Origin of the sequence: Pseudomonas sp. p21 (assembly GCF_001642705.1) — a bacterium.
Lineage (GTDB): Bacteria > Pseudomonadota > Gammaproteobacteria > Pseudomonadales > Pseudomonadaceae > Aquipseudomonas.
The window spans coordinates 397,255-622,687 of sequence record NZ_LWBV01000002.1 but is presented as its reverse complement, the minus strand read 5'-3'; the positions used below and the strand labels follow the sequence as shown (position 1 = coordinate 622,687).

The 225,433-nt window shown below is 63.7% G+C and carries 203 protein-coding genes, 1 other RNA gene and 2 pseudogenes (2 of these 206 running past the window's edge); 121 read left to right on the top strand and 85 right to left on the bottom strand.

The annotated features are described in order from the left end of the window. The 3 genes in view from dapF to A4C63_RS07765 are tightly spaced (at most 9 nt apart) and all read right to left on the bottom strand, a layout consistent with a single transcriptional unit that may run on beyond the window. A protein-coding gene (gene dapF / locus A4C63_RS07775; protein WP_063912186.1) for a diaminopimelate epimerase crosses the window boundary here: on the bottom strand, nt 1-599 show its 5' portion. Its footprint begins 232 nt before the window's first position; the window shows 599 of its 831 coding nt (coding positions 1-599); it begins with the start codon at nt 597-599; its stop codon lies off the left edge, out of view. Between the two features lie 4 nt (nt 600-603). After that, the gene (gene lysA, locus A4C63_RS07770) at nt 604-1,851 is read right to left on the bottom strand and encodes a diaminopimelate decarboxylase (RefSeq protein WP_063912185.1); all 1,248 of its coding nucleotides are present in this window, start codon (nt 1,849-1,851) and stop codon (nt 604-606) included. 9 nt (nt 1,852-1,860) lie between these two features. Then, nucleotides 1,861-2,073, bottom strand: a complete 213-nt coding sequence (locus A4C63_RS07765; RefSeq protein WP_063912184.1) for a lipoprotein — start codon at nt 2,071-2,073, stop codon at nt 1,861-1,863. A gap of 297 nt (nt 2,074-2,370) precedes the next feature. Between A4C63_RS07765 and cyaY the strand changes: the two genes are divergently transcribed. The 3 genes from cyaY (at nt 2,371) to rnk (ending at nt 3,486) form a co-directional block, all read left to right on the top strand. Beyond that, nucleotides 2,371-2,703: an iron donor protein CyaY gene (cyaY, locus tag A4C63_RS07760; RefSeq protein WP_063912183.1), complete on the top strand. Its 333-nt coding sequence runs from the start codon at nt 2,371-2,373 to the stop codon at nt 2,701-2,703. A 1-nt stretch (nt 2,704) separates the two neighbouring features. Then, the gene (locus A4C63_RS07755; RefSeq protein ID WP_013974742.1) at nt 2,705-2,929 is read left to right on the top strand and encodes a DUF1289 domain-containing protein; all 225 of its coding nucleotides are present in this window, start codon (nt 2,705-2,707) and stop codon (nt 2,927-2,929) included. Nucleotides 2,930-3,075: 146 nt separating this feature from the next. After that, a complete protein-coding gene (gene rnk / locus A4C63_RS07750) occupies nt 3,076-3,486 on the top strand; it encodes a nucleoside diphosphate kinase regulator (protein ID WP_063912182.1) in 411 nt (136 codons plus the stop codon). Nucleotides 3,487-3,581: 95 nt separating this feature from the next. On the opposite strand, the gene A4C63_RS07745 is transcribed toward rnk, so the two are convergent. After that, nucleotides 3,582-6,437, bottom strand: coding sequence for a class I adenylate cyclase (locus A4C63_RS07745; protein WP_063912181.1), 2,856 nt, complete (start codon nt 6,435-6,437; stop codon nt 3,582-3,584). A 171-nt stretch (nt 6,438-6,608) separates the two neighbouring features. On the opposite strand from A4C63_RS07745, the gene A4C63_RS07740 reads away from it, so the two are divergent. After that, nucleotides 6,609-7,061 carry a YaiI/YqxD family protein gene (locus A4C63_RS07740; RefSeq protein ID WP_013974739.1) on the top strand — a complete coding sequence of 151 codons (453 nt, stop codon included), beginning with the start codon at nt 6,609-6,611 and terminating at the stop codon, nt 7,059-7,061. Nucleotides 7,062-7,126: 65 nt separating this feature from the next. Here A4C63_RS07740 and elbB read toward each other — a convergent pair whose 3' ends face one another. Further along, nucleotides 7,127-7,786: an isoprenoid biosynthesis glyoxalase ElbB gene (elbB, locus tag A4C63_RS07735; RefSeq protein ID WP_063912180.1), complete on the bottom strand. Its 660-nt coding sequence runs from the start codon at nt 7,784-7,786 to the stop codon at nt 7,127-7,129. Between the two features lie 112 nt (nt 7,787-7,898). On the opposite strand from elbB, the pseudogene A4C63_RS26705 reads away from it, so the two are divergent. Next, nucleotides 7,899-8,525: pseudogene (locus A4C63_RS26705) on the top strand (sterol desaturase family protein); the annotation flags it as partial. Between the two features lie 501 nt (nt 8,526-9,026). On the opposite strand, the gene A4C63_RS25400 reads toward A4C63_RS26705, so the two are convergent. Next, complete coding sequence (locus tag A4C63_RS25400; protein WP_172827492.1) at nt 9,027-9,671, bottom strand: DedA family protein; 645 nt, start codon at nt 9,669-9,671, stop codon at nt 9,027-9,029. Between the two features lie 213 nt (nt 9,672-9,884). On the opposite strand from A4C63_RS25400, the gene ppk1 reads away from it, so the two are divergent. Continuing rightward, nucleotides 9,885-12,128, top strand: coding sequence for a polyphosphate kinase 1 (ppk1, locus tag A4C63_RS07720; protein ID WP_063912177.1), 2,244 nt, complete (start codon nt 9,885-9,887; stop codon nt 12,126-12,128). Here the strand turns inward: ppk1 and ppx are convergent. Beyond that, nucleotides 12,115-13,617 carry an exopolyphosphatase gene (gene ppx, locus A4C63_RS07715; RefSeq protein ID WP_063912176.1) on the bottom strand — a complete coding sequence of 501 codons (1,503 nt, stop codon included), beginning with the start codon at nt 13,615-13,617 and terminating at the stop codon, nt 12,115-12,117. The two genes, ppk1 and ppx, sit on opposite strands and share 14 nt — an antisense overlap. A 254-nt stretch (nt 13,618-13,871) precedes the next feature. On the opposite strand from ppx, the gene trxA reads away from it, so the two are divergent. The 5 genes from trxA to A4C63_RS07690 all read left to right on the top strand — a co-directional run bounded on the left by trxA (nt 13,872) and on the right by A4C63_RS07690 (nt 19,371). Beyond that, a complete protein-coding gene (gene trxA, locus A4C63_RS07710; RefSeq protein WP_003253660.1) occupies nt 13,872-14,201 on the top strand; it encodes a thioredoxin TrxA in 330 nt (109 codons plus the stop codon). Between the two features lie 373 nt (nt 14,202-14,574). After that, nucleotides 14,575-15,834, top strand: coding sequence for a transcription termination factor Rho (gene rho / locus A4C63_RS07705; protein ID WP_003253661.1), 1,260 nt, complete (start codon nt 14,575-14,577; stop codon nt 15,832-15,834). Between the two features lie 205 nt (nt 15,835-16,039). Beyond that, on the top strand, nt 16,040-17,506 hold the full coding sequence (gene ubiD, locus A4C63_RS07700) for a 4-hydroxy-3-polyprenylbenzoate decarboxylase (protein WP_063912175.1): 1,467 nt from the start codon (nt 16,040-16,042) through the stop codon (nt 17,504-17,506). Continuing rightward, nucleotides 17,506-18,474: a CDP-6-deoxy-delta-3,4-glucoseen reductase gene (locus tag A4C63_RS07695; protein WP_063912174.1), complete on the top strand. Its 969-nt coding sequence runs from the start codon at nt 17,506-17,508 to the stop codon at nt 18,472-18,474. The genes ubiD and A4C63_RS07695 overlap by 1 nt, the downstream gene beginning before the upstream one ends. A gap of 246 nt (nt 18,475-18,720) precedes the next feature. Continuing rightward, entirely contained in the window at nt 18,721-19,371 is a 651-nt protein-coding gene (locus A4C63_RS07690) for a gamma-glutamylcyclotransferase (RefSeq protein WP_025341060.1), read from the top strand. 52 nt (nt 19,372-19,423) lie between these two features. Here A4C63_RS07690 and A4C63_RS07685 read toward each other — a convergent pair whose 3' ends face one another. Then, nucleotides 19,424-20,401 carry an NADPH:quinone oxidoreductase family protein gene (locus A4C63_RS07685; protein WP_063912173.1) on the bottom strand — a complete coding sequence of 326 codons (978 nt, stop codon included), beginning with the start codon at nt 20,399-20,401 and terminating at the stop codon, nt 19,424-19,426. Between the two features lie 170 nt (nt 20,402-20,571). Here A4C63_RS07685 and A4C63_RS07680 point away from each other — a divergent pair, with 170 nt between their 5' ends. Further along, on the top strand, nt 20,572-20,976 hold the full coding sequence (locus A4C63_RS07680) for a flagellar basal body-associated protein FliL (protein WP_025341058.1): 405 nt from the start codon (nt 20,572-20,574) through the stop codon (nt 20,974-20,976). A gap of 181 nt (nt 20,977-21,157) precedes the next feature. Here A4C63_RS07680 and A4C63_RS07675 read toward each other — a convergent pair whose 3' ends face one another. From A4C63_RS07675 to A4C63_RS07660, 4 genes are all read right to left on the bottom strand, one after another. Next, on the bottom strand, nt 21,158-22,270 hold the full coding sequence (locus tag A4C63_RS07675; protein ID WP_063912172.1) for an ABC transporter permease: 1,113 nt from the start codon (nt 22,268-22,270) through the stop codon (nt 21,158-21,160). Nucleotide 22,271: 1 nt separating this feature from the next. After that, complete coding sequence (rbbA, locus tag A4C63_RS07670; RefSeq protein ID WP_063912171.1) at nt 22,272-24,992, bottom strand: ribosome-associated ATPase/putative transporter RbbA; 2,721 nt, start codon at nt 24,990-24,992, stop codon at nt 22,272-22,274. Beyond that, the gene (locus tag A4C63_RS07665) at nt 24,989-25,948 is read right to left on the bottom strand and encodes an HlyD family secretion protein (protein ID WP_063912170.1); all 960 of its coding nucleotides are present in this window, start codon (nt 25,946-25,948) and stop codon (nt 24,989-24,991) included. The genes rbbA and A4C63_RS07665 overlap by 4 nt, the downstream gene beginning before the upstream one ends. A 134-nt stretch (nt 25,949-26,082) precedes the next feature. Continuing rightward, nucleotides 26,083-26,532, bottom strand: a complete 450-nt coding sequence (locus A4C63_RS07660) for an EVE domain-containing protein (protein ID WP_063912169.1) — start codon at nt 26,530-26,532, stop codon at nt 26,083-26,085. A gap of 179 nt (nt 26,533-26,711) precedes the next feature. On the opposite strand from A4C63_RS07660, the gene A4C63_RS26515 reads away from it, so the two are divergent. Continuing rightward, nucleotides 26,712-26,864 (top strand): hypothetical protein, encoded by a 153-nt coding sequence (locus tag A4C63_RS26515; RefSeq protein WP_172827491.1) that lies wholly within the window; start codon nt 26,712-26,714, stop codon nt 26,862-26,864. A 19-nt stretch (nt 26,865-26,883) separates the two neighbouring features. Here A4C63_RS26515 and A4C63_RS07655 read toward each other — a convergent pair whose 3' ends face one another. The 4 genes from A4C63_RS07655 to A4C63_RS07640 all read right to left on the bottom strand — a co-directional run bounded on the left by A4C63_RS07655 (nt 26,884) and on the right by A4C63_RS07640 (nt 28,267). After that, complete coding sequence (locus A4C63_RS07655) at nt 26,884-27,492, bottom strand: 5-formyltetrahydrofolate cyclo-ligase (protein WP_063912168.1); 609 nt, start codon at nt 27,490-27,492, stop codon at nt 26,884-26,886. Between the two features lie 78 nt (nt 27,493-27,570). After that, a non-coding RNA gene (ssrS, locus tag A4C63_RS07650) (6S RNA) lies at nt 27,571-27,750 on the bottom strand. A 17-nt stretch (nt 27,751-27,767) separates the two neighbouring features. Beyond that, on the bottom strand, nt 27,768-28,088 hold the full coding sequence (locus A4C63_RS07645) for a cell division protein ZapA (RefSeq protein WP_003259368.1): 321 nt from the start codon (nt 28,086-28,088) through the stop codon (nt 27,768-27,770). Next, nucleotides 28,085-28,267 (bottom strand): TIGR02449 family protein, encoded by a 183-nt coding sequence (locus A4C63_RS07640; protein ID WP_029886233.1) that lies wholly within the window; start codon nt 28,265-28,267, stop codon nt 28,085-28,087. The genes A4C63_RS07645 and A4C63_RS07640 overlap by 4 nt, the downstream gene beginning before the upstream one ends. A gap of 181 nt (nt 28,268-28,448) precedes the next feature. On the opposite strand from A4C63_RS07640, the gene A4C63_RS07635 reads away from it, so the two are divergent. From A4C63_RS07635 to gcvP, 10 genes are all read left to right on the top strand, one after another. Next, nucleotides 28,449-29,003 (top strand): YecA family protein, encoded by a 555-nt coding sequence (locus tag A4C63_RS07635; RefSeq protein ID WP_063912167.1) that lies wholly within the window; start codon nt 28,449-28,451, stop codon nt 29,001-29,003. Between the two features lie 21 nt (nt 29,004-29,024). After that, the gene (gene pepP, locus A4C63_RS07630; RefSeq protein WP_063912166.1) at nt 29,025-30,359 is read left to right on the top strand and encodes a Xaa-Pro aminopeptidase; all 1,335 of its coding nucleotides are present in this window, start codon (nt 29,025-29,027) and stop codon (nt 30,357-30,359) included. Next, complete coding sequence (ubiH, locus tag A4C63_RS07625; protein WP_063912165.1) at nt 30,356-31,555, top strand: 2-octaprenyl-6-methoxyphenyl hydroxylase; 1,200 nt, start codon at nt 30,356-30,358, stop codon at nt 31,553-31,555. The genes pepP and ubiH overlap by 4 nt, the downstream gene beginning before the upstream one ends. Further along, a complete protein-coding gene (locus A4C63_RS07620; RefSeq protein WP_063912164.1) occupies nt 31,552-32,037 on the top strand; it encodes a DUF4442 domain-containing protein in 486 nt (161 codons plus the stop codon). The genes ubiH and A4C63_RS07620 overlap by 4 nt, the downstream gene beginning before the upstream one ends. Nucleotides 32,038-32,046: 9 nt before the next feature. Further along, nucleotides 32,047-33,264 (top strand): 2-octaprenyl-3-methyl-6-methoxy-1,4-benzoquinol hydroxylase, encoded by a 1,218-nt coding sequence (locus A4C63_RS07615; RefSeq protein WP_172827490.1) that lies wholly within the window; start codon nt 32,047-32,049, stop codon nt 33,262-33,264. Nucleotides 33,265-33,483: 219 nt separating this feature from the next. Then, complete coding sequence (locus A4C63_RS07610) at nt 33,484-34,485, top strand: extracellular solute-binding protein (protein ID WP_063912162.1); 1,002 nt, start codon at nt 33,484-33,486, stop codon at nt 34,483-34,485. A 150-nt stretch (nt 34,486-34,635) separates the two neighbouring features. Next, on the top strand, nt 34,636-36,258 hold the full coding sequence (locus A4C63_RS07605) for an iron ABC transporter permease (protein WP_063912161.1): 1,623 nt from the start codon (nt 34,636-34,638) through the stop codon (nt 36,256-36,258). Between the two features lie 137 nt (nt 36,259-36,395). After that, the gene (gcvT, locus tag A4C63_RS07600; RefSeq protein WP_063912160.1) at nt 36,396-37,478 is read left to right on the top strand and encodes a glycine cleavage system aminomethyltransferase GcvT; all 1,083 of its coding nucleotides are present in this window, start codon (nt 36,396-36,398) and stop codon (nt 37,476-37,478) included. A 51-nt stretch (nt 37,479-37,529) separates the two neighbouring features. Beyond that, nucleotides 37,530-37,913, top strand: coding sequence for a glycine cleavage system protein GcvH (gene gcvH / locus A4C63_RS07595; protein ID WP_063912159.1), 384 nt, complete (start codon nt 37,530-37,532; stop codon nt 37,911-37,913). A 194-nt stretch (nt 37,914-38,107) separates the two neighbouring features. Beyond that, nucleotides 38,108-40,981, top strand: coding sequence for an aminomethyl-transferring glycine dehydrogenase (gene gcvP, locus A4C63_RS07590; protein ID WP_063912158.1), 2,874 nt, complete (start codon nt 38,108-38,110; stop codon nt 40,979-40,981). A 119-nt stretch (nt 40,982-41,100) separates the two neighbouring features. Here the strand turns inward: gcvP and A4C63_RS07585 are convergent, their stop codons facing one another. From A4C63_RS07585 to A4C63_RS07575, 3 genes are all read right to left on the bottom strand, one after another. Further along, a complete protein-coding gene (locus A4C63_RS07585) occupies nt 41,101-41,415 on the bottom strand; it encodes a DUF2388 domain-containing protein (RefSeq protein ID WP_063912157.1) in 315 nt (104 codons plus the stop codon). 89 nt (nt 41,416-41,504) lie between these two features. Beyond that, nucleotides 41,505-43,190 (bottom strand): GspE/PulE family protein, encoded by a 1,686-nt coding sequence (locus A4C63_RS07580; RefSeq protein WP_063912156.1) that lies wholly within the window; start codon nt 43,188-43,190, stop codon nt 41,505-41,507. 215 nt (nt 43,191-43,405) lie between these two features. Next, entirely contained in the window at nt 43,406-43,711 is a 306-nt protein-coding gene (locus A4C63_RS07575) for a hypothetical protein (protein ID WP_003259353.1), read from the bottom strand. 126 nt (nt 43,712-43,837) lie between these two features. On the opposite strand from A4C63_RS07575, the gene A4C63_RS07570 reads away from it, so the two are divergent. After that, nucleotides 43,838-44,308, top strand: a complete 471-nt coding sequence (locus tag A4C63_RS07570; protein ID WP_063912155.1) for an Lrp/AsnC family transcriptional regulator — start codon at nt 43,838-43,840, stop codon at nt 44,306-44,308. A gap of 101 nt (nt 44,309-44,409) precedes the next feature. Here the strand turns inward: A4C63_RS07570 and A4C63_RS07565 are convergent, their stop codons facing one another. Continuing rightward, nucleotides 44,410-45,777 (bottom strand): CYTH domain-containing protein, encoded by a 1,368-nt coding sequence (locus A4C63_RS07565; protein WP_063912154.1) that lies wholly within the window; start codon nt 45,775-45,777, stop codon nt 44,410-44,412. A 219-nt stretch (nt 45,778-45,996) separates the two neighbouring features. Between A4C63_RS07565 and argE the strand changes: the two genes are divergently transcribed. Together argE and argA are read left to right on the top strand one after the other, a co-directional pair. Next, a complete protein-coding gene (argE, locus tag A4C63_RS07560; protein ID WP_063912153.1) occupies nt 45,997-47,139 on the top strand; it encodes an acetylornithine deacetylase in 1,143 nt (380 codons plus the stop codon). Between the two features lie 124 nt (nt 47,140-47,263). Further along, a complete protein-coding gene (argA, locus tag A4C63_RS07555; protein ID WP_063912152.1) occupies nt 47,264-48,562 on the top strand; it encodes an amino-acid N-acetyltransferase in 1,299 nt (432 codons plus the stop codon). Nucleotides 48,563-48,713: 151 nt separating this feature from the next. Here argA and A4C63_RS07550 read toward each other — a convergent pair whose 3' ends face one another. After that, entirely contained in the window at nt 48,714-50,090 is a 1,377-nt protein-coding gene (locus tag A4C63_RS07550) for a glutamine synthetase family protein (RefSeq protein WP_063912151.1), read from the bottom strand. A 272-nt stretch (nt 50,091-50,362) separates the two neighbouring features. Next, nucleotides 50,363-50,623 (bottom strand): hypothetical protein, encoded by a 261-nt coding sequence (locus A4C63_RS07545; protein WP_063912150.1) that lies wholly within the window; start codon nt 50,621-50,623, stop codon nt 50,363-50,365. A gap of 41 nt (nt 50,624-50,664) precedes the next feature. On the opposite strand from A4C63_RS07545, the gene A4C63_RS07540 reads away from it, so the two are divergent. The 7 genes from A4C63_RS07540 (at nt 50,665) to A4C63_RS07510 (ending at nt 58,974) form a co-directional block, all read left to right on the top strand. Further along, complete coding sequence (locus A4C63_RS07540) at nt 50,665-52,023, top strand: glutamine synthetase family protein (RefSeq protein ID WP_013974708.1); 1,359 nt, start codon at nt 50,665-50,667, stop codon at nt 52,021-52,023. Nucleotides 52,024-52,070: 47 nt separating this feature from the next. Further along, complete coding sequence (locus tag A4C63_RS07535) at nt 52,071-53,432, top strand: aspartate aminotransferase family protein (RefSeq protein WP_063912149.1); 1,362 nt, start codon at nt 52,071-52,073, stop codon at nt 53,430-53,432. A gap of 170 nt (nt 53,433-53,602) precedes the next feature. Further along, nucleotides 53,603-54,700: a polyamine ABC transporter substrate-binding protein gene (locus A4C63_RS07530; protein WP_063912148.1), complete on the top strand. Its 1,098-nt coding sequence runs from the start codon at nt 53,603-53,605 to the stop codon at nt 54,698-54,700. Between the two features lie 158 nt (nt 54,701-54,858). Further along, on the top strand, nt 54,859-55,953 hold the full coding sequence (locus tag A4C63_RS07525; RefSeq protein WP_063912412.1) for a polyamine ABC transporter substrate-binding protein: 1,095 nt from the start codon (nt 54,859-54,861) through the stop codon (nt 55,951-55,953). Between the two features lie 71 nt (nt 55,954-56,024). Then, entirely contained in the window at nt 56,025-57,167 is a 1,143-nt protein-coding gene (gene potA, locus A4C63_RS07520) for a polyamine ABC transporter ATP-binding protein (RefSeq protein ID WP_063912147.1), read from the top strand. A gap of 35 nt (nt 57,168-57,202) precedes the next feature. Continuing rightward, nucleotides 57,203-58,084, top strand: coding sequence for an ABC transporter permease subunit (locus A4C63_RS07515; protein ID WP_172827500.1), 882 nt, complete (start codon nt 57,203-57,205; stop codon nt 58,082-58,084). Then, entirely contained in the window at nt 58,081-58,974 is an 894-nt protein-coding gene (locus A4C63_RS07510; RefSeq protein ID WP_003258560.1) for an ABC transporter permease subunit, read from the top strand. The genes A4C63_RS07515 and A4C63_RS07510 overlap by 4 nt, the downstream gene beginning before the upstream one ends. A 106-nt stretch (nt 58,975-59,080) precedes the next feature. On the opposite strand, the gene A4C63_RS07505 is transcribed toward A4C63_RS07510, so the two are convergent. Next, nucleotides 59,081-59,536, bottom strand: a complete 456-nt coding sequence (locus tag A4C63_RS07505; protein ID WP_063912145.1) for a transposase — start codon at nt 59,534-59,536, stop codon at nt 59,081-59,083. Nucleotides 59,537-60,120: 584 nt separating this feature from the next. Here A4C63_RS07505 and A4C63_RS07500 point away from each other — a divergent pair. Then, nucleotides 60,121-60,333, top strand: a complete 213-nt coding sequence (locus tag A4C63_RS07500; RefSeq protein ID WP_013974701.1) for a DUF3077 domain-containing protein — start codon at nt 60,121-60,123, stop codon at nt 60,331-60,333. Between the two features lie 163 nt (nt 60,334-60,496). On the opposite strand, the gene A4C63_RS25395 is transcribed toward A4C63_RS07500, so the two are convergent. Beyond that, nucleotides 60,497-61,381, bottom strand: coding sequence for an RHS repeat-associated core domain-containing protein (locus A4C63_RS25395; protein WP_082888277.1), 885 nt, complete (start codon nt 61,379-61,381; stop codon nt 60,497-60,499). A gap of 273 nt (nt 61,382-61,654) precedes the next feature. Here A4C63_RS25395 and A4C63_RS07495 point away from each other — a divergent pair, with 273 nt between their 5' ends. The 18 genes from A4C63_RS07495 to A4C63_RS07410 all read left to right on the top strand — a co-directional run bounded on the left by A4C63_RS07495 (nt 61,655) and on the right by A4C63_RS07410 (nt 79,472). After that, nucleotides 61,655-62,743: an efflux RND transporter periplasmic adaptor subunit gene (locus A4C63_RS07495; RefSeq protein ID WP_024087886.1), complete on the top strand. Its 1,089-nt coding sequence runs from the start codon at nt 61,655-61,657 to the stop codon at nt 62,741-62,743. Further along, nucleotides 62,740-63,807, top strand: a complete 1,068-nt coding sequence (locus A4C63_RS07490) for an efflux RND transporter periplasmic adaptor subunit (protein ID WP_063912143.1) — start codon at nt 62,740-62,742, stop codon at nt 63,805-63,807. Before A4C63_RS07495 ends, A4C63_RS07490 begins: the two co-directional genes overlap by 4 nt. Then, nucleotides 63,804-66,857 (top strand): efflux RND transporter permease subunit, encoded by a 3,054-nt coding sequence (locus A4C63_RS07485; RefSeq protein WP_063912142.1) that lies wholly within the window; start codon nt 63,804-63,806, stop codon nt 66,855-66,857. The genes A4C63_RS07490 and A4C63_RS07485 overlap by 4 nt, the downstream gene beginning before the upstream one ends. 250 nt (nt 66,858-67,107) lie before the next feature. Next, a complete protein-coding gene (oscA, locus tag A4C63_RS07480; protein ID WP_003258557.1) occupies nt 67,108-67,290 on the top strand; it encodes a sulfur starvation response protein OscA in 183 nt (60 codons plus the stop codon). A 48-nt stretch (nt 67,291-67,338) separates the two neighbouring features. After that, entirely contained in the window at nt 67,339-68,346 is a 1,008-nt protein-coding gene (locus A4C63_RS07475; RefSeq protein WP_063912141.1) for a sulfate ABC transporter substrate-binding protein, read from the top strand. A 185-nt stretch (nt 68,347-68,531) separates the two neighbouring features. Continuing rightward, nucleotides 68,532-69,350: a sulfate ABC transporter permease subunit CysT gene (gene cysT, locus A4C63_RS07470; RefSeq protein WP_063912140.1), complete on the top strand. Its 819-nt coding sequence runs from the start codon at nt 68,532-68,534 to the stop codon at nt 69,348-69,350. Nucleotides 69,351-69,361: 11 nt separating this feature from the next. After that, nucleotides 69,362-70,234, top strand: coding sequence for a sulfate ABC transporter permease subunit CysW (cysW, locus tag A4C63_RS07465; protein ID WP_063912139.1), 873 nt, complete (start codon nt 69,362-69,364; stop codon nt 70,232-70,234). Nucleotides 70,235-70,237: 3 nt separating this feature from the next. Beyond that, on the top strand, nt 70,238-71,227 hold the full coding sequence (locus A4C63_RS07460) for a sulfate/molybdate ABC transporter ATP-binding protein (protein WP_013974693.1): 990 nt from the start codon (nt 70,238-70,240) through the stop codon (nt 71,225-71,227). 402 nt (nt 71,228-71,629) lie between these two features. Beyond that, nucleotides 71,630-72,421, top strand: coding sequence for an energy transducer TonB (locus tag A4C63_RS07455; protein WP_063912138.1), 792 nt, complete (start codon nt 71,630-71,632; stop codon nt 72,419-72,421). A 30-nt stretch (nt 72,422-72,451) separates the two neighbouring features. Beyond that, nucleotides 72,452-73,171, top strand: a complete 720-nt coding sequence (locus A4C63_RS07450; protein ID WP_063912137.1) for a MotA/TolQ/ExbB proton channel family protein — start codon at nt 72,452-72,454, stop codon at nt 73,169-73,171. 1 nt (nt 73,172) lies between these two features. Then, nucleotides 73,173-73,574, top strand: a complete 402-nt coding sequence (locus A4C63_RS07445) for a biopolymer transporter ExbD (RefSeq protein WP_063912136.1) — start codon at nt 73,173-73,175, stop codon at nt 73,572-73,574. Between the two features lie 295 nt (nt 73,575-73,869). Further along, the gene (locus A4C63_RS07440; RefSeq protein WP_063912135.1) at nt 73,870-74,451 is read left to right on the top strand and encodes an alpha/beta hydrolase; all 582 of its coding nucleotides are present in this window, start codon (nt 73,870-73,872) and stop codon (nt 74,449-74,451) included. Between the two features lie 64 nt (nt 74,452-74,515). Continuing rightward, nucleotides 74,516-75,346: a sigma 54-interacting transcriptional regulator gene (locus tag A4C63_RS07435; protein WP_063912134.1), complete on the top strand. Its 831-nt coding sequence runs from the start codon at nt 74,516-74,518 to the stop codon at nt 75,344-75,346. Between the two features lie 175 nt (nt 75,347-75,521). Continuing rightward, nucleotides 75,522-76,307, top strand: coding sequence for a MetQ/NlpA family ABC transporter substrate-binding protein (locus tag A4C63_RS07430; RefSeq protein WP_063912133.1), 786 nt, complete (start codon nt 75,522-75,524; stop codon nt 76,305-76,307). Between the two features lie 220 nt (nt 76,308-76,527). Then, entirely contained in the window at nt 76,528-77,193 is a 666-nt protein-coding gene (locus tag A4C63_RS07425; RefSeq protein WP_063912132.1) for an amino acid ABC transporter permease, read from the top strand. Next, nucleotides 77,174-77,833 carry an amino acid ABC transporter permease gene (locus A4C63_RS07420; protein ID WP_063912131.1) on the top strand — a complete coding sequence of 220 codons (660 nt, stop codon included), beginning with the start codon at nt 77,174-77,176 and terminating at the stop codon, nt 77,831-77,833. Before A4C63_RS07425 ends, A4C63_RS07420 begins: the two co-directional genes overlap by 20 nt. Further along, complete coding sequence (locus A4C63_RS07415) at nt 77,830-78,603, top strand: amino acid ABC transporter ATP-binding protein (protein ID WP_063912130.1); 774 nt, start codon at nt 77,830-77,832, stop codon at nt 78,601-78,603. The genes A4C63_RS07420 and A4C63_RS07415 overlap by 4 nt, the downstream gene beginning before the upstream one ends. After that, on the top strand, nt 78,600-79,472 hold the full coding sequence (locus tag A4C63_RS07410; protein ID WP_063912129.1) for a transporter substrate-binding domain-containing protein: 873 nt from the start codon (nt 78,600-78,602) through the stop codon (nt 79,470-79,472). Before A4C63_RS07415 ends, A4C63_RS07410 begins: the two co-directional genes overlap by 4 nt. A gap of 36 nt (nt 79,473-79,508) precedes the next feature. Here the strand turns inward: A4C63_RS07410 and A4C63_RS07405 are convergent, their stop codons facing one another. After that, nucleotides 79,509-80,327: an alpha/beta fold hydrolase gene (locus tag A4C63_RS07405; protein ID WP_063912411.1), complete on the bottom strand. Its 819-nt coding sequence runs from the start codon at nt 80,325-80,327 to the stop codon at nt 79,509-79,511. A 149-nt stretch (nt 80,328-80,476) separates the two neighbouring features. Beyond that, the gene (locus tag A4C63_RS07400; protein ID WP_063912128.1) at nt 80,477-82,840 is read right to left on the bottom strand and encodes a penicillin acylase family protein; all 2,364 of its coding nucleotides are present in this window, start codon (nt 82,838-82,840) and stop codon (nt 80,477-80,479) included. A gap of 86 nt (nt 82,841-82,926) precedes the next feature. On the opposite strand from A4C63_RS07400, the gene A4C63_RS07395 reads away from it, so the two are divergent. Next, a complete protein-coding gene (locus A4C63_RS07395) occupies nt 82,927-83,493 on the top strand; it encodes a sugar O-acetyltransferase (protein ID WP_063912127.1) in 567 nt (188 codons plus the stop codon). Here the strand turns inward: A4C63_RS07395 and A4C63_RS07390 are convergent. Beyond that, a complete protein-coding gene (locus tag A4C63_RS07390; RefSeq protein WP_063912126.1) occupies nt 83,472-84,041 on the bottom strand; it encodes a DUF6436 domain-containing protein in 570 nt (189 codons plus the stop codon). The two genes, A4C63_RS07395 and A4C63_RS07390, sit on opposite strands and share 22 nt — an antisense overlap. A 211-nt stretch (nt 84,042-84,252) precedes the next feature. Here A4C63_RS07390 and A4C63_RS07385 point away from each other — a divergent pair, with 211 nt between their 5' ends. Continuing rightward, complete coding sequence (locus A4C63_RS07385) at nt 84,253-85,179, top strand: alpha/beta hydrolase (RefSeq protein WP_063912125.1); 927 nt, start codon at nt 84,253-84,255, stop codon at nt 85,177-85,179. Here the strand turns inward: A4C63_RS07385 and A4C63_RS07380 are convergent, their stop codons facing one another. After that, a complete protein-coding gene (locus tag A4C63_RS07380) occupies nt 85,180-85,932 on the bottom strand; it encodes a DUF2059 domain-containing protein (protein WP_063912124.1) in 753 nt (250 codons plus the stop codon). Between the two features lie 113 nt (nt 85,933-86,045). Between A4C63_RS07380 and A4C63_RS07375 the strand changes: the two genes are divergently transcribed. Both A4C63_RS07375 and A4C63_RS07370 read left to right on the top strand, forming a co-directional pair. Continuing rightward, nucleotides 86,046-86,678: a 2OG-Fe(II) oxygenase gene (locus tag A4C63_RS07375; protein WP_063912410.1), complete on the top strand. Its 633-nt coding sequence runs from the start codon at nt 86,046-86,048 to the stop codon at nt 86,676-86,678. Next, nucleotides 86,665-87,168 (top strand): DUF523 domain-containing protein, encoded by a 504-nt coding sequence (locus A4C63_RS07370; RefSeq protein ID WP_063912123.1) that lies wholly within the window; start codon nt 86,665-86,667, stop codon nt 87,166-87,168. Before A4C63_RS07375 ends, A4C63_RS07370 begins: the two co-directional genes overlap by 14 nt. 122 nt (nt 87,169-87,290) lie before the next feature. On the opposite strand, the gene A4C63_RS07365 is transcribed toward A4C63_RS07370, so the two are convergent. Next, nucleotides 87,291-87,779, bottom strand: coding sequence for an ABC transporter substrate-binding protein (locus A4C63_RS07365; protein WP_063912122.1), 489 nt, complete (start codon nt 87,777-87,779; stop codon nt 87,291-87,293). A gap of 224 nt (nt 87,780-88,003) precedes the next feature. Between A4C63_RS07365 and A4C63_RS07360 the strand changes: the two genes are divergently transcribed. Continuing rightward, nucleotides 88,004-88,480, top strand: a complete 477-nt coding sequence (locus A4C63_RS07360; protein ID WP_063912121.1) for a DUF4399 domain-containing protein — start codon at nt 88,004-88,006, stop codon at nt 88,478-88,480. Between the two features lie 166 nt (nt 88,481-88,646). Here A4C63_RS07360 and serA read toward each other — a convergent pair whose 3' ends face one another. Continuing rightward, nucleotides 88,647-89,876: a phosphoglycerate dehydrogenase gene (gene serA, locus A4C63_RS07355; protein ID WP_063912120.1), complete on the bottom strand. Its 1,230-nt coding sequence runs from the start codon at nt 89,874-89,876 to the stop codon at nt 88,647-88,649. Nucleotides 89,877-90,046: 170 nt separating this feature from the next. Between serA and A4C63_RS07350 the strand changes: the two genes are divergently transcribed. The 4 genes from A4C63_RS07350 (at nt 90,047) to A4C63_RS07335 (ending at nt 94,231) form a co-directional block, all read left to right on the top strand. Continuing rightward, nucleotides 90,047-91,444 carry an FAD-binding oxidoreductase gene (locus A4C63_RS07350; protein ID WP_063912119.1) on the top strand — a complete coding sequence of 466 codons (1,398 nt, stop codon included), beginning with the start codon at nt 90,047-90,049 and terminating at the stop codon, nt 91,442-91,444. Between the two features lie 25 nt (nt 91,445-91,469). After that, nucleotides 91,470-92,135, top strand: coding sequence for a fumarylacetoacetate hydrolase family protein (locus A4C63_RS07345; RefSeq protein ID WP_063912118.1), 666 nt, complete (start codon nt 91,470-91,472; stop codon nt 92,133-92,135). 182 nt (nt 92,136-92,317) lie between these two features. Next, entirely contained in the window at nt 92,318-93,238 is a 921-nt protein-coding gene (locus tag A4C63_RS07340) for an SdiA-regulated domain-containing protein (RefSeq protein WP_063912117.1), read from the top strand. A 90-nt stretch (nt 93,239-93,328) separates the two neighbouring features. Beyond that, entirely contained in the window at nt 93,329-94,231 is a 903-nt protein-coding gene (locus A4C63_RS07335; protein WP_063912116.1) for an SdiA-regulated domain-containing protein, read from the top strand. Between the two features lie 116 nt (nt 94,232-94,347). Here the strand turns inward: A4C63_RS07335 and rpiA are convergent, their stop codons facing one another. Beyond that, the gene (gene rpiA, locus A4C63_RS07330) at nt 94,348-95,022 is read right to left on the bottom strand and encodes a ribose-5-phosphate isomerase RpiA (protein ID WP_063912115.1); all 675 of its coding nucleotides are present in this window, start codon (nt 95,020-95,022) and stop codon (nt 94,348-94,350) included. Between the two features lie 134 nt (nt 95,023-95,156). On the opposite strand from rpiA, the gene ilvA reads away from it, so the two are divergent. Continuing rightward, nucleotides 95,157-96,671, top strand: a complete 1,515-nt coding sequence (gene ilvA, locus A4C63_RS07325; RefSeq protein ID WP_063912114.1) for a threonine ammonia-lyase, biosynthetic — start codon at nt 95,157-95,159, stop codon at nt 96,669-96,671. 148 nt (nt 96,672-96,819) lie between these two features. Beyond that, nucleotides 96,820-97,245, top strand: coding sequence for a DUF2269 domain-containing protein (locus A4C63_RS07320; protein ID WP_063912113.1), 426 nt, complete (start codon nt 96,820-96,822; stop codon nt 97,243-97,245). A 130-nt stretch (nt 97,246-97,375) separates the two neighbouring features. Here A4C63_RS07320 and A4C63_RS07315 read toward each other — a convergent pair whose 3' ends face one another. Next, complete coding sequence (locus A4C63_RS07315; protein WP_063912112.1) at nt 97,376-98,032, bottom strand: HAD family phosphatase; 657 nt, start codon at nt 98,030-98,032, stop codon at nt 97,376-97,378. Nucleotides 98,033-98,173: 141 nt separating this feature from the next. Between A4C63_RS07315 and A4C63_RS07310 the strand changes: the two genes are divergently transcribed. Together A4C63_RS07310 and ptsP are read left to right on the top strand one after the other, a co-directional pair. Continuing rightward, a complete protein-coding gene (locus A4C63_RS07310) occupies nt 98,174-98,653 on the top strand; it encodes an RNA pyrophosphohydrolase (RefSeq protein WP_003249017.1) in 480 nt (159 codons plus the stop codon). 22 nt (nt 98,654-98,675) lie between these two features. Beyond that, entirely contained in the window at nt 98,676-100,955 is a 2,280-nt protein-coding gene (gene ptsP / locus A4C63_RS07305; protein ID WP_063912111.1) for a phosphoenolpyruvate--protein phosphotransferase, read from the top strand. A 136-nt stretch (nt 100,956-101,091) separates the two neighbouring features. Here the strand turns inward: ptsP and A4C63_RS07300 are convergent, their stop codons facing one another. Continuing rightward, nucleotides 101,092-101,838, bottom strand: a complete 747-nt coding sequence (locus A4C63_RS07300) for an NRDE family protein (protein ID WP_063912110.1) — start codon at nt 101,836-101,838, stop codon at nt 101,092-101,094. Between the two features lie 129 nt (nt 101,839-101,967). Between A4C63_RS07300 and A4C63_RS07295 the strand changes: the two genes are divergently transcribed. Genes A4C63_RS07295 through A4C63_RS07285 form a run of 3 tightly spaced genes read left to right on the top strand, consistent with a single transcriptional unit; the run spans nt 101,968 to nt 104,596 of the window. Continuing rightward, a complete protein-coding gene (locus tag A4C63_RS07295; RefSeq protein ID WP_063912109.1) occupies nt 101,968-102,750 on the top strand; it encodes a sulfite exporter TauE/SafE family protein in 783 nt (260 codons plus the stop codon). A gap of 16 nt (nt 102,751-102,766) precedes the next feature. Continuing rightward, a complete protein-coding gene (gene lgt, locus A4C63_RS07290) occupies nt 102,767-103,573 on the top strand; it encodes a prolipoprotein diacylglyceryl transferase (protein WP_063912108.1) in 807 nt (268 codons plus the stop codon). A gap of 51 nt (nt 103,574-103,624) precedes the next feature. Continuing rightward, complete coding sequence (locus A4C63_RS07285; RefSeq protein WP_063912107.1) at nt 103,625-104,596, top strand: thymidylate synthase; 972 nt, start codon at nt 103,625-103,627, stop codon at nt 104,594-104,596. Between the two features lie 118 nt (nt 104,597-104,714). Here the strand turns inward: A4C63_RS07285 and cadR are convergent, their stop codons facing one another. After that, entirely contained in the window at nt 104,715-105,158 is a 444-nt protein-coding gene (cadR, locus tag A4C63_RS07280) for a cadmium resistance transcriptional regulator CadR (RefSeq protein WP_063912106.1), read from the bottom strand. Between the two features lie 84 nt (nt 105,159-105,242). Between cadR and A4C63_RS07275 the strand changes: the two genes are divergently transcribed. The 6 genes from A4C63_RS07275 to A4C63_RS07250 all read left to right on the top strand — a co-directional run bounded on the left by A4C63_RS07275 (nt 105,243) and on the right by A4C63_RS07250 (nt 113,065). Beyond that, nucleotides 105,243-107,456: a heavy metal translocating P-type ATPase gene (locus A4C63_RS07275; RefSeq protein ID WP_063912105.1), complete on the top strand. Its 2,214-nt coding sequence runs from the start codon at nt 105,243-105,245 to the stop codon at nt 107,454-107,456. 9 nt (nt 107,457-107,465) lie between these two features. After that, on the top strand, nt 107,466-108,335 hold the full coding sequence (locus A4C63_RS07270; protein WP_063912104.1) for a LysR family transcriptional regulator: 870 nt from the start codon (nt 107,466-107,468) through the stop codon (nt 108,333-108,335). Nucleotides 108,336-108,554: 219 nt separating this feature from the next. After that, a complete protein-coding gene (locus A4C63_RS07265) occupies nt 108,555-109,613 on the top strand; it encodes a putative 2-aminoethylphosphonate ABC transporter ATP-binding protein (protein ID WP_063912103.1) in 1,059 nt (352 codons plus the stop codon). A 1-nt stretch (nt 109,614) separates the two neighbouring features. After that, nucleotides 109,615-111,339 carry a putative 2-aminoethylphosphonate ABC transporter permease subunit gene (locus A4C63_RS07260; RefSeq protein ID WP_063912102.1) on the top strand — a complete coding sequence of 575 codons (1,725 nt, stop codon included), beginning with the start codon at nt 109,615-109,617 and terminating at the stop codon, nt 111,337-111,339. Nucleotides 111,340-111,357: 18 nt separating this feature from the next. Next, the gene (locus A4C63_RS07255) at nt 111,358-112,383 is read left to right on the top strand and encodes a putative 2-aminoethylphosphonate ABC transporter substrate-binding protein (RefSeq protein WP_063912101.1); all 1,026 of its coding nucleotides are present in this window, start codon (nt 111,358-111,360) and stop codon (nt 112,381-112,383) included. A gap of 133 nt (nt 112,384-112,516) precedes the next feature. After that, the gene (locus tag A4C63_RS07250; RefSeq protein WP_063912100.1) at nt 112,517-113,065 is read left to right on the top strand and encodes a phosphonate degradation HD-domain oxygenase; all 549 of its coding nucleotides are present in this window, start codon (nt 112,517-112,519) and stop codon (nt 113,063-113,065) included. 125 nt (nt 113,066-113,190) lie between these two features. Here the strand turns inward: A4C63_RS07250 and A4C63_RS07245 are convergent, their stop codons facing one another. Together A4C63_RS07245 and A4C63_RS07240 are read right to left on the bottom strand one after the other, a co-directional pair. Then, on the bottom strand, nt 113,191-114,555 hold the full coding sequence (locus A4C63_RS07245; protein ID WP_063912099.1) for a GTPase/DUF3482 domain-containing protein: 1,365 nt from the start codon (nt 114,553-114,555) through the stop codon (nt 113,191-113,193). Continuing rightward, nucleotides 114,548-115,939, bottom strand: a complete 1,392-nt coding sequence (locus A4C63_RS07240; protein ID WP_063912098.1) for a DUF2868 domain-containing protein — start codon at nt 115,937-115,939, stop codon at nt 114,548-114,550. Before A4C63_RS07240 ends, A4C63_RS07245 begins: the two co-directional genes overlap by 8 nt. A gap of 54 nt (nt 115,940-115,993) precedes the next feature. On the opposite strand from A4C63_RS07240, the gene A4C63_RS07235 reads away from it, so the two are divergent. Then, the gene (locus tag A4C63_RS07235; protein WP_063912097.1) at nt 115,994-116,509 is read left to right on the top strand and encodes a dihydrofolate reductase; all 516 of its coding nucleotides are present in this window, start codon (nt 115,994-115,996) and stop codon (nt 116,507-116,509) included. Between the two features lie 44 nt (nt 116,510-116,553). On the opposite strand, the gene A4C63_RS07230 is transcribed toward A4C63_RS07235, so the two are convergent. Both A4C63_RS07230 and A4C63_RS07225 read right to left on the bottom strand, forming a co-directional pair. Then, nucleotides 116,554-116,760 (bottom strand): hypothetical protein, encoded by a 207-nt coding sequence (locus A4C63_RS07230; protein ID WP_063912409.1) that lies wholly within the window; start codon nt 116,758-116,760, stop codon nt 116,554-116,556. Between the two features lie 144 nt (nt 116,761-116,904). Then, nucleotides 116,905-118,296, bottom strand: coding sequence for an L-cystine transporter (locus A4C63_RS07225; RefSeq protein WP_063912096.1), 1,392 nt, complete (start codon nt 118,294-118,296; stop codon nt 116,905-116,907). 243 nt (nt 118,297-118,539) lie between these two features. Here A4C63_RS07225 and A4C63_RS07220 point away from each other — a divergent pair, with 243 nt between their 5' ends. Further along, nucleotides 118,540-119,595: a hypothetical protein gene (locus A4C63_RS07220; RefSeq protein WP_063912095.1), complete on the top strand. Its 1,056-nt coding sequence runs from the start codon at nt 118,540-118,542 to the stop codon at nt 119,593-119,595. A 9-nt stretch (nt 119,596-119,604) separates the two neighbouring features. Here A4C63_RS07220 and A4C63_RS07215 read toward each other — a convergent pair whose 3' ends face one another. Beyond that, a complete protein-coding gene (locus A4C63_RS07215; RefSeq protein ID WP_082888275.1) occupies nt 119,605-120,273 on the bottom strand; it encodes an FMN-dependent NADH-azoreductase in 669 nt (222 codons plus the stop codon). A 139-nt stretch (nt 120,274-120,412) separates the two neighbouring features. Here A4C63_RS07215 and A4C63_RS07210 point away from each other — a divergent pair, with 139 nt between their 5' ends. Then, nucleotides 120,413-121,267 (top strand): LysR family transcriptional regulator, encoded by an 855-nt coding sequence (locus tag A4C63_RS07210; protein ID WP_063912094.1) that lies wholly within the window; start codon nt 120,413-120,415, stop codon nt 121,265-121,267. Nucleotides 121,268-121,337: 70 nt separating this feature from the next. On the opposite strand, the gene ilvD is transcribed toward A4C63_RS07210, so the two are convergent. After that, nucleotides 121,338-123,179, bottom strand: coding sequence for a dihydroxy-acid dehydratase (gene ilvD / locus A4C63_RS07205; RefSeq protein WP_063912093.1), 1,842 nt, complete (start codon nt 123,177-123,179; stop codon nt 121,338-121,340). A gap of 477 nt (nt 123,180-123,656) precedes the next feature. On the opposite strand from ilvD, the gene A4C63_RS07200 reads away from it, so the two are divergent. Beyond that, complete coding sequence (locus A4C63_RS07200) at nt 123,657-124,313, top strand: magnesium transporter (RefSeq protein WP_082888274.1); 657 nt, start codon at nt 123,657-123,659, stop codon at nt 124,311-124,313. Between the two features lie 141 nt (nt 124,314-124,454). On the opposite strand, the gene A4C63_RS07195 is transcribed toward A4C63_RS07200, so the two are convergent. After that, nucleotides 124,455-125,651, bottom strand: coding sequence for a class I SAM-dependent rRNA methyltransferase (locus A4C63_RS07195; RefSeq protein WP_063912092.1), 1,197 nt, complete (start codon nt 125,649-125,651; stop codon nt 124,455-124,457). Between the two features lie 340 nt (nt 125,652-125,991). On the opposite strand from A4C63_RS07195, the gene A4C63_RS07190 reads away from it, so the two are divergent. After that, a complete protein-coding gene (locus A4C63_RS07190; protein ID WP_172827498.1) occupies nt 125,992-126,810 on the top strand; it encodes an HDOD domain-containing protein in 819 nt (272 codons plus the stop codon). Nucleotides 126,811-126,813: 3 nt separating this feature from the next. Continuing rightward, nucleotides 126,814-127,626 (top strand): bifunctional DNA-formamidopyrimidine glycosylase/DNA-(apurinic or apyrimidinic site) lyase, encoded by an 813-nt coding sequence (mutM, locus tag A4C63_RS07185; protein WP_063912090.1) that lies wholly within the window; start codon nt 126,814-126,816, stop codon nt 127,624-127,626. A gap of 155 nt (nt 127,627-127,781) precedes the next feature. Here mutM and A4C63_RS07180 read toward each other — a convergent pair whose 3' ends face one another. The 5 genes from A4C63_RS07180 to A4C63_RS07160 all read right to left on the bottom strand — a co-directional run bounded on the left by A4C63_RS07180 (nt 127,782) and on the right by A4C63_RS07160 (nt 132,279). Continuing rightward, nucleotides 127,782-128,033, bottom strand: coding sequence for a YfhL family 4Fe-4S dicluster ferredoxin (locus tag A4C63_RS07180; protein ID WP_013974644.1), 252 nt, complete (start codon nt 128,031-128,033; stop codon nt 127,782-127,784). Nucleotides 128,034-128,141: 108 nt separating this feature from the next. After that, nucleotides 128,142-128,621 (bottom strand): pantetheine-phosphate adenylyltransferase, encoded by a 480-nt coding sequence (coaD, locus tag A4C63_RS07175; RefSeq protein ID WP_003249065.1) that lies wholly within the window; start codon nt 128,619-128,621, stop codon nt 128,142-128,144. Between the two features lie 112 nt (nt 128,622-128,733). Continuing rightward, a complete protein-coding gene (locus A4C63_RS07170; RefSeq protein WP_063912089.1) occupies nt 128,734-130,332 on the bottom strand; it encodes a GMC family oxidoreductase in 1,599 nt (532 codons plus the stop codon). A gap of 20 nt (nt 130,333-130,352) precedes the next feature. Continuing rightward, nucleotides 130,353-130,838 carry a hypothetical protein gene (locus A4C63_RS07165; protein WP_063912088.1) on the bottom strand — a complete coding sequence of 162 codons (486 nt, stop codon included), beginning with the start codon at nt 130,836-130,838 and terminating at the stop codon, nt 130,353-130,355. 10 nt (nt 130,839-130,848) lie between these two features. Next, nucleotides 130,849-132,279 carry a coniferyl aldehyde dehydrogenase gene (locus A4C63_RS07160; protein WP_063912087.1) on the bottom strand — a complete coding sequence of 477 codons (1,431 nt, stop codon included), beginning with the start codon at nt 132,277-132,279 and terminating at the stop codon, nt 130,849-130,851. Nucleotides 132,280-132,430: 151 nt separating this feature from the next. On the opposite strand from A4C63_RS07160, the gene A4C63_RS07155 reads away from it, so the two are divergent. After that, complete coding sequence (locus tag A4C63_RS07155; protein WP_063912086.1) at nt 132,431-133,096, top strand: TetR/AcrR family transcriptional regulator; 666 nt, start codon at nt 132,431-132,433, stop codon at nt 133,094-133,096. Between the two features lie 47 nt (nt 133,097-133,143). Continuing rightward, nucleotides 133,144-133,998: a sulfurtransferase gene (locus tag A4C63_RS07150; protein ID WP_063912085.1), complete on the top strand. Its 855-nt coding sequence runs from the start codon at nt 133,144-133,146 to the stop codon at nt 133,996-133,998. A 140-nt stretch (nt 133,999-134,138) separates the two neighbouring features. Here A4C63_RS07150 and A4C63_RS07145 read toward each other — a convergent pair whose 3' ends face one another. The 6 genes from A4C63_RS07145 to A4C63_RS07120 all read right to left on the bottom strand — a co-directional run bounded on the left by A4C63_RS07145 (nt 134,139) and on the right by A4C63_RS07120 (nt 141,393). Then, nucleotides 134,139-135,131: a hydrolase gene (locus tag A4C63_RS07145; protein WP_063912084.1), complete on the bottom strand. Its 993-nt coding sequence runs from the start codon at nt 135,129-135,131 to the stop codon at nt 134,139-134,141. 60 nt (nt 135,132-135,191) lie between these two features. Next, on the bottom strand, nt 135,192-136,565 hold the full coding sequence (locus tag A4C63_RS07140; RefSeq protein WP_063912083.1) for a pitrilysin family protein: 1,374 nt from the start codon (nt 136,563-136,565) through the stop codon (nt 135,192-135,194). Next, nucleotides 136,558-137,859, bottom strand: a complete 1,302-nt coding sequence (locus tag A4C63_RS07135) for a pitrilysin family protein (RefSeq protein WP_063912082.1) — start codon at nt 137,857-137,859, stop codon at nt 136,558-136,560. Before A4C63_RS07135 ends, A4C63_RS07140 begins: the two co-directional genes overlap by 8 nt. A 93-nt stretch (nt 137,860-137,952) precedes the next feature. Then, a complete protein-coding gene (rsmD, locus tag A4C63_RS07130) occupies nt 137,953-138,555 on the bottom strand; it encodes a 16S rRNA (guanine(966)-N(2))-methyltransferase RsmD (protein ID WP_063912081.1) in 603 nt (200 codons plus the stop codon). Continuing rightward, complete coding sequence (locus A4C63_RS07125) at nt 138,555-140,045, bottom strand: pitrilysin family protein (RefSeq protein ID WP_063912080.1); 1,491 nt, start codon at nt 140,043-140,045, stop codon at nt 138,555-138,557. Before A4C63_RS07125 ends, rsmD begins: the two co-directional genes overlap by 1 nt. Further along, nucleotides 140,038-141,393, bottom strand: coding sequence for a pitrilysin family protein (locus A4C63_RS07120; protein ID WP_063912079.1), 1,356 nt, complete (start codon nt 141,391-141,393; stop codon nt 140,038-140,040). The genes A4C63_RS07125 and A4C63_RS07120 overlap by 8 nt, the downstream gene beginning before the upstream one ends. Before the next feature lie 231 nt (nt 141,394-141,624). On the opposite strand from A4C63_RS07120, the gene ftsY reads away from it, so the two are divergent. The 4 genes from ftsY to rpoH all read left to right on the top strand — a co-directional run bounded on the left by ftsY (nt 141,625) and on the right by rpoH (nt 145,810). Beyond that, nucleotides 141,625-143,151, top strand: a complete 1,527-nt coding sequence (ftsY, locus tag A4C63_RS07115) for a signal recognition particle-docking protein FtsY (RefSeq protein ID WP_063912078.1) — start codon at nt 141,625-141,627, stop codon at nt 143,149-143,151. A 2-nt stretch (nt 143,152-143,153) separates the two neighbouring features. Continuing rightward, entirely contained in the window at nt 143,154-143,825 is a 672-nt protein-coding gene (ftsE, locus tag A4C63_RS07110; protein WP_013974630.1) for a cell division ATP-binding protein FtsE, read from the top strand. Next, nucleotides 143,822-144,844, top strand: a complete 1,023-nt coding sequence (gene ftsX / locus A4C63_RS07105; protein WP_063912077.1) for a permease-like cell division protein FtsX — start codon at nt 143,822-143,824, stop codon at nt 144,842-144,844. The genes ftsE and ftsX overlap by 4 nt, the downstream gene beginning before the upstream one ends. Nucleotides 144,845-144,955: 111 nt before the next feature. After that, nucleotides 144,956-145,810: an RNA polymerase sigma factor RpoH gene (rpoH, locus tag A4C63_RS07100; protein ID WP_015272155.1), complete on the top strand. Its 855-nt coding sequence runs from the start codon at nt 144,956-144,958 to the stop codon at nt 145,808-145,810. A gap of 169 nt (nt 145,811-145,979) precedes the next feature. On the opposite strand, the gene mtgA is transcribed toward rpoH, so the two are convergent. Beyond that, nucleotides 145,980-146,690, bottom strand: coding sequence for a monofunctional biosynthetic peptidoglycan transglycosylase (mtgA, locus tag A4C63_RS07095; protein ID WP_015272154.1), 711 nt, complete (start codon nt 146,688-146,690; stop codon nt 145,980-145,982). A 64-nt stretch (nt 146,691-146,754) separates the two neighbouring features. On the opposite strand from mtgA, the gene A4C63_RS07090 reads away from it, so the two are divergent. From A4C63_RS07090 to trmB, 4 genes are all read left to right on the top strand, one after another. Beyond that, a complete protein-coding gene (locus A4C63_RS07090; protein ID WP_063912076.1) occupies nt 146,755-147,126 on the top strand; it encodes a DUF423 domain-containing protein in 372 nt (123 codons plus the stop codon). 103 nt (nt 147,127-147,229) lie between these two features. Then, entirely contained in the window at nt 147,230-147,430 is a 201-nt protein-coding gene (gene thiS, locus A4C63_RS07085; RefSeq protein ID WP_003257817.1) for a sulfur carrier protein ThiS, read from the top strand. Between the two features lie 53 nt (nt 147,431-147,483). Continuing rightward, nucleotides 147,484-148,278, top strand: coding sequence for a thiazole synthase (locus A4C63_RS07080; protein ID WP_063912075.1), 795 nt, complete (start codon nt 147,484-147,486; stop codon nt 148,276-148,278). Between the two features lie 9 nt (nt 148,279-148,287). Further along, nucleotides 148,288-149,010, top strand: coding sequence for a tRNA (guanosine(46)-N7)-methyltransferase TrmB (gene trmB / locus A4C63_RS07075; protein WP_013974624.1), 723 nt, complete (start codon nt 148,288-148,290; stop codon nt 149,008-149,010). 685 nt (nt 149,011-149,695) lie between these two features. Here the strand turns inward: trmB and A4C63_RS07070 are convergent. The 9 genes from A4C63_RS07070 to A4C63_RS07030 all read right to left on the bottom strand — a co-directional run bounded on the left by A4C63_RS07070 (nt 149,696) and on the right by A4C63_RS07030 (nt 156,265). Continuing rightward, on the bottom strand, nt 149,696-150,022 hold the full coding sequence (locus tag A4C63_RS07070) for a DUF3392 domain-containing protein (protein ID WP_003257821.1): 327 nt from the start codon (nt 150,020-150,022) through the stop codon (nt 149,696-149,698). A gap of 9 nt (nt 150,023-150,031) precedes the next feature. After that, the gene (gene hemW / locus A4C63_RS07065; RefSeq protein WP_063912074.1) at nt 150,032-151,207 is read right to left on the bottom strand and encodes a radical SAM family heme chaperone HemW; all 1,176 of its coding nucleotides are present in this window, start codon (nt 151,205-151,207) and stop codon (nt 150,032-150,034) included. Next, a complete protein-coding gene (gene rdgB, locus A4C63_RS07060; RefSeq protein WP_063912073.1) occupies nt 151,204-151,800 on the bottom strand; it encodes an RdgB/HAM1 family non-canonical purine NTP pyrophosphatase in 597 nt (198 codons plus the stop codon). Before rdgB ends, hemW begins: the two co-directional genes overlap by 4 nt. Continuing rightward, nucleotides 151,797-152,231: a DUF4426 domain-containing protein gene (locus A4C63_RS07055; protein WP_063912072.1), complete on the bottom strand. Its 435-nt coding sequence runs from the start codon at nt 152,229-152,231 to the stop codon at nt 151,797-151,799. Before A4C63_RS07055 ends, rdgB begins: the two co-directional genes overlap by 4 nt. A 22-nt stretch (nt 152,232-152,253) precedes the next feature. Further along, nucleotides 152,254-152,874 (bottom strand): methionine biosynthesis protein MetW, encoded by a 621-nt coding sequence (gene metW, locus A4C63_RS07050; protein ID WP_003249106.1) that lies wholly within the window; start codon nt 152,872-152,874, stop codon nt 152,254-152,256. 7 nt (nt 152,875-152,881) lie between these two features. Beyond that, nucleotides 152,882-154,021, bottom strand: a complete 1,140-nt coding sequence (locus A4C63_RS07045; protein WP_063912071.1) for a homoserine O-acetyltransferase — start codon at nt 154,019-154,021, stop codon at nt 152,882-152,884. Nucleotides 154,022-154,120: 99 nt separating this feature from the next. Further along, a complete protein-coding gene (locus tag A4C63_RS07040) occupies nt 154,121-154,711 on the bottom strand; it encodes a YggT family protein (RefSeq protein ID WP_063912070.1) in 591 nt (196 codons plus the stop codon). Between the two features lie 10 nt (nt 154,712-154,721). Further along, a complete protein-coding gene (gene proC, locus A4C63_RS07035) occupies nt 154,722-155,540 on the bottom strand; it encodes a pyrroline-5-carboxylate reductase (RefSeq protein ID WP_063912069.1) in 819 nt (272 codons plus the stop codon). Between the two features lie 38 nt (nt 155,541-155,578). After that, on the bottom strand, nt 155,579-156,265 hold the full coding sequence (locus A4C63_RS07030; RefSeq protein WP_063912068.1) for a YggS family pyridoxal phosphate-dependent enzyme: 687 nt from the start codon (nt 156,263-156,265) through the stop codon (nt 155,579-155,581). A 65-nt stretch (nt 156,266-156,330) separates the two neighbouring features. Between A4C63_RS07030 and A4C63_RS07025 the strand changes: the two genes are divergently transcribed. After that, entirely contained in the window at nt 156,331-157,329 is a 999-nt protein-coding gene (locus A4C63_RS07025) for a type IV pilus twitching motility protein PilT (protein ID WP_063912067.1), read from the top strand. A 65-nt stretch (nt 157,330-157,394) separates the two neighbouring features. On the opposite strand, the gene A4C63_RS07020 is transcribed toward A4C63_RS07025, so the two are convergent. Beyond that, complete coding sequence (locus A4C63_RS07020) at nt 157,395-158,033, bottom strand: C40 family peptidase (RefSeq protein WP_063912066.1); 639 nt, start codon at nt 158,031-158,033, stop codon at nt 157,395-157,397. 166 nt (nt 158,034-158,199) lie between these two features. On the opposite strand from A4C63_RS07020, the gene A4C63_RS07015 reads away from it, so the two are divergent. Further along, entirely contained in the window at nt 158,200-158,619 is a 420-nt protein-coding gene (locus tag A4C63_RS07015; RefSeq protein WP_063912065.1) for a TM2 domain-containing protein, read from the top strand. 144 nt (nt 158,620-158,763) lie between these two features. On the opposite strand, the gene A4C63_RS07010 is transcribed toward A4C63_RS07015, so the two are convergent. The 3 genes from A4C63_RS07010 to A4C63_RS07000 form a co-directional block, all read right to left on the bottom strand. Further along, complete coding sequence (locus A4C63_RS07010; protein WP_063912064.1) at nt 158,764-159,462, bottom strand: SPOR domain-containing protein; 699 nt, start codon at nt 159,460-159,462, stop codon at nt 158,764-158,766. 1 nt (nt 159,463) lies between these two features. Then, nucleotides 159,464-161,200: an arginine--tRNA ligase gene (gene argS / locus A4C63_RS07005; RefSeq protein WP_063912063.1), complete on the bottom strand. Its 1,737-nt coding sequence runs from the start codon at nt 161,198-161,200 to the stop codon at nt 159,464-159,466. Between the two features lie 121 nt (nt 161,201-161,321). Then, nucleotides 161,322-163,541 (bottom strand): primosomal protein N', encoded by a 2,220-nt coding sequence (locus tag A4C63_RS07000; protein ID WP_063912062.1) that lies wholly within the window; start codon nt 163,539-163,541, stop codon nt 161,322-161,324. Nucleotides 163,542-163,708: 167 nt separating this feature from the next. Here A4C63_RS07000 and rpmE point away from each other — a divergent pair, with 167 nt between their 5' ends. The 3 genes from rpmE (at nt 163,709) to A4C63_RS06985 (ending at nt 166,194) form a co-directional block, all read left to right on the top strand. After that, nucleotides 163,709-163,924, top strand: a complete 216-nt coding sequence (rpmE, locus tag A4C63_RS06995) for a 50S ribosomal protein L31 (protein WP_008092997.1) — start codon at nt 163,709-163,711, stop codon at nt 163,922-163,924. A 2-nt stretch (nt 163,925-163,926) separates the two neighbouring features. Continuing rightward, nucleotides 163,927-164,748, top strand: coding sequence for a thermonuclease family protein (locus A4C63_RS06990; protein ID WP_063912061.1), 822 nt, complete (start codon nt 163,927-163,929; stop codon nt 164,746-164,748). A 177-nt stretch (nt 164,749-164,925) separates the two neighbouring features. After that, nucleotides 164,926-166,194 (top strand): malic enzyme-like NAD(P)-binding protein, encoded by a 1,269-nt coding sequence (locus A4C63_RS06985; RefSeq protein ID WP_063912060.1) that lies wholly within the window; start codon nt 164,926-164,928, stop codon nt 166,192-166,194. Nucleotides 166,195-166,383: 189 nt separating this feature from the next. Here A4C63_RS06985 and A4C63_RS06980 read toward each other — a convergent pair whose 3' ends face one another. After that, a complete protein-coding gene (locus tag A4C63_RS06980) occupies nt 166,384-168,834 on the bottom strand; it encodes a penicillin-binding protein 1A (protein WP_370464218.1) in 2,451 nt (816 codons plus the stop codon). Nucleotides 168,835-169,028: 194 nt separating this feature from the next. On the opposite strand from A4C63_RS06980, the gene pilM reads away from it, so the two are divergent. From pilM to A4C63_RS06925, 11 genes are all read left to right on the top strand, one after another. Beyond that, entirely contained in the window at nt 169,029-169,910 is an 882-nt protein-coding gene (gene pilM / locus A4C63_RS06975; protein WP_063912058.1) for a type IV pilus biogenesis protein PilM, read from the top strand. Beyond that, complete coding sequence (locus tag A4C63_RS06970) at nt 169,907-170,443, top strand: PilN domain-containing protein (RefSeq protein WP_063912057.1); 537 nt, start codon at nt 169,907-169,909, stop codon at nt 170,441-170,443. Before pilM ends, A4C63_RS06970 begins: the two co-directional genes overlap by 4 nt. Next, nucleotides 170,440-171,456: a pilus assembly protein PilP gene (locus tag A4C63_RS06965; protein WP_063912056.1), complete on the top strand. Its 1,017-nt coding sequence runs from the start codon at nt 170,440-170,442 to the stop codon at nt 171,454-171,456. Before A4C63_RS06970 ends, A4C63_RS06965 begins: the two co-directional genes overlap by 4 nt. Further along, nucleotides 171,380-172,648 carry a type IV pilus secretin PilQ gene (locus A4C63_RS06960; RefSeq protein ID WP_082888272.1) on the top strand — a complete coding sequence of 423 codons (1,269 nt, stop codon included), beginning with the start codon at nt 171,380-171,382 and terminating at the stop codon, nt 172,646-172,648. Before A4C63_RS06965 ends, A4C63_RS06960 begins: the two co-directional genes overlap by 77 nt. 4 nt (nt 172,649-172,652) lie before the next feature. Next, entirely contained in the window at nt 172,653-173,171 is a 519-nt protein-coding gene (aroK, locus tag A4C63_RS06955) for a shikimate kinase AroK (protein ID WP_025340956.1), read from the top strand. 96 nt (nt 173,172-173,267) lie between these two features. Continuing rightward, nucleotides 173,268-174,365 carry a 3-dehydroquinate synthase gene (gene aroB, locus A4C63_RS06950; protein ID WP_015272135.1) on the top strand — a complete coding sequence of 366 codons (1,098 nt, stop codon included), beginning with the start codon at nt 173,268-173,270 and terminating at the stop codon, nt 174,363-174,365. A 15-nt stretch (nt 174,366-174,380) separates the two neighbouring features. Next, the gene (locus A4C63_RS06945; protein WP_063912054.1) at nt 174,381-176,009 is read left to right on the top strand and encodes an SPOR domain-containing protein; all 1,629 of its coding nucleotides are present in this window, start codon (nt 174,381-174,383) and stop codon (nt 176,007-176,009) included. 372 nt (nt 176,010-176,381) lie between these two features. After that, nucleotides 176,382-180,827 carry a glutamate synthase large subunit gene (gene gltB / locus A4C63_RS06940; protein ID WP_063912053.1) on the top strand — a complete coding sequence of 1,482 codons (4,446 nt, stop codon included), beginning with the start codon at nt 176,382-176,384 and terminating at the stop codon, nt 180,825-180,827. Nucleotides 180,828-180,933: 106 nt separating this feature from the next. Next, nucleotides 180,934-182,352: an FAD-dependent oxidoreductase gene (locus A4C63_RS06935; protein ID WP_013974599.1), complete on the top strand. Its 1,419-nt coding sequence runs from the start codon at nt 180,934-180,936 to the stop codon at nt 182,350-182,352. 238 nt (nt 182,353-182,590) lie between these two features. After that, nucleotides 182,591-183,655, top strand: coding sequence for a uroporphyrinogen decarboxylase (gene hemE / locus A4C63_RS06930; RefSeq protein ID WP_063912052.1), 1,065 nt, complete (start codon nt 182,591-182,593; stop codon nt 183,653-183,655). A 116-nt stretch (nt 183,656-183,771) separates the two neighbouring features. Then, complete coding sequence (locus A4C63_RS06925) at nt 183,772-184,119, top strand: YgiW/YdeI family stress tolerance OB fold protein (RefSeq protein WP_063912051.1); 348 nt, start codon at nt 183,772-183,774, stop codon at nt 184,117-184,119. A gap of 100 nt (nt 184,120-184,219) precedes the next feature. On the opposite strand, the gene A4C63_RS06920 is transcribed toward A4C63_RS06925, so the two are convergent. Further along, nucleotides 184,220-185,407 carry an MFS transporter gene (locus A4C63_RS06920; RefSeq protein WP_371106038.1) on the bottom strand — a complete coding sequence of 396 codons (1,188 nt, stop codon included), beginning with the start codon at nt 185,405-185,407 and terminating at the stop codon, nt 184,220-184,222. Between the two features lie 165 nt (nt 185,408-185,572). On the opposite strand from A4C63_RS06920, the gene A4C63_RS06915 reads away from it, so the two are divergent. Next, a complete protein-coding gene (locus A4C63_RS06915) occupies nt 185,573-186,472 on the top strand; it encodes a LysR family transcriptional regulator (RefSeq protein WP_063912049.1) in 900 nt (299 codons plus the stop codon). Between the two features lie 76 nt (nt 186,473-186,548). After that, the gene (locus tag A4C63_RS06910; protein WP_025340949.1) at nt 186,549-187,322 is read left to right on the top strand and encodes a ParA family protein; all 774 of its coding nucleotides are present in this window, start codon (nt 186,549-186,551) and stop codon (nt 187,320-187,322) included. Here the strand turns inward: A4C63_RS06910 and trxC are convergent. From trxC to betI, 7 genes are all read right to left on the bottom strand, one after another. Further along, a complete protein-coding gene (gene trxC / locus A4C63_RS06905) occupies nt 187,319-187,753 on the bottom strand; it encodes a thioredoxin TrxC (RefSeq protein WP_063912048.1) in 435 nt (144 codons plus the stop codon). The genes A4C63_RS06910 and trxC overlap by 4 nt on opposite strands. A gap of 69 nt (nt 187,754-187,822) precedes the next feature. Then, nucleotides 187,823-189,283: a protein adenylyltransferase SelO gene (selO, locus tag A4C63_RS06900; protein WP_063912047.1), complete on the bottom strand. Its 1,461-nt coding sequence runs from the start codon at nt 189,281-189,283 to the stop codon at nt 187,823-187,825. A 180-nt stretch (nt 189,284-189,463) separates the two neighbouring features. Beyond that, nucleotides 189,464-192,799: a mechanosensitive channel MscK gene (gene mscK / locus A4C63_RS06895; protein WP_063912046.1), complete on the bottom strand. Its 3,336-nt coding sequence runs from the start codon at nt 192,797-192,799 to the stop codon at nt 189,464-189,466. A gap of 35 nt (nt 192,800-192,834) precedes the next feature. Continuing rightward, nucleotides 192,835-194,577, bottom strand: coding sequence for a potassium/proton antiporter (locus A4C63_RS06890; RefSeq protein ID WP_063912045.1), 1,743 nt, complete (start codon nt 194,575-194,577; stop codon nt 192,835-192,837). A 265-nt stretch (nt 194,578-194,842) separates the two neighbouring features. After that, complete coding sequence (gene betA, locus A4C63_RS06885; protein WP_063912044.1) at nt 194,843-196,540, bottom strand: choline dehydrogenase; 1,698 nt, start codon at nt 196,538-196,540, stop codon at nt 194,843-194,845. A gap of 78 nt (nt 196,541-196,618) precedes the next feature. Further along, entirely contained in the window at nt 196,619-198,091 is a 1,473-nt protein-coding gene (gene betB / locus A4C63_RS06880; RefSeq protein WP_025340943.1) for a betaine-aldehyde dehydrogenase, read from the bottom strand. Between the two features lie 39 nt (nt 198,092-198,130). After that, a complete protein-coding gene (betI, locus tag A4C63_RS06875; protein WP_003259891.1) occupies nt 198,131-198,787 on the bottom strand; it encodes a transcriptional regulator BetI in 657 nt (218 codons plus the stop codon). 533 nt (nt 198,788-199,320) lie between these two features. Here betI and A4C63_RS06870 point away from each other — a divergent pair. Then, nucleotides 199,321-201,267: a BCCT family transporter gene (locus tag A4C63_RS06870; protein WP_256202913.1), complete on the top strand. Its 1,947-nt coding sequence runs from the start codon at nt 199,321-199,323 to the stop codon at nt 201,265-201,267. Nucleotides 201,268-201,442: 175 nt separating this feature from the next. On the opposite strand, the gene A4C63_RS06865 is transcribed toward A4C63_RS06870, so the two are convergent. The 4 genes from A4C63_RS06865 to gpmI form a co-directional block, all read right to left on the bottom strand. Then, nucleotides 201,443-202,210: a divergent polysaccharide deacetylase family protein gene (locus A4C63_RS06865; RefSeq protein WP_063912042.1), complete on the bottom strand. Its 768-nt coding sequence runs from the start codon at nt 202,208-202,210 to the stop codon at nt 201,443-201,445. 8 nt (nt 202,211-202,218) lie between these two features. Beyond that, nucleotides 202,219-203,535 (bottom strand): S41 family peptidase, encoded by a 1,317-nt coding sequence (locus A4C63_RS06860; protein WP_063912041.1) that lies wholly within the window; start codon nt 203,533-203,535, stop codon nt 202,219-202,221. 78 nt (nt 203,536-203,613) lie between these two features. Further along, nucleotides 203,614-204,918 carry a murein hydrolase activator EnvC gene (locus tag A4C63_RS06855; protein ID WP_063912040.1) on the bottom strand — a complete coding sequence of 435 codons (1,305 nt, stop codon included), beginning with the start codon at nt 204,916-204,918 and terminating at the stop codon, nt 203,614-203,616. A gap of 143 nt (nt 204,919-205,061) precedes the next feature. Beyond that, nucleotides 205,062-206,597 (bottom strand): 2,3-bisphosphoglycerate-independent phosphoglycerate mutase, encoded by a 1,536-nt coding sequence (gene gpmI, locus A4C63_RS06850; protein WP_063912039.1) that lies wholly within the window; start codon nt 206,595-206,597, stop codon nt 205,062-205,064. 207 nt (nt 206,598-206,804) lie between these two features. On the opposite strand from gpmI, the gene A4C63_RS06845 reads away from it, so the two are divergent. Genes A4C63_RS06845 through secB form a run of 3 tightly spaced genes read left to right on the top strand, consistent with a single transcriptional unit; the run spans nt 206,805 to nt 207,999 of the window. After that, nucleotides 206,805-207,218, top strand: coding sequence for a rhodanese-like domain-containing protein (locus tag A4C63_RS06845; RefSeq protein ID WP_063912038.1), 414 nt, complete (start codon nt 206,805-206,807; stop codon nt 207,216-207,218). Between the two features lies 1 nt (nt 207,219). Then, nucleotides 207,220-207,474, top strand: coding sequence for a glutaredoxin 3 (gene grxC, locus A4C63_RS06840; protein WP_063912037.1), 255 nt, complete (start codon nt 207,220-207,222; stop codon nt 207,472-207,474). 39 nt (nt 207,475-207,513) lie between these two features. Beyond that, nucleotides 207,514-207,999: a protein-export chaperone SecB gene (secB, locus tag A4C63_RS06835; RefSeq protein ID WP_013974581.1), complete on the top strand. Its 486-nt coding sequence runs from the start codon at nt 207,514-207,516 to the stop codon at nt 207,997-207,999. Nucleotides 208,000-208,162: 163 nt separating this feature from the next. Here secB and trmL read toward each other — a convergent pair whose 3' ends face one another. Beyond that, nucleotides 208,163-208,624, bottom strand: coding sequence for a tRNA (uridine(34)/cytosine(34)/5-carboxymethylaminomethyluridine(34)-2'-O)-methyltransferase TrmL (trmL, locus tag A4C63_RS06830; protein ID WP_063912036.1), 462 nt, complete (start codon nt 208,622-208,624; stop codon nt 208,163-208,165). On the opposite strand from trmL, the gene A4C63_RS06825 reads away from it, so the two are divergent. Beyond that, nucleotides 208,623-209,060: a hypothetical protein gene (locus tag A4C63_RS06825; RefSeq protein WP_063912035.1), complete on the top strand. Its 438-nt coding sequence runs from the start codon at nt 208,623-208,625 to the stop codon at nt 209,058-209,060. The two genes, trmL and A4C63_RS06825, sit on opposite strands and share 2 nt — an antisense overlap. Nucleotides 209,061-209,495: 435 nt before the next feature. Here A4C63_RS06825 and ntrC read toward each other — a convergent pair whose 3' ends face one another. The 3 genes from ntrC to glnA form a co-directional block, all read right to left on the bottom strand. Continuing rightward, nucleotides 209,496-210,932 carry a nitrogen regulation protein NR(I) gene (gene ntrC / locus A4C63_RS06820; RefSeq protein WP_063912034.1) on the bottom strand — a complete coding sequence of 479 codons (1,437 nt, stop codon included), beginning with the start codon at nt 210,930-210,932 and terminating at the stop codon, nt 209,496-209,498. After that, entirely contained in the window at nt 210,929-212,014 is a 1,086-nt protein-coding gene (glnL, locus tag A4C63_RS06815) for a nitrogen regulation protein NR(II) (protein WP_063912033.1), read from the bottom strand. Before glnL ends, ntrC begins: the two co-directional genes overlap by 4 nt. A gap of 365 nt (nt 212,015-212,379) precedes the next feature. After that, on the bottom strand, nt 212,380-213,786 hold the full coding sequence (gene glnA / locus A4C63_RS06810; protein WP_025340936.1) for a type I glutamate--ammonia ligase: 1,407 nt from the start codon (nt 213,784-213,786) through the stop codon (nt 212,380-212,382). 490 nt (nt 213,787-214,276) lie between these two features. On the opposite strand from glnA, the gene thiI reads away from it, so the two are divergent. Next, nucleotides 214,277-215,731, top strand: a complete 1,455-nt coding sequence (thiI, locus tag A4C63_RS06805) for a tRNA uracil 4-sulfurtransferase ThiI (protein WP_063912032.1) — start codon at nt 214,277-214,279, stop codon at nt 215,729-215,731. 127 nt (nt 215,732-215,858) lie between these two features. Beyond that, nucleotides 215,859-217,679 (top strand): translational GTPase TypA, encoded by a 1,821-nt coding sequence (typA, locus tag A4C63_RS06800; RefSeq protein ID WP_013974573.1) that lies wholly within the window; start codon nt 215,859-215,861, stop codon nt 217,677-217,679. Between the two features lie 186 nt (nt 217,680-217,865). Here typA and A4C63_RS06795 read toward each other — a convergent pair whose 3' ends face one another. Then, nucleotides 217,866-218,270 (bottom strand): YkgJ family cysteine cluster protein, encoded by a 405-nt coding sequence (locus A4C63_RS06795; protein ID WP_003259873.1) that lies wholly within the window; start codon nt 218,268-218,270, stop codon nt 217,866-217,868. A 185-nt stretch (nt 218,271-218,455) separates the two neighbouring features. Between A4C63_RS06795 and A4C63_RS06790 the strand changes: the two are divergent. The 5 genes and pseudogenes from A4C63_RS06790 to A4C63_RS06770 form a co-directional block, all read left to right on the top strand. Next, nucleotides 218,456-220,834, top strand: a pseudogene (locus A4C63_RS06790) (glycogen/starch/alpha-glucan phosphorylase); the annotation flags it as partial. Between the two features lie 128 nt (nt 220,835-220,962). Further along, nucleotides 220,963-221,973 carry a class 1 fructose-bisphosphatase gene (locus tag A4C63_RS06785; RefSeq protein WP_016712457.1) on the top strand — a complete coding sequence of 337 codons (1,011 nt, stop codon included), beginning with the start codon at nt 220,963-220,965 and terminating at the stop codon, nt 221,971-221,973. A gap of 3 nt (nt 221,974-221,976) precedes the next feature. After that, complete coding sequence (locus A4C63_RS06780; RefSeq protein WP_063912031.1) at nt 221,977-222,573, top strand: DUF924 family protein; 597 nt, start codon at nt 221,977-221,979, stop codon at nt 222,571-222,573. Between the two features lie 225 nt (nt 222,574-222,798). After that, nucleotides 222,799-223,053, top strand: coding sequence for an outer membrane protein assembly factor BamE (gene bamE / locus A4C63_RS06775; protein ID WP_063912030.1), 255 nt, complete (start codon nt 222,799-222,801; stop codon nt 223,051-223,053). Continuing rightward, nucleotides 223,050-223,622: a lipocalin family protein gene (locus A4C63_RS06770; protein ID WP_063912029.1), complete on the top strand. Its 573-nt coding sequence runs from the start codon at nt 223,050-223,052 to the stop codon at nt 223,620-223,622. Before bamE ends, A4C63_RS06770 begins: the two co-directional genes overlap by 4 nt. Before the next feature lie 169 nt (nt 223,623-223,791). Here the strand turns inward: A4C63_RS06770 and A4C63_RS06765 are convergent, their stop codons facing one another. Further along, nucleotides 223,792-225,156: a formimidoylglutamate deiminase gene (locus tag A4C63_RS06765; RefSeq protein ID WP_063912028.1), complete on the bottom strand. Its 1,365-nt coding sequence runs from the start codon at nt 225,154-225,156 to the stop codon at nt 223,792-223,794. A gap of 145 nt (nt 225,157-225,301) precedes the next feature. Here A4C63_RS06765 and hutC point away from each other — a divergent pair, with 145 nt between their 5' ends. Then, nucleotides 225,302-225,433, top strand: the start of a protein-coding gene (gene hutC / locus A4C63_RS06760; RefSeq protein WP_172827497.1) for a histidine utilization repressor. Its footprint extends 579 nt past the window's final position; only the first 132 of its 711 coding nucleotides appear in the window; it begins with the start codon at nt 225,302-225,304; its stop codon lies off the right edge, out of view.

Sequence of the window (225,433 nt, the reverse complement as noted above, 5' to 3'; positions counted from 1 at the left end):
TCGATGACCTGGAGGAAGCCGGCATTCACCCGCTGCGGGAAGCGCGGGTGGTTCTCGATCTTCGGGCCCAGTTGGTGCACGGGGGCGGTACGCACGTCGTCGACACGCAGCACGGCATGCGGGTTACCCATGGACACGGCGGCAATCGAATGCACCTGGCCGTCGACTTCCAGTGGGTAGCTCAGCGCCTGCTCGTCGGCGACGAAGGGGATTTCGGCAGGGATGAAGCGCGGTGGCCCCATGTCGACACTGACCTGGCCGTCATTCTGCACGTCCAGTTCGATGATGCCGCTCTTGGTTTCCACGCGGATACGCTTTTTCGCGGTCAGGCGCTTGTCCAGCACGAAGCGGGCGAAGCAGCGCGCACCGTTGCCGCACTGCTCGACCTCGGAGCCGTCGGCGTTGAAGATGCGGTAGCGGAAGTCCACTTCCGGGTTGTTCGGTGCCTCGACGATCAGCAACTGGTCGAAGCCGATGCCGGTGTGGCGGTCACCCCATTGCTTGGCGTGCTTGGGCTGGATGTGCGCGTGCTGGCTGACCAGGTCGAGGACCATGAAGTCGTTGCCCAGCCCATGCATCTTGGTAAAACGCAGCAGCATGGGCTTACTCCGGCAGCAGGCTTTCGCCAGCGTACAATTCGGCGATGGTCTCGCGGCGGCGTACTTCGAAGGCCTGGTCGCCGTCGACCAGGATTTCAGCGCAACGGCCACGGGTGTTGTAATTGGAACTCATGACAAAACCATAGGCGCCCGCGGACTGTACGGCCAGCAGGTCACCTTCGGCCAGGTTCAGCACGCGGTCCTTGCCGAGGAAGTCGCCAGTCTCGCAGATCGGGCCGACCAGGTCGTAGGCACGGCCTTCGCCTGTGCGTGGCTTGACCGCGCTGACGCCCATCCAGGCCTGGTACAGGGCTGGGCGGATCAGGTCGTTCATCGCCGCATCGATGATGGCGAAGTCCTTGTGTTCGGTGTGCTTGAGGTATTCCACGCGGGTCAGCAGGACGCCGGCGTTGGCCACGATATAGCGGCCCGGTTCGAACACCAGGGCCAGGTCGCGGTCGCCGACGCGCTCACGGATGGCCTTGATGTAGTCGGCCACCAGCGGCGGCTCCTCATCGCGGTAACGCACGCCGACACCGCCACCCAGGTCCAGGTGGCGCAGGTGGATGCCGCACTCGGCCAGGCGGTCGACCAGCACCAGCAGGCGGTCGAGGGCATCGAGGAAAGGCTCGACGGTGGTCAGCTGCGAACCGATGTGGCAGTCGACACCGACCACTTCCAGGTTCGGCAGCTGCGCGGCGCGCACGTAGATGGCCTCGGCATCGGCGATGGCGATGCCGAACTTGTTTTCTTTCAGGCCGGTGGAGATGTACGGGTGGGTGCCGGCGTCGACGTCCGGGTTGACCCGCAGCGAGACCGGGGCAACCTTGCCCATCTCGGCGGCCACCACTTGCAGGCGCTCCAGTTCATCGGTGGATTCGACGTTGAAGCAGTGCACGCCGACTTCCAGGGCACGGCGCATGTCGTCGCGGGTTTTGCCTACGCCGGAGAACACCACGCGGTCGGCACGGCCGCCAGCGGCCAGCACGCGCTCCAGCTCACCGCCAGAGACGATGTCGAAGCCTGCGCCCAGGCGCGCCAGCACGTTCAGCACGCCGAGGTTGGAGTTGGCCTTGACCGCAAAGCACACCAGGTGCTCGGTGCCTTGCAGGGCGTCGGCGTAGCTACGGTACTGGGCCTCGATGTGGGCACGCGAATAGACGTAGGTCGGGGTGCCGTAGCGTTCGGCGATGGCCGACAGGCCCACGCCTTCCGCGAACAGCTCGCCGTCGCGGTAGTTGAAAGCGTTCATCTGGTTTCCTTACTGCGCTGGCGACTGCTCGGGCTCGGACTGCAGCTCGGGCTGCTGCTGCGCCGGGGCCGGCTTGGCTTTTGGCTGGTACTGGTGCGACTTGTGGCTGGCCTTGCCGTCCTTGCCGTCTTCAGGCAGGTACAGCGGGCCTTTCTGGCCGCAGGCCGAAACGAGGCAGGCAACAGCGACCAGCGCCGCGAGGGAGGAAATCAGGCGCTTCATGGGTGAAATCCTTAGAAATATGCAGTATTGCGACCGAGTATACCGAGCGACCGACGGCTTGCCTATGCAAGGGCCGGCCCGCCGGGCGGGCTATTCTTACCGCCTGCAAGGGCCCTTTCGCGGCTAAAGCCGCTCCCACAGGTACTGCACTGGCCTTGGGCCTTGCGCTATCCCTGTGGGAGCGGCTTTAGCCGCGAAGGGGCCAGTGAAGGTAGCGGCTAAACCTTTGCATTCGGCGGCAAGCGCCCGTATCTTGCCGGGCTTGCCTGTAACGCAGCCAATTTCGAGGTTCCTGCAATGAGTTTGAGTGAAGCGCGTTTCCATGATCTGGTCGACGCGACCCAACAGGCCCTGGAAGACCTGTTCGACGAGAGCGGCCTGGACCTGGACATGGAGAACTCCGGCGGCGTCCTCACCGTCAAGTTCGAGGGCGGCGCCCAATTGATCTTCAGCCGCCAGGAGCCGCTGCGTCAGCTGTGGCTGGCCGACCGTTCCGGCGGTTTCCACTTCGACTACGACGAAGAAAGCAAGAAGTGGGTGTGTGAAAAAAGCGAAGAACTGCTGGGCGAAATGCTCGAGCGCATCGTCTGGGAGCGGGCCGGCGAGAAGCTGGACTTCGACGAGATCTGACATGAGCAGTACCCAGGCCCGGCCGCCCAAACCGCTCTACAGCAACGTCAGCCCCGCCGTGCCGTCGCCGTGCATCAGCGTTTGCCGGCTGGACGAACAGCGGGTCTGCACGGGTTGCCACCGGCATGTCGAGCATATCCGTGAATGGCGTTCAGCCGATGACGAACGGCGCCGGCAGATTTGCCGCGAGGCCCAGGCCCTGCGCGACCAGGCTAAGGCACACTGACCGCAGGGACTTGAGTATTTACCCGGCTGTGGTAACGTCGGGTTCTGCGTCGGTGACGCCAAAGCATTCACAAACCCCGCCCTTGGGCGGGGTTTTGCTTTATCTGCACGATGAAAACCGCCTGTTCAAAGGAGTCTGACTGGATCATGAGCACCAAGCCTTCCCTCATCCTCACCCGATTGGACGTACAACGTCTGGAGCGTCTGATCGACAGCCTCGACGAGAGTACGCCGGGTGTGCTCGCCCTGCAGGACGAGCTGGACCGCGCCGAGCAGGTTGTCGGTCACGAGGAAGTCCCGGCTGGCGTGGTGACCATGAACTCGCGCGTGTACTGCCGTGAGGAAGCCAGCGGCAAGGATTACCACCTGACCCTGGTGTACCCGAAGGATGCCGGGCCGGAAGGCAAGGTCTCAATCCTGGCGCCGATTGGTTGCGCCTTGCTGGGGTTGTCGGTGGGCGAGCAGATCGACTGGCCGGCACCGGGGGGCAAGACCCTCAAGCTGAAGTTGCTGGAAGTGGAATACCAGCCAGAAGCCGCGGGCGATTTCGACCTGTAAACCCCGAGAGGCCGCTTTGCGGCCCATTCGCAGCACAAGGCTGCTCCTACAGGTTGAGATGCGATCCCTTGTAGGAGCAGCCTTGTGCTGCGAATTCAGGATCCTTCCGCCAAAACCTGCTCCAACCCCTCATTCAAAGCGTGTTCAAGCTCCCGCTTGTAGCGCAGGTACACCTGCGTCGACCCCAACTGGTCATCCAGCAACTCAGACAAGTCCAGGTCGGTGATGTAGCAGCGGTACTGCCCTGCACCGCGTCGCTGGCCGATGATCTGCCGGGCCACCACCGCATACAGCTGCTCACCATGCTCCAGTTCGGAAAACTCCTGCTGGTCGCAATACAGCGTCACATGCGCCGCGCCGGCCACCCCGGCCTGGATGATCGCCTGCACCTCATAGTAAGGCTGGTCGCTACCCTCGACCGGGGCCGGGCGCGGCTCGATGCTGCGCGCTTTGCCTGGCCCGGAAGGCAACAGTTGCGCGTAGTGGATGTCCAGCGAGGCCGGCCGCAGGTTATCCAGCGGTAGCCGGGCATCGCGGCGCATCACCACCGAGCGCAGAAAGCGTTGCAGCGGCAACAGCAGGTGGGCTTCGTCGTGCAGGGGCAGGCGTTGTTGCCACAGGGCGTTGTATTCATCCAGCACGTATAGCTCGGCCGAGCCACCCTGCAGGCGGTAGAACACCTGGATGCAGGCCGGCCGGCCCTGCTCCAGCACCAGGCGCAGGTCGTGGTCCTGCAGGGCGTTGGCATCCAGGTACAGCGGGCTGTAGGCGCTACGCTCTTCGCCCAGGTGCTCCAGCAGCGCCTCATGCTCGGCCAGGGTGGTCAGGCCGACATGCCCGGCCAGCAGCTCCAGCACATGGGTGTGCTGGGCCACCTGCAGCAGGTAGCGGTGGTTCAGGCCCTGGTCCAGCAGCAGTTGCACGGTGTCGAAAATTTCCTCCACGCGTTGGCCGATGGCCTGGGCGCGGCTCTGGCAGAAGCAGCGCACCCGCACCCTCGGCCGGTGGCCGCGCAGCACGGGGCTGTTGAGGAAGTCGCGCAGGCAGCGCACCAGCGCGTGCTCGCCATCAAAGCGCTGGACCAATACCTCGTTCCAACTGTTGAGGGTGACTTGGTCCAGGGTCAGTACCAGGTTCTCGCGCACGCCTGCATAGCTCAACGAGTCGGTGCGCTCGGTGGTCATCAGGATGTTCAGGTCGCGGTGGTGACGCAGCGGGTCGATGGCGACGTTGACCAGCAGCAGCACTTCGTCGGCAACGCTGGGTTGCAGCAGACGCACCTCGCTGACGGTCGGCAAGGGCAGGGGGATGCTCTGCTGCAGGCAGCCGATCAGGTTGAACAGCTCGAATTCGCTGAGGTCGCTGACACCCGGGTGCAGCGCCAGGCGCGTGCTGCTGTCGATCACGCCGTTGCGATGGGCCCAGGTCAGCAGTTCGAGCAGCTCGCGGCAGCGCTTGAGCGGGCTGAAGTGGTCCACCTCATGGGGGCTCAGGTTGCCGGTGTACAGCTCCCAGTGGTGGCTGCCGGGCTCCTTGCGGTTGGGCGCCTGGACCAGGGTCAGGGTACCTTCGGCCAGGTCCGGGGCGATACCAGGGTTGATCACTTCGACCTTGCCGGCGCGGCGCTCGAAGGCCGCGTAAAGCCGCCTGCCCAGCACATTGAGATCGCGCTGGTCGGCGCGGCTGCTGGCGTTCTGAGTACGGGCGAACTGGCTGAGGAAGCGGTAGCTGTGGTTCAGTTCGGCCACCAGTTCACGGCGTTCGACGGCAACTTGCTGCACTTTCCATTGGCTGCGGCTGTCCAGCAGGGCCAGCTGGCGCTCGTCCCAGCCCCACTCGTCGGCCAGGCGTTGCAACAGCTGGCGTTGCCAGCCATTGGCCCGGGCCGGGTCGCTGAGCTTCTTGTTCACCTTCAGGTACAGGCTGCGCCGCACCAGCTCCAGGCGCGCGAATTCGCCACGCTGCAGCAGGTAGCGCTCGATACGCCGGTACACCATCACGTAGGGGTCCAGCTCGTCGAGGTCAAGCTGGTTGGCGAACACTGCCTGCTTGTAGTCCAGGCTCAGGCAGCGTACGGCGGGGTGTTCGCTGGCGTAGGCCTCGGTCAGCAGCAGCTTGAGCAGTGACTTGTAGGGCGAGTCGATACCTTTGAACAGTTGCCACAAGCCGGCGCCGACGAACTCGCCGGGCGGGATGTGCGCCAGGTTGCCGAGATCGAGGGCGTCCTGGCTGCGGATGAAGCGCTTGGACAGCAGGGTCTGGGTGTAGGCGTGGTAATGGTGTTCCTGGTAGACCGGCACCAGCCACCACAGCGGCGTGCGCCCGGCCAGCCAGATAGTGGTGCGATAGAACTCGTCCAGCAGCAGATAGTGCTGGGTGGTGCCGCAGTCGTCGGAGCCGAGCTGGCCTTCGCGTTGGCCCTGGGCGAAACCTTGCGTGTCGATCAGGAAGAAGTGCGCCTCGGCACCCAGGCTTTCCGCCCACGCCTCCAGCAGCTGGCATTTGCGCCGCAGTTCGTCCAGCAGCTCGTCGGCCAGGCCGGGCGCATGGCACACCCACAGGTCCATGTCGCTTTGCTCGGCCTGGGCCAGCGAGCCCAGGCTGCCCATCAGGAACAGGCCGTGTATCGGCCGAGGTGGATTGCCATGGCGGGCCTTGTAGGTGAACGAGCGGGCCAGGCGCTGGGCCTCGACTACCAGGTCGGCACTTGGCTCGTAGCCCGATACGCCAGCGGGGGTGCTGCCGGAGACATAGCCCGGCAGCAGTGGGTGGTTCACGTGAAACAGCAGCGGCAGCAGCGTCAGCACCTGTTGCTGGCGCGTCGACAGACCCTCCAGCGCCCGCTGCAGCCGGCCCTGGTTGAGCCGCAGGAAGCGCGCACGCAATGTCGCCAGGACCTTGCGGTCGATACCTTCGTCCAGGTCGGGGCGGATTTCGTGGGGGTGGTTCATTGCACACTCGGGCAGGCCAGCGGAGCTGTGGCGAGTTTAGCCTGAGTGGCGGGGGTGGATAAGCGGCAATTGAAATATTGGCGCCATTTTCCCAGCGTATGTGGCGGCTGCTCCAGCTTTCGCTGCGCTTGAGGCATGATGGGTGCCTCAAGCCGATTGTGAGGTTTTCCGATGCGTGTGTGGATCGATGCCGACGCCTGCCCCAAGGCGGCCAAGGATCTGATCGTCAAGTTCGCCCTCAAGCGCAAGTTCGAGGTGGTGATGGTGGCGGGCCAGGCTGTGGCCAAACCGGCGTTCGCGATCGTGCGCCTGATCGTGGTGCCCAGCGGCATGGACGCGGCCGACGATTACCTGGTGGAGCACGCAGTGCCCGGCGAGCTGGTGATCTGCAGTGACGTACCGTTGGCCGACCGCCTGGTGAAAAAGGGCGTGGCGGCGCTGGACCCGCGCGGGCGCGAGTTCGACGAGCGCAACATGGGCGACCGCCTGGCTGCGCGCAACCTGTTCACCGAGCTGCGCGAGCAGGGCCAGGTGGGGGGAGGGCAGGCACCTTATGGCGAGCGCGAGAAGCAGGCGTTTGCCAATGCGCTGGACCGGATCATTGCCCGGTTATCCAAACCCTGAAGCGACCCTGCTGGCGGGGTGGCCGCTCCCACAGGGACCGCGTCAGATTCTGAATCTTGTACCCGTTACTCGTGGGTCAGCTCCAGCACCCGATCCACCAGCTTGTAGATCCCGCCAGCCGCTTCACTGATCGACTTGGCCTCCATGTATGCCGGGGTAGTCACCAGCTTGCGCTGGGTGTCTTCGACAATATCGTGCACGTCGCACGGTTCATGGGTGCCACCCATCTTCTCCACCGCCGCTGCAGTGCCGGCGTCGGTACCGATGGTGCAGACCACGCCCGGCCCGTAGATCTTCGCCGCCAGCGCCGGCGAGATGCAGATCAGGCCAACCGGCTTGCAGGCGTCGGCAAAGGCTTCGGCCAGGGCCAGCACATCCGGGTTGACGCTGCAGTTGGCGCCTTCCACGGCAAAGTTGGACAGGTTCTTCGCCGCCCCGAAACCGCCCGGCACGATCAGCGCATCGAAGTCCTCGGCCTTGGCTTCGCGGATGTCCTTGACCTCGCCGCGGGCAATGCGCGCCGATTCCACCAGCACATTGCGCGACTCGGGCATTTCCTCGCCAGTCAGGTGGTTGATCACATGCATCTGCGCAATGTTCGGCGCGAAGCACTGCACCTGCGCACCACGCTGGTCGAGGCGCAGCAGGGTGATCACGCTTTCGTGGATTTCGGCGCCGTCATACACGCCACAGCCGGAAAGAATCACCGCTACTTTTTTTGTCATGCTTTTTACTCCAGTGTCGAGGCGCTAAATGTCCTCTAGTTTGGCAGATGTAGCCATAGGGATTCCTGCGCGCGCGGCCTAATCTTGGCCGATAACGTCTGAGGTCGTACCCATGGACCTGATCCTGCTGGCCGTGCCGTTCTTCTTCGTGCTGATTGCCGTCGAGCTGGTGGCTGACCGCGTACGTGGCCAGCGCAACTTCACCTTGGCCGACTCGATCAACAGCCTCAGCACCGGCGCGCTGTCGACCAGTACCGGCTTGCTGACCAAAGGGGTAGGGCTGGTGACCTATGCCCTGGCGTTCGAGCACTTGGCGCTGCTGCGCCTGCCGCCGCAGGCCTGGTGGGTGTGGCTGCTGGCCTTTGTCCTGTACGACTTCTGCTACTACTGGCTGCACCGTCTTGGCCACGAGCGCAACGTGCTGTGGGCTGCGCACTCGGTGCATCACCAGAGCGAGGAGTACAACCTCACCACGGCGCTGCGCCAGACCAGCAGCGGGTTCATCTTTTCGTGGCTGTTCTACCTGCCGCTGGCGTTGCTCGGTGTGCCGCCGCTGGTGTTCATCACGGTGGCGTCGCTCAACCTGCTGTACCAGTTCTGGGTGCATACCCGGCACATTCCAAAGCTGGGCTGGTTCGAGTGGGTGTTGATCACGCCATCCAACCATCGCGTCCACCATGCGCAAAATCCTGTTTACTTGGATCGCAATTACGGCGGCGTGTTCATTCTCTGGGACCGTCTGTTCGGCACCTTCAAAGAGGAGGACCCGGCCGAACCGGTGGTGTTCGGGGTGACCACGCCGCTGGCCAGCTGGAACCCGCTGTGGGCCAACCTGCAGTTCTATGCCCAGCTCTGGCACGATGCCCGGCGCGCTGGCAGCCTATGGGACAAGCTGCGTATCTGGTTCATGCCCACCGGCTGGCGCCCGGCCGATGTGGCCGCAGGCTACCCACATGCCAAGCAGGACCTGGCGTTGTTTCGCAAGTTCGAGGTGGCCCTGGGCCGCGCGCAGCAGGCCTATGTGGCGGCGCAATTCGTGGTTTACGTGGCGCTGGGCAGCTACCTGATGGATGTGGCCGAGCGCGTGCCAACCGCCGCACTGGTACTCGGCTGGGCGCTGATGGCGTTTGGTTTGTTCGTGCTGGGCGCGCTGCTGGAGAACCGGCCATGGGCCGTGCGTCTGGAGTGGGTACGGCTACTGGCGAATGCGCCGGCGCTATACCTGGCCGGCGCACTGGGCTTAGCGGTGGTCGTGCCGCTGGCCTGGTTCCTGCTCGTGGCTTACAGCCTGTTCAGCCTCTGGGGCCTGGGGCATGCCCGCCGCCTTGCGCTCCGCGCGCAACGTGCGGAAGCGCCGGCGCAGCCACAGCAGGCCGCCCAGCGCCAGCAGGCCGCCGAGCACCCATAGCTCGTAGCGCTTCACGTTGCCCAGCAGGCCTTCGAGGATGGCGCCGAAGTGATACGCGGCCGCGCCCAGGGCCACCGCCCAGATGGCCGCGCCGATACCGTTCAGCAGCAGGTAGCGGCGTGGCGGGTAGCCGGACAGACCAATGGCCACCGGCATGACCGTGCGCAGGCCATAGACGAAGCGGAAACTCAGTACCCAGATGTCGGGGTGGCGACGGATGTGGTCCAGCGCCCGGTCACCCATCGCCTGCCAGCGTGGTTTGCGTGCCAGGATCCTGCGCCCGTGGCGACGGCCCATGAAGTACCACAGCTGGTCGCCGGCATAGCTGCCGAAAAACGCCACCAGGCACACCAGGTTGATGTCCATGTAACCGCGGAACGCAAGGAACCCCGCAAGCACCAGAATGGTCTCGCCTTCGAAGAAGGTGCCTAGAAAAAGGGCGAAGTAGCCGAAATCCTGCAGGAATTGTTGAAGCATTTTCTGAGGTGCTGGCGAAATGAACGCGAAGCCTACCCCTTCGCGCGCGTTCGTGAAAGTGTCCAAATGTGTCTCGACATGAACAATTCCTGCTCGGAGAATGCCAGAAGCCACGCGCCATGGCTTGCCCTGGTGTGTAACACAGGCGTCATAATGGGCGCTTATCTTGCCGCTCAATTGATGATAGGGCGTTAACGTCCTCAGGAACGCCAGATGAATAATGAAGTGCTAACCCCTGTCGCGATCAAGGATGCTCAGGAAATCCCCGAAGAGATGGTGCAGACCCCGCCAGACCTGCCGCCGGCGCCCCTGCCTGCGGTGGAGCCGGTGGCAGAGCCTGCGGCTCCGGCGCCCGCACCGGCCCCGGCGATCATCGTCCCAGGCCTGGACGACAGCAGCCTGTACATTCATCGCGAGCTCTCGCAGCTGCAATTCAATATCCGTGTGCTGGAACAGGCGCTGGACGAGAACTATCCGCTACTCGAACGCCTCAAGTTCCTGTTGATCTTCTCCAGCAACCTCGACGAGTTCTTCGAGATCCGTGTCGCCGGCCTGAAGAAGCAGATCAACTTCGCCCGTGAGCAGGCCGGCGCCGATGGCCTGCAGCCGCACCAGGCGCTGGCGCGCATCAGCGACCTGGTGCACAGCGAAGTGGAGCGCCAGTACGCGATACTCAACGATGTGCTGCTACCCGAGCTGGAAAAGCACCATATTCGCTTCATCCGACGCCGTTACTGGACACCCAAGCTCAAGACCTGGGTGCGCCGTTACTTCCGCGACGAAATCGCCCCGATCATCACCCCGATCGGCCTCGACCCGACCCACCCGTTCCCGCTGCTGGTGAACAAGAGCCTCAACTTCATCGTCGAGCTCGAGGGTGTCGATGCCTTCGGCCGCGATTCGGGCCTTGCGATCATCCCGGCCCCGCGCCTGCTGCCGCGGGTCATCCGCGTGCCGGAAGAGGTGGGTGGCCCAGGCGCCAACTACGTGTTCCTGTCGTCGATGATCCACGCGCACGCCGACGACCTGTTCCAGGGCATGAAGGTGAAGGGCTGCTACCAGTTCCGCCTGACCCGTAACGCCGACCTGGCGCTGGACTCCGAAGAAGTCGACGACCTGGCTCGCGCCCTGCGCGGCGAGCTGTTCTCGCGCCGCTACGGTGACGCCGTGCGCCTGGAGGTGGCCGACACCTGCCCGAAACATCTGTCGGACTACCTGCTCAAGCAGTTCAGCCTCAGCGAAAGCGAGCTGTACCAGGTCAACGGCCCGGTCAACCTTACCCGCCTGTTCAGCATCACCGGCCTGGACAGCCATCCCGAGCTGCAGTACACCCCGTTCACCCCGGCGATCCCCAAGCTGCTGCAGAACGCCGACAACATCTTCAGCGTGATCGGCAAGCAGGACATCCTGCTGATGCACCCGTTCGAGTCCTTCACCCCGGTGATCGACCTGCTGCGCCAGGCCGCCAAGGACCCGCACGTGCTTGCCGTGCGCCAGACCCTGTACCGTTCCGGGGCCAACTCGGAAATCGTCGACGCGCTGGTGGACGCGGCGCGTAACGGCAAGGAGGTCACCGCGGTGATCGAGCTGCGGGCGCGCTTCGACGAAGAGTCCAACCTGCAGATGGCCAGCCGCCTGCAGGCCGCCGGTGCCGTGGTGATCTACGGTGTGGTCGGCTTCAAGACCCACGCCAAGATGATGCTGATCCTGCGTCGCGAGCAGGGCGAGATCGTGCGTTATGCGCACCTGGGCACCGGCAACTACCACGCTGGCAACGCCCGCCTGTACACCGACTACAGCCTGCTGACCTCTGACGACGCCCTCACCGAGGACGTCGGCAAGCTGTTCAGCCAGTTGATCGGCATGGGCAAGACCCTGCGCATGAAGAAACTGCTGCACGCGCCGTTCACCCTGAAGAAGGGCATGCTCGACATGATCGCGCGGGAAACCCAGTTCGCCCTCGAAGGCAAGCCGGCGCATATCATTGCCAAGTTCAACTCGCTGACCGACGCCAAGGTCATCAAGGCGCTGTACAAGGCCAGCCAGTCGGGCGTGAAGATCGACCTGGTGGTGCGTGGCATGTGCTGCCTGCGCCCAGGCATTCCGGGGGTTTCGCACAACATCCAGGTGCGCTCGATCATCGGCCGCTTCCTCGAACATACCCGGGTGTTCTACTTCCTCAATGGCGGCGAAGAGCAGATCTACCTGTCCAGTGCCGACTGGATGGAACGCAACCTCGACAAGCGCGTCGAGACCTGCTTCCCGGTGGAAGGCAAGAAGCTGTTGCTGCGGGTGAAGAAGGAACTGGAAGGTTACCTGACCGACAACACCCACGCCTGGACCCTGCAGCCGGACGGGCGCTACGTGCGCAGCACGCCGACCGGTAACCAGAACCCGCGCAGTGCCCAGGCGACCCTGCTGGAGCGCCTGAGCAACCCGGTCCTCAACGTACGCTGAGGACGAAGCCGACCCGGGCCAGCCACTCTGCCTCGTTGGCGAAGTCGGCCTGGGTCAGCTGGTTCTGTTCCAGCCAGCCCTCCGGGAAGGCCACATCGAGGCTGCTGTCGGCAGCCTTGAGCTCGACCTTCGGCATCTGCTGGTTGCCACGGATGTGGTGGAACAGGATGGCGAAGCGCAGCAGCACGCACAGGCGCAGCAGCTTGACCCCTTCCTCACCCAGCTCGGCGATCTTGTCCTTGGGGATGTTGCGGCGGTGGCCGCGCACCAGCAAGGCCATCATCTGCTGGTCCTCGCGGGAGAAGCCCGACAGGTCGGAGTGCTCGATCAGGTAGGCGCCGTGCTTGTGGTAGTGGTAGTGGGCGATATCCAGGCCGATTTCGTGCACTTTCGCTGCCCAGCCCAGCAGATCGCGCCAATTTCCGTCTTTCAGGTCCCACGCGTCGGCCACCTGGTCGAAGGCGTGCAAGGCCTTGCGCTCGACGCGCGCGGCCTGGCCCTGGTCCACGTGGTAGCGTTCCATCAGCGAGTTCAGGGTGCGTTCGCGCACGTCTTCGTGGTGGTGGCGGCCCAGCAGGTCGAACAGCACGCCTTCGCGCAGGGCACCGTCGCAGTGGTCCATGCGCTGCAGTTCCAAGGCATCGAAGATCGCTTCGAGAATCGCCAGGCCCGCCGGGAAGATGGTGCGGCGGTCCGGCTTGACGCCTTCGAAGTCGATCTTGTCGACCTCGCCCAGCTTGAACAGTTTGCGCTTGACCCAGGCCAGCCCCTCGGCGTTGACCTCGCCATTGCCCAGGCCGCCAGCCTTGATGGCGGCGCCGATGGCGCGAATGGTGCCGGACGAGCCGATGGCCTCGTCCCAGGTCAGACGGTGCAGGGCATTCTCGATGCTCATCAGCTCCAGGCGCGCAGCAGTGTAGGCCTGGGCGTAGCGGGCCGGGGTGATCTTGCCGTCGCGGAAGTAGCGCTGGGTGAAGCTGACGCAGCCCATCTGCAGGCTTTCGCGCAGCAGCGGCTCGAAGCGCTGGCCGATGATGAACTCGGTACTGCCGCCGCCGATGTCGGCCACCAGGCGCTTGCCCGGGGTGTCGGCCAGGGTGTGCGACACGCCCAGGTAGATCAGGCGCGCTTCTTCACGGCCGGAGATCACCTCGATCGGGTGGCCGAGGATGGCTTCGGCGCGCTGGATGAATTCGTTGCGGTTGCGCGCTTCGCGCAAGGCGTTGGTGCCGACGATGCGTACCGAGCCTGCCGGCATGCCGTTGATCAGCTGGGAAAAGCGCTTGAGGCAGTCCAGGCCTCGTTCCATGGCTTCTTCGCTGAGCATACGCTCTTCGTCGATGCCGGCGGCCAACTGAACCTTCTCGCCGAGCCGCTCGAGAATGCGGATTTCGGTATGGTGGGCCTTTGCCACGACCATGTGAAAGCTGTTGGAGCCAAGGTCGATGGCGGCGATCAGGGACAGGTTCTTCGCGATGGTATGCGGCATGATCTGGTTTTTCTCGGTCGTTAACCCGGCAATCGTGCCACGATAGCAGGCTATCGCCAACGCGTGACACTCAGCCGTTGTGCTGGCCTTGATGCAAGGCAATGTGCCATTCGATGCTATGACACTTGTATGACGGTTTCGATTCGCGGCGTCTTGCACAACTATAGTTACACTCAATCGTCCGTGGCTTCCTGTCGGGCGTGGGTACGGCTATCATGGGCCACGTTTTTTTGCTTACGACCCTGGAGATATCCATGAGCAGCGATCTGATCAAACATGTCACCGACGCCTCCTTCGAAGCCGATGTCCTTAAGGCCGAAGGCGCCGTACTGGTCGACTACTGGGCTGAATGGTGCGGTCCATGCAAGATGATCGCTCCGGTACTGGACGACATCGCCTCCACCTACGAGGGCAAGCTGACCGTCGCCAAGCTGAACATCGACGAGAACCAGGAAACTCCGGCCAAGCACGGCGTGCGTGGTATCCCGACCCTGATGCTGTTCAAGAACGGCAACGTCGAAGCCACCAAGGTCGGCGCCCTGTCCAAATCGCAGCTGGCCGCGTTCCTCGACGCCCACCTGTGATGTGAAAAAGCCCCGCAGATGCGGGGTTTTTTTTGCCTCTGCAAAGGCAGTCTTGCCCATGTAGGAGCAGCCTTGTGCTGCGAAAGGGCCGGTAAGGCTGACGTTGTCGCTGCGGCTGATGGCCTCTTCGCAGCACAAGGCTGCTCCTACTGGCAGGTGTGTGGCAGCTGTAAATGGCAGGGCAAAACCACTAGACGTCGAAAAAAGCAAGTGTTACATTCGGCCTCGCACTGCTTTTCCAGTGCCCTCTACACGCCGTCGCCGAAGCATCCCTAATTCGAATCAGTACGCGATCCTGTCGCCATCTAGCGGCGCGGCCTCATTAAGCCAGAAGCTTAATTCTCCCTTCTTACATGATTACGTCATTCCCCTTATGAACCTGACTGAACTCAAGCAAAAGCCGATTACCGATCTTTTGGAAATGGCCGAACAGATGGGCATCGAAAACATGGCCCGTTCGCGCAAACAGGACGTGATTTTCGCCCTGCTGAAGAAGCACGCGAAAAGCGGCGAAGAGATCTCGGGTGACGGCGTGCTGGAGATTCTCCAGGATGGTTTCGGTTTCCTGCGTTCGGCTGATGCGTCCTACCTGGCCGGCCCTGACGACATCTACGTCTCGCCCAGCCAGATCCGCCGTTTCAACCTGCGCACCGGCGACACCATCGTCGGCAAGATCCGCCCACCGAAGGAAGGGGAGCGTTACTTCGCCCTGCTGAAGGTCGACACCATCAACTTCGACCGCCCGGAAAACGCGAAGAACAAGATCCTGTTCGAAAACCTGACGCCGCTGTTCCCGAACAAGCGCCTGAAGATGGAAGCCGGTAACGGCTCCACCGAGGACTTGACCGGTCGCGTCATCGATCTGTGCGCCCCGATCGGCAAGGGCCAGCGTGGCCTGATCGTTGCTCCGCCGAAAGCGGGCAAGACGATCATGCTGCAGAACATCGCGGCCAACATCACCCGCAACAACCCCGAGTGCCACCTGATCGTCCTGCTGATCGACGAGCGCCCGGAAGAAGTGACCGAAATGCAGCGCACCGTGCGCGGCGAAGTGGTTGCCTCCACCTTCGACGAGCCGCCAACCCGCCACGTGCAGGTTGCCGAAATGGTGATCGAGAAGGCCAAGCGCCTGGTCGAGCACAAGAAGGACGTGGTCATCCTGCTGGACTCCATTACCCGTCTGGCGCGTGCCTACAACACCGTGATCCCGAGCTCCGGCAAGGTGCTGACCGGTGGTGTCGACGCCCACGCCCTGGAGAAGCCGAAGCGCTTCTTCGGTGCCGCGCGTAACATCGAGGAAGGCGGTTCGCTGACCATCATCGCCACCGCGCTGGTCGAAACCGGCTCGAAGATGGACGAAGTGATCTACGAAGAGTTCAAGGGCACCGGCAACATGGAGCTGCCGCTGGACCGCCGCATCGCCGAGAAGCGTGTGTTCCCGGCCATCAACATCAACCGTTCCGGTACCCGCCGCGAAGAGCTGCTGACCGCCGACGACGAACTGCAGCGCATGTGGATCCTGCGCAAGCTGCTGCACCCGATGGACGAAATCGCCGCCATCGAGTTCCTGGTCGACAAGCTCAAGCAGACCAAGACCAACGACGAGTTCTTCCTGTCGATGAAGCGCAAGTAAGCGTTTCAGGCCAGGCAGTAATTGGGGCCGCTTTGCGGCCCTTCGCGGGCACGCCCGCTCCCACAGGTTCAGTGAGATCCTTGTGGGAGCGGGCGTGCCCGCGAAGGGGCGCGAAGCGGCCCCAATGCATTTTTGCCCCCAAACAAAGCCCGAACGGCGCTACACTCTGCACCCCCGACCGATACGGCCAACACGAGGCTTCTGCATGCAGTATCGCGACTTGCGCGACTTCATCCGTGGCCTGGAACAGCGCGGCGAACTCAAGCGCATCCAGGTTCCGATCTCCCCCGTCCTGGAAATGACCGAGGTCTGCGACCGCACCCTGCGTGCCAAGGGCCCTGCATTGCTGTTCGAAAAGCCGACCGGCTTCGACATCCCGGTGTTGGGCAACCTGTTCGGCACCCCGGAGCGCGTGGCCATGGGCATGGGCGCCGAGTCGGTCGATGAACTGCGGGAAATCGGCAAGCTGCTGGCCTTCCTCAAGGAACCCGAGCCACCGAAGGGCCTGAAGGATGCCTGGTCCAAGCTGCCGATCTTCAAGAAAGTCGTGTCGATGGCGCCGAAAGTGGTCAAGGACGCAGTGTGTCAGGAAGTGGTGGTCGAGGGTGACGATGTCGACCTCGGCGTACTGCCGATCCAGCACTGCTGGCCGGGCGACGTGGCGCCGCTGATCACCTGGGGCCTCACCGTCACCCGCGGCCCGAACAAGGACCGCCAGAACCTGGGCATCTACCGCCAGCAGGTGATCGGCCGCAACAAGGTCATCATGCGCTGGCTCAGCCATCGTGGCGGTGCCCTGGACTACCGCGAGTGGTGCGAGAAGAACCCTGGCCAGCCGTTCCCGGTCGCCGTGGCCCTGGGCGCTGACCCGGCCACCATCCTCGGCGCCGTGACCCCGGTGCCGGACACCCTCTCCGAGTACGCCTTCGCCGGCCTGCTGCGCGGCAACCGCACCGAGCTGGTCAAGTGCCGGGGCAGCAACCTGCAGGTACCGGCCACCGCCGAAATCATCCTGGAAGGCGTGATCCACCCGGGCGAAATGGCCCCGGAAGGCCCGTACGGCGACCACACCGGCTACTACAACGAAGTGGACAGCTTCCCGGTGTTCACCGTCGAGCGCATCACCCACCGGCAGAAACCGATCTACCACAGCACCTACACCGGCCGCCCGCCAGATGAGCCGGCAATCCTCGGCGTGGCGCTGAACGAGGTGTTCGTGCCGATCTTGCAGAAGCAGTTCCCGGAAATCGTCGACTTCTACCTGCCGCCGGAAGGCTGCTCCTACCGCATGGCGGTGGTGACCATGAAGAAGCAGTACCCGGGCCACGCCAAGCGCGTGATGTTGGGTGTGTGGTCGTTCCTGCGACAGTTCATGTACACCAAGTTCGTTATTGTCACCGATGACGATATCAATGCCCGCGACTGGAACGATGTGATCTGGGCCATCACCACGCGCATGGACCCCAAGCGTGATACGGTGATGATCGACAACACTCCGATCGACTACCTGGACTTCGCGTCGCCGGTATCCGGGCTGGGGTCGAAGATGGGCCTGGACGCCACACACAAGTGGCCGGGCGAGACTACACGCGAATGGGGACGGGTCATCGTCAAGGACGAAGCCGTCACCCGCCGTATCGATGAGCTGTGGGATCAGTTGGGAATAGATTGATGCAGGTAACGTTGCAGCCGTCCGGGGCGGTGCTGGCGCTCGAACCCGGGGAACGGATCCTGGATGGAGCGCGGCGGCTGGGCTATGACTGCCCGAACAGCTGCCGCAATGGCAATTGCCATGTCTGCGCCGCGCTGTTGGTCGAAGGCCGGGTACGCCAGGACGGCGAAGTCCGTGACCATGGCGAACTGTTTACCTGCATTGCCGAACCGCTGGAGGACTGCGTGTTGCTCTGGGATGGTGTGCTCGCCCTGGGCGAGCTGCCGGTGCGCAAACTGGCGTGCAGTGTCAGTGAGTGCGTCGAGGTCGGTGGCGACGTCTGGCGTGTGCGTTTGCGCGCGCCAGCCGGTAAGCCGCTGCGTTATCACGCCGGGCAATACCTGATGATCGAGCGTGACGGCGGCAAGCAGGCGGCCTTCTCGCTGGCTTCCGCGCCGCATACCGGGCGTGAGCTGGAGCTGCATGTGCTGGCGCGCGAGCCCAGTGCGCTGCAACTGATCGAGCAGCTCAAGCGCGACGGCCTGGCACGCATCGAAATGCCGTTCGGCGACACCCACCTGGCCGAGTTGCCCGACGGGCCGCTGGTGCTGATCGCTGCCGGCACGGGCATGGGCCAGATGCACAGCCTGGTCGAGCATTGCCGGGCCCAGGGCTTCAAGCACCCGGTACACCTGTACTGGGGCGTGCGCCGGCCCGAGGACTTCTACCAGATCGAGCACTGGGAAGAATGGCAGCGCCTGCCCAACCTGTTCCTGCACCAGGTGGTCAGCGACCTGTGCGGCTGGGAAGGTCGATGCGGCATGCTGCATGAGGCGGTCTGCGAGGACATCGCCGACCTCAACAGCGTGCATGTATATGCCAGCGGCTCGCCGAACATGATTTATGCCACCCTCGATGCCTTGGTCGAAGCCGGCATGGATGCTCACCGCATGCGTGCAGATGTGTTTGCCTACGCACCACGGGGTTAATAACCGAAGTTTGAAAGTGTGGGTATAAGGCGGTAATTGTTACCGCCTTGGTTAATAACTTTCACCGTTGCCGAAACAGTACTTTCCAGTCGTCGGAAGCGCGGATGAAACGCTGGCGCGAGGGCTTGAGTATTCCAGCCTTTCTGTCCTATGGTTACTGCAAGCGCCCTTGGTACAGAGGCCTTGGGCCGCATCGTAATCGAATCTCGCTACATCCGTAGTTCACAGGGATAATGGCGGCAGCTTATGTCGGCACTTGAAAGTATGTCCTGGGAAGTTTCATATCCTCCGACACTCGACTTCGGTCAGCAACATACTCGCGAACAGTTGTTCAATTCCATGAAGACAACCATGTCTCGCCATCAGGGTGGGCCGGTGTGGCTGTTCGCCTATGGTTCGTTGATCTGGCGGCCGGAGTGCAACTCCGTGGAGCGCCAACGCGCGCGGGTACATGGTTACCACCGTGGCTTGTACCTGTGGTCGCACGAGCACCGCGGCACCCCGGAAACCCCCGGCCTGGTGTTCGGCCTGGACCGTGGTGGCTCCTGCAGTGGTTTTGCCTACCGGCTGGATGAAAGCAGCCTGGACGAGTCGCTGATGGCCCTGTGGCAGCGCGAGATGCCGTACCCGGCGTACCGGCCGCACTGGCTCAGTTGCCGGTTGGGCGATGGCAGCAAGGTGCAGGCCCTGGGCTTCGTGCTGGAGCGGCATTTGCCGTGCTATGCCGGGAACCTGCCGGACACCTTGCTCAGCCAGATCCTGGCCAGTGCCAAGGGGCGCTATGGCACCACGCGCGATTATGTCGAGCAGACCTTGAATGCCCTGCGCAGCCACCAGATGCCCGACCGCAACCTGGAGGCGCGGTTCAGGCGCTGCCATAACCTGCGGGAGGTTTGATTACCTGTGCCGGCCTCTTCGCGGGTGAACCCGCGAAAAGGCCGGAACTGTCTTACCTGGCCAGTACGACCAACTTACCCACAGCCTGCCGCTGCCCCAACTTTTCAATGGCAGCCCCCGCCTCAGCCAGTGGATAAGTCTGCGACACCAGCGGCTTCAACTTGCCTTCGGCATGCCAGGCAAACAGCTGCCGGAAGTTGGCCGCATTGTCCTCCGGCTGACGCTGGGCAAACGCCCCCCAGAATACCCCGAGCACCGCCGCGCCCTTGAGCAACACCAGGTTGGCCGCCAGCTGCGGGATAGTCCCGCTGGCAAAGCCCACCACCAGCAACCGGCCATTCCAGGCCAGCCCGCGCACCGCCTGCTCGAACAGCTCGCCGCCCACCGGGTCGTAGATCACGTCCACCCCCTGGCCACCGGTCAGGCGTTTGATCTCGTCACGCAGGCTGGCCTGGCTGTAGTCGATCAGTTCGTCCGCCCCGGCCGCCTTGGCCACGGCCAGTTTTTCCGCACTGCTGGCGGCCGCGATTACCCGCGCACCCATGGCCTTGCCGATCTCCACCGCTGCCAGGCCGACCCCGCCGGACGCGCCCAGCACCAGCAGGGTCTCGCCCGCCTGCAACTGGCCGCGCTGGCGCAGGGCGTGCATGGAGGTGCCGTAAGTCATGCCGAACGCCGCAGCAGTGGTGAAGTCCATGCTCGCCGGGATCGGCAGCACGTTGTAGAACGGCACCGCCACTTGCTCGGCAAACGCACCCCAGCCGGTCAGCGCCATGACCCGGTCGCCGACCTTGAACGCGCCTGCCTTCTCCCCGACTGCGGCCACCACCCCCGCTGCCTCGCCGCCAGGGGAGAATGGCAACGGTGGCTGGAACTGGTACTTGCCTTCGATGATCAGGGTGTCGGGGAAATTGACCCCGGCGGCCTGGACATCCAGCAGGATCTCGTTTTTCTTTGGCACCGGGCTGGCCACCTCTTCCAGCACCAGGTTTTGCGCCGGGCCCAGGGTTTTGCACAACACAGCTTTCATCGGGGCTATTCCTTTGCGGGTCGTGGCCGATAAGTGTAGGAGGGCCGCCTGCCCGGTCAACGAGCATGGCCTGCCCTGATGTGCAGGCATAAGTGGCGGCACAAGCCCGGGCTTGGGTTTGAGCGGCATGCTGGGTAAGCTGGCGCCAACTGTATTTGAGGAGCGAATTCGTGAAAGCGTGGATCTTGATGGTGCTGGCGCTGCTGCTGCCGGCTGCGGCCATGGCCGAGGAAGCCAAGGAAGGGGCGCCCAAGGTAGCCTACATCAGCCTGAGCCCGCCCTTTGTCGGCAACTATGCCCTCGACGGCAGCCCGCGGCTGCGCGTGTACAAGGCCGACGTGGCCCTGCGCGTGACCGGCGACGAAGCCGCGAAGGCGGTGAAGCACCACGAGCCGCTGATCCGCAACCAGCTGGTGGCGCTGTTCACCCAGCAGTCGGTGGACAGCATGAGCAACGTCGAGGCCAAGGAGCATCTTCGCCAAGAGGCGCTGAAGCAGGTGCAGCAGGTGATGGAAGCCGAAGAGGGCAAGCCGATCGTCGAAGACCTGCTGTTCAACAACCTGATCGTGCAGTGACCGGCAAGCCGGCTCTCTCAGGAACAGCGCAATCCGGACTGTGGCGCGATCCCTGTGGGAGCGGCTTTAGCCGCGAAGAATCCAACGCGGTGCATGGCACCGGCTGCGCCGGTGTTCGCGGGTAAACCCGCTCCCACAGGAATCGCGCAATCTTTCAGATTTTGAGCCGGGTATGCGCGGCTCAGGACGCCAGGCTACGGCGAAACCGTGCCAGCGCCACGCTGAAGAACACCAGGCCGATCACGGCCAGCGCCAGGATGTCCGGCCACACCACCGTCCACCCGGCATCACGGAACAGGATTGCGGCGCCAAGGCTGACGAAGTGCGTCGACGGCGACCCCTGCATCACCCATTGCAGCCACTGCGGCATGCTGTCCAGCGGCGTGCTGCCGCCGGACAGCAACAGCATCGGGATGATCACCGGGATCGCTAGCAGGCCGAACTGCGGTGTCGAGCGCGCCAGGGTGGCGAGGAAAATGCCCAGCGCGGTACTGGCGAACAGGTACAGCGCGGTCACGGCCAGGAACAGTCCCATCGAACCGGACAGCGGCACGCCCAGCGCGCCCTTGACCACCACCACCAGCGAAATCCAGGTGCAGATCACCACCACCAGCGCGTTACTGGCGATTTTCGCCAGCATGATTTCCAGCGCGGTCAACGGCAGCACCAACAGGTGGTCGAGGGTGCCGTGCTCGCGCTCGCGCAGCAGCGCGGTGCCGGTGAGGATGATCGCCAGGATGGTGATATTGTTGACGATCTGGATCACCGCCAGGAACCAGCCACCCTCCAGGTTGGGGTTGAACAGGGCCTTGGCGTTGATTGCCACCGGGCTCTGCGTGTTGTTCCGCTGGCTGTAGTCGAGCAGTTCGCGCTCGAAGATGCGGCCGATGTAGCCGGCACCCATGAATGCCTGGCTCATGGCCGTGGCGTCGACATTGATCTGCAGTTCCGGCGAGCGCCCGGCCAGCAGGTCGCTCTGGAAATTCACCGGCACGTTGATCACGAAGGTGTACTGGCCGCTGTCCATGGCCTGGTCCAGGCGCCCCGGGGCCAGCGGCACGGCGGGCTGGAACTCGGGCGGTTGCAGGGCTTCGCCAAGCTTGCGCGACAGCTGGCTGTGGTCTTCGTCCACTATCGCGACACTGGCGTTGTGCACGCCGATCACCGAGCCGGCTGCCGGCATGTAGATGGCCACGCTGAAGGCATACAGCAGGAACAACAGCAGCACACTGTCATGGCGCAGGCTGGTCAGCTCTTTCAGGCCCAGGCGCAGGGTGTGGTTCAGGCGCGACATCTCAGGCCTCCTGCTTCTTCAGCATGGCCAGGCTCAGGCCGGTGAACACGGTAAAGAAGCTCAGCAGGATCAGGCACTGCGGCCACAGTTCGCGCAGGCCCAGCGCCTTGGTGAAGGTGCCGACGGCGATGTCGAGGAAGTAGCCCGCCGGGAACAGCTGGCCCATCACCGCTGCCGCGCCGTCCAGCGACGAGCGTGGCACGATCAGCCCGGAAAACTGGATGGTCGGCAGGCTGGTGATGATCATGGTGCCCAGGATGGCGGCGATCTGGGTGCGGGTGAAGGCCGAGATCAGCAGGCCCAGGCTGGTGGTCGCCAACAGGTAGGCGACGCCGCCACAGGCCAGGGCCAGCACGCTGCCCTTGAGCGGCACGGCGAACAGCCAGCGGTTCATCGCCACCAGCAGCGCCAGGTTGACCAGGCTCACGGCCAGGTAGGGCGCCTGCTTGCCGAGCAGGAACTCCAGGCGGGTGAGGGGCGTGGCGTAGAAGTTGGTGATGGAACCGAGCTCTTTCTCGCGGACGATGCCGAGCGCGGTGAGCATGGCCGGGATGAAGGCCAGGATCAGTGCCATCACCCCCGGGCCGATGGCGTTCACGCTGACCACATCCTGGTTGTAGCGAAAACGGGTTTCCAGGCGCACCAGGTCCTGGCGCGGCTGCGGCTGTGGGCTGGCCTTGGCCAGTTGCTCGAGGTTGGCCTGGTGCACGGCTTCCACGTAGTTGCGGCTGGTTTCCGCGCGGAACGGCATGCCGCCGTCGAGCCAGGCGGCCACTACCGGTTGGCGCCCGGCGTACAGGTCGCGGCCAAAGCCGGGCGGAATTTCCAGTGCCAGTTTGATTTCCGAGCGCTGCAGGCGCTGATGCATTTCGCGGGTATCGCGGATGGGCGCCTGTTCGGCGAAATAGCGTGAGCCACGGAAGGCTTCGAGGTAGGCCCGGCTTTGCGGGCTCTGGTCCTGGTCGTGCACGGCGAAGGCGAGGTTTTCCACATCCAGGGAAATGCCATAGCCAAAGATCACCATCATGAACATCGCACCCAGCAGGGCGAAGGCCAGGCGCACCTTGTCGCGCAGCAGCTCCTTGCCCTCACGGCTGGCCACGGCCAGCAGGCGACGCGGGCTGAAGCCCTGGCGCAGCGTCGGCGCAGGCGTGGCGGCCTGCTCCAGCACGGCGTTGTCGGTGGCTTGTGGCGCCAGTTCCTGGGCTTGTTCCAGGCAGCGTACGAACGCGTCTTCCAGGGTGTTGCCCTGATACTGGCGTTGCAGGGCATCCGGCGTGTCGCAGGCCAGTACCCGGCCGGCATGCATCAGCGAGATGCGGTCGCAGCGCTGGGCTTCGTTCATGAAGTGGGTGGAGAGGAAAATGGTTACGCCCTGCTCGCGTGACAGCTCCACCAGCAGGCGCCAGAAGTCGTCGCGTGCGGCCGGGTCGACGCCGGAGGTGGGTTCGTCGAGGATCAGTACTTCCGGGCGGTGGAGCACCGCCACCGCCAGTGACAGACGCTGGCGCAGGCCGAGGGGCAGGGCGCCGGATGGCTGGTCGGCGATGGCGCCCAGGTCGAAGCGCTCGATCAGCTCGTCGATACGCTGGCCGCTCTCGACCTTGGGCAGGTCGAACAGGCGGGCATGCAGGGTCAGGTTCTGCCGGGTACTGAGCTCGCCATACAGCGAGAAACTCTGCGACATGAAACCAACCCGCTTGCGCGTGGCCAAGTCGCTGGCATCCACCGGGCGGCCGAGCAGGCTGGCGCTGCCCTCGCTGGCCGGCATCAGGCCGGTGAGCACTTTCATGGTGGTGGTCTTGCCACAGCCGTTGGAGCCGAGGAAGCCGAAGATCTCCCCGCGGCCAATGGCGAAGCTGACCTTGTTCACTGCAGTGAAATCGCCAAAGCGCAGGGTCAGGTCGTGGGCCTCGATGGCGACCGGGCTGTCAGTGGCCGGGCGCGGTGGAATGATGAGCGGAGAGTGTTGCGCCTTGCCCGCGCCCTGGTAGTGGGTGAAGGCGTCGTCCAGCTTGCCGCTGGGGGTGACTGCGGCCAGTTCATGGCTGGGGCCTGCGGCCAGCAGGCGGCCGCCATCGAGCATCAGGCAATGCTCGAACTGTTCGGCTTCCTCCATGTAGGCGGTGGCCACCAGCAGGGTCAGTTGCGGGCGCTGCGCGCGCACCTGTTCGACCAGCTCCCAGAAGCGCCGCCGTGACAGCGGGTCGACGCCGGTGGTCGGCTCGTCGAGGATCAGCAGGTCCGGCTCGTGGATCAGTGCGCAGCACAGGCCCAGCTTCTGCTTCATGCCGCCCGACAGCTTGCCCGCCGGGCGCTCGGCAAAGCGCTGCAGGTCGGTGGCCTGCAGCAGGTTGGCCATGCGCTGTTCGCACTCGCGGCGGCCGAGGCCGAACAAGGTGGCGAAAAAGCGGATGTTCTCGCTGATCGACAGCTCCGGATACAGGTTGTTGCCCAGCCCCTGCGGCATGAATGCCACTTTCGGGTACAGCGCCGCGCGATGGCGCCGCTGGCGGATCGAACCGCCCAGCACCTGCAGCTCGCCCTGTTGCAGGCGCTTGACGCCGGCAATCAGCCCTAGCAGGGTCGATTTGCCAGCCCCGTCAGGGCCGATCAGCGCGCAGCGGGTGCCCGCTGGCAAGCTGAACCCGAGGGGGTGCAGGGCCACCAGGTCGCCATAGCGATGGCTGATACCCTCGGCCAGCAGTGCCGGGGCGTTCATTGCAGATTGGCCGGCCAGTCCACCTCAGCCGTGCGGACATAGCCGGCGCCTGGCATGCCCGGTTTGGCCTGCGGCACGGCGCCCGGGTCGTTCAGGCGCAGCTTGACCCGAAACACCAGCTTCTGCCGCTCGTCGCGGGTTTCCACCTGTTTGGGGGTGAACTGGGCCTTGGCCGCGACAAAGGCCACCTTCGCCGGCAGCGCCCGCTCGGGCAGGGCGTCGAGCACGATCCGCGCCTGGTCGCCGACGGTCAGCCGGCCGCTGGTGGAAGCCGGCAGGTAGAGGTTCATGTACTGGTCGCTGGGGTCGATCAGCATCAGTACGCGGCCGCCGGCCCCCAGCACTTCACCGGGTTCGGCCAGGCGCAGCTGGATAATGCCGTCGATTGGTGCGCGCAGGCTGCTGTCGTCGATTTCGCTGGTGAGTTGCGCCACCTGGGCCTCGGCGGCGCCGATGGCGGCCTTGATCGCCGCCAGTTGGGCGCGGGCGGCGACGACGGCGGCGTTGGCCGTGTCGAAGCGCGCCTGTTGTTGGTCGAGCAATTGCTGGCTGGCGTATTTGCGCTGGAAGATCTCGCGCACGCGCTTGAGCTCCTGGCTGGCCAGCAGCAGCTCGCTTTGGCGCAGCTGCACGCTGGCCTGGGCGGCGGCGTAGTTTTCCCGGGCGCGCAGCACTTCGGCTTCGGCCTGGTTGCGCTGGGCTTCCATGGTGCGGGTGTCGATACGCGCCAGCAGCTGGCCGCGAGTTACCTTGTCACCTTCGTCGACCAGCACCTCGGCCAGGCGCCCGGGGATCTTGCTGGCGATCTGCACTTCGGTGGCTTCCAGGCGGCCGTTGCCCATGCTCAGGCCTTCGGGCAACTGGTCGTGGAGCGACTTCCAGTATCCCAGCCCGCCGGCTGCTGCGAGTAGGGCGATCAGCGCGGTGGCGAAGATCCTGGGGGCGTATCGGTTCATCGGTCTGCATCCTTGCGGTCATGCACACTGCATCATGGCTTGCGGTCATGAGCGACGTGTTGATGCCGGTCAAAGTCCTTATGCGGTGCCTGTGGGAGCGGCCAACTGTGCAAAGACTGACCTTAGCCGCAGTTTCAACGCAAAGCGACAATCACTGCCCATTGCTCTGGCGTCACCGGCATCACCGACAGGCGGCTGCCCTTTTGCACCAGTGGCAGTTCTGCCAGGCCAGCCTGCTGTTTCAGCCAGCCCAGCTCCAGCACTCGTGGCAGGGTTTGCACATGGGCCACATCAACCGCGCTCCACGGGTTCTTGTCGGTTGTAGCCTTGGCATCGTAGTAGTGGCTTTGCGGGTCCAGCGCGGTCGGGTCCGGGTAGGCCGCGCGGGTGATCCTGGCGATGCCGGCGATGCCCGGCTGCGGGCAGCTGGAATGATAGAAGAAGAACTCGTCGCCAACGCTCATGGCCCGCAGGAAATTGCGCGCCTGGTAGTTGCGTACGCCGTCCCAGCGCGCTTCGCCAAGGCGACCAAGGGCTTCGATGGAGAGCTCATCGGGCTCGGATTTCATCAGCCAGTAGGCCATGGGTACTGCTCCTGAAAAGGTTTGAAATAACCTGTTGCACGAAACCGACAGCCGGTTGGCGTCAAGGTTTGCGTGCAGACGCAGGTTGTCGGAAAATGCGCCCCGTTTAAAGCGCGATGCTCCGGCGATACCCAGAAAATTCGCCGAGCCTGAACAGTTTGCCTGGGGGGCAATCTTCGATGAATCAACGTAACAAGCCGGATCTGCTGTGGATCCTGGTGTTCATTTTCGGCCTGGGTGTGGTCACCACCGGTTATGCGCAAGGGTTCTGGGAGCGCAAGCTGGACAACGCCTATCAGATGCCGGTCGACGCCAGCCAGCTGCAACGTTGATGCTCCCCACCGGCGCTGCTCAACGCGGCGCCAGGTACCAGGCACGGTCCGAGACCGTCCCCTGCAGCGGTACATCCCAACTGGCCTGCGCCAGCCGTTCGACCTTCTGGCATTCATGCGCCAGGCCCAGCAGCAATGGTTTTTTCCAGGTCTGCCGACGTGCCTGGTAGGCCAGGCTGCGATCATAGAAACCACCCCCCATCCCCAGGCGCCCACCCACTTCGTCGAAACCGACCAACGGTAGCAGGATCAGGTCCAGCGACCAGATCGGGCGCTGGCGCTTGCGGTCGGTAACCGGCTCGGGAATACGGAAGCGGTTGGGCTTGAGCTTTTCACCCTGCTCGAAGCGCTGAAACACCATGCGCGTGCGCGGCCAGGCGTGCAGCACCGGCAGGTAGGTGCGCTTGCCGCGGCGCTGGGCTTCGCGCAGCAGCAGGCAAGGGTCGATTTCGCCGTCGTTGGGCAGGTACAGGGCAATGTGCCGGGCGCGGCGGAACAGCGGGTGCTGCGCCAGCTGGCGGTACAGGCCAACGGCGGCCTGGCGTTGCTGGGCAGGGGTGAGGGCGCGGCGGGCATTGCGGAGCAGGCGACGGAGCTGGGGGCGGGTGAGCTGCGCGGTGTCGGTCATGGCACGGGCGATCCCAGGTGCTGGCCAACGTGGTCGGCCAAAACGAATTGCCCGCCACAGGGGCGGGCAAGAGAATTCAGGCTCCCCGATAAGACCGCTATCGGTGTAGCCCTTGAACCCGAAAGTTCAAGGTGGAGATTGCAGGGGGCGTTAAGGCTTTCCGTCGGGCGGACATGCACACCGGCCCCAGCGTGCAACCCCCGTGGTTGTGCGTATCGGCTCAGGGACATAACCGACTGGCGCATCCCCCAGGGAGTGGCGCCAGTATACCAATCTCAGCCGATTTTGGTATCCGCGTCGTCGGACAGTGCCTGGTCGACCCGTTCCAGCAGGTCGCGCACCTGTTCGCGGGTGGTGCCGCCTGCCGGGGCATCGTTGCGGTCTTCCTGGCGGTGCAGCATTTCGTGGGTGATGTTCAACGCTGCCATGACCGCGATGCGGTCGGCGCCGATCACCTTTCCGCTGCTGCGGATCTCGCGCATCTTGCCGTCCAGGTAGCGTGCGGCGCTGACCAGGTTGTTGCGCTCCTCCGGCGGGCAGATGATCGAATATTCCTTGTCGAGGATCTGCACGGTGACGCTATTGCTTGAACTCATGAGTCTTGCTCCAGAGCCTTGAGGCGTAAAATCATCGACTCGACCTTGCGCTTGGCGATCTCGTTCTTTTCGATGAGGTGGGCGCGCTCTTCGCGCCAGGATTTTTCCTGAGCTACTAGGAGTGCATTTTGCCGTTTTAGTTGCTCGACACGTTCGATCAGCAACTCGAATCGGCTCATCAGTGCCTGCAGGTCGTTCTCTTGCGTGGGTTGCACTCGATTCGCTCCGTCGTTCAGTCACCTGGCGATGATGCCTCTCCCTGGGCGGCGACGGCCAGTGCCGATGGTCTTGGCGCGCCTGCCGGTGCTAGGATACAAGGTCTCCATTCTAGTCATTGCGCCGTCTGGCGCCTAGCTGCCCATGCCCAATACCCAATCGCCCTACATCGCCTTCGCCATGCTGCTGTCCAGCAATGGCCATCCTGTCACCCCGGCCGAGCTGCACGGCCTGCTGATCGGCCGCAGCTGCGCCGGTGCCGGCTTCGACGCCGACGGCTGGCTGGCCGATGCCGCCCAGTTGCTGGAAACCGAACCCGGTGACAGCGTGCGCAACGCCCTGGTCGGCCTGCAGGAAATGGTCAAGGGCGAGCTGACCAGCGACGACATGGCGATCGTCCTGCTGCTGCCTTCCGACGACGCCGCCCTGAGCGACCGCGCCACCGCGCTGGGCCAGTGGTGCCAAGGCTTCATTACCGGCTTCGGCCTGAATGCCGGTGGCAAGGACCTGTCCGACGAAGCCAAGGAAGTGCTGCAGGACCTGGTAGCCATTTCCCAGGTTCAGGAAGCCCTCGAAGAGTCCGACGATGGCGAGAGCGACTACATGGAAGTCATGGAATACCTGCGCGTGGCACCCCTGCTGCTGTTCTCCGAGCTGGCCAAGCCGGCCGCCCCCGCGCCCAAGCCATCGCTGCACTGATCAACCGGGGGTAGTCTGCCCATGAGCCACATTCCCAAGGCCGAGTATGCCCGTCGGCGCAAGGCGCTGATGGCGCAGATGGTCCCCAACAGCATCGCCATTCTGCCCGCCGCCGCGGTTGCTATCCGCAACCGCGACGTCGAGCACGTGTACCGCCAGGACAGCGACTTCCAGTACCTCAGCGGCTTCCCCGAGCCGGAGGCGGTGATTGCGCTGATCCCGGGGCGCGAGCATGGCGAATACGTGTTGTTCTGCCGTGAGCGCAACCCCGAGCGCGAGCTGTGGGATGGTCTGCGGGCCGGTCAGGAAGGCGCGGTGCGCGATTTCGGCGCCGACGATGCCTTCCCCATTACCGACATCGACGAGATCCTGCCGGGCCTGATTGAAGGCCGCGAGCGAGTCTACAGCGCCATGGGCAGCAACCCCGAGTTCGACCGCCGGCTGATGGACTGGATCAACGTGATCCGCTCCAAGGCCCGCCTGGGTGCCCAGCCGCCGAACGAGTTCGTTGCGCTGGATCATCTGCTGCACGACATGCGCCTGTATAAATCGGCGGCGGAAGTGAAGGTGATGCGCGCTGCCGCAGACATCTCGGCACGGGCCCACGTGCGGGCCATGCAGGCCTGCCGGGCCGGGTTGCACGAATACAGCCTGGAAGCCGAGCTGGACTACGAGTTCCGCAAGGGCGGGGCGAAGATGCCGGCCTACGGCTCGATCGTCGCGGCCGGGCGCAATGGCTGCATCCTGCACTATCAGCAGAACGACGCCCCGCTCAAGGATGGCGACCTGGTGCTGATCGATGCTGGCTGCGAAATCGACTGCTACGCCAGCGACATCACCCGTACCTTCCCGGTCAGCGGGCGGTTTTCGCCCGAGCAAAAGGCCATCTACGAGCTGGTGCTCAAGGCCCAGGCCGCGGCGTTTGCCGAAATCGCCCCCGGCAAGCACTGGAACCACGCCCACGAGGCGACCGTGCGGGTCATCACCGCGGGCCTGGTGGAACTGGGCCTGCTGACCGGCGAGGTGCAGGCGCTGATCGACAGCGAGGCCTATCGAGCCTTCTACATGCACCGCGCCGGGCACTGGCTGGGCATGGATGTGCACGATGTGGGCGAGTACAAGGTGGGCGGCGAGTGGCGGGTGCTTGAACCCGGCATGGCGCTGACCGTCGAGCCGGGCATCTACATAGGTGCCGACAATCAGGCCGTAGCGAAGAAATGGCGCGGCATTGGTGTAAGGATCGAGGACGACGTGGTAGTGACCAGGCAAGGCTGTGAAATCCTGACTTCGGGCGTGCCGCGTACGGTCGCCGAGATCGAGGCGCTGATGCAGGCCGCCCGCAAGGACGCGGCATGAATAGGGTAAACCTGGCGATCATCGGAGGCGGCCTGGTGGGCGCGAGCCTGGCTCTGGCCCTGCAGGCCGGGGCCAAGGCGCGAGGCTGGAAGATTCTGCTGATCGAGCCGTTCGCCCCCGGTGACAGCTTCCAGCCCAGCTACGATGCGCGTTCGTCGGCACTGTCGTTCGGTACCCAGCAGATCTACCAACAGCTGGGCCTGTGGCAGGCCATTGGCCACCGCGCCGAGCCGATCCGGCAGATTCACGTGTCCGACCGCGGCCGCTTCGGCGCCACCCGCCTGGATGCCCTGGAAGAGGGCGTGCCGGCGCTTGGCTACGTGGTGGAAAACGCCTGGCTGGGCCAATGCCTCTGGCAAGGGCTGGACAGCGAGGTGGTGAGCTGGCGCTGCCCGGCGGAAGTGACCGCGATGCAGGCCATCGAAGGCGGCTACCGCCTGCAGCTGAACGACGACACCCAGCTGGAATGCGACCTGGCGGTACTGGCCGACGGTGGCCGCTCCGGTCTGCGCGAACAGCTGGGCATCCACGTGCGCCACACGCCTTACCAGCAGAGCGCGTTGATCGCCAATATCACCCCGGGCGAGGCCCACGGCGGCCAGGCCTTCGAGCGTTTCACCGAAGAAGGCCCCATGGCCCTGCTGCCGTTGCCGGATAACCGCTGCGCGCTGGTCTGGACCCGCCAGGGCATGGACGCGCGGCGCCTGGCCGACATCGACGAGCGCAATTTCCTGCGCGAGCTTCAGGGCGTGTTCGGCTATCGCCTGGGCGCCTTGCGCCAGGTGGGCGCACGGCACCTCTACCCACTGTCACTGATCGAGGCCCAGGAGCAGGTGCGGCCGCACCTGGTTGTGCTGGGCAACGCCGCGCACAGCCTGCACCCCATTGCCGGCCAAGGCTTCAACCTGTCGCTGCGTGACGTGCAGGCGCTGGCCGAGGCGCTGCTGGCCGGCCCGCAGCAGCCTGGTGACCTGACCACGTTGCAGGCCTACCACCAGCGCCAGCGTCTGGACCAGGCCATGACCATCGGTTTTTCCGACCAGGTCACCCGCCTGTTCGGCAGTAGCCAGCCGTTACTGGCTGCCGGGCGCAACCTTGGTCTGCTTGGGCTGGACCTGCTGCCTCCGGCGAAAAGCTGGTTCGCCCGCCAGGCCATGGGCCTGGGCACCCGCCCCGATCCGCGAGGTCAGCCATGAGTGACGACGCGCGCAGGCTGGCGCGCCGGGCGCGCCTGTTGCGCTGGCGGCTGAACCTGTTCCCGCCGCACCTCGGCGCTGGTATCCGCGTGCAGCACATCAGCCCGGACCTGCGCAGCGTCAAGGTGGCGATGAAGCTGACCCGCTGGAACCGCAATTATGTCGGCACCCAGTGCGGCGGCAGCCTGTACGGGATGGTCGACCCGTTCTACATGCTGCTGTTGATCGAGCAGCTGGGGCGTGACTACATCGTCTGGGACAAGGCCGCCAGCATCGATTTCATTTCGCCGGGCAAAGGCCCGGTGTATGCCGAACTCCACGTCGATGACGCGCTGCTGGACGAAATCCGCCAGCAGACCGCCACCGGCAAGAAGTGCCTGCCGCGTTTGCAGGTCGATATCCGCGACGGTGCCGGCGAGCTGGTGGCGCGGGTCGATAAAACCCTATATGTGCGGCTCAAGCCGCAAGCGAGGCTGGCGTAAGGCATGGAAATGCGCGCAGATCTGTTGATTGTCGGTGCCGGTATGGTCGGCAGCGCCCTGGCCCTGGCATTACGCCACAGTGGCTTGCAAATCCTCTTGCTCGACGGTGGCCCGCTGACGGTCAAGCCGTTCGATGCCCAGGCCCCGTTCGAGCCGCGCGTCAGCGCGCTGTCGGCAGCCAGCCAGCGCATCCTCGAGCGCCTTGGCGCCTGGGACGGTATTGCCCAGCGGCGTGCCACGCCCTACTCGGACATGCATGTGTGGGATGGCAGTGGCACCGGGCAGATTCACTTCTCGGCCGCCAGCGTGCATGCCCAGGTGCTCGGCCATATCGTCGAGAACCGGGTGGTGCAGGATGGCCTGCTGGAGCGCCTGCATGACAGCGACATCGGCCTGTTGCCCAACGCGCGGCTCGAACAGCTGCGCCGCTCCGGCGACGAGTGGCTGCTGACCCTCGCCGATGGCCGCCAGCTGCGTGCGCCGCTGGTGATCGCGGCCGACGGTGCCAACTCGGCAGTGCGGCGCCTGGCCGGCTGTGAAACCCGCGAGTGGGATTACCTGCACCACGCCATCGTCACCAGCGTGCGTTGCAGCGCCGGGCACCAGGCCACGGCCTGGCAGCGCTTCACCGATGAAGGGCCATTGGCGTTCCTGCCGTTGTCCCGCGATGGCCAGCAGGACTGGTGCTCGATCGTGTGGTCGACCACCCCGGAGCATGCCGAACAGTTGATGGCGCTGGATGAAGCGGCCTTCCTGAAGGCCCTGGAGCGGGCTTTCGAGGGGCGCCTGGGGGATGTGCTGCAGGCCGACCCACGGGTGTGCGTGCCGCTGCGCCAGCGCCACGCCAAGCGCTATGTGGATGAAGGCTTGGCATTGATTGGCGATGCTGCGCACACCATTCACCCGCTGGCCGGGCAGGGCGTGAACCTGGGCTTCCTCGATGCAGCGGTGCTGGCTGAAGTGCTGGTCAACGCCTGCGAGCGTGGCGAGCGGCTGGCGGATGTGAAGGTGCTGAGCCGTTACGAGCGGCGGCGCATGCCGCACAACCTGGCGCTGATGGCGGCGATGGAAGGGTTCGAGCGGTTGTTCCAGGCCAACCCGTTGCCGTTGCGCTGGTTGCGTAACAGCGGGTTGAAGCTGGTGGAGCAGATGCCGGAGGCCAAGGCGCTGTTCGTGCGGCAGGCGCTGGGTTTGAGCGGTGACCTGCCGGATCTCGCCAAAGCCTGAAGATCTTGCACGATCAGTTGTAGGAGCAGCCTTGTGCTGCGAACAGGCCCGTGAAGCCAGCCAATCATTTAGATTGGGCTGCCGGCCCTTTCGCAGCACAAGGCTGCTCCTACAAAGGCGGCGCAAGTTCTGCAACATCCGGTAACGCCTATGTAGATGAGTCGGAAAATGGGATTCACTACCATTTGCGCCTCTCATACGATCCGAGGAGTGCTTTCCATGTTGCCACGCAAGCCCCTACTGGCCGCCCTGGCCCTGACCCTGTTCGGCGGCACCGCCCAGGCAGCGGACGAAGTGGTGGTGTACTCCTCGCGCATCGACGAGCTGATCAAGCCGGTGTTCGATGCCTATACCGCCAAGACCGGGGTCAAGATCAAGTTCATCACCGACAAGGAAGCCCCGCTGATGCAGCGCATCAAGGCCGAGGGCGACAACGGTGTGGCCGACCTGCTGCTGACCGTCGATGCTGGCAACCTGTGGCAGGCCGAGCAGATGGGCATCCTGCAGCCGATCAAGTCCGACATCATCGACCAGAACATCCCGCCGCAGTACCGTGCCTCGTCCCACGACTGGACCGGTCTGAGCCTGCGCGCCCGCACCATCATCTACTCCACCGAACGGGTCAAGCCGCAAGAGCTGAGCACCTACGAAGCCCTGGCCGACAAGCAGTGGGAAGGCCGCCTGTGCCTGCGCACGGCGAAGAAGGTGTACAACCAGTCGCTGACCGCCACCCTGATCGAGACCCACGGCGAGGCGAAGACCGAGCAGATCGTCAAAGGCTGGGTCAACAACCTGTCCACCGACGTATTCTCCGACGACAACGCGGTGATCCAGGCCATCGAAGCCGGCCAGTGCGACGTGGGCGTGGTCAACACTTACTACTACGGCCGCCTGCACAACCAGAACCCGAAACTTCCGGTGAAGATCTTCTGGCCCAACCAGGGTGACCGTGGCGTGCACGTGAACCTGTCGGGCATCGGCCTGACCAAGCATGCGCCACACCCGGAGGCGGCGAAAAAGCTGGTGGAGTGGATGACAGGCGAGGAAGCACAGAAGCTGTTCGCCGACATCAACCAGGAGTTCCCGGCCAACCCGAAGGTCAAGCCATCGGACGAAGTAGCGGCGTGGGGCAGCTTCAAGGCTGACAGCATTCCGGTGGAAATTGCCGGCAAGCGCCAGGCTGAAGCGATTCGCTTGATGGATCGGGCTGGCTGGAACTAAGCGCCAGGCTTTATCCTCCTTGGGCCTGCAAGGGCCCTTTCGCGGGCGCGCCCGCTCCCACAGGAATATCACTGCCCTCAAGGGTGTGGGAGCGGGCGTGCCCGCGAACGACCGCAAAGCGGTCGCAAATCAGCCACAGAGACATTCAAGTTGCCCCACACCCCTCAACGCCGCTGGTACCTCCCGGTCGCCCTGATCGCCGCCCTGGTGCTCCTGCCCCTGAGCGTACTGCTGCTGTCCTGGCAATCGATCGACCTGCAGATCTGGTCGCACCTGCTCGACACCCAGATGAGCCGCCTGCTGGGCAATACCCTGACCCTGGTAGCGGGCGTGGGCATTGGCGTCACCGTGCTGGGCGTCAGCCTGGCCTGGCTCACCAGCCTCTGTGAGTTCCCTGGTCGGCGCTGGCTGGACTGGGCGCTGATGCTGCCGTTCGCCATCCCGGCTTATGTACTGGCATTCGTCTTTGTCGGCCTGCTCGATTTCGCCGGCCCGGTACAAAGTGCCCTGCGCGAGGTGTTCGGGCCGATGCGCCTGCCGCGGGTGCGCTCCACCGGCGGGGTGATCGTCGTCCTGGTGCTGGTGTTCTACCCCTATGTCTACCTGCTGGCGCGCACCGCATTCCTGGCCCAGGGCAAGGGCCTGATGGAAGCGGCGCGGGTGCTGGGGCTGTCCCCGCTGCAAGCGTTCTGGCGCGTTGCCCTGCCCATGGCTCGGCCTGCGGTCGGTGCCGGTATTGCCCTGGCACTGATGGAAACCCTGGCCGACTTCGGCGCGGTGGCGGTGTTCAACTTCGACACCTTCACCACGGCCATCTACAAGACCTGGTACGGCTTCTTCAGCCTGTCCAGCGCGGCCCAGCTGGCCAGCCTGTTGCTGCTGGCGGTGATGCTGGTGCTGTATGGCGAGCGCCGTGCCAGGGGGGCCAGCCGCAGCGGCAACGAGCGGCCGCGCGGGCAGGCGCTGTATCACCTGCGCGGGGTAAAGGCATTGCTGGCCAGTGGCTGGTGCCTGCTGGTGTTCGCCTGTGCCTTTGTCATCCCGGTGCTGCAACTGCTGGCGTGGTTCTGGCAGCGTGGCCGGCATGACCTGGACGAGCGCTATGTCGGCCTGGTGCTGCACACCCTGTACCTGGGCGGCATGGCGGCGCTGGTCACGGTATGTGTGGCGTTGCTGCTGGCCTTTGCCCGGCGCCAGGCGCCGACGGGCGGTATCCGCGCCGGGGTCGGCCTGGCCAACCTGGGCTATGCCTTGCCCGGCTCGGTGCTGGCGGTGTCGATCATGCTGGCCTTCAGTTACCTCGACAACCACCTGGTCATCCCGCTGTCCAGCTGGCTGGGCGGTGCCGGCAAACCGCTGCTGCTGGGCAGCCTGGCCGCCTTGCTGCTGGCCTACCTGGTGCGCTTCATCGCAGTGGCCTACGGGCCGCTGGAGAGCAGCCTGGAGCGTATCCGCCCGTCATTGCCCGAGGTATCCCGTAGCCTGGGCGTCGGTGGCGCGGGATTGTTTTTCAAGGTGTATCTACCGCTGCTTGTGCCTGGCGCCCTCAGCGCCGCCTTGCTGGTGTTCGTCGACGTGCTCAAGGAAATGCCGGCCACCTTGCTGATGCGCCCGTTCGGCTGGGACACCCTGGCGGTACGGGTGTTCGAGATGACCAGCGAGGGTGAGTGGGCGCGTGCATCGCTGCCGGCACTGACCCTGGTGCTGGTGGGCTTGCTGCCGGTCATCGGCCTGATCCGCCGTTCGGCACGTCGACCCGGTCACAGTCACTGAGGGTGCCAGCTGGCGCCCTTGCGGCTACAATGCGCGGCACTCGCGCGGCGGGTGTCTGCAACAAGAGCTGATAAGAAAAGCTGACGACCCAACGTCATCGACCGCCGCCGCTTCGCCACGCCCGGAAGGAGAAACCCATGGGACAGCGCACGCTTTTGTATGACCTGCACCTGGCGCTTGGCGCCAAAACGGTCGATTTCGGTGGCTGGGACATGCCCCTGCACTATGGCTCGCAGGTCGAGGAGCACCATCAGGTGCGCAGCGATTGCGGGGTGTTCGATGTTTCCCATATGACCGTGATCGATGTCGATGGCAGCGACGCCACTGTCTGGTTGCAGCGTCTGCTGGCCAACGACGTGGCCCGCCTCGACGACACCGGCAAGGCGCTGTACAGCCTGCTGCTTCAGGCACAGGGCGGGGTGATCGACGACCTGATCGTCTACCGCACGGAACACGGCTACCGCCTGGTCACCAACGCTGCCACTCGGGCCAAAGTGCTCGACTGGCTGCAACTGCAGCGCGAGGGTTTTGCCGTGGACTTCCAGGTCCGCTCCGACCTGGCCATTCTTGCCATCCAGGGCCCGCATGCCCGCGAAAAGGTCGCGGCCCTGCTCAGCCCCGCGCGCGCGGCGCTGATCCGCGAACTGCGCCCGTTCGAAGGCGTTGCCGAAGGTGACTGGTTCATTGCCCGCACCGGCTATACCGGTGAAGATGGCCTGGAAATCATGCTCCCGGGCGAGCAGGCCGTGGCCTTCTTCAACGACCTGGTCGGCGCAGGCATCGCCCCCAGCGGCCTGGGCGCCCGCGACACCTTGCGCCTGGAAGCCGGCATGAACCTGTACGGCCAGGACATCGACGAAACCCACACCCCGCTCACCTCCAACCTGGGCTGGAGCATCGCCTGGGAGCCGGCCGAGCGTGACTTCATTGGCCGTGCCGGTCTGCTGGCGGAAATCGAACAGGGCGTGCAAGAAAAACTGGTCGGCCTGGTGCTGGAGGAGCGCGGTGTGCTGCGTGCCCATCAGGTGGTGCGTGTGGCCGGGATTGGCGAAGGAGAGATCACCAGTGGTAGTTTCTCGCCTACGCTGAGCAAGTCCATTGCCCTTGCCCGCGTGCCCATGGCCACCGGTGACCGGGCCGAGGTGGAAATCCGCGGCAAGTGGTACCCGGTGCGGGTGGTCAAACCGACCTTCGTGCGCCACGGCAAGATCCTGATCTGAACAATTTTTAACCGGCGGGCGTACCGCTGAGCCAATCGAGGAATTCAAGACATGAGCAATATCCCCGCCGACCTGCGTTTTGCCGAAAGCCACGAGTGGGCTCGCCTGGAAGCCGATGGCACCGTGACCGTGGGTATCAGCGACCACGCTCAGGAAGCCCTGGGTGACGTGGTGTTCGTCGAGCTGGCCGAAGTCGGCAAGGTGTTTGGCGCTGGCGATGCTGCCGGTGTGGTCGAGTCGGTCAAAGCCGCTTCGGACATCTATGCCCCGGTCGCCGGCGAAGTGATCGCGGTCAACGAAGAGCTGGCCGACAGCCCTGAACTGCTCAACGAAGAACCTTACGAGTCGTGGATCTTCAAGCTCAAGCCAAGCAACCCGGCCGAGCTGGACAAGCTGCTGGATGCTGCTGGCTACAAGGCCGCGATCGGCGAGTAAGACCGCGTCGCCTTCTTCGCGGCTAAAGCCGCTCCCACAGGTACTGCATAGCGTCTGATACCTGTGCGGTCCCTGTGGGAGCGGCTTCAGCCGCGAAGAGGCCGGGCCTGCAAGCAACTTTCCCCGCAAAATCGGCAATCCCTTCCTAGACTTGTAAGTCTCCATGAGAGCTGTTCCAGGAAGAGAGCGTCGTCATGTCCCAGTCGCCATCCCTGCATCAACTGCAAGAGCTCAACCCTTTCCTGCGTCGCCATCTGGGCCCCGATGCCGCGGAGCAGCAGGCCATGCTCAACGCGCTGGGTGTCGCCAGCCGCAGTGAGCTGATCGAGCAGACCGTACCGCCAGACATCCGCCTCAATCGCCCCCTCGACCTGCCGCCGGCGCTGGACGAGCAGGCCGCCCTGGCCAAACTCGCCGGTTACGCCGGGCAGAACCAGGTCTGGACCAGCCTGATCGGCATGGGCTACCACGGCACCATCACCCCCACGGTCATTCTGCGCAACGTGCTGGAAAACCCCGGCTGGTATACCGCCTATACGCCCTATCAGCCCGAAATTGCCCAAGGCCGACTGGAGGCGCTGCTGAACTTCCAGCAGATGGTCATCGACCTCACCGGGCTGGCCTTGGCCAACGCCTCGCTGCTCGACGAAGCCACCGCCGCCGCCGAGGCCATGGCCTTGGCCAAGCGAGTGGCACGCAACAAGAGCAACGCTTTTTTCGCCGACGAGCACTGTCACCCGCAGACCCTGTCCGTACTGAAGACCCGCGCCGAGGGCTTTGGCTTCGAGCTGATCGTCGACTCTGTGGATAACCTTGGCAAACACGCAGTTTTCGGTGCTTTGCTGCAGTACCCGGACACCCACGGCGAGGTACGCGACCTGCGCCCGCTGATCGACCATTTGCACAGCCAGCATGCCCTGGCCTGCGTAGCCGCCGACCTGCTCAGCCTGGTGGTGCTGGCACCGCCCGGGGAGCTGGGCGCCGATGTGGTGCTGGGCTCGACCCAGCGATTTGGCGTTCCGATGGGCTATGGCGGCCCCCACGCGGCCTATTTCGCCTGCCGCGATGACTACAAGCGGGCCATGCCGGGGCGCATCATCGGCGTGTCGCGCGATGCCCGTGGCAACACCGCGCTGCGCATGGCCCTGCAGACCCGCGAGCAGCATATCCGCCGCGAGAAGGCCAACTCCAACATCTGCACGGCTCAGGTGCTGCTGGCCAACATTGCCGGCTTCTACGCGGTGTACCACGGCCCGGAAGGCCTGCAGCGCATTGCCCAGCGTGTGCACCGGCTGACCTTCATCCTGGCCGCCGGCCTCGAAGCCAAGGGCATCAAGCGCCTCAACCAGCATTTCTTCGACACCCTCACCCTGGACGTCGGCGGCACCCAGGCGGCCATCATCGAAAGTGCCGAAGCCGCGCAGATCAACCTGCGCATCCTCGGCCGCGGGCATCTGGGCGTGAGCCTGGACGAGACCTGCTCGGAGCAGACGGTGCTGCGCCTGTTCGACATCTTCCTGGGGGTAGACCACGGCCTGGATATCGCCGTACTCGACCAACTGGCCCTGCCCGAAGGCATCCCCGCAAGCCTGGTGCGGCGCACGCCGTTCCTTGCCCACCCGGTGTTCAACCTGCACCACAGCGAAACCGAGATGCTGCGCTACCTCAAGCAGCTTGAGAACAAGGACCTGGCGCTGAACCAGTCGATGATCCCGCTGGGCTCCTGCACCATGAAGCTCAACGCCACCAGCGAGATGATCCCTATCACCTGGCCTGGCTTTGCCCAGCTGCACCCGTTTGCTCCGGCGGCCCAGGCCACCGGCTACAAGGCGATGATCGACGAACTGGAAAGCTGGCTGTGCGCCATTACCGGCTTCGATGCCATCTGCATGCAGCCCAACTCTGGTGCCCAAGGCGAGTACGCCGGCCTGATGGCCATTACCCGCTACCACCGCAGCCGCCACCAGCCGCAACGCACGCTGTGCCTGATCCCGTCGTCGGCCCACGGCACCAACCCGGCGTCGGCGCAAATGGCCGGCATGGAGGTGGTGATTGTCGATTGCGACGATGATGGCAACGTTGACCTGGCTGACCTCAAGGCCAAGGCTCACGCGGCCGGGGAGCGTTTGTCGTGCCTGATGATCACTTACCCGTCGACCCATGGCGTGTATGAAGAGGGTATTCGCGAAATCTGCGAAGTGGTCCACCAGCACGGTGGCCAGGTGTACATGGACGGCGCCAACCTCAATGCCCAGGTGGGGTTGGCACGGCCGTCGGATATCGGCGCCGACGTTTCGCACATGAACCTGCACAAGACCTTCTGCATCCCCCACGGCGGTGGTGGCCCAGGCATGGGGCCGATCGGTATCCGTGCGCACCTCAAGCCGTTCGTCGCCAGCCACCCGGTGGTGCCGGTGCCCGGCCTGGACCCGAACAACAGCGCGGTCAGCGCCGCGCCCTGGGGCAGTGCGAGCATCTTGCCGATCAGCTGGATGTACATAGCCATGATGGGCCCGCAACTGGCCGATGCCAGCGAAGTGGCGATCCTCTCGGCCAACTACCTGGCCAGCCAGCTGGGTGGCGCCTTCCCGGTGCTGTACCGCGGGCGCAACCAGCGGGTGGCGCATGAGTGCATCCTCGACCTGCGGCCGCTGAAGGCGCTGACCGGCATCAGCGAAGAGGACGTGGCCAAGCGCTTGATGGACTATGGTTTCCACGCGCCGACCATGTCGTTCCCGGTGCCGGGCACGCTGATGGTCGAGCCGACCGAGAGTGAATCGAAGGCCGAACTGGACCGCTTCGTCGAGGCGATGCTGGCGATTCGGGCGGAAATTGGCGAAGTTCAGGAGGGGAACTGGCCGGCGGAGAACAACCCGCTCAAGCATGCACCGCATACCTTGGCCGATGTACTGGCGGTGTGGGACAGGCCCTACAGCCTGGAGCAGGCGGTGGCGCCCAGTGCTCACGTGCGCCAGCACAAGTACTGGCCAGCGGTGAACCGGGTCGACAACGTGTATGGGGACAGGAATCTCTTCTGCGCTTGTGTGCCGGTGGAGGCTTATCGCTAATTGTAATTTGCCTTTGCCGGCCTCTTCGCGGGTAAACCCGCTCCCACAAGGCTTGTACAAGTCTTGAGTACTGCGCAATACCTGTGGGAGCGGGTTCACCCGCGAAGAAGGCGACGCGGTTACTCGGCTACCGCATTCTTGGCCAGGATGGCATTGGCCAGTTCCATGTCGGAAGCCTGCATCCCCGGGTTCTCCGCGCGGGCCTGGCGAATCGCCGCCTCAAGGAACGGCCCGCGGATTGCGCCTTCGCTGGCCACGAAGCTGCCGGCGTCATCCTGCGCCGCCATCACCAGCTTGTGATCCCCGGAGGTCAGGTAGCTCGATGCCGTGGTGGCACCGGTAGTCATCACGTTACGCCAGAAGGTATCGGCCATGGCCGAGCCGATAGGCAGCGAAAGCAAGGCAGCGGCAGCGATGGCGGTTTTGACACGCATGTTGAAACACCTCGAAGGGTGAGGGTTGAAGATGCGCGGTTTGATCCTGCTACAGGGCTGCAAGTTCCTTGAATACAAAGGATTTTTGCTCAGGAACAGGCCCGCAGTACTTCCTCTTGGAGGGTTTGCCCGCGGGCTACTTTGGCCTCCCCGCAACGGCGTAGATCAAGCAGTCCATCAGCTACGGCCTGACGCCGCAAACTGGCCAGGTCGCTGCCCGGGCCGATCTGGGCGCGCAGGCTGTCGCTGGGCACCAACAGCTCGAACAACCCCGTGCGGCCGTGGAACCCGGTGCCACGACAGGTGCGACACGGCTGGCCGCCGGGCACCGCTGCATCTCCCCGGCAATCCGCGCACAGTGTGCGTACCAACCGCTGGGCCATGACCCCGACCAGCGTCGCCTTGATCAGGTAGTCGGCCACACCCAGTTCCTGCAGGCGGGTGATTGCGCCGCAGGCGTCGTTGGTATGCAGGGTCGACAGCACCAAGTGCCCGGTCAGGGCCGCCTGCACCGCCACCAGCGCTGTTTCGCGGTCGCGGATTTCGCCGATCATGATGATGTCCGGGTCCTGGCGCAGCATGGCCCGCACCCCGTTGGCGAAACCCAGATCCAGGGTGGGCTGCACCTGCAACTGGTTGAAGGCGGGTTCCAGGCGCTCGATCGGGTCTTCGATGGTGCACAGGTTGACCTGCGGCGTGGCCAGCAGCTTGAGGCTGGCGTACAGCGTGCTGGTCTTGCCGGAACCGGTGGGGCCGGTGACCAGAATGATGCCCTGGCGCTGGCGCAGCAGGCCTTGCCACTGGTCCAGTTGTGGCCCTTCCAGGCCGAGCCGTTCGAAGCCTTCCTGCAACTGATGAGGGGCAAACAGGCGCAGCACCAGTTTTTCGCCGAACGGGGTCGGCAGGGTCGAAAGCCGCAGTTCTACCTCACCGCCGTCAGGCAGGCGGCTTTGCAGCCGGCCATCCTGAGGCCGGCGTTTTTCCGCGACATCCATGCGCCCGAGGTGTTTCAGACGGCTGACCAGCGCCAGGGTCACCCCGGCGGGGAAGGTATAGATGCTGTGCAGCAGGCCGTCGATGCGGTAGCGCAACTGGCCCTGCTCGCGGCGTGGTTCCAGGTGGATATCACTGGCGCGTTGCTCGATGGCGTACTGCAGCAGCCAGTCGACGATATGCACGATGTGCGCGTCGTCCGCGCTGGCCTCGGCCTGGCGCTTGCCCAGTTCCAGCAGCTGTTCGAGTTCGACCAGGCTGGCTGACTGCTGGGATTGCGCGCTCTTTACCGATTGGGCCAGGCGGTGGAACGACTGCCCTGCCTGGCGGATCTGCAGCGGGCTGGCCAGCACGCGATGGATCGGCCGGCCCAGGCTGCGGGAGAGATCGGCTTGCCAGTCATCCTGGTAGGGCTGGGCGCTGGCGACGGTGACGCTGGAGGTGTCGGCGGCGACGATGAGGATGCCATGGCGCTGGGCGAAGGCCGGGGAAATCAGGCCGGTGATCTGGGGCAGGTCCAGTTGCAGCGGGTCGATGCGCAGGTAGGGCTGGCCGACCTTGTTGGCCAGCCATTGGCAGAGGCGGTCCAGGTCCAGGGGCTGACCGGGGTGTCGGCGGTCTTCCAGGGCACAGGCGGTGATCTGCTCCAGCGGGTGGGTGGTGGGGCGAGTGGCAGCGTGTTCGAGGACTTGCAGAGTGTCGTTGGCGTGCAGATGGCTGTCGGCGAGCAGGGCCTGGAGCACGCGCTTGAGGTCGAGTGCTGGGTTGTCGGGGGTGTGCATGGTTGGCGTCCGTGCCTGATAGGGGAGTCCTGATCAAGGCTAGCCGGGCAGGGGAGGGTCAATATGGATGAAGGGTTTCCGGATTTTGCTGGGCCTGTGCTGGCCTCTTCGCGGGCTTGCCCGCTCCCACAGGTACACCACAGGGCTGAAGTCGGTGGTAATCCTGTGGGAGCGGGCGAGCCCGCGAAGAGGCCAGTAAAGGAAAAGCGGATGGTTCAGACCACCGCCAGCTCCACCCGCTGCAGGTTGCTCAGGCTCACCTCGCCTACACACACCAGGTTGCGCAGCTTCTGCGCAATCACCTCGGCCCGGTGCCAGCTCAGGCCACCGATGCCAACCTCGATATCCAGCCAGTCATCCTGCTGGCTGACCTGCACGCTGTGTGGGGTCAGGAACTGCAGGGCAAACAGGTTGAGCACCCGGCACAGGCTGTCAGGCTCGGCCTCGGCCTGCAGGCGATAGTGCACGGTGCTGTGGGCGCTGCTGGCGGCCCAGGCGTCGGTACGGGGCTGTGCGTTCATGTTGGTCTCCGCAAATGTGGGAGAAATTCTTGCACGTTGGTGGCGGTATTTTTTCGCTATGATTTGATCATTTTGCTGTATTTTCGAATTGTTCTATTCATGCAGTCCCGCCAAGGAGAATTATCAATGCAAAGCGAGCTGGACGCCTACGACCGCCGTATCCTCGAACTGCTGCAGGAGGACGCTTCGCTGTCCAGCGCGCAGATCGCCGAACGCGTGGGGCTGTCGCAATCGCCGTGCTGGCGGCGTATCCAGCGGTTGAAGGAGGAGGGGGTGATTCGCGGGCAGGTGACCCTGCTGGATCGCAAGAAGGTCGGCCTGAACACGCAGATTTTCGCCGAGGTGAAACTGAACGCCCATGGGCGTTCCAACTTCACCGAGTTCACCGAGGCGATCCGCGGGTTTCCAGAGGTGCTGGAGTGCTATGTGCTGATGGGGTCGGTGGACTTTCTATTGCGCATCGTCACCCCGGATATCGAGGCTTATGAACGGTTCTTCTTCGAAAAACTGTCGAACGTGCCGGGGATTCAGGAGGTGAACTCGATCGTGGCGTTGTCGGAGATCAAGTCCACCACCAGCCTGCCACTGTCGCGTTGAGGCAATCGCGGGTAAACCCGCTCCCACAGGGTTATCAGTGAGCCAGAGAGCAGCGCGAGCCCTGTGGGAGCGGGTTTACCCGCGAAGAAAACGACGCGGTATCAAGCCTTGAGCAGGTGCTTCCAGCCGCGGCTCTGATCCACCGCCCGGGCCTGTTCGATACGTGCTTCCAGCACTTCATCGCTGATTGGCTGCTCGGCCAGCTCATGCAGCTTCTTCAGGTCGCCATACAGGCGGTCCATCTGCGGCGCTTCCAGCACCTGACGGGCATGGTGCAGCCAGGCCAGCAGCTGTTCGATACGCGGCAGCTGCTCGGCCAGGTCTTCCGGACGCTGGGTGTACAGCGGCAGCTTCAATGCTCGGCCTTCTTCGCCCAGCAGGTGCGCCAGCCAACTGGCCAGCTGCGCCTTGCCCTGACGCTCGCCACGGCCTTTGCGCTCCACGGTCCAGGCACGGGCCAGCAGCCAGCGCGAGGTTTCCAGCGAGAACTGGCCCCAGCGTACGTCTTCCAGCTCTTCGGCAAACTGCTCGGGGGCGGCGCGGCGGATGTCTTCGTCTTCGTTGCCGGCCTGCACCAGCGGGCGCCAGTCTTCGAGCAGGGCGTCGAGGCTGCTGCGCAGGTCGCGGGTGGTGGCGCGCGGCGCGGCCTGGCCCAGGCTGGCGGTAATCGCACGCAGCTCGCTCAGGCACTCGACCCAGTCCTGCAGCAGGCGCCAGTGGCCGTTGTGGCGGTATTGCTCGGCCAGGCGCTGGCTGCTGCCCAGCAGTTGCCAGGCCAGTGCGGTGTAGGCGTCGTCCACGGCCATTTCGGCTTCCAGCTCGGTGTGCGGCAGGCCCAGCTCGTAACTGTCCGGCTCCAGCAGGCGGTAGCCACGCTCGGCCTTGCTGATGTCGCATGGCATCAGCGGCAGGCTGGCGGCCAGCTCGGCGGCCAGTTCCAGCAGGGCCTGCGGTTCACCTTCGCGCAGTTCCAGTTCCAGCTCGCAGATTTCTTCCTTGCGCTTGCCAGCGATCACGAAGCCCTGGTCCAGTGCAGCCTCGATCACCACCTTGCTCTTGCCACGGCCCCAGGCGATTTCGGCGTATTCACGGCTGAAGTCGGTGGTGAACAGCGGCTTGATGGTCTTTTTGTCCAGGTTGGCCAGTTGCGCGGGCCAGCAGCTGTCGTCGAGCTTCTTCAGGTCGAGCTTGACCTTGTCCAGCTGCCATTCGTGCTCGTTGCGCTCGGACAGGCCGGCCACGCTGGTGCCGCGGCACTTGAGGGTCTGGATGATGGCCTCGCCATCGCGGCGCAGGCGCAGGGCGACACGGGCAGCGGAGAGCTCGCGCTCCGGGGTGTCGAAGTACTGGTTGAGCAGTTCGCGGGTCTGCCAGCCGGACTTGTTGCGCTTTTTCAGCAGAGGGTGCTCGCGCAGGGCGGCAAGGGTCTCGCGGCTGGCGCGGAGCTTGAGTTCGGTTTCTTTGTGCATCACAGGCTCGAAGAAGGGGGCGTGGTTGCCCAGCAGTCTACAGGAGTCGGCTCTCGTCTGTTGGATCGTGGTGGCTTCTTCGCGGGTAAACCCGCTCCTACAGGTACTGTGCTGCCCCCAGGTGCGGCGCGTTCCCTGTGGGAGCGGGTTTACCCGCGAAGAAGCCCACACGGTTGGACGGCATTGCTATGATGGGCAACGCTTCCGAGGAGTACGCGCATGCCGTTGCCGACGCTGAAAGACCAGTTCGCCGCCCTGATCGCCGCGCCCTCGGTCAGTTGCACCCAGCCTGCGCTGGACCAGTCAAACCGTCAGGTCATCGACCTGCTGGCCGGTTGGCTGGGTGACCTTGGCTTCAACTGCGACATCCGCCAGGTCAGCCCCGGCAAGTTCAACCTGCTGGCCAGCCGTGGCACTGGCCCAGGTGGCCTGGTGCTGGCGGGGCACAGCGACACCGTACCCTATGACGAACAACTGTGGGCCAGCGACCCGCTGAAACTGACCGAAACCGATGGCCGCTGGATCGGCCTGGGCAGTTGCGACATGAAGGGCTTCTTCGCCCTGGTCATCGAAGCGGTCATTCCGCTGCTGGAGCACGATTTCAAGCAGCCGCTGCTGATCCTTGCCACCTGTGACGAAGAAAGCTCCATGTCCGGCGCCCGTGCCCTGGCCGAGGCCGGCCAGCCGCTCGGCCGTGCGGCGGTGATCGGCGAGCCCACCGGGCTGCGGCCGATCCGCATGCACAAAGGCATCCTCATGGACCGTATCGACATCCTCGGGCGCAGCGGCCACTCCTCGGACCCAAGCCTGGGCCGCAGTGCCATGGAGGCCATGCACGCAGTGATGGGCGAGCTGATGGGTTTGCGCCAGCAATGGCAGCAGACCTACCGCAACCCGCAATTCACCGTGCCGACCCCGACCATGAACTTCGGCTGCATCCACGGCGGCGACAACCCCAACCGTATCTGCGGGCAGTGCGCCCTGGAATTCGACCTGCGCCCGCTGCCAGGCATGGACGTGGAGCAACTGCGCGCGGCCATCCGCGCCAAGCTGGTGCCCGTGGCAGAGCGCTTTGAGGTGCGCATCGACTATGCACCGTTGTTCCCGGAGGTGCCGCCATTCGAGCAGGCTGCCGACGCCGAGCTGGTGCAAGTGGCGGAGCGCCTTACCGGCCACCGCGCCGAAGCGGTGGCGTTCGGCACCGAAGCGCCTTATCTTCAGCAACTGGGCTGCCAGACCATTGTGCTGGGCCCCGGCGACATCGCCTGTGCCCACCAGCCCGGCGAATACCTTGAAATGTCACGAATCGAGCCTACCGTGCGTCTATTGCGTGACCTGATCCGGCACTATTGCCTGAACTAAACGTCAACCGGACTGATTCGTTCCTGCCTAGAGGAGACCGCGCGTGACCGCAAGCCTGTTCCGACGATGATCCTGAACGCCCCCTGTATCGCCGTTCTCCGTCCACTTATCCACAGGCCCTGTCATGCCCGACTACGTCAACTGGCTGCGTCATGCCTCCCCGTACATCAATGCCCATCGCGACTGCACCTTCGTGGTCATGCTCCCTGGCGATGGGGTGGAACACCCTAATTTCGGCAACATCGTCCACGACCTGGTGCTGCTGCACAGCCTTGGCGTGCGTCTGGTGCTGGTGCATGGCTCGCGCCCGCAGATCGAAAGCCGCCTGGCTGATCGCGGCCTGACCCCGCACTACCACCGTGGCATGCGCATCACCGATGCCGCTACCCTGGACTGCGTGATCGATGCCGTCGGCGCCCTGCGCCTGGCCATCGAGGCACGCCTGTCGATGGACATCGCCGCTTCGCCGATGCAGGGCTCGCGCCTGCGCGTGGCGTCCGGCAACCTGGTAACGGCGCGGCCGATCGGCGTGCTCGAAGGCGTGGACTACCACCACACCGGCGAAGTGCGCCGGGTCGACCGCAAGGGCATCAGCCGCCTGCTTGACGAGCGCTCCATCGTGCTGTTGTCGCCGCTGGGCTACTCGCCCACGGGGGAAATCTTCAACCTGGCCTGCGAAGACGTGGCCACTCGCGCCGCCATCGAACTGGGTGCCGACAAGCTGCTGCTGTTCGGCGCCGAGCCGGGCCTGCTGGACGAGGACGGCAAGCTGGTGCGCGAACTGCGCCCACAGCAGGTTGCCCCGCATTTGCAGCGCCTGGGCAGCGATTACCAGGGCGAGCTGCTGGACGCCGCGGCCGAGGCTTGCAAAGGCGGCGTGGCGCGCAGCCATATCGTCAGCTATGCCGAGGACGGCGCCTTGTTGACCGAGCTGTTCACCCGTGGCGGTGGCGGCACGCTGGTGTCGCAGGAGCAGTTCGAAGTGGTGCGCGAGGCGACCATCGAGGACGTGGGCGGTTTGCTGGAGCTGATCAGCCCGCTGGAAGAGCAGGGCATCCTCGTGCGCCGTTCGCGTGAGGTGCTGGAGCGGGAGATCGAGCAGTTCAGCGTGGTCGAGCGCGAGGGCATGATCATCGCCTGTGCGGCGTTGTACCCGATTGCCGATTCCGACGCTGGCGAGCTGGCGTGCCTGGCGGTGAACCCGGAGTACCGCCATGGCGGGCGTGGCGACGAGCTGCTGGAGCGCATCGAAAGCCGGGCGCGGCAGTTGGGGCTGAATACCCTGTTCGTGCTGACTACGCGTACCGCTCACTGGTTCCGCGAACGAGGGTTTGCGCCGAGTGGTGTGGAGCGGCTGCCGGCGGCGCGGGCTTCGCTGTACAACTACCAGCGCAATTCGAAGATTTTCGAGAAGCCCTTGTAAACCTGTACTGGCCTCTTCGCGGGCTCGCCCGCTCCCACAGGATCTTCACCGGACCTGAGGCCGGCGCGGTCCCTGTGGGAGCGGGTTTACCCGCGAAGCAGGCGACACCGACCTCGAACAAAAACGCCGCCCTTGTGGGCGGCGTTTTCGTTTACACGGTGTGCAGGTACCAGTTGTACTCGAGGTCGGAGATCGAATGCTCGAACTCCTCCAGCTCGCTCTCCTTGCACGCGACGAAGATGTCGATGTACTTCGGATCGATGTACTTGTTCAGGATCTCGCTGTCGTCCAGCTCGCGCAGGGCATCGCGCAGGTTGTTCGGCAGGCTCTGCTCCAGCTGCTCGTACGAGTTGCCTTCGATCGGCTCACCCGGCTCGACCTTGTTGGTCAGGCCATGGTGCACGCCGGCCAGTACGGCAGCCATCATCAGGTACGGGTTGGCGTCGGCACCGGCCACGCGGTGCTCGATGCGCACGGCGTCCGGCGAACCGGTCGGCACGCGCAGGGCCACGGTGCGGTTGTCCAGGCCCCAGCTTGGCGCGTTCGGTACATAGAACTGCGCGCCGAAGCGGCGGTACGAGTTGACGTTCGGGCAAAGGAACGCCATGGACGCGGGCAGGGTCTCGAGCACACCGCCGACAGCGTGACGTAGCGCGGCGTTCTGCTCGGGATCCTCGCTGGTGAAGATGTTGTTGCCATCTTTGTCCAGCACGGAAATGTGTACATGCAGGCCGTTGCCTGCCTGGCCCGGGTAGGGCTTGGCCATGAAGGTGGTGTCCATTTCATGGTCGTAGGCGATGTTCTTGATCAACCGCTTGAGCAGTACCGCGTAGTCGCAGGCCTTGAGCGGGTCGGCCACGTGGTGCAGGTTGACTTCGAACTGCGCCGGGGCGCTTTCCTTGACGATGGCGTCGGCCGGGATGCCTTGCTCCTTCGCGCCTTCGAGGATGTCCTGCAGGCAGTCGGCATATTCGTCGAGGTCGTCGATCAGGTAAACCTGGGTCGACTGCGGGCGCTTGCCCGAAATTGGCGAGCGCGGCGGCTGCGGACGGCCGTTCACGTTCTCCTGGTCGATCAGGTAGAACTCCAGCTCGAACGCGGCGCAGATGGTCAGGCCCATCTCGGTGAACTTGCTCACCACCTGACGCAGCACTTCACGCGGGTCGGCGAAGAATGGCTCGCCTTCGAGTTCGTGCATGGTCATCAGCAGCTGGGCGGTAGGGCGCTTTTGCCACGGCTCGTTACAGAGTGTGTCAGGGATTGGATAGCAGATGCGGTCAGCATCGCCGATGTCCAGGCCCAGCCCGGTGCTTTCGACGGTGGAACCGTTGATATCCAGGGCGAAGAGGGAGGCAGGCAGGTTGATGCCTTTCTCGTAAACCTTGTGGAGGCTGGTGCGCTCTATGCGCTTGCCACGCACCACACCATTCATATCTGCAATCAGAAGGTCAACGTAGAGAACCTCAGGATGTTCCTTAAGGAACGCGTTCGCTTCGTTAAGCTGAACGGCACGCGGGGGTACCGACATGATGCAACACCTTTGTTGTCAAAAATATCAATCAAGGGGGGCTTGCAAGACCAGTCAATCGAAAAGACAAACTGATGTCAAGCCAACCACATGATGCCCTGAAATGGCACATCGACGGCAGATTTGCTGCATATCGGGGCAAGCCATTATCCGCTATTTCCCGCGGAAAGGGCTATCTCCGACAAGCCGTGTTTTATTTTTTACGGAGGTGTTGTGTAAAAAAATGAACAAGGCTAAGCTCGGTCTCAACCCAGAACACAATAATACGAGGGTCACATGGTCCGCTTGCCGCGACCTGAAAGCACTGCCTGCGCGGTGCCATCAGGTACATCCGTCATTTTTGCAAGCTTCGTCAATGGCGTGGCCGCCCTGGCCGCAATAATTGACGTTTGGCGCTCCCGGACCTGCCCTCGTAGCGGCTTGCCGCCCTTCGTTTCGTCTTCCTGCCTTTCGAACTCATTACGGACGCACCTGTTTTCAGTGTATCCACTGTGGCTCTGCACGGGGGTTTTTGCTTTAGCAATGTACTCCATCCAGAATCAGTGCGCGGACCACCTTACCTCCTGAGGTATTTATGAGTAACAACCTCGACCAGCTCACCGATTGGTTGAAAGAGCACAAGATCACCGAAGTCGAATGCATGATCAGTGACCTGACCGGCATCACGCGCGGCAAGATTTCGCCTACCAACAAATTCATCGCCGAAAAAGGCATGCGCCTGCCCGAGAGCGTGCTGCTGCAGACCGTGACCGGCGACTACGTCGACGACGACATCTATTACGAACTGCTCGACCCGGCGGACATCGACATGATCTGCCGCCCCGACGAGAACGCCGTGTTCCTGGTGCCGTGGGCCATCGAGCCGACCGCCCAGGTGATCCACGACACCTACGACAAGAAGGGCAACCCGGTAGAGCTGTCGCCGCGCAACGTGCTGAAGAAAGTCCTCAAGCTCTACGCTGACAAGGGCTGGCAGCCGATCGTCGCGCCGGAGATGGAGTTCTACCTGACCAAGCGCAGCGAAGACCCGGACTTCCCGCTGCAGCCCCCGGTAGGCCGTTCGGGCCGCCCGGAAACCGGCCGCCAGTCGTTCTCGATCGAAGCCGCCAACGAATTCGATCCACTGTTCGAAGACGTCTACGACTGGTGCGAACTGCAGCAGCTGGACCTCGACACGCTGATCCATGAAGACGGCACGGCGCAGATGGAGATCAACTTCCGTCATGGCAACGCCCTGCACCTGGCCGACCAGATCCTGGTGTTCAAGCGCACCATGCGCGAGGCTGCGCTCAAGCACAACGTGGCCGCCACCTTCATGGCCAAGCCCATGACCGGCGAGCCAGGCAGTGCCATGCACCTGCACCAGAGCGTGGTCGACGTGGCCACCGGCAAGAACATCTTCAGCAACGACGATGGCAGCATGAGCGAACTGTTCCTGCACCACATCGGTGGCCTGCAGAAGTTCATCCCCGAGGCGCTGCCGCTGTTCGCGCCCAACGTCAACTCGTTCCGCCGCTTCCTGCCCGACACCTCGGCGCCGGTGAACGTGGAGTGGGGCGAAGAAAACCGTACTGTCGGCTTGCGCGTGCCAGACGCCGGCCCGCAAAGCCGCCGGGTCGAGAACCGCCTGCCGGGCGCCGACGCCAACCCTTACCTGGCCATTGCCGCCAGCCTGCTGTGTGGCTACATCGGCATGGTCGAAGGCATCGACGCCAGCGCGCCGGTACAGGGCCGTGGCTACGAACGCCGCAACCTGCGCCTGCCACTGACCATCGAAGATGCCCTGGAACGCATGGAAAACAGCCGTGCGCTGGTGCAGTACCTGGGCAAGAAGTTCATAACCGGCTACGTCGCCACCAAGCGCGCCGAACACGAGAACTTCAAGCGAGTCATCAGCTCCTGGGAGCGTGAGTTCCTGCTGTTTGCTGTCTGATCAACCTTGGTGCCGCAGGACGCGGCTGTCGAACAACGGAGAAGCACATGAGCGTCAACAACCCGCAAACCCGTGAATGGCAAACCCTGAGCGGGGAACATCACCTCGCGCCTTTCAGCGACTACAAGCAGCTGAAGGAGAAGGGGCCGCGCATCATCACCAAGGCCCAGGGTGTGCATTTGTGGGATAGCGAGGGGCACAAGATCCTCGACGGTATGGCTGGCCTGTGGTGCGTGGCGGTGGGTTATGGCCGTGAAGAACTGGTGCAGGCGGCAGAAAAGCAGATGCGCGAACTGCCGTACTACAACCTGTTCTTCCAGACTGCCCACCCGCCTGCGCTGGAGCTGGCCAAGGCGATCTCCGACGTGGCGCCGCAAGGCATGACCCATGTGTTCTTCACCGGCTCCGGTTCCGAAGGCAACGACACTGTGCTGCGCATGGTCCGCCACTACTGGGCGCTGAAAGGCAAGCCACAGAAGCAGACCATCATCGGCCGCATCAACGGTTATCACGGCTCCACCGTGGCCGGTGCCAGCCTGGGCGGCATGAGCGGCATGCACGAGCAGGGCGGCCTGCCGATCCCGGGCATCGTGCATATCCCGCAGCCGTACTGGTTCGGTGAAGGCGGCGACATGACCCCGGATGAATTCGGGGTGTGGGCGGCCGAGCAATTGGAGAAGAAAATCCTCGAAGTCGGCGAAGACAACGTCGCTGCCTTCATCGCCGAGCCGATCCAGGGTGCCGGCGGCGTGATCATCCCGCCGGAAACCTACTGGCCGAAGGTCAAGGAGATCCTCGCCAAGTACGAGATCCTGTTCGTCGCCGACGAAGTGATCTGCGGTTTCGGCCGCACCGGCGAGTGGTTCGGCTCCGACTACTACGACCTCAAGCCCGACCTGATGACCATCGCCAAGGGCCTGACTTCCGGTTACATCCCCATGGGCGGTGTGATCGTGCGTGACACCGTGGCCCAGGTACTCAGCGAAGGCGGCGACTTCAACCACGGCTTCACCTACTCCGGCCACCCGGTAGCGGCGGCGGTGGGCCTGGAAAACCTGCGCATCCTGCGCGACGAGAAAATCGTCGAGAAGGCGCGCACCGAAGCGGCACCGTATTTGCAAAAGCGTTTGCGTGAACTGCAGGACCACCCGCTGGTGGGCGAGGTACGCGGCCTGGGCCTGCTCGGCGCGATCGAGCTGGTCAAGGACAAGGCCACCCGCAGCCGTTACGAAGGCAAGGGCGTGGGCATGATCTGCCGTACCTTCTGCTTCGACAACGGCCTGATCATGCGCGCGGTGGGTGACACCATGATCATCGCGCCACCGCTGGTGATCAGCCACGCGGAGATCGACGAACTGGTGGAAAAGGCACGTAAATGCCTTGATCTGACGCTCGAAGCGATCCGTTGACAGTTTGCTAGGCTAGCGATGTGACATTAAGTCGTTACAAGGCCCTGCTTTCCTTGAAACAGAGCCTTGTAACTTGCCAGACTAGCGACTGTTTCAGTCGCCGCGCGCTCTGCACCGTAGGTCCTGGCTGCTGAACAGATGGCTAAATAAAAAATTCTGGAGCAATACGCATGAATAAAATGGGCAAGACGTTGCTGGCCGCCGCCCTGATGGGTGCCATGGCTACCGCTGTTCAGGCTGAAGACAAGGTGTTGAACGTCTACAACTGGTCGGACTACATCGCTCCGGACACCATCGCCAAGTTCGAGAAGCAGTCGGGCATCAAGGTCAAGTACGACGTCTTCGACAGCAACGAAACCCTCGAAGCCAAGCTGCTGGCCGGCAAGTCGGGCTACGACATCGTGGTGCCGTCCAATAACTTCCTGGCCAAGCAGATCAAGGCTGGCGTGTACGAGGAACTGGACCGTTCCAAGCTGCCGAACTGGAAGAACCTCGACACCGACCTGCTCAAGGCCGTTGGCGATGCCAGCGACAAGGACAACAAGCACGCCTTCCCGTACATGTGGGGCTCGATCGGCATCGGCTACAACCCGGAGAAGGTCAAAGCCGCGCTGGGCGTGGACAAGATCGACTCGTGGGACGTGGTGTTCAAGCCTGAGAACATCGCCAAGCTCAAGAGCTGCGGCGTGAGCTTCCTGGATGCCCCGACCGAAATGCTGCCGGCTGCGCTGCACTACCTGGGCCTGCCGAGCAACAGCACCAAGAAGGAAGACCTGAAGGCTGCCGAGGACCTGTTCCTCAAGATTCGTCCTTCGATCACCTACTTCCACTCGTCCAAGTACATCGGCGACATGGCCAACGGCAACATCTGCGTAGCCGTCGGTTACTCGGGTGACCTGGAGCAGTCCAAGGCCCGTGCCCACGAAGCCGGCGACAAGGTCAAAGTGGACTACGTCATTCCGAAGGAAGGTGCCGGTACCTTCTACGACATGGTCGCTATCCCTAAAGATGCCGAGCACAAAGACGCTGCCTACCAGTTCATGAACTTCCTGATGCAGCCGGAAATCATGGCTGAAATCACCAACGCCGTGCGTTTCCCGAACGGCAACGCTGCCGCCACCCAGTTCGTGGACAAAGAGATTACCAGCGACCCGAGCATCTACCCGCCTGCTGAAGTGAAGAAGCAGCTGTACGCGATCGCTGCGCCTGAGGCCTCTGCCCAGCGTGTGATCACCCGTAGCTGGACCAAGATCAAGTCGGGCAAATAAGCCCGATGCGGCACCTCTGGGCCGGGGGTTCCCGGCCCAGAGCCAGTGAAAGGCAATTGATGATTGCGGCATCGAAGCTGCGAAGGTAAGTTGCGCGCCGGTTTTGCGTGTGCGGCAGCATTGTCGCTACCCAGGCACTGATTGTGAGGACCAACCACTTGTCCATTTCTGTATTCCGCAAGGCCTTGATGGCTGGAGCGGGCCTGACGCTGGCATGCAGCGTCCAAGCGGCGCCTACGGTGCACTTCTACAACTGGTCCGACTACGTCGGCCCGACCACACTCGCGGACTTCGAGAAAGCCACGGGCATCAAACCCGTGCAGGACGTGTTCGATTCAAACGAAACCCTGGAAGGCAAACTGCTGGCCGGTAACACCGGCTATGACGTGGTGGTGCCGTCCAACCATTTCCTCGGCAAGCAGATCAAGGCGGGCGCGTTCCAGAAGCTCGACAAGAACCTGCTGCCTAATTATTCCAACCTGGACCCGGCGCTGATGAAACGCCTGGAAAAGAACGACCCGGGCAACCAGTACGCCGTGCCTTACCTGTGGGGCACCAACGGTATCGGCTACAACGTCGACAAGGTCAAGGCCGCGCTGGGCGTGGACACCATCGACTCCTGGGCCGTGCTGTTCGAACCCGAGAACATGAAGAAGCTCGCCAAGTGCGGCGTGGCTTTCCTCGACTCGGCGGACGAAATGCTGCCGGCGGTGCTCAACTACATGGGGCTGGACCCCAACAGCACCAATGCCAAGGACTACCAGGCCGCCGAGAAGAAACTGCTGGCGGTACGCCCGTACGTGACCTACTTCCACTCGTCCAAGTACATCACCGACCTGGCCAACGGCGACATTTGCGTCGCGGCGGGCTTCTCGGGTGATGTGTTCCAGGCCAAGGCCCGCGCTGAAGAAGCGAAGAAAGGCGTGAACCTGGCCTACGCCATTCCCAAGGAAGGCGGCAACCTCTGGTTTGACGTGCTGGCGATCCCCAAGGACGCCAAGAACGTCAAAGAGGCGCATGCCTTCATCAACTATTTGCTGAAGCCTGAGGTTATCGCCCAGGTCAGTGATTACGTCGGTTACGCCAACCCGAACCCCAAGGCTGGCGACCTGATGGACCAGGCCGTGAGGACTGACGCCGCGGTTTACCCACCGCAGGAAGTGCTGAACAAGATGTTCGTGAATTCAGAGTTGCCACCCAAGGTGCAACGGCTGATGACCCGTAGCTGGACCAAGGTCAAGTCGGGCAAGTAAAAATCCAGGCCCGCGGCGGCACCTGTAGAACAGGGCTCCCGGGCACAAAAATCTTGTTGGGAGTTTCACTCATGGCAGTTGCCTCCGGTGCCTATAAAAAAGCCCTCGAGGGTGGCCAGCAACCCAAGCAGGTGCTGGTCAAGATCGACCGGGTTACGAAAAAGTTCGACGAAACGGTAGCCGTGGACGATGTGTCCCTGGAAATCCGCAAGGGCGAGATCTTCGCCCTGCTGGGTGGCTCCGGTTCTGGCAAGTCCACCTTGCTGCGCATGCTGGCCGGCTTCGAGCGCCCGACCGAAGGGCGGATCCTCCTCGATGGCGTCGACATCACCGACATGCCGCCCTACGAGCGGCCGATCAACATGATGTTCCAGTCCTACGCGCTGTTCCCGCACATGACCGTGGCGCAGAACATCGCCTTCGGCCTGCAGCAGGACAAGATGCCCAAGGCCGAGATCGACGCCCGCGTGGCCGAGATGCTCAAGCTGGTGCACATGACCCAGTACGCCAAGCGCAAGCCGCACCAGCTGTCCGGCGGCCAGCGTCAGCGCGTGGCCCTGGCCCGCTCGCTGGCCAAGCGCCCCAAGCTGCTGCTGCTCGACGAGCCGATGGGCGCACTGGACAAGAAACTGCGTTCGCAGATGCAGCTGGAACTGGTGGAGATCATCGAGCGCGTGGGCGTGACCTGTGTGATGGTGACCCACGACCAGGAAGAGGCCATGACCATGGCCCAGCGCATCGCCATCATGCACCTGGGCTGGATTGCCCAGATCGGTTCGCCGGTGGACATCTACGAGACGCCTACCAGCCGCCTGGTGTGCGAGTTCATCGGCAACGTCAACCTGTTCGAAGGTGAAGTGGTTGACGACGCCGAAGGCCACGCGATCATTGCCAGCCCGGAGCTGGAGCGCAAGATCTATGTCGGCCACGGCATCACCACCTCGGTGGAAGACAAGCACATCACCTACGCCCTGCGCCCGGAAAAGATGCTGGTCACCACCCAGCAACCGACCTGCGAGCACAACTGGTCGCGCGGCAAGGTTCACGACATTGCCTACCTGGGTGGCCACTCGGTGTTCTACGTCGAGCTGCCGAGCGGCAAGGTCGTCCAATCGTTCGTCGCCAACGCCGAGCGCCAGGGCACCCGCCCGACCTGGGGCGATGAAGTGTACGTGTGGTGGGAAGACGACAGCGGCGTGGTACTGCGGTCATGAAACCTCGCAAGCTCAAGCGAGCACTCCAGCGCATCATCCCGGAGGGGCGGCACCTGGTGATCGGCGTGCCGTTCATCTGGCTGTTCCTGTTCTTCATGCTGCCGTTCTTCATCGTGCTGAAGATCAGCTTCGCCGAAGCCGACGTGGCGATCCCGCCGTATACCGAGATCTACAGCTACGTCGAAGACAAGCTGCAGTTGGTGCTCAACCTGGCCAACTACGGCCTGCTGACCGAGGATGAGCTTTATATCTCGGCCTACCTGGGCTCGCTGAAGATGGCCTTCTTCAGCACCCTGCTGTGCCTGCTCATCGGCTACCCGATGGCCTATGCCATTGCCAACGCCAAGAAGGAAACCCAGACAGTCCTGCTGCTGCTGATCATGATGCCGACCTGGACTGCGATCCTGATCCGCGTCTACGCCTGGATGGGCATTCTCAGCAACAACGGCCTGCTCAACGGCTTCCTGCTGTGGACCGGGTTGATCGACCAGCCGCTGCAGATCCTCAACACCAACCTGGCGGTGTACATCGGCGTGGTCTATTCGTACCTGCCGTTCATGATCCTGCCGCTGTTCGCCAACCTGGTGAAGCACGACCCGAGCCTGCTCGAGGCAGCGTCCGACCTGGGTTCGAGCACCTTCAACAGCTTCTGGAAGATCACCGTGCCGCTATCGAAGAACGGCATCATCGCCGGCTGCATGCTGGTGTTCATCCCGGTGGTGGGCGAGTTCGTGATCCCTGAACTGCTCGGCGGCCCGGAAACCCTGATGATCGGCAAGGTGCTGTGGCAAGAGTTCTTCAACAACCGTGACTGGCCGGTGGCCTCTGCGCTGGCGGTAGTAATGCTGGCGATCCTGATCGTGCCGATCCTGCTGTTCAACCGCAGCCAGGCCAAAGAAATGGAGGGCAGGGCATGAAGCGCTTCAGTTTCTCCAAGCTGATGCTGGTGCTCGGCTTGCTGTTCATCTACCTGCCGATGCTGATCCTGGTGATCTACTCGTTCAACGCCTCCAAGCTGGTGACGGTATGGGGGGGCTGGTCGGTGAAGTGGTACGTCGGCCTGCTCGACAACACCCAGTTGATGGGTTCGGTGATGCGTTCGCTGGAAATCGCCTGCTACACGGCGGTGGCGGCGGTGGCGCTGGGTACCTTGGCGGCGTTCGTGCTGACCCGGGTTACCCGCTTCAAGGGCCGCACGCTGTTCGGTGGCCTGGTCACCGCGCCGCTGGTAATGCCCGAGGTGATTACCGGTCTGTCGCTGTTGCTGCTGTTCGTGGCCATGGCGCAGATGATCGGCTGGCCGCAGGAGCGCGGCATCGTCACCATCTGGATCGCCCACACCACGTTCTGTGCGGCGTATGTGGCGGTGGTGGTGTCGGCACGCCTGCGTGAGCTGGACCTGTCGATCGAGGAAGCGGCGATGGACCTGGGTGCCAAGCCGTGGAAGGTGTTCTTCCTGATCACCATCCCGATGATTGCGCCGTCGCTGGCGGCGGGCGGCATGATGTCGTTCGCGCTGTCGCTGGACGACCTGGTACTGGCCAGCTTTGTGTCCGGCCCGGGTTCGACCACCTTGCCGATGGAAGTGTTCTCGGCGGTGCGCCTGGGCGTGAAGCCGGAGATCAACGCCGTGGCCAGCCTCATCCTGCTGTCGGTGTCGCTGGTGACCTTCTTTGTCTGGTACTTCAGCCGCCAGGCCGAAGAGCGCCGTCGCAAGGCGATTCAGCAGGCCATCGAAGAGGGTGCAGCGGCCAACGCGTCGCAGCCGCAGGTCAAGCGCCCGGCGCAGGTGGCTGCGTCGGCCTGACCCGGCCCTTTCGCGGGCTTGCCCGCTCCCACAGGGACATCACAGCCTTCAAGCTTGTGGTGATCCCTGTGGGAGCGGGCAAGCCCGCGAAGGCCCCAACAATGATTCAAAGCCATACCGCATCCCAGTGTGGATAGTCCCTTACACTCTTGACCAACCCAGCCCTCAAGGGATTGGCAACAATGTACCGGGCTACATGCACCACACTCTCCTCCCGCCGCAGCGCATGGTCATGGTAACCCGGTTGCCAGATCGGTTTGTGCCTGACACCTGCCTTGCGCAACGCAATGGCTGTGCGTGATTTGAACTTGCGCATCAACGTCCCCAATGCCACTTCCCTCAACTCGACCAGCCAATGCAGGTGGTCTGGCATCACTACCCAGGCCAGTGAATGGCAATCCTGAATGTCATTTGAAACCCGCAGGTGTTTGACCACCAGGCGAGCATTGTCGAAGTTATGGAACAGTGGTTTTCGTTGGTGCGTGATGGTGGTCAGCAGGTAGAGCCTGCCCGGCTCGGAGTAGCGCCCACGGCGCAGTCGGTGGGATTCGGCTAATGGCATTGTGATCTTCCTTGAAATTAACCCTCCTTTTGAAAGGTAGTGGCTGGAGCGGGGGGGACCGGGTGGCTGATGGTTTCTGAATATGGCAGAAGCTCATGCATTGCTGTGCCGGCCTCTTCGCGGGCGCGCCCGCTCCCACAGGTACAGCACAAGCTTGAGGCTGGCGACAATCCTGTGGGAGCGGGCATGCCCGCGAATAGGCCCTCAAGGCGTACGACTTTTCATCAACTCAAACCAAAGGCTTCAGTTGGATCGGCTTGGGAATTATCCTACGAGCCGCGTGGAAGCTGCTCTGTTGCTGGGGAAATGCCCCAAGGATAACGTCGTTGGGTTGCCGTTTCTGGTGACCGGGTGTGAGAACCCGAACGATGTTGAACGGGCTTCCAGTCATGGCGGCCTACGTGGGCAGGCTTCGGTCTGGCCGGGTTCAATGTCCTCGGTTTTCTCACCCCGCGTATGGCTGCCACCCCTTGTCCGTGAGAAAGACGAGTTGGCGGTTCAATTAACGACATTGGATTCCAACCATGACAACACACGTTCCAAATCACCCAAAAAACAGCAGTACCGTCGGTAATGAAACCTGCATGGACCTCTTCCGCGTCCAGGCCAATATCCCGTTCAACCATGCCTTCTCCGAACTCTCCGTAATGCTCGGGTGCATCAATCACCTGACGACCGAAGCCGAGATGGAGAATGACCGGCTGGCCGGCAGTGCGGCTAGAATTCTCAGTGGCTTTGCCAAAGCACTGATCGATGACATTGAGCTGGGACTGAACAAGGCGTCAGTTCAGCTCTGACCTGTACCGGCCCTTTCGCGGGCACGCCCGCTCCCACAGGGAGAGCGCAGGCATTGAGACCTGTGCTGTACCTGTGGGAGCGGGCGTGCCCGCGAAAAGGCCCGCGCAGGCGCTAGAGATGCCGAACTGATCTCCATCATTGCCGGTTATCCAAGCCTGAACTTCATATCGGGCCGCGAACATCACCAACGGGCATAGACATCTGGTAAGCAGTAGGTGGAGTTTCGAGAATGTTACGTCTCGGACTGTCTCCATTATTACCAAATGTGGTCATCTCCATCTCCTGATAAGAAGGGGGTGGAGGTTCGGGGAAAAGTGTGTTGTAGGCAGGAGGAGGTTCGCGGTTGGCAGTAGGCTGGTTAGATTGGGCAGGCCCTGCTGTTGGCTGCGAGCGCAGCGAGCGCTGCGTAACTAGTGCTTGTCTATTTCCGGAAGCCGAAGCAGCAAAAAGGGTCGCTACAAATGCAAAAGAGCCTGCCGTGACTGCAATGGCTTCGGCTGTTTCGGACTTCGTAGCGAGCGCTGTAACTCCTGCTGCGAATGTTGTTCCCCACAAGGCTGCCGACACAGCTATCATGGTCGTTCGACGGGAAAAGTGCCCCGTAGGATCAGTACTATTTACCGGATCCCCGGCACAGTACGCATAAGCGTTCGGGCCACCTTCATCAAACGGGCTTGAATTATCTGGGCTACAGAACCTCTTGTGCGTGGGGCTGAACAGGCGATAGCCATTGCCTAGCAAGTAACCGCCTGTTGCCGTGTCCAGTTGCTCGCCGTTGAATGCCAAGGGGTTGTTCGCTTCGCTCTGGGCCGGGCGTCGGCCATAGGGGGTATAAGCGAACTGCACCTTACCGGCGTGTCCAAATTCGCTCATGACGGTGTTGGTATTGTTCACCGTCATGATTGAGCGCGATACCTCAGCACCTGACGTGCATTGCGCCAGGAGGCTACCCTGATGCCGGAAGATGGAGCGTGTTACAGACCCGCCGAGTTCGGTGGAAACACGGCCGTTCTGGTAGAAGCGGCGTGAACTTTTTGCAGCGGCCATGGGGCCTCCGAGGGTTCAAGGGTGAACAGAAAAATGCCTCTCTGTGGTGCCACTGTCGGGGCGACCGGTTGGGCACACTATGTAATGCCCTGGCGATAATCGGCCACTGGCAGAAATGCCAGGTTTTTAACGAAAAAGTTGTGCCGAACCTGCCCTGTGTCGCCGGCATTCGGTATGCCTCCCTTGCGCATATGGCCAGTGCCGTTTGTCCAACCCTGAACTACGCTGACAGTCGCATCCCACGAATCATTTGCGCGCAAGCAAGGAGCCTGCATGACGTTGATACGTCCGCTGTTGGTCGTCTGCCTGGGGCTTGTGTCCCTGCTGTCGGGCTGTAGTAAGGAAGAAACCACCGAAACACTGCCACGCGTAGGCGTGCAACAGGTATCACCCACCGATTTCGCTGCCAGGGTCACCCTGACCGGCGATGTGCAGGCGCGGGTGCAGACCGACCTGTCGTTCCGCGTCGGCGGCAAGATCATTTCGCGCAGCGTCGATGTGGGTGATCACGTCAAGGCCAACCAGGTGCTGGCGCGGCTGGACCCGAAAGACCTGCAGAACAATGTCGACTCGGCCAAGGCCGAGGTGTTCGCCGCGCAGGCGCGGGTCACCCAGACCAGCGCCGCCTTCGTGCGCCAGCAAAAACTGCTGCCCAAGGGCTACACCAGTCAGAGCGAATACGATTCCGCCGAAGCCGCGCTGCGCAGCAACCAGAGCGCGCTCAAGGCCGCACAGGCGCAATTGGCCAACGCCAACGAACAACTGAGCTATACCGCGCTGGTCTCCGAGGCCGATGGGGTCATCACCGAGCGCCAGGCCGAGGTCGGCCAGGTGGTGCAGGCGACCATGCCGATCTTCAGCCTGGCCACCGATGGCGACCGCGACGCGGTGTTCAACGTCTACGAATCGCTGCTGGTGGCCCCGCCCAGCGATGCCGGCGTGATCGTCAGCCTGCTGGATGACCCGAAGGTCCAGGCCCGTGGCTTTGTGCGCGAAATCACCCCCACGGTGTCCGCGCAAAGCGGCACGGTGCAGGTCAAGGTCGGGCTGAGGGATGTGCCACCAGGGATGCAGCTGGGTGCACCGGTGACCGCCACCACCAATGCCCAGGGCCGGCCAAGTATCGAGCTGCCATGGTCGGCACTGACCAAGGCCCTGCATGAGCCCGCCGTCTGGGTAGTGGGCGAGGGCGACAAGGTAGAGCTGCGCAAGGTCGAAGTCAGCCGTTACCTCACCGGTAGGATCGTGGTCGCCAGTGGCCTGAAGGGCGGCGAAACCGTGGTGGTCAATGGCGGGCAGTTGCTGCACCCCGGCATGCAGGTGCTGAAGATCGATGCCAAGGCCAAAGGGGGTGAGCTATGAAGCGCCTGCTGCTGATGCTGTCGGCCGGCGTGCTGTTGGCTGGCTGCAGTAGTGAGGATGAAGTGCCGGAGCCGATTCGGCCGGTGCTGTCGGTCAAGGTCGAACCCCAGGTGCAGTCGCAGTTGGGCCGTTTCGCCGGCAGTATCCAGGCACGTTTCGAAAGCACCCTGGGCTTCCGGGTTTCCGGGCGAATTGCCCGGCGTTGGCTGGATGTGGGCGCCCAGGTGAAACCGGGCGACACCCTGGCCACCCTCGATCCGACCGACCAGCAGAACCAGTTGCGCGCAGCCGAAGGCGACCTGGCCAAGGTGCAGGCGCAGTGGATCAACGCCCAGGCCGATGCCCGCCGCCAGCAACAGCTGTACGACCGTGGCGTAGGCGCCCAGGCCCAGCTGGATATCGCCCAGACCAACCTGAAAACCACCAGTGCGGCGTTGGAGCAGGCGCGCTCTGCGCTCAGCCAGGCACGTGACCAGCTCGACTACAGCACCCTGCGCACCGACCATGCCGCGGTAATCACCGCCTGGCAGGCCGAAGCCGGGCAAACCGTCACCGCCGGCCAGGCGGTGGTAACCCTGGCCCGGCCGGATGTGAAGGAAGCGGTGATCGACCTGCCGATCGGCCTGGCCGAGCAGTTGAGCAAAGGCCTCACCTTCACCGTTGCTTCGCAGCTGGACCCGACCATCAACACCACCGCCAGCCTGCGCGAACTGGAGCCCCAGGCCGACGCCACCACCCGCACCCGCCGCGCGCGCCTGACCCTGGCCAGCACACCGGCGGCCTTCCACCTGGGCACGGCCATCAGCGTGACCCTGAGTTCGCAGGTGTCGCCGCGCAGCGAACTGCCCTTGAGTGCCTTGCTCGAGCGTGACGGCAAGACCCAGGTGTGGGTGATCGATACGCAACAGAAAACCGTGGCCACCCGTGACGTGACCCTGATCGACCGCACCGCCGACAGCATCGTGCTGACCGCTGGCGTGCAGCCCGGCGAGCGTGTGGTCACTGCCGGCGTCAACAGCCTCAAGCCTGGCCAGAAGGTCACCTTCGACGAGGATGCGCAATGAAAGGAAGCTTCAACCTGTCCGACTGGGCACTCAAGCATCAATCGTTCGTCTGGTACCTGATGTTCGTTGGCCTGCTGATGGGGATTTTCTCCTACTTCAACCTGGGCCGTGAGGAAGACCCGTCGTTCACCATCAAGACCATGGTCATCCAGACCCGCTGGCCCGGCGCGACCCAGGACGAAACCCTGTACCAGGTCACCGACCGTATCGAGAAGAAACTCGAGGAACTCGACTCCCTCGACTACACCAAAAGCTACACCCGCCCCGGTGAGTCCACGGTCTACGTGTACCTGCGCGACACCACCAAGGCCAAGGATATCCCGGAAATCTGGTACCAGGTGCGCAAGAAGATCTCCGACATTCGCGGTGAATTTCCTGCGGGCATCCAGGGGCCCGGGTTCAACGATGAATTCGGCGATGTGTTCGGTTCGATCTACGCCTTCACCGCCGACGGCCTGACCCTGCGCCAGCTGCGCGACTACGTGGAACAGGCGCGGGCCGAAGTGCGCGATGTGCCCAACATCGGCAAGATCGAGCTGATCGGCACCCAGGACGAAGTGCTGTACCTGAACTTCTCCACCCGCAAGCTGGCAGCCCTGGGCATCGACCAGCGTCAGGTCATGCAGGCCCTGCAATCGCAAAACGCCGTGACCCCTGCCGGGGTGATCGAGGCCGGGCCGGAACGTATCTCGGTGCGTACCTCCGGGCAGTTCACCTCGGAAAAGGACCTGCAAACCGTCAACCTGAAGATCAACGACCGCTTCTTCCGCCTGGCCGACATCGCCGACATCGAGCGCGGCTACGTCGACCCCCCTTCGCCGATGTTCCGCTACAACGGCCAGACGGCGCTGGGCCTGGCCATCGGCATGAAGGCCGGTGGCAATATCCAGGTGTTCGGTGCGGCGCTGAAAAAGCGTATGGACCAAGTGGTCGAGGACCTGCCGGTGGGCGTCGGGGTACACACCGTTTCCGACCAGGCCGTGGTGGTCAAGCAAGCGGTCGGCGGCTTCACCAGTGCGCTGTTCGAGGCGGTGGTGATCGTGCTGGCGGTGAGCTTCGTCAGCCTCGGCGTGCGTGCCGGGCTGGTAGTAGCCTGCTCGATCCCGCTGGTGCTGGCCATGGTGTTCGTGTTCATGGAATACAGTGGCATCACCATGCAGCGGATTTCGCTGGGGGCGCTGATCATCGCCCTGGGCCTGTTGGTGGACGATGCGATGATCACCGTGGAGGTGATGGTCACACGGCTGGAAATGGGCGAAAGCAAGGAGCAGGCGGCGACTTTTGCCTATACCTCCACAGCCTTCCCCATGCTCACCGGCACCTTGGTGACGGTGGCCGGCTTCGTGCCGATCGGCCTCAACGCCAGTTCGGCAGGTGAGTACACCTACACGCTGTTTGCGGTAATTGCCGTGGCACTGATGGTGTCGTGGGTGGTGGCGGTGTTCTTCGCTCCGGTGCTCGGCGTGCACATTCTCAGCAGCGCCAAGCTCAAGCCCCATGAAGCCGAGCCGGGCCGTGTCGGCCGGGTCTTCGAGCATGGTTTGTTGTGGTGCATGCGCAACCGCTGGCTGACCATCATCGGCACCGTGGCGCTGTTCGCCCTGGCGATTTTCTGCGAGCGCTTCGTGCAGAACCAGTTCTTCCCGTCCTCGGACCGCCCGGAAATTCTCGTCGACCTCAACCTGCCGCAAAACGCCTCGATCGAGGAGACGCGCAAGGTGGTCGACCGCTTCGAGGCGCGGATCAAGGACGACCCGGACCTGGTGCACTGGAGCACCTACATCGGCCAAGGTGCGATCCGTTTCTACCTGCCCCTCGACCAGCAGCTGCAGAACCCGTACTACGCGCAGCTGGTGATCGTCAGCAAAGGGTTCGAGGAACGCCAGGCCATGATGGAGCGCCTGCAGAAGATCCTGCATGAAGAGTTCGTCGGCATCGGCGTCAACGTGCAATCGCTGGAGATGGGCCCGCCGGTGGGCCGACCGATCCAGTACCGGGTCAGCGGCGCCAATATCGACGAGGTGCGCAAACACGCCATCGACCTGGCCACCTTGCTCGACCAGAACGAGCACATCGGCGAGATGATCTACGACTGGAACGAGCCGGGTAAGGTGCTGCGCGTGGAAATCGCCCAGGACAAGGCGCGTCAGCTGGGGTTGTCATCGGAAGACGTGGCCAATGTGATGAACAGCATCGTCAGCGGCGTGCAGATTACCCAGGTCAACGACAACATCTACCTGGTCGACGTGGTCGCCCGCGCCGAGGACAGCGAGCGTGGGTCACCCGATACCCTGCAGAACCTGCAGATCCTCACGCCCAACGGCACCTCGATCCCGCTGCTGTCGTTCGCCACCGTGCGCTACGAACTGGAGCAGCCGCTGGTATGGCGCCGTGACCGCAAGCCGACCATCACCATCAAGGCCTCGGTCAACGGCGATATCCAGCCTACCGACCTGGTGGCCCAGCTGAAGCCGAAGATTGACGAGTTCGCCAGCAAGCTGCCGGTGGGCTTCGAAGTGGCCACCGGTGGTACGGTTGAGGAGAGTGCCAAGGCCCAGGGGCCGATCCGCAAGGTCATCCCGCTGATGCTGTTCCTGATGGCGACGTTCCTGATGATCCAGCTGCACAGCGTGCAGAAGCTGTTTCTGGTGGTCAGCGTGGCGCCGCTGGGGCTGATTGGCGTGATCATTGCGCTGGTGCCCACAGGTACGCCCATGGGCTTCGTGGCGATTCTCGGCATTCTCGCGCTGGCGGGCATCATCATTCGTAACTCGGTGATCCTGGTGACCCAGATCGACGAGTTCGAAGCCCAGGGCTTGTCGCCGTGGGATGCGGTGGTGGAAGCCACCAACCATCGGCGCCGGCCGATCCTGCTGACCGCGGCGGCGGCGAGCCTGGGCATGATCCCGATTGCCCGCGAGGTGTTCTGGGGGCCCATGGCCTACGCCATGATCGGCGGGATCATCGTGGCGACCCTGCTGACGCTGCTGTTCCTGCCGGCCTTGTATGTGGCCTGGTACAAGATCCGCGAGCCACAGAAACATCCCTGAAGCCTTGCAGTGAACCCTGTGGGAGCGGGTTTACCCGCGAATGCGATGGCAGATCTACCGCCGCATTCGCGGGTAAACCCGCTCCCACGGGGCCTTCTGTTGTCTTCAGGATGAGTTTTTGTTTTTGGTTATATAAAAATTCTTAAACAGTATTTTTAAGAATAACTCCGCCTCACTACTATTGCCCTCAAGCCAGGCAATAAATCCCCTTCAAACCCCTGCCCGGCATCTCACTCCAAGGAGAACGAGCATGAGTGCATCTCTGCGTAGCATCGACGGTCAGGACGAAGCCACCATTCTGCGTGAAATCCAGAGCGCTCTGCGCGACCTGCGATTCGGTGCGGTGGAGATCACTGTGCACAACGCTCAGGTCGTACAGATCGAGCGCAAGGAGAAGTTCCGCCTGCAGCAGCCCGGCAACAAGACCGGCTGATCGCGCCACACATCCAAAACTAGAAAAATGCCAATCGGGAGCTTCACCATGTCCATCCGCCGTTATGCGCTCGCCGCCCTGGCCAGTGCTGTTTTTGCCGGTTCCGCCATCGCCAAGGACTACGAACTGCTGAACGTGTCCTACGACCCGACCCGCGAGCTGTATCAGCAGTACAACGCCGAGTTCATCAAGCACTGGCAGCAGGCCCACCCGGGCGACAAGGTGAAGATCCAGCAATCCCACGGTGGTTCGGGCAAGCAGGCCCGTGCGGTGATCGACGGCCTGCGTGCCGACGTGGTGACCCTGGCCCTGGCCGGCGACATCGACGAAGTCGCCAAGCTCGGCAAGACCCTGCCGGACAACTGGCAGACCCGCCTGCCGGATGCCAGCACCCCGTACACCTCGACCATTGTGTTCCTGGTGCGCAAGGGCAACCCGAAAGGCATCAAGGACTGGGGCGACCTGATCAAGAAAGACGTGTCGGTCATCACCCCCAACCCGAAAACCTCCGGCGGCGCCCGCTGGAACTTCCTGGCCGCCTGGGCCTATGGCCTGAAGACGGGCGGTAACGAAGAGAAGGCCAAGGCATACGTGCAGGAGCTGTTCAAGCACGTGCCGGTGCTGGACACCGGCGCCCGTGGCTCGACCATCACCTTCGTCAACAACGGCCAGGGCGATGTGCTGCTGGCGTGGGAAAACGAAGCCTTCCTGGCGCTGAAGGAAGACGGTGGTGCCGACAAGTTCGAGATCGTCGTGCCTTCGCTGTCGATCCTTGCCGAACCGCCGGTGGCGGTGGTGGACAAGAACGCCGAGAAGAAGGGCAATACCGAGATTGCCACCGAATACCTCAAGCACCTGTACAGCCCGGCCGGGCAGAAGATTGCCGCCGAGAACTTCTACCGCCCGCGTGACGAGAAGGTCGCAGCGGAGTTTGGCAAGCAGTTCCCGAAACTTGACCTGGTAACCATCGACAAGGACTTTGGTGGCTGGAAAACTGCACAACCGAAATTCTTCAACGATGGCGGTGTGTTCGACCAGATCTATCAGGCACAGTAATCGCCAAGGAAAAGCGGGGCCGCTATGCGGCCCATTCGCGACGCAAGGCCGCTCCCACAAGGAACCGCAATCTCCTGTGGGAGCGGCCTTGCGTCGCGATTGGGCTGCAAAGCAGCCCCAAGATTCAGAAGCCTGCACCGGCCCGGGATTGATTCCGGGCTTCGTGCGTTCAACCAGGGATATTTATGTCACGCCGCATTTCCCCCGTCATACCCGGCTTCGGGCTGACGCTGGGCTACACCTTGGTGTACCTCAGCCTGATCGTGCTGATACCGCTGGCCGCCATGTTCGTGCATGCCGCGCAGCTTACCTGGGAGCAGTTCTGGAACGTCATCAGTGCGCCGCGGGTGATCGCCGCGCTCAAGCTGAGTTTCGGCACCGCCCTGTTCGCCGCCGTCATCAACGGTGTGATCGGTACCCTGCTGGCCTGGGTGCTGGTGCGTTACACCTTCCCCGGGCGCAAGATCATCGATGCGATGATCGACCTGCCGTTCGCCCTGCCCACGGCCGTAGCCGGTATCGCCCTGACCGCCCTGTACGCGCCTTCGGGCTGGGTCGGCCAGTTCGCCACCGACCTGGGCTTCAAGATCGCCTACACCCCGCTGGGCATCACCCTGGCGCTGACCTTCGTCACCCTGCCGTTCGTGGTGCGTACGGTGCAGCCGGTACTGGCCGACATTCCGCGTGAAGTGGAGGAGGCCGCCGCCTGCCTGGGCGCCAAGCCGCTGCAGGTGTTCCGCCACGTGCTGGCGCCAGCGCTGCTGCCTGCCTGGCTGACAGGCTTTGCCCTGGCCTTCGCCCGCGGCGTGGGCGAGTATGGTTCGGTGATCTTCATTGCTGGCAACATGCCGATGAAGACCGAGATCCTGCCACTGCTGATCATGGTCAAGCTCGACCAGTACGACTACACCGGTGCGACCGCCATCGGCGTGCTGATGCTGGTGGTTTCCTTCATCCTGCTGCTGCTGATCAACCTGCTGCAGCGCCGTATCGAAACCCCTTGAAGGAGGCCGGCATGTCCAGTACATCCCTGAATGCAACCGCCGCCGCCAATGCCGCCCGCCGGGGCAGCGCCACATCGCGGCGCATCCTGATCGGCCTTGGCTGGCTGGTGTTCGCGCTGTTCCTGCTGCTGCCGCTGGTAATCGTGGTGTCGCAGGCGCTTAAGAACGGCTTTGGCACCTTCTTCGAGGCGATCTTCGAGCCTGACGCGTTGTCGGCCCTGAAGCTGACCCTGCTGGCCGTGGTCATTTCGGTGCCGCTGAACCTGGTGTTCGGCGTCAGCGCCGCCTGGTGCGTGAGCAAGTACACTTTCCGTGGCAAGAGCATCCTGGTCACCCTGATCGACCTGCCGTTCTCGGTATCGCCGGTGATCGCCGGCCTGGTCTACGTGCTGATGTTCGGCGCGCAAGGCCTGTTCGGGCCGTGGTTGCAGGACCACGATATCCAGATCGTGTTCGCCCTGCCGGGCATCGTCCTGGCCACCATCTTCGTCACCGTGCCGTTCGTGGCCCGTGAGCTGATCCCGCTGATGCAGGAGCAGGGCACGCAGGAAGAGGAGGCCGCGCGCCTGCTCGGCGCCAATGGCTGGCAGATGTTCTGGCACGTGACCCTGCCGAACATCAAATGGGGCCTGATCTACGGCGTGGTGCTGTGCACCGCGCGGGCCATGGGCGAGTTTGGCGCGGTGTCGGTGGTGTCGGGCCACATCCGCGGCGTGACCAACACCTTGCCGCTGCACGTGGAGATCCTCTACAACGAGTACAACCACGTCGCGGCCTTCAGCGTGGCCAGCCTGTTGCTGATCCTGGCGCTCTTCATCCTGCTGCTCAAGCAGTGGAGCGAGAACCGTATTAACCGCCTGCGCCACAGCGCCGCGGAGGAATGATTCATGTCGATCGAAGTTCGTAACGTCAGCAAGCGCTTCAACAGCTTCCAGGCCCTGGACAACATCAACCTGGACATCAACAGCGGCGAGCTGGTGGCCCTGCTTGGCCCGTCCGGCTGCGGCAAGACTACCCTGCTGCGCATCATCGCCGGCCTGGAAACCCCGGACCAGGGCAATATCGTGTTCCACGGCGAGGACGTGTCCGGCCATGACGTGCGCGACCGCAACGTCGGTTTCGTGTTCCAGCACTACGCGTTGTTCCGCCACATGAGTGTGTTCGACAACGTTGCCTTCGGCCTGCGCATGAAGCCCAAGGGCGAGCGCCCGAGCGAGAGCAAGATTGCCGAGAAGGTGCATGAACTGCTGAACATGGTGCAACTGGACTGGCTGTCCGACCGCTACCCCGAGCAGTTGTCCGGTGGCCAGCGCCAGCGTATCGCCCTGGCCCGCGCCCTGGCGGTGGAACCCAAGGTGCTGCTGCTGGACGAGCCGTTCGGTGCGCTGGATGCCAAGGTGCGCAAGGAGCTGCGCCGCTGGCTGGCGCGCCTGCATGAGGACATCAACCTGACGTCGGTGTTCGTCACCCACGACCAGGAAGAGGCCATGGAGGTGGCTGACCGCATCGTGGTGATGAACAAGGGCGTGATCGAGCAGATCGGCTCGCCGGGCGAGGTGTACGAGCACCCGGCCAACGATTTCGTCTATCACTTCCTCGGGGACTCCAACCGCCTGGCCCTGAGCGAAGGGCATCATGTGCTGTTCCGCCCGCACGAAGTGTCGCTGTCGCGGCACGAGACCGAAGGGCACCATGCGGCCGAGGTGCGCGATATCCGGCCGTTGGGCGCGACCACGCGGGTGACCTTGAAGGTGGAAGGGCAGAGCGAGCTGATCGAGGCCGAGGTGGTCAAGGACCATGACAGCCTGACCGGGTTGGCGCGGGGGGAGACATTGTTCTTCCGGCCGAAGGTTTGGCAGAAGGTGGCGGATATCTGAGTCGCCTTTGATGATGAAAAAGCCCGGGGTTGGTCCCGGGTTTTTTTATGCCTGATGGATTGTTGGGGCTGCTTTGCAGCCCATCGCAGCACAAGGCTGCTCCTACAAGGACCGCGCATTGCCTGAACTAGCGCGGTCCCTGTAGGAGCAGCCTTGTGCTGCGATTCGAGGGCGCAGCCCTCGCGGCAATCTCATGCCTTGCGCGAATATTTTGAATGCCTGCAAAGCATGATTCGTGGCTCGCTCTGCTACACCTCGCGAAACTCGCGGCGTTGAGACAACTCACCAAAATAGATATTCGGTATAGTTCTAACCATAATTTTAAACATTACTTTAAGGGATAAGCCTCTGGCACCGATGATTCAGCTACACACCTGAATCGGAACCCCAGGAGTTTGATCAATGGGTAATGTCCAGTCGGCCGTCAGGGCCTACGACCAGCCATGGCGCCCGGCCCCGGGCGACCTGGTCGAGCTTGGACGCACGCTTCGCCTTCCGCTTGGCCAGCTGCGCCTGCAACGCACGCCCGTCAGTGGGCTCAAGCGCCGCGACAAGCTGGTGTTGAGCCTGCTGGTGCTGGCCCTGCATGGCGCTGCAGCGTACTGGGTCAGCCAGGCACCAACGCCCGAGCTGCCGGTGGTGCCACCGCAAGTACCGCCCATGACCATCGAGTTCGCCGCGCCGGCGCCGCCTGTCGTCGAGCCACCGCCACCAGCCCCGGCACCGCCGGTGGTCCAGCCGCCACCGCCGCCTGTGGTCGACGAACTGGCCGCCAAGCCTAAACCCAAGCCAAAACCCGTACCCAAGCCGGTGGTCAAGCAACAGCCCAAGCCACAGCCCAAGCCGGTCGAGGCACCGCCGCCAGCCCCTGTGGCCGCCCCGGTACCGCCAGCGCCACCCGCGCCGGCCCCGGTCACCCCGGCCTCGGCCAACGCGGCGTACCTGAAGAACCCGGCGCCGGAGTACCCGCAGATGGCTCAGCGGCGCGGTTGGGAAGGCACCGTACTGCTGCGCGTCGAGGTGCTGCCCAGCGGCAAGCCCGGGCAGATCCAGGTCCAGAAGAGCAGCGGCCGCGATGCCCTCGACGCTGCCGCACTGGCCGCGGTCAAGCGCTGGAGCTTCGTGCCTGCCAAGCAGGGCGACGTGGCCCAGACCGGCTGGGTCAGCGTACCGATCGATTTCAAGCTTCGCTAACTTTCTCGCAGAACACAGGAAGACATCATCATGAGCCTGCTGGCATCCCCCCTCGAATCCGTTGAAAGCGCAGTCATCTGGCTGCTGGTCGGTTTTTCTGTCGTCACCTGGGGCCTGGCCCTGGTCAAGGTCGTGCAGTTCGTGCGGCTGAAGCATCAGGACAAGCGCTTCCACCAGCAATTCTGGGCCGCCTCGAGCCTGGACTCGGCTGCCGAGCCCAGCCACGAACTGCCAGGCCCGGCCGCACGCGTTGCCCAGGCCGGTTACGCTGCCATCGCCGTCGGTGACAGCCAGGCCAACGACCTGAGCCACGCCATCAACCACCAGGATCGCCTGGAGCGTGCCCTGCGCCAGCAGATCGTGCGTGAGCGCCGCTCGCTGGAAACCGGCCTGGCGGTGGTCGCCAGTATCGGCAGCACCTCGCCCTTCATCGGCCTGTTCGGCACCGTGTGGGGCATCATGGAAGCGCTCAAGGGCATCAGCGCGGCCGGCTCCGCCAGCCTGGAAACCGTGGCCGGGCCGATTGGCGCAGCACTGGTGGCCACCGGCGTGGGTATCGCCGTCGCGGTACCGGCGGTGCTGGTCTACAACTACTTCCTGCGCCGCCTCAAGCTCACCGCCGCCGACCTCGATGACTTCGCCCACGACTTCTACAGTCTGGCGCAGAAGAGTGCCTTCCGCGTGCTGGTGCACCCGGCGGTGCACAGGCCCCAGGCCGGCTTCACCCAGCCGGTGAAGGAGGCGTCCTGACATGGCCTTTTCGACCCAGGACAGCGACGAAGTCCTCAGTGAAATCAACGTCACGCCGTTGGTGGACGTCATGCTGGTGCTGCTGGTGGTGTTCATCGTCACTGCGCCGTTGCTGACCAATGCCATCCCCATCAACCTGCCCAAGACCGAGGCCGTGGCCCCGGTGGAGCAGAAGGACCCGCTGGTGGTCAGCATCGATGGTGGCGGCAAGTTGTTCATCAACAAGGACGAGATCCAGCCCGACCTGCTGGAAACCAGCCTCAAGGCTGCCAAGGACAAGGACGCGGATGTGCGTGTACAGCTGCAGGCCGATGACGGCGTGAACTACGGCGAAGTGGCGCGGGCCATGGCGGCTATCGAACGTGCGGGGATCAGCAAGCTGGCGGTGATTACCGCGCGCTGACTTCGCCAACCCTCTTCAGGCAAGTGACTCTCGCAAGTGCGTAGGGGCCATATCTCTTGGCAGGGGTTGGCCCTCTTTTTTTGCGTGATCCCTGTGGGAGCGGGCGTGCCCGCGAACACGGGCGAAGCCCGTGCCATCCACCGCGGTGCTTGCTTCGCGGGCATGCCCGCTCCCACAGGGATCGCACAAGGTGCATATATTTTTGGTTATTAATAAATAGCTTCTTATTCCTTTACTGATATAACTCCCTCCCTATACTTGTCTCCAAGCACGCAAACTCACTGGAGGCGTCCCCATGCGCAATGAGTCGATTCGTTACCTGATTGTGCCGGGCTGGCAAGGATCGCCAGACAACCATTGGCAAAGTCACTGGCAGCGCACCCTGCCCAACAGTGCCCGGGTCGAGCAGCACGACTGGCTGACCCCGCAACGCCAGGACTGGGTGCAGGCGCTGGAGCAGGCGATTGCCGCCGAGCGCTCGCCGGTGATTCTGATCGCCCACAGCCTGGGCTGCATCACCGTCGCTCATTGGGCCGCGCAAACCAGCCCGGCCCTGCTGCGGCGGGTACGTGGCGCACTGCTGGTGGCGCCCGCTGACGTGGAGCGGCCGACCTGTGCGCCGGCGCTGCGCAACTTCGCGCCGATCCCGACCGAGGCACTGCCATTCCCCAGCCAGGTGGTCAGCTCGGACAACGACCCGGCCGTGAGCGTGCCAAGGGCGCTGTACCTGGCCCAGGTATGGGGCGCCGAAGCAGGGCTGCTGACCAACGCCGGGCACATCAACGTCAAGTCCGGCCATGAGCGCTGGGAACAAGGCTTCGCCTACCTGTATCGCTTGCAAAGCCGGGTCGAGCAGCGCGCACTGCGCCGCGCCTGATCGTCCTTACTGTTTACCGTTTGCCTGACGCCCGGCCACTGCAGGCCTGGGGCGGGAGTTCGTCATGACTTTTCAAAACCCCTTTGGCCAGCCGTTGCTGACCTTCCCCGAGTTGGACAAGAGCCCGCTGAGCATCCGCGCCAAGGCGCTGGTGTTCATCGACCCGCGTTCGCAGCAGTTGCGCGCAGAGCTGGAGCACCTGGCGCCGCAACCCCTGCCGGTACTGATCCGTGGCGAAACCGGCACAGGCAAGGAACTGCTGGCCCGGCAGATCCACCGGGCCAGCGACCGCAGCGGGCTGTTCGTGTCGGTCAACTGCGCAGGCATCAGCCCCACCTATGCCGATGCCGAGCTGTTCGGCTACAGCGCCGGCAGCCAGGGCGGTACAGCCAGCAGCCGTGCCGGCTGGTTCGGCTCGGCAAACGGCGGCACGTTGTACCTGGACGAAATCGCCGACTTGCCGCTGGCCATCCAGGGCAAGTTGCTGGCCGCCCTGGAAAACCGTGAGGTTACCCGGGTGGGCGCGCAGCAGCCGCAACCGGTGGATGTGCGCCTGGTGGCCGCCACCAGTATCGACCTGGCGCGGGTGGTGCGCGCGGGGCGTTTCAACGAGCGCCTGTACCAGTATCTGCGCGAGGGGGCGCTGGAACTGCCGCCGCTGCGCGAGCGGCCGGGCGATATCCTGCCGTTGGCCGAGTACTTCGTGGGCATCTACAGCGTGCGCCTGCAGCGGCCTGTGCCGCTGGTGAGCGAGGCGGCACAGCAGGTGCTGGAGGCGCACCCCTGGCCCGGCAACACCCGTGAACTGGAGAACGTCATCCACTTCGCCTTGCTGGTGAATGACGGCGAAGAGATCCTGGCCGAGGACCTCGACCTGCCCGACCCCGCGCGCTAGACAGGGCTCATAAGCAAAGTGGCTGATGGCAGTCTGTTTTTGGAATAAGCAGCTAAATAAAAGATATTGTTACGGAATAAAAAATCTAGGTATTGTCCGCCTCACGCCCGCTGGTGAACCGGTTGGGCACCCGATTCGCCATCGTCGATGGCCCAGAACCAGAACAAGGACCACCATGAAGAAGACCCTGCTGACCACTGCCCTGGCCGCTGCCCTGTCGTTCGCCGGCCTGGCTGCCGCCGCCGAGAAACTGGTAGTTGCCGCCACCCCGGTACCGCACGCCGAAATCCTCGAGCTGATCAAGCCGACCCTGGCCAAGGAAGGTGTGGACCTGCAGATCAAGGTCTTCACCGACTACGTGCAGCCGAACGTGCAGGTTGACCAGAAGCGCCTGGACGCCAACTACTTCCAGACCCTGCCATACCTGCAGAACTTCAACGAAGGCAAGGGCACCCACCTGGATACCGTGATCGGCGTGCACGTCGAACCCTTCGGTGGTTACTCGAAGAAGGTCAAGAGCCTGAGCGAACTGAAGGAAGGCGCCACCGTTGCCATCCCTAACGAGGGCAGCAACAGCGGCCGCGCCCTGCTGCTGTTGCAGAAGGCTGGCCTGATCACCCTGAAGGATCCGAAGAACGCCCTGGCCACCCCCAAGGACATCGCCGAGAACCCGAAGAAGCTGAAGTTCCGCGAGCTTGAGTCGGCCATGCTGCCGCGTGTGCTGGACCAGGTCGACCTGGACATGATCAACACCAACTACGCTCTGGAAGCCGGCCTGAACCCGGCCAAGGACGCGCTGGTGATCGAAGGCAGCGACTCGCCATACGTGAACTTCCTGGTCGCCCGCCCGGACAACAAGGACAGCGAAGCCATCCAGAAACTGGCCAAGGCCCTGACCAGCCCGCAAGTGAAGGAATTCATCGCCAAGAAGTACCAGGGTGCGGTGCTGCCGGCGTTCTGATGCGCTTGCATTACCTTGCATGACCCAACGCCGACACTCTTGTGTCGGCGTTTTTGCTTGTGTGCGCAGGACCCTGTGGGAGCGGGCGCGCCCGCTCCCACAGGGTAGTGCGTGACGTCTCGGTGATATTGATATTCTATAAAGGTATTTATTAAATTTTTTTTAGATCATTAGAGTCTAGCTATCGTGCCCGCGCGCACCCTGCAGACCTGCTTTACCCATGACCCTCGACACCGCATTCATCCTCAGCACGCTGCCCGCCTTCCTCAAGGCAGTGGGCGTGACCCTGCAGGTCGGCCTGATCGCCATCGTCACCTCGCTGCTGGTCGCCCTGGTCAACGCCACACTGCCGGTATTGCGCACCCCGTACCTGTGGCGCCTGGTAAAAGCCTACGTGGAGCTGGCGCGCAACACGCCGCTGCTGATCCAGCTGTTCTTCGTCTACTTCGCCTTGCCCAGCCTGGGCCTGAAGATTTCCGGCTTTGCCGCGGCAATCATCACCATGACTTTCATGGGCGGTGCCTACCTGACCGAAGTGCTGCGCGCCGGCATCGAGGCCGTGCCCCGTGCCCAGCTGGAGTCCGGGCGCTCCATCGGCCTGTCCGAAGGCCAGCTGCTGCGCCACGTGGTGCTGCCTCAGGCCGGCATTCTCAGCCTGCCGGCATTGTTCGCCAACTTCATCTTCCTACTCAAGGAAACCACCGTGGTCTCGGCGGTGGCCGTGCCGGAAATCCTCTACACCACCAAGAACTACATCGCGCTGTACTACAAGACCTATGAAATGCTCACCGTGCTGACCCTGCTCTGCGTGCTGCTGTTCCTGCCGCTGTCGTTGCTGCTGCGCCATGTCGAAAGGAGGCTGCAACATGCCCAATTCGGCGTCTGAACTGCTGCTGCAGGTATTGCCGCAGCTGGCTGGCGGTGCGGCGCAGACCCTGGCCATCTCCGCGCTGGGCATCCTTTTCGCGACGCTGGGCGGTGTGCTCTATGGCGTGCTGGCAACCCTGGGCAACCGGGCCCTGAACATTGCCTTGCAGGTGTACCTGGAGCTGTTCCGTGCCATCCCGGTGCTGGTCTGGCTGTACCTGGTGTTCTTTGGCCTGCCGATCTTCTTTGCCCTGAGCATCCCCAGCTTCTGGTGCGCGGTGCTGGTGCTGGGCCTGTGGGGCGCCAGCGAGGTGGGTGAGGTGGTGCGAGGCGCGCTGCGTTCGCTGCCGCGCGGCCAGCGCGAGGCGGGGCTGTCGATCGGTCTGGCCGGCTGGCAGCTGTATGGCTACGTGCTGTTGCCACAGGCGCTCAAGCGCATGACCCCACCGACCATCAACATCTACACGCGGATCATCAAGACCAGCTCGCTGGCGGTGCTGATCGGCGTGGTCGAGGTGATCAAGGCCGGCCAGCAGATCATCGAACGCACCTACGAGTCGGTGCTGATCTACGGCGCCTTGTTCCTGTTCTTCTTCATCGTCTGCTATCCGCTGTCCACCGCTTCAGGCGTGCTGGAACGCCGCTGGGCCCACTCATGAGCGCATTGATCGAATTCCAGGGTTTCAACAAGTTCTTTGGCGAGCACCAGGTGCTCAAGGACGTCGACCTCCAGGTGGCGGCTGGCGAGGTGGTGGTCATCCTCGGCCCCAGCGGCTGTGGCAAAAGCACGCTGCTGCGCTGCCTCAACGGCCTGGAGCAGGCCCACGGCGGCCACCTGCGCCTGGCCGGTCAGGATCTGCTCGACCCGCGCACCGATTGGCGCGAGATCCGCCAGCGGGTCGGCATGGTGTTCCAGAGCTATCACCTGTTCGGCCACATGAGCGTGATCGACAACCTGCTGCTTGGCCCGCTCAAGGTGCAAAAGCGCGAACGCGCCGAAGCGCAGGCCCAGGCCGAGGCGCTGCTGGCGCGGGTCGGCCTGCTGGACAAGCGCGACGCCTTTCCCCGGCAGTTGTCCGGGGGCCAGCAACAGCGCATCGCCATCGTGCGTTCGCTGTGCATGAACCCCGAGGTGATGCTGTTCGACGAAGTTACCGCGGCCCTCGACCCGGAAATGGTCAAGGAGGTGCTGCAGGTGATCCAGGGCCTGGCCCGCGACGGCATGACCTTGCTCATCGTTACCCACGAAATGGCCTTCGCTCGCGCGGTGGCCGACCGCATCGTGTTCATGGAGGCCGGCAGGGTCCTTGAACAGGGTGACCCCGAGAGCTTCTTCACCCGACCGCGGACCGCACGCGCGCAGCAGTTCCTGGAGAAATTCTCCTTCGTAGAAAGCCTGCCGAAGACACTGCACAAGGAACTGTCATGAAAACTGCCAACCTCACCAAACTGCTGGCGCCGCTGTTCGGCCTGGCCTTGCTGGCCGGCTGCAACAAGGCTGAAGAACCACCCAAGCCCGCAGCGGCCTCGCCGGCCAACAGCTACCTGGAAACCATCAAGGCCCGCGACAAGCTGATTGTCGGGGTGTTCACCGACAAGCCACCGTTCGGTTTCGTCGATGAAAAGGGCCGCTACGTGGGCTTTGATACCGACATCGGCCGGCGCCTGGCCAAGGACCTGCTGGGCGATGAAAACAAGGTCGAGTTCGTTGCCGTGGAGCCGGCCAGCCGTATCCCGTTCCTGCAGAGCGACAAGGTCGACCTGATCCTCGCCAACATGACCGTGACCCCGGAGCGCAAGGAAGCGGTGGACTTCACCAACCCCAACCTGCGCGTTGCCGTACAGGCCATCGTCGCGGATGGCAGCCCGGTGCAGAAGCTCGACGACCTGGCCGACAAGACCATCATCGTCACCACCGGCACTACCGCTGATATCTGGCTGACCAAGAACCACCCGGACTGGAAACTGCTCAAGTTCGAGAAGAACAGCGAATCGCTGCAAGCGCTGGCCACCGGCCGTGGCGATGCCTATGCGCAGGACAACCTGATTTTGTTCAGCTGGGCCAAGCAGAACCCGGGCTACCGCGTGCTGCCTGAGCTGCTGGGTGACGAGGCTCCGATTGCACCGGCGGTGAAGAAGGGCAACACCGAGCTGCGTGACTGGGTGAATGCCGAGCTGGCCAAGCTGGGGGAGGAGAAGTTTCTGCTGAAGCTGTATGACCAGTATGTGCGCAAGGAACTGAGCGATGACACCAAGCCGGAAAGCGTGATTGTGGAAGGGGGCAAGTGGCAGGGGTGAGGGTGCCATTGGGGCCGCTTTGCAGCCCCGATTACTTCAACGATTACGCGGCAGCCAGTTCAACAAGAACTCATTCACCACCCGCGGGTTCTCTAGGCTGGAGATATGCCCCGCAAACGGAATCTGCGCCGCCAGGCAGCCAATGATCCGTGCCATTTCATTGGACTCTTCTGGCGGCCGTGGGATGTCCTGGTCGCCGCACATCAGGATGGTTCTTTCGCTCGGCAGCTGCTTGAGCTGCTCCAGCAGGTCGCGTCGTCCGAAGATGATCCGCCCCATGGGATCGAGGCTCTCGCGAATGGTTTGTGCACTGCTTGCCTTTAGCTGAGCACGAAACCGCTCGCGGATTTCCGGCACGGTCTGGCCGCCTGCGTGGAAAAAAATGGGCACGATGATGTCGAGCAGCGCGTCGCTGAACTCGCCGGCTGCGCTGGCGGCATCGAGCAAGGCGAAGTATTTGCGCCGGGTCTCCTCCGGCTCGGCGCCCAGGTAAGTGTCCATGAGCACCAGGCGGTCAATTCGTTCAGGGTGGGTAGCAGCCAGCGGTGCCCCCCACATACCGCCTACCGACAGCCCGACCAGGTGGCACTTGGTAATGTCCAGGGCGTCCAGCAATACCAGGTACTGGCGGACCAGGCTGTTCATGTCGATGGTCGTGGCTGGCGGAGCGTCGGAGCCGCCGTGGCCCCACAGCTCGGGTACGATGACGCGGAAGTGTTGCGACAGGGCTTCGATCTGCGGCTGCCACATCTCGGCGGACCACAGGTAACTGTGGCCGAGCAGGACCGGGAAGCCCTGGCCCTGGTCGATGTAGCTCATGCGGGCGCCGTCGATTTCGATGAAGTTTCTTTGCATGGAATGGGTCTCGGCTGGGAGTGCTGTAGGGTATTCGAAATTGTCGGGGGCCGCCTTGCGGCCCATTCGCAGCGCAAGGCTGCTCCTACAGGGGATCGCGGTTTCTTGTAGGAGCAGCCTTGTGCTGCGAATGGGGCATGGCAGCCCCTTTACTGAGTTGGCACCAATCGCAACGTACTCTGCGCCGGAATCATCCCCATCTGCGCCTTCTGGTACTGCCCCTGCACATACCCTTCGGCCTGATCCGCAAAATGCCTGTCGAACGGCACGCCACTCTGGCCGACCGGGTTGCTGGTCAGCGCCTGCCCGGCATCGGCAAAGTCGACCAGCCGCCGAGTCGACGGCCCATAGGTCACCGGCCATGGCGCCGGGCCGATTTTCGCCGAGAGGTTGTTCGGTACTTCATGGGTGCCTGGTGCAGCGAACGGGCCGACGTTGAATAGCAGGTTCAGCGGCTTTTTAACCCCCAGCGGGTGGTTGTGGGTCAGGGTATGCGCCTTGCCCCACTGCCAGCTGGCCGGGTCACTGCCCACAGTCTCCCGCAGGTGCTTCAAGCTGTTTTGCCACGCCGTGCGTACCACGGCGGTTCGGTCGGTGCGCTGGTTGCCTCCGCGAGTGTTCCACCAGGGCGAATCGGCATCCGCCGCCAGGCGCGGCAGGGCAGCGTCGATGGCGCGGGTGCTGATCAGCACCGGGAACCAGGTGTCGCCCAGTTCGTCATGCAGGGCCGCGAATGCCAGTTCGTAGAGAAACTGGTTGAACAGTGTGGCGCTGGTCGAGTCGAGCGGGTAGTCGCCGCCCCAGGCTGCCAGTTGCTCGACCAGCTCTTTCTCTTCGTCACCTTCGGCCACTGCACGTAGCGTTGCCAGCAGTGGTGCAAGGGTGCGCGGGCCATGGTCGCTGGCAGTGTCCAGTTGCAGCGCCTGGCTGTTTTGGGTGTCCCACTTCACCTCGGGGTCGGCCAGGTGGCGGTCGAGCTGGCGGCCACGGTCCGGCAGGTTGTAATAGCCCGGTACCGGCACCGCCGCCGGAGGCTGGTAGTTGGCCGAGACAATGTAGCCACGCGCCGGGTTCTCCTGCTGCGGGTTGACGCTGAACGGATAGAAGCCGAGCTTGTCGGCCTGCGCACTGGCACCGTCGAGGATGAACGCGGGATCGACGCCGTCGGGGCGGATCGGCAACTGCGCCGCCGCCCACCAGCCGATATCGCCACGGGCATTGGCCCAGACCAGGTTCAGCCCCGGCGCATGCACCTTGGCCGCGGCTTCGCGCATCTTGCCCAGGGTATCGGCGCGGTTGAGCTGGTAGAAACCGTCGAGAATCGGGTTTTCGGTTTCCAGGAACGCCCACCACATGGCGATAGGCGTGGGCCCGGCGGTGGCGCCCAGCACGTCGTTGACGATCGGGCCGTGGGGCGAGCGGCGCAGGCTGAGGGTGACCGGCGCTTCGCCTTTGACGGCGATCTGCTGCTCGGTCTTTTCCAGCGCCTGCCATTTGCCATCGACCATCACCTGGTTGGCATCGGCTGGGTTGGTGCGTTCGGCGATCAGGTCGACGTCGTCGTTCTGGAACATGGTCAGGCTCCAGCCAAAGTCGCGGTTGTGGCCGAGCAGGGCGAACGGGTTGAGCGCCTGGAAGTAGCCATACAGGTTGAAACCGGGCGCCGACAGCTCGGCCTCGTACCACACCGCCGGCACCGCGAAACCGATGTGCGGGTCGCCGGCCAGCAGCGGCCTGCCACTGCGGGTACGGCTGCCGGCCACGGCCCAGGCGTTGCTGCCCTCGAATTGCGGGATGCCCGCATCGCCCAGTGCTTCATGGCTGAGGCGGGCGAGGGCCTCCAGGCTTTGCCAGTCGGCAGTGGCCAGCGGTGTACCCAAGGCGCCTTCGGGCTGCCAGGCGAGATCGAAGATGTTCAGGTACTCGGGGCCCAACTGGTCGCGAATGTAGGTCAGCGCGGGCTCGGTGCGAAACGCGGCGGCAAAGCTGTAGGCCAGGTAGCCGGCGATGCTCAGGGTGTCTTCGGCGCTGAACGGGCGCGCAGTGATGCCGAGCAGGTCGAACTCCATGGGTTTGGGGTGGCTGGCCTGCCAGCTGTTCACCCCGTCGAGGTAGGCCTGCAGGGCTTGCCAGGCGGGCGATTGCCGGTCCTGACGCTTGGCCATCAGCGCTGCCTGTTCGCGAATGCGCAGGCTACGGAACAGGGTGTCGGTGGGCAGCAGCTTGTCACCAAGCACCTCGGCCAGCTCGCCCCGGGCCAGGCGGCGCAGGATTTCCATCTGGAACAGCCGGTCCTGGGCATGCACGTAGCCGAGGGCACGGTACAGGTCCGGTTCGCTCTGCGCCTGCAGGTGCGGCACGCCGCGGGCGTCGTAGCGCACGCTGACCGGCGCCTGCAGGCCAGCGATGGCCACCTCGCCCTCGCGTTGCGGCAGCTTGCCCTGCACATACCAGTATCCGGCGCCGGCGGCCACGGCAACTACCACGGCCAACAGGGTCAGGCTGCGCTTCATGCAGGCTCCTTGTGCGTTCAAGCGAGAAATGTGGTCCGATGATCGGCGGATTCGCGAACAGAGCATAGCCCCAGGAAGGAGTTTCCATGTCCCTCAGCGAAAAACAGAAAATGCTTACAGGCCAGCTCTACCACGCTGGCTGCCCCGAGTTGCAGGCCGAGCAGATCGCCAACAAGCATTGGATGCACCGCTACAACAGCAGTGTCGAATTGCTCAACGACGCACGTCATGGGCTATTGGTCGAGCACTTTGGCCTGGTCGGCGAAGGCGCGGTGATCCGCCCGCCGTTCTATTGCGACTATGGCTACAACATCAGCGTCGGGCGCAATACTTTCATGAATTTCAACTGCGTGATCCTCGACGTGCTGCCGGTGCGTATCGGGGACGACTGCCAGATCGGCCCGAATGTGCAGATCTACGCCGCCGACCATCCGCTCGATCCCGAAGTGCGCCGCACAGGGCTGGAGAGCGGTCGGCCAGTGACCATCGGCAATAACGTGTGGATCGGGGGTGCGGCGATCATCCTGCCGGGGGTGACCATTGGCGACAACGCCGTGGTGGGTGCCGGTAGTGTGGTCACCCGTGACGTGCCGGCGGGCGCAGTGGTGGTGGGCAACCCGGCGCGAGTGCGTCAGCCGGCCCAGGGGCAGTAGCATCCCACCGCCAGGCTATTGGAGGCACTCACCTGCCGGCCGTCGAGCAGCGCCTTGAGGATCGGTTCGATGAAGCTGTTGCTGGCGTTGCACACCGCGCCTTCGCTATAGGGGCCGAAGTAGGCCAGGTGGCCTTGCCGGTCCCAGATGGCCACGGCCGGGGAGGCGGGCAGGTGTTCGCTGCCGGGCAGGCTGGCGAGTGGCTTGAGGGCGGTGAGGTTGGCGGGCAGCTGGCCGTGGCTGCCGGGCTTTTGCAGCACGTGGAAGGTCACTTCCTGGCTGGCGAACTGGCTGACCAGGTCGCCCAGGTGCTGCTGGTTGCCGACGTTGCACGGGCAGGCCGGGTCCCAGAAATGCACTACCCGGATCGGGCCGGTGCCGGCCAGTTCGGTGGGCAGTCGCAGCTGGCTGCCGTCGAACAGGATGGCCTGGTTGTCGAACGGGCGCAGGTAGCGGGCCTGGAAGGTGGTGTAGGCCTGCCAGAGGATGGCCACGCCGACCAGAAGGGCGATTGCCGTACACAACGGTTTGATGATCCGAGTCTTCATGAAGTTTCCGCGGCCCTCTGTAGGAGCAGCCTTGTGCTGCGAAAGGGCAGGCATGACTGATGGAGTTGTTGTGGCAGTACCGGCCTCTTCGCAGCACAAGGCTGCTCCTACCGGGGATACCGCTATCGGCCTGAAATCGAGCAAGCTTGCCACGACGTCGGCCAGAGCTGAATATCCCAGATCAATACTTGCTTCACTGTGGATGTACCCGATGCCCGTTGCCTTTCACCCCGACCTCCTGCGCACCAGCCTGGCGCCGCTGACCGCTCGCCAGCCGTTGTCGGCGCAGGCGCAGGACTACCAGCGCTTCTATGGCCTGAACCTGCCGGCACATAGCTGGCTGGGTGGCTTTCAGGCTGCCGGGTTCGACCTGGTCGGGCAGGTCTGGTTACCCGAACAGCCGACCGCGACGCTGTTCCTGCTGCACGGCTATTACGACCATATGGGCCTCTACCGGCATGTGATCGATTGGGCGCTCAAACAGGGTTTCGCCGTGATCAGCTGCGACCTGCCCGGCCACGGTCTGTCCAGCGGCGAGCGGGCCAGCATCAGTGATTTCGCGGTGTACCAGCAGGTGCTGGAGGCTTTGTTCGAACAGGCGCGCACGCTGCAGCTACCGCGCCCTTGGCACCTGTGCGGGCAGAGCACAGGTGGCGCCATCGCCGTGGATCACCTGCTACACCAGGGCGCGCGCAGCCCCATCGATGGCCAGGTCATCCTGTTGGCACCGCTGGTGCGGCCCTGTGCCTGGCGCTGGTCGAAGCTGAGCTATCGCGTGCTGCGTCACTTCGTGAATGGCATCGAGCGGCGCTTCAGCGAGAACACCAATGACCCGACCTTCCTGCCGTTCCTCGAAGCCGATCCGCTGCAACCGCGCCGCCTGCCAACGGCCTGGGTGGGCGCCTTGATTGCCTGGGTCAAGCGCATCGAGGCCGCGCCGCGCAGTACGCGGCGGCCGTTGATAGTGCAAGGAGAGGCGGATGGCACAGTGGACTGGCCGTACAACCTCGAAGTACTCAAGGCCAAGTTTGCCGAGCCACAGATATTGATGCTACCTGAGGCCCGTCACCACCTGGCCAACGAGCTACCGGGCATTCGCCAGCGCTACTTCGACTTCATCGACCAGCGCCTGGGCTGATCACTTCAGGTCGTTGGTGCTTTGGCCAACCGCCAGGCCTGCGCGCACAGCGGCCAGGGCGGCTTGGTAGTAAGCCTTGCCATCTGGCGACTCGGCGAATGTGGCGAACTCTTCCAGTTCGGCATCGGACAGGTCGCGGTAGACGTACAGCAGGGTGTTGTTGAGGTCTTCGCCGATCTGGTTCATCAGACGTTGGCGCTGGCCGTCGAGCAGGCCCTGGGCCTGGCCGCTGCCGAACAGGCCAGGGATCATCGAGCTGAGGCTGTCGGCCGCCACGCCGGCGATGGCCAGGCTGACTTCGGCGCCAGCTTCGCGCGCCGGTAGGGCCTGGGCCAGGTGGCCGATGATCAGCAGGCGGTCGTCGCTGGCCTGGATTTTCGGCAGGCCCTTGGCATTCCTGGCCAGTTCATCCTTGCGTGTGGCCTTGAGCTCGGCGGCTACCACCTTGCGGCCCAGCGGCGAACGGAAGAAGGCCAGCGCCGGTGCCGGGTTGGCCAAGGTTGCGCGCAGCTGCGCCTGGGCGCGCCGGTCCACCGCCTGGGCCTGGAAACGCTGGTTGCTGTTGTTGACCAGCGCCTGGTACACGGCGGGTGGCAAACTGTTGCGGTAGCGTTCCTGGGCGGCGGTCAGGGCATCGTTGAAGTGGGCGCGCTGGTCGGGCCAGCCGGCGGCCTTGTACAGTTGATCCAGGTTGTCTGCCCAGACAGGCACGGTGCAGATCATCAGCAGAATCAGGGAAAACAGACGGCGCATTCAGGACTCCTGTCGGCAGGTGGCTATTGTCCGTGGCCGGGCGCCGGTTTGTCGAGATATCCGCGTGCTTCTCGGCCAAGTGGCGCTGTGCGCCGGCATGGCTAATGGATATGATGCGCGCCATGCACATCTCCCCTGAACACCCGATGCTTGCGGCCGTCGTCGACGATCTGGCCACCCATGGCTGGTCCCAGCAGGCGCTGTTTCTGCCTGCCGACCTGGTGCGCGCGCTGGCGGCCGAGTGCCGGCGCCGTGATGCCGAAGGCGAACTCAACCCCGCGGGGGTTGGGCGCGGTGCTGCCCAGGAGGTACGCGAGGCCATCCGCGGCGACCAGATCCAGTGGATCGACCCCGGTCAGGCCGAGGCCTGCGACCAGTACCTGGCCGCCATGGACCAACTGCGCCAGGCCATCAACCAGGGCCTGTTCCTGGGCCTGGAGGATTTCGAGTGCCATTTTGCCCTGTACCCACCGGGGGCGTTCTATCGCCGGCACCTGGACCGCTTCCGCGACGATGACCGGCGCATGGTGTCGGCGGTGCTCTACCTGAATGAAGGCTGGCAGCCGCAGGACGGCGGCCAGTTGCGCATGTTCCTGGCGGGCGGTGTCGAGCACGATGTACAGCCTGTAGCGGGCTGCCTGGTGGTGTTCCTGTCGGGCGAGGTGCCCCATGAGGTGCTGCCGGCCGGGCGTGAGCGGCTTTCCTTGACCGGGTGGTTCCGGCGCCGTGGCAATGACCCGTTCTGACTTGCCCAAGGTGCTGGTCAGCGCCTGCCTGCTGGGGCAGCCAGTGCGCTATGACGGCCGCGCCAGTGGCTACCCCGACCTTTTGCAGCATTGGCAGGCCGAAGGGCGCGTGGTGCCGTTGTGCCCGGAAGTGGCCGGTGGCTTGCCGACACCACGGCCGCCTGCAGAGATACCGGGCGGGCAGGGTAGTGAGGTGCTCGACGGTGGCGCGCAGGTGCTGACGGTGACGGGCGAGGATGTCAGCGCCGAGTTCTTGGCCGGGGCGCAACGGGCGCTGGAGCTGGTGCGCCGGCACGGCATTCGCGTGGCGGTGCTGAAAGCGGGTAGCCCTTCGTGTGGCAACCGGTTGACCTACGACGGTACGTTCAGTGGTGTGAAGGTGGCCGGGGAAGGGGTGACCACGGCATTGCTGCGGCGGGCGGGGGTGCTGGTGTTCAGCGAGCTGGAGCTGGACAAGGCACAGCAGGCTCTGATTGAGTTTTCTGCTTGAACCTGTACTGGCCTCTTCGCGGGCTCGCCCGCTCCCACAGGGAAAGCACCCGCTCCCGGGCCTGTGATTAACCTGTGGGAGCGGGCGAGCCCGCGAAGAGGCCAGTACAGGCAATAAAGCGCTTACTGCCCGGACGCAGTCTCAGGCAAACCCTTGAACCACTTCTGCTCAAGCTCGGCAGTTCGCCCGCTGTCCTTGAGCCGTTGCAGTGCATTGTTCACCGCGCTCTCGAACGCCGGGTTGTCCTTCTGGAACGGGATCACCAGCTGCTTCTCGCCAAACGGCTGGCTTACATCGAGCTGGCCGTCACCTTTGGGCGCTTCGCTCGACGGGGTCAGCGCGATGTCGTACTTGCCACTCTCGACACCGGGCAGTACCTCTGTCGCGGGGGCTTCGATGAACTCGGCGCGCAGGTCCAGCTCCTTGGCCAGGTCCTGGCCGAACTCGATCTCGAAACCGGTCAGGTGGTCATTTTCCTTGAAAGCGTACGGTGAGTTGTCGGCCTGCACGGCGATGCGCAGTTCGCCCCGGTCGGCGATTTCGTCTATCAGCTCGGCCTGAGCCAATGGCGTGATCAGTACCGCCAGTAATACCCCTATGGTCGAACGCATGAAAGCCCCTTTCTCCTTTGGCAAATGAGTAACCTTCGCCACGGCTTTTTTCCTCGCCGTGGTCGAGCGCAGCCTATGACCTTGAAGCCTCGGCATTGTTTAACCTTGATTGAAATATTTCTGCCTGACGATGTGAACATCTGGGCGCACATATCAACTAAGGTGAACCACCGCCGCCACTGGAATATTGGCGGCGGTCAATAAGTGAATCACAGGAGAAGTGAATGAACAGCCTATTTTCGCGTGCTGCCGTTGCTGGTCTGTTGATGGGGGCGTCGGTGTTCGCCAGTGCCGCAGATGCCCTGAAGAGCCAGGAACCGCCAAAGGAGGCCAGGGTTTTCATCGTTTCCCCCGCCGATGGCGCTACGGTCGACAAGACCTTCACCGTCAAGTTTGGCATCGAGGGCATGGCGCTCAAGCCAGCGGGTGACAATACCCCGCACACCGGGCACCACCACCTGCTGGTGGATGTGGACAAGGAACCCATGGCCGACATGGCGCTGCCAGTCAGCCAGATGCCACAGAGCGGCACCGCGCTGCCGGCGGGCCCGCAGGTGCTGCACTTCGGCAAGGCGCAGACCGAAACCAGCATTACCCTGACCCCGGGCAAGCACACCCTGCAGTTGGTGCTGGGTGACCAGTATCACGTGCCGTTCAAGCCGAGCGTCGTGTCGCAGAAGATTACTGTCGACGTGAAATAGGTGTTGGGTTCTTCGCGGGCTTGCCCGCTCCCACAGGATCACCACTGGCTTCGAAGCTTGTGGCGCCCTGTGGGAGCGGGCAAGCCCGCGAAGCAGGCGACGTCGATTTCACAGGCAAAAAAAAGGGAGGCCACCAGGGCCTCCCTTTTTCATGTCGCCAGCGAACTTAGAACAGGACGCGGGAACGGATGGTGCCCTTGACCTGTTGCAGCTTCTCTTGCGCCAGGTCGGAGTACTCAGCGTCAACGTCGATCACCACGTAACCGACTTTCTCGTTGGTTTGCAGGAACTGACCGGAGATGTTGATGCCGTTCTCGGCGAAGACCTTGTTGATCTCGCTGAGTACGCCCGGGATGTTTTCGTGGATGTGCAGCAGGCGGTGCTTGCCTGGGTGCGCCGGCAGGGCAACTTCCGGGAAGTTGACCGAGGACACCGAGGTACCGTTGTCGCTGTACTTGACCAGCTTCTCGGCCACTTCCAGGCCGATGTTGGCCTGGGCTTCGGCGGTGGAACCACCGATGTGCGGGGTCAGGATCACGTTGTCCAGGCCACGCAGCGGGCTTTCGAACTGCTCGTCGTTGGAGCGCGGTTCGACCGGGAACACGTCGATGGCGGCGCCGATCAGGTGCTGGTCCTTGATGGCGGCGGCCAGGTGGTCCAGCTCGACCACGGTGCCACGGGCGGCGTTGATCAGGATCGCGCCCTTCTTCATCGAGCGGATTTCCTTCTCGCCGATCATCCACTGGGTGGATGGCAGCTCAGGCACGTGCAGCGAAACGATGTCGGCCAGGCCCAGCAGCTCGTTCAGGCTGGTGACCTGCACGGCATTGCCCAGTGGCAGCTTGGTCAGCGGGTCGTAGAAATACACCTGCATGCCCATGTTTTCGGCCAGGACCGACAGCTGGGTGCCGATCGAGCCGTAACCGACGATACCCAGCTTCTTGCCGCGGATTTCGAAGGAGTTGGCCGCGCTCTTGATCCAGCCACCACGGTGGCAGGAAGCGTTCTTCTCGGGGATGCCGCGCAGCAGCAGGATGGCTTCGGCCAGTACCAGTTCGGCTACCGAGCGGGTGTTGGAGTATGGCGCGTTGAACACGGCGATACCGCGCTCGCGGGCAGCTTCCAGGTCAACCTGGTTGGTGCCGATGCAGAAGCAGCCAACGGCGACCAGTTTCTTGGCGCAGTCGAAGATCTCTTCGGTCAGCTGGGTGCGCGAACGGATGCCGATGAAGTGGGCATCGGCGATCTTTTCCTTCAGCTCGGCTTCCGGCAGCGAACCAGTGAGGTATTCGATGTTGGTGTAGCCGGCGGCCTTGAGGGTATCGACCGCGTTCTGGTGCACACCTTCAAGAAGAAGGAACCGGATCTTGCTCTTGTCGAGAGAAGTCTTGCTCATCTGCGTAAACCTGTATCCCGGAGAAAAAATGGCGAGGGTGATGCCAGGCGCGAAGGCAGCCTTAGCATGAACAGCGGGAGGGCTATGCTAGCATACGCGACACAATCTGAGCTTATCCCGACAGGTGAAGAGTGCTCAGGGTGACTATGAATAAGTCGAGAGTTCCAGCGATGACCCACCCCGCTGTTATTGACGAACTGATGACCCTTGTCGACCCTGGCAAGGTCCTGACCGACGCAGCTTCCCTGGAAGCCTATGGCAAGGACTGGACCAAGCATTACCCACCGGCGCCCAGCGCCATCGTCTTCCCCAAGACGGTGGAGCAGGTGCAGGCGATCGTGCGCTGGGCCAATATGCACAAGGTGGCGCTGGTGCCGTCCGGCGGGCGTACCGGGCTTTCCGCAGGCGCCGTGGCGGCCAATGGCGAGGTGGTGGTCGCCTTCGACTACATGAACCAGATTCTCGGCTTTAACGCCGTCGACCGCACCGTGGTCTGCCAGCCAGGGGTGATTACCCGCCAGTTGCAGGCCTGTGCCGAAGAGCAGGGCCTGTATTACCCGGTGGACTTCGCCTCCAGCGGTTCCAGCCAGATTGGCGGCAATATCGGCACCAATGCTGGCGGGATAAAGGTGATTCGCTACGGCATGACCCGCAACTGGGTGGCCGGGCTGAAAGTGGTCACTGGCAAGGGTGAGCTGCTGGAGCTGAACAAGGACCTGATCAAGAACGCCACCGGCTACGACCTGCGGCAGCTGTTCATCGGCGCCGAAGGTACCCTGGGCTTCGTGGTCGAGGCCACCATGCGCCTGGACCGTGCACCGCGCAACCTCACTGCGATGGTGCTGGGTACCCCTGACTTCGACTCGATCATGCCGGTGTTGCATGCCTTCCAGGGCAAACTGGACCTGACCGCCTTCGAGTTCTTCTCCGACAAGGGCCTGGCCAGGATCCTGGCGCGTGGCGACGTGCCGGCGCCGTTCGAGACCGACTGCCCGTTCTATGCGCTGCTGGAGTTCGAGGCCAGCACTGAGGAGGTGGGCAACGAAGCCTTGGCCACCTTCGAGCACTGCGTCGAGCAGGGCTGGGTGCTGGACGGGGTGATGAGCCAGAGCGAGACCCAGCTGAAAAACCTGTGGAAACTGCGCGAGTACCTGTCGGAAACCATCTCGCACTGGACCCCCTACAAGAATGACATTTCCGTCACCGTGTCGAAAGTGCCGGCGTTCCTGCGCGATATCGATGCCATCGTCGCCGAACATTACCCGGATTACGAAGTGGTGTGGTACGGCCACATTGGCGACGGCAACCTGCACCTGAACATCCTCAAGCCCGAGCACATGAACAAGGATGAGTTCTTTGCCTCGTGCACCAAGGTCAACAAGTGGGTGTTCGATATCGTCAAACGCTACAACGGCTCGATCTCGGCCGAGCACGGCGTGGGCATGACCAAGCGCGACTACCTGGGCTACAGCCGCTCGCCCGAAGAAATCGCCTGCATGAAGGCAATAAAGGCCGTGTTCGACCCTAACGGCATCATGAATCCGGGTAAGATCTTCGCACCTGAATAGAAAGCAGTATCCAGAGGAGTCGGCCATGAGTTACCAGCACCAGTACGTAGACGGCACGCGCATTCACTTCCCGCTGGGCAAGGTGGTGTGCATTGGCCGTAACTATGCCGAGCATGCCAAGGAACTGGACAACCCGATCCCCACCGAACCACTGCTGTTCATCAAGCCGGGCAGCTGCGTGGTGCCGGCTGAAGGTGGCTTCAAGATCCCGGCCGAGCGCGGTTCGGTGCACTATGAGGCCGAAATTGCCGTGCTGCTGGGCAAGCCGCTGTCGACTCATCCGAGCGAGGAAGAGGTGCTGGATGCCATTTCCGGTTATGCCCCGGCGCTGGACCTGACCCTGCGCGATGTGCAGGCCAGGCTGAAAGAGAAGGGCCTGCCATGGGAGCTGGCCAAGTGCTTTGACGGCGCCTGCGTACTGCCGCCGTTCGTGTCGGCCGCCAGCTTCGAGGACGTGACCGACATCCCGGTGCGCCTGACCGTCAACGGCGAAGTGCGCCAGGACGGTAACAGCGCGATGATGCTCAACCCGATCGTGCCGATGATCCAGTACATGGCCGCGCATTTCTCGCTTCAGGCGGGGGATGTGATCCTCACCGGTACTCCGGCGGGCGTAGGGCCGTTCAATGTCGGTGACGAACTGGTGCTTGAGTTGCCGGGTGTGAGCCGCTTCGAAAGCCGGGTGCTCTGATTCAAGACCGGGTTGCCTTCTTCGCGGGCACGCCCGCTCCCACAGGGTTCTCCACAGGCCTGAAGCTTGTGATACCCCTGTGGGAGCGGGCATGCCCGCGAAGAGGCCGGTCCTGTTTACCGATTTTTCACACCCCATACGGATAATGCGCGGATCTACGCCCATTTACCCAGGAACCCCGCATGCCATCTCCCACCAGCGCCCCGGCAACCCCCAAGCGTCGTTTCTTCCTGCGCTGGCCCTTCGGCCTGGCCGTGGCAGCGGTAATCGGCTATGGCGTGGCCGTAGCCATGCACTGGGATGACCGCGGTGCGCTATGGGTCAAGGAAAGCTTCGAAAGCACCGCCGAGCGCAGCGAAAGCGTATGGCTGCCGGACTACCAGGTGGATATCGATGCCAAGCCGCTGCCAGGCATGGACGACGATGAAGCCTCGGACGTGGCCTTCAACCCGCGTACCCGCACCCTGTTCGCGGTCATGGGCAAGAACCCGATCCTGGTCGAACTGAGCCTGGATGGCGATGTACTGCGCAAGATCCCGCTCAACGGCTGGAACAACCCGGAAGGCGTCGCCGTGCTGGAAGACGGCTATCTGGCAATCACCGACGAGCGCCTGCACGACCTGACTGTGGTCAAGGTGGATGCGCAGACCACCGCGTTGAACCATGATGATTTCCAGAGCCACGACCTGGGCCAGTCGGTGAAGAGCAACAAGGGCTTCGAGGCGGTGGCCTGGGACCCGCTGCGCCAGCGCCTGGTCATCGGCGAGGAGCGCCCGCCCAAGCTGTACACCTGGAACACCGATGGCCGCAGCCCGCTCACGGGCGAAAAGCAGCCGTTGCCCAGCGATGAACTGGACCTGCGCAACCTCTCGGCGCTGAGCGTCGACCCGCGCACCGGCCACCTGCTGGTACTTTCGGCGGATTCCAACATGCTGCTGGAGCTGGACGAGCAGGGCCAGCAAGTCAGCTTCATGACCTTGCTGGGCGGTTTCAACGGCCTGCAAGGCACCATCCCGCGTGCCGAAGGGGTGGCCATGGACGACAAGGGCAACCTGTACATGGTCAGCGAGCCGGCTCTGTTCTATCGCTTCAGAAAGAACTGACCCCAATATCCGACGTTTCGGATGCTGGCATTAAGCTTTATTTCAGTTGCTCATGGTTAGATTCGCCACCCCCATGTCGAGTCTGCCCTCATGCGTCGTTTTGTCCGCCTGTTCCTTGCTTTGGCTGTCATCGGCCTGCTCCTGCTCGGCTTGGCCGGGCAGGAGTTCCGCCTGTTCGAGCGTGGCTGGTTCAACCTCAAGGCCTGGTGGCAGCCAGCCGAGCAGAGCATCGGCCTGGACCGTTACCGGGTAGTGGTGGAGGCGCAGCCGGTCGAAGGGCTGGATGACGACATTTCGGCGCTGACCTACGACCCTGACCGCAAGACCCTGTTTACCGTCACCAATGCCCGCTCGGAACTGATCGAGCTGTCGCTGGACGGCCGCATCCTGCGCCGGGTGCCGCTGACCGGCTTCGGCGACCCGGAAGCCGTGGAGTACGTCGGGCCCAATAGCTATGTGATTACCGACGAGCGTCAGCAGCGGCTGATTCGCGTGCGGCTGGAGGACGACACGATGTTCCTCGATGCCGGCGATGCCGAGCAGCTGACCCTGGGCATTGGCCTGAACGGTAACAAGGGCTTCGAGGGGCTGGCCTACGATTCGGCGGGCAAGCGCCTGTTCGTGGCCAAGGAGCGTGACCCGATGCTGATTTACGAGGTGCATGGCTTCCCGCACGACAACCCGGAGCAGCCCTATGCGGTGCATGTGGTACAGGACCGCAAGCGCGATTCGCGCCTGTTCGTGCGGGACCTGTCGAGCTTGCAGTTCGATGAGCGCAGCGGGCACCTGCTGGCGCTTTCGGACGAGTCGCGGCTGGTGCTGGAACTGGATGTGGAGGGCCGGCCGCTGAGTACCTTGTCGTTGCGCAAGGGGTTCCAGGGGTTGCAGGCGACGGTGCCGCAGGCGGAGGGGATTGCGATGGATGAGGCGGGGACCATCTATCTGGTCAGTGAGCCGAACCTGTTCTATGTGTTCAAACAGCCGGCGGATTGAGCAGGTGGGGCTGCTTTGCAGCCCATTCGCAGCACAAGGCTGCTCCTACAGGAAATCGCGTACCCCTGTAGGAGCAGCCTTGTGCTGCGAATCGAGGGCGAAGCCCTCGCCGCAGGTTACTCGGCCTTCAGGCTCTTCACGCCTTCAGCGGTACCCAGCAGCAGCAAATCCGCCGGGCGCGCCGCGAACAGGCCGTTGGTCACCACGCCAACGATGGCGTTGATCTGCGCTTCCAGCTCCACCGGGTTGGTGATCTGCAGGTTGTGCACATCGAGGATCACGTTGCCGTTGTCGGTTACCACACCCTCACGGTACACCGGATCGCCGCCTAGCTTGACCAGCTGGCGCGCCACGTGGCTGCGGGCCATCGGGATCACTTCGACTGGCAGCGGGAAGGCGCCCAGCACCGGTACCAGCTTGCTGGCGTCGGCGATGCAGATGAAGGTCTTGGCCACGGCGGCGACGATCTTCTCGCGGGTCAGGGCCGCGCCGCCGCCCTTGATCAGGTTCAGGTGCGCGTCGCTCTCGTCGGCGCCGTCTACGTAGAACTCCAGCTCGCTGACGCTGTTCAGCTCGTAGACCGGGATGCCATGGCCCTTCAGACGCTGGGCGGTGGCTTCGGAGCTGGCGACCGCGCCGTCGAAGGCAGTCTTGTGCTGAGCCAGGGCGTCGATGAAGAAGTTGGCGGTCGAACCGGTACCGACGCCGACGACGCTCTTTTCATCCAGCTTGGGCAGAATGAAGTCGACAGCGGCCTGGGCGACGGCCTGTTTGAGTTGGTCCTGGGTCATGCGGGCTCCGAGAGGGGCAGGGCGGTTTTGAAAAGAGCCTAGTATAACGGCTCGGGCGGCTTTGCTGTGGTCGCCCGACGTAGCGCTGGGGTAGACTCCCAGCCCTTGTCCCGCGGCCCAGTGATGCTTTCCCGATGCTCGAACAGTACGTCAAGAAGATCCTCACCTCGCGCGTCTACGACGTTGCGGTCGAAACCCCGCTGCAGAGCGCCGGGCAACTGAGCAAGCGCCTGGGCAACCAGATTCTGCTCAAGCGCGAAGACTTGCAGCCGGTGTTCTCGTTCAAGATCCGCGGGGCCTACAACAAACTGGCCCAACTGACCCCGGAAGAACTGGCCCGTGGCGTGGTCACCGCCTCGGCCGGCAACCATGCCCAGGGCCTGGCCCTGGCCGCACGCGAGATGGGCATCAAGGCCACTATCGTGATGCCCAAGACCACTCCGGAGATCAAGGTCGAAGGCGTGCGTTCGCGGGGCGGCAAGGTGGTGCTGCATGGCGACTCGTTCCCCGAGGCGCTGGCCTATTCGCTGAAACTGGTCGATGAAAAGGGCTTCGTCTACGTCCACCCCTATGACGACCCGCACACCATCGCCGGGCAGGGCACGGTGGCCATGGAAATCCTGCGCCAGCACCCTGGCCAGCTGGACGCGATCTTCGTACCGGTGGGCGGCGGCGGCCTGATCGCCGGCATTGCTGCCTACGTGAAGTACCTGCGCCCGGAAATCAAGGTGATTGGCGTCGAGCCGGACGATTCCAACTGCCTGCAGGCGGCCATGGCGGCCGGTGAGCGTGTGGTGCTGCCGCAGGTCGGGCTGTTCGCCGACGGCGTGGCGGTGGCGCAGATCGGCCAGCACACCTTCGATATCTGCCGCCATCATGTGGATGAAGTGGTCACCGTCAGTACCGACGAGATCTGCGCGGCGATCAAGGATATCTACGATGATACCCGCTCGATCACCGAACCTGCCGGTGCCCTGGGCGTGGCGGGCATCAAGAAGTACGTCGAGTTGTACGGCGTGACCGGGCAGACCCTGGTGGCCATCGATTCCGGTGCCAACGTCAACTTCGACCGCCTGCGCCATGTGGCCGAGCGTGCCGAGCTGGGTGAAAAGCGCGAGGCGATCATCGCCGTGACCATTCCCGAGCGCCCAGGCAGCTTCAAGGCCTTCTGCGAGGCTATCGGCAAGCGCCAGATCACCGAGTTCAACTACCGCAAGCACACCTCCGACGAGGCGCATATCTTCGTCGGCGTGCAGACCCACCCGGAAAACGACCCGCGGGCGGCGCTGGTGCAGCAACTGACCGATCAGGGCTTCCCGGTTACCGACCTGACCGATAACGAGCTGGCCAAGCTGCATATTCGCCACATGGTCGGCGGCCATTCGGCTGGTGCCAGTGACGAAATGGTGCTGCGCTTCGAATTCCCCGAGCGGCCGGGGGCGCTGTTCAACTTCCTCAACAAGCTGGGCGGGCGCTGGAACATCTCGATGTTCCACTACCGCAACCATGGCGCGGCTGACGGCCGCGTGGTGGCCGGGTTGCAGGTACCGGAGGACGAGCGCCACCTGGTGCCGACGGCGCTGGCGAAGATCGGCTACCCGTACTGGGACGAGACAGACAACCCGGCTTACAAGCTGTTCCTGGGCTGAGCGGCTAAGCTGGGGCTGATGGCGCTTTCACGGGCTTGCCCGCTCCCACAGGTACTGCGCAGGCCTCAGGGCCTGTGACATCCCTGTGGGAGCGGGCAAGCCCGCGAAGAAGCCAGCATAAAATGGCCTGCTTAAGGACAACCGAGACATGGAACACCTGACCACCCTCAAAACCTTGCACATCATCGCCACCGCGCTCCTGCTGCTGGGCGCTCTGGGCCTGGCGCTGTGGACCGTGCGTGCCCGCCGCCAAGGCGATGCCGAGGCATATGCCAAGCTGCTGCGTCGGCCGCTGTTGTTCGTCTGGCTGGTGATGGGCCTGTGCCTGGTAAGCATGCCGTTCACTGGCTGGTGGCTGGTACATCTGGTGGGTTGGCCGCTGGGACAGACCTGGGTGCTGGCGTCCAGTGTCATCTATACGCTGGGCGCGTTTGCCGTGTGGTGGCTGCTGATCCGGCTGAACCGGCTGCGCAAGGCCGAGGTGGTGGGGTTGCGCTTTACCCTGGCACTGGCGGTGTTCAGTGGGGTTTGCTTCCTGTCCATTGCCGGGCTTATGGGCGCCAAGCCGGTCTGACAGCCTTGGGCTGTATGTGGCGGCCTCTTCGCGGGCGCGCCCGCTCCCACCGGTACGGCGCAGCCTTCCAGGGTTGTGGTGGCCCCTGTGGGAGCGGGCATGCCCGCGAAGAGGCCGCTACAGGAAAAGCTCAATCCCGCAGCGAAACCACCGGCCACCCACGTTTCTCGGCCTCCGCCCGCAGGTTCGGGTCGGGATCCACCGCTACCGCATGCGCCACCCGCTGCAACAACGGCAAATCGTTCATCGAGTCGCTATAGAAGTAGCTGTCCTCAAGATCAAAGCCGTTCTCCAGCATCCAGCGTTCCAGTCGCGTCACCTTGCCTTCACGGAAACACGGTATATCGGTACTACGCCCGGTATAGCGGCCATCACGCGTCTCGCATTCGGTCGCCAGCAACACGCGAACCCCCAGGCGCCGGGCAATCGGTGCGGTGACGAAGCGGTTGGTGGCGGTGATGATCACCAGCTGGTCGCCGGCCTCGCGGTGCTGCTGCAGCAAGGTCAGCGCCTTGGGCAGGATGATCGGCTCGATGCAGTCGCGCATGAAGTCGCGGTGCAACTCGTCTAGCCGGGCTAACGGTGTTGCAGCAAGGATTTCCATGGAAAAGGCCAGGTAGGCCTGCAGGTCCAGGGTGCCGTTCAGGTAGTCCTGGTAGAAGCCATCGTTGCGTTGCTTGTAGGCAACCGGGTCGAGGATGCCGCGCTGGCAAAGGTAGTCACCCCAGGCATGGTCGCTGTCGCCACCGAGGAGGGTATTGTCCAGGTCGAATAAAGCCAGGCGCATCGAGGTCACTCGCATCAGCCACAGGGTAGGCCGGCAGAATACGGAGTTTTCACGCGGCTGCACATAAGCTTGGCGGGCGCGTTGCTGCGCTCGCAAGCTTTGTGGAACAATGCGGTGACATGCGTTTGCGAGGTTGCTGCCGTGATCGACCCGGATGGTTTTCGCCCCAATGTCGGGATCATTCTTACGAATGATGCCGGGCAGGTGCTATGGGCTCGCCGGATCAACCAGGATGCCTGGCAGTTTCCACAGGGTGGCATCAACCCTGACGAGACGCCGGAAGATGCCCTGTACCGCGAGCTGAACGAAGAAGTTGGCCTTGAACGCGATGATGTGGAAATTCTTGCCTGCACCCGGGGCTGGTTGCGTTATCGTTTACCCCAGCGACTGGTGCGTACGCATAGCCAGCCGCTGTGCATCGGCCAGAAGCAGAAATGGTTCCTGCTGCGTCTGGTCAGCAACGAACAACGGGTGCGGATGGACCTGACCGGCAAGCCGGAATTCGACGGCTGGCGCTGGGTCAGCTATTGGTACCCGCTGGGCCAGGTTGTGACATTCAAGCGCGAGGTCTACCGACGCGCCCTGAAAGAGCTAGCACCGCGTCTGCTGACGCGCGACTGACGACGGAGTTCGACCCCGAGCCATGCTCAATACGCTGCGCAAGATCGTCCAGGAAGTAAACTCCGCCAAAGATCTCAAGTCGGCGTTGGGGATCATTGTCTTGCGTGTCAAGGAGGCCATGGGCAGCCAGGTCTGCTCGGTCTACCTGCTCGACCCGGAAACCAACCGCTTCGTGCTGATGGCCACCGAAGGCCTGAACAAGCGTTCCATCGGCAAGGTCAGCATGGCCCCCAACGAAGGCCTGGTCGGCCTGGTCGGTACCCGGGAAGAGCCGCTGAACCTGGAAAACGCCGCCGACCACCCGCGTTATCGCTACTTTGCCGAAACCGGCGAAGAAAAATTCGCCTCTTTCCTCGGTGCGCCGATCATCCACCACCGCCGTGTGGTCGGGGTATTGGTCATACAGCAAAAGGAGCGCCGCCAGTTCGACGAGGGCGAAGAGGCCTTCCTGGTCACCATGAGCGCCCAGCTCGCCGGGGTTATCGCCCATGCCGAGGCCACCGGCTCGATCCGTGGCCTGGGCCGCCAGGGCAAGGGCATCCAGGAAGCGCGCTTCGTCGGCGTACCGGGCTCGCCTGGCGCAGCCGTAGGGCGCGCCGTGGTGATGTTGCCGCCGGCTGACCTGGAAGTGGTACCGGACAAGACCGTCGATGACATCGACGCCGAACTGAACCTGTTCCAGAACGCCCTCGAAGGTGTGCGCGACGATATGCGCAAGTTGTCGGCCAAGCTGGCCACCCAACTGCGCCCGGAAGAGCGTGCACTGTTCGATGTGTACCTGATGATGCTCGAAGACGCGGCTCTGGGCGGTGAGGTGACCGAAGTCATCAAGACCGGCCAGTGGGCCCAGGGCGCCCTGCGTCAGGTGGTGGGCGAGCACGTCAACCGCTTCGAGCTGATGGACGATGACTACCTGCGCGAGCGCGCCTCCGACGTCAAGGACCTTGGCCGGCGCCTGCTGGCCTACCTGCAGGAGGCCCGCGCACAGTCGCTGGTGTATGCCGACAACACCATTCTGGTCAGTGAAGAGCTGACCCCGGCGATGCTCGGCGAAGTGCCGGAAGGCAAGCTGGTCGGCCTGGTCTCGGTCCTGGGCTCGGGCAACTCCCACGTCGCCATCCTGGCCCGCGCCATGGGCATCCCCACGGTGATGGGCCTGGTCGATTTGCCGTATTCCAAGGTCGACGGCATCGAGATGATCGTCGACGGCTATAAGGGCGAGGTGTTCACCAACCCCAGCGAAGTGCTGCGCAAGCAGTACAGCGACGTGGTCGAGGAGGAGCGCCAGCTGGCCCAGGGCCTGGATGCCCTGCGCGAACTGCCGTGCGTTACCCCGGACGGCCACCGCATGCCGCTGTGGGTCAACACCGGCCTGCTCGCTGACGTGGCCCGTGCCCAGCAGCGCGGTGCCGAAGGGGTAGGGCTGTACCGCACCGAAGTGCCGTTCATGATCAACCAGCGCTTTCCCAGCGAGAAGGAGCAGCTGGCCATCTACCGCGAGCAGTTGGCGGCCTTCCACCCACTGCCTGTGACCATGCGTACCCTCGACATTGGTGGCGACAAGTCGCTGTCGTACTTCCCGATCAAGGAAGAAAACCCGTTCCTCGGCTGGCGCGGCATCCGCGTCACCCTCGACCACCCGGAAATCTTCCTGGTGCAGACCCGCGCCATGCTCAAGGCCAGCGAGGGGCTGAACAACCTGCGCATCCTGCTGCCGATGATTTCCGGCATCCACGAGCTGGAAGAGGCACTGCACCTGATCCACCGCGCCTGGGGCGAGGTGCGTGATGAAGGCACCGATGTGCCGATGCCGCCGGTTGGCGTGATGGTGGAAATTCCTGCGGCGGTGTACCAGACCAAGGAGCTGGCGCGGCAGGTGGACTTCCTGTCGGTCGGTTCCAACGACCTGACCCAGTACCTGCTGGCGGTGGACCGCAACAACCCGCGGGTCGCCGACCTGTACGACTACCTGCACCCGGCGGTGTTGCAGGCGCTGAACACGGTGGTGCGCGACGCCCATGGCGAAGGCAAGCCGGTGAGTATCTGCGGCGAGATGGCTGGTGACCCGGCGGCGGCGATCCTGTTGATGGCGATGGGCTTCGACAGCCTGTCGATGAACGCCACCAACCTGCCGAAGGTTAAGTGGATGCTGCGCCAGATCAACCTGGGCAAAGCCAAGGAACTGCTGGCCGAGGCCCTGAGCCATGACAACCCGCAGGTTATCCACAGCTCGCTGCAATTGGCCCTGAAGAACCTGGGGTTGGCGCGGATGATCGGGCCCGGGGCCAATAAAACCCTCTGAATATGAGGTGGCCTGTTCCGGCCTCTTCGCGGGCTTGTGGGAGCGGGCGTGCCCGCGAAGCAGGCGACTCGGTGTATGGCACCGGCTTCGCCGGTGTTCGCGGGCGGGCCCGCTCCCACAAAGGCCAGCACAGTGCTCAGACCGAAAGCTCAACTTCCCCCAAGTGCCCACCAAAGGGCCCGAAACTGCGCTCAACCAGCCGCCTTCTTCCCTGATCATCCACAATCAGCACCGTACTCGCCCGCGTCCCGTAGTTCTGGCTGGCAATGAACACACTCGACAGCAGCTTCTCGGTCGCCAACCCAACGCCCGTGTCTGGTAACTCGCCCTCCGGCGCCGGTTCGGCATCGGCCAGTAACGCCAGCAAGCGCTGCGGCTCCGGTGTTTCCAGCAATCCTTCCAGCCCACTACGCGCCTTCACCAGCTTCGGCCACGGCGTATCCAGCCCGGCATTGGAAAGCCCGTAAACCCCGGCTTCCAGCAGGCGCGGCGCCGCGTCCCGGGCATGCAGATAACCCAGCTGCCGCCCGTCGCCCACCAGCAGGTTGAACCCCGAATAGTGCCTGCTGTGGCTGGCCACCTGGTCCAGGTAAGGCTCGACCCCCAGCTCACCCTGCAGATACGCCGCCACCAGCTCGCCCCGCGAGCGCGGGCCCTGCGCTTGCCCCGGGTCGCGGATATTGGTCAGCGCCGCGAACCGCCCCTGCGGGCCCACGCCCAGCCAGGTGCCGCCGGCCTCCAGGTCGCGCCCGGCATATACCCCAGGTGCATCCTCCCAGACCGCCAGGGCCTGGGTGGGGCGGGCATAGAACTCATCGCGGTTGGCCGCCACGATCAGCGGCAGGGCATGCCCCGGCCGCCAGGCGAATACGATCAGGCACATCGGTCGGGCCTCTGGGTTTTTAGCCACTGTACCCACAGCGGCGGGGAGGATCCATCCTGACACACTGTTCACTAGAGCCCCGAGCCCGGCTTCCGTTACCATGCCGCATTGATTTCTCGGGGAAGACGAATGGAATTCGTGCTCTATCTGCTGTTGGGTGCCTGCGCCGGTGTGCTGGCCGGGCTGTTCGGCGTGGGCGGCGGTATCATCATCGTGCCGGTGCTGGTGTTCAGCTTCACCTTGCAGGGTTTCGATGCCTCGGTGCTGACCCACCTGGCAGTCGGTACATCGCTGGCAACCATCGTCTTCACCTCGATCAACGCCGTGCTTGAGCACCAGCGCAAGGGCGCGGTGCAGTGGCCGATCTTCGCCTGGATGACCCTCGGTATCCTGCTTGGGGCCGGTGTCGGTGCCAAGACCGCCTCGCTGATCCAGGGGCCGCTGCTGCAAAAGATCATCGGCGTGTTCGCCCTGGTCATCGCCGCGCAGATGGCCCTGGACCTCAAGCCCAAGGCCAGTCGTGGCATCCCCGGCAAGCCTGCGCTGATAGGTGCCGGTGGGGTGATCGGCTGGGCCTCGGCCATTTTCGGCATCGGCGGCGGTTCGCTGACCGTGCCGTTCCTGACCTGGCGCAGCCTGCCCATGCAGCAGGCGGTGGCCACGTCCTCGGCCTGTGGTCTGCCGATTGCCGTGGCCAGTGCCCTGAGTTTCATGCTGCTGGGCTGGCACGAGGAGCACCTGCCGGCCCACAGCCTGGGTTACGTGTACCTGCCGGCGCTGGTCGGCATTGCCGTGACCAGCATGTTTTTCGCCCGCTTCGGCGCGCGCCTGGCGCACAAGCTGTCGCCACGTTTGTTGAAACGCCTGTTCGCAGCCCTGCTGTTCTGTGTCGGCCTCAGCTTTTTGATTTGAATCGAGAGGAAGTTCCATGCTGCCTTACCCGCAGATAGACCCCGTGGCCGTGGCCATCGGGCCGCTGAAAATCCATTGGTATGGCCTGATGTACCTGGTCGGCATCGGCGGTGCCTGGCTGCTGGCCTCGCGTCGGCTGAACCGCTTCGACCCCACCTGGACGCGCGAAAAGCTCTCCGACCTGGTGTTCTGGCTGTCGATGGGTGTGATCGTCGGTGGTCGCCTGGGCTACGTGCTGTTCTATGACCTGCACCAGTACCTGGCCAATCCGACGCTGATCTTCGAGGTGTGGAAGGGTGGCATGTCGTTCCATGGCGGCTTCATCGGCGTGATGCTGGCGGCCTTGTGGTTCGGCAAGCGCAACAACAAGTCGTTCTTCGAGCTGATGGACTTCGTCGCCCCACTGGTGCCGATCGGCCTGGGGGCCGGGCGCATCGGCAACTTCATCAACGCCGAGCTGTGGGGCAAGGCCACCGACGTGCCATGGGCGATGGTCTTCCCGCCGTTCAGCGACCCGGCGCAGCTGCCGCGTCACCCGTCGCAGCTGTACCAGTTCGCGCTTGAAGGTGTGGCGCTGTTCCTGATCCTCTGGGCGTTCTCGCGCAAGCCGCGGCCGACCATGGCGGTATCCGGCATGTTCGCGCTGTTCTACGGCATCTTCCGCTTCATCGTCGAATTCGTCCGCGTACCGGATGCCCAGCTTGGCTACCTGGCCTGGGGCTGGCTGACCATGGGTCAGATTCTGTGCGTACCGATGATCCTGGCTGGCCTTGGCCTGATCTGGTGGGCTTATAATCGCAAGCCTACGGCGAAACCCGCCTGATTAATCCCACGGCAGGGGCGATCCCCCTGCCGTTTTTGCTACAGGTAAGCCATGAAACAGTATCTGGACCTGGTCCGCGACGTCATCGAAAACGGCACGCTGCAGGGCAACCGCACCGGCATCCGCACCATCAGCCTGCCGGGCGCCATGCTGCGTTTTGACCTGCAGAAGGGCTTCCCGGCCATCACTACTCGCAAACTGGCGTTCAAGTCAGCGATCGGCGAAATGGTCGGCTTCCTGCGTGGCGTGAAAAACGCCGGTGAATTCCGCGAGCTGGGCTGCAAGGTCTGGGACCAGAACGCCAACGAGAACGCCCAGTGGCTGGCCAACCCGTTCCGCCAGGGCCATGACGACCTGGGTGAGATCTACGGCGTGCAATGGCGCCAGTGGCCGGGCTACAAGCGCATCCCGCTGAGCAACCCGGCGGCCATCGAAATGGCTGAAAAGGCAGGCTTCCGCCGTATCGCCCAGGACGAGGAGGACGGCGTCGCGTTCGTCATCCTGTACAAGGCCATCGACCAGGTGCGCCAGTGCCTGGACACCATCGCCAACGACCCGGGCAGCCGCCGTATCCTGTTCCACGGCTGGAACTGCGCGCAGCTGGACGAAATGGCCCTGCCGCCGTGCCACCTGCTGTACCAGTTCCACCCGAATGTGGAGACCAAGGAAATTTCCCTGACCCTCTACATCCGCTCCAACGACCTGGGCCTGGGTACGCCGTTCAACCTCACCGAAGGCGCGGCGCTGCTGTCGCTGTTCGGCCGCCTGACCGGCTACACCCCGCGCTGGTTCACCTACTTCATCGGCGATGCCCATGTGTATGAAAACCACCTGGACATGCTCAACGAGCAGCTCAAGCGTGAGCCGCTGGAAGCACCGAAGCTGGTGATCAGCGACCGCGTGCCGGCGTTTGCCGAGACGGGCAAGTACGAGCCGGAGTGGCTGGAGAAGATCGAGCCGAGCGATTTCTGGCTGGAAGGGTATGAGCACCATGCCCCGATGACGGCGCCGATGGCGGTCTGACAGATCGCTATTGCCTGAACTGGCCTATTCGCGGGCACGCCCGCTCCCACAGGTACTCCACAGGGCCAAGCCTTGTGCGGTCCCTGTGGGAGCGGGCATGCCCGCGAATGGTTTTGGCTCAATGCCCGTGGCTTCGCCCCACATGTGAATGCTCGGTATCCGGCACCGATACCGCCCCGTTCGTCTCCAGTTGCTGCAAGATCGCGCACTCAGCCCCCTGTGCATTGCAGCGCCGCCGTAGCTCCACAAGCTGTTCCTGTAACGCGACCAACCCATCAATCCGTGCCTGCACATGCTCGATATGCTCGTCGATCAGCGCATTGACGCTGCCGCACGAATCGTCGGGGCTGTCGCGCAGGCGTAACAGGCTACGGATTTCGTCCAGGGTCATATCCAGGGTGCGGCAGTTGCGGATGAAGGTCAGCCGTTCGACGTGGGCCTGGGTGTACACCCGGTAGTTACCGTCGCTACGCGCCGGTTCCGGCAGCAGCTGTTCACGCTCGTAGTAGCGGATGGTTTCCACCGCGCAGTCGGTGGCTTTGGCCAGTTCTCCGATCTTCATCACGAAATTCTCCAGCAAGTGGCTTGACCCTATAGTGGCTACAGGGTGTTCACTTGGCAACAGGCGCAAATTAAGGATGACCCCATGAACCAGCCTGTCAGTCACGAACACAAGCACGATCATCACGCCCACAGCTGCTGTGGCGGCGCTGCTGCGCCAGCCCTGGTCCAGCTGAGCGAAAAGGCCAGCAGCCACGCCCAGTTCAGCCGTTTCCGCATCGAGGCCATGGACTGCCCGACCGAGCAGACCCTGATCCAGGACAAGCTGGGCAAGCTGGCTGGCATCGAGCAGCTGGAGTTCAACCTGATCAACCGTGTTCTTGGCGTGCGCCACACCCTGCGTGGCACCGCCGAAATCGAGCAGGCCATTGACAGCCTGGGCATGAAAGCCGAGCCGCTTGGCGCCGCAGACGATGGCACCGAGAGCGCACCACAAGTGGTCAAGACCCGTTGGTGGCCGCTGGTGCTGTCCGGTATTGCCGCGATCGCCGCCGAAATCGTGCACTTTGCCGCGCTGGCCCCGGAGTGGGTAGTGGCGGCGCTGGCGCTGGCAGCGATCCTTGGCTGTGGCCTGGGTACTTACAAGAAGGGCTGGATCGCCCTGAAAAACCGCAACCTCAACATCAACGCGCTGATGAGCATTGCCGTGACGGGCGCGGTGCTGATCGGCCAATGGCCGGAAGCGGCCATGGTGATGGTGCTGTTCACCGTTGCCGAACTGATCGAAGCCCGCTCGCTGGACCGCGCGCGCAACGCCATCGGTGGCCTGATGCAGCTCACCCCCGACATGGCCACCGTGCGCCAGGCCGATGGCCAGTGGCGGGAAGTTGAGGTGCGGGAGGTGGCCATCGGTGCCTTGGTGCGGGTACGCCCCGGCGAACGCATTGGCCTGGACGGTGAAGTGACCAACGGGCAATCCAGCGTCGATCAGGCGCCGATCACCGGCGAAAGCCTGCCTGTGGAGAAGGCTGTGGGCGACAAGCTGTTCGCCGGCACCATCAACCAGGCGGGGGCGCTGGAGTTTCGCGTTACCGCCGCTGCCGGGCAATCGACCCTGGCGCGGATCATCAAGGCGGTCGAGGAAGCGCAAGGCGCGCGGGCGCCTACCCAGCGTTTCGTCGACCGTTTCTCGCGCATCTACACCCCCGTGGTGTTCGCCATTGCCCTGGCCGTGGCGGTGATACCGCCGCTGTTCATGGCCGGCGCCTGGTTCGACTGGGTCTATCGCGCCCTGGTGCTGCTGGTGGTGGCCTGCCCATGCGCCCTGGTGATCTCGACCCCGGTGACCATCGTCAGCGGCCTGGCCGCCGCCGCGCGCAAGGGCATCCTGATCAAGGGGGGCGTGTATCTGGAAGGCGGGCGCCAGCTGGACTTCCTGGCCCTGGACAAGACCGGCACCATCACCCACGGCAAGCCGGTGCAGACCGACGCCAAGGTACTGGAGCCGCTGTTCGAAGGCCGCGCGCAAGCCCTGGCCGCCAGCCTGGGCGAGCGTTCGGACCACCCGGTTTCCCGTGCCATTGCCCAGTTCGGCAAGGAGCAAGGTCTGGCCTTGAGCGAGGTCGATGACTTCGCCGCCTTGGCCGGGCGTGGCGTGCGCGGCACCATCGCGGGTGAGGTATACCACCTGGGTAACCACCGTCTGGTCGAGGAGCTGGGGCTGTGCTCGCCTGAGCTCGAGGCCCAGTTGGATGCGCTGGAGCGCCAGGGCAAGACCGTGGTGCTGCTGCTCGACCGCTCCGGCCCGTTGGCGCTGTTCGCCGTGGCCGACACGGTCAAGGAAAGCAGTCGCCAGGCCATCGCCGAGCTGCACGCGTTGGGCATCAAGACTGTCATGCTGACCGGTGACAATCCACATACCGCCCAGGCCATCGCCACTGTGGTGGGTATCGACCGCGCCGAAGGCAACCTGCTGCCTGCCGACAAGCTCAAGAGCATCGAAGCCCTGTACGCACAGGGCCATCGGGTGGGCATGGTCGGTGACGGCATCAACGACGCCCCGGCGCTGGCCCGCGCCGAGATCGGTTTTGCCATGGCGGCGGCCGGTACCGACACCGCCATCGAGACTGCCGATGTGGCGCTGATGGACGACGACTTGCGGAAAATCCCGGCCTTCGTCAGGCTGTCGCGCCAAAGTGCGGCGATCCTCATGCAGAACATCGTTCTGGCGTTGGGCATCAAGGCGATATTCCTGGCGATCACCTTTGCCGGCATGGCCACCATGTGGATGGCGGTGTTTGCCGACATGGGCGTGAGCCTGCTGGTGGTGTTCAACGGCTTGCGCCTGTTGCGCAAATAGAGGACGTGCATGCTGAGTTCGGAGCTGAAAGCCTTCTACATGGTGGCCCGTTTGGGCAGCATCACCCTGGCGGCGAAGAAGCTCGGGCTCAGCCAGCCCACGGTGACCACGCAGATCCGCAACCTGGAAGGCCAGTACGCCGTAGAGCTGTTCTACCGCGGCGGGCGTCGCCTGGTGCTGAGCGAGGAGGGTGTGCGCCTGCTGCCGATGGTCAAGGCACTGCTGCAGCAGGAGGCCGACATCGAGTTCGAACTGCGCAACAGCGGCAAGGCCCAGGGCAGCCTGCGCATTGCGGCAACGGCGCCTTACTACATTCTCGACCTGGTGAAGATCTACCGCGAACGCCTGCCGCAGGTGGAAGTGGCGGTGGAAATCGGCAACTCGCAGCAGGTGCTGGAGATGCTCGAGGACTACCGGGTGGATATCGCCGCTTCGTCGCAACTGGTGGAAGATGCCCGGCTGGTGCGGCGGGTGCTGGGGACTGACCCGTTGGTGGTGGCGGTGCATCGCAACCACCCGTTGGCCCATCGCCAGACGGTATCGATCGAGGTGGTGGCCGGGCATTGCCTGCTGATGCGCGAGAAGGGCTCGACCACACGCAAGCTGACCGAGCAGATGATGCAGGAGGCCGGGGTGAAGGCCGGGGCCTTGCTGGAAATTGGCAGCCGGGAGTCGATCCGCGAGGCTGTGCTGCGCAATATCGGCATCAGCGTGATCGCCCGGCACGAGGTGCCGCACAACCCTGAGTTGCGGGTGCTGGCGCTGGAGAACGCGCCGGTGATGCATGAGTACCTGTATTGCCTGAAGGAAAGGCGCCAGGCCCGGTTGCCGGCGGCCTTCCTTGGGGTTGCGCAGGAAGTGGCCGGTTCGCACTTCTAGATTTGTGTTGGCTTTTTCGCGGGCTTGCCCGCTCCCACAGGTACTGCGCAGCCTTCAGGTGCGGCGCGATCACTGTGGGAGCGGGCAAGCCCGCGAAGAGGCCCTCTCAGGCCAATACAAAATCTGCCTATACCACTATCACCCGCTTTTGCCCCAAAGCCACAGAACCTTCGCACAGCCTTCCTAGCATGGCCCCCATCTCTTCGATGAGGCCCAGCCATGAACCACACCACCCCCGGCGCACAGATGACAGTGCGCAACATCCACAAGCGCTTCGGTGCCTTCACGGCGCTCAACGATGTCTCGCTGGACATCGCCGCCGGCGAACTGGTGTGCCTGCTCGGCCCGTCCGGCTGTGGCAAGACCACGCTGCTGCGCTGCATCGCCGGCCTGGAGCGCCAGGACCGGGGTACGTTGTACATCGGCGAGCGCGACATCTCCGAGTTGCCACCCCAGGCCCGTGACTACGGCATCCTGTTCCAGTCCTACGCGCTGTTCCCCAACCTCACCGTCGAAGCCAACATCGCCTACGGCCTGACCGGCAGTGGTCGTGAGCAGGCCCGCCAGCGGGTGGCCGAAATGCTTGAACTGGTAGGCCTTTCTGGCAGTGAGAAGAAGTACCCAGGCCAGCTCTCCGGGGGCCAGCAACAACGTGTGGCCCTGGCCCGCGCGCTGGCACCGTCGCCGTCTTTGCTGCTGCTCGACGAGCCGATGTCGGCGCTGGACGCCCGGGTGCGCGAGCACCTGTGCACCGAACTGCGCCAGTTGCAGCGCCAGTTGGGTATCACCACGCTGATGGTTACCCACAACCAGGACGAAGCCATGCTGATGGCCGACCGCATTGCGGTGATGAACAACGGCCAGGTCGAGCAGTACGCCACCCCGCAGGAAATCTACGATCAGCCGGCCACGCCGTTCGTTGCCGAGTTCGTCGGCCAGGGCAACTGGCTGCCGTTCCAGCGCAGCAGCGACAGCCATGCCCAGGTTGGCGGCATGAACATGCGCCTGGCGCCGGGTTCGGCCCAGGCCAGCAGCGGCCGGCTGTTCTGCCGCCCGGAGGCGATCACGGTCAACCCGGTGGTGCACGAAGAAAACCTGTTCCCGGCCAGGGTCCGTGAAATCACCTTCCTCGGTAACCGCTGCCGTATGAGCTTCGAGCTCAAGGCCCTGCCAGGCCATGCACTGCTGGCGGAGCTGGCCCCCGAGGCCATGCCGCGCCTGGGCTCGCAGGACATCTGGGTGGCGCTGCCGCCGCAGCGCCTGCAGGTGTTTGCCTGAGATGGCCGCGCCAATGTCCCTGCCGTTGAGCCAGGCCAAAGCCGCGCCGCGTGCTGGCGTCGCCCTGGGTGACCGGTTGTTCGTCGTCGGCGGCAAGAGCCTGCTGCTGATCCTTCTGGTGCTGGCGGTGCTGCTGCCGCTGCTGGCAATCTTCTGGCGCGGCTTCAGTGCCGAAGCGGGCCAGGGTGGCGGCCTGCTGGCGGCCCGCGAACTGTTCGCCAGTGAAAACTTCCACTGGTTACTGGGCAACAGCCTGTCGGTGGCCTTCACGGTGGCGGCCATCGTGGTACCGCTGGCCTACCTGTTCGCCTATGCCCTGCAACGCACGCTGATTCCGGCCAAGGGCCTGTGGCGGGGGATTTCGCTGCTGCCGCTGCTGGCACCGTCGATGCTGCCGGCCATCGCCCTGGTCTACCTGTTCGGTAACCAGGGGCTGCTGCGCGGGTTGCTCAGTGACAACATCTATGGCTTCTGGGGGATTGTGCTGGGCGAGGCCATCTACACCTTCCCGCATGCCCTGATGATCCTGTTGTCGGCGCTGTCGCTGGCCGATGCACGCCTGTTCGACGCGGCGTCCAGCATGGGTGCCGGCCCTTGGCGGGCGTTCTCCAGCATCACCTGGCCGGCCACCCGCCAGGCGGTGTTCGCGGCGTTCTGCCTGGTCTTCACCCTGACTATCACCGATTTTGGTGTACCGGTCGTGGTCGGTGGCGATTATCAGGTGCTGGCGCTGGAAGCCTACAAGGCGGTGGTTGGCCAGCAACAGTTCGGCCGTGGCGCGCTGATCGGCATGGTGCTGCTGTTGCCGGCGCTGTTCAGCTTTACCGTCGATGCCTGGCTGCGCCGGCGCCAGGGTGAGGCCATGAGCGGCCGTGCCCAGGTGTTCGAGCCCAAGCCATCACGCGGTCGCGATGCCTGCTTCCTGGCCATCGTGCTGCTGGTGTGCGCGGCGTTGCTGCTGGTGATCGGCATGGCGGTGTACTCGTCGCTGGTCTCCTTCTGGCCTTACAACCTGGCGTTGTCGCTGCGTCACTACATGTTCGAGGACACCGCCGGTGGCGGCTGGCTGGCCTACCGCAACAGCGTGACCATGGCCATCGGCACCGCGCTGATCGGCAGCATGGTGATCTTCACCGGCGCCTACCTGATGGAGAAGACCCAGGGCCAACGCCTGCTTAACCAGGCGCTGCGCCTGCTCAGCTTCATCCCCATGGCCGTGCCGGGCCTGGTGCTGGGCCTGGGTTACGTATTCTTCTTCAACCTGAACGGCAACCCGCTGCATGTGTTCTACGGCGGCATGGGGCTGCTGGTGGTGTGCACCATCGCCCACTACCTGACCACCGCGCAGATGACCGCGAGCACCGCCCTGCGCCAGCTCGACGGCGAATTCGAGGCCGCCGCGCTGTCGCTGAAGGCGCCGCTGTACAGGCACTTCCTGCGGGTGACCGTGCCGATCTGCCAGCCGGCGCTGCTGGACATCATTCGCTACCTGTTCGTCTCGGCGATGACCACCGTGTCGGCGGCGATCTTCCTGTACAGCCCCGACACCATCCTGGCTGCCGTCGCCGTGCTGAACATGGACGACGCCGGCAACGTCGGTGGTGCCGCCGCCATGTCCACCCTGATCCTGCTGACCAGTGCCGGCGCTTCACTGCTGCTGGCCGCAGCCTCACGCGGCCTGCTGCGCCGCTCCCAAGCCTGGCGCCAACGCGCCGCGACCGTCTGACCTGTAAGGAACCTACCCATGTACAAGCACCTTGCACTTGCCGCTGCCGTTTCCGCCGTGTTCAGCCTGCAGGCTTCGGCCGCTGGTACCCAGCTGACGGTCTACACCGCCCTGGAAGCCGAACAGCTGAAGAGCTACAAGCAGGCCTTCGAGAAGGCCAACCCGGACATCGAGATCAAGTGGGTCCGTGACTCCACCGGCATCATCACCGCCAAACTGCTGGCCGAGAAAGACCGCCCGCAAGCCGACGCGGTGTGGGGTCTGGCCGCGTCGAGCCTGGCCATCCTCGACCAGAACGGCATGCTCGAAGCCTATGCACCGAAGGACCTGGACAAGATCGCCGGCAACTACCGCGACGCTGCCAACCCGCCAGCCTGGGTCGGTATGGACGTGTGGGCTGCGACTCTCTGCTTCAATACCATCGAGGCCGAGAAGCAGGGTCTGAGCAAGCCGGTCAGCTGGCAGGACCTGACCAAGCCCGAGTACAAGGGCAAGATCGTCATGCCGAACCCGGCCTCGTCCGGCACCGGCTTCCTGGATGTCAGTGCCTGGTTGCAGACCTTTGGCGAGCCGCAGGGCTGGGCATACATGGATGCGCTGCACCAGAACATCGGCCAGTACGTTCACTCTGGTTCCAAACCGTGCAAGCTGGCAGCAGCGGGTGAATTCCCGATCGGCATCTCGTTCGAGTACCCGGCCGTGCAGCTCAAGCGCCAGGGCGCGCCGCTGGACATCGTGCTGCCGAAGGAAGGCCTGGGTTGGGAGATCGAGGCGACTGCGGTGATCAAAGGCTCGCCAAAAGCGGATGCGGCCAAGCGCCTGGCTGATTTCTCGGCAAGCCCGGCGGCCATGGAACTGTACAAGGAGAACTTCGCCGTGCTGGCCGCACCGGGCATTGCCAAGCCGCAGACCGAACTGCCGGCGGACTATGAACAGCGCCTGATCAAGAACGACTTTGCCTGGGCCTCGAAGAACCGTGACCAGATCCTGGCCGAGTGGCGCAAGCGCTATGACGGCAAGTCGGAGAAGGTGGCTCAACAGTAACCTGCACCGGCCTCTTCGCGGGTCAACCCGCTCCCACAGGTACCGCGCAGTCCTTCAACTGTGCGCAATCCTTGTGGGAGCGGGCATGCCCGCGAAGAAGCCACTGCTGCAATCCAGCCAGGAGAAGACAGTGATGCCCACCCCAGCCCAGATCATCGACAGTACCTTCGCGCTGTACGAACGCCACGGCAGCGGCGATTACATCGGCGAAGCCATCACCCAGCTCGAACACATGTCCCAGGCCGCACAACTGGCCATGGCCGAAGGCTTCGACGATGAAGTGGTGCTGGCGGCGTTTTTCCACGACATTGGCCACCTGTGCGGCGGTGAGGCCAGCATGGGCGGCTACGGTGTGGTCAGCCATGAACGCATCGGCGCCGAGTACTTGCGCCGCTGTGGCTTTGGCGAGCGCATGGCGCGGCTGGTGCAGTATCACGTGGAGGCCAAGCGTTACCTGACTTTGCGGCAGGCGGGGTATTACCAACGGCTGAGCGAGGCGAGTCGGAGAACCTTGGAGTATCAGGGGGGTGTGATGAGCGAGGCCGAGGCGGATGCGTTCGAGCGGGACCCGCTGTTCGAGGTGAGCTTGCGGATGCGGGAGTGGGATGAGCAGGCGAAAGTGGTCGGGGTGCCGGTGATTGACCTGGATGGGTTGAAGAAGAAGGCTTTGGCACTGCTTTGAGAGATGGGCTGCCTGTGCCGGCCTCTTCGCGGGTGAACCCGCTCCCACAGGAATAGTGCACATCTCAAGGAATGTGAGATACCTGTGGGAGCGGGTTTACCCGCGAAGAGGCCAGACCTGCTTGATCAAAACTGTGAAACCAGCGCCTCCAGCTGCTCCTGACGCTCAGCCTGGTTCAGCTTCGCCCCAGGATTCAACGTGGACCACTGCGGATGCGCCCGTGCCTTCACCAGCGCCTCCGGCAACTTGCCCTCCCGCCAGGCCTTCTCGTCCAGTTCCCCCAGCCGAATGCTGTCCTGCGCCGCATGCCCGCGGTTTTCCAGCGCCACCATCAACTGCTGCTGACGCAAGGCCAGCAGGCGTAGCACCGTGTCGTCCACAGTCAGTTCGCGCTTGCCCTTGAGCTTGCCCATCAACCGCGAACCATAGTTGCGCGCCGTCTGCAGCGCGCCGCCGGCAATCGCCCCGGCCAGCGCCGCCGCACCGAGCGTAAGGCCGCCGACCAGCAAGTCGACCCCGGCACCCGCCGCCGCACCGGCCGCCACACCGCTGCCCAAGCGCACGCCCAGCAGTTTCAGGGTCTCGGGATTGAACAGGTCATCGCCCCAACGGCCATCCAGCAAAGGCAGATCGCTGGCATGGGCGTCCTCGCGGCGGAAGGCATACAGCTTGAGCAATGCCTCGACGCAGCGCTGTTCGCGCTGGCGTACCTCTTGCCGCAAGGCCTCGACGGCCCGGGCTTCGGCAGCCGGTTCGGCCTCGACGCTGCGCCGGCAGGCGGCGCAGTCCAGCAGCAGCTCGGCAATCAGGCGCTTGCCGCTGTGCCGGCGTGCCAGGCGCTGTGCCTGCTGGTCGTCGATCAGCCGCTGCAGGGCCGGGCGGGCGTCTTCCAGCAGCAGCGCCAGGCTTTCGTACAAACGACGCTCGCCGTCCTCTGGCGGCGCCACGCTGTCGAACCGCACCAACGCGTGAAGCCCAAGCCTGGCAAGGGCTTCACGCCATTGCGGTTCGCGGTGCTGGTGGCTGGCGACGAAGTTGAGCACCGGTAGCAGCGGCTTGCCGCAGCTGGCCAGCACTTCCAGTTCGTCGCGGTACTTGGCCAGTACCGGCTCGCGGGCATCGATCACATACAGGCCGGCATTGCTGGCCAGCAGCTGGCGCAGCACCTTGGCCTCCTGCTCGAAACGCTGGCGCGCTTCGCTGCCCTGCAGAAAGCGCTCCAGGCGGGCCGGGCCGTCCAGGCGCTCGCCCGGGCGCTCCAGGCGTTCGAGGTAGTCGAGCAGGGCGATGGCGTCTTCCAGGCCCGGAGTGTCGTAAAGCTCCAGCAAGGGTTCGCCGTCCACCGACAGCCGCGCACCTTCCACATGGCGGGTGGTGCTGGGGCGGTGGGAGACTTCGCCAAAGCCGACGTCGCGGGTCAGTGTGCGCAGCAGCGAGGTCTTGCCGACGTTGGTGTGGCCGACCACGGCCAGTTTCAGAGGCTCAGTCATGACCATGCTCCAGCCAGGTCAGCGGCGAAGTATCGGCATGCGCCAGGCCAAGGCGGTCGAGGGCTTCGTGCCAGTCGCCCAGGCGTTGGGCGTCCAGGGCCTCGCCTGGTGCGGCCTGCATTAGCCAGATGCGGGTTGCGCCGGCGTTGCGCGCCAGTTCGGCGAGCAGTGCCAGGCTGCCACGGTCGGGCGAGCGGCGTGGGTCGCAGGCGATGGCCAGGCGTGCCGGGGGGAAGCGGCTGAGCTGTTCGAGCAGGCGGTTGCGCGATTCGCGGCTGTCGAGCACGCCGGCACTGGTCACGCTTTTCGGCAGGGCGGGTGGCCAAGGGTGCTGGTCGTCCAGCTCCAGGCCGACCAGCAGGGCACCGCTGCTGCCGCTTTCCAGCTGGCCTGCGGCAAACTGCGGCAAGGTTTCGGGCGCGGCATCCTGTACGCCGATGCGTTCGCTGCGCGGCATCAGTGCTTCACGCAGCTGCGCGTAGCCGGGCAGGCTGAGGTCCAGCGACAGGCGTTGGCGGCCCTGGCGCCAGCGCCACAGGCACAGCCCGGCCAGCAGCAGGCGCGGCAGCAGGCCGTACACCAGCACCACGCCAAGCAGCCAGCTGGCCCAGGCCTGGCGTGCCAGGTCCAGGGCCGGCTGGCTGTCGCCGCTGGCGCGGATCATGGCCTCGTCGGGAACCGTGAAGCCCAGTAACGAGGGTAGGGCGCCCAGGGCCTGGGTCAGGTGGATGAACGGGTCGGCGGCGAGCAGGGTGGTTTCCCAGACAAAGCCATAGCGCCGGGTCGCCAGCAAGGCCAGCAGCATGCCCAGCGCGCTGATCATCGCCAGCAGCCACAGGCCGTGCACCAGCAGGCCGAGCAGCCAGCGGTTGAGGCGCTGGCGTTGCAGCAGCACCAGCAGCGCCGGTGCCAGGTGCGCGGCCTTGGCATCACGGGCAAAGCGCTCGCTCAGCCACAGCCACAGGCGGCCCAGCCCCGCGCCATGCTCGCCGCTCACGGCGAAGCCGATGGCCCAGCCCAGCAGCATCAGCAGGTTCAGCCCGAGCAGGCTGCCCAGCGCCCAGAACACATTCACCGGGCGTTGCCCGTCGCCCAGGGCGGCCAGTGCCAGCCCCGCGCCGCTGAGCACGGCCAGCAGCAGCAAGGCCAGCAGCGCCAGGCGTGCGCCCTGCTTCCAGTGGCGCAGGGCGGTGCTGATGCCGTCGCGTTCGGCCAGGAACAGCGCACGGGTTTCGATGCGAGCGGCCAGGTCACCGCCTGCCTGGCGGGCGCGGCGGTTGGCTTCCTGGTCCTCCAGGGGGCCGGCATGTTCCTCGCGCAGGCGTACCGCTTCGGTGAGCCAGCGCTTGTCCAGTGAAGTCGGTGCAGTCACAAGGTCTTCCATTGCACAGGTCAGGGCAGAAGCATAACCCACACGCCCGGTGCTATCCTCGCTGGCATGAATACATCACTCCCCCTCAGCCTGATCGCGGCTCACGCCGAGAACCGCGTGATCGGCATCGACAACTCCATGCCCTGGCATTTGCCGGGGGACTTCAAGTACTTCAAGGCCACTACCCTGGGCAAGCCGATCATCATGGGGCGCAAGACCTGGGACTCGCTGGGCAGGCCCTTGCCCGGGCGGTTGAATATCGTGGTCAGCCGGCAGGCAGGGCTGGACCTGGCGGGGGCCGAGGTGTTTGGTTCGCTGGAAGAGGCGCTGGTGCGTGCCGAGCAGTGGGCGCGTGAGCAGGGCGTCGATGAGCTGATGCTGATTGGCGGGGCGCAGCTGTATGGGCAGGCGCTGGAGAAAGGGCTGGTCAGCCGCATGTACCTGACGAGGGTCGAGTTGTCGCCGGAGGGGGATGCCTGGTTCCCTGAGTTCGATCGGGGGCAGTGGAAGCTGGTGTCGAGCGAGGCGCAGGCTGAGGAAGGCAAGCCTCGGTATCACTTCGAGGTCTGGAACAAGGTTTGAGATTGCCGGGGCTGCCTTGCAGCCCTTTCCGACCGGTCCGGCGCTCAGGTGAGCAGCTTGATGATCAATGCGGTGACAGTAGCCACCGTGGTGACGAAACCGACGGCGATGGCAACCGGGTACCAGAAGGTTTCGCGGGTCATTTTGCCGGCTTCAGCATTCAGCATGCGTGTCTCGGCCATCAACTTATCCACTTCGACGCGGATCTTGGCAACCTCAACGCGGATTTTTTCGGCTTCTGCCTGGGTCATGTCGTACTGCTGCATGGTGGTTCCTTTCCATCGGCGCATTCGCTAGCCCGGCTGTCAGTATAGCAACGCCAATAGCCAGCTCTTGCTTGCTTCCCATGCCATTGCGTTACTGGATATTGGGGCCGCATAGCGACCCCTTCCTTATCAGGAATGGCTCAGCTCGGCATGTTCATCACCAGCCAGCACTTCCTTGTCGGTCTCTTTCAACAACTGGCTGGTCACCACCCCTGCGGTCATCGAACCGTTCACGTTCAACGCCGTACGGCCCATGTCGATCAGCGGTTCTACCGAAATCAGCAACGCCACCAGTTCCACCGGCAGGCCCATGGCCGGCAACACGATCAGCGCGGCGAATGTCGCACCACCACCTACGCCGGCAACCCCTGCCGAGCTCAGAGTGACGATGGCCACCAGGGTGGCGATCCACAGCGGGTCGAAGGTATCGATGCCCACCGCCGGCGCCACCATCACCGCCAACATGGCGGGATAGAGGCCGGCGCAGCCGTTCTGGCCAATGGTGGTACCGAACGATGCGCTGAAGCTGGCAATCGACTGCGGTACGCCCAGGCGGCGGGTTTGCGCTTCGATGTTCAGCGGAATGCTGGCAGCGCTGGAGCGGCTGGTGAAGGCGAAGGTCAGCACCGGCCACACCTTGCGGAAGAAACGCAGGGGGCTCACGCCGGTGGCGGCGAGGATAACGCCGTGCACCACGAACATCAGCGCCAGGCCCAGGTACGACACCACCACGAAGCTGCCCAGCTTGAGGATGTCTTCCATGTTCGAGCTGGCCACCACCTTGGTCATCAGCGCCAGTACGCCATACGGGGTCAGCTTCATCACCACCCGCACCAGGCGCATCACCCAGGCCTGCAGGGTGTCGATGGCCGACAGCGCGCGCTCGCCCTTCTCGGCATCGTCCTTGATCAACTGCAGCGCAGCCAGGCCAAGGAACACGGCAAAGATCACCACGCTGATGATCGAGGTCGGCTTGGCCCGCGCCAGGTCACCCACCGGGTTGCTGGGGATGAACGACAGCAGCAGCTGCGGGATGTTGAGGTCCGCGACCTTGCCGGCGTAGTCGCTGTGGATAACCTGCATGCGTGCGCTTTCCTGGGCGCCAGCCACCAGGCCTTCGGCGCTGAGGCCGAACAGGTTGGTCAGGACGATGCCGATCAATGCGGCAATGGCGGTGGTCAGCAGCAGGGTGCCGATGCTCAGCACGCTGATACGGCCCAGCGAAGAGGCATTGTGCAGGCGTGCCACGGCACTGAGGATCGAGGCGAAGATCAGCGGCATGACGATCATCTGCAACAGGCCGACGTAGCCGTTGCCGACCAGGTCGAGCCAGGCGATGGTGGCCTTGAGTACGGGGTGGCCGGCGCCATAGACGGTATGCAGGATCAGGCCAAACACCACGCCCAGCACCAGGCCCAGCAATACTTTCTTGGCCAGGCTCCAGTCGGTGCGGCGGGTTTGTGCCAGGCCCAGCAACAGGGCCAGGAACGCCAGCAGGTTAAGGGACAGCGGCAGGTTCATTGAAGCTCCAGCGGTAAAGGCAAAAGAGGCATCGCCTCTGTGAGCGAATGCGAACGGAAATGCTAACAGCCTGAAAACAAACGAATTTATACCCAAATGGCATGTGCATAGTCGTTTATGGAATAACGGCGTGTCGCGGATTGCAATGAACACGGCGTTTGCAACTGCATGGAGGTCGTTATCAAGGGCAGTCGGTGGGGGTTGTTGCACTAGCGTTTGTGGGTCATTTCAGGAGATCCGTGCATGAAATTCGCTCCGAAAGCCGTCGCCATCGGCCTGTCCCTGCTGTTCAGTATCGAAACCTTCGCCACCGAGCTCAAACACTGGCCTGCCGAGGCCGCCAGGCAGCTCGACAGCATGATCGCAGCCAATGCCAACAAGGGTAACTATGCGGTGTTCGACATGGACAACACCAGTTACCGCTATGACCTGGAAGAAGCCTTGCTGCCGTTCATGGAAAACAAGGGGTTGCTGAGCCGCGACAAGCTCGACCCGTCGTTGAAGCTGATGCCGTTCAAGGATACCGCCGAGCATAAGGAAAGCCTGTTCAGTTACTACTACCGGCTGTGCGAAGTCGACGACATGGTCTGCTATCCGTGGGTAGCCCAGGTGTTCTCCGGCTTTACCCTGCAGGAGTTGAAGGTGCAGGTGGATGAACTGATGGCTTCCGGCAAGCCGATCCCCAGCACCTACTACGAAGGCGACCAGGTCAAGACCATCGAGGTGCAGCCACCCAAGGTCTTCAAGGGCCAGGCCGAGCTGTACAACAAGCTGATGGAGAACGGTATCGAGGTGTATGTGATTTCGGCGGCTTCCGAAGAGCTGGTGCGCATGGTCGCCTCGGACCCCAAATACGGTTACAACGTGAAGCCGCAGAATGTGATTGGCGTGAGCCTGCTGCTGAAGGACCGCGCCAGCGGCCAGCTGACCACCGCGCGCAAGCAGATCAGTGCCGGGCACTATGATGCCAAGGCCAACCTGGGGCTGGAGCTGACTCCGTACCTGTGGACCCCTGCCACCTGGATGGCGGGCAAGCAGGCGGCGATCCTGACCTATATCGATGAGTGGAAGAAGCCGGTGCTGGTGGGCGGCGATACGCCAACCAGCGACGGCTACATGCAGTTCCATGGCGTGGATGTGAGCAAGGGCGGCATCCACCTGTGGATAAACCGCAAGGCCAAGTACATGGACCAGATGAACGGGATGATTGCTCGGAATGCCGCGGCGCAGGCCAAGGAAGGGTTGCCGGTGACAGCGGACAAGAACTGGGTGACCGTGACACCGGAGCAGATCCAGTAATGGGGCCTATCAGCCGTTGCGGCCTACGATGATCGTACGGGCCGCTTCCTGATCGATGTTCTGTGCCAACAAGGTTACTGCTTCGATGGCACCTGCACGGACGCTGGCCCCCACAGGGCCAAGCGTCTGTTCGACCACGACACTGTGCACCTGGTTAATCCCGACGAAGCGGAACCACGTATCGATGAAGGGTTTTTCCAGGCCAAAAGCCTGGTCGGGTGTCTGTGAGTCAGAGCCGTAACCAAGTCCACGGGAGTAGATTGCAACAGCCCGACGTCCGCCCAGCATGCCATTCAACCCTTGCTCATCGAAGGTGAACAGGACGCCTTTGTGCGAAATTGCGTCGATCAGATGCTTGAGCTTGTACGGGATGCCGAAATTCCACAGCGGTACGCTGAACACCAAGGTATCAGCCCGGTGGAACCGTTCAGCGAGTGCCTTGATCTGCCCCCATGCTGCAGCCTGGGCGGTTGACAGTGGGGCATCGGCAAGCCCTGCGTACTTTGCCGCGAGCAAAGCGCCATCCACTTCGGGGAGCTCGCATTCCCAAGGATCAAGGCAGTCAATCTCCACGGCTTTGCGCTCGGCCAATGCCGCCAGGAACACTTCTGCAATCTGAGTGGAAACGGACCGCTCTCCTCTCGGTGAGGCACAAACATACAAGATACGTTCAACCATGGGGCTTCTCCTTGGCAGCGTTGGTGACACTTTCCCTGGCGTTCGACCACACAGGTGCTTGGCGCAAAGTCTGATTCAGAATGATTGTTTATAGAAATGACGTATGCTCTGCATATTGAGTGAGATAGGTGATTAATCTGTGTTCGATACTGTGCTTTTGCGTAGCTTGCTTGCCGTTGCCGACAACGGTGGTTTCACGCGCGCGGCGCAGAGGCTGCATCTAACGCAGTCGGCGATAAGCGCTCATATCAGGCGGCTGGAGAGTGAAGCTGGGCACAAATTGCTGGAGCGCACGACCCGTTCGGTCAGCCTGACGCCAGCGGGCGCCCGGCTGGCAGGTTATGCCCGCACTATCCTGGCGTTGCATGATGATGCTCGCGCGAGCCTTGGCGTAGGCCGTCGGGTTTCAGGCATGGTATTTGTGGGCTTGAGCGAGGAGATGGTGAAAGCCCCCATCATCGACTGCCTGCGTCGATTCTCGGTGGCGCATCCCGATGTAGAGGTTTCCCTGAAAGTCGGCCTGACCGGCGAGTTGCTTGCTCTTGTTCAATCGGGTGGGCTCGATATCGTGTTGGGGAGCCGCTGCGGCGACGAAGAACGTGGCGAACTGCTTTGGTCCGAGCCGTTGGTCTGGGCGAGAGGGCCGGTTGCGCTGCCCACCGATGATGCAGCCACTCCAATACCCTTGGCGGTGTTTTCCGAACAATGCCCCTACCGCGCCGCCGCCATCGAAGCCCTGGCGCGTGCGGGGCGACAATGGCGGATCGTTTGCCAGAGCCCAAGTGCCGGGGGGCTGATAACCGCTGTCAGTGGTGGGCTGGGTGTAACGCCAGTCACCCGGTCGTCCGCACTGGCTGCAGGTTTACAGGAAGTGCCAACGCTGCCATCCCTTCCTCAAGCGCAGTTCATTTTGACCTCGACGGCGAAGCCGAAGCGCTCAGTTGCCCTGCTGCTGGCACAATTGCGCCAATGTGCTTCGAGGGGGGAGCTTTGACTCAGCATTTCTCTAGCGCCATAAAAAAGCCGGCGCACAAGGCGCCGGCTTTTTCAAACGCCAGAAAGCCTTACAACCCTTCCAGCATGGCCTTGTTACGCACGGCGCCCTTGTCGGCACTGGTCGCCAGCAGGGCATAGGCCTTCAGCGCGGTGGTCACCTTGCGTGGGCGTACTTCAGCCGGTTTCCAGCCCTTCTTGTCCTGCTCGACACGGCGCTCGGCCAGCTCTGCGTCGCTGACCTGCAGGTTGATCGAACGATTCGGGATGTCGATCAGCACCTTGTCGCCGTCGCGTACCAGGCCGATGGCGCCGCCAGCAGCGGCTTCCGGCGAGGCGTGGCCGATCGACAGGCCCGAGGTACCGCCCGAGAAGCGGCCGTCGGTGAGCAGGGCGCAGGCCTTGCCCAGGCCCTTGGACTTCAGGTACGAGGTCGGGTACAGCATTTCCTGCATGCCCGGGCCACCTTTCGGGCCTTCGTAGCGGATGATCACGATGTCGCCGGCCTTCACTTCGTCGGCGAGGATGCCGCGTACGGCACTGTCCTGGCTCTCGAAGATCTTCGCGGTGCCTTCGAACACCAGGATCGACTCGTCGACACCGGCGGTTTTCACCACGCAGCCGTCCAGCGCGATGTTGCCGTACAGCACGGCCAGGCCGCCTTCTTGCGAGTAGGCATGCTCGACACTGCGGATGCAGCCTTCGGCGCGGTCCAGGTCCAGGCTCGGCCAGCGGGTCGACTGGCTGAACGCGGTCTGGGTCGGGATGCCGGCAGGGCCGGCCTTGAAGAAGGTGTGCACGGCTTCGTCATCGGTCTGGGTGATGTCCCACTTGGCGATGGCTTCTTCCATGCTGCGGCTGTGCACGGTCGGCAGGTCGGTGTGCAGCAGGCCGCCACGGGCCAGTGAGCCGAGGATGCTGAAGATGCCGCCGGCACGGTGCACGTCTTCCATGTGATATTTCTGGATGTTCGGCGCAACCTTGCACAGCTGCGGCACCTTGCGCGACAAGCGGTCGATGTCGCGCAGGTCGAACGCCACCTCGGCTTCCTGGGCGGCGGCCAGCAGGTGCAGGATGGTGTTGGTCGAGCCACCCATGGCGATGTCGAGCATCATGGCGTTCTCGAACGCCTTGAAGTTGGCGATGTTGCGCGGCAGTACCGACTCATCGTTTTCGCCGTAGTAGCGCTTGCACAGTTCGACGATGGTGCGGCCGGCGGTGAGGAACAGCTGCTCGCGGTCGGCGTGGGTGGCCAGGGTCGAACCGTTGCCCGGCAGGGCCAGGCCCAGGGCTTCGGTCAGGCAGTTCATCGAGTTGGCGGTGAACATGCCGGAGCACGAACCGCAAGTCGGGCAGGCGCTGCGCTCATATTCGGCGACTTTTTCGTCGGAAGCCGAGGAGTCGGCGGCGATGACCATGGCGTCGACCAGGTCCAGGCCGTGGCTGGCCAGCTTGGTCTTGCCGGCTTCCATCGGGCCGCCGGACACGAAGATTACCGGGATGTTCAGGCGCAGGGCGGCCATCAGCATGCCGGGGGTGATCTTGTCGCAGTTGGAGATGCACACGATGGCGTCGGCGCAGTGGGCGTTGACCATGTACTCCACGGCGTCGGCGATGATCTCGCGGCTTGGCAGCGAGTAGAGCATGCCGTCGTGGCCCATGGCGATGCCGTCATCGACCGCGATGGTGTTGAATTCCTTGGCCACGCCACCGGCGCGTTCGATCTCGCGGGCGACCAGCTGGCCCAGGTCCTTCAGGTGCACGTGGCCCGGGACGAACTGGGTGAACGAGTTGGCGATGGCGATGATCGGTTTCTTGAAGTCTTCGTCCTTCATCCCGGTGGCGCGCCACAGGGCACGGGCGCCGGCCATGTTGCGGCCTTGGGTGGAAGTCTTGGAACGATAATCAGGCATGAAACACTCCTGGCGGCTTAATCAGGTCACAAAAAGGGGAGTGAGCTTCTCTTGTCCTTTGCGCCGCAGGCCGGTTGCCACTGGCACGGATGGGGCCGAAGACCGCGCGGGATCGCCGCGTGCTTGGGCAGAGCTCATAAACCCGCCGGGGATGACTGGCGATGAATAGGCCGATTCTACACCGCTGGCGCTGCGAGGGAATGGCGATGTGTCCGGGCGGTGGCTTTGGCCTAACGGCTGGTACTTGTAGGACGCTTCCGAAACAGCAGCCATGGGGCTGACCGGCCCGCCTCGAATAACTATTATCCGGCCGCCGCATGTGCGGTTTCACGAGATACCCCTCAATGGACCTTCCCAGTTACCGGTTCCGCACGAACCTGCAATCTGGCACTGAGCGCGTCGCCGCCAGGGCTGCCGAAGGCTTGAGTCCGCAAGGCTGAAGTCTGTGGGCGCCTGGGTCGGCGCCTGGAGAACTTCATGCAAGATCAAATCGATAAAAACATCCTTCAACCGGACGCCCACGCAGCCCTGGAGGCGCAGCGGCGCGAAGCGACCGAGGATTTTCACAAAGGTGCTTCGATCACCAACCATGTTGGAAACCTGCGGGATGCCACCCTTGGGCTGCTTTACCGCAAGCGTGTGCTATGGCTGGTGCTGCTGGTGTTCGGCAACCTGTTTTCCGGGGCGGGTATTGCCGCGTTCGAGGAAACCATAGCCGCACACATCGCCCTGGTCTTCTTTCTGCCGTTGCTGGTGGACAGTGGCGGCAATGCCGGCGCCCAGTCGGCGACGCTGATGGTACGTGGCTTGGCCACAGGGGATGTAGTCATGCGTGACTGGTGGCGCATGCTGGGGCGTGAATTCGGCGTGGCGCTGGCGTTGGGCGCAACCATGGCCATTGCAGTGGCGTCTTTGGGAGTGCTGCGCGGCGGGCCGCAAATCGCGTTGATTGTTGCCAGCAGCATGGTGGTGATCGTGCTGGTAGGCAGCCTGATCGGCATGAGCCTGCCGTTCCTGCTCAGCCGCTTCAAGCTGGACCCGGCCACGGCCAGTGGGCCGCTGATCACATCGATTGCCGATGCGGCGGGGGTGCTGGTGTATTTCGGGATAGCGACGCAGGTGTTGGGGATCTGACACTGCCTCGTGCTGGTTTCACCGGCCTCATCGCCGACAAGCCAGCCCCCACAGGTACTGCACAGGTCTCGAGGGCTGTGGTGATCCTGTGGGGGGCTGGCTTGCCGGCGATGGGGCCGGTGCAGGCCGTTTGGGGCTCGGTCAGCTGTTGGGCAGCAACCGGCAGGTGATGCTCTTGATGTAGCGGGTTTCGGCAATGGCCGGGTGCACCGGGTGGTCCGGGCCTTGGCCGCCGCGTTCGAGCAGTTGCATGTTGCGGTCCAGGTGGCGGGCGCTGGTCAGCAGGATGTTGTGCAGGTCGTCCTCGGGCAGGTGCATGGAGCACGAGGCGCTGACCAGGATGCCGTCCTTGGTCAGCATGCGCATGGCCTGCTCGTTCAGGCGGCGGTAGGCCGCTTCGCCGTTTTTCAGGTCTTTCTTGCGTTTGATGAAGGCGGGTGGGTCGGCAATGATCACGTCGAAGCGCTCTTCGGCGGCCTTGAGCTCGCGCAGGGCTTCGAACACGTCGCCTTCGATGCAGGTCAGCTTCTCGCTGATGCCGTTCAGCGCGGCGTTACGCTCCACGCCGTCCAGGGCAAAGCCCGAGGCATCGACGCAGAACACTTCGCTGGCGCCGAAGGCACCGGCCTGCACGCCCCAGCCACCGATGTAGCTGAACAGGTCGAGCACGCGCTTGCCTTTCACGTACGGTGCCAGGCGTGCACGGTTCATGCGGTGGTCGTAGAACCAGCCGGTTTTCTGGCCTTCACGCACCGGGGCTTCGAACTTGACGCCGTTCTCTTCCAGCGGCACCCAGTCCGGCACTTCGCCATAGACGGTCTCGACATAGCGCTGCAGGCCTTCGGCGTCGCGCGCCGAGGAGTCGTTCTTGAACAAAATGCCGCTTGGCTTGAGCACCTGTACCAGGGCTGCAATCACGTCATCCTTGTGCGCTTCCATGGTGGCCGAGGCCAATTGCACCACGAGGATGTCGAAGAAGCGATCGACCACCAGGCCTGGCAGCAGGTCGGAGTCGCCATAGACCAGGCGGTAGCACGGTTGGTCGAACAGGCGCTGGCGCAGCGACAGGGCAACGTTCAGACGGTGCACCAGCAGCGACTTGTCCAGCGGCAGCTTGGCGTCGCGCGACAGCAGGCGGGCACAGATCAGGTTGTTCGGGCTCAGCGCAACGATACCCAGCGGTTTGCCGTTGGCCGCCTCGAGAACGGCCTGCTGACCGGCCTGGAAGCCTTGCAGCGGGGTCGCGCTGACGTCGACTTCGTTGCTGTAGACCCACAGGTGGCCGGCGCGCAGGCGGCGGTCGGCATTGGCTTTTAGGCGAAGGCTGGGCAGGGACATGACGTCGCTCCGGGAAAAAAGAGCGGAATTATAACCTGTTGCCTGGTCGCGCGCCCGTTGTAGGAGCGGCCTTGTGTCGCGAAAGGGCTGCGCAGCAGCCCCAGGGTTTCAGCGGCGCTGCATGGATTGCCGGGGCCGCTTTGCGGCCCAATCGCGACGCAAGGCCGCTCCCACAACGGGCGCGCAGGCCTGTGCCGGTGAAGTAAAAAACGCCGCAACGATTCAGTGGTTGGTCCCATTGCGCGCTAGAGGGTTAGAATCGCCGGTCCCAAACGAGTGTGTACGTATGTCCCAGGAACTCAGCGCCGAACAGATCCAGCAAGCCTTGCAAGGCATCACCATCCCGCCGCAACCGCAGATCATGGTCGACCTGCAGTTCGAGCAGTACATGCCTGACCCGGACCTGGAAACCATCGCCAAGCTGATTTCCCAGGACCCGGGCCTCTCGGGCGCCTTGCTCAAGCTGGTCAACTCCCCGCATTTCGGCCTTTCCAACAAGATCGGCTCGATCCAGCGCGCGGTGAACCTGCTGGGCAGCCGTTCGATCATCAACCTGATCAACGCCCAGTCGATCAAGGGCGAGATGACTGACGAGACCATCGTCACCCTCAACCGCTTCTGGGACACCGCCCAGGACGTGGCAATGACCTGCCTGACGCTGGCCAAGCGCACCGGCATCCAGGCGGCGGACGAGGCGTATACCCTGGGCCTGTTCCATGACTGTGGCGTGCCGCTGATGCTCAAGCGCTTCCCCGACTACATGGATGTGCTGGAGGAGGCCTATGCCAAGGCCGACGAGGAAACCCGCGTGGTCGACACCGAAAACCACGCGTTCAATACCAACCATTCGGTAGTCGGCTATTTCACAGCCAAGTCCTGGCGCCTGCCCGAGCACCTCAGCGCGGCCATCGCCAACCACCACAACGCCTTGGCGGTGTTCCGCGACGAGAGCTCGCGCAATACCCAGAGCCAGCTGAAAAACCTGCTGGCGGTGCTGAAGATGGCCGAGCACATCTGTGCGTCCTACCGGGTGCTGGGTAACCAGGCCGAGGACCACGAATGGAATGTGGTCGGCCCGCTGGTGCTCGATTACATTGGCTTGTCGGAATACGATTTCGAAAACCTCAAGCAGAACATTCGCGAGTTGGGCGGGCACTGACACATGCCGGAATTGCCAGAAGTAGAAACCACCCGGCGCGGAATCGAGCCGCACCTGGTGGGCCAGCGCGTCAGCCGGGTAGTGGTGCGTGACCGGCGCCTGCGCTGGCCGATCCCGGAAGACCTGGATGTGCGCCTGTCAGGGCAGCGCATCGTCAGTGTCGAACGGCGTGCCAAGTACCTGTTGATCAATGCCGAGGTCGGTACCCTGATCAGTCACCTGGGCATGTCGGGCAACCTGCGCCTGGTCGAGCTGGGCTTGCCGGCGGCCAGGCATGAGCACGTGGATATCGAGCTGGAGTCGGGGTTGATGCTGCGTTACACCGACCCGCGCCGCTTTGGCGCGATGCTGTGGAGCCTGGACCCGCTCAACCACGAACTACTGCTGCGCCTGGGGCCGGAGCCGCTGACCGACCTGTTCGACGGTGAGCGGCTGTTCCAGCTGTCCCGTGGGCGGTCGATGGCGGTCAAGCCGTTCATCATGGACAACGCGGTGGTGGTGGGGGTGGGCAACATCTACGCCACCGAGGCGCTGTTTGCCGCCGGTATCGACCCCCGTCGGGAAGCGGGCGGGATTTCCCGGGCGCGCTATCTGAAGCTGGCGATCGAGATCAAGCGCGTGCTGGCGGCGGCGATCGAGCAGGGCGGCACCACGCTACGCGACTTCATCGGTGGCGACGGGCAGCCGGGGTACTTCCAGCAGGAATTGTTCGTGTACGGGCGGGGCGGGCAGCCGTGCAAGGTGTGTGGCACGGAGTTGCGCGAGGTGAAGCTGGGGCAGAGGGCGAGTGTGTATTGCCCGCGCTGCCAGCGCTGAGGCAAGTTACGCGGTACCTTGTAGGAGCGGCCTTGTGTCGCGATGGGCCGCGAAGCGGCCCCGGCAATTTCTGCTGCGGAGCTGAAATTTGGGGGCGCTTCGCACCCCATCGCGACACAAGGCCGCTCCTACAGGTACAGCGTAGGGCCGAGCGATCAGGCCTTGCCAGTAATCCGGCGGTACTTGGCCATCAGCTCTTCTTCGGTTTCCGGGTGCGCTTCATCCAGCGGGATGCAGTCGACCGGGCAGACCTGCTGGCATTGCGGCTCGTCGTAATGGCCTACGCACTGGGTGCACAGGTTAGGGTCGATCACGTAGATCTCTTCGCCTTGGGAGATGGCCTCGTTCGGGCACTCGGGTTCGCAGACGTCGCAGTTGATGCAATCGTCGGTGATGATCAGGGACATGGGGACTCCGGCCGGGGCTCAGCGCCCGGGCATGTTCAACGCAGTGGGCACAATTGTGCCGCATTCGCGCCCGCAGTGCACGCGGGCGCGATGATCAGCCGCTAAAGATTACTTCTTGAAGCGTTCGGTCAGCGCATCGGCCACCACCGGGTGGACGAACTTGCTGATATCTCCCCCCAGCGCGGCAATTTCCCGGACCAGGGTCGAGGAAATGAACGAGTAGCGCTCCGAAGGCGTGAGGAACAGGCTCTCGACGTCGGGGGCCAGTTGCCGGTTCATGTTCGCCAACTGGAACTCGTACTCGAAGTCGGACACCGCACGCAGGCCGCGCAGGAAGACGTTGGCGCCCTGTTCCTTGGCGAAATGCGCCAGCAGCGAGGAGAAGCCGATGACTTCGACATTGGGCAGGTGCTTGGTGACCTCACGGGCGAGCTCCACCCGTTGTTCCAGCGGGAACAGCGGGTTTTTCTTGGGGCTGGCCGCCACCGCGATGATCACGTGGTCGAACAGCCGCGAGGCACGCTCGACCAGGTCGCCATGGCCTTTGGTAATGGGGTCGAAAGTACCCGGGTACAACACTCGGTTCATCGCGTCATCCTGGCTGGAGTGCGTTGGGGAGTCGGATGGTAGCGCAGCGACGGCGCCCCGGCCAAGTCATGCGGCCGGCTGATGGCACTATAGACAGGGGCCTTGTTCCTTGTCATGCACTGTGTGCCAGGCGGGTGACCAGCGCTTCGGTGAGCCTGGCGCTGATGGCATACACCGACAGTTGCGGGTTGGCGCCGATGCTGGTGGGGAACAGCGATCCGTCGTGAACCGACAGGTTTTCCAGCTGGTGATGGCGGCCCAGGCTGTCGCACACCGCCTGGCGCGGGTCGTCGCCAAGGGCGCAGCCACCCATCACGTGGGCGCTGCCCAGGCGCGTGCGGAACGGCTCCAGGCGCAACTTGTCGATCATGGCCAAGGCCTGTTCCAGGCTGGACGCGGCGCTGGCATCGCTGTGCACGGGGGTAACCTGGGTGGCGCCGGCGGCGAACTGGATCTGCGCCATGCTGCGGTAGGCGCGGCGCAGGCCGTCGCGCAGGTAGTCGGTGACCGGGTAATCGAGCACTGGTGAGCCATCGCCGCGCAGTTCCACGGCCCCGCCTTGGCTTTGCGGGTGGAACCCGTCACGCAGCAGCGCCAGCATCACGTGGGTATGTGGCAGTTCGGCCATGCGCAGGGCATTCTCGTGGCCGTGCCCGCCCAGCAGGGTGCTGGCCAAGGCCGGGTGCAAGGGCGGCACTTCCAGCTTGTAGCCGATCGGGCCGTCGCTACCGCCTTGCCATTGGAAATGGTCGCTGTAGATGGACTGCGGGGCGCCGTAGTAGGGGTCGATACGCTCCTTGAAGCGCGCTGCGCTGAAGTTGACCAGATGCAGGAAGGTACGTTTGCCCAGGCGTCCATGCGGGTCGGGCGCGGTCGAGCGCAGCAGCAGGGCCGGGCTGTTGATGCCGCCACCGGCGAGGAGGTAGTGGCGTGCACGAACGCGAACCAGCCGGCCTGTGGGGTGTATGCCCTGGGGATCCAGCGCCTGGCAGGTCAGGCCCTGGATGCGCTCGCCGTTGTGTTCGAAGCGCTCGGCCCGAGCCAGGTACAGCAGCTCGCCGCCCTGTTCGAGGGTGGCGGGAATACGCGTCACCAGCATCGATTGCTTGGCATTCACCGGGCAACCCATGCCGCAGTAGCCCAGGTTCAAGCAGCCGCGCACGTTGCGCGGGATCACCGCCCAGCGGTAGCCCAGCTGTTCGCAGCCACGGCGCAGTACGTCGTTGTTGGCATTCGGTGGCAGGGCCCAGGGGGTGATGCCCAGCTCCTGCTCGATGCGTTCGAACCAGGGGCGCATTTGTGCCTCGCCCAGGCCCGTCACGTTGTGGGCCGTGGCCCAGTGCGCCAAGGTCTGTGGCGGGGTGCGAAAGCTCGAGGTCCAGTTGACCAGCGTGGTGCCACCCACGGCGCGGCCCTGGAGGATGGTGATGGCGCCGTCCTTGCTCATGCGGCCCAGGCCTTCCTGGTACAGGTTGGCATAGGCTTCGTTTTCCAGCAGGTGGAAATCGCTGCTGGTCTTCAGCGGGCCTTCTTCGATCAGCAGTACCTTGAAGCCGGCAGTACTGAGCATCTGCGCGCTGGTAGCGCCACCAGCACCGCTGCCGATCACGGCAACGTCGGCCTCCAGCGTGAGGTCGTGCTCCAGACGCGAGGCGTCATGGGTGATCCAGCCGCTTTCCAGGCCTTGGCGAAACGGGTCGGGGACAGGCATTGGCGCTGCTCTTGTTGTTTTCAGATTTTCGGTGGCCCTGGGTAGCCGCAGGCGGCCCAGGATTCGGGGCGTTCGTACCAGGCCATCTGCAGCAACTGCAGCAGCGAGGCGTGGCCCATGCGCAGCAGGTTCAGCGAGCTGTCCTGCCAACGTTGCAGGAAGGCCGTGACCTGCGCGGCGCTGGCCTGTTCCCAGGTGCCCCAGACACCGGTCAGCGGGCCACGGGTGAGCGGCAGGCTGAGTACGTCGAACAACTGCCGGGTGAGCTTGAGCATTTCCGGCGACAGCGCCGCCAGCTTGTGGTCGAGGCTGTGCAGCACCAGGGTCTCGGCGGCCTGCGTACCGGCCAGTACCACCGGGATCATCGCGCGCAGCAGCGGCAGGTCGTCGTTGCGCAATACCTGGTAGCCGGTCGCGGCTGTTTGTGCGCTGCAGCCGACCAGGCTGGTACCGGCCAGAAAGACGCTGGCACCAAGGCTGAAGCGCAGCAGTTCGCGGCGGTGCATGGGCTGGCCCTCAGCGGATGAACAGCTTGAAGACCAGGCGCTGCAAGGCTTTGCCATAAGGCGGGTAGACCAGCCTGGTAGCGTTGAAGCGCTGCTTGGCCAGTACCGCCTTGGCCTTGCTGAAGGTCAGGAAGCCGTCATGGCCATGGTAATGGCCCATGCCTGAAGGGCCGATGCCGCCGAATGGCAAGTCGTCCTGGGCGACGTGCAGCAGGGTGTCGTTCAGGCACACTCCACCGGAGTGGGTGTGGCGCAACACCTGCTCCTGGCCGGCGCGGTCATGGCCGAAGTAGTACAGCGCCAGCGGACGGGGGCGCTGGTTGATGTAGGCCAGTGCCTGCTCAAGGCTGTCGTAGGGCAGCAGCGGCAGCAGCGGGCCGAAGATTTCATCCTGCATCACCTGCATGCCGTCGTTCACGTCCAGCAGCAGGTGCGGCGGCAGGCGCCGGCCCTGGCGGGTTTCGCCGGGGTACAGGTCGAGCACCTGCGCCCCTTTGGCGTGGGCATCGTCCAGCAGGTGCTGCAAACGCTGCAGTTGGCGCGGGTTGATGATGGCGGTGTAGTCGGGGTTGTCGGCGATGCGCGGGTACAGCCGGCGGACGGCACGCTGGTAGGCGCCGCTGAAGGCCTCCAGCCGCTCGCGCGGCACCAGCACGTAATCGGGGGCAACGCAGGTCTGGCCAGCGTTGAGGGTCTTGCCGAAGGCGATGCGCTCGGCGGCACTGTCCAGCGGTACGTCGGCCGAGACTATGGCCGGTGACTTGCCACCCAGTTCCAGGGTGACCGGGGTCAGGTTGTGCGCTGCAGCCAGCATTACCTGGCGACCCACGCTGGTGGCGCCGGTGAACAGCAGGTGGTCGAACGGCAGGCGGGCAAAGGCCTGGCCTACCTCAACCTCGCCGAGCACCACGCTGACCAGGTCACAGGGGAACACCCGCTCCAGCAACTGCTTAAGCGCCAGGCCAGTGGCAGGCGTGGCTTCGCTGAGCTTGAGCATGACCCGGTTGCCGGCGGCCAGGGCACAGGTCAGCGGGCCGATGGCAAGGAACAGCGGGTAGTTCCACGGCACGATGATGCCGACCACGCCCAGGGGTTGGTAGCGCACCTGCGCGCTGGCTGGCTGGAAGGCCAGGCCGACCCGGCGCCGACTGGCGCGCATCCAGCGTTGCAGATGCTTTTCGGCGTGGCGCAGGCCTTGCACCGAGGGCAGCAGTTCGGCCAGCAGGGTCTCGTCGGCGCTGCGCCCTTCAAAGTCCTCGCCGATGGCCTCGATCAGTTCGGCCTGGCTGGCCAGCAAGGCTGCACGCAGGCTTTTCAGCCATTGGCGCCGCTGCGCGGCCGGCGGCAATGGGTTGCCGGCAAAGGCCTGGCGCTGGGCGGCGAACGTCGCCGCAAGGTCGAGGTCGAATTGCACAGGGGGCAAGGCACTGGGCGAGTTCATGGCGGCTTCGAGTCCGGGCAGGGAATCCCTAGAGCCTATACTCTAATTTGTACGATGGTGCGAATTTTTCCGCGCTGTCGAGCGGTGCATTCCACCGCCAATACGCCGTAAGATGACCCTTTGATGAAGGCCCGCAGACTGGGAGCTGAGCATGGCCCCGCGCATGAAGACCCGAGAGCGCATCGTGCAGAACAGCCTGGAGCTGTTCAACCAGCAGGGCGAACGCAGCGTCAGTACCAACCACATTGCCGCGCACATGGAAATTTCGCCCGGCAACCTGTATTACCACTTCCCCAACAAGCAGGCGATCATTGCCCTGTTGTTCAGCCAGTATGAAGAACTGGTGGACAGCTTCCTGCGCCCGCCACAAGGCCGTGCGCCGACTGTGGAGGACAAGCGTTTCTACCTCAAGGCGTTGCTGGCGGCGATGTGGAACTACCGCTTCCTGCACCGCGACCTGGAGCACCTGCTGGACAGCGACCCGGAGCTGGCTGCCCGCTACCGGCGCTTTTCCGAGCGCTGCCTGCGCCAGGGCCAGGCGATCTACCACGGCTTTGTCGAGGCGGGCATCCTGGCCATGGCGCCAGCGCAGATCGAATCGCTGACCATCAACGCCTGGATCGTGCTGACGTCCTGGGTACGTTTTCTCAGCACCACGCGTGAACATTCCGCGCACCTGGGTGAAGAAGCCTTCAAGCGCGGCGTCTACCAGGTACTGGTGCTGGAGCTCGGTTTCGTCACCGACAACGCGCGCAGCGCCGTTGACGCCCTGTGCCAGGAATTCCATGTACCGTTCAACCAGGCCCTGGAGCACTAGCCCGGGGCCTCAGTGCTATCGATAGTGCCATCGATCAGGAGATTGTCATGCCCCTAGCGCAATTGATCACCCCGCAGCAGTTGGCCGAGCGTCTGGACTCGCCCAAGTTGGTGATCCTCGACTGCCGCTTTGCCCTCGAGGATGTGGACTATGGTCAACGCAGCTATGCCCTGGGGCATATTGCCGGGGCGCATTTTGCCGACCTCGAGCGTGACCTCAGCGGGCCGGTGAGCAAGGGCCGCACCGGGCGCCACCCGTTGCCGGATCCGCGTCGGCTGCTCGAACGCCTGCGCGAGTGGGGGCTGGACGACGACAGCGAGGTGGTGCTGTACGACGACGGCCCCGGCGCTTATGCCGCGCGAGCCTGGTGGCTGCTGGTCTGGCTGGGCAAGCGCAGCGGCGTGGCGATCCTCGACGGAGGCCTGAAGGCCTGGCATGCGGCGCACCTGCCGCTGAGCCTGGACCCGCCGCTCAAGCGTGAGGGCACCTTCAACGGTGAGCCGGACGGCAAGCTGCTGATCGATGCCGAGCACCTCGCCAAGCGCCTGGGTGACGCAGACCTGACCTTGATCGATGCGCGTGCCTTGCCGCGCTTCCGCGGCGAAGTGGAACCGATCGACCCGGTGGCGGGGCATATTCCTGGGGCCCAGTGCGCGGCGTTTACCGACAACCTGGGGGCTGACGGGCGCTTTTTGCCGGCGGATCAGCTCAAGCAGCGCTTTGCCGAGAAACTGGCCGGGCGTGCGCCGGAGCAGTTGGTGGCGTATTGCGGGTCAGGGGTGACGGCGTGTCATAACCTGTTTGCCCTAGCGTTGGCCGGGTATCCGCTGGGCAAGCTGTATGCCGGGTCGTGGAGCGAGTGGATCAACGATCCTCAGCATGGCGTAGCCACTGGCGAATAAGCCGGTCAAATCCTGCAGAAGATCGCCCAGGCCCTGTGGAAGCGGGCGAGCCCGCGAAGCATGCAACGCGGTGGCTGGCACCGGCTGCGCCGGTGTTCGCGGGCGCGCCCGCTCCCACAGAGGTTCTGCAAAACAATCGTTTATGTGCCTTCCACCAGCCACTGCGGAATCCGCCGCTCCAGGTAGTACCCCGGGTTACGCAGGCTGCCATCGACAAAGCCCACATGGCCGCCGCGGCTGTGCAGTTCGAAGCGGGTCTGCGGCGCCAGTTCGCGGGCAGTTGGCAGGCTGTGGCCGGCGACGAAAGGGTCATCGCTGGAGTGGATGATCAGCGTCGGCGTGCGGTTCTGGCCGAGGAAGAAATGACTCGATGAGCGGCGGTAGTAGTCGTGCGCATCGCGAAAGCCATTCAGCGGTGCGGTAACCTTGCCGTCGAAGTCCCAGAACGTGCGCAGGTTGCCCAGCGGCCCCAGCCGTTGCAGCGTCGCCAGCCGTTCATGCTGGCCCTTGTCGTGGAAGTGCCGCTGCTTGAGCTGCACATACGCCAGCATCTCGCGCATGAAGTGTGCCTGGTACACCTTTGAAAAACCCTGGCCGATACGGTCGGCGCAGTGGTCCAGGCGAAACGGCACCGACACCGCCACCGCCGCCTGCAGCTGGCTGGCGACACCGCTTTCGCCCAGGTATTTCAGCAGCACATTGCCCCCCAGCGAATAACCTACTGCATACAACGGCGCCAACGGGCGCTGGGCGCGCAGGTGGCTGACGATTTCGGCCAGGTCTTCGCTGGCGCCGGAATGGTAGCTGCGTGGCAGCAGGTTGGGCTCGCCCGAGCAACCGCGCCAGTTCACCGCCACGCTGGCCCAGCCGCGGCCTTGCAGCGCTTGCTGCAAGCCTTTGACGTAGGGCGAGTGGGACGAGCCGGTCAACCCGTGCAGCACCAGCACCAACGGCGCATGCGGCTGGTGTGGGCCGTGCCAGTCCAGGTCGATGAAATCGCCATCGGCCAGCCACAGCCGCTCGCGGTTGCGCTGCAGTTCGGGCAGTTTGCGCCACAGTGGCCCCCACAGGGTTTGCAGGTGGGGGTTGGACAGGCCGATGGCCGGGCGGAATGTGGCGCTGGGGCTGGGCATGCTGGGCGACTCGTGATGTGCCTGCCTAGAGTGCCATGAAACAGTGGCACTGTACCTGCGCTATTGGTCGGTGGCTGGCAGTGGTTGCTGGTCGACACGTGGCCCGACACTGACCAGCACCTTGCAGTTCAAGTCGAGGCGGCGCTGCATCACTGCGCGGATATCTGCCGGGCTCAGACTACCGATGCGCTCGATGTAAGTGTTCAGGTGGTCTGCGGGCTGATGTTGCTGGGTGGTCTCCGTGAGCAATGCTGCCAGGCTGTTGTTCTGCGCCACGCCACGCAGCAATTGCCCGGCCAGCTGTTTGCGCGCCAGCTGCAGCTCGGTCTGGGTTGGCCCTTGCTCGATGAAGTCGCGCAACAAGGCTGCTACCAGTTCCTGCGAGCCTTGCACGTGCCATGGCGCGATCTCCCACTCGATGGTGAACAGCCCGCCGGCGCTCAACGGCGATGGGCGGCTGTAAATGCCGTAGGTCAGGCCGCGACGTTGGCGCAGTTCCAGCATCAGGCGGGATTCGAGGCCTGAGCCCAATACTTCACTGGCCAGCACCAGTGCTGGGTATTCCGGGTCATTGGCGGGAACGTTCATGGGCAGTGCCAGCAGCACTGCACTGCTGGCGCCGGGCTGTTCGATGCTGATGGTTGCTGGCGTCGCTGTCGGGACGGCTGGCAGGTCGATGGCGGACCAGGCCTGCGGCAGGGCCTGGCTGATGCGTTGCGCGATAGCTTGCGCATCGAGGAGGGAGAGGTCCCCGACCAGCACCATTTCCAGGTTGCTGGCGGAATAGGCACGTTGGTGGAACGCCTGCAAATCCTCAGGGGTAGCGGCCGCTATGCCCTGTGCCGTACTGCCCAGAGGGTTGCCATACTGATGACCTTTGAACAGATGGCGGAATACTTCGCTTCGCGCCCTCAGCCTGGGCAGACGTTCGCGAGAGGCGTTGTGTTGCTGCAACTGGTGCCTGATTTTGTCCAGCGCAGGGGCAGGGAAGGCTGGGTGTGCCACCAGGTCGGTAAACAGCTCCAGGGCCGGGTCCAGAATCGCTTTGGTACTTACGCTGCGCAGGCTCAGCGTTGCGTGCTCCAGGCGTACCTGCTTTTCCATGATCGCGCCCAGGCGCTCCATGTGCTCAGCTTGCTGGGCTGCGGTGTAGCGCTGGCTGCCCTCGTCGAGCATGTACAGCGTCAGGGCTGCCAGGCCGGGTTGCGTGGTGTCCTGGGTGGTCCCGGCGTTGAACCGCAGGACCACGTCGACGATAGGCAGCCCGCGGGCTTCGACGAATTTCACGCCTGTACCGGCGGCCGTTGTCCAGGCCTGCACCTGCGTTTGAAGGGTATCGAACTGGTCCAGATCCAGCCCCTGGGCTGAGACCAGGCCACCGTAAATGCTGTTAGCTACAGCAGGCTGTTGCGCGCTTGCAATGGGGTCATTCATCAGCGCTCTCCTTGTGGTGCATGAAGGTGATGGCCGCACGGGCTTCGGTCAGGAACTCCAGGGCGACCAGGCCTACTTGCTCGGCTGTCACAGCTTCGATGGCTTGCCGTTCGTCGACCAGGGCAATGGGGTCCAGCCCACAGGCGGCTTGTTTGCCGATGCTTTCGGCCTGTTTTGCGATGTCGTCCCTTTCGAACAGTTGCCTGGCCAGCAGGCGTGCCTTTGCGCGTTGAAGGTCTTCTTTGGAGGGGGCCGCCTGGCGGAACGCTTCGATTTCCAGCATCAGCCTTTCGGCTGCAGCCTCCGGCGTAACCTGCGGGCTGCAGAACGCGTAGAAGGTCAGCAAGCTGTCACCGCGCTGCCAGGGCTCATAGGTCGCTCTCAGGCCTTGTAGTAGCGGAGTGTCCTGCACCAACAGGCGCTGTAACGTGCTGGCGTGGCCTTCGGCAAGAATCTCGGGCAGTAGCCGCAATGCGTAGGCTTGTGCGTCAGAGCTGGCGGTACCTTGGCTCGGGAGGTTGAAGCTGAGGATCACGCCGGTGTACAGGCCTTTCAGGCGCATGGTCTGTGCACGTCGAGCCCGTCCAAGTGGTGTTGTGGGTGTTTGCCGTGTTGGCAGGCGATGGGCGGGGATCGCGGTAAAGTGCCGTGTCACCAGCGTTTGCAGCTGTGGCAGGGCAATATCGCCGGCCACGGCGAGCGTGGCGTTGTTGGGGTGGTACCAGGTCTGGTACCAGGTGCGTGCTGCCGCTGGGGTCAGGTGGCCTAGGTCAGTCTTGTGGCCGAGCACTGGTGTGCCATAGCCGCTGTTGTCATAGGCCAGCAAGTAATGATGTTCCTGTGCCATTGCCCAGGGGCTGTTGTCGATATCCTCGCGTCGTTCGGCAATGACCACCGCCAGTTCACGGGCAAAGGGCGCATCGCCGAGGGTAGCGCTGGCCATGACGTCGGCCATCGCCTCCAAGGCAATCTCCAGTCGGCTGCCAGGCAATGTCAGCGGAAAGACCGTGGCATCGGCGTAGGTAAAGGCATTCGGGTCACCGCCCAGGCGGCTCATGAGTGATGAATACTGGCCTGGAGCCAGTTTGCTGCTGCCTTCGAACAGCAGATGCTCCAGGGCATGGGACAGGCCGGTGTGGCCTTCAGGCTCGTAGCTGGAGCCTACGTGGTACCACAGCTGTACGCTGACCAGTGGCGCACGGTGGTCTTCACGCAGGTAGACCTGCAGGCCGTTGGCGAGGGTAAAGGCGTGTACCGAGCCTGCTGGCGCAGGCGGGGTGTGGGGGGCGGTCATGGTTGAAGTGCTCCTGCAGGAAACGAAGGAGCAGCTTCAGCCATGGGGCGGCGGGTTTGTGGTAACTAAATACGGCAACCCTGGGTTACCGGGTCAACCCCGTTGCCAAAGTGCGTAGTGCACCTGGCCGGTCTTCTTTTCGCGGTGCAGGCGCCAGTTGCCCGGCAACTGCAAGGTCGATGGCGCTGCCTCGCTTTCGGTGTAGATCCACGCCTGTTCGTGCAGCCACTGGTTCTGTTCCAGCAGGTTGCAGGTGTTGGCGAGCAGGTCCTGGTGGAACGGCGGGTCGAGGAACACTACATCGAACTGCTGCTTGGCCGGGCATTGCAGATAGCGCAGGGCGTCGGTCTGCAGGATTTGCCCACGCGGGCAGCGCAGGATCTCGAGGTTGTTCTTCAGGTTGGCGATGGCCGCCGGGTTGCTGTCCAGCGCCACGGCGTCCTCGGCCCCGCGGGACAGGGCTTCGAGCACCAAGGCGCCGCTGCCGGTGAAGGCGTCCAGCACGCGGGCACCCTCGATATAGGGTGCCAGCCAGTTGAACAGGGTTTCGCGCACGCGGTCGGGCGTTGGCCGCAGGCCTTCGCCTTCAGGCACCGCCAGGCGACGGCTGCGCCATTCGCCGGCGATGATGCGCAGGTGGCCCTGACCCTTGCTTTGGCCCGGTTGCGGGCGGGCGGGAGGGGTGGATCTTGGCATTAGTGCTCCGGTACCCCGAGCGGCTGCTCGGAGGGCTTGTCAGTGGGTGCTGGCAGCGGTTTTTGTGGCACTTTCGGGCCAACGGTGACCATCACCAGTTTATCCGCTGACAGGTGTTTGTTCATGGCTGCCTTGACCTGCTCGACGGTGAGCGCCTGGGACTGCTGCATGAAGTCCTCCAGCCAGGTCAGCGGCAGGTTGTAGAAGCCAATTGCGCCCAGTTGGCCGACGATGCTGGCATTGCTGGCATTGGACAGCGGGAAGCTGCCGGCCAGCTCGCGCTTGGCATCGTCCAGCTCCTGCTGGGTGGGGCCGGTCTTGAGGTAGTCGGCGAGAATGCCTTGCACCAGCTTGAGCGTGCCTTCGCTGAGCTCTGCACGGGTTTGCAGGTTGATCATGAACGGGCCGCGTACCTGCATCGGGCTGAACACCGAATACACGCCGTAGGTCAGGCCGCGCTTCTCCCGCACTTCGCTCATCAAACGGGTACCGAAGGCACCTCCACCGAGAATCTGGTTGCCCAGCGACAGCGCTGGCCAGTCCGGGTCCTGGCGGTCGATACCGAGTGCTGCCAGCATCAGGTGGGTCTGCGTGGTCGGAAAATCGATGTGGTTCAGGGTTGCATAGGTTTCAGCGGGTTGGGCCGGAGCTGCCAGTGCCGGGCCCTTGGGCAGGCCTGCGGACACCTGGGCGGCGATGCTTTCGGCTTCGGCGCGGCTGAGGTCGCCGACCAGGGCGATCACCGCGTTGCCGCCGGTGTAGGCCTTGGCATGGAAAGCGCGCAGCTGCGCCAGGCTGATCGCCTTGATGCTCTCGGCGGTGCCGTCGCTCGGGTGGGCGTAGGGGTGGTCACCGTAGAGATTGGCGAACAATGCCTTGCTGGCGATCTTGCCAGGGTTCTGCTTCTCGTATTCGAAGCCGGCCAGCATCTGGTTCTTGATGCGCTTGAGGGCGTCTTCGGGGAAGGTTGGCTTGCCGGCCACCTCGGCGAACAGCTTGAGCGCCGGTTCGCGCTTGTCCTTGGCGCTGAGGCTACGCAGCGAAGCCACGGCCATATCGCGGTAGGAGCCGTTGCCAAAGTCGGCGCCCAGGCCCTCGAAGCCTTCGGCGATGGCAGTCACGTCCTTGCCGGCCACGCCCTCGTTGAGCATGGCGTTGGTCAGGGCGGCCAGGCCTGGTGTGCCGCCATCCTGGCTGCTGCCGGCGGCGAAGGTGACACGCAGGTCGAACATCGGCAGTTCGCGGGCTTCGACGAACAGTACCCGGGCGCCTTCGGCGGTGCTCCAGTGCTGGATGTTCAATTGGCGCCGGCTGGGCGCCTTGCCATCCAGCTCGGCCAGCGACTGCAAGGTGTTGGCCGGGCGAGCCGCGTTGCTGTCGGCCTTGGCGGCGTTGTCGGCCATTGCCGGGGCGGCCAGCACCGCCGCCAGCGTCAGGGCGCGGATGCCCGTGGCCAGCAGGGTTGGGTGTGGTGCGCGGCGATCACTCATGGGCGGACTCCTCGGGCAGTACATGGGCAACGCTCAGGCGTTCGCGGGTGAAGTAGGTGCGCGCGGCGTTCTGGATGTCCCGCGGGGTAACGCGCTTGAGTTCGTCCAGCTCGCTGTCGATCAGCTTCCAGGACAGGCCGACGGTTTCCAGTTGGCCGATGGTGGTGGCCTGGCTGCTGATGGAGTCGCGGTCGTAGACCAGGCCGGCAATGACCTGGGCGCGTACGCGTTCCAGCTCTTCGGCGCTGGGTGGGTTGGTCTTGAGCTCATCCAGCAGCTGCCAGATGCCTTTCTCGACATCGGTGAGGGTTTTCTGCTTTTGCACGTTCGGCGTGGCCGAGATCAGGAACAGGCTGTCGCCACGGGTAAAGGCGTTGTAGCTGGACGAAGCACCGGCCACCAGCTCCTGGCCACGCTCCAGGCGTGCCGGCATGCGGGCACTGTAGCCGCCGTCGAGCAGCGCCGAGATCAGGCGCAGGGCATGCACCGTACGCGGGTCCTTGGCAGTGGGCAGGCCAGGTACGTTGAAACCGTAGATCAGGCTCGGCAACTGGGTGCGCACATGCAGGGTCAGCTGGCGCTGGCCTGGTTCGGCCAGTTCGAGCGGCAACTTGGCCGGCGGCACGGCACGCTTGGGGATGCTGCCGAAGTACTTCTGCGCCAGGCCCTTGACCTCATCGGCGGTGACATCGCCGACCACCACAAGGGTGGCGTTATTGGGGGCGTACCAGGCTTCGTACCAGCGGCGCAGTTCCTCGACCTTCATGCGCTCCAGGTCGGCCATCCAGCCGATGGTCGGGGTGTGGTAGCCGCTGGCCGGGTAGGCCATGGCGCGGAACAGCTCGAACGCCTTGGCGTTGGGCTGGTCGTCGGTGCGCAGGCGGCGTTCTTCCTTGATTACCTCGATTTCGCGGCTGAACTCGTCGGCGGGCAGGCGCAGGCTGGCCAGGCGGTCGGCCTCCAGCTCCAGGGCCACCGGCAGGCGGTCGCGGGCCAGTACCTGGTAATAGGCGGTGTAGTCATCACTGGTGAAGGCGTTTTCTTCGGCGCCAATGTCGCGCAGGATGCGCGAGGCCTCGCCGGGGCCGACCTTGGCGCTGCCCTTGAACATCATGTGTTCCAGCGCGTGGGACAGGCCGGTCTGGCCCGGGGTTTCGTAGCTGGAGCCAACCTTGTACCAGATCTGCGAGACCACCACCGGGGCGCGATGGTCCTCGCGCACGACTACTTTCAGGCCGTTGTCGAGGATGAATTCGTGGGTGGGTTGCACATCGGCGGCGAAGGCCGTGAGCGGCAGGCAGAGTGTGCCGAGCAACAGGCCAGCGGCGCGGCGGGCTAGAGCATTCATACGGTGTTTAACCTGTTCGACGGCCCGCTGGGTTTAGCGTCGGCGGGCCAGGAGGTGCTAGGATACTGATCCGGTTGCCTGGCGACCATGCCTGTCGCCGTTCTGGCCCGCAGGACACTAAGACAAAACGTTGCGCATGAACCAGCCGGCTTCAAGATAGTCTGTTCTGCGTAGAGAGAATTCCCGATGCGCCATAGCTGGCCCATCGCTACCCTGAGATAGCCGTCTTCCATGTTTGGTTCCAACGACGACAAAAAAGCGCCGGCCGAGGCTGGTGAGAAGAAAGGCCTGTTCAGCTGGTTTCGCAAGAAACCGCAGCAACCTGTGGGAGCGGGCGTGCCCGCGAATGAAGCCCCCGCCGTCGAGCAGCCTGCAGCCGCTCCGGTCGAGGGATCTACCGCCGAAATGGTACAGGCCCCCGAGCCCGTTCAGGCCCCTGCGGCCCCACAGCTGACTGAACCGCAGCAGGTCCCCGCACCTGTCCAGTCGCCGGTAGTCGAGGCCCCCGTCCCCGAACCGGTTGCTTCCCAGCCGTTGCAGGCCCCCGAGCCCGAGCCGGTCGCGTCCCGGCCGCTGGTGGCACCTGCACCGCAGCCGGTCGCGTCCATGCCCTTGCAGGCGGCCCCGGTCGAGCCTGACCCTGTCGAGGCGGCCCCGCTCGTCGAACTGGCCGCGCCGGTCAGCAACCTGGTGCTGCCGGTTGCCGAAGAGCCCGTGGCCCTGGTGCCGGACCTGGAGCCGAAAGCGCCGCCCGCCATCCCGGAGCGTCCTGCACCAGCGCCTGCTGTCCCTGTGGCTGCTGCCCCGGTCGCCGCGCAGGCCGAGCAGGCCAAGCTCGGCTTCTTCGCCCGCCTCAAGCAGGGCCTGTCGAAGACCAGCGCCAGCATCGGCGAGGGCATGGCCAGCCTGTTCCTGGGCAAGAAAGTCATCGATGACGACCTGCTCGACGAAATCGAAACCCGCTTGCTGACCGCCGACGTTGGCGTGGAAGCTACTTCGACCATCGTCCAGAACCTGACCCAGAAGGTTGCCCGCAAGCAGCTGGCCGACGCCGATGCCCTGTACAAGTCGCTGCAGGAAGAGCTGGCTGCGCTGCTGCGCCCGGTCGAGCAGCCGCTGGTGGTACAGGCGCAGAACAAGCCCTATGTGATCCTGGTGGTCGGTGTGAACGGCGCCGGCAAGACCACCACCATCGGTAAACTGGCCAAGAAGCTGCAGCTCGAAGGCAAGAAAGTGATGCTGGCTGCCGGTGACACCTTCCGTGCCGCTGCGGTCGAGCAGCTGCAGGTGTGGGGCGAGCGCAACCAGATCCCGGTGATCGCCCAGCACACTGGCGCCGACTCCGCTTCGGTGATCTTCGATGCCGTCCAGGCCGCCAAGGCCCGTGGCGTCGATGTGCTGATCGCCGACACCGCTGGCCGCCTGCACACCAAAGACAACCTGATGGAAGAGCTGAAGAAGGTCCGCCGGGTCATCGGCAAGCTCGACGCCGAGGCGCCGCATGAGGTGCTGCTGGTGCTCGATGCCGGCACCGGCCAGAACGCCATCAGCCAGGCCAAGTACTTCAACCAGAGCGTCGAGCTGACCGGCCTGGCCCTGACCAAGCTGGACGGCACTGCCAAGGGCGGTGTGATCTTCGCCCTGGCCAAGCAGTTCAAGCTGCCGATCCGCTTCATCGGTGTTGGTGAAGGCATCGACGACCTGCGTACCTTCGAAGCCGAGCCGTTCGTCAAGGCTCTGTTCGCCGAGCGAGACTGATCATGATCCGATTCGAACAGGTTGCCAAGCGCTACCCAAATGGTCATGTGGGTTTGCATGAGCTGAGTTTCCGGGCGCGCCGGGGCGAATTCCTGTTCGTCACCGGCCACTCGGGCGCGGGCAAGAGCACCTTGCTGCGCCTGCTGCTGGCCATGGAACGCCCGACCAGCGGCAAGCTGATGCTGGCCGGGCAGGACCTGGGCCAGATCAGCAATTCGCAGATCCCATTCCTGCGCCGGCAGATCGGCGTGGTGTTCCAGAACCACCAGCTGTTGTTCGACCGCACGGTGTTCAACAACATCGCCTTGCCGCTGCAGATTCTCGGCCTGTCCAAGGCCGAGGTCGCCAAGCGCGTGGACTCGGCGCTGGAGCGTGTGTCGCTGGCCGACAAGGGCGAGCTGTTCCCGGCCGACCTGTCCACCGGGCAACAGCAACGGGTGGGTATTGCCCGCGCCATCGTTCACCAGCCAGCCCTGCTGCTGGCCGACGAGCCCACCGGTAACCTCGACCCACGCCTGGCCGCGGAGATCATGGGCGTGTTCGAGGACATCAACCGCCTGGGTACCACAGTATTGATCGCCAGCCACGACCTGGCACTGATTGCGCGCATGCGCCACCGCATGCTGACCTTGCAGCGCGGCCGCTTGATCGGCGATGGGGAGGCCGGGCAATGAGCACTACACGTACGCCGAAGGTTTCCGAGCGGGTTGCGCCGAAACCGGCCGACCCGCAACCGGCGAAGAAAAAGCGCGACGACGATGATGGCCCGGATTTCCGCACGCTGCTGCATGCCTGGCTGGAAAGCCACCGTGCCAGCATGGCCGACAGCCTGCGTCGCCTGGGCAAGCAGCCGATCGGCAGCTTTTTCACCTGCCTGGTGATGGCGGTGGCGCTGAGCATGCCCATGGGCCTGTCGTTGCTGTTGAAGAACGTCGAGAAGCTTGGCGGCTCATGGCAGCGCGCCGCGCAAATTTCGCTGTACCTCAAGCTTGATGCCGGCAGCCGCGAAGGCGAGGCATTGCGCGACGAGATCAAGGGCATGCCCGGAGTGGCCGACGCGCAGTATGTCAGCCGCGAGCAGGCGCTGGAGGAGTTCCAGCAGCAGTCCGGCCTGGGCGAAGCCCTGCGTGAGCTGCCCGACAACCCGTTGCCTGGCGTGGTGGTGGTAACCCCGACCGAGGTCGACAAACCGGCCCTGGAAGCCTTGCGTCAGCGCCTGTCGGAGCTGCCACGGGTGGAAGTGGCGCAGCTCGATCTGGTGTGGGTCGAGCGCTTGGCTGCCATCCTCAAGCTGGGTGACCGCTTCGTCTTCGGCCTGGCCGTGATGCTGATTTCTGCCCTGCTGTTAGTAATCGGTAACACAATTCGTCTACACATTGAAAACCGCCGCACCGAGATCGAAGTGATCAAGCTGGTCGGCGGCACAGACGCCTACGTGCGTCGGCCTTTCCTGTACATGGGCGCCCTGTATGGCCTGGGTGCAGGCGTGATCGCATGGGGCATCCTGGCCTTTGGCCTGAACTGGCTGAACGAGGCGGTGGTAGGGCTTTCCGGGCTGTACGGCAGCGACTTCGCCCTGGGCGGTGTGCCGGCGTCCGATGGTCTGTCCCTCTTGATCGGAGCGGTGCTGTTGGGGTATATCGGTGCATGGATCGCAGTGGCCCGCCACCTGAACGAGCTGGCGCCGCGATAGTTTTTACCTGCCAGCATTGACAAATTCTTCACTATGGAACTTGTACCGTCGTTCCAGGTCAATGTTGGCAGCGCCCACAAGGCGCGAGTTTTGTAAGTCGGAGGTTCTTGAATGACCACATCGTTGCAACCTGCCTATGCCCTGGTGCCCGGTGCAAACCTGGAAGCCTACGTGCACACGGTCAACAGCATCCCGCTGCTGACTGTCGAGCAGGAGCGTGATCTGGGCGAGCGTCTCTATTATGAGCAGGATGTCGAGGCCGCTCGTCAAATGGTGATGGCCCACCTGCGTTTCGTCGTACATATCGCCCGTAGCTATGCCGGCTACGGGCTGGCCCAGGCTGACCTGATCCAGGAAGGCAACGTCGGCCTGATGAAAGCCGTCAAGCGCTTCAACCCGGAAATGGGCGTGCGCCTGGTGTCGTTCGCCGTGCACTGGATCAAGGCAGAGATCCACGAGTTCATCCTGCGCAACTGGCGCATCGTCAAGGTGGCTACCACCAAGGCCCAGCGCAAGCTGTTCTTCAACCTGCGCAGCCAGAAGAAGCGTCTGGCCTGGCTGAACAACGACGAAGTGCACCGCGTGGCGGAAAGCCTGGGCGTGGAGCCGCGTGAAGTTCGCGAGATGGAAAGCCGCCTCAGCGGCCAGGACATGGCCTTCGATCCGGCAGCGGAAGCTGACGACGACAGCGCTTTCCAGTCGCCTGCGCATTACCTGGAAGACCACCGTTACGACCCGGCGGTGCAGCTGGAGGATGCCGACTGGAGCGATAACTCCACCAGCAACCTGCACGAAGCGCTGCAAGGCCTGGACGAACGTAGCCGCGACATTCTCTACCAGCGCTGGTTGGCGGAAGAGAAGGCCACGTTGCATGAGCTGGCGGACAAGTACAGCGTTTCGGCTGAGCGGATTCGCCAGCTGGAGAAAAATGCGATGAACAAGGTCAAGGCGCTGATCGCGGTCTGATCGAGCCCTGCCTGCAAAGAAAAGCCGCTGGCCCGGATAGGGCGAGCGGCTTTTTTATTGGTGTTGGCTTTGCCGGCCTCTTCGCGGGCGCGCCCGCTCCCACAGGTACTGCACAGGCCTCAGGGGTAATGCTGATCCTGTGGGAGCGGGCGTGCCCGCGAAGAGGCCCTCAAAGCTTGCGTGAAGTGTCGAGCTGCATCAGGTAGCTGGGCCCACCCAATTGGCTCATCTGCCGGCGAATCCAGCCGGCCCGGCTGGCCACATAGGCACTCGGCCGACTGGCACTCCACTTGATCGGGCTCGGCAGCACCGCCGCCAGCTGCGCCGCCTGCTGGCGGCTAAGCCGGCTGGCATCGACGCCGAAGTGATAGCGCGCTGCAGCCTGGGCGCCAAACACACCTTTGCCCCATTCGGCACTGTTCAGGTAGACCTCGAGAATCCGCTCCTTCGACCAGAACAGCTCGATCAACGCGGTGAACCAGGCCTCCAGCCCTTTGCGGAACCAGCTGCGCCCGGACCACAGGAACAGGTTCTTGGCCACCTGCTGGGTCAGGGTGCTTGCACCGCGAATGCTGCCGCCGCGCTCGTTATAGGCCAGCGCCGCCTGGATGGCCGGGATGTCGAAGCCCCAGTGGTTGGCGAACTTCTGGTCCTCGCCAGCGATGACCGCGACCTTGAGATCGTCGGAGATGTTTTCCCACGGCTCCCAGTCGCGCTGCAGGTCGATCGGCTCGCCATTCACCCAGGACTGCACCTTGCGCTCGACCATCAGCGCGGTACCGGGTGGTGGCACCCAGCGGAACACCAGCACCAGCACGATGCTGCCGGCAGCGAACCAGAGCAGGGCGCGGGAGAGGCGGCGGAGAAGGGTTGGCAGCATGACGATGGCTTGGCCGTGCGGGTGGAAGGGGCCATTATACAGACCCGATCCAAGGAGTCGTCCCATGCTTCGCAGCTTCCTGATGCTTGCCGCCTTTTTCGGCTTCACCGGTGTCGCCCTGGGTGCTTTCGCCGCCCACGGCCTGAAAAGCCGACTGACGGCCGACTACCTGGCAATCTTCCAGACCGGTGTGACCTACCAGTTGGTGCATGCCCTGGCGATCTTTGCCGTCGCCGTGCTCTCGGTGCACCTGCCGGGGCGCCTGGTCGGCTGGGCTGGCGGCCTGTTTGCCCTGGGGATAGTGCTGTTCTCCGGTAGCCTGTACCTGCTGACCCTCAGTGGCTTGGGCAAGCTTGGCATCATCACCCCGATTGGTGGCCTGTGCTTCCTCACCGGCTGGTTGTGCCTGGGCCTTGCAGCCTGGCGGCTCGGTTGACCGTGTGGTCCACAATCGCGACTAATGGCGTGCACCGCCCTTGGGTTGCAGGGCGGTTCAGCGCTAGAATGCGGGCCCCCAAAGAACAATGGTGGCCGTGCGCATGCGCATTCAACTGAACGGTGAACCTTACGAATTGCCCGCTGGCGAAAGCGTCGCGGCCCTGCTGGCCCGCCTGGAGCTGACCGGGCGCCGCGTCGCGGTGGAACTGAACCTGGATATCGTGCCGCGTAGCCAGCACGACAGCACGCTGTTGAACGACGGTGACCAGGTCGAAGTGGTCCACGCCATCGGTGGCGGCTGATTCCGGCCGGCGATTCACCTGCAAGCCCAGCAACCTATTCCCGAGGAACAACGATGAGCAACGTTCGTAGCGACAAGCCCTTCACCCTGGCCGGGCGTACTTTCCAGTCGCGCCTGCTGGTCGGTACCGGCAAGTACCGTGACATGGAAGAAACCCGCCTGGCCATCGAGGCTTCGGGTGCCGAGATCGTCACCGTTGCCGTGCGCCGCACCAACATCGGCCAGAACCCGGGCGAGCCGAACCTGCTCGACGTGCTGCCACCGGACCGCTACACCATCCTGCCGAACACCGCTGGCTGCTACGACGCGGTCGAAGCCGTGCGCACCTGCCGCCTGGCCCGCGAGCTGCTGGATGGCCACAACCTGATCAAGCTGGAAGTGCTGGCGGACCAGAAAACCCTGTTCCCCAACGTGATCGAAACCCTCAAGGCCGCCGAGGTGCTGGTCAAGGACGGTTTCGATGTGATGGTCTACACCAGCGATGATCCGATCATCGCCCGCCAGCTGGCCGAAGCCGGCTGCATCGCGGTCATGCCGTTGGCTGGCCTGATTGGTACCGGCCTGGGTATCTGCAACCCCTACAACCTGCAGATCATCCTGGAAGAGTCCAAGGTACCGGTGCTGGTCGATGCCGGTGTGGGTACCGCGTCCGACGCCACCATCGCCATGGAAATGGGCTGCGAAGCGGTGCTGATGAACTCGGCCATCGCCCATGCCCAGCAGCCGGTGCTGATGGCCGAGGCCATGAAGCACGCCATCGTCGCCGGTCGCATGGCCTACCTGGCCGGCCGTATGCCGAAGAAACTCTATGCCAGCGCCTCTTCGCCGCTGGATGGTCTGATCAAGTAAGAGCCCCTGATGACTGAATCGCACGATACGCCGATCACCCCCGACGGCGAAGCCCGCCCGCACCGCCGCATCAAGAGTTTCGTGATGCGCGCCGGGCGCATGACCGAAGGCCAGCAACGTGGCCTGGAGCAGGGCGGCCCGCTGTACATCCTGCCGCTGGCCGACAGCCCGGTGGACTACGACCAGGTGTTCGGCCGTTCGGCGCCGCGCACCCTGGAGATCGGCTTCGGCATGGGCCATTCCCTGCTGGAAATGGCTGCTGCCGCGCCTGAGCAGGACTTCATCGGTGTGGAAGTACACCGCCCGGGTGTTGGCGCGCTGCTCAACGGTGTGCTGACCCAAGGCCTGAAGAACCTGCGGGTATATGACTGCGATGCCATCGAAGTGCTGAACCGCTGCGTGGCGGACAACAGCCTCGACCGCCTGATGCTGTTCTTCCCTGACCCATGGCACAAGGCGCGTCACCACAAGCGCCGCATCGTCCAGCTGGAGTTCGCCGAGCTGGTACGGCGCAAGCTCAAGCCCGGTGGTGTGTTCCACATGGCTACCGACTGGGAGCCGTATGCCGAGTACATGCTGGAAGTGATGAGCGCTGCCCCGGGCTATCGCAACCGTGCGGCCGACGGTACCTACGTGCCGCGCCCGGAAGAGCGCCCGATCACCAAGTTCGAGCGCCGCGGCGAGCGGCTGGGGCATGGGGTTTGGGATTTGAAGTTCGAGAAGGTGGATTGATCGGCTGATACGGCCTTTCGGTGCACTGGTGCCTGCAGGAATGCAGGCGAAAAAAAACCGCCTTGAGAAGGGCGGTTTTTTTATGTGAGCGACAGGACTGAGTATCCTTCGCTCTGAGGTTTCACAGAAAACCCTCACACAGTTGGCTGATCATAGGCAGCGTGGCGTGGGAACGTCAATGCTCAGAAATATCCGGCATCACGTGTGTCGGAGCGGTTAACAGTCTTGGGTAAGCATCCCAAGTATCATCGCGCTGCTCCTGTGTGGATGAAATCAGTGATGGGCCGGGTAGGAGAAGAATTCTGCTTTCCGGCCCCTTCGACACGGCCTGAGAACCGTGCCGGTGAACCTCTTCGAAGGGCCATTGACCTGGCCACTTCACAGAAGACTCTCACACAGTTTTCGAAGGCATCGAAGTGCCGGTTAGATGCTGGAAGATTGGCCCGTCAATACGGAGGCCAAGGCATATGAAGCATTTGCTTGATGCGCTGAGCCGCGTTTGGAAGCTGGTCCGGATCTTGACTGTGCTCAAGACCGTTCGGGATTTCATGCGCGATCACTTCGATGATGCCCAGTAAGGGCTAGTCAAGTGGTAGGGCTGCCCTGGTTTTCCGGGGCAGCTTTTAGAACCCATCTCTGTACTCGGATTACGCGCTCCTACAAGGGTTCAGTGCCAGGCCGTGGCTCAGCCCCGGCGATCCGCCACTACCCCGATCAGCACCAATACCACCAGCAAAACCGGCGCCAGCGCGTAGTTGTTGAACTGGCTCAGCCCCTTCACCACCCACGGCGTGGCGTAGATCAGTGCCGCACCGCTGCCGATCATCACCAGCAAGGCCATGAACGGTACGCGCAGGGCGCCCGCCAGGCCGCCCAGGCGCTGTTCCACCCAGCCCTTGATATCGGTGCCGAACAGCACCAGCAGGCAGCCTACCAAGGCCAGTGAAATCTCCGACAGGTTGCTGCGGCTCCAGCGAGAAACCGTCGCGAGCAGATCAAGTACCAGATCCATGGGTCATCCTTAGGTCAAGAAATACTGCAGCAGGTCATTGAGGAACAACTGGCCCCTTGGCGTGGCCACCAGTCGATCCGGTTGGACCTGCAAAAGGCCTTTTTGTTCGGCGGCGCGGCGGGCTTCGGCCAGTTGCGCGAGTGGCAAACCGGTGCGCTGGGTGAACAGTTCGGCTTCCACGCCATCGGTCAGGCGCAGGGCGTTCATCAGGAACTCGAACGGCAGTTCGTCGACCGGCAGCCGCTTCTCGCCGGCCTTGAACGGCTTGGCCAGGTTCAGGTAGTCCTTGGGCAGGCGGGTTTTCCAGGTGCGCAGGATGCGCCCGTCGGCGAAGGTCAGCTTGCCGTGGGCACCAGCACCGATGCCGATGAAGTCGCCAAAGCGCCAATAGTTGAGGTTGTGCCGTGCGGCGCGGCCCGCCTGGGCGTAGGCCGAGACTTCGTACTGGCGGAAGCCGTGCTCGGCCATCAGCGCCTGGCCGGCTTCCTGGATATCCCAGAGGATGTCGTCCTCGGGCAGCTCGGGTGGCTGGTTCCAGAACACCGTGTTCGGCTCCACGGTCAGCTGGTACCACGACAGGTGCGTCGGCCCCAGGTCGATGGCCTGGCGCAGGTCGCCCAGCGCGTCGTCCAGCGACTGGTCGGGCAGGCCGTGCATCAGGTCCATGTTGAAGTTGTCGAAGCCGGCGGCGCGCGCCATGCCGGCGGCACGAACCGCTTCATCGCCGTTGTGGATGCGCCCGAGCGCCTGCAGTTTGGCTGGCTGGAAGCTCTGCACGCCGATGGACAGGCGGTTGATGCCGGTTTGCCGGTAGGCCTTGAACTTGTCCTGCTCGAACGTACCCGGGTTGGCCTCCAGGGTGATTTCGATGTCCGGCGCAAACGGGATACGTTGCTCCACGCCACGCAGCAGCCGGCCAAGGGCGTCGGCACTGAACAGGCTGGGGGTACCGCCACCGAAGAAGATCGAGCTGATCGGCCGGCCTTGCACGGCGGCCAGTTCCTGGTCGAGGTCGGTCAGCAGGGCGGCGACGTAGGCGTCTTCCGGCAGTTCAGGCCCGGCAGCGTGGGAGTTGAAGTCGCAGTAAGGGCATTTGCGTACGCACCACGGAATGTGGATGTACAGCGCCAGCGGCGGCAGGCTGGTGAAGCCTGCTGCGCCGGGGGTGGACAGCGTTTCGATCATGCCAGGCCCAGACGTTGGCGCAGCAGGGCCATGGCGCGGGCGCGGTGGCTGAGCTGGTTCTTGTCCACAGGGGCCAGGTCGGCGCTGGAGCAGCCGCGCTCCGGAACCCAGAACAGCGGGTCGTAGCCAAAGCCGTGCTCGCCACTGGCCTCGAACATGATGCGCCCGTGCCACAGGCCTTCGCACAGGATCGGCAGCGGGTCGTCGGCATGCCGCACCAGCGCCAGGACGCAGACGAACTGCGCACCGCGCTCGGCTTCAGGCACGTCTTTCAGCGCTTCGAGCAGCTTGGCGTTGTTCGCCGCATCACCCTTGCCGTCGGCATAGCGCGCCGAGTAGATGCCCGGCGCGCCGCCGAGGAAGTCCACCGCCAGGCCCGAATCGTCGGCCAGGGCCGGCAGGCCGGAAATGCGAGCGGCGTTGCGTGCCTTGAGGATGGCGTTCTCGACGAACGACAGGCCGGTTTCTTCCGGCTCGACCTGGCTGAACTCGCCGATCGAGCGCAGCTGCACGGAGGCGCCGAGCATGGCCTGGAGTTCCTTGAGTTTGCCGGCGTTGTGGCTGGCCAATACGAGTTGCTGGAAATTCATCATTCGCCTGGGAACACTTCCTGGTTGAAGCTGAGGGAGTTGCTGATGCCGCCGGTTTCGATGTTCAGGTCGAAGGTGACGGTTTCTGGCTGGTCGATCTTGAACTGGGCGATGTAGTACACGGCGCCCTGTTCGGTGATCTGCTTGAATGACAGCGGGCTGCTACGCCCGGTCAGGTCCTTGACCGTGCCGCTGACCACCGCCGTGGCGGGCTTGTTGGCCTTGCGCACGGTGATGTTGAGCACGCCCTGGTTCTTGCTGCGGACCAGGCCGGTGGCCGCGGCCACCTCCGGTGTCAGCATGCTCGAGGTGAACGCACTGTAGTGCACCGTCACGTCGCCAAACACTTCCTTGCGCTCGGGGCGGGCGGCATCGGCAGCCAGTACCGGCAGGGCCAGGCACAGGCTGATCAGGAACAGGGTTAGGCGACGCATGGGGTGACTCCTCCGGTGGGCGTCAGACCGCGAGCTGATGCTCTTGCAGGCCCGGGCTGCTGACGCGATAGATGCCGATCTCACCTAGAAGATTAGGCCAAAGCCGGCCACCCCACCCATTACGGTGCAAGTGATCGACGGCCAGGCGGTCGAGCACCTTGGCCCGGCGTTCGTGCACCAGCTCTTCGAAGTCGGCGAAGGTGCAGAAGTGGATGTTCGGCGTGTTGTACCAGGTGTACGGCATGAAGTCCGATACCGGCATGCGGCCTTTGGTCGCCAGGTACCAGCGGCAACGCCAGTGGCCGAAGTTGGGGAAGGTGATGATGCACTGGCGGCCCACGCGCAGCATCTCGTCAAGGATGCGGTCGGGGTACTCCACGGCCTGCAGGGCCTGGGTCATGATCACCACGTCGAAACTGTTGCTGGCGAAGTTGCCCAGGCCCTTGTCCAGGTCCTGCTCGATCACGTTGACGCCCTTGGCCACGCAGGCGGCGATGTTGTCGGCGTCGATTTCCAGGCCATAGCCGGTGACCTGCTTGCGGTCGCGCAGCGAGGCCAGCAGTTCGCCGCTACCGCAGCCCAGGTCGAGTACCCGGCTGCCGGCGGGGATCCAGTCGTGGATGATTTCCAGATCGGCTCTCATGCTGTCCTCAGATGGCAATGCGGTTCATGTAGTTCGAGAAACCCTGCATGTAGCGAGGTGTGGGAATCAGGAAGGCATCGTGCCCGTAAGGCGAGTCGATCTCCAGGTAACAGACGTTCTTGCGCGCGGCCATCAGGGCGTCGACGATCTCTCGCGAACGGGCCGGGGAGAAGCGCCAGTCGGTAGTGAACGACATGATGCAGTAATCCGCCTTGACGTGGGCCAGGGTGGCCGCCAGGTCGCCGCCATGGGCGGCGGCCGGGTCGAAGTAGTCCAGCGCCTTGGTCATCAGCAGGTAGGTGTTGGCGTCGAAACGGCCGGAGAACTCCTCGCCCTGATAGCGCAGGTAGCTCTCGACCTGGAATTCGACGCTGTGGAAGTCGTAGTTGAGCTTGTCGCTCTTCAGCTCACGGCCGAATTTTTCACCCATCGAGTCGTCCGACAGGTAGGTGATATGGCCGACCATGCGCGCCAGCATCAGGCCGCGCTTGGGGATTACGCCCTGGTCCTGGAACGAACCGCCGTGGAATTCGGGGTCGGTGAGGATGGCCTGGCGTGCCACTTCGTTGAAGGCGATGTTCTGTGCCGACAGCTTGGGCGCCGAGGCGATGTCGACGCAATGGCGCACGCGTTCGGGGTAGCTGATGGTCCACTGCAGCGCCTGCATGCCACCCAGGCTGCCACCGACCACTGCGGCCCATTGATGGATGCCCAGGCGCTCGGCCAGGCGCACCTGGCTGTGTACCCAGTCTTCCACGGTCAGCACCGGGAAGTCGGCGCCATAGGCTTTGCCGGTGGCCGGGTTGATGCTGCTGGGGCCGGTACTGCCGTTGCAGCCGCCCAGGTTGTTCAGGCTGACCACGAAGAAACGGTTGGTGTCGATCGGCTTGCCGGGGCCGATGCAGCTGTCCCACCAGCCCGGCTTGCGGTCGGTGGCGGCATGGTAGCCAGCGGCATGGTGGTGGCCGGACAGGGCATGGCAGATCAGCACGGCGTTGCTCGCGCTGGCGTTCAGGGTGCCATAGGTCTCGTAGACCAGTTCATAACTGGCCAGGGAGCGGCCACAGGCCAGGGCCAGCGGTTCATCGAACCGGGCGGTTTGCGGTACTACCAGACCGACGGAATCTTCGGGAAAGACTGTGGACATCGACCCTGCTCACGCTTGACGGAGGCGTAAGTCTAAAGAGCGCTACCCCCAGCGGCAAGCAAAGGCTTGCCGCTGGAAGCAACCAAGGTCAGGTGAGGCTCAGATCATCCGCCACAGCTCTTGTGGCATGCCGGCATAGGCGGCCAGCGGCGGCATGACGAACGACTGGATTACCTGGATCGCAAGGAAGGCGAAGATCGGCGAGATATCCATGCCGCCAAGGTTGGGCACGATGCGGCGGAACGGTGCCAGCACCGGCTCGCTGATCTGGTAGGCCAGTTCAGCTGCGGGGTTGTGGCTGTTGGGGGCCACCCAGGACACGATCACCATGACGATCATCGCCACCCAGAAAATCTTCAGGAACAGCGAGGTGATACCGATGATTGCCCACATCAGCAGGTGCAGGATGTCACCGAAGGTGCCGTAGGTGACCATCAGCACGAAGGCCATCAGCAGCGCCTGGATGAGCACCGACAGCAGCAGCGACGAGGTGTCCAGCCCGCCGACGCTGGGGATGACCCGGCGAATTGGCTTGAGCAGCGGCTGTGTGGCACGCACGGCGAACTGGCACAGCGGGTTGTAGAAGTTGGCCTTGACCAGCTGCAGGACGAAGCGCAGCAGGACGATCACCAGGTACAGGCTGACCAGGGTTTGCACCACGAAGATCGCGGCGCCGGACAGTGCATTCATCTATGGCTCCTTATTTGCCCAATTGTTCGGCCAGCTCTGCGGAGCGTGTGGCCGCGGCCTGCAGCGCCTGTTCGACGATGGCTTCGAAGCCGCTGGCCTGGAACGACTTGATCGCAGCTTCCGTGGTGCCGGCAGGCGAGGTGACCCGGCGGCGCAGTTCGGCGGCATCGACATCGCTGGCAACTGCCATGCGCGCGGCGCCCAGGGCTGTCTGCAGGGTCAGCTGGGAGGCGGTTTCACGTGGCAGGCCAAGCTTTTCACCCGCCGCGGTCATGGCCTCGATCAGCAGGAAGAAGTACGCCGGGCCGCTGCCGGAGACGGCGGTCACGGCGTCCAGTTGCTGCTCCTGTTCCAGCCACAGGGCGGTGCCCACGGCCGACAGCAGTTGCTCGGCCTGCTCGCGCTGTACGCCGGACACTTCGGCGCTGGCGTACAGACCGCTTACGCCCTGGCGCAGCAGTGCCGGGGTGTTGGGCATGCAGCGCACCACCGGGCGAGCGCCGACCCAGCTCTGCAGGCTGGCGCAGGTGATGCCGGCGGCAATGGAAACGATCAGCTGGCCATCCTGCAGGTTCGGTTGCAGGGCCTGGCACACGGCTTTCATGACCTGCGGCTTGACCGCCAGCACGATGACGTCGGCGCCATCGATGGCCTGGGCATTGTTCTCGAAGGTTTCGATACCGTGCTCGGCCTGGATGCGGCTGCGGGTCTCTGCGCCCGGGTCGCTGGCGCGGATCTGCGAGGCGTCCAGGCCCTGGGCACGCAAACCACCGATCAGGCTGGCGGCCATGTTGCCGGCGCCGATAAAGGCAATACGAGTCTTGCTCATGTCAGATCCTTGTGGGGAAGAGTGAGTAAAGCATGGAATCAGGGCTGCCCGTAGTCGCGGGCACCGAACAGGGCGGTACCGATACGCACCCAGGTCGCACCCTGTGCAATGGCCGCTTCCAGGTCGTGGCTCATGCCCATGGACAGGGTGTCCAGGCCAAGGCCCAGGCCTTCCTGCAGCTGGCGCAGGGTGGCGAAGGCGGCTTCCTGGGCGGCGCGGTCATCGGTGGGTTCGGGGATGGCCATCAGCCCGCGCAGGCACAGGTTGGGCAGCGCGGCTACCGCCTTGGCCAGGGCCGGCAGGTCGGCAGGGGCGCAGCCAGACTTGCTGTCTTCGCCGCTGACGTTCACCTGCAGGCAGATGTTCAGTGGCGCCAGCCCGGCCGGGCGCTGCTCCGACAGGCGTTGGGCGATTTTCAGGCGGTCCACGGAATGTACCCAGTCGAAATGCTCGGCGATGGCCTTGGTCTTGTTCGACTGAATGGGGCCGATGAAGTGCCAGATCAAGGGCAGGTCGCTGAGCTCCTGCTGCTTTGTCAGCGCTTCTTGTAGGTAATTTTCCCCGACATCGCACACGCCGGCGGCGTGGATCTCGCGGATGGCGCTGGCTGGCTTGGTCTTGCTCACGGCCAGCAACTGGACGCTGGCCGGATTGCGCCCGGCAGCCTGGGCAGCGCTGGCGATACGGGCGGAAATAGCGGAAAGGTTGTCTGCTAGGGTGGACATGGACTGATGCCGGCGGCTGTAGGGTTTGCGGCATTCTACCTACTTGAAGGCCTTTGGGGAGTCTCATGGATGTGACCGACCTGTTGGCCCGGGCCGTGGATGCGGGGGCTTGCGACCTGCACCTGGCAGCGGGGCAGATACCGATGTTGCGCCTGGATGGCGAGCTGCAGCGCATGGCACTGCCGACCTTGGGCTCGGCCACCTTGATCGAGGGGCTGGCACCCATGTTGGGTGAAGACCAGCGCCGGCAGTGGGCCCAGGGTGATGAGTTGGACCTGGCGCTGGAACTGCCTGCGCTCGGGCGCTTTCGGCTGAACCTGTTTCGTCAGTTGAATGGCCCTGCGGCCACCTTTCGCCTGATCCCGGGGCGCATCGCCACGCTCGATGAACTCGACCTGAGTGATGTGTTTCAAGCTGTTGCGCAGTGCAGCGATGGCTTGATCCTGGTGGGTGGGCCGACCGGCAGCGGCAAGTCCAGCACCCTGGCGACGCTGCTCGACCAGCTGAACCGCGATCGGGCTCTGCATATCATCACCCTCGAAGACCCTGTCGAAGTTATCCACAACAGCCAGCGCAGCCTGGTCAACCAGCGTGAGATCGGCCGCCACTGCGGTGGGTTCGCCCAAGGGCTACGCAGTGCCCTGCGCCAGGACCCGGATGTGATCATGATCGGTGAGCTGCGCGACCTGGAAACCATTCGCCTGGCCTTGCGCGCGGCCGAGACCGGGCACCTGGTGCTGGCGACCGTGCATACGCGTTCGGCGGTCAACAGCATTGACCGGTTGGTGGAGGTGTTCGCTGCCGAAGAGAAGCCGCTGGTGCGGGCGATGCTTGCCGAGTCATTGCGCCTGGTGGTGGCGCAGGTGCTGGTCAGGCGTGCGGGCGGTGGGCGGGTTGCGGCGCGGGAAGTGCTGGTGGTGACGCCAGCGGTGCGCAATCTGGTTCGGGAGGGGCGGATGGCGCAGTTGTGTTCGGTGATGCAGGCGGGTGGTGCGGACGGGATGCGGACGATGGAGGGGGCGATGCGGGGGCTGAGGGAGCGAGGGCTGATCGAAGACTTGTAGTGGCTGTTCCGGCCTCTTCGCGGGCATGCCCGCGAAGAGGCCGGAACAGGAGAGCGCCGATCAGCTCAGCGCTTGGCCAGGTTCAGCTGCTGCTGTTCTTTCGGCAGCACCCGCTTGGCCACTACGTAATGCTTCTGCCAGTAAGGCTTGCTCAAGGTGTCGATGCTTACCCGCTTGCCACGGCGTGGTGCATGGATGAAGCGGTCGTTGCCCAGGTAGATGGCAACGTGGTTCACCCGGCGGCTCTTGATGTTGAAGAAGATCAGGTCACCCGGCTTCAGGTCACCCTGGGCCACCTTCACACCGTGGCCTTGGGCCATGGCGTTGGAGGTGCGCGGCAGGTCGACGTCGGCGACGTCGTTGAAGGCGTATTTGACCAGCCCGCTGCAGTCGAAGCCTTTCTTCGGGCTGCTGCCGCCCCAGACATAAGGGGTGCCGAGCACATTCACCGCACGGCTGAGCACATCGCTGCTCTGCTTTGGCGACATGGCAGCTACCGGCATGCCGGGCACGCCGCGGCTGCTGCTGGCGGCATTGCTTGGGCGGGTGCGCAGCGCGGTCTGCTTGACCGGTGCGTGTCTCACCGAGGCGTTGGTGGTGTAGCCGGTGAAACCATTGGGAAGACGTTGCTCACGGTTGGTGGCGTGGGCGGCCAGGGGCAATAATAGGCAGAGGGTCAGCCATGTCTTGAGTAAAGGCGGCATAGATGAAGCTCTTATGAATAGTTATGTGTTGGGCGCGCAACTTTATAACAGCTTTTTGATCAATCTTTGATCCGTTGGTCGATTGTTCAGGTGCCGTACGTCGGCCTGCGACAAGAAAGTCACATTTTTTTTTAGAAAATTTTCGGATAACCCACGGGGGCTATGAATGAACAGTTATCAACAGGGGGCGCCGTTTCACGACACCCACAGCAAGACCATTGGCTATCTGCTATGGATTTTCGGCTTTACCGGGTCGCATCGTTTCTACTATGGCAAGCCCGTCACCGGCACCATCTGGTTCTTCACCCTGGGCCTGCTGGGCATCGGCTGGTTGATCGACCTGTTCCTGATCCCGTCCATGGACCGTGAAGCCGACCTGAGGTTCCAGTCCGGGCGCGTTGACTACAACATCGCCTGGATCCTGCTGACCTTCCTCGGGGTGTTTGGCCTGCACCGGCTGTATCAGGGCAAGTGGGTGACCGCGATCATCTACTTCTTTACCGGTGGGCTGTTCCTGGTGGGGGTGCTGTATGACTTCTGGACGCTGAACAGCCAGGTTTCCGAGGTGAACGCAGGCCGCCGTTGACGCACAGCACTTGTGGGAGCGGCCTTGTGTCGCGAAAGGGCCGCAAAGCGGCCCTAGGGCTTCAGCGGTGCAGCTGAGCATGCTGGGGCTGCTTTGCAGCCCTTTCGCGACACAAGGCCGCTCCCACAGGGCCGCAAATGCAGGTTACTGACGGGTCTGGCGCTGTTGCAGCAACAGGTTGCTGAAACCTGCCCCGGCCAGTTGTTTCTGCGCCCCGGTAAGCTGCTCACGGTTGCTGAACGGGCCCACCAGTACGCGGTACCAGGTTTCGTCCTTGACCGTGCCCGACTCTACCTTCACCGCCTGGCCCAGCAGAATGATCTGCGCGCGCACCTTGTCGGCATCGGCCTGCTTGCGGAACGAGCCTGCCTGCAGGAAGAACTGGGTGGTCGCCGCCGGCTTGATCACCGGCGGTGCCGGTGGCGGGGTCTGCCCCATCAATGCTGCCTGGGCTCGCGCCGTGTCGATCTTCGCCGCTTCGGCCGGCGTCACCGGGGTCACCGGCTGGGCCGGGACGGGTGGCGTCTTCTCTGGCACGGCCTCCGGCGGCACGATCACCTCGGACTCCGGTAGCAGCGTGTAGAAGTCATACTTCGGCTTTACTGGCTGCTGCGGGGTGGCCTGCGCCGGCTTGCCGGCTTCGGCCACTTTCTCCGCCTTCTGCTGCTCGGGCTTGGTGCGCTTGATGTCTTCGCCGCCGGGCTCGAGCTTCATCAGGAACACGATGAACGCGCCTACGGTCAGGCCGACCGCCAGCCATACCCAACCGGGAATCGGCTGCTTGGCCGGCGCCGTCTGGCGGCTGGCGCCGCGTTTGGGTGCGGGTTTTTTCTTGGCAGCCAACTTACATGCGCTCCAGGGTTTCCAGGCCGAGCAGTTCCAGACCTTGCTTGAGGGTGCGGCCGGTCAGGGCTGCCAGGCGCAGGCGGCTCTGTTGTTGCTCCGGGGTTTCGGCAGCCAGAATCGGGCAGTTCTCATAGAAGCTGGAGAACAGGCCGGCCAGGTCGTACAGGTAGCTGCACAGCACGTGCGGCGTGCCCTTGTCGGCGACGTTGTTGAGGATTTCGCCAAACTGCGCCAGGCGCGCGGCCAGGTCCTGCTCGTGGGCAGCCTGCAGCACGATGTTGCCGTCGACTTCATCGAAGCCCTTGCCCAGCTTGCGGAACACGCCGGCCACTCGGGTGTAGGCGTACAGCAGGTAAGGCGCGGTGTTGCCTTCGAAGTTGAGCATCAGTTCGAAGTTGAAGCTGTAGTCGCTGGTGCGGTGCTTGGACAGATCGGCGTACTTCACCGCGCCAATGCCCACCACTTCGCCGATGTGGCGCAGTTCTTCATCGGCCAGGCTCGGGTTCTTTTCCTTGACCAGCGCGTAGGCGCGCTCCTTGGCCTCGGTGAGCAGGTCGATCAGCTTCACGGTGCCGCCGTCACGGGTCTTGAACGGGCGGCCGTCGGCGCCATTCATGGTGCCGAAGCCCATGTGTTCCATCTGCATCGGGTGGCCGACGAAGCCTGCGCGGCGTGCAACTTCGAACACCTGGTTGAAGTGCAGGGCCTGGCGCTGGTCGACGAAGTAGAGGGCGCGGTCCGCCTTGAGCACGTTGCTGCGGTAGCGCACGGCGGCCAGGTCGGTGGTGGCGTACAGGTAGCCGCCGTCGGCCTTTTGCACGATCACCGGCAGTGGCTCGCCTTCGCTGTTCTTGAACTCGTCGAGGAACACGCACTGGGCGCCCTGGTCTTCGACCAGCAGGCCCTTGGCCTTGAGGTCGGCGACCACGTTGGCCAGGTCGTCGTTGTAGGCGCTTTCACCCATCACGTCGGCCATGGTCAGCTTGACGTTGAGCAGCTCGTAGGTCTTCTGGCAGTGCGACAGCGAAATGTCCTTGAAGCGCGTCCACAGGGCCATGCAGTCCGGGTCGCCGGCCTGCAGCTTGACCACCAGGCCGCGGGCTCGGGTGGCGAATTCTTCGGATTCGTCGAAGCGCTTCTTGGCGGCGCGGTAGAAGTTTTCCAGGTCCGACAGCTCGTCGCTGGTGATCGGGTTTTCTTCCAGGTAGGCCAGCAGCATGCCGAACTGGGTGCCCCAGTCGCCCACGTGGTTCTGGCGGATCACGTCATCGCCGAGGAACTCCAGCACGCGCGCCACGCTGTCACCGATGATGGTCGAACGCAGGTGGCCGACGTGCATCTCCTTGGCCAGGTTGGGTGCCGACATGTCGATCACCACCTTTTGCGCAGGGCCGGCCTTGCGCGCACCCAGGTGGGCGTCGGCCAGTGCGGCATCCAGGCGGTTGGCCAGGGCGTCGGTGTTCTGGAAGAAATTGAGGAAGCCGGGGCCGGCGATCTCGACCTTGCTGATGTCGGTGCTGGCCGGCAGGGCATTGATCAGTTTCTCGGCCAGGTCGCGCGGCTTCATGCCGGCCGGCTTGGCCAGCATCATGGCGATGTTGCTGGCGAAGTCGCCGTGAGTCTTGTCCCGGGCGTTTTCCACCTGGATCGCCGGCGACAGCCCTTCAGGCAGCACACCGTCGGTGACGAGTTGGGTGAGGGCTTGCTGGATAAGCTGGCGAATGGTGTCTTTCATGGGGATCTCTTTTCGACCGCAAGCGCGGTGGAGCGCTTGGATGCGCAGGTGGAAAAACTGGGCATTATCCGTGGCTGGGGGCGGGTTGCCAACCTTTGGGGCTGCAAAGCAGCCCGCAGGATCAATAAAGGTCTACCGGGTCGACATCCAGCGACCAACGCACCTGGCGCCCGCTCGGCATCTGCTCCAACACTAGCAACCAGGCGCTGATCAGTCGATGCAAAGGCGCCCGCGTATTGGCCTGTATCAACAGTTGCGCACGGAAGCGCCCGGCGCGGCGCTCCATGGGTGCTGGCACCGGCCCCAGCAGCTCGATGCCAGGCAGCTGCTGTTCGGCCACCAGGCGCTCGGCGGCGGCACAGGCCTCGTCGAGGAAACCTTCGGCCTGCCCGGGCTTGTGCGCTTCGGCGCGCAGCAGTGCCAGGTGCGAGTAAGGTGGCAGCCCGGCGGCGCGGCGCTCATCCAGGGCCTGCTCGGCGAAGGCGAAGTAGCCCTGTTCGGTAAGCTGCACCAGCAGTGGATGGTCGGCCAGGTGGGTCTGGATGATGACCTTGCCGGGTTCCTCGGCCCGCCCGGCCCGTCCGGCAACCTGCACGATCAACTGCGCCATGCGTTCGCTGGCGCGGAAATCGCCGGAGAACAGCCCGCCATCGGCATCGAGGATGGCCACCAGGGTCACCCGCGGGAAGTGGTGGCCCTTGGCGAGCATCTGGGTGCCGACAAGGATGCTTGGCTGGCCGCGCTGGATGGTGCTGAACAGGTTGTGCATGGCGTCCTTGCGTGCCGTGCTGTCGCGGTCCACACGCAGGATCGGGTAATCCGGGAACAGCACTTTCAGGCGCTCTTCGGCACGCTCGGTGCCGGCACCGACCGGGCGCAGGTCAACGTGGTTGCACTGCGGGCACTGCTGCGGCAGGCGCTCGTCATAGCCGCAATGGTGGCAGCGCAGCACGCCGGAGCGTTGGTGCACGGTCATGCGCGCATCGCAGCGCGGGCATTCGGACAGCCAGCCGCAATCGTGGCACAGCAAGGTCGGGGCGAAGCCGCGGCGGTTGAGGAACACCAGCACTTGCTGGCCCGCCTCCAGGGTCTGGCGGATGGCCTGCTGCAGCGGACCGCTGATGCCGCTGTCCAGCGGCAGGCTCTTCACATCCAGACGCAGCATGCGCGGCGGGCGTGCGCCGCCGGCGCGCTGGTTCATGCGCAGCAGGCGGTAGCGACCGGTCAGGGCGTTGTGCAGGGTTTCCAGCGATGGTGTGGCAGAACCGAGCAGGATCGGGATGTTTTCCTGGTGGGCGCGTACCAGCGCCAGGTCGCGGGCGTGGTAGCGCAAGCCTTCCTGCTGTTTATAGGAACCGTCGTGCTCCTCGTCGATGATGATCAGGCCGGGGTTCTTCATCGGCGTGAACAGCGCCGAGCGGGTGCCGATGATGATGTCGGCTTCGCCATCCCGGGCGGCCAGCCAGGCATCCAGGCGCTCGCGGTCGTTCACCGCCGAATGCAGCAGGGCGATGCGGGCGTTGAAGCGTTGCTCGAAGCGGGCCAGGGTCTGTGGGCCGAGGTTGATCTCCGGGATCAGTACCAGGGCCTGCTTGCCGGCTTCCAGGGTTTCGCGGATCAGTTGCAGGTACACCTCGGTCTTGCCGCTGCCGGTGACACCGGCCAGCAGGAAGGCGCCAAAGCCACCAAAGCCTTCGCGTACAGCGTCGAAGGCGTCGCGTTGCTCTTCGTTGAGCGGCAGCTCCGGCTGGGCCAGCCAGTGTTCGTGGCGCAGCGTCGGCAGGTGGCGGCGGACCTCGATCTGCACCAGGTCCTTGGCCAGCAGCAGGTCGAGGCTGTCCTTGTTCAGGTTGAGCTTGGCCAGCAGGCTGTGAGCCACGCCGTGCGGGTGCTGGGCCAGGGTCTTGAGGGCATCGCGCTGGCGCGGTGCGCGGGCGATGCGCGGGTCTTCCAGGCGGGCGCCGGGAGCGACGTGCCAGAAGCGCTCCTGGCGCATCTCGGCGGGTTCGCCCTGGCGCAACAGGGTCGGCAAGGCCCAGCTCAGGGTGTCGCCCAGGCTGTGCTGGTAGTACTGGGCGGTCCACAGGCACAATTTGAACAGCGACGGTGGGATCGGCGACTCCGGGTCGAGCAGGGCACTGGCCGGCTTGAGCTTGTCGGCGGGCACTTCGCTCTGCTCGCACACCTCCACCAGCACGCCGATCATTTCGCGGCGGCCGAATGGCACGCGAATGCGCATGCCCGGGGTCAAGGCCTGGCGCGCCATGCTTGCCGGCGCCTTGTAGTCGAACAGGCGACGCAGCGGAGAGGGCAGGGCAAGGCGCAGGATGACGTCGGACACGCGGAAAGTCTCGGAGGGCGTTTCAAAGACTGGCGAGCCTAGCAGACGACGGTCGGTGCAAGCGACAACTTGCGTTGGCGTGATGCTCTGGTATTATTCGCCGCCTAATTACGTGCGGTATTCAACAATAGGTGTTGGGTGGCGGCACGCAGCTCGAGGAAGTGACCATGAAAGCAGATATTCATCCGAACTACGAAGTAGTTGCAGTCACCTGCAGCTGCGGCAACAAATTCGAAACTCGTTCGACCCTGGGCAACACCCTGGCGATCGACGTTTGCAACCTGTGCCACCCGTTCTACACCGGTAAGCAGAAAGTCCTGGACACCGGTGGTCGCGTACAGAAGTTCGCCGATCGCTTCGGTATGTTCGGTACCAAGAAGTAATCATGCGCATGGCGAATCCTTCGGGCTTCGCGTTGCTGCTGAAAAAAGCGCCCCTTGTGGGCGCTTTTTTTATGGGCGTCATCTGGCATTTCCCGGCCCTGGCGTTCTGCCCGCTGCCAGAGCAAATGCAGCAGGTGGCGGTACGCCAGGTGGTGGATGGCGATACCTTGCGCCTGGTCGATGGCCGCAGTGTGCGCCTGATCGGCATGAATGCCCCGGAAATCGGCCGCAACGGCCGCGCCAGCGAGCCCTATGCCGAGGCCGCCAGGCAGCGCCTGCAGGCCTTGGTCAAGGCCAGTGACGGGCGTGTCGGGCTGGTGCCGGGCATCGAGGCCAGGGACAAATACGGCCGTACGCTGGCGCACATCTACGGCCGCAATGGCGACAATCTGGAAGCGCAATTGCTCAGCGAGGGCCTGGGTTATCGCGTGGCGGTTGCCCCCAATGTGCGCCTCAGCGCTTGCCAACAGCTTGCCGAGCAGGCTGCGCGCAAGGCTGGCAGCGGACTGTGGCGCCGTTCGCCGGTGGTGCGTGCAGGGGATGTGAGGCAGTCGGGGTTCGCGATCATTGCAGGCCGCATCGAAGGCGTGGAGCGCAACCGTGGCGGGGTCTGGCTGACCCTGGACAGTGCTGTGGTGCTGCAGGTTCCCGCTCGTCTGCAACGCAACTTCCCCGCCAGCTTCTTCGATAACCTCAAGGGACGCCAGGTCGAAGCGCGTGGTTGGGTGCTGGATCGTTCCCGCAAGGGCGGCCTCAAACCCGGGCAGCGACGCTGGGTGTTGCCATTGACCGATCCGAGCATGTTGGAACGCATTTCAGGCTAAAAGATGTAGACATTTCGCTATTGGATTGTACACACTGTGAGCCGTATGCCCCGTGGGTTATAGCGTAAAGTCGTAGGCTAAAGGCCTTGACACAAGTGACCGACCAGTCTTGTGACTCCCCGGCTCTTTGCGTATCCTCGGCGGTCCGTCAGAACAGTAAATAGCGGAATGCCCACCATGTCAGACCTGAAAACCGCCGCTCTCGAATACCACGCTCAACCTCGTCCGGGGAAACTGAGCGTCGAGCTCTCCAAGCCCACTGCCACCGCCCGTGACCTCGCCCTGGCCTACAGCCCAGGTGTTGCTGAGCCCGTGCGCGAAATCGGCCGTGATCCAGAGCTGGCTTACAAATACACCGGCAAAGGCAACCTGGTTGCGGTGATTTCCGATGGCACCGCCATCCTCGGTCTGGGCGACCTCGGCCCACTGGCTTCCAAGCCGGTCATGGAAGGCAAGGGTGTTCTGTTCAAGCGTTTCGCCGGTATCGACGTGTTCGACATCGAAGTCGAATCGGAAAGCCCGCAAGCGTTCATCGACACCGTTCGCCGCATCTCGATCACCTTCGGTGGCATCAACCTCGAAGACATCAAGGCACCTGAGTGCTTCGAAATCGAGCGCACCCTGATCGAACAGTGCGACATCCCGGTATTCCACGATGACCAGCACGGTACCGCCATCGTGACCGCGGCCGGCATGATCAACGCCCTGGAAATCGCCGGCAAGAAGCTGGAAGACGCCAAGATCGTCTGCCTGGGTGCCGGCGCTGCGGCCATCTCCTGCATGAAACTGCTGGTGAGCATGGGTGCCAAGGTCGAGAACATCTACATGATCGACCGCAGCGGCGTGATCCACGCTGGCCGTGACGACCTGAACCAGTACAAGGCGCAGTTCGCCCACGCCACCGACAAGCGCACCCTGGCTGACGCCCTCGACGGTGCCGACGTGTTCGTAGGCCTGTCCGGCCCGAACCTGCTGAGCGCCGAAGGCCTGAAGTCGATGGCTGCCAACCCGATCGTGTTCGCCTGCTCGAACCCGGACCCGGAAATCGCGCCAGAGCTGGCTCACGCCACCCGCAGCGACGTGATCATGGCGACCGGTCGTTCCGACTACCCGAACCAGGTCAACAACGTACTGGGCTTCCCGTTCATCTTCCGTGGTGCCCTGGACGTTCGCGCCAAGCGCATCAACGAAGAAATGAAGATCGCTGCCGCCATCGCCCTGAAAGACCTGGCCAAGCTGCCAGTGCCGAAGGAAGTGTGCGACGCCTACGGCGTACAGGCTCTGGAGTTCGGCCGTGAGTACATCATTCCGAAGCCGCTGGACGCACGCCTGATCACCGTCGTTTCCGACGCTGTGGCCAAGGCCGCCATCGAATCCGGCGTGGCTACCCTGCCGTATCCGAAGCACTACCCGCTGACCAGCGTGGATGATGTGTTCAAAGGCTGATTGCTGCCTGGCGACACAAAAAAGCCCCGGCTCGTATGAGTCGGGGCTTTTTGTTTGCCGGTGGGGTTGGCGCGGCCTTTGTGGGAGCGGGCGTGCCCGCGAAGAATCCAGCGCGGAGGCTGGCACCGGCTACGCCGGTGTTCGCGGGCATGCCCGCTCCCACAGGGTCGGTGTTGCCTTCGAGGGCTCTTAGAACAGATCCATCGGTGCCGCTTCATCCGCCGGCAGCGGGCTGCCCGGTGCTGCGCCAGTGCCCAGTTCGTCCACCGACGGCGGCGAGTCCTCGGCCTTGAACAGCTCGAAGTAAGCATTCGGCGTGCTTGGCGAAGCGGCACGGCCGCTGACCGGGTCGACGCGCAGACTGAGGATGCCTTCCGGCTCGGCAGGCGCATGCTCAGGCTTGTCCTTGAGTGCCGCACCCATGAAACTCATCCAGATCGGTAGCGCCACGGTGCCGCCATACTCGCGGCGGCCCAGGGTTTCGGGCTGGTCGAAACCAACCCACACGGTGGTCACGTAGTCGGCGTTGTAGCCGGAGAACCAGGCGTCCTTGGACTCGTTGGTGGTACCGGTCTTGCCTGCCAGGTCGGTACGGCCCAAGGCCAGGGCCCGGCGACCGGTACCGCGCTTGATCACGTCCTGCAGCATGCTGGTGAGGATGTAGGTGGTGCGCCCGTCGATGATCTGCTCGGCCACGACCGGCGCCTGTGGTGCAGACGCCACCTGGCTGAAGGCAGCGGGTGCCTCGCCTGGCATGGCTGCGGTACTGATCGGCTGTTCCGGCGCTGCCAGGCCCGCCTGGTCCTGGGCACCTTGCGGTACTCGGGCCGGGTTGGCGGTGAACAGCGTCTCGCCGCTGCGGCTTTCGATGCGCTCGATCAGATACGGGGTGATCTTGTAGCCGCCGTTGGCAAAGGTGCTCCAGCCGGTGGCGATCTCCATCGGGGTCAGGGTGGCGGTGCCCAGTGCCAGCGACAGGTTGCGTGGCAGGTCCTGCTTGTTGAAGCCGAACTTGGCGATGTAGTCGATGGTGCGGTCCACGCCCATGGCCTGCAGCAGGCGGATCGACACCAGGTTGCGCGACTTGTACAGCGCCTCGCGCATGCGGATCGGGCCAAGGAAGGTGTTGGTGTCGTTCTTCGGCCGCCAGACCTTGTCCAGGTACTCGTCGACGAACACGATCGGTGCGTCGTTGACCAGGCTGGATGCGGTATAGCCACTGTCCAGGGCGGCACTGTAGACGAACGGCTTGAAACTCGAACCCGGCTGGCGCTTGGCCTGCATGGCACGGTTGTAGTTGCTCTGCTCGAACGAGAAACCGCCGACCAGGGCGCGGATGGCGCCGTTGTAGGGGTCGAGGGTGACCAGTGCACTCTGCGCCCCAGGTACTTGGCTGAACTTGAGCTTGCCATCCTCCAGGCGCTGCACGCGCACCAGGTCGCCGACCTGGGCCACGTCCGCCGGCGACTGCGGCGCACGGCCCTGGGAGTTGCTGTTGATGAACGGGCGCGCCCATTTCATGGTGTCCCAGGCAACCAGCTCTTCCTGACCGCCACGGGTCAGCACCTTGAGGCCGGTTTTTTCGACCTGGGTGACGATGGCCGGCTCCAGGCCGCCAAGGCTGCGCTGCTTGCCCAGTTCCTGCAGCCAGGCCGCCTGGGTGCGGCCCGGGAAGCGTGCTTCGGGGCCCCGGTAGCCGTGGCGCTCGTCGTAGTCGGAGAGGCCGTTGAGGATGGCCTTGTTGGCCATCTCCTGCATGTCGCTGGGCACCGTGGTGGTAACGCGGAAGCCTTCGGTATAGGCGTCGCTGCCGTAGCGGCCGACCATTTCGGCGCGGGCCATTTCGGCGATGTAAGGCGCATTCACTTCAGGCGCTGGCACGTGGTAGCTGGCGTTGAGCGGCTCGGCCAAGGCTGCCTGGTAGCTGGCTTCGTCGATCTTGCCCAGCTTGTACATGCGACCGAGGATCCAGTCGCGGCGCTCCTTGGCGCGCACCGGGTTGGCCAGCGGGTTGAAGCGCGAGGGTGCCTTGGGCAGGCCGGCGATCATCGCCATCTGCGCCAGGCTCACGTCGCGGATCGACTTGCCGTAGTACACCTGTGCAGCGGCGTCGATACCGTAGGCGCGGTTGCCCAGGTAGATCTTGTTCACGTACAGCTCGAGGATCTCGTCCTTGGTCAGCTCACGCTCGATCTGCAGGGCCAGCAGGATCTCGTTGGTCTTGCGCGAGAAGCTGCGCTCGCTGGTGAGGAAGAAGTTCTTCGCCACCTGCATGGTGATGGTACTGCCGCCAGTCTGGATATGCCCGGTTTTCACCAGCTGGGTTGCGGCGCGCATCAGGCTGCTGGGGTCGACACCGTAGTGGTTGAGGAAATTGTCGTCCTCGGCCGACAGAAGCGCCTGGATGAACTGTGGGGGAATTTCCGCGAAACGGATTGGCGAGCGACGCATTTCGCCGAACTCGGCAATCAGCTTGCCGTCGCTGCTGTACACCCTGAGGGGGATCTGCAACTGGATGCTTCTGAGCGACTCGACCGAGGGCAGGTTGGGGCTAAGATACAGAAACGCACCGCTCACACCGAGTACGAGCGCGCAGATGACTGCGACGGAAGACCACCAGAAGAACTTCAGCAGGCGTATCAAGGCTTTTCGGTGTCCAGGTTGGGAGTGGATTGCGCGCAGGTCCGGCGGACCAGAAAACGCTGGGCATTATAAGCATTTTTTCGCCTCTCCGGGTTACCGGCCAGGCTGCCCGTCGCCTCGATGGGCCGGCGCGGCCTAGAGTTGACGCGGGGTTGAGACAGATAGCTGCGACAGACAACAAGGATGCCACGATGCTAGGACGCTTCGGCAAGGATGCCGGTTCACTCGTGGGGGTGGAAATTGCCCCTGACACCGTTCGGATGGTGCAACTGCAGCGGCGCAACCGGCGCTGTCGGGTGCTTGCCTCGGTACAGGAACCGTTCGAATCACCGGCTGACAGTGATTGGGCGGCAGAGCCTGCTGACGTGGTGGCTGCCTTGAGGCGTGCCTACCGACGCAGCGGCCTCAGGCAGCGCCGGGTAGCGCTGGCACTACCGGCCAACCAGGTGATCTGCAAGCTGTGCCACCTGCCAGTGGCGCAGGACGGGGCAGAAATGGAGGCGCAGCTGCTGGCCGACGCCGAACGGCTATTCCCATTTCCGCTGGAAGACCTGGCCCTGGATTTTCAGGTCATGGGGGCCTCTCGTGTCCAGCCAGGCTGCGCCGAGGTGATGGTGGCTGCGTGTCGGCAGAGTGCACTGGCACCACTTGAAGGCGTCGTCGAGGAGGCCGGGTTGCAGCTGGAGGCCGTCGAGGTCGACAGCATTGCCTTGGGGCGCATGCTGCCGCAGGGCAGTCACCAGGGCTCGGCGCTGCTGCGTATCGAGGCGCACAGCACCACCCTTTATGGCTGGCGGTCGGGGCGACCGCAGCAACGGCGTGAGCTGAGCCTGGGGATGTCGACGATAACGGGGGCGCTGCCGGAGCGCTTGCAGGACCTGCTCGCCAGTGAACCTTTGCCCGATTGCCTGTTGATCGCCAGCCGTTCGCCGATCGAACCGGGTCGGTTGCAGAGCCTGGGCTCCCAGTTGAACCTGCCGTGTCGCCCGGTGCCTGACCTGGCGGGCCTGGAGCACGTCGATAGCGCGATGATCCTGGCGTGCGCCCTGGCTCTTGGAGGGTTGCGCCGATGATGCGGCTGAACCTTCTGCCCTGGCGCGAACGGCAGCGCCAGGCAGCGTTGCGGTGTTTTCGCAGGCAACTGGTCGCCGGTGCGCTGCTGGCCCTGTGTGGCGTGACGCTGGTCGACCAGTTGGCCCGCCAGCGCGGGCAACAGCAGGCGTTGGCCAATACCCAGCACCAGGCAGCCCTTGAGGTGTTGGGCGAGCAATTGCAGCCGCTGGCCGATGTGCGTGCGCAGCATGGGGCACTACTGGCCCGCACGGCGGCGCTGGAAAGCCTGCGCGCCCATCAGGATGTGTTGGCTGGGGTATTCGCTGACCTCGAGAGGGCGTTGCCAGTGGGGGTGCAGCTGCTCGACCTCCGCCTGGAAAGCGGCCGCCTGCAGATGACCGGGCTGGCCACGTCTGGTGCCGTGGTCGCGCAGTTCATGCGTGACCTGAGCCGCTCGAGTACGTTGCACGGTCTGGAGCTCAAGCGCATCAGGAGCCTGCCGGGCGGCGATGAGTTCCTGCTGGGTGCGCGCGTTTCGGTGTTCTGGTCGTGAATGCAGCAAAGGTACTCGGCTGGCTGGCCGTGGCCGAGCGCTCCCGACGCTTCAGGCAGCTGGCGCCAGTGCTGGTGGCCTTGGCGTTATTTGGCCTGGGCTGCGCGATACGTCTGCCGGCAGTGTTGCAGCAGCAGGCGCACGAGAAGGCCCGGCACACCGAGCTGAACGACCGGCAGGCAGCCAGCGTGGTGCAGTTGGCCGAACTGGAGCAGCTCCAGGCGTCCGTGGCCAGTGCCGAGCAACGCTTGCAGGAGGCGCACTGGCATCTGGCGGCCGGGGAGGGCATGAGCGACCTGCTCGACCGCCTGGCGGCTTCGGGGCATGCGCATGGTTTGCTCATCGAGCGGTTCGAGGTACATGAAGACGAACAACAGGCCGGTTTGCGCAAAGTACCGCTGGAGTTGCAGGTGGTGGGGCGTTACGCGGCCTTGCGCCAGTGGCTGGGGGACTGGTTGGGCCAGGCGCGTGTGCTGCGCAGCGGTGACTTGCAGTTGGCTGCAGCCGCTGGCCAGCCTGGTCTGCTGCGCCTGCAGTTGCGGGTTGATGCCTATCAGGCGCTGGCTCCCATGCCGGCACCCGCTGTATTTGCGCGCATGCCGGCCAGGGGCGTGACGGCAGCGCCCGCAGTCGATCCGTTTGCGCCCGGGGCAGCGCGATTGATGGGCACCGGGCTGGCCAATGTGCCGTTGGCGCAACTGGAGATGGTCGGCAGCCTGTCGCGTGGGGCCGTGCACGAAGCACTGCTTATGGCGGCTGGCAGGCTCTATCGCGTGGGCCCTGGGGACCAGGTCGGGCGTGACCAGGGTGTGGTGGCGAGGGTTGATCAAGGCCAGGTCGAAGTACGCGAACGGCTGTTCATGGCAGGGGTGTGGCACGAGCGCACGGCGTTCATCACCCTCGCAAAGCGCCTGGGCAAGGAGGCCCCGGACCACGATGAAAACATTGATGAAATGGGCGCTGGCAGCCCTGCTGCCGATCCCGCTGGCGTTGGCGGCGCCTTATCAGGGTGAACCGCTGTCGCTGAACTTCCAGGATGTGGAAGTGCGCTCGGTACTGCAGGTGCTGGCTGACTATGCCGACGTCAACCTGGTCGCCAGCGATGCCGTGCAGGGTAGCGTCACCTTGCGTTTGCAGGATGTGCCGTGGGACCAGGCGCTGGATCTGGTGCTGCGCAGCAAGGGCCTGGCCCGGCGCCAGGAGGGCAATGTACTGCTGGTGGCGCCTGCGGCCGAGTTTGCTGCGCAGTCTGTCGAAGCCCGCGTGGGCCAGGCGCTGGATGCGCAGTTGCAGCCGTTGCGCCGGGAACTGCTGCCCATCCATCACGCCAAGGCCGCCGAGCTGGCGGAGTTGCTGCTGGCGAACCTGGCGGACGACGGCATCCTCACCGGGCGCGGTAGCCTGAATGTCGATGAACGCACCAATACCCTGGTGGTATACCAGCCTGCCGACCGCCTTGCCGAGTTGCGGAAACTGGTGGCGCAGCTGGACGTGCCGGTGCGCCAGGTGGCAATAGAGGCACGTATCGTCGAGGCCAACGTCGATTACGAGAAGAACCTGGGGGTGCGTTGGGGTGGGCCGCTGTACGTTGAAAGCCCGCGGCCGGGCAAGGATTTGTTCGTCGACCTTGGAGTGGAGCGCATGGGCAGCAGCATCGGCCTGGGCCTGCTGCGCGGCGGCGTGCTGCTCGACCTGGAGCTCAGGGCCATGGAAAAGAGCGGCAATGGCGAGATCATCTCGCAGCCCAAGGTCGTCACCGCCGACAAGGAAACGGCCAGGATCCTCAAGGGCACCGAAGTGCCGTACCAGGAGACCAGCAAGAGTGGCGCCACCTCGGTCGCGTTCCGCGAAGCCTCGCTGTCGCTGGAGGTGACCCCGCAGATCACTCCGGACAACAAGGTGATCATGACCGTCAGGGTGACCAAGGACGAGCCGGATTACGTCAATGCCTTGAACAACGTACCGCCGATCCGCAAGAACGAGGTCAATGCCAAGGTTCGCGTGGCGGACGGCGAAACGATCGTGATCGGTGGCGTTTACTCGACCTCGCAAAACAATGTGGTCGACAAGGTGCCATTTTTCGGCGATCTGCCGTATGTTGGGCGGCTGTTTCGACGCGATGCATTACAAGAGAAAAAATCCGAGCTGCTGGTCTTCCTGACTCCGCGTATCATGAATGACCAGGCGATTGCTGTGAGTCGTTGATTCTGTGCGAAATTTGATACTTGTGGGGCCCATGGGCGCTGGTAAAAGCACCATTGGACGCCTATTGGCCAAAGAGCTGCGCCTGCTGTTCAAGGATTCCGACAAGGAAATCGAACTGCGATGCGGCGCCAACATCCCGTGGATTTTCGACAAGGAAGGCGAGCCGGGTTTCCGTGACCGTGAGCAGGCGATGATCGCCGAGCTGTGCGCACTCGACGGCGTGGTCCTGGCGACCGGCGGTGGTGCGGTAATGCGCGAAGCCAACCGCCAGGCGCTGCATCAGGGTGGCCGGGTGATCTACCTGCATGCTTCGGTGGAACAGCAGGTTGGCCGTACCGCACGCGATCGCAATCGCCCCCTGCTGCGCACGGCCAATCCCGAGGCGACCTTGCGCGCCCTGCTGGAAACCCGCGACCCGCTCTACCGCGAGATCGCCGACTTGGTAGTAGAAACCGACGAGCGGCCGCCACGCATGGTGGTAATCGATATTCTCGAGCGCTTGCAGCAGTTGCCGCCCCGTTAGCCCGGGACTATTCTCGGCCACCAGCGCCGAGGCGAGGTTCAACGTAACCGCGTGGGCGCCCGAACGGCGTCGCGCCCAAGTACATTGTGGGGATACATGCAGACACTAAAGGTCGACCTGGGCGAGCGTAGCTACCCGATCTACATTGGCGAAGGCCTGCTGGACCAGCCCGAGCTGCTGGCGCCGCACATCGCCGGGCGGCAGGTTGCCATCGTTTCCAACGAGACCGTCGCGCCCCTGTATCTCGAACGCTTGAGCAAGACGCTGGGTGCCTATTCGGTGCTGCCGGTGGTATTGCCTGATGGCGAAGCCCACAAGAACTGGGAAACCCTGCAACTGATCTTCGATGGCCTGCTGACGGCACGGCACGATCGCCGCACCACCGTGGTCGCCCTGGGTGGCGGCGTGATCGGTGACATGGCCGGCTTCGCCGCTGCCTGCTACCAGCGCGGCGTCGACTTCATCCAGGTGCCGACTACCCTGCTGTCCCAGGTCGACTCCTCGGTCGGCGGCAAGACCGGCATCAACCACCCGCTGGGCAAGAACATGGTCGGTGCCTTCTACCAGCCCAATGCGGTGCTGATCGACACCACCAGTCTCAAGACCCTGCCGGCACGCGAGCTGTCCGCAGGCCTGGCCGAAGTGATCAAGTACGGCCTGATCTGCGACAAGCCGTTCCTCGCCTGGCTCGAGGACAATATGCAGGCGTTGCGTGCCCTCGACCCGGTGGCGCTGACCGAAGCCATCCGCCGCTCCTGCGCGGCCAAGGCCGCGGTCGTGGGTGCCGACGAGCGCGAGTCTGGCGTGCGCGCCACGCTGAACCTGGGGCATACCTTCGGGCATGCCATCGAGACCCATATGGGTTATGGCGTGTGGCTGCACGGCGAAGCCGTGGCGGCGGGCACGGTAATGGCCCTGGAGATGTCCATGCGCCTTGGCTGGATCGACCAGGCCGAGCGCGATCGCGGAATCCGCCTGTTGCAGGACGCAGGTTTGCCGGTGGTGCCACCACAGGAAATGACCCCGGCGCATTTCATGGAGCACATGGCGGTCGACAAAAAGGTGCTCGACGGTCGTTTGCGTCTGGTGCTGCTGCGCCAGATGGGCGAGGCCGTGGTGACCGACGACTATCCGAAAGAGATTCTACAGGCCACGTTGTCGGCGGATTACCGCGCGATCGTGGCCCAGCTTTGAGGTTGTGACAGCGCAATGACCAGTTTGCATGCCGATGAGGCCTTTCTCGACCATTACCAGTTGAGCCACGATCCGTTCGCGCCCCGCGTGCCCGGCTTCAAGTTCTTCCCGGCCCAGCGCAAGCCCGTGCTCGGCCAACTGCACCACCTGGCGCGCTACAGCCAGCTGATGCTGGTTGTCAGCGGCCCGCTGGGCAGCGGCAAGACCCTGCTGCGCCAGGCCCTGGTGGCCAGCACCAACAAGCAGGCAGTGCAGAGTGTGGTGGTGTCCGCCCGTGGCGCCAGCGATGCCGCCAGCGTACTCGGCCAGGTTGCGCAGAACCTGGATGTGGCCCAGGCCGAAGTGCAGGCGATCCTGGCCAAGGTGGTGCAACTGGCACTGACCGGCCAGGAAGTGTATTTGCTGGTGGACGATGCGGAACAACTCGACGAGTCGGCACTCCAAGCGTTGCTGGAATTGGCGGCGGGTGTACCGGAAGGGCGCCCGCATGTGTTCCTGTTCGGTGAGCCGTCGCTGATTGCCGGGCTGGACGAGATCAATGTCGAGGAAGAACGCTTCCACATCATCGAACTCGCCCCCTACAGTGAAGAAGAAACCCGCGAGTACCTGGAGCAGCGCCTGGAAGGTGCTGGCCGGGGCATCGAGGTGTTCAGCCGTGAACAGATCGTCGATATCCATGAAAACTCCGACGGCTGGCCTGGCAACATCAACCAGGTCGCCCGTGACACTTTGATCGAAGCCATGATCGCCAGCCGCTCGACGGCCAAGCGACCATCCATGGGGTTCAAGATGCCTAAAAAACATGTGCTCGCGCTGTCCGCTGTGGTTGTGGTCGCCGTTGCGGCCGCGGTGTTGATGCCGAAGAAAGGTGACAAGGCGCCCGCCGAAGCGCCGGCTGCCCAGGCCCAGTTGCCGCTTGGCGAGGGCCAGACCAATGGTGGCAACCCAGCCATCGAGTTCTCGGGTTCGTCCCAGCCGATGCCGCTGCCGCTGGTTGGTCAGTCGCAGCCGGTGATGCGCGAGCCGCTGGCCCAGGCCGCCGGCATGGGCGAGGGTGAAGAGGGCAGCCCGGCCGGTGATACTGCCCTGCAGCCAGGCAACCCGCCGCCAACCGTGACCACCATCGCGCCGCCGCAAGGTGTGCCGGCGGGCCCGGCCCCGGTACCTGCCCAGCCTGTAGCCACGGCTCCGGCCCAGCCGGTGCAGCCACAGCCGGTTGCGCCTGCGCCAAAACCTGTCGCAACCCAGCCTGCCAAACCGGTTGCGCCTGCCAAACCTGCGCCAGCACCGACCCAGGTCGCCGTGGCCAAGCCGGCCGCCAAGCCTGCCGAGAAGCCAGCGGCCGGTGGCAGCGGCAATAGCGGCTGGTACGCCGGGCAGAAACCGGGCAATTACGTGGTGCAGATCCTGGGTACCAGCTCCGAGGCTTCGGCCCAGGCGTTCGTCAAGGCCCAGGGTGGCGACTATCGCTACTTCAAGAAAAACCTGCAGGGCAAGCCGCTGTACGTAGTCACTTACGGCAACTTCGCCAACCGCGACGCAGCGGTTGCGGCAATCAAGAACTTGCCAGCGAAGGTCCAGGCTGGTAAACCTTGGCCACGTACCGTCGCCAGCGTCCAACAAGAGCTGGCCTCGGCCCGCTGATACCTTCCGGGCGGCATCACCCCGCCGCCCAGTAGCTAAGCGAATTCTAGCTTTCGACTAGCCTGCTGCGCCTGAGCGCGGCAGGCTTTTCTGTCCCAGACTGCCGGCCACAAGCCTTACTTGCAGTCATGGCTGAAACGCTTCAGACTCGAGCCAAGCCGCTATCACGGCGCATGGCGCAAAAACATTCAAAATTGCGACATAAATTTTCAATGGTGAGACATGAAAATTTGTGAGCATCGCTGTCGCTGTGCAACAATGGTTTTCCATGGCCACCGCAAAAAAGCTGGCGTTTGATCGGCGTGGATGGTAAGTGGTTGTTAAAAAAGAGATTTACCTCCGTTGAGAGGTGAACCTGGTGAGAATGTGTCTATGAAAACAGGTCTGTACCATCCCGAAGAATTCAAGGACAACTGTGGTTTTGGTCTGATCGCCCATATGACGGGCGAACCGAGCCACCACCTTCTGCAAACCGCCATGCAGGCCCTGACTTGCATGACCCACCGCGGCGGCATCAACGCCGACGGCAAGACCGGTGACGGTTGCGGTCTGCTCATGCAGAAGCCCGATCAGTTCCTGCGTGCCGTGGCCCAGGAGCACTTCGCCGTCGAGCTGCCCAAGCAGTACGCCGTCGGCATGGTGTTCTTCAACCAGGACCCGGTCAAAGCCGAAGCCGCTCGCGCCAACATGGACCGCGAAATCCTCGCTGCCGGCCTGAAGCTGGTCGGCTGGCGCAAGGTGCCGATCGACACCAGCGTGCTTGGCCGCCTGGCCCTGGAGCGCCTGCCGCAGATCGAGCAGGTGTTCATCGGCGGTGAAGGCCTGAGCGATCAGGAATTCGCCATCAAGCTGTTCAGTGCCCGTCGCCGTTCGTCCGTGGCCAACGCCCACGACGCCGACCACTACATCTGCAGCTTCTCGCACAAGACCATCATCTACAAAGGCCTGATGATGCCGCGCGATCTCGCGGCCTTCTACCCGGACCTGGGTGACGAGCGCCTGCAAACCGCGATCTGCGTGTTCCACCAGCGCTTCTCCACCAACACCTTGCCGAAATGGCCGCTGGCGCAGCCGTTCCGCTTCCTCGCCCACAACGGCGAGATCAACACCATCACCGGCAACCGCAACTGGGCCATGGCCCGTCGCACCAAGTTCGCCAATGACCTGATCCCCGACCTCGAAGAGCTCGGCCCGCTGGTCAACCGCGTCGGTTCCGACTCCTCGAGCATGGACAACATGCTGGAGCTGATGGTCACCGGCGGCATCGACCTGTTCCGTGGCGTGCGCATGCTGGTACCGCCAGCCTGGCAGAACGTCGAGACCATGGACGCCGACCTGCGCGCCTTCTACGAATACAACTCCATGCACATGGAGCCGTGGGATGGCCCGGCCGGCATCGTCATGACCGAAGGCCGCCACGCGGTGTGCCTGCTCGACCGTAACGGCCTGCGCCCGGCGCGCTGGGTGACCACCAAGAACGGCTACATCACCCTGGCGTCGGAAATCGGCGTATGGGACTACAAGCCCGAAGACGTCATCGCCAAGGGCCGCGTCGGCCCGGGCCAGATCTTCGCCGTGGACACCGAAACCGGCCAGATCCTCGACACCGACGCCATCGACAACCGTCTGAAGTCGCGCCACCCGTACAAGCGCTGGCTGCGTCAGCACGCCACGCGCATCCAGGCGACCCTGACCGACGACCAGGGCGTGGCCAGCTACGACGCTGACCAGCTCAAGCAATACATGAAGATGTTCCAGGTCACCTTCGAAGAGCGTGACCAGGTGCTGCGCCCGCTCGGTGAGCAAGGCCAGGAGGCGGTCGGCTCGATGGGTGACGACACGCCGATGGCCGTGCTGTCGCAGCGCGTGCGTTCGCCGTACGACTTCTTCCGCCAGCAGTTCGCCCAGGTGACCAACCCGCCGATCGACCCGCTGCGCGAAGCGATCGTCATGTCCCTGGAAATCTGCCTGGGTGCCGAGCGCAACATCTTCCAGGAATCCCCGGAGCACGCTTCGCGGGTAATCCTCAGCTCGCCGGTCATCTCGCCCGCCAAGTGGCGTTCGCTGATGAACCTGGAGCGCGAAGGCTTCGACCGCCAGCTGATCGACCTCAACTATGAAGAGAGCGTTGGCCTCGAAGCGGCCATCCGCAACATCGCCGACCAGGCTGAAGAGGCCGTGCGCGCCGGCAAGACCCAGCTGGTGCTGAGCGACCGCTACATTGCCCCGGGCAAGCTGCCGGTGCACGCCTCGCTGGCCGTGGGTGCGGTGCACCACCGCCTGACCGAGCAGGGCCTGCGTTGCGACAGCAACATCCTGGTGGAAACCGCCACCGCTCGCGACCCGCACCACTTCGCCGTGCTGCTGGGCTTCGGTGCTTCGGCCGTTTACCCGTACCTGGCCTATGAAGTGCTGGCCGACCTGATTCGCACCGGCGAAGTGCTGGGCGACCTGGACGAAGTCTTCAAGTACTACCGCAAGGGCATCTCCAAGGGCCTGCTGAAGATCCTGTCGAAGATGGGTATCTCCACCATCGCCTCGTACCGTGGCGCGCAGCTGTTCGAAGCCATCGGCCTGGCCGAGGAAGTGGTCGGTCTGAGCTTCAAGGGCGTTTCCAGCCGCATCAAGGGTGCGCGCTTCGCAGACCTGGAAAGCGACCAGAAGCTGCTGGCAGCCGAAGCCTGGAGCGCGCGCAAGCCGATCCAGCAAGGCGGCCTGCTGAAGTTCGTTCACGGTGGCGAATACCATGCCTACAACCCTGATGTGGTCAACACCCTGCAGGCTGCCGTGCAGCAGGGCGACTACGCCAAGTTCAAGGAATACACCACGCTGGTCGACCAGCGCCCGGTGTCGATGATCCGCGACCTGCTGAAGGTAAAGGTGGCCGACCAGCCGCTGCCGCTGGAGCAGATCGAGCCGCTGGAGGCGATCCTCAAGCGCTTCGACTCCGCGGGTATCTCGCTGGGCGCACTGTCGCCAGAGGCCCACGAAGCGCTGGCCGAGGCGATGAACCGCCTGGGCGCGCGTTCCAACTCTGGTGAGGGCGGTGAAGACCCATCGCGCTACGGCACCATCAAGAGCTCGAAGATCAAGCAGGTGGCCACCGGCCGCTTTGGCGTGACCCCGGAATACCTGGTCAACGCCGAAGTGCTGCAGATCAAGGTTGCCCAGGGCGCCAAGCCCGGTGAAGGCGGCCAGCTGCCAGGCGGCAAGGTCAACGGCCTGATCGCCAGGCTGCGCTACGCGGTACCGGGCGTGACCCTGATCTCGCCACCGCCGCACCACGACATCTACTCGATCGAAGACCTGGCCCAGCTGATCTACGACCTCAAGCAGGTCAACCCGCAGGCCCTGGTTTCGGTCAAGCTGGTGGCAGAAGCTGGCGTCGGCACCATCGCTGCCGGTGTGGCCAAGGCCTATGCCGACCTGATCACCATCTCGGGCTACGACGGTGGTACCGGTGCTTCGCCGCTGACCTCGATCAAATACGCCGGCGCCCCGTGGGAACTGGGCCTGGCCGAGACCCACCAGACCCTGCGCGGCAACGACCTGCGCGGCAAGGTACGGGTACAGACCGACGGCGGCCTGAAGACTGGCCTGGACGTGATCAAGGCGGCCATCCTCGGCGCCGAAAGCTTCGGCTTCGGTACCGCGCCAATGATCGCCCTGGGCTGCAAGTACCTGCGCATCTGCCACCTGAACAACTGCGCCACCGGCGTGGCCACCCAGAACGACAAGCTGCGCAAGGACCACTACATCGGCACCGTCGACATGGTGATCAACTTCTTCACCTTCGTCGCCGAAGAAACCCGTGAGTGGCTGGCCAAGCTGGGCGTGCGCAGCCTCGGCGAGCTGATCGGCCGTACCGACCTGCTCGACGTTCTGCCGGGCGACACCGAGCGTCAGCAGTACCTGGACCTTTCGCCGCTGCTGGGCAGCTCGCACATCCCGGTTGACAAGCCGCAGTTCTGCGAAGTCGACAAGAATCCGCCGTTCGACCAGGGCGAGCTGGCCGAGAAGATGGTGGAAATGGCCATGCCGGCCATCCGCGACCAGGCCGGTGGCGAGTTCAGCCTCGATATCTGCAACTGCGACCGTTCCATCGGTGCGCGTGTATCGGGCGAAATCGCCCGCTTGCACGGCAACCAGGGTATGGCTGCGGCGCCGATCACCTTCCGCTTCAAGGGCACTGCGGGCCAGAGCTTCGGCGTGTGGAACGCCGGTGGCCTGAACCTGCACCTGGAAGGCGACGCCAACGACTACGTCGGCAAGGGCATGACCGGTGGCAAGGTCACCATCGTGCCGCCAGCCGGCAGCCCGTTCGAAACCCAGCACAGCGCCATCGTCGGCAATACCTGCCTGTACGGCGCCACCGGCGGCAAGTTGTTCGCCGCCGGTACTGCTGGTGAGCGCTTCGCTGTACGTAACTCCGGCGCCCACGCTGTTGTCGAGGGCACTGGCGATCACTGCTGTGAATACATGACCGGCGGCTTTGTCTGCGTGCTGGGCAAGACCGGTTACAACTTCGGTTCTGGCATGACTGGCGGCTTCGCCTACGTGCTCGACATGGACAATACCTTCGTCGACAAACTCAACCATGAGCTGGTGGAAATCCAGCGCATCAGTGGTGAAGCGATGGAGGCCTACCGCAGCCACCTGGCGCGGGTCCTTGCCGAGTACGTGGAAGAGACCGGCAGCGAGTGGGGGCGTGAGCTCTCGGAGAACCTGGACGACTACGTGCGGCGCTTCTGGCTGGTCAAGCCGAAGGCAGCCAACCTGAAGCAACTGCTGTCCAGCACCCGTGCCAACCCGCAGTAACAACAGCTGCAAGTGGCGGCCCCGTACGCGGGGCCCGTCGTGCTCAAGTGATCGTCTTGCAGCTTGCAGCCTGAGGCTGGCAACTGCGGTAAAGAGGTTTTGAAAAATGGCTGAACGTCTGAACAACGACTTCCAGTTCATCGAAGTGGGCCGCAAGGACCCGAAGAAAAAGCTGCTGCGCCAGCGCAAGAAGGAGTTCGTGGAAATCTACGAGCCGTTCAAGCCGCAGCAGTCCGTGGAGCAGGCACACCGCTGCCTGGGCTGCGGTAACCCGTATTGCGAATGGAAGTGCCCGGTACACAACTTCATCCCCAACTGGCTGAAGCTGGTCTCCGAAGGCAACATCCTTGCTGCGGCGGAACTGTCGCACCAGACCAACACCCTGCCGGAAGTGTGTGGCCGCGTATGCCCGCAGGACCGCCTGTGCGAGGGTGCCTGCACCCTGAACGACGGCTTCGGTGCGGTGACCATCGGCTCGGTGGAGAAGTACATCACCGACACCGCCTTCGCCATGGGCTGGCGCCCGGACATGTCCAAGGTCAAGCCAACCGGCAAGCGAGTTGCCATCATCGGCGCCGGCCCGGCCGGCCTGGGCTGTGCCGACGTGCTGGTACGTGCCGGCGTGACCCCGGTGGTGTTCGACCGCAACCCGGAAATCGGCGGCCTGCTGACCTTCGGCATTCCCGAATTCAAGCTGGAAAAGACCGTGCTCAGCAACCGCCGTGAAGTGTTCACCGGCATGGGCATCGAGTTCCGTCTGAACACCGAGGTGGGCAAGGACGTGACCATGGAGCAACTGCTCGCCGAGTACGACGCGGTGTTCATGGGCATGGGTACCTACACCTACATGAAGGGCGGCTTCCCGGGCGAGGACCTGCCGGGCGTGCATGACGCGCTGGACTTCCTGATCGCCAACGTCAACCGTAACCTGGGCTTCGAGAAGTCGCCGGAAGACTTCGTCGACATGCAGGGCAAGAAGGTGGTGGTGCTGGGCGGTGGTGACACCGCAATGGACTGCAACCGCACCTCGATCCGCCAGGGCGCCAAGTCGGTAACCTGCGCCTATCGCCGTGACGAGGCCAACATGCCGGGTTCGCGTCGTGAGGTGAAGAACGCCAAGGAAGAGGGCGTGAAGTTCCTCTACAACCGTCAGCCTATCGCCATTGTCGGCGAGGACAAGGTTGAAGGCGTGAAGGTGGTCGAGACCCGTCTCGGCGAACCGGATGCCCGTGGCCGCCGCAGCCCCGAGCCGATCCCGGGGTCCGAAGAGATCCTGCCGGCTGATGCCGTGGTCATCGCCTTCGGCTTCCGCCCAAGCCCGGCGCCGTGGTTCGAGCAGCATGGCATCCAGCTGGACAGCCAGGGCCGCGTGGTGGCACCGGAGAAGGGCAAGTTCAAGCACCAGACCAGCAACCCGAAAGTGTTTGCCGGTGGCGACATGGTGCGCGGGTCGGACCTGGTGGTGACGGCTATCTTCGAAGGGCGTACTGCTGCTGAAGGTATCCTGGACTACCTGGAAGTCTGATTGATTGCCGGGGCCGCTTCGCTGCCCTTTCACGACACAAGGCCGCTCCCACAGGGGAAATGCATTCCTCATGTGGGAGCGGCCTTGCGTCGCGATGGGCTGCAAAGAAGCCCCAACGGCATTTTTGTATACAAAAATCCTTGATCCATGGCATCCAATAGACAAAACGCATGGCCTTGACCGTGCCTTTTGCGCTGGCGTCTGAGAAAATGCCCGCACTATTTTTCCGGATGCCGACATGACTGCCCTGAAGAACGATCGTTTCCTGCGTGCACTGCTCAAGCAACCCGTAGACGTCACCCCGGTGTGGATGATGCGCCAGGCCGGCCGCTACCTGCCGGAGTACCGCGCCAGCCGCGCCAAGGCCGGCGACTTCATGAGCCTGTGCATGAACCCGCAGTTCGCCTGCGAGGTCACCCTGCAGCCGCTGGACCGCTACCCGCTGGACGCGGCGATCCTGTTCTCGGACATCCTCACCATCCCCGATGCCATGGGCCAGGGCCTGTATTTCGAAAGCGGCGAAGGCCCGCGTTTCAAGAAGGTCATCAGCACCCCGGCCGACATCGAAGCGCTGCCAATCCCCGACCCGCAGAAAGACCTTGGCTACGTGATGGACGCGGTCAGCACCATCCGCCGCGAGCTCAACGGTCGTGTGCCGCTGATCGGCTTCTCCGGCAGCCCGTGGACCCTGGCCACTTACATGGTCGAAGGCGGCTCGTCGAAGGACTTTCGCAAGACCAAGGCCATGGCCTACGACAACCCGCAGGCCCTGCACCTGCTGCTGGACAAGCTGGCCCAGTCGGTCACCAGCTACCTCAACGGCCAGATCCTCGCTGGCGCCCAGGCCGTACAGATTTTCGACACCTGGGGCGGCAACCTGTCGGCTGCGGCCTACCAGGAGTTCTCCCTGGCCTACATGCGCAAGATCGTCAGTGGCCTGATCCGCGAGCACGAAGGGCGCAAGGTGCCGGTGATCCTGTTCACCAAGAACGGCGGCCTGTGGCTGGAAAGCATCGCCGAAGCCGGTGCCGACGCGCTGGGCCTGGACTGGACCTGCGAGATCGGCGATGCCCGCCGCCGCGTGGGTGACAAGGTGGCGTTGCAGGGCAACATGGACCCGACCGTGCTGTACGCCAAGCCCGAGGCCATCCGCAAGGAAGTGGCGCGCATCCTGGCCAGCTATGGCCACGGCACAGGCCATGTGTTCAACCTGGGCCACGGCATCACCCCGGAAGTCGACCCGGAGCACGCCGGCGTGTTCATCAACGCCGTGCATGAATTGTCGGCGCAGTACCATCAGTGAATTGATCGCTGAACACGAAAGCCCGGCCATGTGCCGGGCTTTTTGTTGCATTAAGTTTTAATTCAGCGATCGTCGTTAATCTGGTCCCATCGAAACCGAAACAGGACCTGATCCTCATGAAAGCACGTTATCTTGCATTGATCCTCGCCCCCTTGTTCAGCACTGCGGCCCTGGCTGCCGGGTATACCGGCCCAGGTGCCCAGTCGGTCACCACCGTAGCTGCGGCCAACGATGCTGCCGATGACACCCCGGTTGTGTTGCAAGGCTTCGTGACCAAGAAGATCAACAACGACGACAAGTACGAGTTCAAGGACAACACCGGCACCATCACCGTGGAAATCGATGATGAAGACCTGCCGCCGACGCCGTTCAACGACAAGACCAAGGTCAAACTGACCGGTGAGGTGGAGAAGCACCTGATGAGCCGGGAAGTGGATGTGGATAGGGTCGAGATCATCAACTGAGCCACTGGCCTCTTCGCGGGTGAACCCGCTCCCACAGGTATAGCGTTGCCCTCAGCTGTAGCGCGGTCCCTGTGGGAGCGGGTTTACCCGCGAATGGGCCTCAAGCAGTTTTCGGTGGCAACCTGCTCAGGTGCAGCGCCACCAGCAACGCCACCACCAGCAAGCCGCCAATGAACAGCCCGATGCCGTTCCAGCCCCACTGGTGCCAGAACACCCCGCCCGCCGTACCGGCCACACTCGACCCGGCGTAATAGCTGAACAGGTACAACGACGACGCCTGCCCCTTGGCCTTCAAAGCCCTGCGGCCGATCCAGCTGCTGGCCACCGAGTGCGCGCCGAAGAAGCCAAAGGTGAACACCAGCATACCGACGATCACCATCACCAGCGGGCTGGCCAGGGTCATCAGCAAGCCACCCGCCATCACCACGATACTGGCCCAGAACACCTTGCGCCGGCCCAGCTTGTCGGCCAGTGCGCCGACCTGCGCCGAACTGTAGATGCCCGACAGGTACACCACCGACAGCAAGCCGACCAGTGCCTGGTTCATGTAGTAGGGCTCGGCCAGCAGGCGGTAGCCGATGTAGTTGAACAGGGTGACGAAGGCACCCATCAGCAGGAAGGCTTCGAGGAACAGCCAGGGCAGGCCGGCGTCCCTGAAGTGCATGACGAAGCCATCCAGCAGGCTGCGTGGGTTCATCGCCTGCGGGCGGAAGTTGCGCGATTCGGGCAGCACCTTCCAGAACACCAGCGCCGCCACCAGGGCCAGGCCGCCGATGGTCAGCATCGCCGTGTGCCAGCTGACGAAGTCGATCAGCACGCCGGTGATCAGGCGCCCGCTCATGCCGCCAATGGCGTTGCCGCCGATGTACAGGCCCATGGCCAGGCCGATGTGCTGCGGATGAATTTCTTCGCTCAGGTAGGTCATGGCCACCGCAGCCAGGCCGCTCAGCGACAGGCCGACCAGGGCGCGGGTGGCCAGTACCAGCTCCCAGCTCGGCATTATCGCGCTGGCCAGGGTGGAGAGGGCGGCGCAGACCAGGGCAAACACCATCACCGGCTTGCGCCCGATACGGTCGGAGATGGGGCCGGTGATCAGCAGGCCGAACGCCAGCATGGCTGTGGAGACCGACAGCACCAGGCTGCTCTGCGCCGCATTGATGGCAAATTCCTTCGACAGCAACGGCATCATCGGCTGCACGCAGTACAGCAGGGCGAAGGTGGCGAAGCCGCCGCTGAACAGGGCCAGCACGGTCTTCATGAAGGCGGGGGTGCCTTTTTCGATCCACATTTCGTTCAGCGGGGCAGGTTCTGGCGCGGCGGGAAGGGGAGCTACAGCAGTTTTCACGGGCGGGTACCTCTGGCGCAATGAAAAAAGCATATAGCTGGCTAATGATTAGATCCAATATATTGTTCGACCTATTTAAGATGTTTAACGACCTGTTCGGAGCCGATCATGGAACTGCGCCATCTGCGTTACTTCATCGCCGTTGCCGAGGAGCTGCACTTTGGCCGCGCCGCCCAGCAACTGGGCATTTCGCAACCACCCTTGAGCCAACAGATCCAGGCGCTGGAGCAGGAACTGGGGGCCCGGTTGTTCGAGCGTACCAACCGTCGGGTCGAGCTGAGCGAGGCGGGGCGGCTGTTCCTCGAGGAAGCCCGCCAGGTGCTGGCACAGGTGGAGAAGGCCGCCGATGTGGCCCGGCGTGCGCAGTTGGGTGAACTGGGGGAGATGAAGATCGGCTTTACCTCGTCGGCACCGTTCACCTCGAAGATCCCCAAGGCCATCCATGCCTTCCGCCAGCGCTTCCCGGCGGTGCACCTGAACCTCAAGGAAATGAGCAGCCGCGATGTTGCGGAAGGAGTATTCGACGAGTCCATCGAAGTGGGGCTGATGCGGCCGATGCCGCTGCCGGAAGGGCTGGTGGCCACTGAACTGTTTCGCGAGCCGCTGGTAGCGGTGATCAATGCCTCACATCCATTGGCCGAAGGCACGGAACATGGCGTGCACATGGCCTCCCTGGCCAATGAGCCGTTCGTGTTCTTCCCGCGTAGCTATGGCAGCGGGTTGCATGCGCAATTGCTGAGCCTGGCACGGCAGGCGGGCTTCAGCCCGCATTTTGCCCAGGAGGCGGGGGAGGCGATGACCATCATCGGCCTGGTGTCGGCGGGGCTTGGGGTATCGGTGCTGCCGGCGTCGTTCCAGCGCATGCGTATCGAAGGCGTGGTGTACCGAACTTTGCTGGATGAAGGGGCGATGTCGGCGGTATGGCTGGTGCAGCGCGAGCGTGGGGCTTCGGCGATGGCCAAGGCATTCGCCGAGCTATTGACGGGGCAGGTGGTCGGCCAAGGGTAATGCGGGTCAAATGGCACTGGCCATTGCCGCAGCGGCGCCACATACTCGGGCATTCGTTGATACACGGAGGTCAATCATGCGGCGCGTGGTGTTCAATCAGAAAGGTGGTGTGGGCAAGTCGAGCATCGCTTGCAACCTGGCGGCGGTGAGCGCCAGCGAAGGTTATCGGACCCTGCTGATCGACCTGGATGCCCAGGCCAACTCGACCCAGTACCTGACAGGCCTGACCGGCGACGATATCCCCATGGGCATCGCCGACTTCTTCAAGCAAAGCCTGTCCAGCGGGCCGTTCAGCAAGAAGAACCAGGTCGATATCTACGAAACCCCGTTCGACAACCTGCACGTGGTCACCGCCACGGCCGAGCTGGCCGACCTGCAGCCGAAGCTTGAGGCGAAGCACAAGATCAACAAACTGCGCAAGTTGCTCGACGAACTGGACGAGGACTACGAGCGCATTTACATCGATACCCCGCCAGCGCTGAACTTCTATGCGGTGTCTGCGCTGATCGCCGCCGATCGCGTGCTGATTCCCTTCGACTGCGACAGCTTCTCGCGCCAGGCCCTGTATGGCCTGCTGGCCGAGATCGAAGAACTCAAGGAAGACCACAACGAAGATCTGGTGGTCGAAGGCATCGTGGTCAACCAGTTCCAGTCCCGTGCCAGCCTGCCACAGCAGATGCTCGACGAGCTGCTGGCCGAAGGGCTTCCGGTGCTACCGGTGTACCTGGGCAGCTCGGTGAAGATGCGTGAGTCGCACCATGCCAGCCTGCCGCTGATTCACCTGGAGCCCAGGCACAAGCTGACCCAGCAGTTTGTCGAGTTGCACTCGCTGCTCGAGGAGAACGCTTAGACCCCCTGGCTACGCAACCACTCCATCAACGACTGGAGTGGAAACGCCCCGGCTTGACGGCTGACTTCACGGCCATGCTTGAACAGCAGCAGGCTGGGGATCGAGCGGATGCCCAGTTGCCCGGCCAGGTTGCGGTTGGCTTCGCTGTCGAGCTTGGCCAGGCGGCAGCGGCCGGCCAGTTGGCGGGCGGCCTGTTCGAATGTGGGGGCGAAGGACTTGCATGGGCCGCACCAGTCGGCCCAGATGTCGACCAGCAGTGGCAGGTCGCCTTTGATCTGGCTGGCGTAGCTGGCTTCGGTGAGTTCGAAAGGGGTGCTCAGCAACACGTCCTGTTTGCAGCGGCCGCATTTCGGCGCGTCGCCCAGGCGCTCGGCAGGCAGGCGGTTGAGGCCGTTGCAGTGGGGGCAGGGGATTACCAGTGGTTCGGACATATCAATTCCTTGTGTTGTTTGTTCGGGCCCTATCGCCGGCAAGCCAGCTCCCACAGGGTTCGGAGTTGGTCAGGAGGAGCAGCTGATTTCCAGGTGCTTGCCCCATTCCGGCGGTCGCTCGGCATAGTCCTGCATCCCGGCCTGCTCCTCGAACGGGCGGCTCAGCACTTCATGCAGCCGTCGCACTTCACTGTAATCCCCCGCTTCGGCCGCTTCGATGGCTTTCTGCGCGAGGTAGTTGCGCAGCACGTACAGCGGGTTCACCGCATGCATGCGCTCACGGCGCCCTTCGGCATTGTCCGCTTCGCGCTCGCAGCGGGCCAGGTAGTCCGCCCCCCAGGCATCGAAACCGGCCAGGTCGATGAAGTCGTCGCGCACCACCTTCAGCGCCTCGGTGACGGGCTGATCACCCAGCTTGCGGAAGAACAGGTTGTAGTCCACACCACCGCTCTGCATGCGCTGCAGCAGGCGTTCTACCAGCGCCATGTCGTCCTCTTCTGCGGTGGTCAGGCCCAGGCGCCGGCGCATCAGGTCCAGGTAGTGTGCCTGGTACAGCGGCAGGAACAGGCCCAGCGCCTCCTTGAGCGGTTCGACTTCGATCACCGTGGTCAGCGCCTGGGCCAGCGCACTGAGGTTCCAGTGGGCGATCGGTACCTGGTTGGCGTAGCTGTAGCGACCACGGTCGTCGGAGTGGTTGCAGATGAAGTTGGCGTCGAAATCGTCGAGGAAGGCGTATGGGCCGAAATCGAAGGTGATACCGAGGATCGACATGTTGTCGGTATTCATCACCCCATGGCAGAAGCCATAGGCCTGCCACAGGGCGATCAGTTCGGCATTGCGCTCGACGATGGTGCGGAACATGGCCAGATAAGGCTGCTCGGCATCGCGGCATTCGGGGTAGTGCTGCTCCAGCACGTGGTCGATCAGCACGCGTTGCTGTTCCGGCTGCCTGGTGTAGTAGAAGTATTCGAAATGCCCGAAACGCACATGGCTCTGCGCCAGGCGGGTGAGCATGGCCGCGCTTTCGCGGGTTTCGCGCCACACCGGGGTGCTCGAGCCGATCACACACAGCGCCCGGCTGCTGGGAATGCCCAGGGCGTGCAGGGCCTCGGAGGCGAGAAACTCGCGGATCGACGAGCGCAGCACGGCGCGGCCGTCGCCCATGCGCGAATAGGGCGTCTGGCCGGCACCCTTGAGGTGCAGGTCCCAGTGCTCGCCCTGGTCATTCAGCACTTCGGCCAGCAGCAGCCCGCGGCCATCACCCAGGCGTGGGTTGTAGGAGCCGAACTGATGGCCGGAATAGACCATTGCCCGCGGGTCGGCCTCTTCCCATAGCTTGTGGCCGCTGAACAGTTCGGCGAAAACCGGCAGCTCTGCCTGGGCTGGGTCGAGATCGAGCAGCGCCATGGCCGACTCGCTCGCTACCACCAGGCGCGGGTCCGCGATGGGCTCGGGCAGGACCTGGGTGGAGAACGCATCGCCGAGGCGGGCGAAGCGGTTGTCGAAGGTGAGTTGGTCGAGGGCTTTCACGGGGCCGGCTCCAGAAATTGATAGGCTGGGGCCGCTTTGCGGCCCTTCGCGGGCTTGCCCGCTCCCACAGGGATTGCACCGCTCTCAGGGGCAGCAGTGGCCCTGTGGGAGCGGGCGAGCCCGCGAACGAGGGCAAAGCCCTCGCAGGGGTTCTGCACAGAATAAAGTATTAGAGCCCACTCAGGCCGAAGCAGTGCCATCCGGTTTCGGCTGTTCCACCGGAATCAGCTGCTGTTTGCCGCCCTTCGGGTCCATCAGGAATACCTCGACCTGGCGTACCGAGATCTTGATGTTGTGCGCCTTGAACTCGCGGTTGATGTAGCGGTTGATCTCATCCAGCGTCGGGTTGCGATCGCCCAGGTCACGCACGTGCATGCGCAGCTCGTGGTCCAGCGAACTCTCGCCGAAGTTGAGGAAGTACACGATCGGCTCCGGGTCCTTGAGCACGCGTGGGTTTTCGTGGGCACCCTTGAGCAGCAGATCGCGCACCAGGTCCAGGTCCGAGCCATAGTCGATGCCCAGCTTCAGCGTCACCCGGGTGACCGTGTCGGTCAGCGACCAGTTGATCAACTGGCCGGTGATGAAGGTCTTGTTGGGGACGATGATGTCCTTGCGGTCGAAGTCGGTGATGGTGGTGGCGCGGATGCGGATCTTGCTCACCGTGCCGGACAGGTTGCCGATGGTGATGGTGTCGCCGATCCGTACCGGGCGCTCGAACAGGATCATGATGCCGGAGATGAAGTTGGCGAAGATCTCCTGCATGCCGAAACCCAGGCCCACCGACAGCGCGGCCACCAGCCACTGCAGCTTGTCCCAGCTCACCCCGAGGGTGGACAGGGTGCTGACGATGCCGACCCCGACGATGACATAGGACAGCAAGGTGGTGGTGGCGTACGCACTGCCCTGGGCCAGGTTGAGCCGCGACAGCACCAGGACTTCGAGCAGGCCGGGCAGGTTGCGTGCGAGCGCGAACGTGATACCGATGATGACCAGCGCGCCGAGGAAGTCGCCCAGGCTGATCGGCACCATGCTGGCGGTGGCGCCGGTGCCGCTGGTGTATTCGTACAAGGTGAAATTGTTCAGGTAGGCGAACACCGAGATCAGGTCCGACCACACCCAGTACAGGCCGGCGATGAAGCCTCCGAGCAGGGCCAGTCGGATCAGGCGCAGCGACTGCTGGTTGACCTGTTCGATGTCCAGAGTCGGTTCTTCGGTGATGACTTCGCCGTCCAGCCCTTCCTTGGCCGCCGCCCGCTTGCTCAGTGCGCGCTGGTAGGCGAGTCGCCGCGCCGCCACCGACAGTCCGCGCACGAATGCGGCTTCGATCACAAGCCAGAACAGCAGCAGGTACAGGGTGTAGATCAGCCGGTCGGTAAGTTTCAGCGCGGTGTAGTAGTAGCCGAAGCACACGGCTACGAACAGGGCGATGGGCAGGGCGGTGAAGGCCACGCCCACGGCCCTGCGGAACAGCGAGGTATCGCGGTGCGCCGGGCTGCTGAGCAGCAAGCGGCTTAGCAGCCAGGCCATCAGTGCGTAGCAGGCCAGCACCACGCCGATGCCCAGCACATCATCGGCCAGCGCCGAAGGCTGATGCTCGGCTACCGCCACCACGCCGACCAGTGCCAGCACCACGGAGCCCAGGCGGCGTACCCAGCCGCGCAGGAACTCGACCTGCGGCTTGTGCCAGCGGAAGTGGATTTCCGCCACGCCACCCGGGGCGAGGATGCGGTAGGCGGTGTAGAACACCAGCCAGGCCTGGGCCAGTTGCCAGAGGGCGGCACCGAGGTTGGCGTTCTGCCCGCGGGCGTCGATCTGCAGGGCGTAGCTGCACAGGGCCAGGCCCAGGCTGACCGGCATCGCCAACAGGATGTTGATAAGGATCGCCTGGGGCGTGTGCCACTGGCTGTCACGGCGGAAGTGGCCAATGTCCTGGTGCACCTTGCCCAGCCGTTGGTACAGGTACTTGCGCCGCCACAGCAGGGCGCCGATCACCAGCAGCAAGGGCAGGAACAACAGCGGCCGCTGGCCCAGCCCATCCGCCAGCTCCTTGAGGCTCGAGCCCCAAGGCAGGTTGGCTACCTGATCAGTGAAGCGTGCCGGCACCAGGGTCAGCCACTCCCAGTCCAGTGGCTTGTTGCTGGGGATCCAGAACATCTGCTCTTCCAGCGTGGTGCGCAAGCCCTGGGCGGTGCCGAGCAACTGCTTCTGGTTGAGCTGCAGGGTGATCGACTCGTTGAGCAGCGCAGACAGCTCGCGGCTGAGGCGTTCGAGCAGGTCGCTGCGGGTAATCATCACCTCCAGCAGCGCCTTGCGCAGCTGCGGGGTAACCTGCTCCTGCGGCTGGCCAGCCAGCAGATTGTCGACATAGGCGGCCGGGCTGCTCATCTGCTCGCGTTGCTGGTTCACTTCGAACTGGTAAAGACGAATATCTGCGATCTGGTCAGCCAGGTCGCGGTCGACCTTCAGGTGCGGCAGGGCCTGTTTCTGCTTGTAGAGGATCTTGGACAGCAACAGGCTGCCCTTGAGTACGCTGATCTGCTCGTCGAGGGCCTGGTCGGCCTGGGTCAGGCTGTCTAGCTGCTGCTTGCTGCGCAGGTTCTGCTGGGTCAACTCGTTGAGGCGGTCCGTGCTCCTGAGCAGATAGTCGGACAGTTTCAGGTTGGCAGCACTTTCGTTGGCCAGCAGGCTGCTACCGCCGGCTTTCTGCGCTTCGATCGATTGCTGGGTGACAGTTTGCTGCGACTGGGCCAGGCGCTTCTCGTTGATCAGCGATTGCAGGTCCTGGATTTCCTGCTCCAGCCTCGCGGCGCGCTCGATGAGCAGGTCATGACGGGCATTGCCAAGGTCCTGCAACAGGCCATTGCCGGCCAGCTCCTGGCGGCGCAGCAGGGTCAGTGCATTGAGTGAAGCCAGTTCGGCAATGAGCTTGTTGCGCTGGTCGCTGTTAAGTGGCTTGCCGTTGTCCTTGCCACTCTTGAGGCTGGAATTGATCTGCTGGGTGCGTGTCTGGTTGTTGCTGATTTCTGCCTGGGCCCGTTCCGGGCGGGTCTGCGAATTGATGATCAGGCTGTTGGCATCCGACAGCGCCTTCTGCAGTTCGCCCTGTTGCGTACTGCGTTCACTGAGCATCTGCTCCAGTTGTGGCACGGTCAGGGTGGCGTAGCGCTGAGCCACCGGCAGGGGCTTGCTGGCCTTGAGCTTGATCAGTTCGCGTTGGCTGTCGGTGGTTTCCTTGGGCGCGCCAGCCAATTGCTGCTTGAGTGCCTCAAGTTTCTTCTCGCTGTCTTCCTTGCTGAGCAGCAGCGCCAAGGTCTGCTCCAGCACCTGTTGCTGGGCTTTCTGTTCCGGTGTCTGTTGCGCCGCCTTGGGGTCGGCGTCGGCAGCCTTGGGCTGGGAGATCTTGTTCAGGCTGCTCTGGATGCTGGTCGTGGTGGGAAGCTCGGTCGCGCCAACGGCGAACGAGAGGGACAGGCACAGCCCGATCAGGGCTGTGCGGAGGTACACGCGCAGGGACATAGGCAGACTACTTGTGGATCCGGCAGAAGCGAAGTTTAGAGGAACAATCCTGGTCCGGGTCGCGTTCCTTCGGGGAATCTGACGCCTACTTTCTGGATCTTGTTCCCGTCCATGGTGGCCACGGTCCAGATCGTGCCATGCCATTCGACCTGGTCACCTACTACTGGAGCGCCTCCGACCTTCTGTCGGATGAACTGGGCCAGCGGCATTTTCGCGTCCAGGCCGTCGAGTTTCAGGCCGTACAACGCTGCCACTGCACCCAGTTCGGCATCGCCTTCGAGCACGAAGTCGCCGAAGAAGCGCAGGTCCAGGCCGCGTTGTGGCGCCTGGCTGAACAGTTTGCCCAAGGCCGGCAGGTTGTGCTCGTGGCCGATCACGCAGAGCATGTCACCGACTTCCAGCACGGTGCTGCCCGAGGGGTGCAGCAACTGCTCGCCCCGGAACAGCGCGGCGATCCGCGTGCCTTCGGGCATTTTCAACTCGCGCAGCGCGGCGCCGATGCACCATTTTTCGGCGCCCAGGCGGTAGACGAACAGTTCCCACTCGCTGGTGATGTGCACTTCCAGGGCGGAGCGGGAGATTGGCGCCGGGTCTGGCGGTACCGTCACTTTCAGCAGCTTGGCCATCCACGGCAGGCTGGTGCCTTGCACCAGCAGCGACACCAGCACGATGAAGAAGGCCAGGTTGAAGAACAGCTGGGCGTCCGGCAGGCCGGCCATCAGCGGGAACACCGCGAGGATGATCGGCACCGCGCCGCGCAGGCCAACCCAGGAAATGAAGGCCTTTTCACGCCCGTGGAAGGCCTTGAACGGCAGCAGGCTGGCGACCACCGACAGCGGGCGTGCCACCAGGATCATCCATAGCGCCAGGCCCAGCGCCGGCAGGGCTATGGGCAGCAGGTCGTGGGGCGTGACCAGCAATCCCAGCACCAGGAACATGCCGATCTGCGCCAGCCAGGCCATGCCGTCGAGCATGTGCAGGATGCCGTGGCGGCTGCGGATCGGCTTGTTGCCCAGTACCAGGCCGCACAGGTACACGGCAAGGAAGCCGCTGCCGTGCAGGGCGTTGGTCGCCGAGAACACCACCAGGCCGCCGGCGATCACCAGAATGGGGTACAGGCCGCCAGCGAGCTTGATACGGTTGACCAGTTGCAGCATCAGCCAGCCGCCGCCCAGGCCCAGCAGCCCGCCGATGCCGAACTCGCGTAGCAGGTGGGTGAGCAGGCTCCAGTGCAGGCCGGTCTGACCGCTGGCGATCATGTCGATCAGGGTGACGGTGAGGAACACCGCCATCGGGTCGTTGCTGCCCGACTCGATCTCCAGGGTGGCGGTGACCCGCTCGTTCAGGCCTTTGCCGCCGAGCAGCGAGAACACCGCCGCGGCGTCGGTGGAGCCGACAATGGCGCCGATCAGCAGGCCCTGGATCAGGCTCAGGTTGAACAGCCAGGCGGCGACCAGGCCGGTGAGGGCAGTAGTGATCATCACCCCGATGGTGGCCAGCGACAGCGCCGGCCACAGCGCCACGCGGAAGCTCGCCACCCGCGTGCGCAGGCCGCCGTCGAGCAGGATCACGGCCAGGGCCAGGTTGCCCACCAGGTAGGCGGTCGGGTAGTTGTTGAAGATGATGCCGCCACCATCGACCCCGGCGACCATGCCGACGGCGAGGATGATGACCAGGATAGGGATGCCCAGGCGTGACGACAGCGAGCTGACCAGGATACTTGCGCCCACCAGCAATGCGCCGATCAGGAACAGGCTGTTGATGGTGCTTGCATCCAAGGGCAGGTACTCCGGAGACAGCGGGGGGAGGGGACTTGATAGCATGTCGCTAGCAGGTCGCGTGCCAAATGATTCTAACCTGATGAATTGGCAGGCTGTAAAGCGTTTCTGCAGATGAAAAAAAGGCACCGCGGTGGGTGCCTTTTCTGGTGTTGCCTGGGCGGGCCCTTTCGCGGGTGAACCCGCTCCCACAGGTGCTGCACGGTTTCCAGACCTGTGCAAAGCCTGTGGGAGCGGCTTTAGCCGCGAAGAGGCCGGTACAGGTTTACGCCTGCTTCACTTCACGCATCGGCTTGCCCTTCACCGGTGCATCGCCCGCCACGTAGTACTTGGCAGTGCTGCGCGGCAGCGGCTTGCGGCCACGGATCTTGTCCGAGATCTTCTCGGCGATCATGATCGTGGTGGCGTTGAGGTTGCCGGTGATGATCAGCGGCATGATCGACGCATCGACCACGCGCAGGCCTTTCATGCCATGCACGCGGCCTTCGCCGTCGACCACCGCCATGTCGTCGGTGCCCATCTTGCACGAGCAGGACGGGTGGAAGGCGGTTTCGGCGTGCTCGCGGATGAACTTGTCCAGTTCTTCATCGGTTTGCACGTGCTCGCCCGGGCTGATCTCACGGCCACGGTACGGGTCCAGTGCCGGTTGGGCCATGATTTCGCGGGTCAGGCGTATGCCGTCACGGAATTCCTGCCAGTCCTGTTCGGTGGACATGTAGTTGAACAGGATGCTCGGGTGTTGGCGCGGGTCCTTCGATTTGGCCTGGATGCGGCCGCGGGCAGGCGAGCGCATGGAACCCATGTGTGCCTGGAAACCGTGTTCCTTCACGCCGTTGGAGCCGTTGTAGTTAATGGCCACCGGCAGGAAGTGGTACTGAATGTTCGGCCACTTGAATTCAGGGCGGGTACGAATGAAACCACCGGCCTCGAACTGGTTGCTGGCGCCGATGCCGGTGCCGTTGAACATCCACTCGGCACCGATGGCCGGCTGGTTCCACCACAGCAGCGACGGGTACAGCGACACCGGCTGGGTGCAGGCGTACTGCAGGTACAGTTCCAGGTGGTCCTGCAGGTTTTCGCCAACGCCCGGCAGGTCGTGCACCACCGGGATGTCGAGGCTTTCCAGCAGCGCGCGCGGGCCGACGCCGGAGCGCTGCAGCAGCTGCGGCGAAGCGATGGCGCCGGAGCTGACGATGACTTCCTTGCGGGCACGGGCTTCAACGCGTTCTTCGCTGTCGCCGACCAGGTAGGTCACGCCAATGGCGCGCTTGCCGTCGAACAGCACGCGGTCAGTCAGGGCGTGGGTGACGATGGTCAGGTTCGGGCGCTTCTTGGCCTGGTCCAGGTAGCCACGGGCGGTGCTGGAACGGCGGCCGTTCTTGGTCACGGTACGGTCCATGGGACCGAAGCCTTCCTGCTGGTAGCCGTTGAGGTCTTCGGTGCGCGGGTAACCGGCCTGCACGCCGGCTTCGACCATGGCGTGGAACAGCGGGTTGTTGCCCGCTTTTGGCGTGGTCACGCTGACCGGGCCTTCGCCGCCGTGATAGTCGTTCGGGCCGATGTCGCGGGTTTCGGCTTTACGGAAGTACGGCAGGCAGTCCAGGTAGGTCCAGTCTTCCAGGCCTGGCAGTTCTGCCCAGCCGTCGAAGTCCATGGCGTTACCGCGGATGTAGCACATGCCGTTGATCAGCGACGAGCCGCCCAGGCCCTTGCCGCGACCACATTCCATGCGGCGGCCGTCCATGTACGGCTCCGGGTCGGTTTCGTAAGCCCAGTTGTAGCGGCGGCCCTGCAGCGGGAAGGCCAGGGCGGCCGGCATCTGGGTGCGGAAGTCGAAACGGTAGTCCGGGCCACCGGCCTCCAGCAGCAGTACGGTGACGCCGGCGTCTTCGGTCAGGCGGGTCGCCAGGGTGTTACCGGCAGAGCCGGCACCGACGATGATGTAATCGAATTCTTGGGACATGAAAGTACCCTCGTGTTGGCGGTGATCAGGGAGCGGGAACGCCCGTGCCAAGCGGCACGGGCGGGGCTGGACAGGGCCTTAGAAGACCGAGTTGTAGCCGCCCAGCTCGACCTGGACCGACTTGATGCGAGTGTATTGAGCCAGCGAGCTGACGCCGTTCTCACGGCCGACACCCGACTGCTTGTAACCACCGACCGGCATTTCGGCCGGCGATTCGCCCCAGGCGTTGATCCAGCAGATACCGGCTTCCAGCTTGTGGATGATGCGGTGGGCGCGGGTGATGTCGTTGGTGCACACACCGGCGGCCAGGCCGTATTCGGTGTCGTTGGCGCGACGGATGACTTCTTCTTCGGTTTCGTAGGTGAGGATGCTCATCACCGGGCCGAAGATCTCTTCCTTGACGATGGTCATGTCGTCGGTGCAGTCGGTGAACACGGTCGGGGCCACGAACGCGCCCTTGGCGAAATCACCGGCGGTCAGGCGCTCGCCGCCGCACAGCACGCGGGCACCTTCTTCCTTGCCCTTGGCGATGTAGCCGAGCACGCTTTCCATGTGCTGGAAGCTGACCAGCGGGCCGAAGTTGGTGTTTTCGTCTTCCGGGTTGCCAGCGCGGATGCGGGCAACGCGTTCGACGATCTTGGCTTCGAAGGCAGCCTTCATTTCAGCCGGGATGAACACGCGGGTGCCGTTGGTGCACACCTGGCCCGAGCTGTAGAAGTTGGCCATCATGGCGATGTCGGCGGCCTTGTCCAGGTCGGCGTCGGCGCAGATGATCAGTGGCGACTTGCCGCCCAGTTCCATGGTGACTTCCTTGAGCGACGAGCTCGAGGCGCTGGCCATGACCTTCTTGCCGGTGGTGGTGCCGCCGGTGAAGGAGACTTTTTCGATGCGTGGGTGTTCGGTCAGCCAGGTGCCAACTTCGCGTCCGCTGCCGGTCAGAACGTTGAACACGCCGTTTGGCAGGCCGGCTTCGGTGTAGATCTCGGCCAGTTTCAGGGTGGTCAGCGAGGTGACTTCCGACGGCTTGAAGATCATCGCGTTGCCGGCGGCCAGGGCCGGGGCGGATTTCCACAGGGCGATCTGGATCGGGTAGTTCCAGGCGCCGATACCGGCGGTTACGCCCAGCGGCTCGCGGCGGGTGTAGACGAAGGACGATTCACGCAGCGGGATCTGCTCGCCTTCGATGGCCGGAACCAGGCCAGCGTAGTACTCCAGCACGTCGGCGCCGGTGACGATGTCGACGTAGCGGGTTTCCGAGTACGACTTGCCGGTGTCCAGGGTTTCCAGCATGGCCAGCTCGTCGTTGCGCTCGCGCAGGATCTCGACGGCGCGGCGCAGGATGCGCGAACGCTGCATGGCGGTCATCGCGGCCCAGACTTTCTGGCCACGCTCGGCGCTTTCGACGGCCTTCTCGACGTCAGCCTCGGTGGCACGTTGCACGTGGGCGAGGACTTCGCCGGTAGCCGGGTTGATGGCTTCGAAGGTGGCATCGCTGCCAGCGTCGACGTAAGCGCCATCAATGTAGAGTTTTTGCGTTCCGAAACGGGCCATAGTGTCCTCGCAAGTGCAGTGTGTGGTTTGGCTTGCGCGTCACGCTCCTGCCGGGTTGGCAAGGGCCGTGCGCGGTTGTTCAGCGGCCTGGTCGTTTGTACCCAGGGTGTGCTGTTTAGCCAGTTGTAGATCCATGTATTCGTAAGCAATCCGTATCGCCTGGTCAGTGTCGAATGCATCACCCGACAGGGCGCCACGCAGCCACAAGCCGTCGATCAACGCCGCCAGGCCGCGGGCTGCCTTGCGCGCATGGTAGAGCGGCAGGGCGCGGCGGAACTGGCAGCACAGGTTGGAATACAGGCGGTGGTCGTTGATCCGCTGCAACCTGTGCAAATCGGGCTGGTGCATGCTGGAAGCCCAGAAGGCCAACCAGGTTTTCATCGCCGGGCCGTTCACCTGGCTGGCATCGAAGTTGCCCTCGATGATCACTTTCAGGTGGGCGCGCGGGCTGTCGTCCGTCAGGGCCTGGCGACGTGCTCTGACACCTTCGTTGAGCATGTTCATGATGTAACCCATCGTCGCTGCGATCAGGCCGTTCTTGTCCCGAAAGTAGTGACTGATGATGCCGTTCGACACACCGGCCAAACGGGCAATCAGCGCAATGCTGGCGTCCCCCAGTCCGACCTGATCGACCGCCTGCAACGTGGCTTCGATCAACTGCTGGCGGCGGATGGGTTGCATACCGACCTTGGGCATCTTGCTATCTCCTCAGGCCTGCGAGCAGACGACGGGCGGCTGACTCGGCGAAGGCCAGTCTATTTTGTTTTGATTGAACGTTCAATCAATAAAGAATAAGCTCTGCGACAATTTGTGCCATTGACAGTTTTTCAGGCGGTCGAGAAGGCATGGATTGACACCCCAGGAAATCGCGTAACCCCCGGAATACAAGGCGTTGACGGGCATGAGCGATGCGAAATGCAGATTCTGCCGTGCGGTCATGGACCCTGCGGCGGGCCCTTGGAGCGGGCGGGGTGATCTGTGACGAATGCGCGCACCTCGGCTGAGGCGTGGCATTTTCAGCAGGCCACCTGTCTGTTTTTTTGCAACGTATCGATTCGGGATCACGGTTTCCAGGGTGCTTTTATAACACCTGATGCAGTGGGGATATTCCACCAATTGCTCGGGAAAGACTGATTAGCCTCCAAAGCCGCACTGCCCGGAGCATTCGTGCAATGAGTTCTGCCTCACTTACCAACCCTCCGGCCGAGAGGGTACGGGTCAACCGCGTGGTGTTCTTCACCTCCGCGCTGATGATCCTCGTTCTGACTGCCTTGCTGATCGCTGTACCCGAAACCGCCGGCCAAGTGCTGGGCGTGGCCCAGAAATGGCTGACGCGCACCTTCGGCTGGTACTACATGCTGGTAATCGGCGGTTACCTGCTGTTCGTCATCTACCTGGCCTTCTCCGACTACGGCAAGCTCAAGCTTGGCGGCAAGGATGACCAGCCCGACTTCAGCTATGGCGCCTGGGCCGGCATGCTGTTCTCCTCCGGTATCGGCATTTCGCTGCTGTATTTTGGCGCTTCCGAGCCGCTGGACCACTACTTCAACCCGCCAGAAGGCACCTCTGCTAGCCTCGACGCCGCGCGCCAGGGCCTGCAGCTGACCTTCCTGCACTGGGGCCTGCATGGCTGGGCGATCTACGCCCTGGTCGGCCTGGCCGTGGGTTACTTCGCCTACCGCCACAACCAGCCGCTGGCCCTGCGCTCGGCGCTGTACCCGCTGGTTGGTGAGCGTTGGGTCAAGGGCGCTGCCGGCAATGCCGTGGACATCTTCGGCATGTTCGTCACCCTGCTGGGCCTGGTGACCAACCTGGGCATCGGCTCGATGCAGGTGGCCTCCGGCCTGGAGTACCTGTTCGGCATGGACCACAGCAAGACCAACCTGCTGGTGGTGATCCTGGTCATGGCCGGCGTTGCCACCGTGGCGGCGGTCTCGGGTGTGGAAAACGGCATTCGCCGCTTGTCCAACCTGAACATCGTGCTGTTCAGCGGCCTGTTGATCTTCGTCCTGCTGGGCGGCGAAACCCTGCACCTGCTCAACGGCTTCGTGCAGAACATCGGTGACTACCTGAACGGCATCGTGCTGAAAACCTTCGACCTCTACGTGTATGAAGGCGAAGCCGGCAAGTCCGAGCGCTGGCTGGGCCTGTGGACCGTGTTCTACTGGGCCTGGTGGATCTCCTGGGGCCCGTTCGTCGGCATGTTCATTGCCCGTATCTCCAAGGGCCGCACCGTGCGCCAGCTGGTCAGCGGCGTGCTGCTGATCCCGCTGGGCTTCACCCTGGCCTGGCTGTCGATCTTCGGCAACACCGCGCTGGACCTGGTGATCAACCAGGGCGCCGTGGAACTGGGCAAGACCGCCCTGGAACAGCCGTCGATGTCGATCTACCAGCTGCTGGAATACTTCCCGGCGGCCAAGATCGTGATCGGTGTGGCGGTGTTCGTCGGCTTCGTGCTGTTCCTTACCCCGGCCGACTCCGGCGCGGTGATGATGGCCAACCTGTCGTGCAAAGGCGGCAAGGTCGACGAAGACGCCCCGCACTGGATGGTGGTGTTCTGGTCGCTGGTCATCACCCTGGTCACCATCGGCCTGCTGTTCGCCGGTAACTTCGAAGCCATGCAGACCATGGTGGTGCTGGCAGGCCTGCCGTTCTCGGTGGTGCTGGTGCTGTTCATGTTCGGCCTGTACAAAGCCATGAAGCAGGACGTGGCAGTGGAAAGCGAGCGCGCCGAGCTGGCCGCCCGTGGTCGTCGTGGCTTCAGCGAGCGCCTGACCCAGCTGGAGCTGCAGCCGACCCAGGCCGTGGTGCAGCGTTTCATGGACAAGCATGTCAGCCCGGCGCTGAAAGAAGCCGCCGCGCAGCTGCAGACCTTGGGCTTCGAGGTGGAAACCCGGGTTGGCCAGTCGCGCAACACGATGGGCCTGCGGGTGATGATGGAAGAGGGCAACCCGTTCGTCTATGAAGTGAGCCTGGACGGTTACCTGGCCGCACCGAGCGAAGCGCCGGTGGAAGGCGAGCCGGAAGTGCGCCAGCGCTTCTATCGTGCCGAGGTGTACCTGCACGATGGCAGCCAGGAGTACGACCTGATGGGCTTTGCGCCAGAGCAGATCGTGCGTGATGTGCTGGACCAGTTCGAAAGCCACCGCCAGTTGCTGGGGCGTGTGTATAGCTGATCGCTGTTGAGGCAAAACAAAACCCCGCTCATCTGAGCGGGGTTTTTTGTTGGGGCCGCTTTGCGGCCCTTCGCGGGCACGCCCGCTCCCACAGGGTTGTCACTGGCCTCGAAACCTGCGCGATTCCCGTGGGAGCGGGCGTGCCCGCGAAGGGCTGCAAAGCAGCCCAGGTTTCTCAGCGATTGGTGTAGCGGCCATTCTTGCCATGCCCCGGCATCGCCTGATTGCTGCGCACGGCAATCATCTGCTTGAGCCTGATCAACTCGATGCCCTGGCTCCTGAGCCTTGGCAACTCTCGTTCCAGCACTTCCAGGGTCTGTGGATAAGGATGCCCGATCAGCACCGCCGACCCCTGCCTGCGCGCCAGGGCGATGCCCTGCTGCAACTGCCCGGCAATCGCTTCAGTGGTGCGCACATCATCAAGGAACACATCACGCGAAACGTGGGCCAGGCCGATGCGCTGGGCTTCGGCTGCGGCCACGGTGGCGGCGCTGGTACGGCTGTCGACGAAGAACAGGTGACGTTGCTGCAGCTCACCCATCAACCAGGCCATGGGCTCACGCTGCGCCGTCATGCGGCTGCCCATATGGTTGTTGATGCCGGCGGCGTACGGCACCTTGGCCAGGGCTGCGTCCAGGCGTTTGGCCAGCTCTTCGATCGGCGTGCCAGGGTGCCAGGCATAGGGCCCGGTGGCCGGGTCCATGGGCATGTGCAGGATTACCGTCCTGCCGGCCTTGTGCGCCTGGCGGGCGAAGTCGGTGGCATGCGGGGTATCGGGCATGATCGCCATGGTCACCGGGCCGGGCAGGGCCAGGGTGCGGCTGTCGCGCTCGCTGCTCTGGCCCAGGTCGTCGATGATGATGCTCATGTAGGCCTTGCCGGCCGGCGCCGCTTGCGCGACCCCGGCCATCAGGCAGAACAGCAGACACAGCAGATAACGCATGGGGTGGATCAGTCGCCCTTGGTGATGTTCAGGCCTTTGAGCAGGCTCAGGGCCTGGCTCAGCTGGAAGTCGTCATCCTGCGGGCGCTCCTTGCGCTTGCCGCTGCCAGTCGGGCGGTCGGCGCCGCCGTTGCCGTTGCCCAGGTGGCCTTGCAGGTCGGCTTCCTTGAAGTTTTCGGTGTCGGCTTCGGCGGTGAGCTTGGCCGGGCGCACTTCGATGTCGGGGACGATGCCCTGGGCCTGGATCGAGCGGCCATTGGGGGTGAAGTACAGCGCGGTGGTCAGCTTCAGCGCGCGGTCGTTGGCCAGTGGCAGCACGGTTTGCACCGAGCCCTTGCCGAAGCTGTCGGTGCCCATCAGCACTGCGCGTTTCTGGTCTTGCAGGGCGCCGGCGACAATTTCCGAGGCCGAGGCGCTGCCGCCGTTGATCAGCACGACCAGTGGCACGCCGTTGCTGGCGTCGGCCGGGTCGGCCGAGAAGCGCAGCTCGGAGTTGGCGATGCGGCCCTTGGTGTAGACGATCAGGCCTTTGGTCAGGAAGTGGTCGGCCACTTCCACCGCCGACTGCAGCACGCCGCCCGGGTTGTTGCGCAGGTCCAGCACCACGCCGCGCAGCTTCTTGCCGTTGTCCTTGCGCAGCTTGGCCAGGGCCTTGCCGACTTCGTCGCCGGTCTTGACCTGGAACTGGGTGATGCGGATGTAGCCGTAGTCGTTCTCCAGCAGCTGGCTCTTCACGCTCTTGACCTGGATGACCGCGCGGGCCAGGGTCACGTCGAAGGGGGTGCCGCCGTCGCGCACCAGGGTCAGGGTGATCTTTTCACCGACCTTGCCGCGCATCTTGTCGACCGCTTCGGTCATGGTCTGGCCACGGGTCGGGGCGCCGTTGATCTTGACGATCAGGTCGCCGGCCTGCACGCCAGCACGCGAGGCCGGGGTGTCGTCGATCGGCGAGACCACCTTGATGAAGCCGTCTTCCTGGCCCACTTCGATGCCCAGCCCGCCGAACTCGCCGCTGGTGCTTTCCTGCAGCTCCTGGAAGTCCTCGGGGCCGAGGTACGCCGAGTGCGGGTCGAGGTTGCTGAGCATGCCCTTGATGGCATTTTCCAACAGGGTTTTGTCATCCACCGGCTCTACATAGGCCGCCTTGATGCGGTCCATGACCTCGGCGAAGGTGCGTAGCTCTTCAAGCGGCAGTGGCGCCTTGGCGGTCACCTCGGTGGCCGGTACTGCGGCTGGCTTGGCCGGCTCCGCGGCAGTAACCAGGGGCGCGCCGACCGCCAAGGCGATGGACAGGGCCAGCTGGGTGAGGCGAGGCGAGTGCAGCATGTCGAACGAACTCCTGATCCTGGAAGCGCTCCCTGGGGAGCATCGGCGCAGCCCGCAGGCTACGCCGTAGAAATTTGACTAGCCCCGGCACCACTGCGAAGGGTCGGTAGGCCGGCCCTGCTGGCGGATGGCGAAGTACAAGCCGGCAGCGTCCTGGCCGCCGCTGTCGCCAACGGTGGAAATGGCCTCGCCGGCCTTGACGATATCACCGGCGCTCTTGAGCAGGCTCTGGTTATGGCCGTACAGGCTCAGGTAACCGTTGCCATGGTCGAGAATGACCAGAAGCCCGGCACCGCGCAACCAGTCGGCGAACACCACGCGCCCGCCGTGCACGGCGCGTACCTGGGTGCCCGGGTTGGCGCTGATCATCACCCCGTCCCACTTGGCACGGGCATCGCTGCCGCGGGCATCACCGAAGCGTGCAAGCAATCGACCATTTACTGGCCAGGGAAGTTTTCCCCGTGCGGCAGAAAATGCGCCGCCGTAGCTCGCGCCGTCGCTGGAAACCATCGGGCCCAGGGTGGTGCGGGCCTTTTTCGGCGGCTCCACCGGTTCGCGGGCCTGTTCGCGGGCGGCAGCGGCGGCCAGGGCTTCCTGCTGGCGGCGTTTTTCCGCTTCCTGCTGGGCCAGCAAGGCCTTCTTGCGTGCTTCTTCGGCCTCGCGGGCCTGGCGGGCGAGGGTTTCCTCGATGGTCTTGAGGACTTTGGACAGGTCGGCCTGGTCCTGCTCGCGCGACTGCAGCTTCTGGTCGCGGTCCTTCATGTCGCTGTTGAGCTTGGCCAGCACCTGTTGGCGCTTGCCGCGCTCGGTTTCCAGGGCCTGGCGGCGGCTGTCTAGGTCGGCGTGCTGGGCCAGCAGCTGTTGCTGCTGGGTGGCGATTTCCTGTTCGACGTTGGCCAGTTGGCGCAGGGTCTCGTTGAAGGTGCGCAGTTGCTCCAGGCGCGCCTTGCTCAGGTAGTCGTAGTAGGTGAGGGTGCGGGCGAACTTCTCGGGGTTCTGCTGGTTGAGCAGCAGCTTGAGGTATTCCTCGCGGCCATTCTGGTAGGCCGAACGGGCCTGGATGGCGATCAGTCGCTGTTGTTCAACGCGGGCGCTCTGGAGTTTTTTTTTCTCGGTATCAAGGCGCTCCAGCTCGCCCTCGGTCTTTTTTAGTTCTTGCTGCAGGGCCTCCACCTGCTTTTCGAGGTTGCCGATATCGGTCTCGGTAGCTTTGAGGTCCTTTTGCACACCGGCCTTTTCTTCCTGGAGCTTGCCCAGCGTCTTCTTGAGCTCGGCAATGTCCTGGCGGGTGGCGTCCAGTTGCTGCTGGGTCTGCGCACGCTCATCGGCAAAGGCCGGGCTGAGCAGGCAAGACAGGGCTAGGAGGATCAGGGCGCGAAGCATGGGGTTTGGCGTACCAAGGATGGAGACTGGCCTAGTATGCCCGCCCGGGCGGGCAAAAAAAACGCCTCGCTGCGGGTGCAGAGGGGCGTTTGTCTGGAATTCATGTGTTATTGGGGCCGCAGAGCGGCCCCAATAACACAGAATCAGGCGTCGACCAGGATGGACGTACCGGTCATTTCCACCGGCTTTTCCAGCCCCAGCAACTTCAGCATGGTAGGCGCCACGTCGGCCAGCACGCCGCCGTCACGCACCTTGACGTTGCGCTTGCCTACATAGATGAACGGTACCGGCTCGGTGGTATGTGCGGTGTGCGCCTGGCCGGTGCACTCGTCTTCCATCTGCTCGACGTTGCCGTGGTCGGCGGTGATCAGCGCTTCGCCGCCGACCTTGTCCAGCGCTTCGACGATGCGGCCGACGCAGCCATCCAGGGCCTCGACGGCCTTCACCGCAGCTTCGAACACGCCGGTGTGACCGACCATGTCGCCGTTGGCGTAGTTGACCACGATCACGTCGTAACGCTGTTGCTCGATGGCCTCGACGATGCGGTCGGTCACCTCTGGCGCGCTCATTTCCGGCTGCAGGTCGTAGGTGGCGACCTTCGGCGACGGGATCAGGATGCGCTCTTCGCCTTCGAACGGCTCTTCGCGGCCACCGGAGAAGAAGAAGGTGACGTGGGCGTACTTCTCGGTCTCGGCGATGCGCAGTTGGGTCTTGCCGTTCTTCGCCAGGTACTCGCCCAGCACGTTGTTCAGGCTCGCCGGGGCGAAGGCGGCAGGGGCCGGGATCTTCGCCGAGTACTGGGTCAGGCCGATGTAGGCCGCCAGTCGTGGCAGGCGGGCGCGCGGGAATTCGTTGAAGTCGGCTTCGACGAACACGCGCGACAGTTCGCGGGCACGGTCGGCGCGGAAGTTCATGAAGATCACCGCGTCGCCGTCTTCGACCTTGACTGCTTCACCGATGCGCGTGGCCTTGACGAACTCGTCGCTCTCTTCGCGGGCGTAGGCCGCTTCCAGGCCAGCCAGGGCGGTGTCGGCGGTGTATTCGGCAGCGCTGTCGACGATCAGGTTGTAGGCAGCGCTGACGCGGTCCCAGCGGTTGTCGCGGTCCATGGCGTAGTAGCGGCCGATCAGGCTGGCGATGCGGCCCTTGCCCAGCCTGGCGAAGGTGGCGTCGAGCAGTTCGATGGACGACTGCGCGCTGCGTGGCGGCGTGTCGCGGCCATCGAGGAAGGCGTGCAGGTAGATCTTCTCTGCGCCGCGCTGCGCGGCCAGTTCAGCCATGGCCACCAGGTGGTCCTGGTGGCTGTGTACGCCGCCATCGGACAGCAGGCCGAGGATGTGCACGGCCTTGCCGGCACTGGCTGCCTTGTCCACGGCGCCGGTCAGTACCGGGTTCTCGAAGAACTCGCCGTCGCGGATGGCCTTGGTCACCCGGGTGAAGTCCTGGTACACCACGCGGCCGGCGCCGAGGTTCATGTGACCGACTTCGGAGTTGCCCATCTGCCCGTCCGGCAGGCCGACATCCATGCCAGAGCCGGAAATGAGGCCATGCGGCTGGCTGGCGCGCAGGCGGTCATAGACCGGTGTGTTGGCGGCATAGATGGCATTGTATTCGGGGCTTTCGCTGTGGCCGAAGCCATCCAGGATGATCAGGACCAGGGGTTTGGGCGTACTCGTCATCAATCAAACTCACGGTTGTTCAAAGATGATAAAGACACGCATTTTAGGGCAAATGCGCCACCGGCGGCGAATATTCGTCCCATTCCCCCGACCGGCGCGCACGTGCCAGCAATGTGCAGGTGGCTTTGCCGCCGGCCCGCCGGGCTTTGGTGGCAATAAGGGGCTGTGTATACTGGCCGGCATTTTCAATCGCGTGGAACACCCCAGATGGTTGCTAACCTGATTCAATTTGCGACAAACCACTACATCCTGGTGGCGATCTTCGTTGTCTTGCTGGTCGCGCTGCTGGTCAACGAAATCCGTCGCGGTGGCCAGAGCCTGAGCAACGGCCAGCTGACTGCCCTGGTCAATGCCGATAAAGCCCTGGTCATCGACATCCGCCCGGCCAAGGAATACTCCGCCGGTCACATTGTCGGTGCGCTGAACATCCCGCAGGACAAGCTGGCCAACCGCATGACCGAGCTGGACAAGCACAAAGAGAAGACCCTGATCGTCGTCGACTCGATGGGCCAGCAGTCCGGCACCATCTGCCGCGAGCTGCTCAAGGCTGGTTACAACGCCGCCAAACTGAGCGGTGGCGTTTCCAGCTGGAAAGCCGATAACCTGCCCCTGGTGAAGTGATATGAAGCCCGTCATCGTCTATTCCAGCGACTACTGCCCCTACTGCATGCGCGCCAAGCACCTGCTCGAGAGCAAGGGCGTGGCCTTCGAGGAAATCAAGGTCGACGGCAAGCCGCAGGTTCGCGCCGAAATGAGCCAGAAGGCCGGCCGTACATCGGTGCCGCAGATCTGGATCGGCAGCACCCATGTCGGTGGATGCGATGACCTCTATGCCCTGGAGCGTGCCGGCAAGCTCGACGCGCTGCTGGCGGCCTGATTTGCACTGCATTCAAAAACATTAGGATAAGGATCTGCCATGACTGACCAACAGACCAACGGCGCTGCTGCAGAAGACAACAGCCCTCAGTTCTCCATGCAGCGCATCTATGTGCGCGACCTGTCGTTCGAGGCCCCGAAAAGCCCGCAGATCTTCCGCCAGACCTGGGAGCCGAGCGTAGCCCTGGACCTGAACACCAAGCAGAAAGCCCTGGAAGGTGACTTCCACGAGGTGGTGCTGACCCTGTCGGTTACCGTCAAGAACGGTGACGAAGTGGCCTTCATCGCTGAAGTGCAGCAGGCCGGTATCTTCCTGATCAAGAACCTGGACGCGGCTTCGATGAGCCACACCCTGGGTGCGTTCTGCCCGAACATCCTGTTCCCGTACGCCCGCGAGACCCTGGACAGCCTGGTGACCCGCGGTTCGTTCCCGGCCCTGATGCTTTCGCCGGTCAACTTCGACGCCCTGTACGCGCAAGAAATGCAGCGCATGCAGGAAGCTGGCGAAGCGCCGACCGTGCAGTAATAGCTGCTGGTATCAAGAAAGCGCCTCTCGGGGCGCTTTTTTGTTGCCTGTGCCGCCCCCTTCGCGGGTAAACCCGCTCCCACAGGTACAGCGCTGCCCTTGAGGTTGGCTTGGTTACTGTGGGAGCGGGTTTACCCGCGAAGAGGCCGGCACAGGCTATAGCTCAGCTCCCGGCAAACCCATTCTGCCGCCACGCCTCATACACCGTCACTGCCACGGTATTGGACAGGTTAAGGCTGCGGCACCCCGGCCGCATCGGCAGGCGCAGGCGTTGTTCGGCCGGCAGGCTGTCCAGCACTTCGGTCGGCAAGCCACGGCTTTCGGGGCCGAACAGGAAGGCATCGCCCGCCTGGTAGGCCACTTCGTGGAACGGGTGCGAGCCCTTGGTGGTGAAGGCGAACAGCCGTGGGTTGCCCAGGCTTTCCAGGCATCCGGCCAGGCTCTCGTGGCGCTTGAGCGTGGCATACTCGTGGTAATCCAGCCCCGCACGGCGCAGGCGCTTGTCATCCAGTTCGAAGCTGATGGGTTCGATCAGGTGCAGGTCGCAGCCGCTGTTGGCGCACAGGCGAATGATGTTGCCGGTATTCGGCGGAATTTCTGGTTGAAAAAGGATGACGTGAAACATGCACGGCTCCAAGCGTGAAGATGACGGGCATTCTACCCCTGAACCGGACGTGCGTTCGAAGGCGTTCCCGCGGATGATGCTGTCGCTGGCAATCGTCGGCTTGATGGTAGGGCTGATGATCGGCCGGCTGACCACGCCGGACGAGCGCGAGCTGCAACAGGTGGAGGTGGTGCAGGATGGCCTGGAGCTGTGGTTCAACGAAGAGCCTCAGCTGCATGGCGAGAATGTGGAAGGTACGGTTGCGCTGTTGTTCCAGGCGCAGGGCAAGGCCCGGCAAGGGCAGTTGAGCCTGCAAGGCAAGCCTGTGAGCTGGCGGGTGCAGAAGAGCAAGGAAGGCTTGTTGCTGACGCTGGTGGCCGCGCGCCCCCTGCACGGCGAGTGGGCCGGTGCAGAGGACGCTGGGCGCTGGCGGGTGCAGGTTAAACTGCACGAATAAAAGAGGGGATATCCCGGCCTGCCTGTACCAGGGTCCCCGAAAGGGGTACTGCGTATAAAGGGGGGATGGCCCGGCCTGCCTGTACCGAGGTCCCCAAAACTGGCGATGTTGCGAATAAAAGAGGGGTTCACCCGGCCTGCCTGTACCAGGGCCCCCGAAACTGGAGATGTATTAGGTATTGCAGGGGGCGTGCCAGTTTTGCAAAGCCCGTGAATATTGGGTTTTAAGGGTGAATTAGCCGTTTTTTGAGGGGATTTGTGCCTTCGTGAGGTGCGTCGGGCACAGGAACGGTGCATGGAGCCGATATCTGTTCTGGTTCTACAAACGCATTCGCGGGTAAACCCGCTCCCACAAGAACGGCGCCGACCTTGAGGCTGGCGCTGTACTTGTGGGAGCGGGTTTACCCGCGAATGCGTCGGTGCAGCCAGTCAAGGATTAATGGTCATCACCTTCCTCATCATCCCCGCCCGCCACATTCATCCCCAGCTCCTTGATCTTGCGCGTCAGGGTATTGCGCCCCCAACCCAGCAACAGCGCCGCATCGCGCCGACGGCCAGCGGTGTGCTTGAGCGCTGTCTCGATCATGATCCGCTCAAAGCTCGGCACTGCGCTGTCCAGCAGGTTCGACTGGCCACGCGCCAACGCTTGGTCGGCCCACTGGCGCAGGGCCTGTTCCCAGTTGGTTACCGGTGCGGCGTCCTGTGGCAGGTTCAGCAGCTCGGGCGGCAGGTCGCCGATCAGCACTTCGCGGCTGGAGGCCATCACGGTGATCCAGCGGCAGGTGTTCTCCATCTGCCGCACGTTGCCCGGCCACGGCAGGTTGCGGATGAACTCTTCGGTTTCCGGCTTGAGGATCTTCGGCTCCACCGCCAGCTCCTGGGCGGCGCGGGCGAGGAAGTGGCGGGCGAGGGCGGGGATATCCTCGCGGCGGTCGGCCAGCCGTGGAATGTGGATGCGAATCACGTTCAGGCGGTGGAACAAGTCCTCGCGGAACTTGCCGGCCTGTACCAGCGACTCCAGGTTCTGGTGGGTGGCAGCGATGATGCGCACGTCGACCTTGACCGGCACGTGGCCGCCCACGCGATAGAACTCGCCATCGGCCAGCACCCGCAGCAGGCGGGTCTGGGTGTCGGCGGGCATGTCGCCGATCTCGTCGAGGAACAGGGTCCCGCCGTCGGCCTGCTCGAAGCGCCCCCGGCGCAGGTTGGCCGCACCGGTGAAGGCGCCTTTCTCATGGCCGAACAGCTCGGACTCCATCAGGTCCTTGGGGATCGCGGCCATGTTCAGGGCAATGAACGGCGACGCCGCACGTGGGCTGTGGCGGTGCAGGGCGTGGGCCACCAGTTCCTTGCCGGTACCGGACTCGCCGTTGATCAGCACGGTGATGTTGGAGTGGCTGAGGCGGCCGATGGCGCGGAACACCTCCTGCATCGCCGGTGCTTCACCGATGATTTCCGGGGTGCGCGCCAGGTTTTGCGGCACATCAAGCCCTTGCTGCTCCTGGGCGTGCTGGTTGGCACGCTTGACCAGCGAGACCGCCTCGTCCACATCGAATGGCTTGGGCAGGTACTCGAAGGCACCGCCTTGGTACGACGCCACGGCGCTGTCCAGGTCGGAGTGGGCAGTCATGATGATGACTGGCAGGCGCGGGTGCTGCTCGCGGATCTGCGCCAGCAGGTCGAGGCCACTGGTGCCGGGCATGCGGATGTCGGAAATGATCACGTCCGGTTGCTGGCGTGCCAGGCGGCCCATCACGCCATCGGCGCTGTCGAAGCTCTGGGTGGTCATGCCTTCCTGTTGCAGGGCTTTTTCCAGGACCCAGCGGATGGAGCGATCATCGTCGACGATCCATACGGTTTCACTTCGGCTCATGAGGCGGTGGCTCCTTGTTCCAGGGGCAGGTAGATCGAGAAGGCGGTGTGGCCTGCATGGCTTTCACACTCGATCAGGCCCTGGTGCTGGCTGATGATGTTCTGGGTAATGGCCAGGCCCAGCCCGGTACCGTCCGGGCGGCCGCTGACCATGGGATAGAAGAGGGTGTCCTGCAGTTCCGGCGGGATGCCCGGGCCGTTGTCGATGATCTCCACCCGCGCCACCAGGCGATGGCGCACGTGGCCGATGGTGAACTGGCGCAGGGCACGGCTGCGCAGGGTGATGCGGCCCAGGCGCAGTTCGTTCTGCGAACTGATCGCCTGCATGGCGTTGCGCACGATGTTGAGTACGGCCTGGATCATCTGTTCGCGGTCGATCAACACATCCGGCAGGCTGGGGTCGTAATCGCGCACCAAAGTGATGCAGCCCTGGCTTTCGGCCTCTACCAGGCTGCAGACCCGCTCCAGTACTTCGTGGATGTTGGTCATGGCCAGCGACGGTAGCTTGTTCGAGCCGAGCATGCGGTCGACCAGGTTACGCAGGCGGTCGGCCTCCTCGATGATCACGTTGGTGTAGTCGCGCAGGCCTTCGTCAGGCAGCTCGCGGGCCAGCAGCTGGGCTGCGCCGCGGATGCCGCCGAGTGGGTTCTTGATTTCGTGGGCCAGGCCGCGCACCAGCATCTTGGTGGTTTCCTGCTTGCTCAGCTGGGCCTCTTCCTTGGTGATGCGCAGCAGCCGGTCCCGTGGGTGAACCTCCAGCAGCAGCAGGGTCTGGCCCTGGTGCAGGATCGGCGTTACCGCGTAGTCGACGGTGATGGCCTGCCCGGTCAGCGAGGTGAGCTGCGCTTCGCGCTTGGTGAACGGGTGCGCCTGCTCGACCGCCTGGCGCAGCGAGCTGAGCGCTTCGGTCGACTCGGTGAACAGTTCGCTGATGAACTGCCCATGGCTGCGCTGGCCACTGACCGCCAGCAGCATTTCTGCGGCCGGGTTCATGTACTCCAGGCGTAGCTCGGCGTTGAGCAGTAGCGTGGCGGTGGTCAGGTTGTCCAGAAGCAGACGGTGCTGTGCATCGCTGATGGTCATAAGGCGTCGTTGACCTCTTTTGGCGCTTGGCTGGCATGGCGCGGCCATGGCCGGGCGCGCGGTGGATCCGCTGATGCGAGACTCTCTACCTGCAGAAATGCAAGAAACAAACCAAAGCTCCGAAAAGAAGCGGGATTTGCCGAAAAAGGCCTGGATCTGCGCAAAATCGGATCAGAAAGTCTTGATGAAGCGTTTCATGTGAACCAGATTGGGGAGCAAATAGGGGCACGGCGTTCGATTGTGCACCAAGATAGAGCATAGCGTGGCGGGCGGGGTTTCTGTGGGTTCTGTATGGCGCGGAAACGAAAACGGCCTCCCGAAGGAGGCCGTTCTGATCATGTCATCGGCGCCAGGCGCCGATCAGATCAGCAGCTGTAGTACAGCTCGTATTCCAGCGGGTGAACGAAGGTACGGACCTTGATTTCTTCTTCGCTCTTCAGCTCGATGAAGGCATCGATGAAGTCGTCGGAGAACACGCCGCCCTTGGTCAGGAACGCACGGCCTTTGTCCAGCTCTTCCAGAGCTTCCTTCAGGCTGCCGCAAACCTGCGGGATGTCCTTGGCCTCTTCAGGCGGCAGGTCGTACAGGTTCTTGTCGGCTGCATCGCCTGGGTGGATCTTGTTCTGGATACCGTCCAGGCCAGCCATCAGCAGGGCCGCGAAGGCCAGGTACGGGTTGGCCGATGGGTCCGGGAAGCGTGCTTCGATACGGCGGGCTTTCGGGCTGCCGACGTAAGGAATACGGATCGATGCGGAACGGTTGCGAGCCGAGTAGGCCAGCATTACCGGGGCTTCGAAGCCTGGGACCAGACGCTTGTAGGAGTTGGTCGACGGGTTGGTGAAGCCGTTCAGGGCCTTACCGTGCTTGATGATGCCGCCGATGAAGTACAGGGCGGTGTCGGACAGGCCGGCATAGCCTTCACCCGAGAAGGTGTTCTTGCCGTCTTTCCAGATCGACATGTGCACGTGCATGCCCGAGCCGTTGTCGCCGTACAGTGGCTTCGGCATGAAGGTGGCGGTACGGCCGTAGGCGTCGGCAACATTGTGCACGACGTATTTCAGCGCCTGTACTTCGTCAGCCTTCTTCACCAGGGTGTTGAACTTGACGCCGATTTCGTTCTGGCCGGCAGTCGCCACTTCGTGGTGGTGAACTTCAACGGTCTGGCCCATTTCTTCCAGTGCGTTGCACATGGCAGTACGGATTTCGTGGTCGTGGTCGAACGGCGGAACCGGGAAGTAGCCGCCTTTCACGCCTGGACGGTGGCCTTTGTTGCCGCCTTCCACGTCAGCGCCGGTCATCCACGAGCCTTGCTCGGAGAAGATCTTGAACATCGAGCCGGAGATGTCCGACTGGAACTTCACTTCGTCGAAGATGAAGAACTCAGGCTCCGGGCCTGCGAATACGGTGTCACCGATGCCGGTGCTCTTCAGGTACTCTTCGGCGCGCTTGGCGATGGCACGTGGGTCGCGATCGTAGCCCTGCATGCTCGACGGGTCGACGATGTCGCAGGTGATGATCAGGGTTGGCTCTTCGGTGAACGGGTCCAGTACGGCAGTTTCGTCGACCGGCATCAGGATCATGTCGGACGCTTCGATGCCTTTCCAGCCAGCGATGGAGGAACCGTCGAACATCTTGCCGACTTCGAAGAAGTCGTCTTCCAGCGCATCACGCGACGGCATGGTCACGTGGTGCTGAATGCCTTTGGTGTCCGTGAAACGCAGATCAATCCACTTGACGTCATGATCTTTGATGAGTTGAACCGACTTCGACATGTTGTCCTCCGGATGGTCTAGAGCGCGGTGGGCCGCTGCCCTGGAAAAAGGGTGTTGCCGGGCGCGGATAGTCGGCCAAGCGTACCTGCCTCACAAGGGAGCAAATTGCATGCCAGTGCCCGAAAATGGCGAGGGCGGGATAAAAGGGGGCGTTTGCGGGCATCTGGCGGTGGGGTGGCGGGTAAAAATGCACCCTTAAGATGCGAATTTTGGTAGCAATGCACTGATATGGTGCGCTGATTGAGTGGTGTGCATTGTTCAAGGGCCTCTTCGCGGGCACGCCCGCTCCCACAGGAATTGCACTGCCTTCGAAATCTGTGCAGTCCCTGTGGGAGCGGGCGTGCCCGCGAAAGGGCCGGAGCAGGCAAGGGAAAAACCGGCTCCTGCATTTATCTGAAAGCTTCTGATCAAAAGTTGGTCAAATCCTGAGCAATTTCCGCTATAATTCGCGCCCCTCATTTTCGGCAGGCCCTGCGCGCGCTGTTAACCAATGAAACTTATCGTCAAAGTCTTCCCAGAAATCACCATCAAGAGCCGGCCGGTGCGCAAGCGCTTCATCCGCCAGCTCGGCAAGAACATCCGCAACGTGCTCAAGGACCTCGACCCTGAGCTCGTGGTCGATGGTGTCTGGGATAATCTCGAAGTGGTCACCCGCGTCGAAGACGAGAAAGTCCAGCGCGAGATGATCGAGCGCCTCACCTGCACCCCGGGTATCACCCACTTCCTGCAGGTAGAGGAATACCCGCTGGGTGACTTCGACGACATCGTCGCCAAGTGCAAGCACCACTTCGGCCACCTGCTGGCCGGCAAGCACTTCGCCGTGCGCTGCAAGCGTGGCGGCCACCACGACTTCACCTCGATGGACGTCGACCGTTATGTCGGCAGCCAGCTGCGCCAGCAGTGCGGCGCCGCCGGCATCGAGCTGAAGAACCCGCAAGTGCTGGTGCGCATCGAAATCCGCGACCAGCGCCTGTACGTGATCCACAACCAGCACCAGGGCATCGGCGGTTATCCGCTGGGCGCCCTGGAGCAGACCCTGGTGCTGATGTCCGGTGGCTTCGACTCCACCGTGGCGGCCTACCAGATGATGCGCCGTGGCCTGATGACCCACTTCTGCTTCTTCAACCTCGGCGGCCGTGCCCACGAGCTGGGCGTGATGGAAGTGGCCCACTACCTGTGGAAGAAGTTCGGCAGCAGCCAGCGCGTGCTGTTCATCAGCGTGCCATTCGAGGAAGTGGTCGGCGAGATCCTCAACAAGGTCGACAACAGCTACATGGGCGTGACCCTCAAGCGCATGATGCTGCGCGGTGCCGCGCACATGGCCGACCGCCTGGAGATCGACGCGCTGGTCACCGGCGAGGCGATTTCCCAGGTGTCCAGCCAGACCCTGCCGAACCTGTCGATCATCGACTCGGCCACCGACAAGCTGGTGCTGCGCCCGTTGCTGGCCAGCCACAAGCAGGACATCATCGACCAGGCCACCGCAATCGGCACTGCCGATTTTGCCAAGCACATGCCGGAGTACTGCGGCGTGATCTCGGTGAACCCGACTACCCATGCCAAGCGTCATCGCATGGAGCACGAAGAAAAGCAGTTCGACATGGCCGTGCTGGAGCGCGCCCTGGAGCGTGCCAAGTTCATCTCCATCGACCATGTGATCGACGAGCTGGGCAAGGACATCGAAGTCGAGGAAGTGGCCGAGGCGCTGCCGGGCCAGATCGTCATCGACATTCGTCACCCCGATGCCCAGGAAGACGAACCTCTGGCGCTGGAGGGTATCGAAGTCCAGGCCATGCCGTTCTACGCGATCAACAGCAAGTTCAAGCACCTGGACCCTACGCGCCAGTACTTGCTGTATTGCGACAAAGGTGTGATGAGCCGTCTGCACGCACACCACCTGCTCAGTGAGGGACATGCCAATGTGCGTGTTTATCGTCCGACATAAGACGCCAGGGCTGTATGGCGGCAGCATCCGCCATCGCCCTCCCGACCATCGGGCCCGCTGAGCCTCAAACCGTACATATTCGCCGCCTACACTGGCGGCAACCGAATCCTCTGATCGAGATACAGTTGTGATCGAAAATCTGCGTAACATCGCCATCATCGCCCACGTTGACCATGGTAAAACCACCCTGGTCGACAAACTCCTGCGCCAGTCCGGCACCCTGGAGCGTAACGAGCTCAACGACGAGCGCGTGATGGACTCCAACGACCAGGAAAAAGAGCGCGGCATTACCATTCTGGCGAAAAACACCGCCATCAACTGGAACGGCTACCACATCAACATCGTCGACACCCCCGGCCACGCCGACTTCGGTGGCGAGGTTGAGCGTGTAATGTCGATGGTCGACTCCGTGCTGCTGCTGGTCGATGCCCAGGACGGCCCGATGCCGCAAACCCGCTTCGTGACCAAGAAGGCGTTCGAAGCCGGCCTGAAGCCGATCGTCGTGATCAACAAGGTTGACCGCCCGGGCGCGCGTCCTGACTGGGTTCTGGACCAGATCTTCGACCTGTTCGACAACCTCGGTGCCACCGACGACCAGCTGGACTTCCAGGTGGTCTACGCCTCGGCCCTGAACGGCATCGCCGGTCTGGACCACACCGACATGGCCGAAGACATGACCCCGCTGTACCAGTCGATCGTCGACAACGTACCGGCGCCGAACGTTGACGTCGATGGCCCGTTCCAGATGCAAATCTCCGCGCTGGACTACAACAGCTTCCTCGGTGTTATCGGCGTTGGCCGTATCGCCCGTGGTCGCATCAAGCCGAACACCCCGGTTGTTGCCATCGACACCGAAGGCAAGAAGCGTAACGGCCGTATCCTCAAGCTGATGGGCCACCACGGCCTGCACCGCGTCGACGTTGAAGAAGCCCAGGCTGGCGACATCGTCTGCATCAGCGGTTTCGACGAGCTGTTCATCTCCGACACCCTGTGCGACATGAACCACGTCGAAGCGATGAAGCCGCTGACCGTTGACGAGCCGACCGTTTCGATGACCTTCCAGGTCAACGACTCGCCGTTCTGCGGCAAGGAAGGCAAGTTCGTCACCAGCCGCAACATCAAGGAACGTCTGGACAAAGAGCTGCTGTACAACGTTGCACTGCGCGTTGAAGAAGGCGACTCGGCTGACAAGTTCAAGGTTTCCGGCCGTGGTGAGCTGCACCTGTCGGTTCTGATCGAAACCATGCGTCGTGAAGGCTTCGAGATGGCTGTAGGCCGTCCTGAAGTGATCATCCGCGAAGTCAACGGCGTGAAACAGGAGCCGTTCGAGAACGTCACCATCGACATCCCTGAAGAATCCCAGGGCAAGGTCATGGAAGAAATGGGCCTGCGTAAAGGCGACCTGACCAACATGGCGCCGGATGGCAAGGGCCGTGTACGTCTGGAGTACAACGTACCTGCTCGCGGTCTGATCGGTTTCCGTAACCAGTTCCTGACCCTGACCAACGGTGCCGGCATCCTGACCTCGATCTTCGATCGCTACGACACCATGAAAGCTGGCCAGATGTCCGGCCGCCTGAACGGTGTTCTGGTTTCGATCGAGACCGGCAAGGCGCTGACCTACTCGCTGGAAACCCTGCAGGCTCGCGGCAAGCTGTTCATCGAGCACGGCCAGGACATCTACAACGGTCAGATCATCGGTCTGAACAGCCGTGACAACGACCTGGGCGTGAACCCGACCAAAGGCAAGAAGCTCGACAACATGCGTGCTTCGGGCAAAGACGAAGTCATCGCCCTGGTACCGCCGGTTCGCCACACCCTGGAACAGGCTCTGGAATTCATCCAGGACGACGAGCTGTGCGAAGTGACTCCGAAGTCGATCCGCCTGCGCAAGAAGATCCTGGACGAAGGCGAGCGTACCCGCGCTGCCAAGAAAGCCAAGGCTTGATCGTCTAGCTTGAGCTGAAACGAAAACGCCCCCGGTCGAAAGGCCGGGGGCGTTTTTGTTTGCCTGCAGGATTTGTGTCGGCCCTTTCGCGGGCTTGCCCGCGCCCACAGGTACTGCACAGGTTGAATGTTGCGGAGATCCTGTGGGAGCGGGCAAGCCCGCGAAGAGGCCCTTGAAGGCTGGCGATCAGCGCCCGACCACCTTGGGCTTGTACGCACAATACCCCGGCCGCGGCCCGACCTTGGGGTGGTTGCGGCAGGTGTCCGGCCGCTTGTCATAAATGGTGCACAGCCGGCTTTTACGATCCAGGTACAGGCAGTCATCATTGCTCATCCGGGTCAGGGTGAAGATCCCCGACTTCTGGTTGAAGCGTTCGATGATGCCGTCCTTCTGCAGGCGCTTGGCGATGTTCTTCGGCGGTTCGTCTTTCTCGAACTCGTCGACCACGCCGATACGGATCAGATCCTTGATCTTCACCTCCACCGGCAGGGTGCAGCAGGTCGAATGGCAGCCATGGCACATGTTGCTGGTGTAGCGCTGCCAGGTCTCCAGGCGGTCGACTTCGGCCGCGGCGATCAGGGTCGTTTTCATCGTTATAGGGGTGTATCACGGTCTTGGGGCGCGCGATCATACCGGAATTGTTCAATTTATGAACAACCTTTTGCCGGAATCGCAGAGTGGGCATGAAAACTGCGAACGGTAACTGTCACTCCCTGTCGAAGGGGCTAGGCTCAACAGTCTCCCTCCGCTTTCGTCAACTTGCCAGAGGATGCCGCATGTCCCAGGAACCCAAAGCACGTGACGCCGAGGTGGCCGAATTTCGCGCCGCTGTATTGAAGAAGCTGACCTACGCGGTCGGCAAGGACCCGGAGCACGCCTTCGACCACGACTGGTTCGAAGCCATTGCCCTGGCCGCGCGCGATCACATGGTCGATCACTGGATGGACCACACCCGCCAGGCTTATCGCCGAAGCCAGAAGCGGGTCTATTACCTTTCGCTCGAATTCCTAATCGGTCGCCTGCTGTACGACAGCCTGAGCAACCTGGGCCTGCTCGACATTGCCCGCGAAGCACTGGAAGGGCTGGACGTGGACCTGGAGCGCATCCGCCTGCTCGAGCCCGATGCTGCGCTGGGCAATGGTGGCCTGGGCCGCCTGGCGGCGTGCTTCATGGAGAGCATGTCGACCCTGGGCATCGCCGCCCACGGCTATGGCATCCGCTACGAACACGGGCTGTTCCGCCAGGCCATGGTCGATGGCTGGCAGCAGGAGCAGACCGAGAACTGGCTGGACTTTGGCAACCCCTGGGAGTTCGAGCGCGCCGAGGTGATCTACCCGATCAGCTTTGGTGGCAGCGTCGAAACGGTGCACGACACCCATGGCCATCAGCGCCAGGTGTGGTGGCCGGGCGAGACCGTGCGGGCGGTGGCCTATGACACCCCGGTGGTCGGTTGGCGCGGGGCCAGCGTCAACACCTTGCGCCTGTGGCGTGCGCGGGCGCTGGAGGAGCTGCACCTGGAGCGCTTCAACGCCGGCGACCACCTGGGCGCGGTGGCCGAGGTGGCGCGGGCCGAAAGCATTTCGCGGGTGCTGTACCCGGCCGACAGCACCGAGGCTGGCCAGGAGCTGCGCTTGCGCCAGGAATACTTCTTCGTCTCGGCCTCGCTGCAGGACCTGCTGCGCCGCCACCTGAACATGCACGACAACCTGCTCAACCTGCCGGACGCGGCGGCCATCCAGCTCAACGACACCCACCCTTCGATCGCCGTGGCCGAGCTGATGCGCCTGCTGGTCGACCAGCATGAAATCCCCTGGGATACCGCCTGGGAGCTGACCGTCGGCACTTTGGCCTACACCAACCACACCTTGCTGCCCGAAGCCCTGGAAACCTGGCCGGTGGCGTTGATGGAACGCATGCTGCCGCGGCACATGCAGATCATCTACCTGATCAACGCCTACCACATCGACGCGCTGCGGGCGAAAGGCCTGCACGACTTCGACGTGCTGCGGGCGGTATCGCTGATCGAGGAGGACAACGGCCGCCGGGTGCGCATGGGCAACCTGGCGTTCCTCGGCTCGCACAGCGTCAACGGTGTGTCGGCGCTGCACAGCAAACTGATGAAAAGCACGGTATTCGCCGAGCTGCACAAGCTCTACCCGCAACGGATCAACAACAAGACCAACGGCATTACCTTCCGCCGCTGGCTGTACCAGTCCAACCCGCAGCTGACCGCGATGCTGGTCGAGGCGCTGGGTCCGGAGCTGCTGGACGACCCCGAAGGGCGCCTGGCCGGCCTGGTGCCGTTCGCCGACAAGAGCGGCTTCCGCAAGCAGTTCGCTGCCCAGCGCCTGCACAGCAAGCGTGCCCTGGCCAGCATCATCCAGGACCGCCTGGGCGTCACGGTGAACCCCGAGGCGTTGTTCGATGTGCAGGTCAAGCGCATCCACGAGTACAAGCGCCAGTTACTTAACCTGCTGCATACCGTGGCGCTGTACCAGGCCATGCGTAACGACCCCGGTACCGACTGGGTGCCGCGGGTGAAGATTTTTGCCGGCAAGGCCGCGGCCAGTTACCACCAGGCCAAGCTGATCATCAAGCTGGCCAACGACATCGCCCGGGTGGTGAACAACGACCCGACCGTGCGCGGCCTGTTGAAGGTGGTGTTCCTGCCCAACTACAACGTCAGTCTGGCCGAAAGCATCATCCCGGCGGCGGACCTTTCCGAGCAGATTTCCACCGCCGGTTACGAAGCCTCCGGTACCAGCAACATGAAGTTCGGCCTGAACGGCGCGCTGACCATCGGCACCCTGGATGGCGCCAACGTGGAGATGTGCGAGCAGGTGGGCGCCGACAACATGTTCATCTTCGGCCTTACCGCGCAGCAGGTGGAAGCCCGGCGGCGTGCCGGGGACTTCGGCGCCAGTGCCGCGATTGCCGCGTCCAGCCGTTTGAACGACGTGCTGCAGGCCATCCGCAGCGGGGTGTTCTCGTCGGACGACCCGTCGCGCTACAGCGCGTTGATCGATGGGCTGGTCGGCCATGACCGCTTCCTGGTGTGTGCCGATTTCGACGCTTACTGGGATGCCCAGCGGCGGGTCGAGGAACTGTGGCACACGCCGCAGGAGTGGTGGCGCATGGCGGTACTGAACACCGCCTGGCGCACGCTGAACTACCGACCTATTGTGCCGTCTGAGAGCCGTGGCGAGTCTCATCACTCGCTAGCCTGCAACTCTCCCTGTAAACTGCGTGGGTTTTTTATCCCCCAATCCTTTCGGAGCCATACATGTCCCGCGTTACCCTGAGTCGCTATCTGATTGAGCAGACCCGCAGCAACAATACCCCTGCCGATCTGCGCTTCCTGATCGAAGTGGTGGCGCGTGCGTGCAAGGAAATCAGCCATCACGTGTCCAAAGGCGCCCTCGGCGGTGTGCTGGGCAGCATGGGCACTGAAAACGTGCAGGGCGAAGTCCAGAAGAAACTGGACGTGATTTCCAACGATATCCTGCTGGAAGCCAACGAATGGGGCGGCCACCTGGCCGGCATGGCTTCCGAAGAAATGGATAACGCCTACCAGATCCCGGGCAAGTACCCGAAAGGCGCCTACCTGCTGGTATTCGACCCGCTGGACGGCTCGTCCAACATCGACGTCAACGTTTCGGTCGGCACCATCTTCTCGGTACTGCGTTGCCCTAACGAGTACCTGAGCCAGAACGAAACCCTGAACGAAAATGCCTTCCTGCAGCCAGGCACCCAGCAGGTCGCCGCCGGTTACGCCATCTATGGCCCGCAGACCATGCTGATCCTGACCCTGGGCAATGGCGTCAAGGGCTTCACCCTGGACCGCGAGCTGGGCAGCTTCGTCCTCACCCACGAAAACATCCGCGTGCCGGAAAGCACCGCCGAGTTCGCCATCAACATGTCCAACCAGCGCCACTGGGAAGCCCCGGTTCAGCGCTACGTGGGCGAACTGCTGGCAGGCGAGACCGGCCCGCTGAAGAAGAACTACAACATGCGCTGGATCGCCTCGATGGTGGCCGATGTGCACCGCATCCTGACCCGTGGCGGCCTGTTCATGTACCCACGTGACGCCCGCGAGCCAAGCAAGCCGGGCAAGCTGCGCCTGATGTACGAAGCCAACCCGATGTCGTTCATCATCGAACAGGCCGGCGGCGCCTCTACCAACGGTTACGATCGCATCCTCGACATCAAGCCAGAAAGCCTGCACCAGCGCGTGTCGGTAATCCTCGGCTCGAAGGAAGAGGTCGAGCGCGTCACCGCCTACCACAAGGAGTAAGTCATGCTCGCACCTTGGCAGCCGTTGCTGGAGTGGTGGTTCGGTTGGGGCACCAGTCCCCAGGCCGTGGCTGACGAGAAGAGCACGCTGTGGTTCGGCAAGCATCACGATGCCGAGGCCCATGCGCTGTTTGGCGAGCTGGTCGAGCACGCCCTGGCGGGTGGGCTCGACGAGTGGCAGCAAAGCCCGCAGGGCTGGCTGGGCCTGCTGATCCTGCTGGACCAGCTGCCACGCATGATCTACCGCGACACGCCGCGCGCCTTCGAGGGCGACCGGCGTGCCCAGGTGGTGGCGATGCAGGGTTTGCAGAAGAACTGGGACTACCAGTTGCTGCCGATCCAGCGGGTGTTCGTGCTGCTGGTGCTGGAGCATGCCGAGGTGCTGGACTGGCAGAACCTGTGTGTCGAGCGCTACCAGCTGCTGCTGGACGAGCAGCCCGAAGCCAACCGCCGGCTGTTCGAAGGCTTCCTCGACTATGCCGAGCAGCACCAACGGGTGATTGCCCGGTTTGGGCGCTTTCCGCACCGCAACCTGGTGCTGGAGCGGCCGAGCACCAGCGAAGAGATGGACTTTTTGCTGGAGCCCGGGTCCAGGTTCTGAGGCTTGGGGGCCTGCTGCGCAGGTCGTCGCGACGCAAGGCCGCTCCTGCATGGGGGCGGCCTTTTTGTTTGGGCGAGATGCTTCTTTGTGATTAATCGCACAGTAATGGCCATCCGACCAATGGTGTAGGGGCAAAGGGGGTGGGGCAGGGAACCTGGGAGGTTTTTTTCCGTCGAAGGTCACTACAGGCCACTCGCCTGTATCCCCTCTTCAGGAGTGTCCTTCATGTCGTTGCGTTCCCTCGCCCTGTTGTCGCTGTGCGTCGTCCTGACTGCCTGCAGCAAGATCAACCAGGAAAACTATTCCAAGATCAAGGCCGGTATGAACAAGGCCGAGGTCGAGCAGTTGCTCGGCACGCCGGCCGAGTGCTCTGGCGCGCTGGGCATGAGCAGCTGCACCTGGGGGGACGAGAAGAGCTTCATCAGCGTGCAGTACGCGGCTGACAAGGTGCTGATGTATTCAGGGCAGGGTCTCAAATGAGGCGCCTGTACCTGCTGATGGGGGTATGCCTGGCATTGCTGCTGGGCGGTTGTGCAGGCTCCGTGCACGACCCGCTGGCGCCAAAAACCGCTGGCCACATCGACCTCAAACGCTACCAGGGCAAATGGTACGAGCTGGCGCGCCTGCCCATGCGCTACCAGGCCGGCTGCGAACAGTCCGAGGCGCATTACAACCTCAAGCTGGATGGTAGCCTCGGCGTGCTCAACCGCTGCCGCACCATGGGTGACGAATGGCTGCGTGCCGAAGGGCATGCGAGCATCCAGGAGCCGGGGCACACCGACAAGCTGTGGGTCGAGTTCGACAACTGGTTCACCAAGCTGGTGCCAGGTGTGGCCAGGGGCGAGTACTGGATCCTGTACGTGGATGATCGCTACCGCACGGCGGTGGTCGGCAGCCCGGACCGCAAGCACTTGTGGATCCTGTCGCGTACGCCGACGCTACCGGCCTGGGAGCGCGAGAACCTGATGTCCAGGGCACGGCAACAGGGGTATGACACCAGCCGCCTGATCTGGCGCGCGTCGGACCAGCAGATCGTCAAGATGCACTGAGGTTCAGAGTGGTTGTGGGTGTGGGCCTACCCGCAACCGCGATGTATGGCACCGGCTTCGCCGGTGTTCGCGGGTAAACCCGCTCCCACAGGTACTGCACCGCATCTGAGTTCAGCGCCTCACTTGTGGGAGCGGGTTCACCCGCGAATGCGAGAGAACTGCCGGTAGATCAGCCCAAAAGCTGCCGCAGTACCTCGGCAAACGCCAACCGGCTTTCCTCTTCCTGCGCATGCCGCCCCTGGCGCACCACCCACTGCCCATTCACCATCACATCCCGCACCTGGCGATCGCCCCCGGCAAACAGCCAGCGGTTGAGAATGGCATCTCCGTCCGCCATGGCGATGTAAGGGTCCTGCCCGTCGAGCACCAGCCAGTCCGCGCGCTTGCCTACGGCCAGCTCCCCGACCGCCTGCCCCAGCGCCTGTGCACCGCCCGCCAGCGCAGCGTCATACAGCGTGCGCCCGACCATCGGCTGGTCGCCGCGATACAGGCGGTTACGCCGCTGGTCGCGCAGCCGCTGGCCATATTCCAGCCAGCGCAGCTCCTCCACCACGCTCAGCGACACATGGCTGTCCGAACCAATGCCCATGCGCCCACCCTGTGCCAGGTAGTCCACTGCCGGGAAAATCCCGTCGCCCAGGTTGGCCTCGGTGGTCAGGCACAGCCCGGCTACCGCGCCGCTGCGGGCCATTGCAGTAACTTCATCCGGCTCGGCATGGGTGGCATGCACCAGGCACCAGCGTGGGTCCACGTCCACATGCTCGTACAGCCACTGCAACGGGCGCAGGCCGCTCCAGGCCAGGCAGTCGTCGACTTCCTTCTGCTGCTCGGCGATATGGATATGCACCGGGCATTGCTTGTCGCTGGCTGCCAGCACCTCGGCGATCTGCCCGGGCGTCACCGCCCGCAGCGAATGGAAGCACAAGCCCAGTTGCTGTGCGGGTTGCGCGGCCAGCAGCGGGGCCAGTTGCGCTTGCAGTTGCAGGTACTGTTCGGTGGAGTTGAGGAAGCGCCGTTGCCCGTCATTCGGGGCCTGGCCGCCGAAGCCTGCATGGCTGTACAGCACCGGCAGCAAGGTCAGGCCAATGCCGCTGTCGGCTGCGGCCACGCTGATGCGGCGGGACAGTTCGGCCGGGTCGGCATAGGCCTTGCCGGCCTGGTCGTGGTGCACGTAGTGGAATTCGGCGACCGAGGTGTAGCCGGCCTTGAGCATCTCGATGTACAGCTGGCGGGCGATGACCTGCAGCTGCTCCGGGCTGATCTGGCCGACCAGGCGGTACATCAGGTCGCGCCAGGTCCAGAAACTGTCATTGGGGTTGCCGGCGACTTCCGCCAGCCCTGCCATGGCGCGCTGGAAGGCATGCGAGTGCAGGTTGGGCATACCGGGCAGCAGCGGGCCGGCCAGCCGCTCGGCGCCTTCGGCCGAGGCGCCCGGCTCGATGCGGGCCACGTGGCCATCGCGGGTGACCTCGATACGGACATGGCTGGCCCAGCCCGTGGGCAGCAGGGCGCGTTCGGCAAAGTAGGCGGACATCGGTGAAAATCCTGTTATTGTTAACTTGTATATACATATACAGGCGTTTGCCTGCCGGGTAAACTGCGGCAAGCTACCGCTCATTCCATTTGCACAAGGATCCAACGCCGTGCCGACACCTCCTGTCTCCGCGCTGGTTGCCCAGATGGGCGAGGGCCCGGCGCCGCTGTACGCCCGGGTCAAACAGATGATCATCCAGCAGATCGACAACGGCAGCTGGCCACCGCATCACCGGGTACCCTCGGAGAGCGAACTGGTCAGCGAGCTGGGCTTCAGC

Excerpts from the sequence above, each read along its gene's own strand:
- lysA (WP_063912185.1), bottom strand. The coding sequence starts at position 1,851 with ATGAACGCTTTCAACTACCGCGACGGCGAGCTGTTCGCGGAAGGCGTG.
- A4C63_RS07765 (WP_063912184.1), bottom strand. The coding sequence starts at position 2,073 with ATGAAGCGCCTGATTTCCTCCCTCGCGGCGCTGGTCGCTGTTGCCTGC.
- cyaY (WP_063912183.1), top strand. The coding sequence starts at position 2,371 with ATGAGTTTGAGTGAAGCGCGTTTCCATGATCTGGTCGACGCGACCCAA.
- A4C63_RS07755 (WP_013974742.1), top strand. The coding sequence starts at position 2,705 with ATGAGCAGTACCCAGGCCCGGCCGCCCAAACCGCTCTACAGCAACGTC.
- rnk (WP_063912182.1), top strand. The coding sequence starts at position 3,076 with ATGAGCACCAAGCCTTCCCTCATCCTCACCCGATTGGACGTACAACGT.
- A4C63_RS07745 (WP_063912181.1), bottom strand. The coding sequence starts at position 6,437 with ATGAACCACCCCCACGAAATCCGCCCCGACCTGGACGAAGGTATCGAC.
- A4C63_RS07740 (WP_013974739.1), top strand. The coding sequence starts at position 6,609 with ATGCGTGTGTGGATCGATGCCGACGCCTGCCCCAAGGCGGCCAAGGAT.
- elbB (WP_063912180.1), bottom strand. The coding sequence starts at position 7,786 with ATGACAAAAAAAGTAGCGGTGATTCTTTCCGGCTGTGGCGTGTATGAC.
- A4C63_RS25400 (WP_172827492.1), bottom strand. The coding sequence starts at position 9,671 with ATGCTTCAACAATTCCTGCAGGATTTCGGCTACTTCGCCCTTTTTCTA.
- ppk1 (WP_063912177.1), top strand. The coding sequence starts at position 9,885 with ATGAATAATGAAGTGCTAACCCCTGTCGCGATCAAGGATGCTCAGGAA.
- ppx (WP_063912176.1), bottom strand. The coding sequence starts at position 13,617 with ATGCCGCATACCATCGCGAAGAACCTGTCCCTGATCGCCGCCATCGAC.
- trxA (WP_003253660.1), top strand. The coding sequence starts at position 13,872 with ATGAGCAGCGATCTGATCAAACATGTCACCGACGCCTCCTTCGAAGCC.
- rho (WP_003253661.1), top strand. The coding sequence starts at position 14,575 with ATGAACCTGACTGAACTCAAGCAAAAGCCGATTACCGATCTTTTGGAA.
- ubiD (WP_063912175.1), top strand. The coding sequence starts at position 16,040 with ATGCAGTATCGCGACTTGCGCGACTTCATCCGTGGCCTGGAACAGCGC.
- A4C63_RS07695 (WP_063912174.1), top strand. The coding sequence starts at position 17,506 with ATGCAGGTAACGTTGCAGCCGTCCGGGGCGGTGCTGGCGCTCGAACCC.
- A4C63_RS07690 (WP_025341060.1), top strand. The coding sequence starts at position 18,721 with ATGTCGGCACTTGAAAGTATGTCCTGGGAAGTTTCATATCCTCCGACA.
- A4C63_RS07685 (WP_063912173.1), bottom strand. The coding sequence starts at position 20,401 with ATGAAAGCTGTGTTGTGCAAAACCCTGGGCCCGGCGCAAAACCTGGTG.
- A4C63_RS07675 (WP_063912172.1), bottom strand. The coding sequence starts at position 22,270 with ATGTCGCGCCTGAACCACACCCTGCGCCTGGGCCTGAAAGAGCTGACC.
- rbbA (WP_063912171.1), bottom strand. The coding sequence starts at position 24,992 with ATGAACGCCCCGGCACTGCTGGCCGAGGGTATCAGCCATCGCTATGGC.
- A4C63_RS07665 (WP_063912170.1), bottom strand. The coding sequence starts at position 25,948 with ATGAACCGATACGCCCCCAGGATCTTCGCCACCGCGCTGATCGCCCTA.
- A4C63_RS07660 (WP_063912169.1), bottom strand. The coding sequence starts at position 26,532 with ATGGCCTACTGGCTGATGAAATCCGAGCCCGATGAGCTCTCCATCGAA.
- A4C63_RS26515 (WP_172827491.1), top strand. The coding sequence starts at position 26,712 with ATGAATCAACGTAACAAGCCGGATCTGCTGTGGATCCTGGTGTTCATT.
- A4C63_RS07655 (WP_063912168.1), bottom strand. The coding sequence starts at position 27,492 with ATGACCGACACCGCGCAGCTCACCCGCCCCCAGCTCCGTCGCCTGCTC.
- A4C63_RS07645 (WP_003259368.1), bottom strand. The coding sequence starts at position 28,088 with ATGAGTTCAAGCAATAGCGTCACCGTGCAGATCCTCGACAAGGAATAT.
- A4C63_RS07640 (WP_029886233.1), bottom strand. The coding sequence starts at position 28,267 with ATGAGCCGATTCGAGTTGCTGATCGAACGTGTCGAGCAACTAAAACGG.
- A4C63_RS07635 (WP_063912167.1), top strand. The coding sequence starts at position 28,449 with ATGCCCAATACCCAATCGCCCTACATCGCCTTCGCCATGCTGCTGTCC.
- pepP (WP_063912166.1), top strand. The coding sequence starts at position 29,025 with ATGAGCCACATTCCCAAGGCCGAGTATGCCCGTCGGCGCAAGGCGCTG.
- ubiH (WP_063912165.1), top strand. The coding sequence starts at position 30,356 with ATGAATAGGGTAAACCTGGCGATCATCGGAGGCGGCCTGGTGGGCGCG.
- A4C63_RS07620 (WP_063912164.1), top strand. The coding sequence starts at position 31,552 with ATGAGTGACGACGCGCGCAGGCTGGCGCGCCGGGCGCGCCTGTTGCGC.
- A4C63_RS07615 (WP_172827490.1), top strand. The coding sequence starts at position 32,047 with ATGCGCGCAGATCTGTTGATTGTCGGTGCCGGTATGGTCGGCAGCGCC.
- A4C63_RS07610 (WP_063912162.1), top strand. The coding sequence starts at position 33,484 with ATGTTGCCACGCAAGCCCCTACTGGCCGCCCTGGCCCTGACCCTGTTC.
- gcvT (WP_063912160.1), top strand. The coding sequence starts at position 36,396 with ATGGGACAGCGCACGCTTTTGTATGACCTGCACCTGGCGCTTGGCGCC.
- gcvH (WP_063912159.1), top strand. The coding sequence starts at position 37,530 with ATGAGCAATATCCCCGCCGACCTGCGTTTTGCCGAAAGCCACGAGTGG.
- gcvP (WP_063912158.1), top strand. The coding sequence starts at position 38,108 with ATGTCCCAGTCGCCATCCCTGCATCAACTGCAAGAGCTCAACCCTTTC.
- A4C63_RS07585 (WP_063912157.1), bottom strand. The coding sequence starts at position 41,415 with ATGCGTGTCAAAACCGCCATCGCTGCCGCTGCCTTGCTTTCGCTGCCT.
- A4C63_RS07580 (WP_063912156.1), bottom strand. The coding sequence starts at position 43,190 with ATGCACACCCCCGACAACCCAGCACTCGACCTCAAGCGCGTGCTCCAG.
- A4C63_RS07575 (WP_003259353.1), bottom strand. The coding sequence starts at position 43,711 with ATGAACGCACAGCCCCGTACCGACGCCTGGGCCGCCAGCAGCGCCCAC.
- A4C63_RS07570 (WP_063912155.1), top strand. The coding sequence starts at position 43,838 with ATGCAAAGCGAGCTGGACGCCTACGACCGCCGTATCCTCGAACTGCTG.
- A4C63_RS07565 (WP_063912154.1), bottom strand. The coding sequence starts at position 45,777 with ATGCACAAAGAAACCGAACTCAAGCTCCGCGCCAGCCGCGAGACCCTT.
- argE (WP_063912153.1), top strand. The coding sequence starts at position 45,997 with ATGCCGTTGCCGACGCTGAAAGACCAGTTCGCCGCCCTGATCGCCGCG.
- argA (WP_063912152.1), top strand. The coding sequence starts at position 47,264 with ATGCCCGACTACGTCAACTGGCTGCGTCATGCCTCCCCGTACATCAAT.
- A4C63_RS07550 (WP_063912151.1), bottom strand. The coding sequence starts at position 50,090 with ATGTCGGTACCCCCGCGTGCCGTTCAGCTTAACGAAGCGAACGCGTTC.
- A4C63_RS07545 (WP_063912150.1), bottom strand. The coding sequence starts at position 50,623 with ATGGAGTACATTGCTAAAGCAAAAACCCCCGTGCAGAGCCACAGTGGA.
- A4C63_RS07540 (WP_013974708.1), top strand. The coding sequence starts at position 50,665 with ATGAGTAACAACCTCGACCAGCTCACCGATTGGTTGAAAGAGCACAAG.
- A4C63_RS07535 (WP_063912149.1), top strand. The coding sequence starts at position 52,071 with ATGAGCGTCAACAACCCGCAAACCCGTGAATGGCAAACCCTGAGCGGG.
- A4C63_RS07530 (WP_063912148.1), top strand. The coding sequence starts at position 53,603 with ATGAATAAAATGGGCAAGACGTTGCTGGCCGCCGCCCTGATGGGTGCC.
- potA (WP_063912147.1), top strand. The coding sequence starts at position 56,025 with ATGGCAGTTGCCTCCGGTGCCTATAAAAAAGCCCTCGAGGGTGGCCAG.
- A4C63_RS07510 (WP_003258560.1), top strand. The coding sequence starts at position 58,081 with ATGAAGCGCTTCAGTTTCTCCAAGCTGATGCTGGTGCTCGGCTTGCTG.
- A4C63_RS07505 (WP_063912145.1), bottom strand. The coding sequence starts at position 59,536 with ATGCCATTAGCCGAATCCCACCGACTGCGCCGTGGGCGCTACTCCGAG.
- A4C63_RS07500 (WP_013974701.1), top strand. The coding sequence starts at position 60,121 with ATGGACCTCTTCCGCGTCCAGGCCAATATCCCGTTCAACCATGCCTTC.
- A4C63_RS25395 (WP_082888277.1), bottom strand. The coding sequence starts at position 61,381 with ATGGCCGCTGCAAAAAGTTCACGCCGCTTCTACCAGAACGGCCGTGTT.
- A4C63_RS07495 (WP_024087886.1), top strand. The coding sequence starts at position 61,655 with ATGACGTTGATACGTCCGCTGTTGGTCGTCTGCCTGGGGCTTGTGTCC.
- A4C63_RS07490 (WP_063912143.1), top strand. The coding sequence starts at position 62,740 with ATGAAGCGCCTGCTGCTGATGCTGTCGGCCGGCGTGCTGTTGGCTGGC.
- A4C63_RS07485 (WP_063912142.1), top strand. The coding sequence starts at position 63,804 with ATGAAAGGAAGCTTCAACCTGTCCGACTGGGCACTCAAGCATCAATCG.
- oscA (WP_003258557.1), top strand. The coding sequence starts at position 67,108 with ATGAGTGCATCTCTGCGTAGCATCGACGGTCAGGACGAAGCCACCATT.
- A4C63_RS07475 (WP_063912141.1), top strand. The coding sequence starts at position 67,339 with ATGTCCATCCGCCGTTATGCGCTCGCCGCCCTGGCCAGTGCTGTTTTT.
- cysT (WP_063912140.1), top strand. The coding sequence starts at position 68,532 with ATGTCACGCCGCATTTCCCCCGTCATACCCGGCTTCGGGCTGACGCTG.
- cysW (WP_063912139.1), top strand. The coding sequence starts at position 69,362 with ATGTCCAGTACATCCCTGAATGCAACCGCCGCCGCCAATGCCGCCCGC.
- A4C63_RS07460 (WP_013974693.1), top strand. The coding sequence starts at position 70,238 with ATGTCGATCGAAGTTCGTAACGTCAGCAAGCGCTTCAACAGCTTCCAG.
- A4C63_RS07455 (WP_063912138.1), top strand. The coding sequence starts at position 71,630 with ATGGGTAATGTCCAGTCGGCCGTCAGGGCCTACGACCAGCCATGGCGC.
- A4C63_RS07450 (WP_063912137.1), top strand. The coding sequence starts at position 72,452 with ATGAGCCTGCTGGCATCCCCCCTCGAATCCGTTGAAAGCGCAGTCATC.
- A4C63_RS07445 (WP_063912136.1), top strand. The coding sequence starts at position 73,173 with ATGGCCTTTTCGACCCAGGACAGCGACGAAGTCCTCAGTGAAATCAAC.
- A4C63_RS07440 (WP_063912135.1), top strand. The coding sequence starts at position 73,870 with ATGCGCAATGAGTCGATTCGTTACCTGATTGTGCCGGGCTGGCAAGGA.
- A4C63_RS07435 (WP_063912134.1), top strand. The coding sequence starts at position 74,516 with ATGACTTTTCAAAACCCCTTTGGCCAGCCGTTGCTGACCTTCCCCGAG.
- A4C63_RS07430 (WP_063912133.1), top strand. The coding sequence starts at position 75,522 with ATGAAGAAGACCCTGCTGACCACTGCCCTGGCCGCTGCCCTGTCGTTC.
- A4C63_RS07425 (WP_063912132.1), top strand. The coding sequence starts at position 76,528 with ATGACCCTCGACACCGCATTCATCCTCAGCACGCTGCCCGCCTTCCTC.
- A4C63_RS07420 (WP_063912131.1), top strand. The coding sequence starts at position 77,174 with ATGCCCAATTCGGCGTCTGAACTGCTGCTGCAGGTATTGCCGCAGCTG.
- A4C63_RS07415 (WP_063912130.1), top strand. The coding sequence starts at position 77,830 with ATGAGCGCATTGATCGAATTCCAGGGTTTCAACAAGTTCTTTGGCGAG.
- A4C63_RS07410 (WP_063912129.1), top strand. The coding sequence starts at position 78,600 with ATGAAAACTGCCAACCTCACCAAACTGCTGGCGCCGCTGTTCGGCCTG.
- A4C63_RS07405 (WP_063912411.1), bottom strand. The coding sequence starts at position 80,327 with ATGCAAAGAAACTTCATCGAAATCGACGGCGCCCGCATGAGCTACATC.
- A4C63_RS07400 (WP_063912128.1), bottom strand. The coding sequence starts at position 82,840 with ATGAAGCGCAGCCTGACCCTGTTGGCCGTGGTAGTTGCCGTGGCCGCC.
- A4C63_RS07395 (WP_063912127.1), top strand. The coding sequence starts at position 82,927 with ATGTCCCTCAGCGAAAAACAGAAAATGCTTACAGGCCAGCTCTACCAC.
- A4C63_RS07390 (WP_063912126.1), bottom strand. The coding sequence starts at position 84,041 with ATGAAGACTCGGATCATCAAACCGTTGTGTACGGCAATCGCCCTTCTG.
- A4C63_RS07385 (WP_063912125.1), top strand. The coding sequence starts at position 84,253 with ATGCCCGTTGCCTTTCACCCCGACCTCCTGCGCACCAGCCTGGCGCCG.
- A4C63_RS07380 (WP_063912124.1), bottom strand. The coding sequence starts at position 85,932 with ATGCGCCGTCTGTTTTCCCTGATTCTGCTGATGATCTGCACCGTGCCT.
- A4C63_RS07375 (WP_063912410.1), top strand. The coding sequence starts at position 86,046 with ATGCGCGCCATGCACATCTCCCCTGAACACCCGATGCTTGCGGCCGTC.
- A4C63_RS07370 (WP_063912123.1), top strand. The coding sequence starts at position 86,665 with ATGACCCGTTCTGACTTGCCCAAGGTGCTGGTCAGCGCCTGCCTGCTG.
- A4C63_RS07365 (WP_063912122.1), bottom strand. The coding sequence starts at position 87,779 with ATGCGTTCGACCATAGGGGTATTACTGGCGGTACTGATCACGCCATTG.
- A4C63_RS07360 (WP_063912121.1), top strand. The coding sequence starts at position 88,004 with ATGAACAGCCTATTTTCGCGTGCTGCCGTTGCTGGTCTGTTGATGGGG.
- serA (WP_063912120.1), bottom strand. The coding sequence starts at position 89,876 with ATGAGCAAGACTTCTCTCGACAAGAGCAAGATCCGGTTCCTTCTTCTT.
- A4C63_RS07350 (WP_063912119.1), top strand. The coding sequence starts at position 90,047 with ATGACCCACCCCGCTGTTATTGACGAACTGATGACCCTTGTCGACCCT.
- A4C63_RS07345 (WP_063912118.1), top strand. The coding sequence starts at position 91,470 with ATGAGTTACCAGCACCAGTACGTAGACGGCACGCGCATTCACTTCCCG.
- A4C63_RS07340 (WP_063912117.1), top strand. The coding sequence starts at position 92,318 with ATGCCATCTCCCACCAGCGCCCCGGCAACCCCCAAGCGTCGTTTCTTC.
- A4C63_RS07335 (WP_063912116.1), top strand. The coding sequence starts at position 93,329 with ATGCGTCGTTTTGTCCGCCTGTTCCTTGCTTTGGCTGTCATCGGCCTG.
- rpiA (WP_063912115.1), bottom strand. The coding sequence starts at position 95,022 with ATGACCCAGGACCAACTCAAACAGGCCGTCGCCCAGGCCGCTGTCGAC.
- ilvA (WP_063912114.1), top strand. The coding sequence starts at position 95,157 with ATGCTCGAACAGTACGTCAAGAAGATCCTCACCTCGCGCGTCTACGAC.
- A4C63_RS07320 (WP_063912113.1), top strand. The coding sequence starts at position 96,820 with ATGGAACACCTGACCACCCTCAAAACCTTGCACATCATCGCCACCGCG.
- A4C63_RS07315 (WP_063912112.1), bottom strand. The coding sequence starts at position 98,032 with ATGCGCCTGGCTTTATTCGACCTGGACAATACCCTCCTCGGTGGCGAC.
- ptsP (WP_063912111.1), top strand. The coding sequence starts at position 98,676 with ATGCTCAATACGCTGCGCAAGATCGTCCAGGAAGTAAACTCCGCCAAA.
- A4C63_RS07300 (WP_063912110.1), bottom strand. The coding sequence starts at position 101,838 with ATGTGCCTGATCGTATTCGCCTGGCGGCCGGGGCATGCCCTGCCGCTG.
- A4C63_RS07295 (WP_063912109.1), top strand. The coding sequence starts at position 101,968 with ATGGAATTCGTGCTCTATCTGCTGTTGGGTGCCTGCGCCGGTGTGCTG.
- lgt (WP_063912108.1), top strand. The coding sequence starts at position 102,767 with ATGCTGCCTTACCCGCAGATAGACCCCGTGGCCGTGGCCATCGGGCCG.
- A4C63_RS07285 (WP_063912107.1), top strand. The coding sequence starts at position 103,625 with ATGAAACAGTATCTGGACCTGGTCCGCGACGTCATCGAAAACGGCACG.
- cadR (WP_063912106.1), bottom strand. The coding sequence starts at position 105,158 with ATGAAGATCGGAGAACTGGCCAAAGCCACCGACTGCGCGGTGGAAACC.
- A4C63_RS07275 (WP_063912105.1), top strand. The coding sequence starts at position 105,243 with ATGAACCAGCCTGTCAGTCACGAACACAAGCACGATCATCACGCCCAC.
- A4C63_RS07270 (WP_063912104.1), top strand. The coding sequence starts at position 107,466 with ATGCTGAGTTCGGAGCTGAAAGCCTTCTACATGGTGGCCCGTTTGGGC.
- A4C63_RS07265 (WP_063912103.1), top strand. The coding sequence starts at position 108,555 with ATGAACCACACCACCCCCGGCGCACAGATGACAGTGCGCAACATCCAC.
- A4C63_RS07260 (WP_063912102.1), top strand. The coding sequence starts at position 109,615 with ATGGCCGCGCCAATGTCCCTGCCGTTGAGCCAGGCCAAAGCCGCGCCG.
- A4C63_RS07255 (WP_063912101.1), top strand. The coding sequence starts at position 111,358 with ATGTACAAGCACCTTGCACTTGCCGCTGCCGTTTCCGCCGTGTTCAGC.
- A4C63_RS07250 (WP_063912100.1), top strand. The coding sequence starts at position 112,517 with ATGCCCACCCCAGCCCAGATCATCGACAGTACCTTCGCGCTGTACGAA.
- A4C63_RS07245 (WP_063912099.1), bottom strand. The coding sequence starts at position 114,555 with ATGACTGAGCCTCTGAAACTGGCCGTGGTCGGCCACACCAACGTCGGC.
- A4C63_RS07240 (WP_063912098.1), bottom strand. The coding sequence starts at position 115,939 with ATGGAAGACCTTGTGACTGCACCGACTTCACTGGACAAGCGCTGGCTC.
- A4C63_RS07235 (WP_063912097.1), top strand. The coding sequence starts at position 115,994 with ATGAATACATCACTCCCCCTCAGCCTGATCGCGGCTCACGCCGAGAAC.
- A4C63_RS07230 (WP_063912409.1), bottom strand. The coding sequence starts at position 116,760 with ATGACCCAGGCAGAAGCCGAAAAAATCCGCGTTGAGGTTGCCAAGATC.
- A4C63_RS07225 (WP_063912096.1), bottom strand. The coding sequence starts at position 118,296 with ATGAACCTGCCGCTGTCCCTTAACCTGCTGGCGTTCCTGGCCCTGTTG.
- A4C63_RS07220 (WP_063912095.1), top strand. The coding sequence starts at position 118,540 with ATGAAATTCGCTCCGAAAGCCGTCGCCATCGGCCTGTCCCTGCTGTTC.
- A4C63_RS07215 (WP_082888275.1), bottom strand. The coding sequence starts at position 120,273 with ATGGTTGAACGTATCTTGTATGTTTGTGCCTCACCGAGAGGAGAGCGG.
- ilvD (WP_063912093.1), bottom strand. The coding sequence starts at position 123,179 with ATGCCTGATTATCGTTCCAAGACTTCCACCCAAGGCCGCAACATGGCC.
- A4C63_RS07200 (WP_082888274.1), top strand. The coding sequence starts at position 123,657 with ATGCAAGATCAAATCGATAAAAACATCCTTCAACCGGACGCCCACGCA.
- A4C63_RS07195 (WP_063912092.1), bottom strand. The coding sequence starts at position 125,651 with ATGTCCCTGCCCAGCCTTCGCCTAAAAGCCAATGCCGACCGCCGCCTG.
- mutM (WP_063912090.1), top strand. The coding sequence starts at position 126,814 with ATGCCGGAATTGCCAGAAGTAGAAACCACCCGGCGCGGAATCGAGCCG.
- A4C63_RS07180 (WP_013974644.1), bottom strand. The coding sequence starts at position 128,033 with ATGTCCCTGATCATCACCGACGATTGCATCAACTGCGACGTCTGCGAA.
- coaD (WP_003249065.1), bottom strand. The coding sequence starts at position 128,621 with ATGAACCGAGTGTTGTACCCGGGTACTTTCGACCCCATTACCAAAGGC.
- A4C63_RS07170 (WP_063912089.1), bottom strand. The coding sequence starts at position 130,332 with ATGCCTGTCCCCGACCCGTTTCGCCAAGGCCTGGAAAGCGGCTGGATC.
- A4C63_RS07165 (WP_063912088.1), bottom strand. The coding sequence starts at position 130,838 with ATGCACCGCCGCGAACTGCTGCGCTTCAGCCTTGGTGCCAGCGTCTTT.
- A4C63_RS07160 (WP_063912087.1), bottom strand. The coding sequence starts at position 132,279 with ATGAACTCGCCCAGTGCCTTGCCCCCTGTGCAATTCGACCTCGACCTT.
- A4C63_RS07155 (WP_063912086.1), top strand. The coding sequence starts at position 132,431 with ATGGCCCCGCGCATGAAGACCCGAGAGCGCATCGTGCAGAACAGCCTG.
- A4C63_RS07150 (WP_063912085.1), top strand. The coding sequence starts at position 133,144 with ATGCCCCTAGCGCAATTGATCACCCCGCAGCAGTTGGCCGAGCGTCTG.
- A4C63_RS07145 (WP_063912084.1), bottom strand. The coding sequence starts at position 135,131 with ATGCCCAGCCCCAGCGCCACATTCCGCCCGGCCATCGGCCTGTCCAAC.
- A4C63_RS07140 (WP_063912083.1), bottom strand. The coding sequence starts at position 136,565 with ATGAATGACCCCATTGCAAGCGCGCAACAGCCTGCTGTAGCTAACAGC.
- A4C63_RS07135 (WP_063912082.1), bottom strand. The coding sequence starts at position 137,859 with ATGACCGCCCCCCACACCCCGCCTGCGCCAGCAGGCTCGGTACACGCC.
- rsmD (WP_063912081.1), bottom strand. The coding sequence starts at position 138,555 with ATGCCAAGATCCACCCCTCCCGCCCGCCCGCAACCGGGCCAAAGCAAG.
- A4C63_RS07125 (WP_063912080.1), bottom strand. The coding sequence starts at position 140,045 with ATGAGTGATCGCCGCGCACCACACCCAACCCTGCTGGCCACGGGCATC.
- A4C63_RS07120 (WP_063912079.1), bottom strand. The coding sequence starts at position 141,393 with ATGAATGCTCTAGCCCGCCGCGCCGCTGGCCTGTTGCTCGGCACACTC.
- ftsY (WP_063912078.1), top strand. The coding sequence starts at position 141,625 with ATGTTTGGTTCCAACGACGACAAAAAAGCGCCGGCCGAGGCTGGTGAG.
- ftsE (WP_013974630.1), top strand. The coding sequence starts at position 143,154 with ATGATCCGATTCGAACAGGTTGCCAAGCGCTACCCAAATGGTCATGTG.
- ftsX (WP_063912077.1), top strand. The coding sequence starts at position 143,822 with ATGAGCACTACACGTACGCCGAAGGTTTCCGAGCGGGTTGCGCCGAAA.
- rpoH (WP_015272155.1), top strand. The coding sequence starts at position 144,956 with ATGACCACATCGTTGCAACCTGCCTATGCCCTGGTGCCCGGTGCAAAC.
- mtgA (WP_015272154.1), bottom strand. The coding sequence starts at position 146,690 with ATGCTGCCAACCCTTCTCCGCCGCCTCTCCCGCGCCCTGCTCTGGTTC.
- A4C63_RS07090 (WP_063912076.1), top strand. The coding sequence starts at position 146,755 with ATGCTTCGCAGCTTCCTGATGCTTGCCGCCTTTTTCGGCTTCACCGGT.
- thiS (WP_003257817.1), top strand. The coding sequence starts at position 147,230 with ATGCGCATTCAACTGAACGGTGAACCTTACGAATTGCCCGCTGGCGAA.
- A4C63_RS07080 (WP_063912075.1), top strand. The coding sequence starts at position 147,484 with ATGAGCAACGTTCGTAGCGACAAGCCCTTCACCCTGGCCGGGCGTACT.
- trmB (WP_013974624.1), top strand. The coding sequence starts at position 148,288 with ATGACTGAATCGCACGATACGCCGATCACCCCCGACGGCGAAGCCCGC.
- A4C63_RS07070 (WP_003257821.1), bottom strand. The coding sequence starts at position 150,022 with ATGGATCTGGTACTTGATCTGCTCGCGACGGTTTCTCGCTGGAGCCGC.
- hemW (WP_063912074.1), bottom strand. The coding sequence starts at position 151,207 with ATGATCGAAACGCTGTCCACCCCCGGCGCAGCAGGCTTCACCAGCCTG.
- rdgB (WP_063912073.1), bottom strand. The coding sequence starts at position 151,800 with ATGATGAATTTCCAGCAACTCGTATTGGCCAGCCACAACGCCGGCAAA.
- A4C63_RS07055 (WP_063912072.1), bottom strand. The coding sequence starts at position 152,231 with ATGCGTCGCCTAACCCTGTTCCTGATCAGCCTGTGCCTGGCCCTGCCG.
- metW (WP_003249106.1), bottom strand. The coding sequence starts at position 152,874 with ATGAGAGCCGATCTGGAAATCATCCACGACTGGATCCCCGCCGGCAGC.
- A4C63_RS07045 (WP_063912071.1), bottom strand. The coding sequence starts at position 154,021 with ATGTCCACAGTCTTTCCCGAAGATTCCGTCGGTCTGGTAGTACCGCAA.
- A4C63_RS07040 (WP_063912070.1), bottom strand. The coding sequence starts at position 154,711 with ATGAATGCACTGTCCGGCGCCGCGATCTTCGTGGTGCAAACCCTGGTC.
- proC (WP_063912069.1), bottom strand. The coding sequence starts at position 155,540 with ATGAGCAAGACTCGTATTGCCTTTATCGGCGCCGGCAACATGGCCGCC.
- A4C63_RS07030 (WP_063912068.1), bottom strand. The coding sequence starts at position 156,265 with ATGTCCACCCTAGCAGACAACCTTTCCGCTATTTCCGCCCGTATCGCC.
- A4C63_RS07025 (WP_063912067.1), top strand. The coding sequence starts at position 156,331 with ATGGATGTGACCGACCTGTTGGCCCGGGCCGTGGATGCGGGGGCTTGC.
- A4C63_RS07020 (WP_063912066.1), bottom strand. The coding sequence starts at position 158,033 with ATGCCGCCTTTACTCAAGACATGGCTGACCCTCTGCCTATTATTGCCC.
- A4C63_RS07015 (WP_063912065.1), top strand. The coding sequence starts at position 158,200 with ATGAACAGTTATCAACAGGGGGCGCCGTTTCACGACACCCACAGCAAG.
- argS (WP_063912063.1), bottom strand. The coding sequence starts at position 161,200 with ATGAAAGACACCATTCGCCAGCTTATCCAGCAAGCCCTCACCCAACTC.
- rpmE (WP_008092997.1), top strand. The coding sequence starts at position 163,709 with ATGAAAGCAGATATTCATCCGAACTACGAAGTAGTTGCAGTCACCTGC.
- A4C63_RS06990 (WP_063912061.1), top strand. The coding sequence starts at position 163,927 with ATGCGCATGGCGAATCCTTCGGGCTTCGCGTTGCTGCTGAAAAAAGCG.
- A4C63_RS06985 (WP_063912060.1), top strand. The coding sequence starts at position 164,926 with ATGTCAGACCTGAAAACCGCCGCTCTCGAATACCACGCTCAACCTCGT.
- pilM (WP_063912058.1), top strand. The coding sequence starts at position 169,029 with ATGCTAGGACGCTTCGGCAAGGATGCCGGTTCACTCGTGGGGGTGGAA.
- A4C63_RS06970 (WP_063912057.1), top strand. The coding sequence starts at position 169,907 with ATGATGCGGCTGAACCTTCTGCCCTGGCGCGAACGGCAGCGCCAGGCA.
- A4C63_RS06960 (WP_082888272.1), top strand. The coding sequence starts at position 171,380 with ATGAAAACATTGATGAAATGGGCGCTGGCAGCCCTGCTGCCGATCCCG.
- aroB (WP_015272135.1), top strand. The coding sequence starts at position 173,268 with ATGCAGACACTAAAGGTCGACCTGGGCGAGCGTAGCTACCCGATCTAC.
- A4C63_RS06945 (WP_063912054.1), top strand. The coding sequence starts at position 174,381 with ATGACCAGTTTGCATGCCGATGAGGCCTTTCTCGACCATTACCAGTTG.
- gltB (WP_063912053.1), top strand. The coding sequence starts at position 176,382 with ATGAAAACAGGTCTGTACCATCCCGAAGAATTCAAGGACAACTGTGGT.
- A4C63_RS06935 (WP_013974599.1), top strand. The coding sequence starts at position 180,934 with ATGGCTGAACGTCTGAACAACGACTTCCAGTTCATCGAAGTGGGCCGC.
- hemE (WP_063912052.1), top strand. The coding sequence starts at position 182,591 with ATGACTGCCCTGAAGAACGATCGTTTCCTGCGTGCACTGCTCAAGCAA.
- A4C63_RS06925 (WP_063912051.1), top strand. The coding sequence starts at position 183,772 with ATGAAAGCACGTTATCTTGCATTGATCCTCGCCCCCTTGTTCAGCACT.
- A4C63_RS06920 (WP_371106038.1), bottom strand. The coding sequence starts at position 185,407 with ATGTGGATCGAAAAAGGCACCCCCGCCTTCATGAAGACCGTGCTGGCC.
- A4C63_RS06915 (WP_063912049.1), top strand. The coding sequence starts at position 185,573 with ATGGAACTGCGCCATCTGCGTTACTTCATCGCCGTTGCCGAGGAGCTG.
- A4C63_RS06910 (WP_025340949.1), top strand. The coding sequence starts at position 186,549 with ATGCGGCGCGTGGTGTTCAATCAGAAAGGTGGTGTGGGCAAGTCGAGC.
- trxC (WP_063912048.1), bottom strand. The coding sequence starts at position 187,753 with ATGTCCGAACCACTGGTAATCCCCTGCCCCCACTGCAACGGCCTCAAC.
- mscK (WP_063912046.1), bottom strand. The coding sequence starts at position 192,799 with ATGTCCCTGCGCGTGTACCTCCGCACAGCCCTGATCGGGCTGTGCCTG.
- betA (WP_063912044.1), bottom strand. The coding sequence starts at position 196,540 with ATGTCCCAAGAATTCGATTACATCATCGTCGGTGCCGGCTCTGCCGGT.
- betB (WP_025340943.1), bottom strand. The coding sequence starts at position 198,091 with ATGGCCCGTTTCGGAACGCAAAAACTCTACATTGATGGCGCTTACGTC.
- betI (WP_003259891.1), bottom strand. The coding sequence starts at position 198,787 with ATGCCCAAGGTCGGTATGCAACCCATCCGCCGCCAGCAGTTGATCGAA.
- A4C63_RS06865 (WP_063912042.1), bottom strand. The coding sequence starts at position 202,210 with ATGCGTTATCTGCTGTGTCTGCTGTTCTGCCTGATGGCCGGGGTCGCG.
- A4C63_RS06860 (WP_063912041.1), bottom strand. The coding sequence starts at position 203,535 with ATGCTGCACTCGCCTCGCCTCACCCAGCTGGCCCTGTCCATCGCCTTG.
- A4C63_RS06855 (WP_063912040.1), bottom strand. The coding sequence starts at position 204,918 with ATGCTTCGCGCCCTGATCCTCCTAGCCCTGTCTTGCCTGCTCAGCCCG.
- gpmI (WP_063912039.1), bottom strand. The coding sequence starts at position 206,597 with ATGACGAGTACGCCCAAACCCCTGGTCCTGATCATCCTGGATGGCTTC.
- A4C63_RS06845 (WP_063912038.1), top strand. The coding sequence starts at position 206,805 with ATGGTTGCTAACCTGATTCAATTTGCGACAAACCACTACATCCTGGTG.
- grxC (WP_063912037.1), top strand. The coding sequence starts at position 207,220 with ATGAAGCCCGTCATCGTCTATTCCAGCGACTACTGCCCCTACTGCATG.
- secB (WP_013974581.1), top strand. The coding sequence starts at position 207,514 with ATGACTGACCAACAGACCAACGGCGCTGCTGCAGAAGACAACAGCCCT.
- A4C63_RS06825 (WP_063912035.1), top strand. The coding sequence starts at position 208,623 with ATGCACGGCTCCAAGCGTGAAGATGACGGGCATTCTACCCCTGAACCG.
- trmL (WP_063912036.1), bottom strand. The coding sequence starts at position 208,624 with ATGTTTCACGTCATCCTTTTTCAACCAGAAATTCCGCCGAATACCGGC.
- ntrC (WP_063912034.1), bottom strand. The coding sequence starts at position 210,932 with ATGAGCCGAAGTGAAACCGTATGGATCGTCGACGATGATCGCTCCATC.
- glnL (WP_063912033.1), bottom strand. The coding sequence starts at position 212,014 with ATGACCATCAGCGATGCACAGCACCGTCTGCTTCTGGACAACCTGACC.
- glnA (WP_025340936.1), bottom strand. The coding sequence starts at position 213,786 with ATGTCGAAGTCGGTTCAACTCATCAAAGATCATGACGTCAAGTGGATT.
- thiI (WP_063912032.1), top strand. The coding sequence starts at position 214,277 with ATGAAACTTATCGTCAAAGTCTTCCCAGAAATCACCATCAAGAGCCGG.
- A4C63_RS06795 (WP_003259873.1), bottom strand. The coding sequence starts at position 218,270 with ATGAAAACGACCCTGATCGCCGCGGCCGAAGTCGACCGCCTGGAGACC.
- A4C63_RS06785 (WP_016712457.1), top strand. The coding sequence starts at position 220,963 with ATGTCCCGCGTTACCCTGAGTCGCTATCTGATTGAGCAGACCCGCAGC.
- A4C63_RS06780 (WP_063912031.1), top strand. The coding sequence starts at position 221,977 with ATGCTCGCACCTTGGCAGCCGTTGCTGGAGTGGTGGTTCGGTTGGGGC.
- bamE (WP_063912030.1), top strand. The coding sequence starts at position 222,799 with ATGTCGTTGCGTTCCCTCGCCCTGTTGTCGCTGTGCGTCGTCCTGACT.
- A4C63_RS06770 (WP_063912029.1), top strand. The coding sequence starts at position 223,050 with ATGAGGCGCCTGTACCTGCTGATGGGGGTATGCCTGGCATTGCTGCTG.
- A4C63_RS06765 (WP_063912028.1), bottom strand. The coding sequence starts at position 225,156 with ATGTCCGCCTACTTTGCCGAACGCGCCCTGCTGCCCACGGGCTGGGCC.